Genomic DNA, 185,818 nt, shown 5'->3' on the forward strand with positions numbered 1-185,818 from the left:
GGCGGGGGGCGGGCGGGGGCGGGCGGCGGGCGGGGGGCCCCCCCCCCCCCGGGGGGGGGCCCCCCCCCCCCCCCCCCCCCCCCCCGCCCCCCCCGCCGCCGCCCCCCCCCTTCTCGATGTCTGCGTCAGGCTCGCGTCAGGCTTGTTCCCGCCGGACCGACAGCAGTTCCTCCAGCTGTTCCTCGCGGGCCTGCGCGGCCACGAAGAGCAGCTCGTCGCCCGGCTCCAGGGAGTCCTCCTTGGTGGGCGTCAGGACGCGGGTGCCGCGGATGATCGTGACCAGGGAGGTGTCCTCCGGCCACTGCACGTCGCCGACCTGGGTGCCGGCCAGGGCCGACTCCTCGGGCAGGGTCAGCTCGACGAGGTTGGCGTCGCCGTGGCTGAAGCGCAGCAGCCGGACCAGGTCGCCGACGCTCACCGCCTCCTCGACCAGGGCGGACATCAGGCGCGGGGTGGAGACGGCCACGTCCACGCCCCAGGCCTCGTTGAACAGCCACTCGTTCTTCGGGTTGTTGACGCGGGCGACGACGCGCGGGACGCCGTACTCGGTCTTCGCGAGCAGCGAGACGACCAGGTTGACCTTGTCGTCACCGGTCGCGGCGATGACCACGTTGCAGCGCTGCAGGGCCGCCTCGTCCAGGGACGTGATCTCGCAGGCGTCGGCCAGCAGCCACTCCGCCTGGGGCACCCGCTCCACCGAGATGGCGGTCGGGGCCTTGTCGATGAGCAGGACCTCGTGGCCGTTCTCGAGCAGTTCGCCGGCGATCGAGCGGCCGACGGCGCCGGCTCCGGCAATGGCGACCCTCATCAGTGACCGCTCTCCTCTTCCGGGCCCTCGGCGAACGCCGCCTCGACCTTCTCGACGTCGTCCGACCGCATCATCACGTGCACGAGGTCGCCCTCCTGCAGCACCGTCTGCGAGGTCGGCAGGATCGCCTCGCCCAGGCGGGTCAGGAAGGCCACGCGGACGCCCGTCTCCTCCTGGAGCCTGCTGATCTTGTGCCCGACCCACTTCGCGGAGGCGTGCACCTCGGCGAGCTGGACCCCGCCGGTGGGGTCGCGCCACAGCGGCTCGGCGCCGGAGGGCAGCAGGCGGCGCAGCATCTGGTCGGCCGTCCAGCGGACCGTAGCCACGGTGGGGATGCCCAGGCGCTGGTAGACCTCCGCGCGGCGGGGGTCGTAGATGCGGGCGGCCACGTTCTCCACGCCGAACATCTCGCGGGCCACGCGCGCGGAGATGATGTTGGAGTTGTCGCCGCTGGAGACGGCGGCGAAGGCGCCGGCCTCCTCGATGCCCGCCTCGCGCAGGGTGTCCTGGTCGAAGCCGACCCCGGTGACCCGGCGGCCGCCGAATCCCGGGCCCAGGCGGCGGAAGGCGGTGGGGTCCTGGTCGATCACGGCGACCGTGTGTCCCTGTTGCTCCAGGGTCTGGGCAAGGGCGGAACCCACTCGTCCGCAGCCCATGATGACGATGTGCACGACCGTCCTTCCGGTGTCCAAAAGTTACTGCTCAGCATCAGGGTCTCAGACCGACGCCCAAAGCTACACACGGGCGCCGCGGGGTGGGCACCCCTGCGCCGGGGTTGGCTTGATCACTGTCCGCGATCATGGGCATGAGCAGGGTCAGCGGTCCGTGTCGGTGATCACCGCGGGCCGGCGCCGGCGAGTGATGCTGCGCACGCTGCACAGGGTCAGGATTCCGAGGCCGACCAGGGCGAGAATCGCCCCGATCAGCTCCGCGGGCGGGGGCATGGCATCTCCGAAGTGCGACGACAGGCGGGGTCTGCCATCTAGGCACGGGGAGCGCGCGGACCACGGAATCCGCAGTTCCGGGCGCCTGTGATTTCACTCGTGAGGCAGAACATGGGTGCCGGGTGGGCGGCTGCCTGTTCGAAGGCCTACCATCCTCTGTCGTGTCCAAACTGACCGACGTGCCCAAACGGATTCTGATCGGGCGCGCACTGCGCAGTGACCGGCTGGGCGAAACGCTCCTGCCGAAGCGCATCGCACTCCCCGTCTTCGCCTCCGACCCGCTGTCCTCCGTCGCCTACGCGCCGGGGGAGGTCCTGCTGGTCCTGTCCATCGCGGGCGTGTCGGCGTACCACTTCAGCCCCTGGATCGCCCTCGCGGTCGTCGTGCTGATGTTCACCGTGGTCGCCTCCTACCGGCAGAACGTCCACGCGTACCCGAGCGGTGGCGGCGACTACGAGGTCGCCACGACCAACCTCGGCGCCAAAGCCGGTCTGACCGTCGCGAGCGCCCTGCTCGTGGACTACGTCATGACCGTCGCCGTCTCCATCGCCTCCGGCATCGAGAACCTCGGCTCCGCGATCCCCTTCGTCGTCCAGCACAAGGTGCTGTGCGCGGTCATCGTGATCGTGCTGCTGACGCTGATGAACCTGCGCGGCGTGAAGGAGTCCGGCAAGCTCTTCGCGATCCCGACGTACGTGTTCGTCGGCGGTGTCTTCATCATGATCGCGTGGGGTGCCGTCCGGGGCCTGGTCCTCGGCCACACCATGCGGGCGCCGACCGCCGACTACCACATCAACGCCGAGCACCAGGGCCTCGCGGGCTTCGCGCTCGTCTTCCTGCTGCTGCGGGCCTTCTCCTCGGGCTGTGCGGCCCTCACCGGCGTCGAGGCCATCTCCAACGGCGTCCCGGCCTTCCGCAAGCCCAAGTCGAAGAACGCCGCGACCACCCTCGCGATGATGGGCCTGCTGGCCGTCACCATGTTCTGCGGCATCATCGTCCTCGCCATGACGACCAAGGTCCACATGGCGGAGAACCCGGCCGTCGACCTGATCCACAACGGCCACCCGCTCGGCTCCGGCTACGTCCAGAACCCGGTGATCTCCCAGGTCGCCGAGGCGGTCTTCGGCAAGGGCAGCTTCCTGTTCGTCGTCCTGGCGGCGGCGACGGCCCTGGTCCTGTTCCTGGCGGCGAACACGGCGTACAACGGCTTCCCGCTGCTGGGCTCGATCCTCGCCCAGGACCGCTACCTCCCGCGCCAGCTGCACACCCGCGGCGACCGCCTCGCCTTCTCCAACGGCATCGTGCTGCTCGCCGGCACCGCGGCGCTGCTGACCGTCATCTACGGCGCGGACTCCACGCGGCTGATCCAGCTGTACATCGTCGGCGTGTTCGTGTCCTTCACGCTCAGCCAGATCGGCATGGTCCGGCACTGGAACCGGCACCTGCGGGTCGAGAAGAACCAGGCCAAGCGCCGCCACATGATCCGCTCCCGTGCGATCAATGCGTTCGGCGCCTTCCTGACCGGCCTGGTGCTGGTCGTGGTGCTGATCACCAAGTTCACGCACGGCGCGTGGGTGGCCGTGCTCGGCATGTGCATCTTCTACGCGACCATGACCGCGATCCGTAAGCACTACGACCGCGTCGCCGAGGAGATCGCCGCCCCCGAGGAGCCGGACGACGACATGGTCCGTCCGTCGCGGGTGCACTCCGTCGTGCTGATCTCCAAGATCCACCGTCCGACGCTGCGCGCCCTGGCCTACGCCAAGCTGATGCGCTCGGACACCCTGGAGGCCCTGACGGTCAACGTCGACCCGGCCGAGACCAAGGCGCTGCGCGACGAGTGGGAGCGGCGCGGCATCGACGTACCGCTCAAGGTCCTCGACTCGCCGTACCGCGAGGTCACCCGTCCGGTGATCGAGTACGTCAAGGGCCTGCGCAAGGAGTCCCCGCGCGACGCGGTCTCGGTGATCATCCCCGAGTACGTGGTCGGCCACTGGTACGAGCACCTGCTGCACAACCAGAGCGCCCTGCGCCTGAAGGGCCGCCTGCTCTTCACGCCGGGCGTCATGGTCACCTCGGTGCCCTACCAGCTGCAGTCCTCCGAGGCCGCCAAGCTGCGGGCCCGCAAGCGGCAGGAGTGGAGCGCGCCGGGCGCGGTCCGCCGTGGCCCCGCGGTGGAGCGCCCCAAGCAGCCGTCGGCGACCAAGGACTGAGGCACGCGGGAGAGGCCGTAGACTGGTGGGCTGTTGTCGGCCTCACCGGTCTGCGGCCTTTTCCCGTCCCGGTGTCCCGCCTCCTGTCCCCGCCTTCCTCTCCTCCTTCCGTCCCCGCTTTCCGTCCCGATCTGGAGTCACCCCACCATGCAGGCAGAACCGACCAAGTCTCTGGTGGGCGAGGAGTACGAGGTCGAGATCGGCCCCGTCGCCCACGGCGGCCACTGCATCGCCCGTACCGCCGAGGGCCAGGTGCTGTTCGTCCGGCACGCGCTGCCCGGTGAGCGGGTGGTGGCGCGGGTGACCGAGGGCGAGGAGGGCGCGCGCTTCCTGCGCGCGGACGCCGTACGGATCCTGGAGGCGTCCAAGGACCGCATCGAGGCGCCCTGCCCGTTCGCCGGGCCGGGCCGCTGCGGCGGCTGCGACTGGCAGCATGCCAAGCCGGGCGCCCAGCGCCGGCTGAAGGCCGACGTGATCGCCGAGCAGCTGCGCCGGCTCGCCGGGCTCACGCCCGAGGAGGCCGGCTGGGACGGCACGGTGGTACCGGCCGAGGGCGACAAGCTGCCCGCCGGGCAGGTCCCGCAATGGCGCACGCGCGTGCAGTACGCCGTGGACGCGGACGGCAACGCCGGACTGCGCCGCCACCGCTCGCACGAGGTCGAACCGATCGACCACTGCATGATCGCCGCGGCCGGCGTCAGCGAACTCGGCATCGAGGAGCGGGACTGGGCCGGCATGGCCTCCGTCGAGGCGATCGCCGCGACGGGTTCCCAGGACCGCATGGTGATCCTGGAGCCGAAGCCGGGCGCACGGCTGCCGCTCGTCGAGCTGGACAGGCCCGTCTCCGTGATGCGCGTCGACGAGAAGGACGGCGGCATCCACCGCGTCCACGGCCGCGCGTTCGTCCGCGAGCGCGCCGACGACCACACCTACCGCGTCGGCAGCGGCGGCTTCTGGCAGGTCCACCCGATGGCGGCCGACACCCTGGTCAAGGCCGTCATGCAGGGCCTGCTGCCGCGCAAGGGCGAGATGGCCCTGGACCTCTACTGCGGCGTGGGCCTCTTCGCCGGCGCCCTCGCCGACCGCCTCGGCGAGAAGGGCGCGGTGCTCGGCATCGAGTCCGGCAAGCGGGCGGTCGAGGACGCACGGCACAACCTCGCCGACTTCCCGCGCGTCCGCATCGAGCAGGGCAAGGTCGAGTCGGTCCTGCCGCGCACCGGCATCACCGAGGTCGACCTGATCGTCCTGGACCCCCCGCGGTCCGGCGCCGGCCGCCAGACGGTCGCCCACCTCGCCTCCCTGGACGCCCGCCGCATCGCCTACGTCGCCTGCGATCCCGCCGCGCTGGCCCGGGACCTGGCGTACTTCCGCGAGGGCGGGTACCGGGTGCGGACGCTCCGGGCGTTCGACCTGTTCCCGATGACGCATCACGTGGAGTGCGTGGCGATTCTGGAGCCCGCGGCCAAGGGGCTCTGATCTGCGAGTCGCCCCCGAGCCGGCGCTGCGCCCCGACGCGCGGCCGACCTGGGGGCAGGGGGCCGGTGACCGTGCCAGGAGGCGCAGGGCGCACTCCTGGCCGGCGAACGGGACGTGCTGCTCGCTGGTGTCGGCTCTCAGCGGCGGGGTTCGCCCGTGCGGTCGTTCGCGGCATGTGCCACCGCTTCGGCGACGGGATCAGGTCCCTGGGCAAGTTCCAGGACGAGCCCTGCGGTGGCAGGCGTGGCGAGCAGGGCGGCCAGGACCTCGGCGACGTCGTCGCGCGTGACCTGGCCCACGCTCCTCTCCGCGGTGAGGCGTACCGCGCCGGTGCCGGGAGCGTCGGTGAGGGCTGCGGGGCGCAGGACGGTCCAGTCGAGGTCCCGTGCCATGACGTGGTCGTCGGCGGCGGTCTTGGCGTGAACGTAGGCGGCCCAGACGTCGTCGGCGTGAGCCGGGGGCGGACTGCCGGCGCCGCGGGTGGAGACCATCACGTACCGCCGGACGTCTGCCCGCAGGGCGGCCTCGGCCAGAAGCACGGCGGCCTGATGATCGACGGTGTACTTGCGGGCCGCACCGCTGCCGGGGCCGGCGCCGGCAGCGAAGACCACGGCATCGGCTCCGGACAGGGCCGCGGCGACGTCGTCGGGCGACGCCGCCTCGAGATCGCAGACGATCGGCCGTACTCCGTCGTCCGCCAGGTCAGCGCTGTGGGCGGGGTTACGGATGAGCCCCACGACGCTGTCTCCCCGTGCGATGAGGAGTCGGCCCAGACGCCGGGCGATCCGGCCGTGCCCGCCGGCGATGGCGATCTTCATGTACATCTCCTCGTGGCTGATCAGAAGGTGATGCGGACTTTCAGCGCCGACCGGTCGTCCATGGCGCGGTAGCCGTCCGGCACCCCGTCGAGGCCGACGGTGCGGTCGAAGACCGGAGCGGGATCGATGACGCCCGCCAGCACATCGGTGAGCAGTTCGGGTATGTAGGCGCGTGCCGGGGCGACGCCACCTGCCAGAGTGATGTTGCGGTCGAACATCCGGGCGATGTCCACGCCGGCGCTGCCGCCGTGCGGTACGCCGACATAGCCCACGGCGCCGCCGTCGCGAGTGATGGAGAGGGCGGTACGCATCGACTCCTCCGTCCCGACGGCTTCCAGTACGGCGTGTGCGCCCTGGCCGCCGGTCAGTTCCCGGATCGCCTCGATCGCCGCCTGGCCGCGCTCGGCGACGACGTCGGTGGCGCCGAACGAACGGGCGATGTCCGTGCGGCTCCGGTGGCGGCCGAGCGCGATGATCCGGTCGGCGCCGAGTCGGCGGGCGGCGAGCACACCGCACAGGCCGACCGCTCCGTCGCCCACGACGGCGACCGTGGCTCCGGGACGGACCCGCGCCGAGACGGCGGCGTGGTGTCCGGTGCTCATCACGTCGGAGAGGGCCAGCAGGCCGGGGAGGAGCTTTTCGTCGGTGACGGCGTCCGGGGGCAGTTCGACGAGGGTCCCGTCGGCGTAGGGCACACGGACCGCTTCCCCCTGGCCCCCGTCGGATCCGACCTCTCCCCAGAACCCGCCGTGCGGGCAGGAGGTCTGCAGGCTCTGCCGGCAGTAGTCGCACGTGCCGTCGGACCAGACAAAGGGTGCGACCACGAAGTCGCCTGGAGCGAAACCGGTGACCTCGGAGCCGACCTCCTCCACGACGCCGAGGAACTCGTGCCCGATGCGCTGGCCGGGCACGCGCGAGGCCACCCCGCGGTAGGCCCAGAGGTCACTGCCGCAGATGCAGGCGCTGACCACGCGCACCACCGCGTCCGCAGGGTGCTGGATCCGTGGGTCCGGGACCTCCTCGATGCGGATGTCGTTCGGTCCGTGGATCACGGTGGCGCGCATACGGGGACTCCTGATGCTGCTCAACGGGGTGGGACAGGCCGCCCAGCGTCGTCGCATGAGGTCGTTTCTGTCCAGCTACATCAGATACATCATTCATTTAAGCTGAACTAATGCTCGATGTTCGACGACTGGTCCTTCTGCGTGATCTGGCCGCACACGGCACCGTGACCGCTGTGGCGGAACTGCACGGCGTCACCCCCTCCGCCGTCTCGCAGCAGCTCCGGCTCCTGGAGGAGGAGACCCACACGCGCCTGCTGGAACGCACGGGCCGGTCCATCTATCTGACACCCGCCGGGCACCGGCTGGCCGAAGACACCGAGCACGTGCTCGACGCCCTCGAACGCGCGCAACGCCACTTGCGCAGCCATGCCACGGAGCCGGTCGGGCCGCTCCACCTCGCCGCCTTCCCCAGCGCCCTCGCCCCGCTGGCAGCCCCACTCGGCCAGGCGCTGGAAGACCGACATCCCGGGCTGGTCCTGCACATCACCGAGGCCGAACCCGAACTCGCCGTGCGCCTGCTGCTCCAGCGACGCGTCGACCTCGCGCTGGTCTACCGCTACACAAACCTCGCCGATCCCGTGCCCCTGGGCGTCGAGACCCACCAGTTGCATGTCGACCCGCTGGCCGCCGTAGTCCGGCGTGATCACCCCGCGGCCGCCGCGGAAGGGTCTCCCATCGCATTGCGGGACCTCGCGCACACACCGTGGATCACGGCCCGCGCGGACACCGCCTGCGGCGCGGCCGTCCTCCACGCCTGCCGGTCGGTGGGATTCACCCCGCAGATACAGCACACCTGCTCCGACTTCAACGCCATGATCGCCCTGGCGGCGAGCGGTGGCCACCCGGTCGTCCTCCCTCGCATGGCCGCGGTTCATCTCCCGCCCACGCTTGTCGCGCGGCCGGTGGCCGACCCCACGCTCGCTCGCACGATCGAGATCGTCACCCGGATCGACGCAGGCCACGAACCCGCGATCGCAGCCTGCCTCGATGTACTGCGGTCCCTTGCGCCGAGCACTGCGGATGACGGTGCAGGTGCAGGCGGGCGCCAGGACTCGCCGGGCTACCCCTCACCGGCTCGTGCCCTGGCCGAAGGCCGCTGATCCGTCTGTCGTCAAGGCAGTCGGAGGTTTCGCGCTTCCGTGACGAGAGCGGTGAAGCCCTGCGGCAGCGGTTGTCCCCGGAGCGCCAGTCTCGTCAGCGGCTCGTGTCGGTGTCGCCGTCGTCCTTGGAAGAGGGCCGCTGTCTCCTGCCGTCCGAAGCGGAGTCGTCTCCGTGCTCTTCGAACAGCTCCAGGAGTGCGGCATCCGCCCTCTTCCGGTCTTCCTTCGTCAGCTCGATCGGCGCGTTGTCGTACACGGTGTAGCGGTCCGGATCGATGATGTTGGCGGCCCGCAGGGTGAACGTCAGCAGGCGGCGCCACCCCTTGCGGTGGCCGACCCTCGCCTGCAACTGGACCTGGTAGTCACGGGCTTCCGGCATGAACCCGGAAAACGGTGCCTCGAACTCTATGAAGAGTTGTTGCGCCTCTCTGCCCGGAACGACGAATCCGGCCGGCAGCTTTGCCTCCTCGTCCGGCGCGGGCTGGAGGCGGGACGGCGAGGACACCCACAGCAGTGGCAGATGGGACGCGGGCTCGTCGGGGAAGGTCAGGATGAGGTCCTGCACGACGATCGGCTTGGGGCCGGTGTTGTGCAGGACGAGCGGGAGCCGCAGGCGGGCCGTGGATGCGTGAATGATCGCTGCGAAGGCGTGCGGCTCCCACGTCTTCAGGCGCCCCTGTCGGGCATTGAGCCACCAGAACGACGCGACCGTGAAGAGCAATGCGCACACCGACACCACGCCGGCGCCGGTGAGTGATGAGGACGCGGCCTGATCGGTCGCGGTCATCAGCGGAACCACATATTCAGTCTGACAGCCCCGGCGCGGGCTCGCTCACGGTGCGCGGGTGACGGGCCTGGCGGCGTTCGGCTCCCAGGTCGGCGAAGTAGGCGACCAGGTCCGGGTCGTCGACCGCCGAGGGATGGAGGACCTGCTCGGCGGGCGCGCCCTGGAGGAGGCGCTTGACCGGGACCTCGAGTTTCTTGCCCGTCCTGGTGTGCGGGATGGCCGGCACGGCGAGGATCTCGTCGGGTACGTGGCGGGGCGAGGCGCCGGTGCGGACGGCGTCACGGATCTTCTCGCGCAAGGCGTCGTCCAGCGTGACACCGGGCGCGGGGACGACGAACAGGGGCATCCAGTAGCCGCCGTCGGGTTCCTCCGCGCCGATGACGAGCGCCTCGGTGATCTCGGGGAGGCGTTCGACGACGTCGTGGATGTCGGCACTGCCCAGGCGCACGCCGTTGCGGTTGAGGGTGGCGTCGGAGCGGCCGTGGACGATCACCGAGCCGTGGGAGGTGAGGGTGATCCAGTCGCCGTGCCGCCATACGCCCGGGTAGGCGGCGAAATAGGCGTCGCGGTAGCGGCTGCCGTCGGGGTCGTTCCAGAAGTACAGGGGCATGGACGGCATGGGGCGGGTGATGACCAGTTCGCCGACCTGGTCGACGACCGGCCGTCCGGCGCCGTCGTACGCCGCGAGCGCCACGCCGAGGTTGGGGGCGGACACCTCGCCCGCCCAGACGGGGGTCGTGGGGGAGCTGCCGGCGAAGGCGGAGACGACGTCGGTGCCGCCGCTGGTGGAGGCCAGCTGGATACCGGCGCCCACGTGGTCGCGGACCCAGGGGTAGGCGGAGGCGGGCAGGGCGGAGCCGGTGCTGCCGATGGCCCGGACGGCCGACAGGTCGTGCTCCGAGGGTTCGATGCCCAGCTTGGCCATGGCCAGCAGGTACTGGGGGCTGGTGCCGAAGACCGTCACCTTGTGGCGGGCCGCCAGCTCCCACAGGATGCCCGGGCGCGCCACCGGCGCGGGGCTTCCGTCGTAGGTGCAGGTGGTGGCGCCGGTCAGCAGGGTGGAGACGACCAGGTTCCACATCATCCAGTGGGTGGTGGTGTACCACAGCAGGCGGTCACCGACGCCCAGGTCGCAGTGCAGCGCGAGGATTTTGAGGTGTTCGAGCAGGACGCCGCCGTGGCCGTGCACGATGCCCTTGGGCAGGCCGGTGGTGCCGGAGGAGAAGACGATCCACAGCGGGTGGTCGAACGGCACCGGCGTGATGGGGAGGTGTTCGGTGCCGGTGGCGGCGTCTTCCCACGGCACCGTCAGGGTGGTGTGCCCGGTCTCGGGCCAGGTGAGGCCCAGGTGGTCCACGAGCACCGTGGCCTTCAGGGTGGGAAGGGCCCCGGCGAGGTCGAGCGAGGCTGCGCGGCGGTCGTGGCGGGTGTCGTTGAAGAGGTAGCCGTCCGCGGTGACGAGCACCGTGGGTTCGAGCTGGGCGAAGCGGTCGGCTGCGGCCTTGGGGGCGTAGTCCTGGCCGCACACCGACCACACGGCGCCCAGGCCGGCGGTGGCGAGGAAGGCGATGACGGCGTGCGGGGTGTTGGGCAGGTAGCCCACGACCCGGTCGCCCCGGCCGACGCCCAGGTCGCGCAGGGTGGCCGCGACGGAGGCGACCTGGGCGCGCAGCTGTCGGCCCGTGATCTCGTAGCCGGCTCCCGTCTCGTCCAGTGCGGTGATCGCGGGTGCGTCCGGGTGCAGGTTGCGCAGCGCGTGGTGGGCGTAGTTGAGGGTGGCGCCCGGGAACCAGTTGGCGCCGGGCATGGTCTCCTCCGCCAGCACCCGCTCGTACGGAGTGGAAGCCTCGATGTCGAAGTACTCCCACACCGCCGCCCAGAACCCTTTCAGGTCGGTGACGGACCAGTGGTGCAGGGCCTGGTAGTCGGTGGGGTCCTGGATACCTTCGGCGCCCTGGTGCCGGGAAGCCCAGCGGGCGAAATCCGCGATGCGGCTGCCGGCGGCCGTCTTCGGGTCGGGCGGCAGGAACGGTTCCGGGTGCGGCGTGGGACGCGGAGTGGTCACGGTGCGGTGCTCCTCGGCAGGGGGTCGGGCCGGGCATCGGTGGTACGGCGGGCCGTGTGGAGCAGGGAGGCCCAGGCGGTGGGGTCCGCGAAGTGACCGGCCCCGGTGGGGACGGTGTCCATCACGACACGGTCGGGGCGCAGCAGGGCGGCGTCCGCCCGGCCGCGTGCCAGCCAGGCGGCCAGCGTGCCGTCGTCGCTCAGGTCGTCGACGTGGATCGTGGCCGCGTCGAGTGCCGTGGCCACGGCCGTCATCTGCGGGGTGGGCGGCACAGCGGTCAGGAGGGCGAAGGAGTCGGCGAGGACGTCGTCCAGGCGCGTGCGCCCGCCGTCGACGATCACCCAGGGCTGCGGGCAGAAGGTGCCGGTCAGCCCGCGACCGACGAACCCGGGCCGGCGCCGTACCAGGGGGCCGGCGGTCAGCGGGGGGCTGAGGTCGCGGCTCACCGCCGCGGTCACGCCGGGGAGGCGGCATGCCGCGCCGACGACGGCCCGGCGCAGTGCCGCGCCGCGGTCCTGTCCGCCTGTCATGGCCCAGCCGACGGCCACCGCGAGCCGGATCACGTAGCGGGCGTGCGGTTTGCGCTCGCGCTCGTAGGTGTCCAACAGCCCTTCGTCCGCGCCCTGCCGGAGAACGCGGGCGAGCTTCCAGGTGAGGTTTCGGGCGTCGCGCAGGCCCGCGCACAGGCCCTGGCCGATGAAGGGAGGCGTGAGGTGGGCCGCGTCGCCCAGCAGGAAGACGCGTCCCTGGCGCCACCGGTCGGCGAGGCGGGCCCTGAAGGTGTACTGCGCCTGCCGGATCACCTCGAAGTCGTCGGCCCCCGCGGCGCCGGACGGCACGTCCACCCAGGGGGCGACCAGCTCGCGCAGACGTTCCCGGCCGTCCGGGCCGTCCAGGTGTACGTCGGCGGGCAGCCGGAACTCCCAGCGGTAGCGGTCCTCGCCGAGGCGCATGAAGGTGGCGGGCCGGGTGGGGCAGCAGATCTGGTCGACGCCCTCCCAGGTCCGCACCGGACGGCTGGTGCGCACGTCGATGACCCGCCAGCTCTCCTCGAAGCGCAGGTCCTCCCATACGGCGCCGATGGCGTCGCGGGTGAGGCTGCCGGCGCCGTCGCAGCCGAGGACGGCATCGGCCCACACATGCTCGTCCTCGTCGCTGCCGTCGCGGCGGAAGGTGACCCGGACCGGAGCCGTCCCGTCGGTGTCCTGCGTGACGGACACGACCTCCACCCCGCCCCGCAGCTCACACTCCGGTCGGCGGGCGAGAGCGTCGCGCAGCAGACGCTCGAGGTCCGGCTGGTCGAACATGCTGGTCTGGGGGAAGCCGTGACGGCCGTGCCCGGGTCGCGCGAATTCGGCGATCACGCGGTGCCGGGCGTCCAGCAGTCGGAGCCCGCGTGCCGGCCGGGCGAGGGCGGCGAATTCCTCGTGGATGCCGACGTTCTGCAGGATCCGGCGCACCTCGTCGTCCACGACGACGGCGCGCGGCAGCGGGTAGACGTCCCGGTGGCGTTCGAGGAGCAGGCTGGGCACCTTGTGCCGGGCGAGCAGGAGCGCGGCCGTGACTCCCACGGGCCCCGCGCCGATGATGACCACCGGTCGCCGGTCTGCGGTGCTCACTTCGCGTCCGCCACGGCGGTCCGCTGCTCGCCCAGGTCGATGTGCCCGTCGGGGGTGGCGATGGTGGCGGTGACGAGGTCACCGTCGCGCAGGTACAGCGGGTTCTTGGCCTGGCCGTTGAAGAACGCCTTCCACTTCAACGCGGGCGGCAGCAGAGCGGCGATCTTCTCGACCGGCTTGGGCGGGGCCTTCAGGGCGGTGCCGCCGGGTGTGCCGGTGAGCAGCAGGTCGCCCGGGTCGAGGTTCTGGAAGCGGGCGAGCAGGGTGAGCGCCTGCGCCGGTCGCACGATCATGTCGGCGAGGGTGCGGTCCTGGCGCGGTACGCCGTTGACGTTCAGCCGCAGCCGCAGGTCGATCAGCCGGGCGAAGTCCTCGGGCTCCAGCAGGGCCAGGTACGGCCCCGTCGGGGTGAAGGTCGGGTAGGACTTGCTCTCGTAGAACTGGGTCTTGGTCAGCTGGACGTCGCGGGCGCTGACGTCGTTGGTGAGGACGAGCCCGGCGACGTACGAGGGCAGGTCCCGTTCCTCCACGACGGTGCCCACGGGCAGCGGCGCGCCCATGACGAGGCCGAGTTCCACCTCGTAGTCGAGGAAGTTCACGTGCGCGGGGCGGACGATCGTCTCGCGCGGGCCGCTGACCGAGCCGGACGCCTTGCGGAAGAAGGTGGGCGGTATGTCACCGGTGAAGCCCGAATCCTTGGCGTGGCTGCGGTAGTTGACCATCTGGGCCACCACCCGGCAGGGCGTGGTGACCGGGGGCAGCGCCACCAGGTCGGCGACGGGCGTGCCGCTCTCGCCGGAGGCGGCGGCCTCCCGCACCGCGGCCCGGTCGGCGAGCAGTTCGGCGGTGGTGACCGCCGTGGTCTCGATGCGGACGGCGCGCTCGCCCCGGACGGCCCACCAGCTGTCGGGGGTGCGCAGAACGTTGATGCTCATGAGCTCATCGCTTTCATCAGGCCCAGCAGGCGTGCGGGGTCGAGTTCGTTGTCGTCGCGCAGGGCCGTCATGACCTCGCGGAGCTTGGCGGGGGAGGGGTTGGTCCCGAGGAAGTCACGGGTGACGGGCGGGCCCCACTGGGCCAGGCCGCTCGCCGACATCGGCGCCCAGCCGGGGTCGAGGTCGCAGGAGAACAGGTCGCCGTCGGCGAAGTGCTCCAGCATGAAGCGGTCGGGGTCGCGCCAGTAGTCGAAGAGCTGGCTGCCCTGGATGTGCCGGCCGATGCCCCAGCTGCGCCGGTAGCCGCGCTCGGCCAGGTACTCCCCGCCGACGGCGATCGCGTCGAGGTCGGTGACCTGGTAGGCGGAGTGGACGTAGCCGGTACCGGGACCCAGGTGCAGGGCGAGGGTGTGGTGGTCCACGGGCAGGCTGCCCTGGTCGCAGCGGATGAACGCCATGGTCGGCCCGCGCCCGCGCTGTCCGTCCAGGAACAGGAAGTCGGACACGATCATCCCGAGGGTGTCCAGGTACCAGTCCAGGGTGCGGGTGAACCTCCGTGTCTCCAGCACGACATGGCCCAGGCGCTGGATGCGGGACGGCTCCCGGGGCGGGCGCTGCGTGGCGTTCGTACGACGGCGTTCCGTGCCGGTGTTGAGGGTCAGCGGCGGCTGCTCGGGCAGCGCGGGCAGCGGTTCGGCGCAGTGCACCACCCGGACCGGGAGCCCCGAGGGATCGAACAGGGCGACCGACCGGCCGCCGCCGGGGACGTCGGCGTCCCGGACGGTGTGTCCGACGGCGGCGGCCAGCCGGTCCACATCGGCCCGGTCGGCCGCGCGGAACGCCGGCCCGAGGAAGCGGGAGGCGCGACCGCGCCGGATGACCATGCAGGGAGAGCCCGCGAACGTGCCGCGCAGCCAGAGTTCGTGCCGGGTGCGTGCGGCGATGGCGAAGCCGAAGTCGCGGGCGAACACCTCGGCCCGGTCCAGGTCGGGCTTCTCGAACTCCAGCCAGGCCAGGTCCGCCACCTTGATCACGGGGTTCCGGGACCGGCCGGGATGCTCGCCGCGCAGGGCGCCCTGCTCACTGTGGAGGTCTCGGTGGGGCGTCAGAGGACCGCCCTTGTCAACGGGGATGTGGGACATGGTGTCCTCCAGGCAACACTGCTGTAATGAGGAAATCATCAACTCTGCGCTTTCTCTTCGTCAATAGAGGCAGCCCAAATAATTGATGATCTCATCAGTAATGGCAGAGTCATCGTGGCGACGGTTACACTGGCCGTATGCCGACGTCAGCCCCGCCCAAGAACCGCTTCGAGCGGCGCCGCGCCGAAACCCGACAGGCCCTCGTCCGCGCGGCCCGGCAGATCCTCGCGGAGACCGGGGACACCAGCGCCAGCATCCAGGTCATCGCCGAGCGCGCGGACGTCGGTTTCGGATCCTTCTACAACCACTTCGAGTCCAAGACGGAGCTGTTCGACGCCGCGGTGACGGACGCCCTGGAGGAATTCGGGCAGGTCATCGACGGGCGCGTGGAAGGCATCGACGACCCGGCCGAGCTGGTCGCGGCCGGCTTCCGGCTCACCGCCCGGATGGCCGACTCCCATCCGGAACTCATGCGGATCCTGCGTGACCGCGGCCTGTCCCACATCCACTCCGACCGCGGCCTCGCCCCGCGCGCCCTGCGCGACCTGGAGATCGGCATGGCCTCGGGCCGCTTCACCTGCGGCAACGCGACCACCGCCCTGTCCGCCCTGGGCGGCACCCTGCTGTCCCTCGTGGCTCTCCGGCTGGACCGCCCGGACCTCGACGGCGACGAGGCCGCGTCCGACCTCGCCGAGATGGTCCTGCGCATGCTCGGCGTCCCGCCGGACGACGCCCATGAGGTCACCCGGCGCCGGCTGCCCGAATCCGCCTGACGACGTCCTGCCCCTTTCCCGGAGCGCAGCCCCTTGTGGTGCCACATCGGCGGCCACGAGTGCCCACGGGCACGGTCGCCGGAAAGCCGTGGGCGCCGGTGCACCCTCACGCACCGGCGCCCACTCACCCCTGCCCAGGGTGGCTTGATGTCCCGCTGACAGGCGTCAGGGGACGAGGATGAGGCGGATCGGGTCGCCGATCTTGTTCTCCAGACGGCTGACCGCGTCGGCCGCGTCCACCAGCGGGATGTGGTCCGTGATGGAGGGGGCCAGGTCGAGGCGACCCGCCGCGGTCAGACGCACCAGCTCGGCGACCGACTCGGGGCTGCCGCCGTAGTGGCCGCGGACCTGCTTGCACAGGTAGTTGAAGGTCAGTCCCTCGGTGATGGTGAGCGGCCTGGGGGTGATGCCCACCAGGATCAGGGAGCCGCCCAGGCCGAGCACGGAGGCGGCCTGCTCGCGGACGGCGGGTACGCCCGCGCAGTCGAAGGCGAAGTCCAGGCCCCGTCCTTCGGTGGCCGCGCGTACCTGGTCGGCGAAGTCGGGTGCGGCCGGGTCCAGGGCGTGGTCGGCACCGAAGGCCAGGGCACGCTCGCGGGCGCTGGGCAGCGGGTCGACGGCGATGATCGGGGCGGCGCCGGCCAGGCGGGCGAGGCGTACGTTGTGGGCACCGACTCCGCCCACGCCCCAGATGCCGACGGCTTGGGCGGGACGGACACCCGCGGTGGTGACGACCGCGGCGTAGGGGGTGGAGACCGCGTCGGGGATGATCGCGGCCTGGTCGAAGGGGAGGTTGTCGGGGATGGGGATGAGGGTGTCCTCGCGGGCGATCACGTACTCGGCCCAGCCGCCGTCGTAGTCGATGCCGGCGGTGAGCATCCGGGTGCAGGGGCGGCGGCGCACGCATCCCGCGCACGTGCCGCAGGTCTTGCCGGCCTCCAGGGTGACGCGGGTGCCGACCGGCAGGCCGCGCCTGAGGCCGGGGCCGAGCGTGTGGACCACACCGGAGACCTCGTGGCCGACGGTGACCGTGTCGGAGGTGGCGAACAGCGGGACGAGGGAGCCGTCGATCAGGTGGACGTCGGAGAGGCAGACGCCCGCGGCCTTCACCTCGATGAGGACCTCGCCCGGGCCCGGCACGGGGATGGGGACCTCCTCCACGGCGAACTTCTTGCTGTCCAGGTGGAATCGTCCGGCGAGCATGGTGTCCATGAAGATCTTCTTTCTGTGAGCGGCACCGCCCGGCGGTTCGGGACATGGGTGCCCTGGGGTGTCCGAATGGCTTGTGGTGGCCGGGAGGCGTACGGGGAGTGGCAGGACGGGGCCGCACGCCTCCCGGCGGCCGGGGGCGCACGCCTCGACGGCGTGCGGCGACGGTCAGGCGAAGACGTCCTGCTGGTAGCGCTCGTCCGCTTCGAGCTGGGCGAGCCACTGCTGGGCGGTCTCGTCGTCGCTGCCGGTCTTCTGGCGGTGGATGGCGGCCAGTGCCTCGCGGACGGCGGGGGCCATGCGGCGGCCGTCACCGCAGACGTAGACGTACGCGCCGTCCTCGATGGCCTGCCACACCGTGTCGGCGGCCTGGGCGATGGCGTTCTGCACGAACCGGGCCGGGTGGCCGGTCACCGCGGAGTATGCGGTGTGCACCTGGGCGATCCCGGCCTGCTCCCAGTCCTGCATCTCCTGCTTGTAGAAGTAGTCGTGCTCCGGGTGGCGGCAGCCGACGAACACCTGCGACGCGCCCACCTGGATGCCGTTCGCGTGCTGCCAGGCCCGCTCCTCCAGGAAGCCGCGCAGCGGCGCGATGCCGGTGCCGGGGCCGATGAGGATCAGCGGCGTGGCGGGGTCGGCCGGCGGGGCGAACGTCGGGGAGGGCACGCGGACGTAGCCGTAGACGACGTCCCCGGGCTCCAGGCCCGCGAGGTAGGAGGAGCAGGTGCCGCGGTACCGGCCGTCGCCGGACAGGGCCGGGCCCTCCAGCAGACCGACGGTCAGGCGCACGTGGCGCGGGTTGGCCGACGGGGCGGAGGAGATGGAGTAGAAGCGGGGACGGATCGGGCCCGTCATCTCCAGGAAGACCGCCAGCGGCAGCTCGATCGCCTCGAAGCGCTCCAGCAGGCCCAGCACCGAGACCCGCTTGCCGAGGATCTCCTTGCTGTAGCGCTCCTCGGCCTCCTCCGTGTCGGCGGTGTACGCCTGGAGCTGCGGCCGGGTCCACGGGCACGGGGTGTGCTCGGCCAGGGTCTGGATCTGGGAGCGGGTGGCCACGTCCTGCAGTTCGAGGAACTCGGTGAGCAGGATGCCGGCGGTGACCGGGGTGCCTACCGGCAGGTGGGTGCGGCCACCGGCCGGCTGGTCGAGCCGGAGCACCTGGTCGTGGTCGACACCGAGCCGCCTGAGCGCGCGCTCCACCAGGGCGAGTTCGTTCTTGGCGAAGACGGCCAGGTGGTTGCCGGTGTCGTAGGTGACGTCGTCGGGCAGCTCGAAGGTGACGGACTTCGCGGACGGGCGCGGCGGCTCGATGCCGAAGTCCCACAGGCCGGTCGCGTCGGCCACGAGCTCCTCGTTGGCGACCACGGTGAGCGGGTACGCCTGCTCGGAGACGATGGCGGGGCGTACGTCGGACTCGGTGAGCAGCTGGACCTGGTAGCGGGGGCCGCTCGCCTGGGAGGTGTCGGCGGCGTATTCCTCGGCCAGGGTGGCCCACAGGTCGTCCATCCACCGCGTGGCCATGCCGTCGAAGTCACCGGCGGCGTCCGCGATGCCGCGCTCGACGACCGGGGTGGCGCCGGCGGCCAGCAGCCCTTCCTCGATCCGCTTGGGGAATGCCTGGAAGGTGGCCACCCACTGGGTGTTGCCGGCACCCAGCAGCGCGAACCGCACGTTCGACAGCGAGCCATCGGGCAGTCCGGCGGCGAGCAGGTCGTCGAAGCGCTGGGCGTTGTCGGGCGCCTTGCCGTTGTAGCTGGCGGCGACCACGACGAGCAGTCCCTCGGTGGGCAGATTGTCGCCCAGCTCGTCCAGGCTCACCAGGGTGGTGCCGAAGCCGGAGCGCTCACCGCGGTCGGCGATGGTGCGCGCCAGGTCCTCGCAGGAGCCGAGGCTGGAGCCGTAGGCGACAGTGAGGTCGACGCCGACGCCGCTGACCGCAGTCTGCGCCCGCGTGTCGCCGGTCCGCGGGTCCGCGGCGCCGAAGACGGTCCGCTGGTGCTCCTGGCGCTTGCGGACGACCAGCTGGAAGTCGCCGGGCTTGCGCGTCAGCGCCTCGCGGACGTCCATCTTGTAGTCGGTGGTGTCGGAGAACCTGAACTTCTGCAGCACCAGCGCCAGCGCCAGGCGGGCCTCGGTCAGCGCGAACTGCCGGCCGATGCACGCACGCACACCGTTGCCGAACGGCTTGTAGGCGTGCGGGTGCTGTTCCACACGGTTCTCCGGCAGCCACCGGTCGATGTCGAACTCGTCCGGCCGGTCCCACGCCTTGGGGTGGGAGTGCAGCGCGCCCATGAGGATGTTGGCCCTGGTCCCCTTCTTCAGCTCGTACCGGTCGCCGATGACGGTGTCGTCGAGGGGCGCCTTGGCGATCAGCGGGATGGGAGCCCACAGGCGCAGGGTCTCCTCCAGGATCCGCGGGATCACGTCCAGCTGCATGATCGTGTCGTAGTCCGGGACCGTGTCACCGGGCAGCAGGCGGTCGACCTCGGCGTACGCCTGCGCCAGGACGTGCGGGTTGCGCATCAGCGAGTACGTGGCGAACGACAGGAGGCCACTGGTGGTCTCATGGCCGGCGATGAGGAAGGTCACCACCTGGTCGCGGACGTTGTCGTCCGCCAGCAGCTTGCCGGTGTCCGGGTCGGTGGCCTCCAGCATGAGTCCCAGCAGGTCCTCCTCCCCGGTGCCCCTGCCCTCACGGCGCTCCTTGATCACGCTCTCGACCAGGTCGCGCATCTGCTGGATGTTCTCGCGGTACTTCCTGTCGTCCGCCTTGCGCAGCTTGGTCATCATCGGCAGCTCCTGGGAGCGCCGCATCGACTCGATGAGCGCCTCCAGCAGCGCGTTGAGGAAGGGGTGCAGCTCCTCTTCGTCGAAGGACCGGAAGCGGTGGCCGAACCCGGACAGGGCGATGGTGTCCAGGGTGAGCCGGGTGTAGTCGTCGGTGACGGCGACCGGCCGGCCCTCCCGGCTCTCCCACTTGCCGACCAGGTTCTGGGCGATCTCCAGCATCTGCCCGTAGTAGGTCCTCATGGCCCGCTGGCTGAAGGCCGGCAGCAGGATCCGGTGGGCCATGGCCCACTCCTCCTCGTGCTGGTGGGCCGTGAACAGGCCCGCCCCCGTGTAGTCCCGCACATGACTCAGCGGCGTCTTCTCGATCTGCTTGAAGAACCGCGTCTCGTCGCAGACCTCGGCCACCAGGTCGGGGTCGTAGACGAAGACCTGCTCGACGCCGGCGATGTCCATGCCGTAGATGCCCTCGGGGAACTGCTTGGACAGCTCGTTGAAGTACTCCACCGGATTGGTGTCGGGGATCTGCGGCGTGTTGCCGAGGAGGGGGATCCCACGAGGGGACCGGATGGGACGAAGGCCGTTCGCGGAGTGCGTGGTCATGGCGTGCTCCTCTGCGGGGAGGGGGGATGGCAAGGGCGCGGTGCGCAGGTCGATGCCGTGACGCCGTGGCGCCGTACGGAAACATACGCCGTATGGAATTAGTACCGTACGGCGTATGGAAACTGGGGGCAAGTCCGATCGCGGCGATGGGTGCTGTGATTCAGGCCATTTCCATACGGCGTATGAAACTGGTACCGTACGTGGTATGGAAAAGCAGGTGAGGCGTCCCCCGCGGGGAACGAGAAAGAGAGACGTGCCTCTGACCGAGGCCGGGATCTACGCCGCCGCCCTGCGGCTCATCGACGAGGACGGGGTCGAGGCGCTCACCATGCGCAAACTCGCCACCGCGCTCGATGCGAACCCGATGTCGCTGTACCACCACGTGCCGAACAAGGAAGCCGTGCTGCGCGGCGTGGCGAGAATGGTCGGAGCCCAGTTCCGCACCGTGACGCTTCAGGACGTCCCCTGGCAGGAGCGCATCCGTCTGCTCGCCACCGACTTCCGGACCCTGGCGCACCGCCACCCCGAGCTGATGGCCTACTCGTTCAGCCACCAGCCGGACTTCATCCAGCCCGACGACCCGTTCTGGACCGCGCTCACCGCGATCCTGGGCGCTGCCGGAGTGCCGCAGTCGGAGGTCCCGGAGATCGCCGCTCTCGTGGCCACCGTCGTCATCGGCGTCCTCAACGCCGAACTCAACGGCTCCCTCCGGCTGTGGGCGAACCTCCAGCCCTCCGGCGCGGCTGCCGGCACGGGCGAGGTCACGGACGCAGACCGTGCGGGTTCCGACCAGGAGCACATGTTCCGGCTGGTGATCGACACGCTCATCACGGGTCTGGAGGGCCGGCTCGCCGCCGGTCCCAACGGCCGGGGCGCCGGCCGCTGAGTCGGCCGGCGGCCGGAGGCGTCGATCGCCGGCCGCCGGCCCCAGGGCTCGAACGGTCCCCGTCTCATCGGTCCCCGTCTCACCGGTCGCCGTGGCCCAGGGCGTGGTGGTTCCGGCCCCGGTCGCCGCGCTCGAAGCGGTATTCGTCGCGCCGGAACGACCTGTCGGACGTCCGGCCGTGCCGCTCGACCTGTCGGCGACAGGAGTGACCGTCGCGGTAGGAGTGACCGTCGCGGTAGAAGCGGCCGTCGCAGTCGTGCCGGGGGGCGTCGGTGACGCGGTGCCAGCCATGGACCTCGTCGCAGGAGTAGCCCCGCTCGAGCAGATACCCGACTCCGTTGTCCCAGCTGTGGTCGGCGGTCTCGACCTGGGCGGCCGGCCGCTGGACGTGCGTGGACTCGAGGGGCGCGGCCGAAGCGGTGCCCCCGGCGCCGAGCAGCGAGGCCCCTGCGACCACCACGGAGGAGACGGTGAGGGCGACGCGCTTCGTGAGCTTCTTCATGATCTTTCCTTCCCGGTTCACGTTTCCATACGCCGTATGGAATCTCCCTTCGAGTGTAACCGTACGTCGTATGGAAATGTCCATATGACGCAGGCCACCGCCGCGTTCGGTTCCTGTCGGGAGTGATCAACTGCCGTTCAGTGCAGGTGAGTTGACCGCGACATGCGGGCGCGGAAGTTCCGGCCCATGCTGGAGACCAGGTGGAGACAGCGGAGGGAGTGGTGACGATGCGGACCGTTGTCGACCTCACGCGCTGCCAGGGCTACGCGCAGTGCGTGTTCCTCGCGCCGGAGGTGTTCGAGCTGCACGGCGAGGAGGGACTGCTCTACGCGACGGCCGTCCCCGACGACCAGGTCGAACGTGTACGCCAGGCGGCGGCGGCCTGCCCGGTCCAGGCCATCCTCCTCGGGGAAGAGGTGAACAGCGGTGCCCGATGACCTGAAGGAGGCCCGGATCGTCATCGTCGGCGCCTCGCTGGCCGGACTCAGGGCCGCCGAGGCACTGCGCGAGGAGGGATTCACCGGCCCGCTGACCGTCGTCGGCGACGAGCCCCACGCGCCCTACGACCGGCCGCCGCTGTCCAAGCAGGTGCTGCTCGGCCAGGCGACGGCGGACACCACCGAGCTGCCGATGCGCCGGGACCCGGACGCCGAGTGGCGCCTCGGCGTGCGCGCCACCGGTGTGGATCTGCTGGCCAAAAGGGTGCTGCTGGAGGACGGGGAGTCGCTGCCGTACGACCGGCTGCTGATCGCCACCGGCACCCGGGCGCGTCCCTGGCCGAACCCGGAGGAAGGCGCCCTGGACGGCGTGTTCACCCTGCGTACCCGGGAGGACGCCGCGGGGCTGGCCGAACGCCTGGACGCGCGGCCGGAGCGGGTGCTGGTGATCGGCGGTGGCTTCACCGGCTCGGAGATCGCCTCGGCCTGCCGGGAACTGGGGCTCGAGGTCACGGTCGCCGAGCGCGGTCCCGCACCACTGGTCGGCGCTCTCGGCGGCACCCTGTCGAAGCTCGCGGCGGTCATGCAGCGCAACCACGGCGTGGACCTGCGCACCGGTGTCACGGTCACCGCCCTCAACGGCAACGGCGCCTTCACCGGCGCGGAGCTGTCCGACGGCAGCCGCGTGGACGCGGACGTGTGCGTCGTCGCGCTGGGCGCGGTCCGCAACGTGGAGTGGCTGGCGGAGTCGGGGCTGGCGGCGGGCCCCCGCGGGATCGCCTGCGACGCCGGATGCCGCGCCTTCAACATGTACGGGATCGTCACCGACGACGTCTACGTGGCCGGCGACGTCTCCCGCTTCCCCCACCCGCTGTTCGGCTACCAGATGCTGTCCCTGGAGCACTGGGGCAACGCGGTCGAGCAGGCCGGGGTGGCGGCCCACAACATGGTCAACCCCGGGCCGCTGCAGCGCCCGCACCTGTCCGTCCCGGTGTTCTGGTCGACCCAGTTCGGCCTCAACATCAAGTCCGTGGGCGTCCCCACCTACTCCGACCACGTGGTCATCGCCCAGGGCTCCCTGGAGGCACGTCGCCTGGCCATGGTCTACGGCTACCAGGGCCGGATCACCGCCGCGGTCACCGTCGACATGGCCAAGTCGCTCGACTACTACAAGCACCTGATCGAGACGGCCGCCCCGTTCCCGCCCCCGCCCGGCGCGGCGGACCGGGCGATCGCGGCCGACATCCCGATCCCCTCTCTCGTGCCGGATCCGTCGGTGCTCTCCCACGGCCCGACCGTCGCCCTCACCGGCCATCTTCCCGACCGCCGGCTGACGGTGGTGTAGCCCACGTCCCGTCGACCACGAGGATTCGCCATGCAATCCGAGACCTTGCTGGCACGGATCACCGACTACGCCAGCCGCCCCGACCCCTACCCCTTGTACGCGGAACTCCGCGAGGCAGGTCCCGTGGTGCAGCAGGCAGACGGCAGTTACCTGGTCGGCACCTATCACGAGATCGCCGCTCTGCTCCACGACCCGCGGATGAGTGTCGACCCCCGCACCCGGGGCGAAGTGGCCCACAAGCCGCCCTTCCTCCGGCTCGACGACCCCGAGCACCACCGACTGCGCACCCTGACCATGCGGCCCTTCGGACCCCCGCACAGCCCCGACCGGGTCGACTCCATGCGCGGCGAGATCGAGCGCATCACCAGGGAACTGCTGGAGCCCTTCGAGGCGGGCCGGCAGATCGACATCGTCGACGACTTCGCCTACCCGCTGCCGGTCACGGTGATCTGCCGGCTGCTCGGCGTGCCGCGCGAGGACGAACCGCTGTTCCGGGCCTGGTCCGACGCGATCGTCGCCTCCGCCGACTTCCGGGCCGAAGACGACTCCACCGAGACGGACAAAGCCGGCGACCAGGCGCGGATGGAAATGGGCGGGTACCTGGTGAACCTCGCCGAACAGCGCCGTGGCAAGCCGAGCGACGACATGCTCTCCGCCTTCGTCAACGAACCGGACCCGGCCCTGCGGCTCACCCGGGAAGAACTCGCCGAGACCGCCGTGCTGCTGCTCATCGCCGGGCACGAGACGACGGTCAACCTGATCACCAACGGCTCCCTCACCCTGTTGCGTCACCCCGAGCAGCTGGACCACCTGCGCCGCGACCCCGAGCTGCTGCCGCGAGCAGTGGAGGAACTGCTGCGCTACGAGCCCCCGGTCCACATGCGCGAGCGCACCCCGCACGCCGACATCGACGTCGCCGGCACCAAGATCCCGCAACACGCGTCGGTCATCCTGGCGCTGGCCTCGGGCAACCGCGATCCCATGCGGTTCCACGAGCCCGACCGGTTCGATCCCACCCGCCCGGACATCGAGCACCTCGGCTTCGGCAGCGGAATCCACATCTGCTTCGGCGGCCCCCTGGCCCGGATCGAGGCATACGTCGCGCTCAGTGCGCTGCTTCCCCACCTCGGCAGCGCCCGCCTGGTCGAGGACCCGCCGCCGTACCGGCAGAACGCCATGCTCCGCGGACCTCGCCACCTGCCCGTCCACTTGTGAAGCCGCGCGGAAGGAATCGTGCCTGACCTGGCCTTTTCTGCCGCCTCTGGGGGCGGTCCTCAGAGCCGGGCGAGTGCGCGCCGTGCGGCGTTGTAGCCGCACATCCCGTGGGCGCCGGCGCCGGGTGGGGTCGCGGCGGAGCACAAGTAGACGCCGGGGACGCCGGTGGCGTACGGGTCGAGGGCCGGGCGTGGCCGGAAGAGCAGCTGCCGGGGGTCGTTGGCGCCGGTCACGATGTCGCCGGCGACGTAGTTCTCGTTGTGCCGGCTCAGCTCCGTGGTGGAGCGGACGTACGTCGCCCGGATCCGGTCGCGGAAGCCGGGGGCGTACTGCTCGATCCGCGCGGTGATCGCCTCGGTCGCGTCGCCGGTGAAGCCGGCCGGTACGTGGGCGTAGGCGTAGAGCGGGTGCACGTCGCCGGCCGAGCGGGTCTTGTCGGCCAGGTACTGCTGGCCGACGAGTACGAACGGCCGCTCCGGCATGCGGCCGGCGGCGATGTCCCGCTCGGCGGCCGCCATCTCCGCCGTGTCGCCGCCGAGGTGCACCGTGCCGGCCGAGCGCGAACCCTCGTGCGCCCAGGGCACGCCGCCCTCGACGGCGAAGTCGACCTTGAAGGCGCCGGGCCCGTGGCGGTACCGCGTGTACGCCCGCCGGACGCGGGGCGGCATGCGGTCGCCCGCGATCCGGGCGGCCGCGGCCGGCGTGGTGTCCAGCATGACCAGGTCCGGGCGGCCGAGCTCGTCGAGCGAGGTCACCCGGCGGCCGGTCTCGAACCGCACGCCGTGCTCGGCCGCGCGGGCCAGGATCGCGTCCCGGATCGCGACCGTACCGCCTTCGGCGACCGGCCAGCCGAAGGCGTGCGCGGCCGTGGTCAGCGCGACCCCGATCGCCGAGGAGGCGAGCGTGTCCAGGGGCCGGAAGGCGTGCGCGGCGGCGCCCGTGAAGAGAGCCTGGGCCTGCGGGGTACGGAAGCGGCGCGCCAGCAGCGTGGCCGGCAGCCCGGCGTAGGCACCGAGCCGGGCCAGGTGGAGCGGGTGCCGCGGCACGTGCAGCACCGGCTGGAGGAACTCCTCGCTGATCGTCGCGAACCGCTCCGTGAGGGGGCCGAACGTCCGCTGCCACCCCGTTCCGCCCGCTCCGAGCCCGGCGGCGGTCCGGGCCACCGACCGGACCGCGACCGCGCCGCGCCCGCCCTCCAGCGGGTGCGCGAACTCCACCGGCGCCCAGCGCCAGGTGAGACCGGCCCCGGCCAGGTCGAACCGCCGGGCGAAGGCCGAGCCGGGCGTCAGGGGATGGATGCCGGAGCATTCGTCGTGGATGAGGCCGGGCAGGGTCAGCTCGCTCGACCGGGCGCCACCGCCGAGCACGTCCGCCGCCTCGATGACGCGGACCCGTACGCCCGCGGCGGCCAGGGTGAGGGCGGCGGCGAGCCCGTTGGGTCCGCTGCCGACCACGACCGCTGTCGTCATGCGCGTGCCTCCTCGCCGTTCGCCGTTCGCCGTTCGGCGTTCGCCGTTCGGCGGGCCGGGTGGCGCGGCGGGTGCCGCCAGGGGCCCGTGGATGGCCTGTGACCATCACCCCAGCTTGACCTTGACACGTTGTCAAGGTGTGTCCTGTGTGCAGGAGGTGGTCCCGATCGACACGACAGAGGGAACCCCACGGAACACCCGCGTGGCCGACGCCCTGAGCGCCGGGGACTCGTCGGTCCGGCTTCAGGCGGCCCTGGCGGTCGGCTCGAACCCCGATCCCGGCTTCCTGGAGACGCTCGTCGAGCGGTGCGCGGTCGAACCGGACTTCTTCGTGCGGGACATGCTCTCCTGGGCGCTGACCCGCCTGCCGTCGCAGATCACCCTGCCCCGCATCCGCCGCGAACTCGGTTCCGGGCGCACGCAGGCCCGCAGCCAGGCGCTGCACACGCTCTCCAAGATCGGCGACGCGGGTGCGTGGGCCTGGATCACGCGCGCCGTGCTGCGCGACGCCGACGACGAGGTAGCGCGGACCGCGTGGCGCGTCGCGGTCGTCCTCGTGCCCGAGGACGAGAAGGAGGATCTGGCCGGCGAACTGGCCGGGCAACTCGGGCGCGGCGACCGGGAGGTGCGACTGAGCCTGAGCCGGGCCCTCGTCGACCTCGGAGACGTGACCGGACCCGCGCTGGAGAAGGCCGCGGACCACCCCGACCCGGCGGTGGCCGCGCACGCCCGTGCCACCGAGGTCCTCCGGCGGAACCCGGAGGCCGGCTTCGACGCCGCCCTCGACGAGGCGCGACGGGTCGTCGCGCTCGGCCCGGAACGCGCCGCTCCCGCCCAGAGCGCGGAATGCTGATCGGCGACGTGGCCCGGCACTCCGGGGTGAGCACCCGGATGCTCCGGCACTACGACGCCCTCGGGCTGGTGCGGCCCACCGGTCGCACCGTCGGCGGCTACCGCGAGTACTCCGCCGAGGACGTCCGCAGGATCTTCCACGTGGAGAGCCTGCGGTCCCTCGGGCTCACGCTCAAGCAGATCGGGCGCGCCCTGGAGGACCCGGACTTCACGCCGTCCGCCCTGGTCGGCGACCTCATCCGGTGGACGGAGGAGCGCTTGGAGCGGGAACAGGAGCTGCTGGAGCGGCTCCGCGCCGTCGACGCGTCGGCGCCCACGGGCTGGCAGGACGTGCTGCGCATCGTCGAACTCATGCAGGGGCTCGACTCGACCAGTGCCGCGCGCAGGCAGCAGGCCGTCCTGACCCGGCCGGAGGGCGTGCCGGTTCCCGCCGAGCTGCTGGCCGCGGCGGTCCTGGCCGAGTCCGACCCCCTCGTCGCGGGCGCCCTGCGCTGGGCGCTCGCCCGGTCCGGCGGCGACGGCGTGGCGGCACTGACCGCCGGTGCGCGTTCGGAGGACGTCGACGTCCGGCGGCGCGCGGTGCTGGCGATCGCCGGGACGGCCGAGGCCCCGGGTGCGGCCGCGGTGCTCGCGGACGCGCTCGGGGACCCGGACCCGACGGTGCGCGGGCATGCCGCTCTGGCGTCGGGCAGGCGCGGCGTGACCGCGGCCGTGCCGGTACTCGTCGGCATGGTGGTGGAGGGCTCCCACGACGTCGAAGCGGCGGAGATCCTGGGAACGCTGTCCCAGGACCCCGGGTGCGCGGAGCGGATTCTGGCCGCGCTGACCGGCGAACTCGCCGCGCCCACCGCGGACTCCGCGACGCGGATCCGCCTGACCCAGGCACTGGTCGAGCTGTCGGGGGACACGGGACGGGAGGCCCTGCGCCGACTGGCCCGCGACGACGACCGCGCCGTCGCCCTCGTCGCCTCGGCCTTCGTCGCGGTTCTCGACGAGCGGTCCCCCGAGGTCCCGGGCGCCGAGGTGCCCTGACGGCGCCCGGCGGTGTCTCAACATCGCCGGTGCCGAGGCCCCCGGCCGTGCGCCTTGTCTACGATCGGATGCGTTTTGTGATCTCGGACAGAGGGTCTAACAACTGTGACGGACAAGCGAGTTGTCATCGTGACGGGCGCGGGCTCGGGCATCGGCGAAGCCACCGCCCGGCTGCTCGGCGAGAGCGGTCACCACGTGGTCGTCTCCGGGCGGCGGGAGGAACCGCTGCGGCGCCTGGAGAAGGAGACCGGGGCCCTGGCGTACCCGTCCGACGCGGGCGACCCCGCCGCCGTCGACGGTCTCGTCCGCGCGGCGCTCGACACCTACGGACGGCTCGACGGGCTGGTGCTCAACGCGGGCATCGGGCGCGGCGGAACGGCCGGGGACCTGTCGCTGGAGGACTGGGACGACGTGATGCGCACGAACCTCACCGGTCCGATGCTGCTCCTGCGCGCGGCGATGCCGCACCTGGTGCGGGCGCGTGGGGCGGTGGTGGGTGTCGCGTCGGTCTCCGCGCTGCGCAACGGCACGAGCAACGCCCCCTACGCCACGTCCAAGGCCGCCCTGCTGCAGCTGTGCCGTTCCGTCGCCGTCGACTACGGGCGCCAGGGTGTGCGCGCCAACGTGGTGTGCCCCAGCTGGATCAGGACGGAGATGGCCGACCGGCGCATGACGCGGTTCGCCCAGGAGGCCGGCCTCGGGGACGGCGGCAAGGAGGCCGCCTACGAGGAGGCGACCAGGCTGCTGCCCATGGGCCGACCCGGCGAGCCCCGTGAGGTCGCCGAGGCGATCAGCTGGCTGCTCTCCCCGGCCGCGTCCTTCGTCAGCGGTGCGGTGCTCACCGTGGACGGCGGGGCGACGGCGATCGACCCCGGCACGGCGGCGTTCGACTTCCGCATCGCGCCGCGCGACGACTCGGCACGCTGACCCGCACCGGCACGCGCACCAGCAGGAGCACCAGCACCAGCACCAGCACCCGCACGCGCACCCGCGCCTGTGCCGGCCTCGGCCGGCTCCCCGCCGGACTCCGCCCGCGGCCCCTCAGGGGCGCCGGAGGCCCGGCGGGCCGGGCCGGGCGAGGGTGACGGACGTTCCGGTGACGGGCGGCCACATGCGGGCGACCGCCAGCAGCGTCGCCGGGCTGCCGCGGTCGACACCGGGCAGCGGGCACGGAGCGGACGGTGCCGCGCCGGTGAGCTTGGCGCGCCGGGCCTCGCCCAGCGCGCCGGCGAGCGCCGCGGCGGGGAGGCGGTCACCCCGCAGCCCCGCCTCTCCGGCCTGCCGAAGCGCCGTCTCGTACGCGTCCGGCCGGACGTACTGCTGCAGTTCCAGCAGCGCGTCGTACGTCTCGATGATCTGCCGGTGCGCCTGCAGCGCCAGTGAGGACCGCGGGCGCAGCACCGCCTGCAGCCGGCTGTGCTGCGGCCCGGCGAGGGCGACCTGGGGGACCGCCTCGACGAGATCACGCCACAGTGGCCACAGCCGCCAGACGATCCTCAAGGCGGCTCCGGCCCGGCCGAGGGCGGTCGCCGTCGGCACCAGCAGTGAGGCCGCGCGGAAGAGGCCGTGCACGCTGATCACGATGGACAGGCAGGGCATCAGGGGCAGGCCGGGCGCGTAGAGGTGGAGGAGGTAACCGGACCAGAAGACGAGGGCCAGGCCGCTGCCCATCGCGAACACCCGCAGCGACCACAGGAGGTCCCGGTCGTGAGTCCGCAGACTGTACGGCCAGCACACGACGACGGCGGCGGCGTCCCCCGCCAGATGGGCGACGACGAGGATCAACCAGTACAGGGACGACGGTGTGGCCGGCCCCTGGGCAGCCGCCGGGGCGACGGTCTGGTCGACGCCGATCAGGTCCAGCGCCAGCAGGGAACCCAGCGCCGCGACCAGGCCCACCACCACGAGGACGCGCTGGTGCCGGGCCCGGGTGGAGTCGACGATGAAGAGCAGCACCAGCCCCGCGCTCAGGACACCGATCAGATTGCGCCCCACCGCGACCGTGCGCGTGTCGACGCCGAGGTCCGCACATGCAGCCACCACCCTTGGCTGGAAAAGGGTGATGGCGATGGTCGCGGCGAGGACGGTGAGCCAGAGTCCCCGCTGCTGCGGAAGGCGCAGCGCGGAACCCGCACGCCAGGCGAGGGCGAGCCACAGGGCGACGACGCACACCACCCCCACCCGGTCCGCCAGTTCAGTCGCCGTCATCGGCCGCCACCCCCAGGAAGGCGCCGAGCCGTCCCAGCGGGCCGGCCGCGCGACCGGCTTCCCCGGCGCTCTGGATGAGACTGGCGATCATCTCGGCTTCCTGCTCCTCGCTGGTCGTGTAGCTGGTCCGGCCCATGAGCCGCTGGACGGTGGACGGATGGAGGTCGCCGGGCGGCGGACCGGCCGGGTCCTCGGCCCTGCCGGTGACGCCCCGGTGGTGATCGCACAGCACGTGGCCGATCTCGTGCAGGATGATGTGCTGCCGGTGCAGGGGCGCCGTCCGGGCTTCGTAGAAGACGTAGTCGGCGTCGTCCGTGCCCAGCCACAGCCCGCAGACCCCCGTCCGCGCGATCTGCTCCGGCAGCTCCCGCAGCACGAGCGGGCGTCCTCTGAGCTCCTCCACCCGTTCCAGCACCGCCTCGAACGGGAGCGAACGCCGCACGCCGAGATCGCGCAGGATGGCCGTGCACCTGCGCTGCAACTCGACGTATTCACGGGTCTTCCTCACGTGCTGTCCTGACCTCCGTCCGAGACCGGACGTGAGGGCCGCCCCCCTCGGCCGTCCGCGGCGTCGTCACACGGTTCTCCGAGCCCATGGACAGAGCCCGCCCCAAAGCTAACCGACCGTCAGCCTCTCTGAACAAGCCCGGCCCGCCCTGTCCTCGGCGTTTGGCTCAAACCGTTCCCCGGTGCCACGGGCCCCGCCGCGGCCCGGCGTGTGCCGGTGGCACGTACCCGGCGTACGAAAGGGCCCGCCGCGTTCGTCACGCGGCGGGCCCGGTACGGCGGCTCAGCCCCCGGCCGGGGGAGCCGTACGTCCCTCGAACGCGGCCAGGATCCGCTCGGCCGCCAGCGTGGCGGTCAACTCGCCTGCCTTGACCCGCCGTTCCAGCTCCGGTGCGGCCTCGCGCACCGCCGGGTCGGCGTGCAGCCGGCCCAGCAGCTCGTCGCGGACCATCGCCCAGGTCCAGTCGACCTGCTGGTCCCGCCGCTTGGCGGTGAGCCGGCCGGTGGAGTCGAGCCGCGTACGGTGCTGCTCCAGCCGCTCCCACACCGTGTCCAGGCCGGTGGACTCCCGGGCGCTGCAGTGCAGCACCGGGGGCGTCCAGAAGGCGTCCTTGCCGTGCATCAGCCGCAGTGCGCCCGCCAGTTCCCGGGCAGCCGCCCGCGCGTCCCGCTCGTGCGGGCCGTCCGCCTTGTTCACGGCGATCACGTCGGCGAGCTCCAGGACGCCCTTCTTGATGCCCTGCAGCTGGTCACCGGTGCGGGCCAGGGTGAGCAGCAGGAAGGAGTCGACCATGTTCGCGACCGCGGTCTCCGACTGGCCCACCCCGACGGTCTCGACGAGGATCACGTCGTAGCCCGCCGCCTCCATCACGACCATCGACTCCCGGGTGGCCTTCGCGACCCCGCCCAGCGTGCCCGCGCTGGGGGAGGGCCGGACGAAGGCGTCCGGGTCGACCGCCAGGCGCTCCATCCGGGTCTTGTCGCCCAGGATGGAGCCGCCGGTACGGGTCGAGGACGGGTCCACGGCCAGCACGGCCACCCGGTGCCCCTGCGAGGTCAGCAGGGTGCCGAACGCGTCGATGAACGTCGACTTGCCGACACCCGGCACCCCGCTGATGCCGATCCGCCGGGCCCGGCCGCTGTGCGGGAGCAGCTCGGTGAGCAACTCCTGCGCCAGCGCCCGGTGCTGCGGCCGGGTGGACTCGACGAGCGTGATGGCGCGGGCCACCAGGGCCCGCTTCCCGTCGAGCACACCCTTCACATACGTGTCGAGATCGATCGCTGCCATACGGGGCTACAGGTCGTGGCCGAGGTCGGCCGACAGGCGCTTCACCAGGTCGTAGGCGGCGTCCGGGATCACCGTCCCGGGCCCGTACACGTCCGCTGCGCCCATCTCCCGCAGCGTCGGCACGTCCTGGGGCGGGATCACCCCGCCGACCACGATCATGATGTCCTCGCGGCCCTCCTCGGCGAGCTTCTCGCGCAGCGCCGGTACGAGCGTGAGGTGACCGGCGGCCAGCGAGGACACCCCGACCACGTGCACGTCCGCCTCGACCGCCTGCCGGGCGACCTCCTCCGGCGTCTGGAACAGCGGGCCGACGTCGACGTCGAAGCCGAGGTCGGCGAAGCCGGTGGCGATCACCTTCTGGCCGCGGTCGTGGCCGTCCTGGCCCATCTTGGCGACCAGGATGCGCGGCCGGCGCCCCTCGGCCTCCTCGAAGGCGTCCACCAGGGCACGGGTGCGGTCCACGGACGGCGACTCCCCTGCTTCGTTGCGGTACACGCCGGAGATCGTACGGATCTGGCTCGCGTGCCGGCCGTACACCTTCTCCAGGGCGTCCGAGATCTCGCCCACGGTCGCCTTGGCGCGGGCCGCGCGCACCGCCAGCTCCAGCAGGTTCTCGCTGCCCTCGGCGGCCCGCGTCAGCGCGTCCAGCGCGTCCTGGCAGGCGGTCTCGTCCCGCTCCGCGCGCAGCCGCCGCAGCTTCTCGATCTGCTGGGCGCGCACGGCCGAGTTGTCGACCTTGAGGACCTCGATCTGCTCGTCGCTGTCCACCCGGTACTTGTTGACGCCGATGACCGGCTGGCGCCCCGAGTCGATGCGCGCCTGGGTGCGGGCCGCCGCCTCCTCCACGCGCAGCTTCGGGATGCCGGCGTCGATGGCCTGCGCCATGCCGCCCGCCTGCTCGACCTCCTGGATGTGCGCCCAGGCCTTGCGTGCGAGGTCGTACGTCAGCCGCTCCACGTACGCGCTGCCGCCCCACGGGTCGATGACCCGGGTGGTGCCCGACTCCTGCTGGATGAGCAGCTGGGTGTTGCGGGCGATGCGCGCGGAGAAGTCCGTCGGCAGGGCGAGGGCCTCGTCGAGGGCGTTGGTGTGCAGCGACTGGGTGTGGCCCTGGGTCGCCGCCATCGCCTCGACACACGTGCGCGTGACGTTGTTGAAGACGTCCTGCGCGGTCAGCGACCAGCCCGAGGTCTGCGAATGGGTGCGCAGCGACAGCGACTTGGTGTTCTTCGGCTCGAACTGGGAGACCAGCTTGGCCCACAGCAGCCGGGCCGCCCTGAGCTTCGCGACCTCCATGAAGAAGTTCATGCCGATCGCCCAGAAGAACGACAGCCGGGGCGCGAACGCGTCCACGTCCAGGCCGGCGTCGCGTCCGGCGCGGAGGTACTCGACCCCGTCCGCGAGCGTGTACGCCAGCTCCAGGTCGGCCGTGGCACCGGCCTCCTGGATGTGGTAACCCGAGATGGAGATGGAGTTGTAGCGGGGCATCCGCTGCGAGGTGTACGCGAAGATGTCGGAGATGATCCGCATCGACGGCTTCGGCGGATAGATGTAGGTGTTGCGGACCATGAACTCCTTCAGAATGTCGTTCTGAATGGTCCCGGCCAGCTTCTCGGGCGGCACGCCCTGTTCCTCGGCCGCCACGATGTAGAGCGCGAGGACCGGCAGCACGGCGCCGTTCATCGTCATCGACACGGTCATCTTGTCGAGGGGGATCCCGTCGAACAGCTGCCGCATGTCGTAGATCGAGTCGATCGCCACGCCCGCCATGCCGACGTCGCCGGTCACGCGCGGGTGGTCGCTGTCGTAGCCCCGGTGCGTGGGCAGGTCGAAGGCGACCGACAGGCCCTTCTGGCCGGCCGCCAGGTTGCGCCGGTAGAACGCGTTGGACTCCTCGGCGGTGGAGAAGCCCGCGTACTGGCGGATCGTCCAGGGCTGGTTGACGTACATCGTCGGGTACGGGCCGCGCAGGTACGGCGCCATGCCCGGGAAGGTGCCGAGGAAGTCCAGGCCCTCCAGGTCACGCCCGGTGTACAGCGGCTTGACGCCGATGCCCTCCGGGGTCTCCCACAGCGGCTCCTCGGCGCCGGTCGCCCGCTTGACGGCCGCGCGCCAGTCCTCCAGGGTGCCGTCGGCGACCGGGGTGCCCAGCTCGATGCCGGAGAAGTCGGGGATTCCCATCAGGACACTCCCATGCGGTCGAGGGTCGCGGACAGCACGTCCACTGCGTCGCAGCCCGCGAAGACGTGACGGTCGATACCGGGGTGGTCGCCGCGGCCCGCGAGGAACACGTGCCGGGCACCGGCCGCGCGCAGCGACGCGGCGGCCTGCTCGGCCTGCTCGGCGTAGAGCGCGTCGCTGGAGCACAGCACGGCCTCGGTGGCGCCGCTGTCCTCGAAACGCCCCTCGGTGACCGGCTCGATGCCGCCGGCCTGGAAGAGGTTGGCGGCGAAGGTCGCGCGCGCGGTGTACGCGGCGGCCGGGCCGAGCGTGGCGAGGTAGATGCGGGGCCGGGAGCCGGTCGCCGCCAGGTGGGCGTCGGAACGGGCGCGCAGTTCCTCGTACGCCTCGTCGCGGCGCACCCGCGGCAGCCCGCCGGACGGCGGCTCGGGCGCGGGCTCGCGCTCCACCGGCTTCTCCGCCAGCAGCGGGAACTCGCTGACGCCGGTGATGGGCTCGCGCCGCTTGGCGAGCTTCTTGGAGCGCTCCGCCCAGGTCGTCGCGAGGTCGGTGCGCAGCCGGCCGGAGCGCAGCACGGCCGCCTGGCCGCCGTCGCGCTCGACGGTCCGGAAGAACTCCCAGGCCGCCTCGGCGAGTTCGTCGGTCAGTCGCTCCACGTACCAGGAGCCGCCCGCCGGGTCGATGACCCGGGCCAGGTGGGACTCCTCGATGAGGATCGTGGAGGTGTTGCGGGCGATGCGGCGGGCGAACGCGTCGGGCAGGCCGAGCACGTGGTCGAACGGCAGCACCGTCACGGAGTCGGCGCCGCCGACCCCGGCCGCGAGCGTCGCGACCGTCGTGCGGAGCATGTTCACCCACGGGTCGCGCCGGGACATCATCACCGGCGAGGTCACCGCGTGCTGCACCTGCGCCCCCGGCGCCCCGCAGACCTCGGCGACCCGGGCCCACAGCCGGCGCGCGGCGCGCAGCTTGGCGACGGTCAGGAACTGGTCGGCGGTGGCCGCGTACCGGAACTCCAGTTGCCCGGCGGCCTGCTCGACGCTCATCCCCGCCTCGGTGAGCGCCCGCAGATAGGCCACACCGGTGGCGAGCGAGGCGCCCAGTTCCTGCGCGGCCGAGCCGCCGGCCTCGTGGTACGGCAGCGCGTCCACCGTCAGCGCCCGCACGCCGGGGTAGGTTCCGGCGCAGCGCGCGGCCAGGGCGGCGTACGGCGCGAAGTCCAGCGGGGTGCCCGTGCGGGCCTCGTACCCGAGCGGGTCGCCGCCCAGGTTGCCGCGGGCGGCCTCGGCGGCCACACCCTTGTCCGCGTACAGCCGCAGCAGCACCTCGGCGGCCCGCTCGGTGTCGCGGCCGGCGTCCAGGACGACCGGCGCCAGGTCGAGGTAGACGCCCTCCAGGGCCCGGGGCAGCCCGTCGACCGGGATGCCGCCCTCGCCGAGCACCAGCCACAGCGAGGTGACACCGTTCTCCAGATCGGCCGTCACGGCGCTGTCGGTGAGCGCCGCGTGCCGCTGCCGTACGTCCCAGCCGCCCGCGGTGCCGCCCTCCGGGCGGCTGCCCCGCAGGTACGGGGCGAAGCCCGGCAGGCCGGGGTCGGGCGCGCCGTCGCGCGCGGTGTACAGCGGCCGGGTGCGCAGCCCGTCCTCGAGCGTGGTGGACAGGGCTTCCTCAGCTGCCGCGCCCGAGACTTCCTTGCCCGACTTGCGCAGCACGCCCTCGACCAGGCGTTGCCACTGCTCATGTGTCGCGTCAGGGAACTCGGCGGCCAGTGAGAGCCCGTCGTCAGGCAGGACCGTCATGGCTCGGATGCTAGGGCAGTGCGCTCAAGTGAGACCAAAGGGAGGGCTGTGAGGTTTCCCTCCTTGCGGTTGTGACCTGCGCCTCGCAGCCGCCGCGGGGCCCTCCTCCGGGCCGCGCCGAAGCGCGTACGGGGCCGCGGGCCGCCCGGATTCCAGGGAGTCGGCGCGGGCTCGCACGACGGTACCCCGCGAGCCGGGCGGACGTCTCGCGGGGCGGCTCACGGGGCGGCTCACGGGGCATGCCGAAGGGGCGCACCGGGACGCCGCGGCACACCGCGGGAGGCGATGCGCCGCGCGTCTCGTCGCCCCGCGGCCCGGCGTGCGCTCAGCCCTTCAGGCCCAGCTCCTCGCGGCGCACGTCCCGGGTGGAGAGGGTCTGCGGGGTCGCCGTGAAGGCGCGCAGTCTCAGGTGCGCGTACGTCTTCGAGGGCAGCGGGTAGCGGCCCGAGGGCGCCCGCAGTTCGACGGTCGCCGTGCCGTGCGCGGGGATGGTGGCCGGGCCGCGCACGAGCGACCAGTACCGGTTCATGCCCTGGCCCGTGGTGAGCATGTAGTGCGGAGTGAGCGCGTCGCCACCGGTGTTGGTGACCCGCACGGTCAGCGCGGACAGCGAGTGCGCCGAGGCCCGCCGGGCCGCCGTGATGTCCATCCGCAGCGGCGGACCGCCCGTCACCGCCAGACCGGCGCTCACCAGCGCCGGTGTCACCAGCAGCACGACGGCCGCGACCAGCGCGGGCCGGCGGCGCGGCCCGGCCATCCACCGGGGCCGCGGCTGCCAGGCGTGCGTGAACTCCGACAGGGGCACGGTGATCGCCGCCGCGAGCCACAGCGGCGTCATCATCAGGTAGTAGCCGTCCTGCGAGCGGGTCGCCAGATAGAAGGCGCACCAGGGCAGCACGGTCGCGGCCGGGCCGAGCCGCCGGACGAACAGCACGAACAGCGCCAGCAGGGCCGCGGCGAGCAGCATGCTGGCATGGCCGTACCAGTCCAGCCGGTCGCTGCCGTGGGTGAAGTACAGCGAGATGTCCACCAGGCCCTGACCGTGCAGGACCGCGCCCTGGGTCAGCGGCAGCGCGATGCCCTGGAGCCAGGGGCCGGGCTCGCTCACGATGAAGTAGGTGTTGATCAGCAGCCAGGTGAGGGCCGCGACCCCGGTGATCCGCAGCACCACCCGGGCGGCCTCCCGCCCGCCCAGCTCGCCCCGGCGCACGGCGTAGATCCCCGCCAGCAGGAACGGTGTCAGGAACCACGGCAGTTGCTGCGCCGCGCACGCGGCACCGAGACACGCGGCCCGCGCGATCCCGGCGGCGCCCAGCCGGCCGCGCGCGCCCAGCCGCGGCCAGCGCACCACCACCGGCACCAGCAGGACCAGGCCGACGATCGCCGGGTAGCCCTGGCGGGCGTACATCGGCACGGAACTGAAGCCCAGGCAGACCATCGTGGCCGCCGAGCGCCAGGGCACCGGCAGCAGCCGCCACAGCAGGGCGGTGCCCGCGATCAGGACGACCGTCACCGCGGCCGTCGCCGGCATGCCGTTGTGGCCCAGCCCCAGGAACGGCGCGGTGAGCAGCGCCGTCAGCGGGGGATAGCCGTACGTGAAGTCGTAGCCGCCGGTGGTCGTCGCCGTCAGGGCGACGCCCTTGATGCGGAACAGCCACGGCCACGGGTGGGCGTACACGTGGTGCCCGGCGACCATCTCCCGCGCGGCCTGCGTGGTGAGGACCGCCTCGTCGCCGCCGGCGTGGTTGAGCGCCCAGGTGCACAGGGTCAGCGCGATCGCGGTCACCAGGACCACCAGGTCCAGGCGGGCCAGCGAGCGCGTCCGGCGGACCGTCAGCGCGAGGACGCCGGTCACCAGGATGGACGCGTAACAGACGGAGATGACCCCGGCGAGGAACAGACGGTGCGTGGCCGCCTGCGTCCAGACCGAGCGGGTACCGATGAAGAGGCTCACGTCGGCGAGCAGGGTCAGGACGCGGTGCCACTGCGCGGGGGCCTCGGGGGCCTCCGCGCGCCATCCCCGGACGGCGGACACCGCCGACTGTGTCCGCCGGCCGGGTGTCACCTGCTGTGTTTCTGCCAAGTGCACGGCACCGGACGCTATCGGGGGCATGTGAGCGGCTCGTGGCGGGAGGTGAAGAGTCCGGTATGAGGGAGGTAAGAAGCGGGCGTATTCGTATATGTACCCCAGGCCGTGCGGGGAGGGGAAGCACCGGATCCGTCGCGCACCGTGTCGCTGTTGGGCCGAACGGGTGACTTGGCGTAAGAATTGGCTGGTGCAGGCATGGAATGCGAGTCAGGTCAGGGGGAGCCGGTGAGCCGTTACGACGTCACCGATGAACAGTGGGAGGGGCTCGCCCAGGTCGTGCCGCTGCGGGGGCGGGACTCCTGGCCCTCGGCGGTCGACCACCGCTCGCTGCCGGACGCCGAGACCGAGACCCGGCGCCGTTTCGTCGTCCTGCGGGTCAACGTCTTCGCGGACGCCCGGGAAGTCGCCGAGACCCTGATGGCCGGGGTGCCGGTCCTGCTCGACCTGTCCGGCGCGGAGGGCGAGGTCGCCAAGCGCGTCCTCGACTTCAGCACGGGCGTGGTCTTCGGCCTGGCCAGCGGAATGCACCGCGTCGACCGCAACGTCTTCCTCCTCACCCCGCCCGGCACCGAGGTCAGCGGGCTGATGGAGGGGGCGGGGGTGTCGGGGGGCTGAGCGGGCGCCGGGTACGGCGGCGGGCGGCCGCCCGCCGTGTGGCCGGGCGGGTGGCCGGGGCGTCGCCGAGTACGTGCCCGCTGCACGCCTGGGCGGGCGTCCGGGGAGTGGCCGGGCAGGTGTCCTGGGCGATGCGGAATCCTGCGTCGCCGCGCGCGCCGGGTACGCGGCGGAGCACGTCCGGTGTGCGGCCGCGCGCGCCCTGGGCGGGGCCGCACGCGCGTCGGTTGCGGCGGCTGAGCATGTGCCGGGTGCGCGGCGCAGCGGGCGCCGGGTGCGGCGGCTGATCTCGCGTCCGGCGCGTGGCTGGGCGGGGCAACCGGTGTGTCCGTGCCGTCCCCCGATCGTAGGAAGGTGCGGGCGGGAAAACGGTTCGGCGGGGTGGCGGAGTTCTACCGTCCGGTCATGGCCGTGCCTTCCGTGTCCGCCGAGCCCCCGGGGGTCGACGCGTCCGCCCCCACCGTCCTCCCGCAGTCCCGCGGGCCCCTCGACGTACGTTCCCGGATCACCGAGTTGCGGCTCTCGGCCTTCGCCGGGCATCGGCGGGCCGGGTTCCCGCTGGGGCCGGTGACCCTGTTCGCGGGGGCCAGCGGGTCGGGCAAGACGACCGCGCTCACGGCGTTCGAGGCGCTCGCCCGGCTCGGGAGCGGTGCCCCGCTCGCCCACGTGTTCCCGGACCCGGCCGCCTGTGTGCCGCAGTGGGCGCGCCCCGACGCCGAGGGTCGGCGGGGTTTCCGCATCGGGTGCACGGCCGACGGCGCCGGGGGACCGGTCCGGCTCGACGTCGCCGTCCAGGCCGAGCCGCAGCTCAGGATCGTCGGCGAGCGGCTCACCGCGGGCGGGCTCGTCCTGCTGGAGACCGCGCTGCGCGACCCGGGGCGGCGCACCGTCCAGGCCGCCTGGCACACCGCCGGCTCCGCCCCGGTGACCCGCGCCCCGTTGCCGGACGACCGCCTCGGCACCGCGCTGCTGCCGCTGCGCGTGGCCGGCAAGACGGACGGGCAGCGTCAGGTGCTGGCGGCGGCCGAGCAGATGGTCGTCGCGCTGCGTTCCGTGTTCCCCTGCGACCCCCGCCCGGAGTGCATGCGTACGCCGGTCCCCACGGCCTCCGGCCGGCTGCTGCGCGGCTGCGACAACCTCGCCGACGTGCTGTGGCGCACCCGCGCGGAGTGCGGCCGCCGGCACGGCCTGCTGGTCGAGGCGCTGGCCGCGGGCCGCGCCGGTCCGGTGACCGACCTGGTCGCCGAGCCGCTGGCCGACGGCACGGTCCGGGCGGTGCTGTACCGCGGTGACGGCTTCCGCACGGAACTGGCCCGGCTCGGCGACGGCGAGCTGCGCTACCTCGCGCTGACCCTGGTCCTGCTGACCGGGCCGGGCGTGCTGGAGATGGACACCCCGGGCGAGGTGCCGGACGCCCTGCGCACGCTCACCGTCCTCGTCGACGGCCTCGACCGCGCCCTCGATCCGGTCCAGCGCCGGGAACTGCTGCGGACGGCGGCCCGGATGGGCGAGCGCGGCCACATCCGCTGCGTGGGCGCGGTGAGCGACGCCTCCTGGGCCGCGGGGGCCGCGGGCGTCACAGTGGTACACCTGGACGCGTGACGGAACCTCTCGACCTGGCCCGACTCCAGCGCAGGCTCGCCGAGTTCGCGGCCGCGCGGAACTGGCAGCCCTACCACACGCCCAAGAACCTGGTCACCGCCCTCTCGGTGGAGGCCTCCGAACTCGTCGAGATCTTCCAGTGGCTGACGCCGGAGGAGTCGGCCCGCGTGATGGACGACCCGGAGACCGCGCACCGGGTCACGGACGAGGTCGCCGACGTCCTCGCCTACCTCCTGCAGTTCTGCGAGGTCCTCGGCATCGATCCGCTGTCCGCCCTCGCCGCCAAGATCGACCGCAACGAGCGGCGCTTCCCCCTCCCGGGCGACCAGGACGGGCCCAAGCGCGGACAGTAACCGGAATTCTGAACTTCGTTATCACTCTGCGGAGTCGAAACGCCTGTCGAATCCGAATTGTTGTCCACAGATTTCCGCCTACCTCTGGCGTTTCGCCCCACAGACCCTCACTCTGGGTAGTGAACCAGGGAGTTCACAGGCGCACGTGCCACCGAGCACGGCGGACGGACGGGGGCACCGTATGGACGCGGTACGGCTCATCCTCATCAGCAGGCGCGCCCTGGCGGGTGGCGCCGACATGACCGAGCTGATGGCGGAGGTGTGGCAGGCACAGTCCCTGGCCCAGGCGATCGGCAGCCGGCTCGCGGTCTCCGGTCCGCCGGAGCTGCGCGGCGAGGCGCTGGGGCTGACGGAGCTGGCGGGCCGGGGCTGCGGAGTCCTGGACCCTCCCGAACTCGACCCCAAGGATTTGCGTGCCGCCCAGCTCACCGAGCTGGACGACGCCCGCGAGACCCTGCTCTGCCTCGACGGACTGCTCGGCGAGGTCGGCATGGCCCTGGTCGGCATGGCCAGCGCGGCCGCCGACGAGACGACGTACTGGCAGTGCATGGAGGGCATCGACGCGGCCGACGAGTCCCGCGACCGCGTCCTGGAGATGCTGCGCAAGCTCGCGGCGCGCGAGGAGGCGTTACAGGACAACGGCAACAGAAACAGCCCGTCCGGCGTCTGATCCGAGCCGGGCGGACCGCCGTACCGGACCCCCTGCCCGGGCCCGGACGGTCCGCCTCCGAAGGGCCGGCGATCACCACCCGACCGGGTCACCGGCGTCCCGGGCGTGCAGGATGGGTGTATGGACCTTCGAATCTTCACCGAGCCCCAGCAGGGGGCCACCTACGACACCTTGCTCACCGTGGCGAAGGCCACCGAGGACCTCGGCTTCGACGCGTTCTTCCGCTCCGACCACTATCTCCACATGGGCGACGCGGACGGCCTGCCCGGCCCGACGGACGCGTGGATCACGCTGGCGGGCCTGGCCCGCGAGACCAAGCGCATCCGCCTCGGCACCCTGATGACCGCCGGTACCTTCCGCCTGCCCGGCGTGCTCGCCATCCAGGTCGCCCAGGTCGACCAGATGTCCGGCGGCCGGGTCGAACTGGGCCTCGGAGCGGGCTGGTTCGAGGAGGAGCACAAGGCCTACGGCATCCCGTTCCCGAAGGAGAAGTTCGCGCGACTGGAGGAACAGCTCGCGATCGTCACGGGGCTGTGGGCGACCGAGGCCGGAAAGACCTTCGACTTCCACGGCACGTACTACGACCTCACCGGGTCGCCCGCGCTGCCCAAGCCGGCCCAGCGGAAGGTCCCGGTACTCATCGGCGGCCACGGCGCGACCCGTACCCCGCGGCTGGCCGCGCAGTACGCCGACGAGTTCAACATCCCGTTCGCCTCGCTCGAGGACAGCGAGCGGCAGTTCGGCCGGGTGCGTGCCGCCGCCGAGGAGGCCGGCCGCGCCGCCGGTGACCTGACGTACTCCAACGCGCTCGTGGCCTGCGTAGGCAGGGACGACCAGGAGGTCGCCCGGCGCGCCGCCGCGATCGGCCGCGAGGTCGAGGAGCTGAAGGAGAACGGCCTGGCCGGCTCCCCGGCCGAGGTCGTCGACAAGATCGGCCGCTACGCCGGGATCGGCTCGCAGCGGATCTACCTGCAGATGCTGGACCTGGACGACCTGGATCACCTGGAGCTGATCTCCTCCCAGGTGCTGTCGCAGCTGTCGTAACCCCTGTACCGGGCATCTCCCTTCCCGCCCTCAGGGCGGGGAGGGAGCGGCGGCTCGCCGCGCGCCCCGCGGCCCTGCCCGGCCGGCGCCCGGGCTGGAGGTCCCCTCTGCTGCGCCGGCCGCCGTCGCCCTCGGCGTGACGGCGGGACGCAGGCCCCGTCGTCACGCCGGGCGGGGAGACCGTCAGCCTCGCTGGGCGAAGCCGTAGTCGAGGATCTTCGCCGCGTCCTTGAACCGCTCGTCGGCCGTGGTGTCCGCGAGGATGGTGCCCACGACCGTCTTCGCACCCCGGGTCGCGGCGAACACGAGGCAGAACTTCGCCTCCGGCCCCGAGCCGGTCTTCACGCCGATCGCGCCCCGGTAGGAGCCGAGCAGCTTGTTGCTGTTCTTCCACGGCGCCATCGCGTGGGTGCCGCCGCCGGGCCGGTAGGACTTCATGCCGCCGTACTTCGGGGTGCCGACGACCTGCCGGAAGGTTGTGTTCTTCAGCGCGGCCCCGGCCAGCTTCGCCAGGTCACGCGCGGAGGCGTAGTTCTTGCCGTTCGACACCCCGTCGAAGGAATCGAAGTGGGTGTTCTTCAGGCCCAGACCGTGCGCCTCGGCGTTCATCTTCGCGATGAACGACTTGGTGCGCTGTGCCGTCGTCGACCCGGTCCCGTAGGTGTCCGCCAGCGCGTAGGCCGCGTCGCAGCCCGAGGGCAGCAGCAGCCCGTAGAGCAGGTCGTGCACGGTCATGGAGTCGCCGAGGATGAGGTTCGCGCTGGAGTAGCGCTGGGTCTTCGAGACCGGGTCGATGACGTAGTCCGTGTACTCCTTCTTGATCCTCACCTTGTGGTCGAGCTTCACGCCTCGCTGCGAGAGCACGACGAGCGCGGTCATGATCTTCGTCGTGGAACCGGTGCGCAGCCGCCCGTCCGGCGCCTTGCCGAACAACTGCTTGCCGGTGGCCGCGTTCATCGCGTACGCGCCCTGGGCCGACACCTGCGGTGCCGCGGCCTTCGCCGCCGTGGCCCGGGCCGGAGCCGCCGCCTGGGCCGGGGCCGCCGCGAGCACCCCCGCGCCCAGGACCGCGCCGGCCGTCGCCGTGACGACAGCCCGCCTGCCCACCCGGGCTCCTCCGCGGATCGTCATGGTTCCCCCTTCTGTCAGTGATCCGCCACTGGTCTGCCAGTGGTCGTTCGTCAGTGGTCGGCTGACGAGGAATCAGTCCATCAGGCCCGGGACCCCGTCGGCCATGGCGGAGATCACAAGATGTGCCTTCTCTGTGTCCGGATCGTGAGCTTGCCGTGCCGGAACTGTGGGGTCCGCCACAGCGTGCATGATCGGCTCCTGATCGGATGACCGGGTGCGCAAAATCCTCCCTCTCGCTCTCACCGGCCTGCTGGCCCTGACGGCCTGCCAGTTCGCCGGCCAGGACGACGACAAGGCCGGTGAGGCGCACCGCCTCAACACCCTGGCGGCGTTCCCGCTGCACGCCTACCTGCCGGACCCGACCTCGGACGACGGGAAGACCGTCGACAGGGCCCAGTGGATCCTCGCCAAGCGCTGCATGGTCCGACTGGGATTCGCCGGCTTCGCCGTGCTCGACCCCGGTTCCGTCGACTCGACCTACCCGGTCCGGCAGGGCACGCTCGCGGACGGAAGCACCCTCGGATCCGACGACAGCCCCTACGGCGTCGACGATCCCGGGCCGGCGTCGGAACACGGGTACCACAACCGCGCTCCCGAGGACTCCGCGAAGCCGCAGGAGTGGCCAGCCGACCAGTACACCGCCCTCACCGGCAGCTTCCGGTCCGGGGACAGCCATCTCGCGCACGGGAACCGCATCCCCGAGGGCGGTTGCCTGGGGGAGGCGACCCGGAAGATCTACGGCGCACCGCCCAAGGCGGTGAAGGTCAACGGCCTGAAGGTCACCAGTTATTACTCGCTCGCCCTGGAGCTGGGGTACCAGGCGCAGAAGCAGGCCCGGAAGAACCCGGCCTGGAAGAAGACCGAGCACGCCTGGTCGGCCTGCATGAAGAAGAAGGGCTTCCGCTACGCCGACCCGGACGAGGCGGCCACGGACTACGCCTGGTACCGCGACGACAAGCCGTCGGACAAGGAGAAGAAGACCGCGACCGCCGACGCGCAGTGCAAGCTGGACACCGACTACATCCGTACCGCGCACGACATCGAGACCCGTCTGCAGAAGAGCGCCATCGGCAGGCACAAGGCGGAGCTGGACCAGGTGCTCGCCGCGAACGCGCGCGCCGTCGCACACGCCCGGACGGTCGTCGCCACGGCGAAGTGAGCGGGAGCGCCGGACCGGCGAAGCGGGACCCCGGCCGTTAGCGGCCGGGAAGCGGCGAGGAAAACGGAGAAAACCGGTGGTCACGGGGGCGTGCGACCGGAAGACTCGGACGCGTGTTCCTGACGATCTCCACGAGCGGCGACGCCGCCCACCCGGCCACCGACCTCGGGTACCTGCTGCACAAGCACCCCGACAAGGCACAGAAGTTCTCCACGTCCCACGGCACGGCGCACGTCTTCTACCCCGAGGCGGACGACGAGCGCTGCACGGCCGCGCTGCTCCTGGAGATCGATACGGTCGCGCTGGTCCGCAAGGGCAAGGGCAAGGGCCGCGGCGGCGCACCCGACGCGGCGCTCGCCCAGTACGTCAACGACCGCCCCTACGCGGCCTCCTCGCTGCTCGCGGTCGCGCTGAGCCATGTGTTCTCCAGCGCCCTGCGCGGGGTGTGCACCGCCCGCCCCGAGCGGGCCGCCGCCCCGCTGCCGCTGCGCATCGAGGTGCCCGCGCTGCCCGCCCGCGGCGGCACCGGGCTCGTCCGCGCGCTGTTCGAGCCGCTCGGCTGGACCGTGACCGCGGACCCCGTCCCCCTGGACACCGAGTTCCCGCAGTGGGGCGACTCGCGCTACGTCCGGCTCGTCCTTAAGTCGCGGACGCTGACCCTCGCCGAGGCGCTGCGCCATCTGTACGTGCTGCTGCCGGTGCTCGACGACGCCAAGCACTACTGGGTCGCCCCCGACGAGGTCGACAAGCTGCTGCGCGCGGGTGAGGGCTGGCTGCCCGGGCACCCCGAGCAGAAGCTGATCACCAGCCGCTATCTGTCCCGGCGCTGGTCGCTGACCCGGCAGGCGACGGAGCGGCTGGAGCTGGTGCGGCTCGCCGAGGCCGACGACAGCGAGGTCGAGGAGATCGACAACGCGGTCGAGGAGGAGACGGAGACGGAGGAGAGGCCGGCCCCGCTCGCCGTGCAGCGCAGGGACGCGATCGTCGCCGCGCTGCACGCCTGCGGTGCCGCACGCGTCCTCGACCTGGGCTGCGGCCAGGGGCAGTTGGTGCAGGCGCTGCTCAAGGACGTGCGGTTCACCGAGATCGTCGGTGTCGACGTGTCCGTGCGGGCCCTCACCATCGCCTCCCGGCGGCTGAAGCTGGACCGGATGGGAGAGCGGCAGGCGGCCCGGGTGAAGCTGGTCCAGGGTTCGCTCGCCTACACCGACAAGCGGCTGGTGGGCTACGACGCCGCCGTGCTCAGCGAGGTGATCGAGCACCTCGACCTGCCCCGGCTGCCCGCCCTGGAGTACTCCGTGTTCGGGCACGCCCGCCCGCGCACGGTCCTCGTGACCACGCCGAACGTCGAGTACAACGTCCGCTGGGAGACCCTCCCGGCCGGCCATGTCCGGCACGGCGACCACCGCTTCGAGTGGACCCGCGAGGAGTTCCGCGCCTGGGCGGCGACGGTCGCCGCACGGCACGGCTACAACGTGGAGTTCCTGCCCGTCGGCCCCGAGGACCCCGAGGTGGGTCCGCCCACCCAGATGGCGGTCTTCACGCTCACGACCGAGAAGGAGGCGAAGGCGGCATGACCGACACGCGCACGGGACGGGTCCTCCCCGTCACCGACCTCTCCCTCGTCGTCCTCGTCGGCGCCTCCGGCTCCGGCAAGTCCACGTTCGCCCGCCGGCACTTCAAGCCCACCGAGGTGATCTCCTCCGACTTCTGCCGGGGACTGGTCAGCGACGACGAGAACGACCAGAGCGCCACCCGGGACGCCTTCGACGTCCTGCACTACATCGCCGGCAAGCGGCTGGCCGCCGGCCGCCGCACCGTCGTCGACGCCACCAGCGTGCAGCAGGACGCCCGGCGGCAGCTGATCGAACTGGCGAAGAAGTACGACGTGCTGCCCATCGCCATCGTGCTGGACATACCGGAGGAGGTGTGCGCCGAACGCAACGCGGCCCGCACCGACCGCGCCGACATGCCCCGCCGGGTCATCCAGCGGCACATCCGCGAACTGCGCCGCTCCCTGCGGCACCTGGAACGCGAGGGCTTCCGCAAGGTGCACGTGCTGCGCGGCGTGGCGGAGACCGAGCAGGCGACCGTCGTCACCGAGAAGCGGTACAACGACCTGACCCACCTGACCGGCCCCTTCGACATCGTCGGCGACGTCCACGGCTGCTCCGCCGAGCTGGAGGCGCTGCTCGGCGAACTGGGCTACGTCGACGGCGAGCATCCGGCCGGCCGCACCGCCGTCTTCGTCGGTGACCTCGTCGACCGCGGCCCCGACAGCCCGGGCGTGCTGCGCCGCGTGATGTCGATGGTGAAGTCGGGCAACGCCCTGTGCGTGCCCGGCAACCACGAGAACAAGTACGGGCGTCACCTCAAGGGCCGCAACGTCCAGCACACCCACGGGCTCGCCGAGACCATCGCGCAGATGGAGCGGGAGAGCGAGGAGTTCCGGGCCGAGGTCCGGCAGTTCCTCGACGGGCTCGTCAGCCACTACGTCCTCGACGGCGGCAGGCTGGTCGTCTGCCACGCCGGCCTGCCCGAGAAGTACCACGGCCGCACCTCGGGCCGGGTCCGCAGCCACGCCCTGTACGGCGACACCACCGGCGAGACCGACGAGTTCGGACTGCCGGTGCGCTACCCGTGGGCGGAGGACTACCGGGGCCGGGCGGCGGTCGTCTACGGGCACACCCCGGTCCCGGAGGCGAGCTGGCTCAACAACACCATCTGCCTGGACACCGGTGCCGTCTTCGGCGGCAAGCTGACCGCGCTGCGCTGGCCGGAGCGCGAGCTGGTGGACGTGCCCGCCGAGCGGGTCTGGTACGAGCCGGCGAGACCGCTGCGCTCCGAGGCGCCCGGCGGGCAGGACGGACGCCCGCTGGACCTGGCGGACGTGCACGGCCGCAGGGCCGTGGAGACCCGGCACGCCGGCCGGGTGGCGATCCGCGAGGAGAACGCGGCGGCGGCCCTGGAGGTCATGAGCCGCTTCGCGACCGACCCGCGCCTGCTGCCGTATCTGCCGCCGACCATGGCGCCGACGGCGACCTCGCGGGTGGAAGCCCGCGGCGGAGCCGCTGATGGAGACTTTCTGGAGCATCCGGCGGAGGCCTTCGCGCAGTACGCCGCGGACGGGGTGGCGCGGGTCGTGTGCGAGGAGAAGCACATGGGCTCGCGGGCCGTGGCCCTGGTGTGCCGGGACGCGGAGGCGGCCCGCGCGCGGTTCGGCGTGCAAGGCCCCACCGGGTCGCTGTACACCCGTACCGGCCGGCCGTTCTTCGACGACGACCAGGTGACCGAGGAGATCCTCGGCCGGCTGCGCTCGGCGGTCGCGGACGCCGGGCTCTGGGACGAACTGGCCACGGACTGGCTCCTGCTGGACGCCGAGCTGATGCCCTGGTCGCTGAAGGCCTCGGGCCTGCTGCGCAGCCAGTACGCGGCCGTCGGCGCCGCGTCCGGCGCGGTGTTCCCGGGCGCGCTGACCGCGCTGGAGGCCGCCTCGGCCCGGGGCGTCGACGTCACCGGCCTGCTCGGCCGGCAGCGGGAGCGCGCCGCCGACGCCGCCGCGTTCACCGACGCCTACCGCCGCTACTGCTGGACCACGGACGGCCTGGAAGGGGTCCGGCTGGCCCCGTTCCAGATCCTGGCCGTCCAGGGCCGCAGCCTCGCCGCACTGCCGCACGACGGACAACTCGCCCTGATCGACCGGCTGGTGGAGCACGACGGCACCGGACTGCTGCAGACCACCCGGCGGCTGTGCGTCGACACGGGCGACCCCGAGTCCGTGCGCGCCGGCGTCGACTGGTGGCTGGAGATGACCGGCCGGGGCGGCGAGGGCATGGTCGTCAAGCCGGTCGACGCGCTGGTCCGCACCCCGGAGGGCCGGCTGGTGCAGCCCGGCATCAAGTGCCGGGGCCGGGAGTACCTGCGGATCATCTACGGCCCCGAGTACACCCGGCCGGACAACCTTGCGCGGCTGCGGCAGCGGTTCCTGAACCACAAGCGGTCCCTCGCCCTGCGCGAGTACGCCCTCGGCCTGGAGGCGCTGGACCGGCTCGCGGACGGTGAACCGCTGTGGCGGGTGCACGAGGCCGTCTTCGGGGTGCTGGCCCTGGAGTCGGAGCCGGTGGACCCGCGGCTGTAGAAGGGATCCGGCCGCACCGTCACAGAACACCCTTGTGTCCCTCACACCGCTGTCCATATGGTGGACGGCCGTGCGGCACAAGGGTGTTCGCGCGGGTGAGGGGAGCGGTGGGCGTGGAGATCAAGAAGACCGTGGTCCGCGAGGAGCGGCAGGGCACGGAGCGCCGGCCGGCGATCCTGGAGAAGCGGCCGACCCGCTGAGCATGCGCGTTCACCTGGTCACGATGCCGTGGCATCCGCTGGACCTGCCCTCGCTCCAACTCGGCCTGCTGGGCCCGCTGGTGCGACGGGCCTGCCCCGACGCCGAGGTGGCCGAGTTCCACGGCTCCCTGCGCTGGGCGGAGTTCCTGCTGGAGCGCTCGGCGGGCCGGCTGCGGCCCGGCGACTACGTGGCGGTCGGCAGCGACGCGATCTTCCACGGCCTCGGCGACTGGGTCTTCTCCGGCGTCCTGTACGACGACCCCGGCTGGGGGACGGCCCGGCTGCGGGACTACGCGGCCGAGCGGGACGTCCCCGTCGACACCGCCGTCGCCATGCGGCCGTACGCCGCCGCGTTCATCGGCGCGTGCGCCGCGGAGATCCTGGCGGCCGGGCCGGACGTGGTCGGCTTCACCACCACCTTCATGCAGAACGTCTCCTCCCTGGCCCTGGCCCGCGAACTCAAGCGGCTGCGACCGGAGTTGACGGTGGTCTTCGGCGGCAGCAACTGCGACGGCCCGATGGGGCACGCCCTGCACCGCAACCACCCCTTCGTCGACCACGTGGTCCGCGGCGAGGCCGAGTACGCCTTTCCTGCCCTGTTACGGCACCTGGCGGCGGGCACCGACCCGGTGGACGTGCCCGGCCTGTGCCGGTGGGACGGCCCGGTCTCGCGCGCCAACCCCATCGGCCGGCGCACCGTGGCCCCGGCCGACATCCCCTCGCCCGACTACGACCGGTGGCAGGCCGCCCTGGACGCCTCCCCGGTGCGCGAGTACGTCCACCCGAAGCTCGTCGTCGAGGGCGCCCGGGGCTGCTGGTGGGGCGAGAAGCACCACTGCACCTTCTGCGGGCTCAACGGCACCGCGATGGCCTTCCGCGCCAAGCCGGGGGAGCGGCTGTGGGCGGAGATCGAGCGGCTGGTGCGCCGGCACCGGGTCCTGGACGTGGTCACCGTCGACAACATCATCGACATGGCCTACTTCCGCGACCTCTTGCCCCGGGTGGCCGGCAGCGGCTGGGACCTGCGCCTGCACTACGAGGTCAAGTCCAACCTCACGCCCGCCCAGCTCCGGCTGCTCGGTGAGTCCGGCACGGTGCACATCCAGCCCGGCATCGAGAGCCTGGGCAGCCGGGTCCTGGACCTCATGGACAAGGGCGTCACCGGGGCCCGTAACGTCCGCACCCTGCGCGAGTGCGAGAACCACGCGCTGACCTGCTCCTGGAACCTGCTGTACGGGTTCCCCGGGGAGACGGCGCAGGACTACGTCCCCGTCCTCGACCAGCTTCCGGCCCTCGTCCATCTCCAGCCGCCGTCCGGGGCCCACCGCATCCAGCTGGAGCGGTTCAGTCCGCACTTCACCGACCCGGGCCTCGGCTTCGGCAAGCGCCGCCCGGCGCGGATGTACCAGCACGTGTACCAGCTGCCCGAGGACGAACTCGCCGACCTGGTCCACCTGTTCGACACCGAGGAGGCGGGGATCACGGGCCCGGTGGAGCGGCGGCTGCGGGAGGCGGTGGCCGCGTGGCGGGCCGGGCACGCGCACTCCCGGCTGCTGTACGCGCAGGACGGCCCGGACCTGCTGGTGCACGACCGCCGGCACGGCCGCCCGCGCGTCACGCACCGCTTCACCGGGTGGCGGGCCGCGGCCCTGCGCCGCCTGGAGGACGGCCGGACGGTGCCGGCCCTGCACCGGCTGCTGACCGCCGACGGCCACGAGGTGACGGCCGGAGTCCTTCAGGAGTGGGTCCACCAGGCCCTGGCGCTGGGGCTGTTGTTCCGTGACGGGGCCACCTGGGTGTCGCTGCCCACCTGGGGCGAGCCGGTCCGCCTGCCCGAGGGGGCCGCGTGAGCGGGCTGCCCGGGAGCGTGCCGCACCGGCTCACCGGGCGCCGGGTGGAGGTGGCCGAGCCGCTGGACCTCGGCGGGCGGGGGCGCCGGACGGCGGAGGCGGTGCGCTTCCTGCGCGAGTGCCAGGGTCTCGGGCTGAGCGTGGGCTGGCGGGCGGCGGACGGACCGCCGTACGACCCCGCGGTGCTGCACCACCTGCCGCCGCCGGACGAACTCCCGGGCGCGGCGGGCGACCTGTCCCTGTGGCGGGCGCGGTACGCGCACGGGATCCTCTACCACCGGCGCGGTCCCGGCTTCGTGACCGTGATGGACCGCAGGCAGGAGGGCACCGCCGTCCGGCTCACCCTCGACCACCCCGAGCTGCTCGCCGCCTTCCTCCGTCTCCAGGAGCCCACCGCCCTGGACGCGGTCGACCGGGAGGCCGTCGGGCTGCTCACCGCCGAGCGCCTGGTGCTGACCGCCGGGGGCTGGGCGGTCGCCCTGCCCCCGCGCATCCGGCGCTGGCCCGTGCCGTGCACGGCGATCTGAGCGGCCGCCGCGCCGGACCGCCCCGCTTCTCGTCCCACAGACGAAAAAACAGGTACCGGAAACGGTCGAGAAGGGCGTGAAGGCGGTCGGCGACGGCCAGGATGGAGGCATGACCTACCACGTCGACTCGGAAGCCGGGCGGTTGCGCCGTGTGATCCTGCACCGGCCCGACCTGGAGCTCAAAAGGCTCACGCCCAGCAACAAGGACGCCCTGCTCTTCGACGACGTGCTGTGGGTGCGCCGGGCGCGCGCCGAGCACGACGGCTTCGCCGACGTCCTGCGCGACCGCGGCGTCGTCGTGCACCTCTTCGGCGACCTGCTCGCCGAGACCCTGGAACTGCCCAAGGCGCGCACCCTCGTCCTCGACCGGGTCTTCGACGAGAAGGAGTACGGCCCCCTCGCCACCGACCACCTGCGCGCCGCCTTCGAGACCCTGCCCGCGCGGGAGCTGGCGGAGGCGCTGGTGGGCGGCATGACCAAGCGGGAGTTCCTGGAGGCGCACGCGGAGCCGACGTCCGTCCGCTTCCATGTGATGGACCTCGACGACTTCCTGCTCGGGCCCCTGCCGAACCACCTCTTCACGCGCGACACCTCCGCCTGGATCTACGACGGGGTCGCCATCAACGCCATGCGGCTGCCCGCCCGGCAGCGCGAGAGCGTCCACTTCGAGGCGATCTACCGGCACCACCCGCTGTTCCGTGACGAATCGTTCCGCGTCTGGTCCCGGGGGCAGGCCGACCACCCCTCCACCATCGAGGGCGGCGACGTCCTGGTGATCGGCAACGGCGCCGTGCTCGTCGGGATGAGCGAGCGCACCACCCCGCAGGCGGTGGAGATGCTCGCGCACGAGCTGTTCGCGGCCGGCTCGGCGCGCACCATCGTCGCGCTCGACATGCCCAAGCGGCGCGCCTTCATGCACCTCGACACGGTGATGACCATGGTCGACGGCGACACCTTCACCCAGTACGCCGGGCTCGGGATGCTGCGCTCGTACACCATCGAGCCCGGCGTCGGCGAACGGGAGCTGAAGGTCACCGACCATCCGCCGGAGCACATGCACCGCGCGATCGCCGCCGCCCTCGGCCTGGGGGAGATCCGGGTGCTGACCGCCACGCAGGACGTGCACGCCGCCGAGCGCGAGCAGTGGGACGACGGCTGCAACGTGCTCGCCGTCGAGCCCGGGGTGGTGGTCGCCTACGAGCGCAACTCCACCACCAACACCCATCTGCGCAAGCGGGGCATCGAGGTGATCGAGATCCCGGGCAGCGAGCTGGGGCGGGGCAGGGGCGGTCCGCGGTGCATGAGCTGTCCCGTGGAGCGAGACGCCGTATAGCGGTGCTGAATATAAATGTGGAGTGTCGTATAGACTTACAAAGTCCTTTGTAGCCGTACCTCTGGAGCGCCCCCCATGGCGACAGTCCCGACCGCCGCCCTCGCCGGCCGCCACTTCCTCAAGGAGCTGGACTTCAGCGCGGAGGAGCTGCGCGGTCTGGTCGAGCTGGCGGCCGAGCTGAAGGCCGCCAAGAAGGCCGGGACCGAGACGCAGTACCTGCGCGGCCGGAACATCGCGCTGGTCTTCGAGAAGACCTCGACGCGCACCCGGTGCGCGTTCGAGGTCGCCGCCGCCGACCAGGGCGCCTCCACCACGTACCTCGACCCCTCCGGCTCGCAGATCGGGCACAAGGAGTCCGTGCGGGACACCGCCCGCGTCCTCGGCCGGATGTTCGACGGCATCGAGTACCGCGGCGACAGCCAGGCGAAGGTCGAGGAGCTGGCCGCGTACGCCGGCGTACCGGTCTACAACGGCCTCACCGACGACTGGCACCCGACCCAGATGCTCGCCGACGTGCTCACCATGACCGAGCACAGCGCGAGGCCGCCGGCGGAGATCGCCTTCGCCTACCTCGGCGACGCCCGCTTCAACATGGGCAACTCCTACCTGGTCACCGGCGCCCTGCTCGGCATGGACGTGCGGATCGTCGCCCCGAAGTCGTACTGGCCCGCCCAGGAGATCGTCGACCGCGCCCGGGAGCTGGCCGCCTCCAGCGGCGCCCGGATCACGCTCACCGAGGACGTCGCGGAGGGCGTCGCGGGCGCCGGCTTCATCGCCACCGACGTCTGGGTCTCCATGGGCGAGCCCAAGGAGGTCTGGGCCGAGCGGATCGAGGCCCTGGCGCCGTACGCCGTGACCATGGACGTCCTGCGGGCCACCGGCAACCCGGACGTGAAGTTCCTGCACTGCCTGCCGGCCTTCCACGACCTCGGCACCAAGGTGGGACAGGAGATCCACGAGACCTACGGCCTGACCTCGCTCGAGGTCACGGACGAGGTGTTCGAGTCCGCCCACTCGGTCGTCTTCGACGAGGCCGAGAACCGCCTGCACACCATCAAGGCGGTGCTGGTCGCCACACTCGCCCGGTAACCCTGGTCCACGCCCCCGACCAGCCCTTATCCTGGCCGACGGCCCGGAACCACCCACTCCGGCCGTCGCCGCGACCTCACCCCGGTCGCCCGCACCACCAGAAACGAGCACCACCCGCAATGCCCGCTCCCCGCATCAAGTCCCCGCACCTGCTCGTCGCCGAATCCGGCGCCGACCGCGAGGGCCACGGCCTCAAGCGCACGATGGGCCTGTTCCAGCTCATCTGCTTCGGCGTCGGCGCCATCGTCGGCACCGGCATCTTCGTCGGCCTCTCCGACTCCGTCGCCCAGGCCGGTCCGGCCGTCGTCGTCTCCTTCGTGCTCGCCGCGATCACCTGCGTCTTCACCGCCTTCTCCTTCGCGGAGCTGGGCGGCGCGATCCCGGTCTCCGGCTCCTCGTACTCCTTCGCCTACGCCGGCCTCGGCGAGTCCACCGCCTTCCTGGTCGGCTGGTGCCTGCTGCTGGAGTACGGCATCTCCATCTCGGCCGTCGCGGTCGGCTGGAGCCAGTACGTCAACGAGCTGCTGCACAGCCTCACCGGCGTCCAGTTCCCGGCCGTCCTGTCCGCGGGCCCGGGTGACGGCGGGATCGTGAACCTGCCCGCCGTGATCGTCATCGCCATGGCCTCCGTGCTGCTGGTGCGCGGCGTGCGCGAGAGCGCCCGGGCCACGGCCGCCATGGCCGCCGTGAAGCTCGTCATCCTGCTCGCCTTCTGCGCCGTCGGCTACAGCGCCTTCAAGCACGGCAACCTCACCCCGTTCTCCCCGGCCGGTCTCGGCGGCATCGGCGCGGGCACCACGGCCGCGTTCTTCTCCTACATCGGCTTCGACGCGATCACCACGGCCGGCGAGGAGGCCAAGAACCCGCGCCGGGACATCCCGGTCGCGATCATGGTCTGCATGGGCATCGTGACCCTGCTCTACTGCGCGGTCGCGCTCGCCGCGATCGGCGCCATCGGCGGCAAGCAGGTGGCCGGCCGTCCCGCCGCGCTCTCCTACGTCGTCAACGAGGTCACCGGCTCCGGCATCGGCGGCGGGGTCATCGCCTTCGGCGCGGTCGTCGCCATCGCCTCGGTCGTCCTCGCCGTGATGTACGGCCAGACCCGCATCCTGATGTCGATGTCCCGGGACGGCCTGATCCCGCGCGTCTTCGAGAAGGTCTCCCCGAAGACCTCCACGCCGGTGGCCGGCACGCTGATCGTCGCCCTCGTCTTCGCGGTCCCGGCGGCCTTCGCCTCCCTCGACGCCGTGATGAACCTGTGCACCATCGGCACGCTCGCCGTCATGGCCGTCGTCAACATCGTGGTGATCGCCCTGCGCCGCCGCGAGCCGGGGCTCACCCGCAGCTTCCGCGTCCCGCTCTACCCCGTGGTGCCGCTGCTCGGCGTCGGCTTCTGCCTGTACCTGATGTACGAGACCGGCTGGCGGACCTGGATCCAGTTCGCCGTCTTCCTCGTGGTGGGCCTGCTGGTCTACGCCGGCTACGGCCGCCGGCACTCCACGCTGGCCGAGGCGGCCCCCGAGGTCACGCCGAACGCCGCTGACCAGGAATTGCAGGCAGTCTGAACCACACCGCCTTGCCCGACGGGGTGGGGCGGTGACCGCAGGAGGAGCTGAGGGCGCGGATCAGCAGCAGTCCGCGCCCGCCCTCCTGCCAGGGGTCGGGTGCCTCGATCACCGGCCGGGTCAGATGGCCGGGCGGCGCCGGGTCCGGGTCATGGACCTCGACCTGGCAGCCGGTCGGCATCAGCTCCACGACCAGCTCTATCGGGCCGCGCCCCGCGGTGTGCTCCACCGCGTTGGCCACCAGCTCCGCCGTGAGGAGCTCCGCGGTGTCGCTGTCGGCCGTGTGCTCCACCTCGGCGAGGGCCGTCCGCACCAGGGCACGGGCCACGGGCACCGCGGCGGCGGTGTGCGGCAGTGCGATGCGCCAGGAGGCCGGTTCGGTGGGGCGTTCGTACAAGGCGAGTCCGTTCATGGAGCAGGCTGTCCTGCTTTCGACTGTAGGAATGGTACGGGCCCGGCCACCGCGGACCGTCGTCGGGCTTCGCCCGGGACCACCGGCCCCGGTACCGGGCGGCCTACCCGGACGAACGGCCCACCTCGCGCGGGCGAGCCCACTGTTACGGGGCTGTCGACGACCGGTGACGCACGTGACCTGTTTCGGCCGATCGGCGTACGGCTGTCGCGTACCCGTGACGACAGTCACAAATGAGTGATAGCTTCGGTGGGGTAGTGACACGTACGGCACCGCCGCCCTAGGAGGCCGCACGTCATGAGTCCCTTCACCGGCTCCGCCGCCCGTACCACCGACTGGCAGCACCTGCGGGTCCAGCTCGCCGACGGGGTCGCCACCGTCACCCTCGCCCGCCCCGAGAAACTCAACGCGCTCACCTTCGGCGCCTACGCCGACCTGCGCGACCTGCTCGCCGAGCTGTCCCGGGAGCGCGCGGTACGGGCCCTGGTCCTGGCCGGCGAGGGGCGCGGCTTCTGCTCCGGCGGCGACGTCGACGAGATCATCGGCGCCACCCTGGCCATGGACACCGCCCAGCTGCTCGACTTCAACCGGATGACCGGGCAGGTCGTCCGCGCGGTCCGCGAATGCCCCTTCCCGGTGATCGCAGCCGTGCACGGGGTGGCGGCGGGCGCGGGAGCCGTGCTGGCCCTCGCCGCGGACTTCCGGGTGGCGGACCCGTCCGCGCGCTTCGCCTTCCTCTTCACCCGCGTCGGCCTCTCCGGCGGCGACATGGGCGCGGCCTACCTGCTGCCCCGGGTGGTGGGCCTCGGCCACGCCACCCGCCTGCTGATGCTGGGCGAGCCGGTCCGCGCCCCCGAGGCGGAACGCATCGGCCTGATCAGCGAGCTGACCGAGGAGGGCCGCGCCGACGAGGCCGCCCGGCACCTCGCCCGCCGCCTGGCCGACGGCCCCGCCCTGGCCCACGCCCAGACGAAGGCCCTGCTGACGTCCGAGCTGGACATGCCGCTGGCGGCCTCGGTGGAACTGGACGCCTCCACCCAGGCCCTGCTGATGAACGGCGAGGACTACGCGGAGTTCCACGCGGCCTTCACGGAGAAGCGCCCGCCGAAGTGGCGGGGGAGGTGAGGTCCCATGCGTGTGGCGATCATCGGCGGAGGCCCCGGCGGTCTCTACGCCGCAGCCCTGCTGAAACGGCTGGACCCCGCACGGGAGGTCACCCTCTGGGAGCGCAACGCCCCCGATGAGACGTTCGGCTTCGGCGTCGTCCTCTCCGACGAGACCCTGGGCGGCATCGAGCACGCCGACCCCGTGGTGTACGAGGCGCTCGAGCGGTGCTTCGTACGGTGGGACGACATCGACATCGTGCACCGCGGCACCCGGTACACCTCCGGGGGACACGGCTTCGCCGCGGTGCGTAGGCGGACCCTGCTGAACATCCTGCACGAGCGCTGTCACGCGCTCGGGGTGAAGATCCACTTCGGCACCGAGGCGCCGCCCCTGGAGCAGCTCTCCGCGACCCACGACCTGGTCGTCGCCGCCGACGGCGTGCACAGCGCCACCCGCCAGGGCCACGCCGAGGTGTTCCGCCCCCGGGTGACCGCGCACCGCTGCCGCTACATCTGGCTCGCCGCCGACTTCGCCTTCGACGCCTTCCGCTTCGAGATCGCCGAGACCGAACACGGCGTGATGCAACTGCACGGCTATCCCTACGCCCACCCGTCTCCCGACCACCACCCCTCAACGAGGCCCTCCGGGCCACAGAATCAATCCGGTGCCTCCACCGTGATCATCGAGATGCGCGAGGAGGTCTGGCGGGCGGCCGGCTTCGACGAACTGGCCGGACAGGAGTCCGTCGAGCGCTGCGCCAAGATCTTCGCGGACGCGCTCCGCGGACGCCCGCTGCACTCCAACAACTCGACCTGGACGACCTTCCGCACGGTGGTCACCGAGCGCTGGTCGCACGGCAACGTCGTGCTGCTCGGGGACGCCGCCCACACCGCCCACTTCTCCATCGGCTCCGGCACCAAGCTCGCCGTGGAGGACGCCCTCGCGCTCGCCGCCTGCCTGCGCGAGCGGCCCACCCTTCCGGAGGCGCTGGCCGCCTACGAGGAGGAACGCAAGCCCGTCGTCGCCTCCACCCAGCGGGCCGCCCGGGCGAGCCTGGAATGGTTCGAGAACCTGCCGCTGTACCTCGGCCAGCCGCCCCGCCAGTTCGCCTTCAACCTGCTCACCCGCAGCCGCCGCGTCACCCACGACAACCTCCGGCTGCGCGACTCCCGCTTCACCGAGGCGGTGGAGCGCGAGTTCGGCTGCCCGCCCGGTACACCCCCCATGTTCACCCCGTTCCGGCTGCGCGGACTGACCCTGCGCAACCGGGTCGTCGTCTCCCCGATGGACATGTACTCGGCGGTCGACGGCGTCCCGGGCGACTTCCACCTCGTCCACCTCGGCGCCCGCGCCCTCGGCGGGGCCGGCCTGGTGATGACCGAGATGGTCTGCGTCAGCGCCGAGGGCCGGATCACCCCGGGCTGCGCCGGCCTCTACACCGGCCGGCAGGCCGAGGCCTGGCGGCGCGTCACCGAATTCGTGCACACCAAGGCGCCCGGCACCGCGATCGGCGTGCAGCTCGGCCACTCCGGCCGCAAGGGTTCGACGAAGCTGATGTGGGAGGGCATGGACGAGCCGCTCGCCGAGGGCAACTGGCCCCTCGCCGCCGCCTCCCCGCTGCCGTACCGGCCCGGCAGCCAGACCCCGCGCGAGCTCTCCCGCGCCCAGCTCACCGACATCCGCGAACAGTTCAGCGCCGCGGCGTGGCGGGCCGCCCGGGCCGGCTTCGACCTGCTGGAACTGCACTGCGCGCACGGCTATCTGCTCTCCGGCTTCCTCTCCCCGCTCACCAACCGCCGCACCGACGCCTACGGCGGCTCGCTGGAGAAGCGGCTGCGGTTCCCGCTGGAGGTGTTCGACGCCGTCCGCACGGTGTGGCCGGCCGAACGGCCCATGACGGTGCGCATCTCCGCCACCGACTGGGCCGAGGGCGGCACCACCGCCGAGGACGCCGTCGGGATCGCCCGCGCCTTCGCCGCGCACGGCGCCGACGCGATCGACGTCTCCACCGGGCAGGTGGTGGCCGAGGAACAGCCGGAGTTCGGGCGGTCGTACCAGACGCCGTTCGCCGACCGCATCCGGCACGAGGCCGGCGTCCCGGTGATCGCGGTCGGCGCGATCTCCTCGTGGGACGACGTCAACTCGCTCGTCCTCGCCGGCCGCACCGACCTGTGCGCGCTGGCCCGCCCTCACCTGTACGACCCGCACTGGACCCTGCACGCGGCGGCCGAGCAGGGCTACGAGGGCCCGGGCGCCGGGTGGCCCGCGCCGTACCGGGCGGGCAGCCGCCGCCCGCAGACCGGCCGCACGGACGCCCCGAAGCCCCGGCTGACCCTCGACGGCTGACTGTCGGTGCCGTCCGCTGTACTGCGGCCGTGAGCGTGGTCTTCGAGTACTTCCGGGTGGCCGACCGGCGGGCGGCGGTCGAGTGGGCGATCGGGCCGGACGGTGACTGGCTCGCCGGGCGGTCGAGTGGTCGAGCGGCCGGGCGGCCGGGCGAAGAGGCGTATCTCGTCGGGGTAGGGCACCCGGCACCCCGTCCGGGCCGGTCCATGTCGGCTGCGGCGCTGGCATCGGTCCGCTTCACGTCGACCCGGTCCACGCCCGCGGCGGAGCGCGTGCGCGAGTTCGCCCGACCGGCACGCCGTGCCCGGGCGGCCGGGGCGCGGCTGTACCGCCGGTTCTGCGCCTGAGCCGGCGCTACACCCCGGCGAACTCCGCGCCCGCGTCCCGCAGCCGCTCGTGCAGGGCCCGGAACACCTCCGCCGAGCGCACGCCCGGCCAGCCGGCCGGCAGCAGCGCGGTGGGCAGACCCGGGTCGCTGTACGGCAGATGGCGCCAGGAGTCCAGGGCGAGGAGATAGTCGCGGTAGGCCTCCTCGGGCGGGGTGTCGTCGCGGCACTGCCAGCCGCGCAGGACCGGCGCGTGCGCGTCCAGGAAGCGCTCGTGCTCCTTGGCGACGGCGGCGAGGTCCCACCAGCGGGCCACCGCCTCGGCCGTGGCCGCGAAGCCCAGGTGCGCCCCGCGGAAGAAGTCCACGTACGGGTCCAGGTGCAGCCGTTCCAGCGTGTGCCGCGTCTCCTCGTACAGCCGCGCGGGAGCGATCCACACGCCGGGCGCCGCGGTGCCGAACCCCAGGCCGGCCAGCCGGGAGCGCAGCACGTGCCGCTTCTGCCGCTCCGACTCGGGCACCGAGAACACCGCGAGCACCCAGCCCTCGTCCTGCGGCGGTGCCGTGGCGTAGATCCGGCGGTCGCCGTCCTGCAGCAACTGGCGTGCCTCGGGCGAGAGTTCGTAGCCGGCCGCGCCGGACGGGGTGCGGGCCGGCCGCAGCAGTCCGCGGCGTTTGAGCCGGGACACCGAGGACCGGACGGAGGGCGCGTCGACACCGACCGCGGCCAGCAGCCGGATCAGCTCGGCGACCGGCAGCGGGCCGGGCATGAAGCGCCCGTACGCGCCGTAGAGCGTGACGATGAGGGACCGGGGGGCGTGCTGCTCGGACACGTTGATCATTTTAGGTCGTCGGCGTCACCGCCGGTCACCTTCGGCCCGCAGCCGGAACCGCTGCAGCTTGCCGGTGGCCGTGCGGGGCAGTGCGTCGAGGAAGACGAACTCGCGGGGGCATTTGTAGGGCGCCAGCTCGGAGGTGAGGAAGGCGCGCAGCGCCTCGGGGTCGCGCCGGGCGCCGTCCCGCAGGACCGTGTACGCCACCGCGATCTGCCCGCGGGCCTCGTCGGGGCGGCCCACGACCGCCGTCTCCACCACGTCCGGATGGCGCAGCAGGGCGTCCTCCACCTCCGGTCCGGCGATGTTGTACCCGGCCGAGATGATCATGTCGTCGGCGCGGGCCACGTAGCGGAAGTAGCCGTCGGCCTCGCGGACGTAGGTGTCGCCGGTGATGTTCCAGCCGCCCCGGACGTACACGCGCTGCCGCGGGTCGGCGAGATAGCGGCAGCCGACCGGCCCGCGCACGGCCAGCAGCCCGGGCTCGCCGTCGGGCACCGGCGCGCCGTCGGCGTCCTGTATCCGCGCCTGCCAGCCCGGGACCGGGACGCCGGTGGTGCCGGGTCTGATGTGCTCGTCGGCGGCGGAGACGAAGATGTGCAGCAGCTCGGTGGCGCCGATGCCGTTGATGATGCGGACGCCGGTGCGCTCGTGCCAAGCCCGCCAGGTGGCCGCGGGCAGGTTCTCGCCGGCCGACACGCAGCGGCGCAGGGACGAGACGTCGTACCGGTCCAGTTCGTCCAGCATGGCGCGGTACGCGGTCGGGGCGGTGAACAGGACCGAGACGCGGTGTCCGGCGATCGCGGGCAGCAGCTGCCTGGGCCCCGCCTGTTCCAGGAGCAGGGCGCTGGCGCCCGCGCGCATCGGGAAGATCACCAGTCCGCCGAGGCCGAAGGTGAAGCCGAGCGGGGGACTGCCGGTGAAGACGTCGTCGCCCCGGGGCCGCAGCACGTGCCGGGAGAAGGTGTCGGCGATCGCCAGCACGTCCCGGTGGAAGTGCATGCACCCTTTCGGGCGACCCGTGGTGCCGGAGGTGAAGGCGATCAGGGCCACGTCGTCGGCCGCGGTGGCGACCGCCGGGAACGGGGTGCCCGGCGCCGGGCGGCGCAGCAGGTCGTCGGGGGCGTCACCGCCGTACGTCGTGATCCGCAGGCCCGGGACCTCGGCCTTGGCCAGGTCGTCCACCGCCCGGACGTCGCACAGCGCGTGCTGCACCCGGGCGATCTCGCACAGGGTCGCGAGTTCGTGCGGGCGCTGCTGGGCCAGGACGGTGACCGCGACCGCGCCCGCCTTCAGCACGGCCAGCCAGCAGGCGGCGAGATGGGGGGTGGTGGGGCCGCGCAGCAGCACCCGGTTGCCGGGGACCACGCCCAGCTCGCCGGTGAGCAGGTGCGCGATCCGGTCGACGTGGCCGCGCAGCTCGCCGTACGTCCAGCTGGGGCCGGACGGGGTGTGGAAGACCGGGCGTGCCGCGTCGGCGTGGTCCAGCAGTTCCGCGGCGCAGTTCAGCCGGGCGGGATAGCGCAGCTCCGGCAGGTCGAACCGCAGCTCGGGCCACTCGTCCGGCGGGGGCAGGTGGTCGCGCGCGAAGGTGTCGACGTGGGCCGAGACGTGCATCGGTGGTTCGCCCCCTTGCCTAGCCGTGACAAGCAGTCCGTACGGGCGTTCTGGCGGGCTCGCGGTTCGAGCGTATCGTGTTGGTGACGGCAGTCAACTGTCCGCGATAACGTCGGTGGCCGGCCGCCATGACGCCGGACGGTGGCGGTGAGGGCCGCGGTGGCCCGTCCCGGAGGGAGGACCGGCAGTGCCCGCATTCTCACTCGAACCGGAGCAGCTCGCCTGGTGTGCCGAGCTGCGCGCCCTGGCCGCCGAACGGCTGCGCCCGCTCGCCGACAAGGGCGAACCGGGCCGCGTCAACCGGCCGCTCCTCGCCGAACTCGGCCGACTGGGCCTGCTCGCCCGGCTGTTCACCTCGGGGGCGCTCGAGCTGTGCCTGATGCGCGAGTGTCTCGCCCAGGCCTGCACCGAGGCCGAGACCGCCCTCGCCCTCCAGGGCCTCGGCGCCCACCCGGTGCACGCCCACGGCACCCCGGAACAGCGCGAGCACTGGCTGCCCCGGGTCGCCGACGGCAGCGCGGTCGCCGCCTTCGCGCTGAGCGAGCCGGGGGCCGGTTCGGACGCGGCGGCGCTCACCCTGGCGGCGGAACGGGACGGCGCCGGCTGGCGGCTCACCGGCGCCAAGTGCTGGATCTCCAACGCCCCCGAGGCCGACCTCTACACGGTCTTCGCCCGCACCACGCCCGGCGCCGGATCCCGGGGCGTGACCGCCTTCCTGGTCCCCGCCGACCGGCCCGGACTCACCGGCACCGCCCTGGAGATGATCTCGCCGCACCCCCTCGGCGCCCTCGACTTCGACGCCGTGCCCGTCACCGCCGACGACGTCCTCGGCGAGGCCGACCGCGGCTTCGCCGTCGCCATGGGCACCCTGAACCTCTTCCGGCCCAGCGTCGGGGCCTTCGCCGTCGGCATGGCCCAGGCCGCCCTTGACGCCACCGTCCGGCACACCCGCCGGCGGGAGGCCTTCGGCGGCCCGCTGATGCGGCTGCAGACCGTCTCCCACCAGGTCGCCGAGATGGCGCTGCGCACGGAGGCGGCCCGGCTGATGGTGTACGCGGCGGCGACGGCGTACGACGAGGGCGCCGCCGACGTCCCGCGGCGCGCCGCGATGGCCAAGCTGCTCGCCACCGAGACGGCGCAGTACGTGGTCGACACCGCCGTCCAGCTGCACGGCGCCCGCGCCCTGCGCCGCGGCCACCTCCTCGAACACCTCTACCGCGAGGTGCGCGCACCGCGCATCTACGAGGGGGCGAGCGAGGTGCAACGGGGCATCATCGCCAAGGAGTTGTACGCCGCGGCGGACAAGGAGGAGCAGTGACCACCGAGCGCGTCAACCCGCCGGAGCTGTCCCCGCCCACGGGCTTCTCGCACGCCGTCGTCGCGGCCGGCTCCCGCGTGGTGTTCCTCGCCGGGCAGACCGCGCTCGACACCGACGGCAAGGTCACCGGGGCCACGCTCGTCGAGCAGTTCGAGAAGGCGCTCGGCAACCTCCTCACCGCCCTGCGCGCGGCCGGCGGCACCCCCGCCGACCTCGCCCGCGTCACCGTCTACGCCACCGACGTCGCCGCCTACCGGGAGCACGCCCGTGAACTCGGGCGCATCTGGCGGGAGTCGGCGGGCCGGGACTATCCCGCGATGGCCGTCGTCGGGGTCGTACGGCTGTGGGACGAGCGGGCGCTGGTGGAGCTGGACGGGTTCGCGGTGCTGCCGTAGCCGGTCAGGCGGCCACGGCGAGCCGGTCCGCCGGGAGCCGACGGGGCGGGACCACACGGCCGTCCGGGTCCAGCTCCCCGCTGTCGTCGAAGACGATCGAGCCGTCGCACAGCAGGGTCCACCCCTGCTCGGGGTGGGCGGCCACGGGGTGCCGGACGAGGGTGCCGGGACCGGCGCAGGAGGGGGAGTGGGTACACATGGCGCACCTCCACATCGGATGCGAGCGGTGCCGGCGGCCGACTCGCCGCCCGGTCACTCCTAGGTCCTGTCGTCAAACTCCCGCCGTTCGCCCGGAGGGCGGGCTCTGCGGCGTCAGGTGCGTGCTCTCGGCGTGCCGGGCCTCGTCCCTCGTACTGGATGTACTTGGGTCGGGGCCCGGTGCGGCGAGAGTGCGTGCATGGCGTCGCGGGGCAGGCGGGAGTTTGACGACAGGGCCTAGACCATGCCCCCGCCGTGAACACCCCGGAACCGTCCGCCGTGAAGCGTGACAACACACGGACAACTACCGGACGGTTCGATGACGGCGGTCACGGGGGAGTTCCCGGCGGCCGGGCCGGACGGTGCCAGGACGCGCCACCGATGGGGTGACGGTCACGTCCGGCGGTGCGGGCGCCCGGTACCAGTGGAGGCCGCCCATCCCACGGAACCGGGAGGTCCCCCATGCCCGTACGCCCCGTCCTCGCCACGGCCCTCGCTGCCGTCGCCCTGCTGTGCGCCGCCGCCGGGCCGGCCGGCGCGGACCCCGCCGAGACCATCGGCGTCGACGCCACCGGCCGGATCGCGCCCGACGGCACGATCACCCTCTCGGGCGGCTACCGCTGCACGGCCGGCACCGGACCGGTGTTCGTCGGCTCCTCGGTCAGCCAGTCCGACCCGCACGTCCAGCACGGCGTCGGCGGCAGCCTCGCCCAGTGCGACGGCGCCGAACACCGCTGGCAGAACTCGGGGAAGGTCTCGTCGGAGGACCTGAAGGCGGGACCCGCCCACGTCCGGGCCGCACTCGTGGAGATGCGCCCCGCGGGCATCGCCGTGCTGCCCGCCCTCCACGCGGTCGCGGACCAGGACGTCACCCTCGCCCAGAGCTGAGTTCCCGCTCCGGCGGAGTGCCCCTGTGCCGGACCACCGGGATGCCCGGCCGGCGCAGGGCGGCCACGAACTTGTACCGGGAGCCCCGGTACACCGAGCGCACCCACTCCACCGGAGAGCCCTCCGCGTCCCGGGAGTGCCGGGACAGCAGCAGCATCGGCAGGCCCACGTCGGTGGCGAGCAGCTGGGCCTCGCGCGGGGTGGACAGGGAGGTCTCGATGGTCTCGTCGGCCTCCGTGAGGTGGACGCCGTACACCTCGGCGAGCGCGGTGTAGAGCGAGGGGTACCGGGTCAGGGACGCGCGCAGCCCGGGGAAGCGCCGCACCGACAGATGGGTCGTCTCGATCGCCATGGGGTCGCCGCCGGCCAGCCGCAGCCGTTCGATGCGCAGCACCCGCTCCCCGATGGCGATGCCGAGCAGCCGCGCCAGCCGCTCGTCCGCCGGCACCTCGCCGACGTCCAGCATCTGCGAGGAGGGGGTGAGCCCCTGTGCGCGCATGTCCTCGGTGTGCGAGGTCAGCTGGAGCGTGCGGTACAGCTTGGGCTGGGCGACGAACGTGCCCTTGCCCTGGATCCGGTCGAGCCGGCCCTCGCCGACCAACTCCTGGAGCGCCTGGCGGACGGTGGTCCGTGAGGTGTCGAACCGGACGGCGAGCAGCCGCTCCGCCGGCATGGCCGAGCCGGGCTGCAGCGCGTCGGCCATGGCGAGCAGTTGCTGTTTGATCCGGTAGTACTTCGGCACGCGCGCGCTGCCGGCGTCGATGGTCATGCCTGCCTTCCCGGCTGTGTCGGTGGGCTCCCGTTATAGCGACCCACTGCCCTATGGTCTAGTCCAACTCCCTCCGGCGGGCGCCGGTGAACTCCGGTGGGTCAAAAGGGTCGTATGCGGACGGACGCGCTCCGGTGACTTTCTCGTAACGGCCTCCACCGGCTTCCTGGACCACCCTTGACACCCCGAAAGGTCTAGGCCAAGCTCCACCGTACTGGTCTACACCATTAGTGGCCAGGTCCCGAGCCCTACGTGCAACAGCGTCGTACGCAGGTCACCGCCGAGGGCGTGGGGGGTTAGTGGCATCCCTGAGGAGGGTGGCGTGAAGCGCAAGCTCGCTGCCGCGATCGTGATCGCGGGCATGATGGTCTCCGTTGCGGCGTGTGGCGGAAACGACGGCAAGGACAGCGGCAAGGACGCGGGACCGGAGAGCTGGAAGGGCCAGACCCTGACGGTCTGGACCATGGACGGCTCCGCGCCGCCGCAGTGGTCCAAGGACGTCCAGGCCGCGTTCGAGAAGAAGACCGGCGCGAAGCTGAAGTTCGAGATCCAGAAGTGGGACGGGATCCAGCAGAAGATCACCACCGCCCTCTCCGAGGACAACCCGCCGGACGTCATCGAGGTCGGCAACACCCAGACCCCCGCCTACGCGGCCACCGGCGGCCTCGCCGACCTGGCCGACCTGAAGAAGGAGATCGGCTCCGACTGGACGCCGTCGGTCTCCCAGTCCTCCGTCTACGAGGGCAAGCAGTACGCCGCTCCCTGGTACTTCGCCAACCGCGTCGTGGTCTACAACAAGGCGATCTGGGCGAAGGCGGGCATCAAGTCCACCCCGAAGACCCGCGACGAGTTCCTCAAGGACCTGCAGACCATCGGCAAGAAGACGGACGCCGAGCCGATCTACCTGCCGGGCCAGAACTGGTACTTCTTCGACGGCCTGATCATCGGTCAGGGCGGCGACCTGGTGAAGAAGCAGGGCGACAAGTACGTCTCCAACCTCGCCGACCCGAAGGTCACCGCGGCCATGGAGATCTACAAGAAGTACGCCGCCTTCTCCAAGGCCCCCAAGGACAAGGACGAGGCCACCCCGCAGCAGGCCACGGTCTTCGCCAAGGGCAAGACCGGCGCGTTCATCGGCATGGGCTGGGAGGCCGGCACCGCGATCCAGGCCAACAAGGCCATCGAGAAGGACCTCGGCTACTTCACCATCCCCGGTGAGAGCGCCGACAAGCCCGAGGGCGTCTTCCTCGGCGGCTCCAACCTCGCCATCGCCCAGGGCAGCAAGAAGCAGTCGCTGGCCAAGGAGTTCTTGAAGATCGCCCTGTCCGACCAGTACGAGGGCGAGCTGTCCAAGCTCAACGGCGTCATCCCGAACAAGACGGCCCTGCAGACCAACCTGGGGGGCAACGGCGCCGCCGAGGCCGCCGCGCCGGCCGCCGCCGTCGGCGGCACCACGCCGCTGATCCCGGAGTGGGCCGCGGTGGAGAACACCCCGAACCCGATCAAGTCCTACATGACCGCGGTCCTGAACGGTAAGGCCCCGGCCGCCGCCGCCAAGGACGTCCAGTCCGAGATCGACAAGCGCCTGGCCCAGCAGAACTAGTCCCGCACCGGGGGCGCCCGTCCGGGCGCCCCCGGCCCCAGGTGCCGTGCGCGTCCCTTGCCGTGCGCAGGGCACACGCATTCGTACGGCCACGGAAGAGATGACAACTCATGTCAGTGCAGACCGAAGGCACGGACACGGCCGGACAGCCCGCTGTCCGCAAGGCCAGGACACCCGGCCCGCCGACGGGTGAGGACCGCGGCTCCCGGCCCTCCGCCCGGCGCGGAGCCGCCGCCCCCTATCTCCTGCTGCTGCCGGCGCTGCTGGCCACCCTGGTCCTGCTCGGCTGGCCCCTGGTGAAGAACGGCATGCTGTCGTTCCAGAACCTCAACCCGCGCCAGCTCATCCAGCACCTCACCGAGTGGAACGGGGTCGACAACTACAAAGAGGTCCTGACCGGTTCGGACTTCTGGAACGTCGTCGAGCGCTCGGTGGTCTTCACCGCGATCAACGTCGTCCTGATCATGGTCATCGGCACCCTCGTCGGGCTGCTCCTGGCCCGCCTCGGCAAGAGGATGCGGCTGCTGCTCATGGTCGCTCTCGTCCTCGCCTGGGCCATGCCGATCCTCGCGTCCACCACCGTCTACCAGTGGCTGTTCGCCCAGCGCTTCGGCGTCGTCAACTGGGTCCTGGACAAGCTGGGCTGGCACTCCATGGCCGACTACAACTGGACCGGCAGCCAGACCTCCACGTTCACCGTGATCATCCTGCTGCTCGTCTGGGGGTCGGTCCCCTTCGTGGCGATCAACCTCTACGCCGCCACCACCACGATCCCCAGGGAGCTGTACGAGGCCGCGTCCCTGGACGGTGCCGGCGCCTGGAAGAGCTTCACCTCGGTGACCTTCCCCATCCTGCGGCCCTTCCTGTACTCCACGACCTTCCTCGAGGTCATCTGGATCTTCAAGGCGTTCCCGCAGATCTTCGCGATCAACGGGGGCGGCCCCGACCACCTCACCGAGACGCTGCCGATCTACGCCTTCGTCCAGGGCGTCGGCAACCAGCACTTCGGCGTCGGCGCCGCCATCTCGTTCCTGACCGTCCTGGTGCTGCTCGTCATGACCTCGTACTACCTGCGCATGGTGCTCAAGCAAGAGGAGGACGAGCTGTGAAGCGCTCGCTCGTCGGCCGAGTGTGGCCCAACGCGACCGCCGTAGTCCTCTGCGTCGGCTTCGTGTTCCCCGTCTACTGGATGTTCGCGACGGCCTTCAAGCCGACCGGCGACATCATCTCCGAGAACCCGGTGTGGTTCCCGACGAACGTCACGTTCAGCCACTTCAAGAAGGCCGTCGACGCGGACAACTTCTGGACGCTGGTCGGCAACTCCGTGACGGTGACGATCTGTTCGGTGCTGCTCTCCCTCGTCATCGCCCTGTTCGCCGCCTTCGCGCTCGCCCGGATGCGGTTCAGGGGACGGCGCGGGCTCATCGTGACCTTCATGCTGGCGCAGATGGCCCCCTGGGAGGTCATGATCATCGCCATGTACATGATCGTCCGGGACAACGACATGCTCGACAGCCTGGTCCCGCTCACCGTCTTCTACACGATGATGGTGCTGCCTCTGACCGTCCTGACGCTGCGCGGCTACGTCGCCGCCGTGCCCAAGGAGCTGGAGGAGTCCGCGATGGTCGACGGCTGCACCCGCGTCCAGGCCTTCCGCCGGGTGATCTTCCCGCTGCTCGCGCCCGGCCTCATGGCCACCTCGCTGTTCGGCTTCATCACCGCCTGGAACGAGTTCCCGCTCGTCCTGATCCTCAACAAGGACAACGAGAAGCAGACCCTGCCGCTGTGGCTGTCGCAGTTCCAGACCGCCTTCGGCGACGACTGGGGCGCCACGATGGCCGCCTCGTCCCTGTTCGCGCTGCCCATCCTGATCCTCTTCATCTTCCTGCAACGCAAGGCTGTCAGCGGTCTCACCGACGGCGCCGTGAAGGGATGACCCCGCCGATGACCACACTCGCCACCACGGGATCGGACAGCGGCTCCGCCGCGGGTCACACCCTCACCAGGGACGCCCTCGCGGTGCTGCAGCCGGGGTTCGACGGCACCACCGCGCCCGACTGGGTGCGCCGCCGCCTCGGCGAGGGCCTCGCCTCCGTCGCCCTGTTCGGCCGCAACGTCGTCAGCGAGGAGCAGGTCGCCGCCCTCACCGCCCAGCTGCGTGCCGAGCGGGACGACCTGCTGGTCGCCATCGACGAGGAGAGCGGCGACGTCACCCGCCTCGACGTGCGCACCGGCTCCTCCTTCCCCGGCAACCACGCCCTCGGCGCCGTCGACGACCCCGGCCTCACCCGGGCCGTCTCCCGCGAACTCGGCCGGCGCCTGGCCGCCTGCGGCGTCACCTTCGACTGGGCGCCCTCCGCCGACGTCAACGCCAACCCCGACAACCCCGTCATCGGCGTCCGCTCCTTCGGCGCGAGCACCGGCCTGGTCGCCCGGCACACCGCGGCCTGGGTCGAGGGCCTGCAGTCCACCGGCGTCGCCGCCTGCACCAAGCACTTCCCCGGTCATGGCGACACCAACGTCGACTCCCATCACGCCGTGCCCCGCATCGACGTCGACGCCGACACCCTCTACGCCCGCGAACTGCCCCCGTTCCGCGCGGCCATCGCCGCCGGCACCCGGGCGATCATGAGCGCGCACATCCTCGTGCCCGCCCTCGACCCCGACCGCCCCGGCACCCTCTCCCGCCGCATCCTCACCGAGCTGCTGCGCGGCGAACTCGGCTACCAGGGACTGATCGTCACCGACGGCATGGAGATGCGCGCCATCTCCGGCACCTACGGCCTGGAGCACGGCGTGGTCCTCGCCATCGCGGCCGGCGCCGACGCCATCTGTGTCGGCGGCGGACTGTGCGACGAGGGCACCGTGCTGAGGCTGCGGGACGCGCTCGTGGCCGCCGTGCGCTCCGGGGAGCTGCCCGAGGAGCGGCTGGCCGACGCCGCCGCCAGGGTGCGCGAGCTGGCCCGGTGGACGGCCGGGGCCCGCAGCGGCGCGGCGGACACCGAGCCCGCCCCTCAGATCGGCCTCACCGCGGCCCGCCGCGCCCTCGCCCTGACCCGCACCGGCGCCGCGGCACCGGTCACCGCGCCGGTGTACGTCGCCCAGTTCGAGCCGGCCCGCAACATCGCCGTCGGCGACCAGACCCCCTGGGGCGTGGCCGCCGAGCTCGAACGGCTGCTGCCCGGCACCACCTCCGGCTCCTTCACCGGCGAGGGCGCCGCCCCGGAGGCGCTCGCCGCCGCCGACGGCCGCCGGATCGTCGCCGTGGTACGCGACGAGCACCGGCACGCCTGGATGGGCTCCGCCCTCGACGCCCTGCTCGCCGCCCGCCCCGACACCGTCGTCGTGGAGATGGGCCTGCCGCAGGCCGCCCCGCGCGGCGCCCTGCACATCGCCACCTACGGCGCCGCCCGCGTGTGCGGCGTGGCGGCGGCGGAGGCCGTCGTCGCCGGCTGACCCACGGGCCCCCAGGCCGCCCGCACCCGCGGGCGGCCTGCTCGATCTTGCTCTTTTCCCGGATCCCAACCGAACTTGTGTTCCAGAGGAATCGCATGCGGACGCCCCACTCCCATCCCCACCTCCACCGAGCCGCCTCGGCGCGCCCCTACTTCAGCGCCGACGGCGAGACCTACCTCGCCCCGACCCCCCTGCGCCACATCGAGAAGACCCGGCCGCTCAGGGTGCTCTCCGAGGAGGACTTCGCCTTCTGGCAGACGTACGGCTACGTCGTCGTACGCGAGGCCATCACCCCCGGCGAGGCCAAACAACTCCTCGCATTCGCCTGGGACTTCCAGGGCCTCGACCCCGACCGCCCCGACACCTGGTACGACGAGCCGCGGTTCCGCTCCGAACTCGACCGGCACCTGTACATCTACGGCTTCGTCGAGGCCTACCACCACCAGCTCCTGTGGGACAGCCGCCAGACGCGACGGGTCTACGACGCCTTCGCGGACGTGTGGGACTGCGCGGAGCTGTGGGTCACCCTGGACCGGCTCAACCTCAATCCGCCCAACGTACGCACCCGCTCCCGCTCCCTGATCGAGCCCACCGACGAGGGCTTCGACATCGAGCTGCACTGGGACGTCGACACCACCCTCGCGGTGCTGCCGCAACGCGTCCAGGGCATCGTCGCGCTGTGCGACACCCGGCCCGAACTCGGCGGCTTCCAGTGCGCCCCCGAACTCTTCCGCCGCCTGGAGGAGTGGCGCCTGGGCCGGCCGCCCGGCCGCGACCCGGTCCGGCCCGGCACCGACCGCGCCGAGTTCCCGGTGGTCCGCCCCGACCTCCAGGCCGGCGACCTGCTCATCTTCAACGGGCTGCTGGCGCACGGCGTGGCACCGAACCTCTCTGACAACGCTGTCCGAGCCGTCCAGTACCTGTCGATGATGCCCGCCCTGGAGGAGCACACCGCCCTGCGCGACTCCCGCGTGGAGTCCTGGCGCACCCTGGCCACCCCCGACTGGAACGCCACCCTCCTCGGCGACGCCCGCGAGCCCGAGGCCGACCGGTACGGGCCCGCCACGCTCACCCCGCTCGGCAGAAGACTGCTCGGTCTGGACTCCTGGACCACCGTCGCGGAAGAGGCACGGTGAACCAGCGCATCTGCCTCTGCCTGCCGACCGACCGGGCCTGCTCCGCCACCCTCACCGCCCTCCACGAAGAGGCCGCCCACGCGGCGGGCCGCCACGGCACCGACGCCCAGCTGCTGATCCTCGACTCCTCCGACGACCGCACCCGCGCCGAGCACGCCCGCGTCGTCGCCGCCCTCCGCCCGGCGGCCGGCGTCACCGTCCACCACTTCGACGAGCACGTCCAGCGCGTCTTCCTGCGCCGCACCGTCGAGCGGGCCGGCCTGCCCGACCCCGACCGCCTGCTGCGCCTCATGCTCCCGCCGGCCCTCTCCTACGGCGCCTGCACCAACCGCGCCTTCCTGCTGGCCGCCGCCCTCGGCTGCCACTCGCTGCACCGCAGGGACTCCGACAGCCGCTACCAGCTCCACGCCGGGCGACCGGTGTTCCCCGTCCACCACGAACTGCCCTGGCTGGGCAGGCCCGCCGCCGAGGCCGTGGCCGGCGGCCTGCGCACCGACCTCGACACCGCACTGCGCGAGCGCCCGGTGTCGCTGGCGGGCGCCTCCTTCATCGGTGAACTCTCCGTCGACATCGGAGAGATACGACGCCTGGACGCGGGCGTGTACCGCGACGTCGTCGGCCTCTGGGCGCCCGGCGGCCGGCCGGAGGACCGCACACGGCGCCTGGTGGAGGAGTCCTTCACCGGCGCGGGGACGGCCCCGTTCACCGGGGACCGCTCGACCCTCACCGTCGTCGACCCCATGCGCGTCGACATGTGCAACGTCGCCTTCGACCGCGCGGTGTACGAACGCGTCCCGCTGCCACCGGCCACCGACACCATCGGCAGCGACTACTTCCTCCTCCACCTGGTCCACGACGCGGGCCTGCCCGGGGTCCTGCACAACCGGCACATCGAGAACTTCCACACCCCGGAACGCCGCACCGACAGCGGGTTCCCGGCCTACCAGCGGCGGTTCGTGAAGTTCCTGCTGTCGATGCTCTACTTCCACCACGTCTACGACCGCATGGCCGCCGAAGGCACCGGGCTGCTGGACGAGCGGCATCGGGTACGCCCCGACCGGATCGTGGAGCTGCTGCGGGACAGCACCGGGCTGGACCGCACCGAGAACGTCTGGCGCCTGGACCGCATCGACACCGCCTACCGCAAACTGGGCGGCCGCTACGAGACGTTCGCCGGTCAACTTCTCATGCAGCGACGTCAGTTACTGGACGAGGCCCGGTCGGACATCGAGGACCACGCGTACCTGGCCGAGTCCTGGCCGGCGCTGATCGAGGCGGCCCGCACATGAGCGCCCCGAAGCAGCGCGGGCGCGACGGATGCCCGGCCGCGGCGGAATCCGACCGCATCGTCTACCACCTCACCGGCATAGAACACCAATACGACGCCCTGCTCGCCGAGTTGCCCGGCATCCGCATCCGCTTCGCCCTGAAGGCATGCCCCGTCGACGAGGTCCTGCACTGCCTGGCCGTCCGCGGGGCGGGATTCGACGCGGCGAGCCCCACCGAGATCATCCAGGCACTCAACGCCGGCGCGCAGCCGCACCACATCCACTACGGCAACACCGTCAAGTCCGACCGGGACATCGCCGCGGCGCACCGCCTGGGTGTCGGCACCTTCGCCACCGACAGCGTCGAGGACGTCACCGCGATCGCCCGGCACGCCCCCGGCGCCCGCGTCTTCTGCCGCCTCGCCACCAGCGGGGACGGCGCCCTGTGGGGCCTCAACCGCAAGTTCGGCTGCAGCCCGGGGGACGCCGTCCGGGTGCTGGCCACGGCCCGCGAGGCCGGTCTCACCCCGGCCGGTCTGTCCGTGCACGTCGGCTCCCAGCAGATGACCGGCGAGGCCTGGCAGCAGGCACTCGACACCCTCGCCGCGACCCTGACGGCGCTGGCCGGGCGGGGGATCGTGCTCGACCACGTCAACCTCGGCGGCGGCCTGCCCGCGCTCGGCTACCGGGACCGGCACGGCAACCCCCTCGACCCGCCCCTGGACAAGATCTTCACCGTGCTCCGCGAGGGCATGGACCACCTGCGCGCCCTCAGCCCCGCCCCGCTCGGCTTCGTCATGGAGCCCGGCCGCCACCTGGTCGCCGACCACGGTGCCGTCCGCGCCCACGTCTCCCGGCTCACCCGCCGCCGGCAGCCGGACGGAACCGGCGTCCACTGGCTCTACCTCAGCTGCGGCAAGTTCAACGGCCTCTACGAGATGGACCGGTTGACGCACCACATGGTCTTCCCGGGGCACGCGGCGGACGAGGAGCACGTCCTCGCGGTCGTCGCCGGCCCCACCTGCGACAGCGACGACGCCTACGGCGGCGGCCGGCACCCGGTGCGCGTCCCCGCGTCCCTCGTCTCCGGCGACCCGGTGTGGATCCTCTCCGCCGGCGCCTACGCCACCAGCTACACGACCCAGGGCTTCAACGGCATCCGCCCGCTGCCCTGCGTGTGCGTGCGCCGCCAGGAAGGACACCACTGACATGTCAGGCCTCATCCGGGGCATCACCGAGGCCGACTGGCCCGAGATCGCGGCCCTGGAGGCGGCGGCGTACGCGGACACCCCGCTGACGGAGGGCGAGGCCGCGCTGCGGTCCCGGGCCCCGGCGGGCACCTGCTTCGTCCTGGACGCCGGCGACCGCGTCGCGGGCTACGTCCTCGCCCTGCCCTACCCGATGTTCCGCTGCCCCGAACCGGCGCGGAGCGAGCGGGCGGTCCACCGCTGCGCCAACCTCCACCTGCACGACCTCGTCGTCACCGCCCCCCTGCGGCGCAGAGGGCTCGGCACCCGTCTCGTCCACCACCTGACGGACGTGGCCCGCACCCGCGGCTTCACGACCATGTCGCTGGTCGCCGTCGCCGGCAAGGAGTCCTTCTGGCGGGCGAACGGCTACCGCCCGCACCCCGAGGCGCGGCTGCCCGCCGGCTACGGCGGCGGCGCGGTCTACATGTCGGCGCCGCTGGCCGCGCTGCGAGAGGCCAGTTGATGCCCACGCCCTCCTTCCGGCGCGTGAAGTGGTCGATCGCGGCCCTCTTCTGCTTCCTCGGCTTCCAGTACGGCACCTGGGTCTCCCGCCTCCCCGCGCTGGGGACCCGGCTGGACCTGGGAGCCGGGGAGGTGGGCCTGCTGCTGATGGCCTGCGGGGCCGGTGCGGCGGCCTCGTTCCCGCTGGTCGCCGTGCTGATGAGACGCCTCGGCGCACGGCGGCTCTCCCTGGCCTCGGCCCTGGGTCTCGTCGTCGTACTGGCGCCCCTGGCCGCCGTACCGGACTATCCGCTCGCCCTGGTGGCCGTGTGCGCCGACGGCGTCGCGGTCGGCTGCCTCAACGTCGCGATGAACGCGCAGGGCGCCGCGCTGGAGCGGACGTACGGACGCACCGCCATGTCCCAGCTGCACGCCACGTTCAGCGCCGGGCTGCTCGCCGGCGCCCTGCTGAGCTCCGGTGTGACGACCCTGACGGGATCGGTGCCCGTGCACTTCGCCGTGGCCGGTGCGCTGTCGCTGCTCCTGCTCGCCGGCGCCCGTCCGGCCCTGCCGGCCCCCACCGGGTCCGGGCCGGCGAGCGGGCCCGGGCGGCGCCGTCGTCGGTCCCTGCCGTCCTGGACGACGCTGCTGATGGGCTGTGCGATGGCCTTCGGCACGATCACCGAGGGCGCGATGAACGACTGGTCGACGCTCTATCTGAAGGACGTGGTCAAGGCGTCGGCGTCCGTGGCGCCGCTGGGCATCGCGGTCGTCTCCGTGATGATGCTGCTGGCCCGGTCGCGCGCGGACCGCTGGCGGGACCGGTGGGGCGACGGCCGGGTGGTGCGCACCGGCAGCGCCCTGGCCGCCGTCGGCCTGGCCCTGGCGCTGCTCGCCGGCGGGGTGGTGCCGACGCTCCTCGGCTTCGCCTGTGTCGGCCTCGGCGCCGCCTCCGTCACCCCGTGCGTGTACGTCGCGGCGGCCGAGCGCGGCCCGGACGCCCTCGCCCTGGTCGCCGCGATGGGCACCACGGGGCTGCTGGCCGGTCCCGCGCTGATCGGCTTCGTCGCCGGCGCCGCGAACCTGACCCTGGGCATGGCCACGGTCGCCGTGTCGGCCTCGATCGTCACCCTGACGGCCCTGAGGATCCCCTGGCGGGCCCGGATCCCGGCGCCGGCCGGCTGACCGCCCGGTCGCGTCAGCCGCGGCGGGCCAGGACGCGCAGGGTGCCGGCCAGCGGTGGACGCGCGGAGCCGTGCAGCACCTTCGCGCCCCGGGCCAGTACCGCGTCCACGGTGAGCAGTTCGATGTCGAGCAGCGCACGGACCAGCCGCCGGCCGGGCGCGGGGGTGAGCGCCGGCAGCTCGCGGGCGTCCAGCAGACTGGCGCGGGCGGCGCCGGCCTGGTCCGCCACCAGCGCGTCCAGGGCGCCGCCGGCCGTACCCGCCGCCAGGTCCGCCACGCTCAGCGCGTACCGCCGCAGCGTCTCGGCCGGGATACCGACGTGCCCCTCCCTCAGGTCCTCGGCGAGGTCGTTGACGAAGTCGAGCCGCTGGCTGCCGTCGATGAAGGTCCGGCACGCGGCCCGGTGGGCCCGGGCCTCCGCCTCCTGCCCGGGCCCGAGCAGATCGGCGACCAGCAGGAAGGCGGGGAGGGAGTAGGCGTCCAGATAGGCCTGGTAGTCGGCCTCGGTGGCGAAGCCGGTGAAGTCCAGTTCGGCCGCGGCGGTCGACAGGTACGTCTCCACCGTGCCGCGCAGCCGGGGACGGGCGGACAGGGTGTGCAGGAAGGCGCGGAGCAGCGGGTCCTCGCTCGTCCCCGTCCGCAGCGCCTCGCGCACCTGCCGCTCCCAGGCCGCCCAGGCCGCCTCGCGCCGCGGCCGGGGCCCGGTGTCCAGCAGGTTGTCGCCGTGGTGCATCAGGGCCGTCGCCGCCACCACGTGGGGCAGCAGGTGCCGGGGGAGCAGCAGCCTCGCCGCGAGGTAGGCGGTCCGCCGGTAGCGCCGTACCAGCCGCCGCTGGGCGTCGTAGTCCCGGCGCACCCCCGGCTCCCGTACCCCTGCCGCGTCCAGGCTCTTCGTCCACGCACTCATGTGCCGATCGTAGGGACCGCGCGGACGCGACCGGGCCGGGGGCGGCCGTGAGGCCGTCGGCCACCCCTGTGCACGCCTGCTCGGAGCGCCCCGCTCCGCACCCCTGCCGTCATCCAGAACTTCGCTAGGCCGGATCCGTGAGGCTGGCGGATGTCTCATGGCCGCCTCGGGGTGGACGACACGGCGAGAAGGGGCAACGCATCGTGAATGTCGGGGAGTTCGTGGCCGAGCTGAGCGCGGCCGGTGTGACGATGTACGAGGAGGACGGGCGGCTGCGCTACCGCGCCCCCAAGGGGGCGCTGACGCCGGAGCGGCTGGAGACCCTTCGGACCCACCGGGACGCCGTGCTCGCCCTGCTGCGCGAGCGGGAGTTCGGGCCGGCCGTCGTCGCCGACCCGGCGTCGGCGCACGAGCCGTTCCCGCTCACGGACGTCCAGTCGGCGTATCTGCTCGGCCGCAGCGAGGCGTTCGACTACGGCGGGGTCGCCTGCCACGGCTATCTGGAGATCGCGCTGCCGCACTGGGGAGCCGACCGGATCGAGCGGGCCTGGAACGAGCTGATCCGGCGCCACCCCATGCTGCGGGCCGTCGTCTCCGCCGAGGGCCATCAGCGTGTCCTGCCCGAGGTGCCGCACTACCGGGTCCGCCACGAGGACCTGCGGGGCGCCGACGAGGAGACCCGCACCCGGGCCGTGGAGGCGACCCGCGGCGAGATGTCCCACCAGGTCCGGCAGACCGACCAGTGGCCGCTGTTCGACGTCCGCGTCACCGACACCGACCGGGCGCTGCTGCTGCACGTCGCCGTGGACCTGCTCATCTGCGACTACAGCAGCATCCGGCTGCTGCTCGGCGAACTCGGCGCGCTGTGCACCGACTCGCCGGGTACCGGCTCCCGGCGGACCGGTCCGCCGGGAGCGACCTTCCGTGACTACGTCCTCGCGGCCGTACGCACCCGCGAGGGCACCCGTCACCAGCGGGACCGCGCCTACTGGTGGGACCGGATCGACAGCCTGCCGCCCGCCCCCGATCTGCCACTGCGCACCGACGCCCCGGCCGCGCCACCGCGCTTCACCCGGCACGGGCTGCGGCTCACCGCCGAGCAGACCCGCACCCTCGGCCGGCGCGCCACGGAGACCGGCGTCACCGCCTCCGGCGTGCTGCTGCAGGCCTTCGCCGAGACCGTCGGCCGGTGGAGCCGCGCGCCCCGGTTCACGCTCAGCCTCACCGTGCAGAACCGGCTGCCGCTGCACCCCGACGTCGACCGCGTCATCGGCGACTTCAGCTCCACCAGCCTGCTCGCCGTCGACCTCACCGAGGGCACGACCCTGAGCGAGCGCATGCGCACCGTCCAGGCCCGGCTCTGGGAGGACATGGACCACCGGCTGTGCTCCGGTGTGGAGGTCCTGCGCGAGCTGGCCCGCCGCCGTGGCCGTGGCGAGGCCCTGCTCCCGGTGACCTTCACCAGCACGCTCGGCGGCACCGGCACCGGCACCGACGCCGCGCCTTCCCTGATGCCGGACGGCGAACTCGTCCACGGCATCACGCAGACCCCTCAGGTGTGGATCGACTGCCAGGTGATGGAGGACGGCGGCGGCCTCCTCGCCCACTGGGACGTGCGCGACGGCGTCCTGCCCGACGGCGTGGCCGCGGACATGTTCGCCGCCTTCGCCGACCTGGTGCGCCGGCTGGTCGAGGAGCCCGCCACCTGGTCGCAGACCGCCCCCGTGGGGCTGCCCGCCCGCCAGGCCGCCACCCTCGCCGCCGTCAACGACACGGCCGGGCCCCGGCCCGAAGGGCTCCTGCACACCGCCGTCGTCGCCCAGGCGGAACGCACCCCCGGCCGGCCCGCCGTCATCACCCCCTCCCGCACCCTCGGCTACGGCGAACTCCTCGGCCGCGCCCGGGCGGTGGCCGCCGCCCTCGCGTCCGCCGGGGTCCGGACGGGCGAGCGCGTCGGCATCGTCATGGACAAGGGCTGGGAGCAGGCCGTCGCGGCCTTCGGCGTGCTCCTCGCCGACGGCGCCTACCTGCCCGTCGACACCACGCAGCCCGCGCTGCGCCGCGCCACCGTCCTCACCGACGCCGGCGCGCGCGTCGTCCTCACCCAGTCCCGGCTCCTGCCCGGCCTGGACCTGCCGTCCGGCGTCCGCGCCGTCGCCGTCGACACCCTTGAGCCCACCGACCGGTGTCCCGGGAACCGGGCCGCGCCCGGCGACCTCGCCTACGTGATCTACACCTCCGGCTCCACCGGCGTCCCCAAGGGCGTCATGATCACCCATGCCGCCGCACGCAACACCGTCGACGACATCAACGCCCGGTTCTCCGTCACCGCCGACGACCGGGTCCTCGGACTGGCCCAGCTCGGCTTCGACCTCTCCGTCTACGACCTCTTCGGCCCCCTCGCGGCCGGCGGCGCCCTGGTCCTGCCCGACCCCGCCCGCCGCGGCGACCCCGCCCACTGGGCGGACCTGCTCGCCCGGTACGACGTCACCCTGTGGAACTCCGTCCCCGCACAGATGCAGATGCTGGAGGAGTACCTGCGCACCGACCCCGCGGCGGACGTCTCCCGGCTGCGGCTGGCCCTGCTGTCCGGCGACTGGATCCCGGTCACCCTGCCCGACGCGATCCGGCGCCGCGTCCCCGGGCTCGACGTGGTGAGCCTCGGCGGCGCCACCGAGGCGGCCATCTGGTCGATCCACCACCGCGTCGGCACGGTCGACCCCGACCTCGGCAGCATCCCGTACGGCAGGCCGCTCGCCAACCAGCGCTTCCACGTCCTCGACACGCTGATGCGCGAGTGTCCCACCCATGTCACCGGCGAGCTGTACATCGCGGGCGACGGCCTCGCCCTCGGCTATCTCGGCGACCCCGAACGCACGGCGGAACGGTTCGTCACCCACCCGGCGAGCGGCGAACGGCTCTACCGCACCGGCGACCTGGGCCGCCGGCGCCCCGACGGCGAGATCGAGTTCCTCGGCCGGGCGGACCGCCAGGTCAAGCTGAACGGGCACCGGGTCGAACTCGCCGAGGTGGAGGCCACGCTGCTCGCCCACCCCGCCGCCGCGGCGGCCGCCGCCACCGTGCAGGGCGAGGGCGGCGCCCGTACCCTCGTCGCGTTCGCCGAGCCTGCCCCCGCCGAGGCGCCCCCGCTGCCCGCGGCACTGGCCGAACGGGCGGCCGCGGCCGGCCTCGGGACCACCCGGGACGTCGCCGACACGGAGATCGCCGACATGGTCGCCCTGCTCGACCTGTCCGCCCTGCAGGCGATGGCCGCCCTGTTCCGCGCCTGCGGCCTGTTCGCCGGCCCGGCCGCCGCGCACACCGCGCAGGAGGTCGTCGAGGCCGTCGCCGCCGCCCCCGAGAACCACTACCTCGTACGACGCTGGCTGGCCGGCCTGGAGCAGGAGGGCCGGGTGACCCGGGATGCGGACACCGGCCGCTACCGCGACCTGCTCGCCGAGCCGGACGAGGAGCGCGCGGACGTGCTGCGCCGCATCGACGCGCTCGAACCCCGGATCCGCTGGGGCGCCGAACTCGTCCGCTACCACCGGGTCTCCGAGGAGCACCTCGCCCCGTTGCTGCGCAACGAGATAGACCTGAAGACGCTCCTCTTCCCGGAGGGCCGCCTGGACACCGCCGAGGCCGCCTACCGCGACAACCTCATCAGCCGCCACAACAACGCCGTCGTGGTCTCCGCGCTGCGCGACATCGCCCGCGCGCACCCCGGCGGCGAGCCGCTGCGGCTGCTGGAGATCGGGGCCGGGGTGGGCGGCACCAGCACGGTCCTCGTACCCGCGCTGGACGGCCTGAACGTCGACTACCTGTTCACGGACCTGTCCCACTTCTTCCTCACGGCCGCCGCCGACACCTTCCGCGACCACCCCTGGGTCCGCTACGGGCTGTTCGACCTCAACCGCGACCCCCGCGCCCAGGGCCTCGCCCCGAACTCCTTCGACGTGATCCTGCTCGCCAACGTCCTGCACAACTCCGTCCACGCCGGCAAGGTCCTGGCCCGGCTGCGCGAACTGCTCGCCCCCGGCGGCTGGCTGGTCTTCATCGAGGCCACCCGGGACGCCTACCACGTCATGACCTCCATGGAGTTCAACGCCGGACTCCACGGGTTCGAGGACGAGCGCGCCGAGACCGGGCAGACCTTCCTCGGCCGCGACCAGTGGCTGCGGATGCTGCGTGAGGCGGGCGCCGAGCTCGCGTTCTGCCTGCCCGCGCAGGACAGCGCGCTCTCCGGGATCGGCCAGCACGTCTTCGCGTCCCGGTTCAAGGCCGACCGTGCCCCGCTGCGCCCGGAGACGCTGCTCGCGCACGCCGCCGACCGGCTGCCCGGCTACATGGTCCCGGCCGAACTCCAGATCGTCGACCGCATCCCGCTGACCGGCAACGGCAAGGTCGACCGGGCCGCCCTCGACGCGTGGACCGCCTCCTCGGCGTCCGGCCGCGCCGACGAGGGCGGCGAGGCGCCGCGCGAGGGCATGGAACGGACCCTGGCCGCGCTGTGGACGGACGTCCTGCCGGTCGACTTCGTCGGCCGCGACGCCAACTTCTTCGACCTGGGCGGCGACTCGCTGCTCGTCGCCCGGCTCGTCACCCGGATGCGCGGCGAACTGCCCGAGGCGGCCGACCTGGAGTGGGACGACCTGCTGCGGCTCGTCATGAACCGGCCCACCGTCGCCGCACTCGCACAGCGGCTGACCGCGTCCGGGGACGGCGTGCCCGGCCCGGGCGGCGGACCCGCCTCGCCGCTGGTGCGGATCAGCGGCGCCCCGGCGGGCGCCGAGGACACCCCGACCCGCGTCCTGGTGCACGACGGCACCGGCAGCCTCATCCCGTACCGGGCGGTGATCCAGGAGCTGTCCGAGCGGCTGCCGCTGGCCGGCCTGGTCGTCGACGACGTCGAGGCGTTCCTGAAGGCCGACCCGCGCACCCAGGTCGCCGAGCTCGCCGACCGGCACGCGGAGGCGCTGCTCGCCGAGGGGCTCGGCCGGGTGCACCTGGTCGGCTACTGCATGGGCGGCCTGCTGGTCCCCGAGCTGGCCCGGCGGCTGACCTCGGCCGGCGCCGAGGTGACCGGGCTGACCGTGGTGAGCAGCTACCGGGTGCCCTACCTGGTCGAGGACGACCTGCTCGCCGAGTACATCTTCGCCCGGCTGATGCGGGCCGACCTGGTGGGTCTCGGCTATCCCCGGGACGAGGGCGCCACCCGGGAACTGGTGAGCGCCACCACCGCCCTCCACGGCGCGACGGTGCCGCAGGGCAGCCTCGTCGCGTGGGACGCGGCGCGACTGCCCGCGCCCGCCCGGGAGGCACTGCGCGCCTTCCAGGACCTCGCCGGGCGGCCCCAGGAGGAGCGGCTGCGCGCCATCGGGGCGTCCATGCCGGTGGACGACGCCGAACTGCGCTCCGAGGAACGGCTGTCGAGGCTGTTCCGCATCGTCAAGCACAGCCTGGTGTCCGTCGCCGCGCACGAGCCGACACCCTGCGACCTGCCGGCCACCTTCGTACGGCAGACCGGCGAGGCGGAGATCTTCCCCGGCATGCACCGCGACATGACGGACTACTGGCGGCGGGTGTGCGGGGAGGGGCTGCGCATCGTGGACGTACCGGGCGACCACTTCGACTGCGTCCGGCCTCCGCACGCCCGCGCCGTCGCCCGGGCGCTGCTGCCGGAGGACGGCCGGTGACCGGCGGCACACCGCTGATCGGCGTGCTCGGCGGGTACGGGGCGGTCGGCGCCGCCGCGGCACGCTGCCTCGCCGCGGAGGGGTTCCGGCTGCGCATCGGCGGCCGGGACCGGGCGGCGGCCGAGCGGTGCGCCGCCGGCCTCGGCGGGCCGGCCGAGGGGCGGCCGGCCGAGGCGCGGCGGGTCGAGGCGCGGCGGGTCGACGCCCGCGACGACGCGGATCTCGAACGGTTCGCGCGGGGCTGTGACGTCCTGCTGCACTGCGCGGGGCCCGCGTACGAACTGGCCGCCCGGCCCCGCCGGGCGGCCGCCGCCGCGGGGGCCGCCTACGTCGACGTCATGGACGGCGCGGGCCCGGAGCCCGCTCCCCCGGGCGAGCGCACGGCGGTGCTGTCGGCCGGGCTGTCCCCGGGCCTGTCCGGCCTGCTGCCCGGCCTCCTGACGGATGGCCGGCCGCCGTCCGGGGGCACCCGCTTCACCGGTCACTACGTCATGCTCGGCGCCTTCACCCGCACGGGTGCCCTGGACTATCTGCTCAGCCTGGACCGGGAGTACGGCACGGCACGGGCCGAGTGGCGCCGGGGCCGGGTGGTGCCGGGCGCGCTGCCCGGTGCCGCCCCGCACACCGTGCCCGGCGTCCCGCACCCCGTCACCGCGTACCCCTACCTGCCCCGCGAACTCGCCGATGCCGCCGACAGGTTGATGCTCGCCGAGGCCCGCTGGTACAACGCCTTCGACGGCCACCACCTGCTCGACACGCTGAACCGGCACCGGTCGGGCGACGCCGGGCGGGCCGGCCTGGACGCCCGGGTGGCCGACGTGGTCCGGGCGAGCGAACTGGACGCGTTCGGACGCACCCCCTACCACCTGCTGTGGGGCGTCCTGGAACCGCTGTCCCCGGGCGCCGGCGGGGTCCGGCGCACCGTACTCGTCCGGGGCACCGACGGCTCGGCGATGACCGGCGTGATCGGCGCGCTCGCCGCGGCGGAGGTGGCCCGGCACCGCATCCCCCCGGGCGCCCACGAGGCCGCGGCCGTACTCGCGCCCCGGCAGACCCTGACCGCCCTGCGACGGCACCTGCCCGACACGGTCTGCACGGTGACCGAGACCCCCGTGGACGAGATCCCGCGGACGCCGGGCGACGAGACGGCGGTCCCGCTGGAGGACGGCGTCCTGTGACACCGCAGTGCGCCGCCACGCCCGTGCCGGACCCCGCTTCCGTGCAAGCCGCGCCACCCGGCCGCCCACGCACGACGCCGCCGCCGCTTCGCGCGGCGGCGGCGTGTCGGTGCGGGCGGGTCAGACCGGGTCCACGGACAGCGCGTGGCCGGCGGGGGCCAGTTCGACGCCGTGGTCCTTCAGGCGGTGGATGTTGTCGCGGATCACCGCCGCGCCCGCGTCGAGGTCCCGGTGGTCGACCGGTGCCATGGCCATGCGCTCCAGGCACTTCTCCACCGCGATGTTGGTCGCGTGGTCGTGGCGGGGCATCAGCCAGTGCTCGTAGTCGTGCTGCCAGAGGCTGAGCACCGCCTTGTCGTTGGTGAGCCGCACCTTGTCGAGCGTCTCCTTCTGCAGGGCGGCGGCCTGGTCGCTGTTCATGCCGATGTGCGACCAGGGCGAGGCCGGGTTGGTCGGGTCGTCCGCCTCGATCTGCAGTTCCTCCTTGTCCTGCCACAGCGGCATCGTCTCGTCGGTGATCGAGAACTTGGAGAGCGCGAAGTGCCCGGAGTACTCGTGCAGCAGATAGTCCTGGGTGTCCTGGAACATCTCCGGGTTCTCACCCGGATACCCGCAGATGAACAGGCCGTAGTACGACAGCCCGCTCCCGCTGAGCAGTTCGACCGCCCGCCGGTTCTGCTTCACCGACACCCGCTTGCTCATCCGCTTGAGCGTCGCGTCGTTCATCGACTCGAAACCGATGTGGAGCTGGTAGCAGTGCGCCGCCCGCAACCCCTCCACCACCTGCGCGGAGTTCAGCGTGTTGGCCCGGCTGAACCCCTCCCACCTCGGGATGTCCGCGTCCGGCAGGATCTCCAGCAGCCGGCGCAGCCGGGTCGGCGGAATGGTGAACGTCGAGTCCATCGCCGAAATGACGTCCGCGCCGTTCTGTTCGGCATAGGCCGTCCAGTCGTCCCGGATCTTCTCCGCCGATTTGTAACGCCATTTCGGCGAAGCGGCCGGGAAGGAACAGAATTTGCAGTCGAAGGGGCACCCGCGCATCGACTCGTACGGCACGATCGGTGTCTTGCCCGGCACCGTCGGCGACGGGAATTCCTCCAGGTCGACGTACTCGGTGGGATTGATGCGGATGTTGTCGCCGTCGCGCCAGACGAGATTCGGCACGGAGCCCAGCTCGCCCCGGCCGGCCAGCGCGTCCAGGGTCAGCGGCAGCGCCCGCTCGCCGTCGCCGCGCACCACCGCGACGATCTCCGGATGGTCGCGCAGCGCCAGCATGAACTTGAGGTTGGTGAACTGCCCGCCGGTCACGATGCCGGTGCCGGGCAGGTTCTCCCTGACCCAGCGCACGGCCGACGCGAGGATCGGGCCGTTCCAGATGTACGTCGTCGACAGCAGCACGAAGTCCACGTCGTGGGCCGGGGCCTTGGCCCTGCCCTCCCAGACGTCCTCCAGGGCGACCCGCTCGAACGCGTGGCCGCTGTTCTCCAGGATGGACAGCAGCGTCACGGTCGTCAGGTGCGGCGTCGTGTCCGCGCGCGGGCGCAGCAGCGCGTAGGACCGGCCCGAGCGCTCGAACGAGAACCGTTCGAGCGCGAGGGAGGCGAAGCCGGACCGCCGGACCATCTCCCGGGCATGCGCGGAGGGTTCGGCCGTGAACAGCGAACCCTCCAGATAGGGAGAATTCAGATTCGCGGGCCCCAGCCCGCTGAGAAGGAGAAAGCGCACGCGTCCCACTCTCCTGTGGTGAATGCCATGGCCGCCCCGGAGCGGGGCGCTGGGATCGTTTCAGGCCGCCGCTGGGCATCCTCTGGACGGATTCTCGACGTCATGGGCCTGACGAGGGGTGCCGCAAAACCTGGTCGGGGACCGCCGGCCCCGGTTGCCAGTCGGGTTCTTATACGTGTAAAGTTATGTGCTGCATTCATGATCCAGCTCCGCGCCTGAGAGGTGAGGAATCCCATGGCCACGGCAGAAGATCTGCACAGCCGTGCCGAGCGCCCGGAGGCGGCAGGTGACGGCGGTCCGCAGCGCGATCCGGACGGTGCGCCCGGCACGCCCCGGCAGGTGCTCCTGCGGTTACTGCGCCCCTACCGCACCGGCATCGTCGCCGTCTTCGTCCTCCAGATCGTCAGCTCGCTCGCCGGGCTGGCCCCGCTGATCGCGGTGGTGGAGCTCGGCCGGGTCCTGCTCGCCTCCGGACCACCCGACCACCACGCCGCCTGGCGGGCGGTGTGGATCGGTGTCGCCGGGCTCTTCGTCCGTGTCGTCCTCGCCGCCGCCTCCGGCGGGATCGCCCATCTCGTCGACGGCCGCCTGCAGTTCTCGCTGCGGCGGCTGCTCGCCCAGCGCCTCGGCCGGGTCCCGCTCGGCTGGTACTCCCGGCACAGCTCCGGCGAGATCAACGGCGTGGTCCAGGGCGACGTCGACCAGCTGCACCACCTCATCGCCCACGCCCCGGTGGAGGCGACCTCCGCCGTCGTCGTCCCGCTCGCCTCGTTCGCGTACCTCGCCTGGGTGGACTGGCGGCTGACGCTCGTCGCGCTGGTCCCCGTGCTGCTCGGCCTGGCCCTGCACCGGCTGCTGATGTCCGAGGACCGCCAGCGCGAGGGCCGCCGGATGGGCGAGGCCATGGGGCGCATCGGTGCCGCGTCCGTGGAGTTCGTCGAGGGCATCTCCGTCGTCAAGACCTTCGGCGCCGGCGGACGCGCCCACCGGCGCTACCGCAAGGCCGCCGACGACTTCGCCGACTTCTTCCTGACCTACGTCGCGAGCGCCGCCGGCCTCGCCTCCCTCGCGGCGCTCGTACTGTCCCCGCCGTTCGTGCTCCTGCTCGTCCTGGCCGGCGGCACCGCGCTGATCGCGGCCGGCACCATGCCGCCCGCCGACCTGCTGCCCTTCCCGCTGCTCGCCGTCGCGCTGACCGCCCCGATCGCCGCCCTCGGCCACGGCATGGACAACGTGCACGCCGCCGAGCGCTCCGCCGAGCGCATCCGCGACCTGCTCGCCGTACCGCCGCTGCCCGCACCGGCCCGGCCGGCCGAACCGAACGGCGACCGCGTCGAGTTCCGCGGTGTCACCTTCGCCTACGACCCCGGCCGTCCCGTGCTGCACGGCGTGGACCTCACCCTCGAACCCGGCACCACCACCGTCCTGGTCGGCTCCTCCGGTGCCGGCAAGTCCACCCTCGCCCAGCTGCTGCCCCGGTTCTTCGACCCCGTCGAGGGCAGCGTCCTGCTCGGCGGCGTCGACCTGCGCGACATCCCCGCCGCGCGGCTGTACCGCAGCGTGTCCTTCGTCTTCCAGGACGTACGCCTGCTGCGCACCAGCATCGCCGACAACATCGCCCTCGCCGTCCCGGAGGCCGACCGGGCCGCGGTCGAGCGGGCCGCGCGCGCCGCCGGCATCCACGACCGCATCCAGGCCATGCCCCGCGGCTACGACTCCGTGATCGGCGAAGACGCCGGGCTCTCCGGCGGCGAGGCCCAGCGCCTGTCCGTCGCCCGCGCCCTCCTCGTCGACGCCCCCGTGCTGGTCCTGGACGAGGCGATGTCCTTCGCCGACGCCAAGACCGAGGCCGAGATCCGCGCCGCCCTGGAGACCCTCGTGCACGGCCGCACCCAACTGGTCATCGCGCACCGGCTGGAGACCGTCGCCCGGGCCGACCGGATCGTCGTCATGGGCGACGGCCGGATCGAGGAGAGCGGCACCTACGACGAACTGATGGCCAGGGGCGGGGCGTTCGCCGCTCTGTGGAACGCCCGGCACGCCCGCGCCGGCCTGGAGGGGGAGATCCGCCGATGATCCGGCTGCTGCTGCGCGTCCTGGGGGAACGGCACTCGGGCCCCCTGCGCCGTACCGTCGCGCTGATGTCCGTCTGCGCGGTCTGCGAGGGCCTGTCCTACGCCCTGCTCATTCCCCTGCTGCGCGCCCTCCTCGAGGACCGGGCGCGCTCCGCCTGGCCGTGGCTGGCCGGCTTCGCGGTGGCCGTGCTCGTCACCTCCGTGCTCGGCTACCTCAGCGACAAGTCCGGGTTCCGCACCGGCGGCGAACTCTCCCGCGGCCTGCACCACCGGCTCGGCGACCATCTCGCCGGGCTGCCGCTGGGCTGGTTCACCCCCGGCCGGGTGGGCGACGTCTCCGGGCTCACCAGCCGCAGCGTCCTCGAGGTGATGACGGTCCCGGCGCACCGGCTGCGGCCCCTGATCAACGCCACCCTCATCCCGCTCTCCACGGTCGTCGTGCTGTTCTTCCTCGACTGGCGCCTCGCCCTCGTCGGCCTGGTCGCGGCCCCCCTGATCGCCGGTGTGCAGCGCTGGACGTCCCGGGCCACCGCACGCCAGGACGAGGAGCGCGCCCGGCGCAGCGACGAGGCATCCGGCCGGGTCGTCGAGTACGTCCGCGCCCAGCCCGTGCTCCGGGCCGGCGGCCGTACCGGCGAGCGCTTCGGACTGCTCGACGACGCCCTGCGCGCGCAGTGGGAGAGCAGCCGGCGCGCCGCGCTCAGCGGGGTGCCGGGGATGCTCGGCCTCACCTTCTCCGTGCAGGCCGTCTTCACCGCCGTACTCGCCCTCGGCGTCTACTTCTGCCTCGACGGCGGTCTCGGCGCCGCCGAACTGCTGGCGATCATGGTGCTGGCGGCCCGCTGCGTGGACCCGCTGCTCTCCCTCGCCGACCTGGGCGGCATCATGCGCGTCTCGCGCGGCGAACTGGAGCGCATCGACGCCGTGCTCACCGAGCCCCCGCTGCCCACCGCCCCGCACGCCAAGCTCCCCGCCCACGACGGCGTGCGGTTCGACGCGGTCGGCTTCCGGCGCGGCGACCGCACCGTCCTCGACGGGCTCAGCCTGGAGGTCGGCGAGGGCCGCCGGGTCGCCGTGATCGGGTCCTCGGGCGCCGGCAAGACCACCCTGCTCCAGCTCGTCGCCCGCTTCCACGACGTCGACGAGGGCGCCGTACGGCTCGGCGGGGTGGATGTGCGGCACATCGACCCCGAGGTGCTCATGGCCCGGCTGTCCATGGTCTTCCAGGACGTCTACCTCTTCGAGGGCACCATCGAGGACAACGTCCGGCTCGGCCGTCCCGACGCCACCGAGGAGGAGGTGCGGGCAGCCGCCGCCGCGGCCTGCCTCGACGAGGTCGTGGCCCGGCTGCCCGACGGCTGGAACACCCAGGTCGGCGAGGGCGGCACCGCGCTGTCCGGCGGCGAGCGCCAGCGGGTGTCCATCGCCCGGGCGCTGCTCAAGGACGCCCCCGTGCTGCTGCTGGACGAGGCCACCTCGGCGCTCGACCCGCACAGCGAGGCGGTCGTCCAGCAAGGCCTCGAACGGCTCATGACGGGCCGTACGGTCATCATGGTCGCGCACCGCCTGCGCACGGTCGAGGACGCCGACCTGATCGTCTTCCTCGAGGACGGCCGGATCGCCGAGCAGGGAACGCACGAGGAACTCATGCGCCGTGGCGGCCGCTACGCCGCCTTCCGCAGGATCGCCGCGCCCGCACCGGCGTGACGCGGCCGTCTCCCCTCACTCGCTCGCCCACTCCAACCGAACATCCATCCGAACACGGGGGTCAGGGATGTCACGCACGCACTCGGCGGCAGGCTCGGGGGACCGCTCCGGGCCGCCGCGCACGCGCTGGCGGCCGGCGCAGCTCCGCGACCGGGTCGCGGAGCTGCTGGGCACCGCGCCGGAGGCCATCGACGAGGACGCCCAGCTCTTCCAATGCGGGCTCCAGTCACTGCAGTTGATGAAGCTGGTCAACGAGATGAACCGGGCGGGCGCCGCAGTGGACTTCACCACGATGGCCCAGGACCCCCGCCTCGCGGCGTGGTACGCGCTGCTCGGCGCCGGTGAGGGCGAAGGCGGGGGCGACGGGTCGGAACGGGCGCACGCCGCGGAGGAGTCCGACGGGGCCGAGGGCACCGCCCCCTTCCACGGATCCGCCCCCTTCGACGAGTCCGCCCCCTTCGACGAGTCCGCCCCCTTCCCCCTGACCGCCGTGCAGCAGGCCTACTGGATCGGCCGGGCCCCCGAGCAGCCGCTCGGGGGCGTCGGGTGCCACGCCTATCTGGAGATCGACACCCGGGACGTGGACCCCGGCCGGCTGGAGCGGGCCGTACGGGCGCTGCGGGACCGGCACCCGATGCTGCGCGCCTCCTTCGGGGACGACGGAACCCAGCGGATCACCGACGCCGCCTGGCCGGGACTCGTCGTCCACGACCACACCGGCCTGCGGGCCGACGCCGTCCCGGACGCCCTGGAGCGGCTGCGCGAACGGCTCTCCCACCGCGTGCTCGACGTCGCCGCCGCCGAGGTCCTCGACATCCGGCTCAGCCTCCTGCCCGGCGGGGCCCAGCGCCTGCACGTCAACGCCGACCTGCTCGTCGCGGACGTGCACAGCATCCGGCTGCTGCTGTCGGAGCTGGCCGCCCGCTACGACGACCCCGAGCGGACCGACGCACCGCGGTACACCTTCCCGCGGTACCTGTCCGACACCGCCGCCCGCCGCGCGGCCGAGCGCGAGCGGGCCCGCGCGTACTGGCAGCGGCGGCTGCCCGACCTCCCCGGCGGCCCGCCGCTGCCGCTGGCCGCCGAACCCGGCGAGAGCGGCCCGCCCCGCTTCGTCCGGCGCGGGCACACCCTCACCCCCGACGAGTGGCGGGCCCTGCGCGCCCGCGCCGCCGAGCACGGCATCACGCCCGCGGTGCTGCTGGTCACCGCCTTCTCCGAGGTCCTCGCCCGGTGGAGCGGTCGGCAGCGGTTCCTGCTCAACATCCCGCTGTTCGACCGCGACCCGTCCGTCCACCCCGACATCGAGCGCATCATCGCCGACTTCACCAGCCTGCTCCTGCTGGAGGTCGACCTGGCCGCCGACGCCGGCTTCGCCGACCGGGCCCGCGCCGTCCAGGCCCGGCTGCACGAGGACGTCGGCCACGCCGCCTACACCGGCGTGGACGTGCTGCGCGACTTCGTCCGCGCGGACGCCTCCGCCCCGCGCACCGCCCCGGTCGTCTTCGCCTGCAACCTCGAGGCGCCGCTGGTCCCCGACGACTGCGCGGCCCGCTTCGGCGAGCTGTCCTGGATGATCTCGCAGACCCCGCAGGTCTGGCTGGACCACCAGGTGTACGGCACCCGGGACGGCGGCCTGCTGCTGGCGTGGGACGCGGTGGAGGCCCTCTTCCCGGCCGGCGTCCTCGACACCATGTTCCAGGCGTACACCACCCTGGTGCGCTCCCTGGCCGCCGCCGACTGGAGCGGCCCGCCGCTCATACCCCTGCCGCACTCCCAGCTCCGATGTCGTACGGAGGCGAACTCCGTCACCCGCCGGGAGAGCGGCCGCCTGCTGCACCAGGACTTCTTCACCCGGGCCGCCGAACGGGCCGACGCGCCCGCCCTGTTGTGGGGGAGCGACGGCCGGCTCGGCCACGCCGAACTCGCCGAGCGGGCGCTGCGCGTGGCCGGCGCGCTCGTCGCCCACGGCGTCCGGCCGGGCAGCCCGGTCGTGGTCACCGCGCCCAAGGGCCCCGACCAGATCGCCGCCGTTCTCGGCATCCTCGCGGCGGGCGGCACCTACGTGCCCGTCGGCGTCGACCAGCCCCGCGAACGACGTGCCCGCATCCACGCACTGAGCGGCGCCGTCCTCGTCCTCGACGGCACCGGAGCACCCCCCGAGGGCCAGGGGCTCCCCGTCCTCCCGCTCGATCGGGCACTGCGCGCGGACCCGCTCGACGCGCCCCGGTACGGCTCCGTCGAGGACACCGCGTACGTCATCTTCACCTCCGGCTCCACCGGCACCCCCAAGGGCGTCGAGGTCAGCCACCGGGCCGCGGTCAACACCGTGGAGGACGTCGACGAGCGGTACGGGATCGGCCCCGAGGACCGGGTCCTCGCCGTCTCCGCGCTGGACTTCGACCTGTCGGTGTGGGACGTCTTCGGCCTGCTCGCCGCGGGCGGCGCCCTGGTCCTCGTCGACGAGGCCGACCGGCGGGACGCGCGGCGGTGGCTCGCGCTGTGCCGGGACCATGCGGTGACCGTGTGGAACTCGGTGCCCGCGCTGATGGACATGCTCCTCACCGCCGCCGAGGACACCCCGCTGCCGTCCTCCCTGCGGCTGGCGCTGCTCTCCGGCGACTGGATCGGGCTCGGCCTGCCCGGGCGGCTGGCCGAGGCGAGCCGGGGCGGGTGCCGGCTCGTCGCGCTCGGCGGCGCCACCGAGGCCGCCATCTGGTCCAATGCCCAGGAGGTCCGCTCCGTGCCCGCGCACTGGCGGTCCGTCCCCTACGGCCGCCCGCTGGCCAACCAGCGGTTCCGCGTCGTCGATCCGCAGGGCCGCGACTGCCCGGACTGGGTGCCGGGGGAGCTGTGGATCGGCGGCACCGGGGTGGCCCAGGGCTACCGGGGCGCCCCGGACCTGACGGCGGAGCGCTTCCCGCACCGGGCCGACGGCCGCTGGTACCGCACCGGCGACCTCGGCCGGTACTGGCCCGACGGCACGCTCGAATTCCTGGGCCGCATGGACCACCAGGTCAAGGTCAACGGCTTCCGCATCGAACTCGGCGAGATCGAGGCGGCCCTGGAGTCCCACCCGGCCGTCACCCACGCCCTGGCCACGGTCGTGGGCGACCACACCCGGGACCTGGCGGCGGCGTTCGTCCCCGCCCTCAGCCCGCCGCCGTCCCCGGCAGGTGCCCGGCCCGGGCCCGACGAGTGGCCGGAGAGCTCACCGGGCGGGACCACGCCGGCCCAGGGGCCGTCGGCGGACACCGAGGACGGCCTGCTCCCGCACTCCCCGGCCGGGCCGCCCGACGCCACCGCGACGGCCGCCGTCGAGCTGGAGGCGGAACTCACCGAGACGCTGCTCGCGGCCCTGCTCACTCCGCTCCTGGACCCCGCCCCCCAGCGGCCGGACGGGGCCGCACCACACCCCGCGCCCGGCGCGCGGCCGTCCGGCGGAGCCGTCCCGGACCCCGTGCCCGGTGTGCGGCCGCCCGGCGAGCCCGTCCCGCTCCCCGCTCCCGGTGCGCCGGCACCGGGAGCGGCCGGACCGTCCGCGGGTGAGGTGCGGCGGGGCCGGTTCGAGGCCTGGGCCGGCTTTCTGCGGGAGCGCGGTGTGCTCGACGGGAGTTCGGCGGGGCCGCGGTGGGGGAGTGTCCGGGAGGCGGAGCGGGCCGCGCGGTTGCGCGGGCGCGTCGCCGGCACGCATCTCCAGCCGGTCGTCGACAGCTGGGCGGGCGCCGTCCCCCTGCTCTCCGCCGTCCTCGCCGGCACGGCCGACCCGGAGGCCCTCGCCGACGACCCCGTCCTGTCCCCCGACGGCCTCGCCACCCACCTGCCCGGGGTCGGCCCCTGCCTGGAGGCCGCCGCCCGTGCCGTCGAGGCCCGCACCGCCACCGGCGGCGCCACCCCGGAGGTCGCCGTGTGGGCGGCGCACGGCGGCCGGAGCGCCGCCGCCCTGCTGGAGCGGCTCAAGCCCGGCACGGTCCGCTGCACCCTGCTCGACCCCCGCGCCTCCCGGCTCGCCGCCGCCGAGGCCCGGCTCGCCGGGTCCGGGCACGAGATCCGTACCGCCGTCCAGGACGCCTTCGCGGTGCCCGAGGCGCGGCTCGCCACGTTCGACGTGCTCGTGGTGAACGACGTGCTCGGCCTGGAACCCGATCCGGACGCCGCCGCACGCGCCCTCGCCCTGCTGGGCCGCCCCGGCGGCCGGCTTCTGCTGCTCGCCCGGACGCCGGTGTCCCCGCTGGCCCTGCCGACCGCCACCGTGCCGGATCCCGCCTCCCCGCCGGACGCGGCACGGTGGCTGCGGGCGCTGCGGCAGGCCGGGTTCGCCTCCGCCGGGGTCGCGCACCGCGAGCCGGACGGCGTCGTGCTGCTCACCGCGCGCCGCCCGGACGGCGGACCCGGCACCGACCCCGCGTCGATCCGGGCCCGGCTCGCCGAGCGGCTGCCCGCCCACATGGTCCCCGGCGTCCTCGTCGGCCTCACCCGGCTGCCGCTGAGCGCCAACGGCAAGGTGGACCGGCGGCCGGTGGAGCAGGTCCTCGGCCAGGGCGTCGCCCCCGCCGGCGGCGAGACGGAGCCGCCACAGGGCCCGCTGGAGGAGACGGTGGCCCAGCTGTGGGCCGGGGTGCTGGGCGTCCCCGTGACCGCACGCGGCGCGGACTTCTTCGCGCTCGGCGGAGACAGTCTGGCCGCCACCCGTCTGGTCACGGCGCTGCGCGGCCGGCTGGGCGTGGAGCTGCCCATGCGCGACGTCCTGCGCGCCCCGACCGTGGCCGGGATGAGCGCGCTGGCCGAGGCGGCCGGCGCGGGCCGGGACCCGGGCGCCGGCGCGGAGTTCGAGGAGGGCGAGCTGTGACAACGGCGGACCGGCGCACGCCCTGCGCACCGCGCAGGTACTCCCCGCGCACCCACGCCCGCGCCCGCCTGGTCTGCTTCCCGCACGCCGGGGGCGCGGCCGGTGCCTACCGCTCCTGGGCCCTGGACGCTCCCTGGGACGTCGAGGTGTGCGCGGTGCAGTACCCGGGCCGCGGCGACCGGTTCGGCGAGCGGCCCGCCGCCCGGATGGCGGACCTCGTCGACGACGTCGTCGCCGGCCTGACGGCCGGCACCGGGCCGGCCGGCCTCGGGGCCTGTGTGCTGTTCGGGCACAGCATGGGCGCGGCGGTGGCGTACGAGACGGCCCGCCGGCTCGCCGTGACCGGCCGCCCGCCGGCCGCGCTGGTGGTCTCCGGGCAGCCGGCCCCGCACCGCACCCGGGGCGGCGGCCTGCACCGGGCGACCGACGCCGAACTCCTCGCGGACCTCGGCCGGTTGGGCGGCACCGCGGCGGACGTCCTCGCCAGTCCGGCGCTGCTGGAGGTCCTGCTGCCCGCCGTCCGCGCCGACTACCGGCTGATCGAGACGTACCGGCCGCTGCCCGGCGGCCCGCCGGCCGTACCGGTGACCGTGCTGTACGCCGACGACGACCCGGAGGTGACGCCCGAGGAGGCCGCGGCCTGGGCCGAGGCGACCACGGGGACGTACGAGGCCGCGGTCTTCACGGGCGGTCACTTCTACCTGGAGGCGCACCGCGACAGCGTGCTGGCCCGGGTGTTCCGGGCGGTGCGGGCCGCCCTGCCGACGACGGCCGCCGCCTGGCCGTCCACTCCGTGACCACCGACGACCACGACCGAGTGACCGCACACGAGCACGACCGACCGACGGTGACCGAACGACGAGGGGGATCTCCATGCACGAGGGCTGTGTGCCCTGGCCCGAACCGGTGGCCCGCGCCTACCGGGAGCAGGGACTGTGGAACGGCGACGTCCTGGGCTCCTGGCCGCCCGCGGGCCCGGACGGCGGCGCCCGGACCGCCCTGGTGGCGCCGTCCGGCACCCTGACGTACGACGCGCTCGACCGGGCCGCCGCCCGCACGGCCGCGGGCCTGCTGCGCGCCGGGCTCACCGCCGGCGACCGGATCGTCGTCCAACTGCCCAACGACACCGACCTCGTGGTGCTGAGCCTGGCGTGCTTCCGTACCGGCGTCCTGCCGGTGTACGCCCTGCCCGCGCACCGCTCGGCGGAGATCACCCACCTGGTGTCGGCCTCGGACGCGGTGGCGTACGTCTGCCCGGACCGGGTGCTCGACTGCGACCACCGGGACGTCGCCCGGGAGGTGCTGGAGCGGACCGGCAGCCTGCGGCACGTCTTCGTGGCCGGGGACCCGGGGCCGTACACCCCGCTCACCGCCCTCGACGCCGAACCCCGGGAACTGCCCGGCCCGGACCCCGGGGACGTGGCGTTCTTCCTGCTGTCCGGGGGCACGTCCGGCCCGCCCAAGCTGATTCCGCGCACCCACGCCGACTACACGTACCAACTGCGCGAGACCGCGCGGCTGTGCGCCGTCGGACCGGACGACGTCTATCTCGCCGCCCTGCCCGCGGCGCACAACTTCGCGCTCGGCTGCCCCGGCGTGCTGGGCGTCCTGCGCGCCGGGGGCACGGTGGTGCTCGCCCCCGCGCCTACCGCGGACGTGTGCTTCCCGCTCGTCGCGCGCACGGGCGTGACGCTGACCTCGCTGGTGCCGCCGCTGGTGCCGCTGTGGCTGGACGCCGCGGAGTGGACGGACGACGACCTGTCCTCGCTGCGGGTGCTGCAGGTCGGCGGCGCCCGGCTGGACCCGGAGACGGCCCGTGAGGTCCCGAAGGCCCTCGGCTGCACGCTCCAGCAGGTCTACGGCATGGCCGAGGGGCTGCTGAACTTCACCCGCCTCGACGACCCGGAGGAGGTCGTCGTGCACACCCAGGGCCGGCCGCTGTCGCCCGCGGACGAGGTCCGGGTGGTCCGGGAGGACGGCACGGAGGCGGAAGCGGGCGAGACCGGTGAGCTGTTCACCCGGGGCCCGTACACCCTGCGCGGCTACTACCGGGCGCGGGAGCGCAACGCCACGCGCTTCACCGCGGACGGCTACTACCGCAGCGGCGACCTGGTACGCCGCACGCCCGGGGGCGACTTCGAGGTGGTCGGCCGGATCAACGACGTCGTCAACCGGGGCGGTGAGAAGGTGCCGGCGCAGGAGGTCGAGGAGCACCTGCTGGCCGCACTGCCGGTGACGGCCGTCGCGGTGATCGGGCTGCCGGACCCGCTGATGGGCGAACGGACCTGCGCCTGTGTGGTCCCCCGCGACCCCGTGCACCCGCCGGCGCTGTCCGACGTCCAGGCGGCCCTGCGGGCCCGGGGCCTCGCGGGCTACAAGCTGCCGGACCAACTGGTGGTGCTGGACCGGATGCCGCTGACCGGAGTCGGCAAGATCGACAAGCGGACCCTGAAGGCGGACCTGGAGGCCTGAACCCGCGCCACGACACACCTCGACGCCGCACACGCAGGGGGTCTTTCCCGGCGTGTGCGGCGGTGTGCGCGGCGCGGTCACGCTCACGCCCGGCCGGCCGGTGAGCGTGACCGGACCCGCCCGCCCGGCCGGTTCCCGTGGGCGTCGCCGGCTACCCGTCCCGCCCGCCCCGCCCCCGGGGCACGCCCCCTCGGTCCGTGGCCCGTGCCGCACCCGTGTCGGACAGCAGGCCGTCCACGATGGCCGTCAGGCCCTGGCGGTGGGTGTCGCGGGTGGTGATCTCGTCCCATCGGGCGGCCAGGGCGGCCAGTTGCGGGAACTCCTCCGCGGACAGCGCGGCGAACGCCTTGTCGCGGTGCGGCGGCCGCTCCAGCCCGGCGCGGTGCCGTTCGCGGTTGAGCCGGATGGTGAGTTCGCCGGCGGTGTAGTACCAGATGACACGGTAGGCGTAGACGGCGTCCTCGGGGCTGAGCCCGCACTCGATCGCCGCGTCGATCATGTTCTCCACGATCCACAGCGCGGAGACCGCCAACAGGTCGTCGGAGGCGAGGATCTGCACGATCCACGGGCACTCGGCGAGGATCTCGTGCAGCACCCGGCTCGCGGCGATCAGCCGTTCCCGCGGCTCGGTGGGCAGTTCGGGCCGGGGGAACCGCTGGGCGTGCCGCTCCAGCAACAGCAGCAGCAGTTCGTCCTTGTCCCGCACATGGTGGTAGAGGGCCATCGCCGTGCTCGACAGCTCCTGTGCGAGCCGCCGCATCGACAGGTGCTCGGGGCCTTCCTCGTCCAGGATGCGCTGGGCCGCGGTGAGGATCGCCTCCTGGGACAGACGGGGTGGGCGGCCGGTCCTGCCGGTGCGTCGCGTGGGAGGCGTCATTCGCGTGTCTTCCTGTTTCTTCCTGCTGGGCTCTTCTCGGCCGAGGATGCTGCGGACGGACCGGGTGACCGTCCCCGGCGGGCCCGGGGCGCGGGCCCGCCGGGGACGGCGGCCCTCACCCGGGCTGCGGGGCGGCCGTCGGCGCCGACGGCATCATCTCGGGTGCACCGGTCAGGACCTCCGTCATACGTACGGTCGCACGGGGCAGATGGCGGCTGATCCAGTCGGTGCCCTCGGTCGGCAGCGTAGCGGCCAGGGAGTGGACCCCGGGCGGCACCCGGCCCGCGGTGACCTCCCGCACGGCGACGGCCGCGAGCGTCCCGAGCAGTGCGGTCGGCTCCGAACAGCCCAGCAGCATGCCGCGGCGCACGGCACTGCCCTCGGGGGTGAGCCCGTCCAGCGTGCCACACACCGTCAGCCCCCGGGAGCCCCTCGGGGTGCCGCGGCCGGCCCGGACGAGTTGCCGGGCCGTGGCCGTCAGTGACTCCTCGTCGTCCCCCTCGCTGCGGGCGGCGAACGCGTCCAGCACGGCGGGGACCGCGGTCCCGTGGAACACCTCGTACCAGGCGCCGGCGTCCAGCCGCAGCAGGCAGGACTGCTCCCGCAACTCCTCGGGCAGGCCGCGGCGGACGGTTCCCGGACGGGCCGGCAGGGGCCAGGAGGGGCCCCAGGGCGCGGGCAGGGGAGGGCAGTCGACGGCCCGCGGGCCGTGCCCGGCCCGGCGCAGGCCCAGCAGGCAGGTGACCGCCGCGTGCAGCGGTGCGGTGCCCGGCCCGCCGTACCAGCCGGTGAACCGCTGGGCGGCGGCGAGGCCGGTGGCGAGCCGGCGCGGCAGCCAGCCGGCGAACGTGGCGGACAGGCCGGTGAACAGGACGGCCACGAACGGGCCGGACGGGGTGCGCGGGCCGCCGTCGTCCGCCATGGCGACGTAGTGCCCGCCCGCCGCCAGCACCTCCCGGCGTACCCGGCCGCGCAGCGCGAACGCCGTACCGGTGCAGTCGAGTACGGCGGCGCAGCCCCGGCTGAAGTGGGTCACGCTCTGGCTGTTGGCGGCGTCGGCCACGGCGGCCTCGGTGTCGCCGCCGAGGCGCCGGGCCAGCGCCCAGGCGGCGGTCGCGTCGCGTCCGCCGATGCGCAGTCGGTGGCCGCCCTCGGCGGCGAGTGTGCGGGCGGCGGCGGCGCCCACGCGCCCGTACCCGCCGAGGATGCCGATCATCGGTGCGGTGCTGTCGGTCATGTGGGGTCTCCCGGAGGTGCCAGGTACTGTCCGAGCAGGCCGTCGACGACGTCCTCCAGGCCCTTGCGGTGCGTGTCCCGTACGGTCAGCTCGGACCAGCGGCCGGCGAGCGAGGTGACGCGGGGGAACTCGGCGGCCGGGAGGGTGGCGAAGACCTGCTCGCGCTGGGTGGGACGGGTCAGTTCGGCGTGGTGCCGCCGGCGGGTGTTGCGGATCTTCAGCAGGCCGACGGTGTAGTGCCAGATGACCTGGTGCGCCTGGGCGGCCTGTTCCAGGGTGAGTCCGCACTGCACGGCCGCGTCGAGGAGAGCCTCCATGATCCACAGCGAGGAGACGGCCAGCAGGTCGGGGGAGGCCAGGATCTCGTCCAGGTACGAGTACTGGGCGAGCACGTCGTGCAGCAACTGGGCGGCGGCCAGGAGGCGTTCGCGCGGTTCCTCGGGCAGGGCGGGCCGGGGCCGGTCGCGGGACTGCGAAGCCAGCAGCAGGAGCAGCAGGTCGTGCTTGTCGCGCACGTGGTGGTAGAGGGCCATGGGTGTGATGGACAGCTCCTTCGCCAGGCGCCGCATCGACAGCTGCTCGGAGCCCTCGGTGTCGAGGATGCGCTGAGCGGCGCTGACGATCGCCTCCTGCGAGAGCGGTGCGGGCCGTCCTGCGCGGCGGCCGTTGCGGGGCTTCATCGTGTGCTTCTCCCCTCGGAGGTCGTGCCGTCGTCCCCTGCTCAGGGCCCGGGGGTGACAACGGCCGGAGCCTGGAGTACATTTATTGTACGCGTAAGACTTACGAGTATAGAAACTGAGGAGGAGCCGTGCCCGATCGGTCACCGTGCGTGGCGGCCCGGATGTCGGTGGCCGAAAGTGAGCGGTGCGGCCCCCGCCCCGGCGTGTCGCTACGGCGCATCGGGGGTGCGATGGCTGCAGGGTGAGCGACGCCCCGGCCTGCGAGAAGGCCGCCGGCCGCCATAACGCTACGCGTATAGAAACAGTCAAATCCTCGAACGTAAAGGTGATTGATTGATTTGACCTGCATGCGATAGGTAAAGTGACCCTCGGTTCGACCGACTCCTGAGAAAACAGGATCAATGTCGGGTGAGCTGTCAACCGGGGGTGATTGTGTTGTGTATCTCTTGCCTTGTCCGCGGCTCACCGTTTCTAGTTGAAACGCGAAATTGACCGCTGCTCCATGTCGCTTCGCCGGCATGTGGAGCCTTTTCTTCCACGCCGCGTCGACGACGTGTGGACCGTGTAATTCCCTTACGCCTGCGCCTGGGTCACCCATGCGTCATCGCAGCAGGTGACGTCACCATGTCCGGTGGCATTCCATCCGGCGCGGTGCCCCTCACCCCGGATCTCCAGTAATTCGATTCTCTGTACATCGAATTATCCGGGCCCTTCCTTTTCCTTGTCCGCTCGTCGCGGTGCGTTCGCCTGCCTGTCGAGCAGGTTCTACCGCGGCCAGGTCGCACCACCCCACGCTCGTGCCCCAGGCCGATCCCATGGCGCAGGAGGAAATAGGTATGCTCACGTACCAGTCGACGGACGTGAATATCGCGACGGAACCCGTGGCCGCGGCGGCGGGTCTCGCCGCGTCCGGACTCTTCTCCACCTACGTGGTCTACGAGGGCCCCGACGCCCTGTCGGTGGCCGGCGGAGTGGCCGCCGAAGTCGTGCTCACCCGCGACACCGTGCGATGTACCGGCCACGGCGTCACCAGCGAGCAGCCCTGGCGCGGCGGCTCGCTCGACCAGGTCCGGGACTTCCTGGACGGCCTCGACATCGAGGGCTGGCGCGCCTACGGCTGGAGCGCCTTCGAACTCGCCTACGCCCTCACCGGCCGCCCGGTCACCCAGGACGTCCTGCTCCACCTCGTCGTCCCCCGCACCGAGATACGAATAACCGGGCGGCGCGCCGAGGTGCGCGCCCTGGACGCCGAGGACCTCACCGCCGTCGGCAAGGTCCTGGCCGGACCGGACCCCGGACCCGGCACCGGGACCGGCCCGGCCGTCGCCGACCTCGAGGCCGGCGCCGACCGCTACCGCGCCTGTGTCGCCTCCGTCGTGGACCGGATCCGGGCCGGCGCCCTGCAGAAGGCCGTCGTCTCCCGGATCGTCCCGGTCACCGACGACGTCGACTTCCCCGCCAGCTACCTCGCCGGGCGCCGCGCCAACACCCCCGCACGGTCCTACCTGCTGAACATGGGAGGCCTGGAGGCCCTCGGGTTCAGCCCCGAGACCGTCGTCGAGGTCGGACCCGACCGCCGCGTCGCCAGCCAGCCGCTGGCCGGCACCCGCGCCCTGACCGGCGACGCCGAGCGGAACCGCCGGCTGAAGGACCACCTCCTCTCCGACCCCAAGGAACTCCACGAGCACGCCATCTCGGTCAAGGTCGCCGTCGAGGAGCTCGCCGGACCCTGCGCACCGGACTCCGTCGTCGTCACCGAGTTCATGGTCGTCAAGGAACGCGGCTCGGTGCAGCACCTCGCCTCCAAGGTCGAGGGACGCATGGCGGCGGACGCCGGCCCCTGGGACGCCTTCGCCGCCGTCTTCCCCGCCGTCACCGCCTCCGGCGTGCCCAAGCCCGCCGCCTACGACGCCATCGCCGCCTGTGAACCCCGCGCCCGCGGCCTGTACGCGGGCACCGTGATGACCGTCGCCCACGACGGCACCATGGACGCCGCGCTGGCCCTGCGCAGCGCCTTCCGCCGCGACGGCGAGACCTGGCTCCAGGCCGGCGCCGGCGTCGTGGAACAGTCCCTCCCCGAACGGGAGCTGGAGGAGACCAGGGAGAAGCTCCGGTGCGTCGCCGCCTGCCTGGTCGCCCGGACCCCGGCCGCGGCGGGCCACGCCGTCCTCGGCGCCTGACGCCTGCCGCCCCGGTGAACCACCGGCGCGCGTGCCGACACCCACGACGACGACCACGACACCAGGGAGGGAACAAGGCGATGCCGACCACGGGGGAACCTTTGCACGTACAGCTGCTCGGACCGGTGAGGGCCTGGCGACACGACCGCGAGGTCGCCCTCGGACCGCCCAAGCAGCGCGCCGTCTTCGCCCTGCTCGCCAGCCGGGCGGGCGACGTGGTGAGCGTCGAGCACATCATCGACGCCGTGTGGGGTGGGAACATCCCGCAGACCGCGGCCAACGGCGTCCACACCTACGTCGCCGGGCTGCGCCGGGTCCTGGAACCGCAGCGCAGCCGGCGCGAGAGCGGCGACCTGCTGGTCTCCGCGGCCGGCGGCTACGTGCTGCAGACCGACGCGGGCGCCGTCGACGCCACTCTCTTCGGACTCCGGCACGCCCGGGCACGGCAGGCGAGGGCGGCGGGGAACCTGCCCGAGGCGCTGCGCACCGCGGAGTCCGCCCTGTCCCTGTGGCACGGGGAGGCGCACTCCGGCGTGCCCGGCCCCTTCGCCGCCATGGAACGCACCCGGCTGCAGGACCTGCGGCTGACCGCCGTCGAGGAATGGGCCGCCGACATGCTGGAGGCGGACCGCCCCGTGGAGGCGGTCACCGTGCTGCTCGGCGCGGTGGCCGAGGAGCCGCTGCGGGAGAAGCTGCGGTGGCTGCTGATGACGGCCCTCTACCGCTGCGGCCGGCAGGCCCACGCCCTGGACGTGTACGCCCAGACCCGGCGGCTGCTGCGCCAGGAACTCGGCATCGACCCGGGCGCCGAACTGCGCACCCTGCACCAGCAGATACTCGCCGGACGCCCCATCGGACCGGTCAGGGAGCCCGGGCGGCCGGCCGAGCCCGCACCGCCCTCCCCGGCCGCCGGGCTGGTGCTGCCCGAGACCCCTCGCCCCGCCGAACTCCCGCCCGTACCCCGCGGGTTCGTCGGACGCTCCCGGGAACTGGCGCAGCTGCGGCGGCTGCTGACCGACGGCCGGCAGGGCGCCTCCACACCCGTCGCGGTCGTCGACGGCCCGGCCGGCGTCGGCAAGACCGCCTTCGCCCTGGAACTGGCCCACCAGCTCAGCGAGCACTACCCGGACGGCCAGCTCTACGTCGACCTCCAGGGGACCAGCATGCAGGGCCGCTCGCTGAGCGCCTCCGACGCCCTGCTGCAGGTGCTGCGCAGCCTGGGCGTGGAGAGCTCGCGGGTGCCCGCCGACCTGGCCGGCCGCGCCGCGCTCTACCGCAGCCTGCTGCACGGCAAGCGGATGCTCGTGATGCTCGACGACGTGCTCAGCGCCGACCAGTTACGTCCGCTCATACCGGGCCCGACCTGCTGTCTGCTCAGCACCGGCCGGCAGCGTCTGGGCGGGCTGGCGGTCCGCGACGGCGCCCATCTGCTCCGGCTCACCCCGCTCGGCACCCAGGACGCCCTGTGGCTGCTGCGCTGCCTGAGCGGCGACCGGCTGCGCCACCAGGAGGCGGTCGCGCGGCGGCTCGTCGGACTGTCCCGGGGACTGCCGCTGCAACTGCGCATCATGGCCGAGACGCTGGCCGCCAACCGGGACGTCCCCCTGTCGTCCCTGGGCGAGCACTTCGCCGCCGAACACGGCCGGATGGACCGGCTCGGGCTGGGCGGTGACGGATCGATCAGCCTGCACACGCTGTTCGAGACGGCCTACCAGGCACTGCCCGAGGGGGCGGCCCGGACCTTCCGGCTGCTCGGGCTGTTCGGCGACAGCCCGGTCACCGTCTCCGCGGCGGCCGACCTGACCGGGCTGGACGAGCCGGACGTGGCCGGCCAGCTGGAACTGCTCGCCGGCCATCACTTCCTGGTCCGGGTCGGCGCGGGCGCCTACCGGCTGCACGAACTGATGCGGCTGTACGCGGCCGAGTGCGCCGAACGCGAACCGCTGACCGACCGCAGCGCCGCCGTCGCACGCGTCCTGCGCGGCGTCGCCTCGATCGCGTAGCGGCACACCCGAAGAGGTCCGCCGCGCGGTGCGTCACGGCACCGCGCGGCGGACCTCTCCGGCATGCCCGCGCACGCGCCGGCCGAGGAGCCGAGGCTCTCGGCCGGCTTCCGGCCGTCCGGCCAGAGACCGTTCAGACGGTCTGTAGGCCGGTTCTGGAGAGTGGTCGGGCACGGGCCCGGCCGCGTCGCGGTGCCGCCCGCCCCTCCCGCGCACAGGAAGCGGAGCAGATCAGGTATGACCAGCCATCAGGTAGCCCTTTTCCTCTTCGACCTGGCCTTGATCCTCGTTCTCGCCCAGGGCCTCGGCCACCTCGCGACGAAGATCGGTCAGCCGCCCGTGGTGGGCGAGATCCTCGCCGGCGTGCTCCTCGGGCCGACCCTGCTGGACGGGAAGGTCTCCAGGGCGCTGTTCCCGGCGGACATACAGCCCCTGCTGGGCGCGCTGGCGAACGTCGGCGTGGCGCTGTTCATGTTCGGCGTCGGGCTGGAGATCGAACGGCAGGTGCTGCGCGGCCGGGGCCGGATCGCGGCGGCGGCCGGACTGGGCTCCACGGCGGTGCCGTTCCTGCTGGGCATCGGGCTCGGCTACTTCCTGCTGACCCGTCACGACCCGGACAAGAAGGCCGCGTTCGTGGTCTTCATCGGGCTCGCCGTCTCGGTCACCGCCTTCCCCGTCCTGGCCCGGATCCTCACCGACCGGAAGCTGGCGAAGACCCCGCTCGGCGGCCTCGCCCTGGCCACCGCCGCGATCGTCGACATCGTCGCCTGGACGGCGCTGGCCGGCGTGCAGGCGTCCCTCGGCGCCGGGGGCGGGGCGTGGCGGGTGGCGCTGATGGTGCCGTTCGCCCTGGCGCTCGTGTTCGCGGTACGACCGTGGCTGAAGATGCGGCTGCGGCGCGGCGACGGAAGCGCCGCGCGCACACCGTGGTGGTCGGCGCAGATGCTGATCGGGGCGCTGCTGTGCGGCGCCGCGACCGAGGCCATGGGCATGCACTACATCTTCGGCGCCTTCCTGTTCGGGGTGATCGTGCCCAACGACAGGTCGGAGCGGCTGCGCGGTGATCTGATGCAGCACACGCGGACCGTGACGTCGGTCCTGCTGCCCGTGTACTTCGTGGTGGCGGGCCTGAAGGTGGACCTGCGCGGGTTCGGCTGGGCGCAGACCGCCGAGCTGGGCGCCGTCATGGTGGTCGCGGTGGCGGGCAAGTTCGGCGGCACGTACCTCGCCGCGCGGCTCACCGGACTGCCGGGCCGCCCGTCCGCGGCACTCGCCGCCCTGATGAACACCCGCGGCCTGACCGAACTGGTCATCCTCGGCGTGGGCCTGCAGTCCGGGCTCCTCGACGGCGACCTGTACTCCCTGCTGGTGGTCATGGCCCTGGTCACCACGGCGATGACGGGCCCCCTCCTGATCCGCACGTACGCGAAGCCGGTCATCGTCCCGGACCCGGCCCCACGCGAACCGGTCGCCTCCACCGCCCGGCAGCCGTAGCCGGGCCGGGGACGTCCCCCTTCCGGTCCCGGCGTCCCACCTGCCTCGTCTCAGAAGGAGCACCGCGATGTCCCCGGTCGACCTTCGCACCCCCGGCCGTCCCGCCCCGCTCCGATGCCGGAACGACGCGGCGGGTGCGGCGGCTCGGACGCTCGACGGGCTGTTCAGCCGTGCGGCGCGGCGCCGGCCCCGGGCCGTGCTCGTCCGGGAAGGCCCGCACACCCTCGCGTACGGCACCGCCGACGACCTGTCCACCCGGCTCGGCACGGCCCTGCTGCGCACCGGCGTCCAGCTCGGCGACCCCGTCCTCGTGCACTGCGCGGACCACCGGCACGCCCTGGTGGCCCAGTTGGCGGTCCTGAAGGCCGGAGGCGTGTGCGTTCCGGTGCACGCCGACGCGCCGGCCGACCGGCTCCGGGAGGCCGCCTCCGTCAGCGGCGCCGACGTGGTGCTGTGCGGCCTCGCCACGCAGCGGGCGTGGGCCGGCGACGGCGGCCCACGCCCGCTGGCGCTGGACGACCCGCAGGCGTGGAGGCAGATCGCCGCCTGGCCGGTGGACCGCTCGCTGCCCCGCTCCGCGCCCACCGAGCCCGCCTATCTGCTGCCCGCCCCCGAGGACGGCGCCCGCCCCGCGGCCCACCTCGTCGACCACCGGGCCTGGTACCTCGCGATGGCCGCCCGCTCCGCCCGGACCGGCCCCTGCGGCCCCCTCGTCACGGTCGTCGAACGCCCCACCGGACCGGCCGCGCTGTCCGCGCTCTGGTGGGTCCTCGGCTCCGCGGGCACCCTGCACGTCCAGCCGGACCCGGCCGCCGTTCCGGGGCCCGGCGTGCTGGTGTGCGAGACGGGCGCGTACGCCGGCGTCCTCGACGTCCTCGCGACGGCACCCCCGGGACCCCGGCCCCGCACGGTGCTGCTCGTCGGAGCGCCGTGCCCGCCCGCTCTCCTGACCCGGCACACCGAGCTGCTGCCGGCCACCGCACTGCGCGCGGAGTTCGCGCCCGCCGGGAGCGTGCTGCCGTGGGCGGTGAGCACGCATCTCTCCGACGGGGACGCGCCCGCGGACCCGGGCACGCTCCTCACCCCGGCACCGGGCGTGCGGCTGAGCCTGCGGGGCGTGCTGGGGGAGATCCGGCGGCCCGGCGAGGTGGGGGAGATCCGGCGGCCCGGCGAGGTGGGGGAGGTGTGCGCACGGGGGCGGAACCTGCCGTTCGACGTGCTCGGCGACACCTGGCAGGCCGGTGGCGGCGGCCCCTTCCTGAGCTCCGGGTACGGCGGCCGCTGGAGCCCGGACGGTCTCCTGGAGATCCTGGGCCGTACTCCCCTGGCCGCAGCGGAACCGGTCCGGCCCGGCCGTCTCGTCACGTCCTGACCTCCCTCCCCGGTCACAGCCTTGAGCCCCGCCCCCGGACACCGGGAAGCGGGGCTCGGTTCCGCCCGTGCGCCGCCGTCACTCCCGGCGCCCCGCCGGCGCGGTGCCGCGGGCCGTGATCCACTGCCACTGGGTGTACGAGTCCCAGCCGTACTGGGCGCCGTGCCGGCTGCCGTTGCCCGAGCCGCCGAAGCCGCCGAACGGCACGACCGCCTGGTGGTTGACCGTCTGGTCGTTGACGTGGATCATCCCCGCCCGCAGCCGGTCGGCCAGCAGCATCCCCCGCTCCAGGGACCCGGTGCGCACCGCCGCCGACAGTCCGTAGGCGGTGTCGTTCGCGACGGCCACCGCCTCCTCGTCGTCCCGGACCACGACGACCGGCGCGACCGGGCCGAAGATCTCCTCGGTGAAGGCGGGCATCGCAGGTGTCACGCCGGAGAGCACGGTCGCCGGATAGAACGGCCCGTCCGGTTCCCCGCCGCAGGCCAGCCCGGCTCCCGCGGCGACGCTGTCGGCCACGATCCGGTGGACGCGCTCCAGCTGCGCCGCGTCGATCATCGGACCGAGGTCCACCGGGTCCGTCCACGGGTTGCCGGCGGTGAGCCGCCGGGCCCGCTCGGTCAGCAGGCGCGTGTACTCCCGCGCGACCGACGCGTGCACGATGTGCCGCCCGGCCGCCATGCAGATCTGCCCTTGGTGGACGAAGGACGCGAACGCCCCTGCCGCCGCCGCGGACTCCAGGTCCGCGTCGTCGAGCACGATCAGCGGGTTGTTGCCGCCCAGCTCCAGCGACACCCGCTTCAGGCCGCGCCCGGCGACCTCGCCGACCTCCCGGCCGACGGCGGTGGACCCGGTGAACGACACCATCGCCACGGCCGGATCGGCGGTCAGCGCCCGCCCCGCCTCCGCGTCGCCCGGCACCACCCGCAGCACGCCCGGCGGCAGCCCGGCCTCCGCGAAGATCCGCGCGACGACCAGGCCCCCCGACACGGGCGTCCGTACGTCCGGCTTGAGGACCACCGCGTTGCCGAGCGCCAGCGCGGGCGCCACCGACCGCAGCGCCAGCAGCAGCGGCACGTTCCACGGGCTGATCACGCCCACCACGCCCAGCGGCACCCGGCGGGCCACGCTCGAGCGGTCCGGCTCCGACGGCAGCACCTGGCCGTGCGGCTGCGTGGGCAGCGCGGACGCCTGGAACAGCTCCTCCACCGCGTCCGCGATCTCGCCGTCCGCCTTCGCCGGTACGGCTCCGCCCTCGCGCACCAGCCACTCGGCCACCTCGGCCCGGTGCTCCTCCAGGGCCGTCGCCGCCCGGCGCAGTACGGCGGCCCGTCCGGCGGCGGCCGTGCCGGCCCAGCCCGGCTGGGCCCGCGCGGCTCCCGCCACGGCCCGGGCGACGGCCGCTGCGTCGGCGACCGCGACCGTGGCGAGCGTCTTTCCCGTGGCGGGTTCGAGGACGTCGACGGTCCGGCCGCCGGTGCCGCCGTCGCCGTCGGGCGGTGCTCCGGTGAGCGTGCCCGCGTCGAGCAGACTGGTCATGCCTTCTTCCTCCCTGTCGTCGCCCTGCGGTGTCCTGCTGGTGTCCTGGTGGTGCCGGTGTGCGCGGGCGGTGTCCCGTCAGCCGCCGTCGGCATGGCCCGTCACGGGCACGTCGATGAGGACCGGCCGGGTGCCCGCCGCCGCCCGGGCGACCTCCTCGGTCAGCTCGCCGGCCGTCGCGGCACGCACCGCGGTGATGCCGAAGAACGCGGCGACCCGGGTGAAGTCCAGGTCGGGCGGCGTGAGATCCAGCGCGCCCGCGGCCGCCGCGGCGGGCCCCGTCGGAACGCCCAGCAGCGCCGCGGCGGGCGTGAGGTCGATCCGGGGCGGGGTGAGGCGCAGCGCGCCCCCGCCGCCGGTCCGGTGCCGGTGCCGCCGTACGACCGTCTCCTTCAGCGTCCGGTACTCGCCGTTGTTCATCACGACGAACGTGACCGGCACCCCGTAGTGCGCCGCGCTCCACAGCCCCTGCAGCCCGAACAGCGTGCAGCCGTCGCCGAGTACGGCGACCACCGGGCGGCTCGGATCGCCCAGCCGGGAGCCGACGGCCGCGCCGATGCCGTGCCCGAGACCGCCGCCCACGGTGTGCACGTAGGAGCGGGGCCGCCGCAGCGGCAGCACCTGACGCAGCAGCAGCCCGCTGGTGATCGCCTCCTCCACGACGACGGCGTGCTCGGGCAGCCCGGCCACCACGGCGTGCACGGCGGCCAGCGGATCCATCGGGGCGGCGCCGTGAGCGGCCAGCGCCCGCTGCCGGACCTCGGTGCGCGCGGCCTCGTGCCGGCGGCCCGCCTCCGCGATCCGGTCCGCGGCCTGAGGCACCTTCCCGGCGAGCTGGGTCGCCAGCGCGTCCAGCGTGGTCCGCACCCCGCCGACCAGCCCCACCGCCACGGGGAACGTGCGTCCCGGCTCGCCGGGGTCGCTGTCCAGCTGGAGCACCTCGGTGCCCTCGGGGATCGGCGACCCGGGCTCGTAGTGGTGGGCCATGAACGCGTGGGTGCCCGCGATGAGCACCACGTCGTGCCCGTCGAGGGCGGCGCGGATCGCCGAGTAGCGGGCGTCGAGCATGCCCGCGTACAGCGGATGGACGGTGGGGAAGTCGACGCCGTCGTGCATCGGCTGGTGGAAGACCGTCGCCCCGGTCGCCTCCGCGACCGCGACCAGCTCCGCCACGCCCCCCTCCCGGCCCACCCCGTCCCCGGCCACGATCGCCGGGCGGCGCGCCGCGGCCAGCCGCTCCGCGGCCTCGGGCCAGCCGGCCGCCGGGCCCGCCCCGTACACCACGGACTTCGGCGGGGGCGGGCCGAGCGGGGTCTCCTCGTCCAGCAGGTCCATGGGTATCGACAGGAACACCGGGCCCGCCGGCGGCTGCACGGCCAGGGCGAACGCCCGGCGCAGCATGCCCGGCAGATCGTGCGCGTGCTGGACGTCGAAGGTGTGCTTCACCGCCGCCCGCGCGAGCCCGACGAGGTCGCCCGAGAGCATCGGGTCCTGCGCCAGGTGCCGGCGGTCCTGCTGGCCCGCGGTGACCACCAGGGGCGTCCGTGACCGGCTCGCGTTGAGCAGGCCGACGAGGCCGTTGGCCAGCCCCGCGGCCACGTGCAGGCTCACGAAGGCGGGACGCCCGGTGGCGCGCGCGTAACCGTCGGCCATCGCCACCACCGACGCCTCCTGCACCCCGAGCACGTACGCCATGCCGGGCTCCCGGGCGACCGCCTCCACGAAGGGCAGCTCGGTGGTGCCGGGGTTGCCGAAGACCTTCGTGACGCCTTCGTCGCGCAGGATCTCCAGCATCGCCTCGACCGGCCTCACGACGGCTCTCCCGTCCGCCGGGCCACCGACGCCCCCGCGCTGAACCGGCTGACCTTGTCGATGACGTCCGGGCTGTACAGCCGCAGCGCCTGCTCCATCGCGAACTCGGCGGCGTACGCGCGAAAGTGCTCCGGCGGCTCCTCCGCCAGGTTGATCATGTGGCGGTTGGCCACCACGGCCGGGGAGGCGAGCCGCGTCGCCGCCGCCTCGACGGCGGCGTCCATCATGTTCGGGTCGACGATCTCGTCGCAGATCAGCCCGGTCTCGGGCTCGTGCGCCCACAGCTTGCGGCCGGACAGAATGACCTGACGGGAAAGCCGCGCGCCCGCGAGACTGGTCAGCCGCAGGTTCGCCATGCCGGGCACGATGCCCTCCTGGGCGGCCGGCAGGCTGAGGTAGGAGTCGGCGGCGGCGACGACGTGGTCCACGGCGAACAGCAACTGCATGCCGCCGCCGATGGCGAACGTGTCCACCGCGGCGACCCACGGCTTCTCCACCAGGGGACGGGGCCATCCGTCGTCCACGCGCGCGCCCCGGATCAGCTTGCGGATGTAGCCCAGTTCGCGGCGCAGCAGGAAGTCCACGTACGAGATCCGGCCCTGGTGCAGGTCGACCAGGTTGATCCCGGCGCAGAACACCCGGCGCCCCTGGTAGCGCGGATGGGTCATCTTGCCGCCGCGCAGCACCCCGACGCGCACCTGTTCGTCGAGCAGCGCGAGGTCGACGGCCGTCTCCAGGTCGTCGACGAGCCGGTTGTCCTCGGCGTTCAGGAACCGCCCGTTGCACAGCGTCAGATGGGCCGTCCGCCCGGTCCGCTCCAGCCGGACCGTGCCCAGCTCCAGGGTGCCGGTACGGGCGAACTCGCCGGCCAGGGAACGGGCGCGGGCCGTGGGCCGCAGCATCGCCTCCAGCAGGTGCGGGCCGGCCTGCGGGGCGCGCAGCAGCTCGTGGAAGAAGATGCCCTGGTCGATCTCCCGGCCGTCCTTGTCGGCCTGGGCGAGTTCGCGCTCCGCCGCCATCTGCGACTCGGTCGGAGTGAGGCCCGGGAAGGCCTCGGCGGCGGCGAACACCAGCTCCGACAGGCCGCGTTGCTCGCACAGCCCGCCGGTCAGCTCCTCGTAGACCCGCTCGGCGTGCAGCCGCAGGAACGCGCTGCGCACCCGCCGCTGCTCACCGGTCACCTCCTGGGCGAGCTGCTGCTGGTCGGGGCTGCGCTCGGGCTTGACCGGGAGGTCCGCCAGCAGTTTCTCCGCCCCCGTGGTGTACGCCATCAGGGCGCCCGCGTCGGCGAGCAGCGAGCCGGTGAAGAGCGGGGTGTGGGTGTGCCACGGCTGGGCGGCGTCCTGCGTGCGGACGGTCATCGTCGGTCCTCCTTCGGGGACGGTGGTGGTGCCCGTCATCGGACGGTGTCCGCGAACTCGCCGCGGGTGCGGCGCAACGACCGGTCACAGGCGGCGAGATGACGGCCGAGCGCGTCCTCGAAGGCGGTCGCCCCGGCGTCGTGCACGAGCTGCCGGCGGATGGCGAGCTCCGTCGGCTCCAGGCCGTCGAGCCGCTCGGCGAGCTTCCCTGCGGCGGCCCCGGGATCGGCGGTGACCTGGTCGATCAGTCCGATCACCAGCGCCCGGCGCGCCGTCACCTCGGCGCCGAACAGGACGAGCCGACGGGTGTGGACACCGCCGAGCTGGTGGGTGAGCCGGTGCACCGCCATGCCCGCCCAGACTCCGCCGTCGTTCACCGGCACCTCGATGCGCAGATCCGGGGTGCCGATGCGGTGGTCACCGGTGAGGAGCACCTCCAGGCCCGGGCCGCTGCACACGCCCTCGGCCGTGACGATCCGGGGGGCGCGGGTCCGCTCCAGCCGGCGCAGGGCCTTCTCCCAGCGGCTCACCAGGTCGATGCCGACCCGGCCGGGCCAGTCACGGGCCGCGTGGGCGCCGTGCAGCCGGATCACGCCGACCAGCCGCCCCTCGGCGTCCTCCAGCCGTTCGCAGAGCGCGTTCACGTCGGCGACCAGCCCGGCGTCGAGCGGGCGCGTGCAGTCCAGGTCGAGAGCGGTGTCGGGGGAGAGGTCCTGCGCGAGGTCCGAGGAAGCCATGTCCGGGTCCTGTTCGTCGATTCTTCAAGAGCACATGGGGAATTCGGTGCGTATTGCAGGGGCGGTACGGAGGGTGACTCAGTAGCGCACGAGCGCCGTTTCCAGGGTCGAACCCGGGCCCATCGTCATGAGGACGCCGTAATCGCCCGGACGCACCACGCCTTCCTCCAGCAGACGTTCGTAGGAGAAGAGGAAGGAGCCGCTGGAGAGATTTCCGAAGTCGCGCAGCACACTCGTCGTGTGCCGCACGTCGTACCCGGTGAGACCGAGATTGACCCCCACCGAGTCGATGACCTTCTTCCCGCCGGAATGGATCAGCCAGTGGGCGATCTCGCTGCGCCGCACGCCCGTTTCTGACAGGAGGTCGCCGATGACCTCCTCGGCGTGTGCGCCCACCACGTAGGGCACGTCACGGTCGAGGAAGAAGCTGAACTTGCCCTGCTCGTCGTCCCAGTCGTAGCGCATCGCGTCGACGGCGTCCGGCACGATGCGGCTCGCGTACTTCAGCACCTGCGGGCCGGGCCGCTCCGTGCCGTGTGCCACGGCGACGGCGGCGGCGCCGTCACCGAACAGGCTGTTGACGACGGACGTGCGCATGGTCCCGTCGAAGACGTACGCCGCGGAGCAGACCTCGACGCAGACCATCAGCGCCAGCCTGCCGGGGTTGGCCGTCGCCCAGCCGGTGGTCGCGTTGAGGGCGTTCAGCCCCGCGTTGCAGCCCATGCCCACGATGTCCAGCCGGCTGCAGCTGGTGGGAATGCCCAGCTCACGGATGAGCAGCGCGCTGAAGCCGGGGGTGAGCAGGCCGGTCGACGACACGCACACCAGGTAGTCGATGTCGCTGACCGCCGCGTCGATCCGCTTCAGGCACGACTGCAGCGCACGAGCGCCCAGTTCGGTGCCGCGCGCCTTGTGCTTGGCGAGCAGCTCGCCCTGTGTCTCCGGCCGGGGCCGGCCGTCCGCGCCCGGCGGCGGCACGGTCAGGAACCGGCGGTCGATCGCGCTGTTGAGGAACACCGACCGGATCCGGTGGTCCTCGATCGCGTACATGTCGAGGAGGTCGGCTTGCGAGTAGGAGTCCTCCGGGTTCGCGGTACCCACGCCCAGAATGGCCGGCCCGCGCCGGCCGGCGGCCCACGGGCCGTCCGTCCGGCCGGCGGTGTCCGGCCGTGTCATCTCTTCGTCCAGGATCATCTCTGACCGCCCCTTGGTACTCTCCGGCGAAATGCCACGCCGATGGACAGGAGTTCATGGGAGTTCGGGAGAAAACAGTCCGCCGAGCCGGCGGAAATTGCCGTGACAGCAATCTAGTTCAGCGATTGCGGCGGACGGCATCCCCGACCGCTGTGAGTGCGCTCACCGCAATCGGTAGGGGGAATAGGGGGTGGAAATCAGGGGGTCGTCGCCGGGTCGGGAAGCATTATGGTGCGTGTGTCGTCGACTTGCAGGAAGACCGGGAGATCGGTGCGGCTGCGCACCCCGAGTTTCCGGTACACCTGGGTCAGATGCTGTTCCACGGTGCTGACCGTGATGCACAGCCGCTGGGCTATCTGCCGGTTGCTGTGTCCCTGCGCGGCGAGACTGCCCACCCGGTACTCGGCCGCGCTGAGGTCCGCCGCGCGCTCCTCGTCGAGCGCGGCCGGGCCACCGCCGGCCGGGCCCGGGCCCCGGTCCGGCAGCCCGGGCAGCAGGCTCTTCACGAGCCGGTCCGCATGGCACTCCCGGGCCGCCCGCCAGGCCCGGCGCAGGGCGGGCCTGGCCCGCCGGGAGTCACCGACCGCGTGGTGGGCGAGGGCCAGGTCCGCGAGGGCGTGGGCGAGTTCGAGCCGGTCACCGCCCGTCTGCAGCGCCTCCACCGCGTCGCCGAGCAGCGCCGGCCGCTCGTGCGGCTCCACGGCCGCGGCCAGCTGCCGCAGGGCCCGGCCCAGCGTCACCGGATCGTCCGCGGCCGGCCCGTCGAGCTGTTCGCCGAGGAGCGTGTGGGCCTCGGCACGGCGGCCCAGGCGCAGCAGGGCCTGCGCCGCGTCGATCCGCCAGGGCAGCTGCCAGGGGCCGTCGTCGGCCCACTCCCGCAGCAGCTGACCGCAGGTCTGGAAGTCGCTCAGCGCCGCGTAGGGCCGGTCGACCGCCAGGTGGTAGTGGCCCCGGGCGAGCAGGTACCGCAGCCCGAACGGGGTCTGGAGCAGCGCGCCCGGCACCGGCATCGCCAGCTGCGCCGCCGCCTCCTCGAAGCGGCCCGTCTCCACCGCGACCGTGAGCAGGCAGGCCAGCGGAGCCCCGATCAGGACGCCCCAGCTCGACCGGGAGTGCTCGCTCAGCGCGGCGGAGGCGAGGCCGGCGGCGGCCGGCAGATCACCGCGCAGCAGCGCGGCGTCGGCGCGGGCCGCGGTCAGCAGGCCCGGCCAGTGCGGCTCGTCGGAGCCGGCCGCGTCCTCCAGCAGCGGCAGACACCACGGCGCGTCCCGCAGCAGCCGCTCGGGCCGGGCGAGCGCCAGCAGCCCCAGCGCCAGCCGGGACAGCGGCACCCGGGGGCGCAGCCCCTGCCAGACGTGTTCCCCCACGGCACCGCCCACCCCGCGTACGGCGTCCAGCGCGGCCCGCACGAGCGAAGGACCGACGGCACCCGCGCCGGTGTCCGCAGACCGCCGCCGGCCCGGGTAGCACAGCTCCAGACAGGCGCGTACGTCGTCCAGTTCGGCGGGGCCGACGAAGGCGGGGAGCCCCAGCGCCACCGGGTCGGCACCGGAACCGGGACCGCCACCGGTACCCGGACCGGCACCGGAACCCGGACCGGCACCGGCATCGAGGCCGGCGCCGGCCCCCGTGTCCCCGGCCGGTGCGTCGCAGGCGTCGTGTGCCGCGGCGATGCGGGTCAGCGCGGTGGCCGCCTCGTCCGGGCGGCCGTGCCAGAGGAGGTATTCGAGCGTGGCGAGCGCGTGACGGCCCGGCAGCAGGCCCCGCTGCCCCGCGTCGGTGAGCTGACCCAGGTGGCGGACGGCGCGGGCGGGGTCGATCCGCCACTCGGCCTCGGCGAGCACCGCCCGGCTCATCGCCCGCTCCTGCTCGTCGTCGGCGAGGGTGTGGGCCAGCTCCAGGCAGTCCAGCGCGAAGTCCAGCTCACCCCCGGCGGTCGCGCTGGCGGCGGACTCCTGCAGCACCGCCGACGCCCACGGCTCGTCGGCCGATCCGGCGGCCAGGAGATGGTCCGCGATCGCGGTGGGGCGGCCGCCGTCGGCGTGCAGCAGCCGGGCGGCGCGCCGGTGCCAGTCGACGCGCTCGCGGGCGGCCAGGTCCCGCAGCACCGCGGCCCGCGCGACCGGATGCCGGTACCGTCCGCGCGTCAGGACGCCCGCCTCGTCGAGCAGTTCCAGCAGCGCGCCGGTCTCCACCCGGCCGAGCCCGCTCAGCCGGGCCACCGGGTCCGCGCCGGACGGCTCGCCGAGCACGGCCACCGCCCGCGCCACCGTCAGCGCGCCGGGTTCGAGGCGGTGCAGGCAGGTGACCACGCGCTCGGCGAAGCGGTGGTGCACCACGAGCTCGCGCGGCGGCTCCCGGCCCGGGGTCCGGGCCGCCGCCTCCCAGTCCGCGGCCAGCGCGCGTACGAGCAACGGGTTGCCCCGGGTGACGGCCGCCGCGGCGGCGGCGAGGCTGTGCGCCGCGTGCGCGTCCAACTCCTGCGCCAGCAGCGCCGCGACGCCGTCGCAGGTCAGCGGGTCGAGCCTGATCTGGTGACCGTAGGGGTGGCGGGACAGCTCGGTGTGCGGGCCGGGGCGGCCCGAACCGGAGCGGTCCTGGTCGGTGAGGACCAGCATGATCCGCGACCGGCGCAGCCGCCGGGCCAGGAACAGCAGGCACTGCAGCGAGTCGGGGTCCGCGTGGTACACGTCGTCCACGCCGATCAGCAGCGGCTGGTCGGCGCTCATGTCGAGCAGGACCCGGGCGACCTCCTGCGGGACGCGCGGCCCGGCCCGGCCGTCCGCCCGGACCCCGGCTCCGAGGGCGGCCTCGGCCCGCTCGGGGCAGCCGGGGTCGGCGCCGTGCAGCAGCTGGCCGACGAGCCCCAGCGCAAGGTGCTGCTCGGCCGGCGCCGCGGCGGCGGACAGAAACCGCACCCGGGGACCGGCCACCCGCTCGGCGAACGTGTGCAGCAGCTCCGTCTTGCCGACGGCCACGGGCCCCCGTACGACCACGACACTTCCGGCCCCGTGCAGACAGTCCTCCAGCAGGCCGGACAACTGCGTGAGGTGTCGGTCCCGTTCCACCAGCATCATGCGAGTGCACCTCCTCGGGCCCCTGCGCTCTCGGCCGCCCGGTGCACATGGAAACTCCCCCAGACGTCCGTGACTGCCTCAGTCTGGGGGAGATCATCTGAAGAATGGCTATATGTTCTCTCCGGCCGCCGGACCGGGGCACCGGCTCGGGCGGGTGCGCCGCAGGACGCAGGTGCGGGTGCGGGTGCGGGTGTGGTCGTGGTCGTGGTGGTGGTGTCGAGGGCCGCAGGTGCGGGTGAGGGTGCCCGGCCGGTTCCCCTGCGGGCCGGTGGCGGCCGGCCCGTTGCGGGGCTGACAGGTCAACCGCGTCCTCCGGTCTCCGCCCGCGGACCCTCCTCGTTCAGCAGGTCGGGCCGGGGCCCGGCGGGGGCGGCCGTACGGCCCTGCGGCCGGCCGGGGGCGCCCGCGGGGGCCGGACCGGGGCCGGGGCCCGCCGCCCTGCGCGGCAGGACGAACACCGCGACGAGCACGGCGACCACCAGCAGGGCGCTGTTGACCGCGAACACCATGCCGTAGCCGGAGGTGAGCCGTTCGGCCGGCGAGTCCGACGCGGACGCGTGCGACGTGGCCGTGGCGGCGACGGTGCTCATCGCCGCGAGACCGATGCTGCCGCCCAGCTGGCGCGCGGAGTTGAGCAGACCCGACGCCATGCCGGCCTCGTTGGGTGCCACCCCGCCGGTCGCGGCGCCGGCGAGCGGCACGAGCAGCGGGCCGACGCCGATGCTGGTCACCAGCATGGGGCCGAGGACGTCCACGGCGAACGACCCGCCGGCGCTGATCCGGCTGAACCACATCATGCCGAGCGCGCCGACGATCCCGCCCACGATCAGCAGGTTCCGGGCGCCGAAGCGGGCGATCAGCCGCACCGCGTACAGGCATCCGGCGACCAGGCCGAGACAGAACGGCAGGAAGGCCAGGCCCGCCTTGAGCGCGCTCATCCCGAGGACCTGCTGGAGGTAGAGGGAGGCGAAGTAGAAGGACGTGAAGATGTTGACGGAGACCATCATCATGTAGATGTTGGACGCCGACACCGACCGGTTGGCGAGCAGGCCGAGCCGCAGCAGCGGTTCCCTCGACCCGGTGCCCTCGTAGCCGAAGAAGGCCACCAGCAGCACGGCCGCGGCGATGAGCGAGCCGATGGTCTGCGCCGAACCCCACGGCTCGGTATCGGTCCTGACCAGGGCGAACACCAGCAGCGAGGTGCCCGCGGTGGCCAGCACCGCGCCGACCACGTCCAGCTTGCGCGCGGTGTCTCCCGCGCCGGCCGCCGCCACGTGACGGCTCGCCAGCCAGACGCCGATCAGCGCCATCGGCACGTTCACCAGCATGACCCAGCGCCAGTTGACGTATTCGGTGAGCAGGCCGCCCACCACGACGCCGACGGCGGCGCCGCCCGCCGTGACCGCGCTGTACACGCCGAGTGCCCGGCCGCGCTGGGGGCCGGCGGGGAAGCTGGTCGTGAGCACCGCGAGCGCGGCCGGCGCGATCAGGGCCGCGCCGACGCCCTGGACGGCGCGCGCGGCGATCAGTTCGCCCGGGGTCTGGGCCAGGCCGCCGAGCAGGGAGGTGAGACCGAACAGCACCAGTCCGATGGTCAGCAGGGGCTTGCGGCCGAACCGGTCGGCCGCCCGGCCGCCCAGCAGCAGCAGGCCGCCGAAGGTGAGGGTGTACGCGTTGACCACCCAGGAGAGTCCCGCATCGTCGAATCCGAGTGCCGACTTGATGGACGGCAGAGCGACGTTCACCACGGAAACGTCGAGCGAGACCATGAGTTGAGCGACAGAGACCGTCAGGAGCACACCGCCGGAGCTGACGGCGCGCTCCTCTCCCGAAGCGTTTTTGTACATGTAAAAATAGTAGCCCGCGGGGTCCCGCGTGTCGAGCGCGAAACCGCTGCCGTCACGCCCCCGGGTCCCGCGTGGGCGGCCGGCCGGCGGACGCCCGCAGCGCCCCGGTCAGCTCCCGGGTGTGCCGTACGACGGCGCAGCAGGACGCCGCCCAGTCGAGCGCCGCCCGGTGCTGGTGCGCGCTGAGGCCGGCGACCGCGTCGGCCGCGAGGAACGCCTCGACGTTGCGGCTGAAGGCGTCCACCGCGGTCGTCGTGCAGCCCAGGTGCGCGTAGACGCCGCAGATGACGAGCTGGTCACGGCCCAGCGAGCGCAGGCGCCGCTCCAGGTCGGTGCCGTGAAAGGCGCTGTACCGCCAGGTGGACAGCACGGCGCCGCTCGCGTCCGGGGCGACCTCGTCGACGATCGCCACGTCGTCCAGGGCGTCGTCGAGGCCCTTGCCCCAGAAGTCCGTGAGCAGGCCGCGCTCGCCCGGGGCCTGGGTGCCCGGCTGCACGGTGTGCACGACCGGGACGCGCAGCTCGCGGCAGGCCCGGACCAGCGCCGCCGAGTTGGCCAGCAGGTCGGTGCGGGGGGAGGCGTCGCGCGGGTAGGGCCGCAGGAAGTAGTGCTGCATGGTCATGACGAGCAGAACGGCCCGCTGCGCGTCGGGGATCCAGCCGACCCGGTTCTCGACGGGCGCGCACGGGCCGGGCATCGGGTACGCGGCGATCGTGGAGATGTCCATGCCTTCCGCTTCCTTTTCCTTCCGTGCGGGGCGGAACGCGGAACGGCGGGTCAGGAGATGAAGTCGTAGGAGAGCAGCCGGTTGTCCGCGTCCTCGGCCCAGGCGCCGTAGCGGCGCATGCCGTACAGCAGGGGCACGGGGGAGCGGAGCGCGGTGACGAGCGTGACCTCCGTCATCACCACCGTGTGGTCGCCGACGGGCTGTTCGTCGGTGACCGTGCAGTCGGCGATGGTGTGGGCCGCCTCCACCAGGTGCGGGCCGCCGCCGGGCGCGGGCGTCCACGCGACCCGCTCGAACCGGTCCGGGTCCCCGGAGCCGAACATCTCGGCGGCGGACCGGCCGTGCTCGTGCAGCAGGTTGACGGCGAGCGACCCGCTGTCCAGCACCGCCCGCAGCGTGGGGCTGCCCCCGCGCAGACAGACCAGCAGGGTCGGCGGATCGAGGGCGACGCTGCACAGCGACGTACAGGTCATCCCCCAGGGCACACCGTCCGGCGCCATGGCCGTCACGATGGAGACGCCGGTGGGAAATCCGGCCATCAGCCGACGCAGATCGGCTTCGTTCCGCTGGTGCGACATGGTTCCTCACTCACGTCGGTCACGGACAACACGGACGAGCCCGCGGGGGCCGGGGGAGGCGGGCGGCACCAGCGGTGCCCGCCCACCCTCCCGCCGGCCGGAGCAGGTCCGCCGGGAGCGCGGTCAGTACTTCTCCGCCGAGCCGGAGACGGATTCCGACTCCTTGGCCAGCTCCATGCCGCGGCTGGCGTTCAGCATGCGCTTGCCGATCTCCGGGGGCGCCTGGGTGCGGGACCACTCCTCGGCCGCCTCCATCCGCTCCTTCGTCATCTGGAAGCACCGGTTCTCCGGCAGCCCGAACCGGTCCGCGTGAGCGATGAAGTCCACGTCCTTGCGGATGTAGTCGTGGATCCGCGCCGCCGCCTCGCCCGGATCCAGCGTGCCCTCCTCCACGGCCACGCACAGCTCCCGGGTCAGCGTGCCCATCCGCACGAACGGCTCACTGATCGGCAGCGGTGAGCCGGGGTACCCCGACCGCTCGGCCTCCAGGAAGACGTCCGGGTCACCGCTCTCGCTGTACCGGTAGTACGCGTCCTCGACCATCATGTTGCCGCTCATCGTGCCGAGCATCCACGTCCGGTTGACCGCGTTCCACAGCTCGTAGTGCCCGAAGCCGACGAACGAGCTGTAGACCAGGTCGTCGTGGAAGTCGAACAGCCCCTGCTGCAGCGCCTCCACGAACGCGAACCGCTCCTTGGACCAGTCCCCGTCCCGGGAGGCCGCGATCAGCCGCCACCCCAACGCGTTGACCAGCTCCAGGGTGTTGGCGAGCCCGCGCGAGTACAGCGCGTCGATGAAACCGGCCGCGTGCGACGTCAGGCAGTACCGGTCGCCGACGACCGTGTGCGACGAGTACTGCAGCCGGCCCGTGGACACCCACGGCCGCACCGCCTTCGCCTCGGTGAACTGCCAGGCGATCTGCGGGAACCGCTTCAGGAACTCGGCGAACTCCCGCTCCGGCGGCGTGCCGTCCTTGGGGTACTTCCGCGGGTCCAGGGTGAGCCCCACGCTGCACAGCGGGTTGCGCGCCGCGTCGTGGTTGTCGAACGGGATCACCCACAGCCAGCCGCCGTCGAAGACGTGGTGCAGCGTGCCGTGGTGCCAGGGGCTGGGCTGGTCGTGCGGCTGCGCGGTCGGCGAGTCGTCGAAGGGCCGCACCCCGATCATGTGCGTGAACAGACAGCGCGAGTGCGTCCGCGCCCGGGTCGGCGTCTCCCGCAGGGAGAACTTCTCCGCCAGCGGCGAGCGGAACCCGCTGCCGTCCACCACGTACTCGGCCCGGAACTCCTCGCCCTGGTCCGTGCGCAGCAGCGCGCCCTGCTCCGGGTCGACGTCGATGTCGGTGACCCGCGTGGCCAGCCGCGCCTCGGCGCCGTAACTCAGCGCCACGTGGAACAGGTGGGCGTCGACGTCCTGCCGGAACAGATGCGTCTCGGTGCGCAGTTCGATCGGCACGACCAGCTGGTTGATCTCCTGCGGGTCCTGCGGGCGCCCCTCGCGGTGGTAGACGAAGCCGAAGTTCTGCTTCTGACCGCAGTTCGGGGAGATCTCGTCGATCGTCCCCCGGTAGTTCGACAGGGCCTTCAGCTCGGGCACGTCGTAGCGCTTGGCGATCAGCCGCGCCATGCCCGAGGTGTACGGGATGGTCGACTCGCCGACCGCGAACCGGGGGTGGGTGCCCGCGTCGAGGATGAGCACCTTGACGCCGTTGCGGGCCAGTACCGCGCCCAGCATGCCCCCGGCCATACCGCTGCCGAGGATCGCCACGTCGTAGCGGTCCGTCTTCGCGGAGGCGGTTGCGGTGTTCTTGCCTGCCACCAGATTGTCCTTCCCTTGACGCTCGGCCGGGGGCGGTTCAGCCCTGGGCGGTGACGGAGAGGGCGTCCTCGACGAGGTCGTCGACGGTGATGTTCAGCGCGAGGTGCTTTCCGCGCAGACCGCCCAGCAGGGTGACGAAATCGTTGGCCGGAGTGTTCTTGCCCTCCGGGTCGATGATCCGCTGGGCCATCTTGTGGTAGTCCTCCTTCTTCAGCGTCCGGTCGTAGAACTGCTCCACGAACGAACGGACCTCGTCGAAGAAGTTCCGGTAGGCGGTCGCATAGCGGTCGAGCGCCGCTTCCTCGATCTCCGGGTGCTGCAGCACCTTGTCGAGGACCCGGGACAGAATGCTGCCCGCCGTCGTCGCCAGCGCCACACCCGTGGAGATCAGCGGGTCGACGAATGCCGCCGCGTCACCTACGGCCGCCCAGCCCTTTCCATGGACGGTGTGGCTCGTGTACGACCAGTCGCGGGCGCTGCGGAATCCCGCCGACTGACGGGCGTCGCGCAGCATGTGCTTCAGTTTGGTGGTCTTCTCCACCTCGTCCCGGAACAACTGCTCCAGATTCTGGTCGGATTCGCCGGCCACCGACGCCGGAGTGACGAAACCGACGCTGACCGTCCCCTTGTCGAGCGGAATTCCCCAGAACCAGCCGTTCTCGATTCCCTCGATCAGAATGTTCGTGTACTGGTCGCCGGGCAGGCGCTCGCAGTTGTCGAAGTACGTCCACACCGCGACGTTGCGCAGCTTCTCGTGCCAGGTGATCTCCGAGTAGCGGCGGGTGAGCACCCGGGCCTGGCCCGAGGCGTCCACCACCATCGTGGCCCTGAGCTCGTACGTCTCCTTGCCGCCGCGCACCGAGAAGCGGACACCGGTGACCCGGCCGTCCTCCTCGACCGGCTCCTTCACGGTGGCGTCCTCCACGACGAACGCCCCGAGCTCCCGCGCCCGGTCCAGGATCAGCGCGTCCAGGTCGGCCCGGCGCGTGTGGTACGCGAACGGATAGTCGCCGCCGTCGACGAAGGAGAAGTCCCAGGCCGCCTGCTCGTTGCCCCAGACGAACGTGCCGCCGTACTTGCGCTCGAAACCGCGCTGTTCCATCCGCTCGGTCAGGCCCATTTCCTCCATGGGCGCCATGACGACCGGGATGAGCGATTCACCGACGTGATAGCGGGGAAAACGCTCACGGTCCAGGACGGCGACTTTGTGCCCACGCTTGGCGAGGAGACCGGCGGTGGTGGCACCCGCCGGCCCGCCACCGATGACGATGACATCGAATTCATTGGGTATGCCGGTGAGAGTGGACGGCATGCGCGACCTTCCCGATCCGAAACGTGCCGACGTCCGCTGAGGCGGCCCCGTGCGGCACTGCGTTGGCTGGACCCAGTCAGGTTCGACGACTTGGGCTGAACGCCTTCTGCACGGCGTCTGGAGACCGTCTTGGGAAATCCCGGCGCGGCCTGGATTAAGGGAAGGAACAGGGGTTGTAGCCGCTGCCCGGCCCTTTCTAGCGTTACGCCAGGTGTGCTCGCCGAGAACGGCCTGGGCGAGCGGGCGACACGGCACCGCCCGATCATCCCGGTGCCGCGCCGACGGTGGAACCCCCCAGCAGGCAGGAGCGTACGAGTGACGCACGTCGAAGACATCCGGCCACTTTCCGAAACGCTGCGCAGGCACGCACGTGAATGTCCCGACAAGGTCGCGTTCGCCGACGAACGGCGGCAGGTGACCTACGCCGGACTCGCCGCACGCACCGGACGGGTGGCCGGCCATCTCGCCGCGCACGGCGTCGGACGCGGCGACCGGGTCGCGATCCTGCTCGGCAACAGCGTCACCACCGTCGAGAGCTACCTCGCCGTCACCCGCGCCGCCGCCGTCGGCGTCCCCGTCAACCCGCAGTGCTCCGACGCCGAACTCGCCCACCAGCTCGACGACAGCGGGGCCCGCGCCGTCCTCACCGACGTCACCCACCTCGCCCAGGTCGAACGGGCGCGGGAGCGGCGTCCGGGCCTCCTCGTCGTCCTCGCGGACGGCACCGGACCCGGCACCCTCGCCTTCGAGGACCTCGCCGGCACGGAGCCGGACCAGGGGCCCCGCGACGACCTCGGCCTGTACGAACCCGCCTGGATCCTCTACACCTCCGGCACCACCGGTGCCGCCAAGGGCGTCGTCTCCCACCAGGCCGGCTGCCTGTGGTCCGTGCACACCGCGTACCAGGGCGTGCTGGGGCTCGGCCCGGACGACCGGCTGCTGTGGCCGCTGCCGCTGTTCCACAGCCTGGCGCACATCCTGTGCGTGCTGGGCGTGACCGTCAGCGGCGCCGGCGCGCGCATCCTGCCCGGCTTCGGCGCCCGGGACGTGCTGGAGGCGCTGCGCGCGGAGCCGTACACCATGCTCCTCGGGGTGCCCGCCATGTACGCCCAGCTGCTCGACGCCCTGCGGGAGAGCGGCGGTACGGTCCCCCGGCCACGGGTGTGCCTGGTCACCGGGGCGGCCACCGGGCCCGAACTGGCCGCCGCCGTCGAGGAGATGCTCGGCACGCCCCTCGTGGACAGCTACGGCAGCACCGAGACCTGCGGGGCCATCACCATCAGCCGCCCCGACGCCCCGCGCCCGCCCGGCACCTGCGGCACGCCGGTGCCCGGCATCGAGCTGCGGCTGACCGACCCGCGCACCGGGCGGGACGCGGCGGCGGGCGAGGAGGGCGAGGTGCTGGTCAAGAGCCCGGCGCTGATGCTGGGTTACCACGGCCTGCCCGAGGTCACGGCGGAGGCGCTGCGCGACGGCTGGTACCGCACCGGCGACCTGGCCCGGCGCGACGCCGAGGGCCGCCTGGCCATCACCGGACGGGTCAAGGAACTGATCATCCGCGCCGGTGAGAACATCCACCCCGGCGAGATCGAGGCGGTGCTGCGCGAGGTGCCCGGCATCCGGGACGCGGCCGCGACCGGCCGTCCCGACCCGGTGGCCGGGGAGGTCCCGGTCGCGTACGTGGTCCCGGAGACCGACGGCTGGTCGCCCGCCGAGGCGCTCGCGGCCTGCCGGGAACGGCTCAGCTACTTCAAGGTGCCGGCCGGGCTGTACGAGACGGCGGCCCTGCCGGTGACCGGGTCGGGCAAGGTCAGCCGCCGCCGGCTGCGCGACACACCGGCCCGCCTGCGCGCCGTCGCCACCGGGCACCACGAGCACCTGTGGCACACGGAATGGGTGCCCTGGGAGCCGCCCGCCCCGGCCGCCCCCGCGTCCCCGCGACGCTGGGCCCTGATCGGACCCCACCCCGACTCCCTCACCGAGGCCGTCCACCGCCACGGCGCCACCCCCCACCCCGTCCCCGACCTCGACACGGCCCGGCGCACGGGCCCGTACGACGGCTACGTCGTCACGATGCCGCCGGCCGGCCGCTCCCCCCAGCTCCCCGACGTGCCCGGCCCCGCCGGCATCCGTGACCTGCTGGGGGCGGCCGGGCTCGACGGGCGCCTGGTGTTCTGCACCCGCGGTGCCGTGGCCGTCCGGGACGGGGACGCCGTCCGGCCCGGTGCCGCCGCCGCGCGGGCCTGGATGCGGGCGCGGCGCACGGGACCCACGCTGCTGGTCGACCTCGGCACCGACGGCTCCGGCGGCTCCGCCGAGGCGTGGGGCGCGGTGCTCGGCGCCCCCGACGAGGAGACCGACTTCGTCGTGCGCGGCGGTGACGTCCTCGTGCCGCGCCTCGCCCGCGTACCCGCACCGGCCGCACTCGCCGCCCCCGCCCCCGGCGGCAGCGCGCTCGTCACCGGCGCCGGAACCGACCTCGCCCGTGTCCTCGCCACCCACCTGGTGGCCGGGCACGGCGTCCGGACCGTCGTGCTGGCCGCCGCCGACGCGACGGCCGCCGAGCCCCTCGCCGCCGGCCTCAGGGCCCTGGGGGCCACGGTGTCGGTGCGCACCGCACGCGCGGACACCGCCGAGGGCGCCGCGGCCCTGCTCGCCGCCCTCGGCCCGGACCGCGCCTTCGACACCGTCGTCCACCCGGTCTCCCGCCCGAGCGACGCGACCGCCGCACACCACCTGCTGGCCCTGACCCGCGCCACCGGCACCCGGCTCACCCTCTGCGGCACCCACGACGACCCCCTGCGCCACCCCGGCCGGCCCGTCGCCGCGGCCGCGGGCGCCTACGCGGCCGCCCTCGCGCACGCGGCGGACCACGCCGGCCACCTCGGACACGGCCCTGCCCCGCTGCCCGGCACGGCCCCCCTCACCGACCGGCAGACCGCCGACGCCTTCGACGCCGCCCGGGCCCTGCCGTACCCGGTGCTCGCCCTGCGCGCCGACCCGTGGGCGCCCCGCTCGGCCGCCGCCGACCGGCTCAGGACGCTGCTGAACCGGCCCGCCCCCGCGGCCGGCGACACCGCGGACCCCGCCGGGCTGCGCGCCGGCTTGCACGCCCTGCCCGCCCGGGCCCGCCGCCGTGCCCTCATCGCGCTGGTGCGCACCGAGGCCGCCCGGGTGCTCGGCCTCGACGGGCCGGAACGGCTGGACGCCGGGCTGGCCTTCACCCGGCTCGGACTCACCTCGCTCACCGCGGTCGTGCTCCGCGACCGGCTGGCCGCCCGTACCGGGCTGCGGCTGCCGGTCACCCTCGCCTTCGACCATCCGACGCCCGCCGCGGTTGCGGACCTGCTCGACGGGGAGCTGTTCGACCGCGGCCCCGCCGGCACCGGTACGGCGGCGCCCGCCGCGCGCCACGACGACGACCCGGTGGCCGTGGTCGGCATGGGCTGCCGCTACCCCGGCGGGATCGCCTCCCCGGAGGACCTGTGGCGCCTCGTCGCCGAAGGCCGCGACGCCGTGGGGGAGTTCCCCACCGACCGCGGCTGGGACCTGGACCGCCTGCTGGGCGGCGACGGCACCGAGGCCGGTACCACCGCCACCGGCCGCGGCGGCTTCCTGCAGGCGCCGGGCGACTTCGACGCGCCGTTCTTCGGCATCAGCCCGCGCGAGGCGCTCGCCATGGACCCCCAGCAGCGGCTGCTGCTGGAGGTGGGCTGGGAGGCCCTGGAACGGGCCGGCATCGACCCGGCCGCGCTGCGCGGCACGGACACCGGCGTCTACGTCGGGCTGATGTTCCACGACTACGCCAAGAACCCCGGCGTCCTCCCCGAGGACCTCGAACGGCTCCTCGGCACCGGCACCGCCGGCAGCGTCGCCTCCGGCCGCCTCGCCTACACCCTCGGCCTGAACGGCCCCGCCCTCACGGTCGACACCGCCTGCTCCTCCTCCCTGGTCGCCCTCCACCTGGCCGCGCAGGCGCTGCGCCGCGGCGAGTGCTCGCTCGCGCTCGCCGGAGGCGTCGCCGTGATGGCCACGCCCAGCACCTTCGTGGAGTTCAGCCGCCAGCACGGGCTCGCCCCCGACGGCCGCTGCAAGGCCTTCGCCGAGGGCGCCGACGGCACCGGCTGGTCCGAGGGCGCCGGCCTCGTCGTCCTGGAACGGCTGGGCGACGCGCGCCGCAACGGCCACCCGGTGCTCGCCGTCCTGCGCGGCAGCGCGGTCAACCAGGACGGCGCCAGCAACGGCCTGACCGCGCCGAGCGGCCCCGCCCAGCAGCGGGTCGTCCGGCGGGCGCTGGCCGACGCCGGCCTCACCCCCGCCGACGTGGACGCCGTCGAGGCGCACGGCACCGGCACCGTCCTCGGCGACCCGATCGAGGCACAGGCGCTGCTCGCCACCTACGGACGGGACCGGGACCCGGGACGGCCGCTGCTGCTCGGCTCCCTGAAATCCAACATCGGCCACAGCCAGGCCGCCGCGGGCGTGGGCGGGGTCATCAAGACGGTGGAGGCGATCCGCCGCGGCGAACTGCCCCGCACCCTGCACGTCGACCGGCCGACCCCGGCGGTGGACTGGACGGGCGGCGCGGTCCGCCTGCTCCTGGAGCACACCGTGTGGCCCGAGACCGGCCACGCGCGCCGGGCCGCCGTCTCCTCCTTCGGCGTCAGCGGCACCAACGCGCACGTGATCCTGGAACAGGCGCCCCCCGCCCCTGCCGGGGAGACGGAGCCGGCCGGCCCCCCGGCGCCCCACGCCGCCGCCCGCACCGCGGCGCGGGGTCCCGCGACGGCCGTCCCCGCGTCCCCGGTCCCGGTCCTCCTCTCGGCCCGCACCCCGGCCGCCCTGCGCGCGCAGGCCCAGCGGCTGCTCGACCTCGTGGCGGCGCAACCCGGTCTGCGCGTGCCCGACCTGGCCGCCGCGCTCGCCACCACCCGGACCGCCTTCCCGTGGCGCGCCGCCTTCACCGCGGACGGGCGGGAGGAACTGGAGCGGCGGCTGACGGCCGTGGCCGGCGGAGCAGACCCGGGCACCGGACCGGACGGCGTGCGCCGCGAGGGCGGACTGGCGATCGGCTTCACCGGCCAGGGTGCCCAACTGCCCGGCATGGGACGGGAACTGCACGCCGCCTTCCCCGAGTTCGCCCGTGCCTTCGACGCGGTCTGCGCCGCCCTCGACCCTTACCTGGAACGGCCGTTGAAGCAGATCGTCTGGGCGCCCGAGGGCACGCCGGAGTCCGCGCTGCTGAGCCGGACCGACTTCACGCAGGCGGGGCTGTTCGCGCTGGAGACGGCGATGTTCCGGCTCCTGGAGTCCTGGGGGGTGGTGCCGGACGCCGTCCTCGGCCACTCCCTCGGCGGCCTGACGGCGACCCACGTCAGCGGGGCGCTGCCGCTCCCGGACGCGGCCCTCCTCGTCGCCACCCGCGGCCGGCTGATGGCGGCGCTGCCGCCCGGTGGCGCGATGACCTCGGTCGAGGCGACCGCGGAGGAGGTCCGGGCCGTCCTCCCGGACACCGACGCCCCCGGCCACGCCGCCGTCGCCGCGATCAACGGCCCGCGCTCGGTCGTCGTCTCGGGCGACGCGCAGGCCGTCGAGGCCGTCGGCGAGGTCTTCCGGGCGCAGGGCCGCCGGGTCACCCGGCTGCGGGTCAGCCATGCCTTCCACTCCCGCCACATGGACCCCATGCTGGACGAACTGCGCAGCGTGGCAGCCGGGTTGACCTACCGGGCACCTGTGATTCCGCTGGTCTCCGGGGTGACCGGCCGGCTCGCCGGACCCGCGGAGCTGGCCGAGCCCGAGTACTGGGCGCGCCACGCCCGCGACGCCGTGCACTTCGCGGACGCCGTGCGCGCCCTGCCCGGCCAGGGCATCGCCTGCTTCCTCGAACTCGGCCCCGACGCCATGCTCACCACCATGGCCCGCGACTGCGTGGCCGACCACGAACTCGCCCTGTGCGGCGGGCTGCGCCGCGGCCGGTCCGAGGTCCGCGCCCTGCTCGACGCCGTCGCGCGGGCACACGCGTACGGCGCCCCGGTCGACTGGGCCCGGTACTTCGCGGGCCTGCCCGTCCGCCGGGTCGACCTGCCCGTCTACCCCTTCGAGCACCGGCGTTACTGGCTGCGCTCCGTACCGCTTCCGGCAGCCCCCGACGACACCACACCGTCCGCGCGGGAGACGGCCGTACGGCCCCCCGCCCCGGACGCCGCCGCCCCCACCGGCCACCGGCTGCGAGTGGAGCTCGCCGGGCTGACGCCGCAGCAGCGGGAGCAGGCGCTGGTCGACCTGGTCCGTACCGAGATCGCCGAGGTCGCCGGCTTCGACGGGCCGGAGGACGTCGAGGCCCACCGCAGTGCCAAGGACCTCGGGCTGGACTCCGTCTCCGCGGTGGAGCTGCGCAACCGTCTCGTCGCGCGGACCGGCCTCACCCTGCCCACCTCGCTGGCGTTCGACCACCCCACGGCCGTCGCCATGGCCCGGCACCTGCTCACCGAACTCCCCGCCGCCCCCGGACCCGGCGAGGCGGACGGCGGCAGCGGCGAGGCGAGCGGCGAGGGGAGCGCCGAGGCGGCGGCGGGCGGCGGCCCCCGGACCGTCTTCGGAGCACTGGCCCGCCTGGAGGCCGGCATCGAGCGGGAGCGGCCCGACGCCGCCGCCCGCGCCCGCCTCGCCGAACGGCTGCGCACCCTCACCGACCGGCTCCTCGGCGCGGACGCCCCCGGCTCCGCGGGGTACGACGACTCCGCCGACCTCGGCGAACGGCTCGACGCGGCCACCACCGACGAACTGTTCGACCTCATCGACAACGAGCTGAACCGGCAGCACACCGAAACGAGCTGAACCGGCACCGTGCCGGGACGAAGCGAACCGGCGGCGTGCCGGGCCGACGTGCACCGGCAGCACACACACCCGGGTCCCGGGCCGCATGACCCGCTCCGACCGCGCTGGAAAGGCAGGACCGTGACGTGACGGGCACCGAGCAGAAGCTGGTCGACTACCTGAAGAAGGTCACCGCCGAGCTGCACGACACCCGCCGGCAGCTGCGCCGGGCCGAGTCGGCGAGCCGTGAACCGATCGCGGTCGTCGGGATGGCCTGCCGCTTCCCGGGCGGCGTGCGCAGCCCGCGGGACCTGTGGCGCCTGGTCGTGGCCGAGCGCGACGTCATCAGCGCCTTCCCGGCCGAACGCGGCTGGGACGTCGAGGGCATCTACGATCCCGACCCCGACCGGCCCGGCACCTGCTACGCCCGCGAAGGCGGCTTCCTGGACGACGCGGCGCTGTTCGACGCGGAGTTCTTCGGCGTCTCCCCCCGCGAGGCCCTCGCGATGGACCCGCAGCAGCGGCTGCTGCTGGAGACCGCCTGGGAGGCGTTCGAGCACGCCGGGATCGACCCGACCGCCCTGCGCGGCAGCGACACCGGCGTGTTCACGGGCGTGGTCCACCACGACTACGCCACCCTGCGGGTCCCCGACACCCTGGAGCCGTACCTCGTCACCGGGCTGTCCGGCGGCGTGGCGTCCGGCCGGATCGCCTACACCCTCGGCTTCGAGGGCCCGGCGGTCACCGTGGACACCGCCTGCTCCTCCTCCCTGGTCGCCCTGCACCAGGCCGCGCAGGCGCTGCGGTCGCAGGAGTGCGCGCTGGCCCTGGCCGGCGGGGTGACGGTCATGGCGACACCCCGCGCCTTCCTGTCGTTCAGCCGGCAGCGGGGACTGTCGCCCGACGGGCGGTGCAAGGCGTTCGGCGCGGGCGCCGACGGCACGGGCTGGGCCGAGGGCGTCGGCATGCTGCTCGTGGAGCGGCTCTCCGACGCCCGCCGGCACGGCCACCGGGTGCTCGCGCTGCTGCGCGGCTCGGCGGTGAACCAGGACGGCGCCTCCAACGGCCTGTCGGCGCCCAACGGGCCGTCGCAGCAGCGCGTCATCCGCAAGGCCCTCGCCAACGCCGGCCTGTCCGCCCGGGACGTCGACGCCGTCGAGGGCCACGGCACCGGAACCCGGCTCGGCGACCCCATCGAGGCCCAGGCGCTGCTCGCCACGTACGGCCGCGAACGCGATCCGGGACGGCCGCTGCACCTCGGCTCCATGAAGTCGAACATGGGCCACACGCAGGCCGCCGCCGGAGTGGGCGGCATCATCAAGATGATCGAGGCGATGCGGCACGGCCTCCTGCCGCGCACCCTGCACGCCGACGAGCCCACCCCCCACGTCGACTGGAGTGCGGGCGCCGTCGACCTGCTCACCCGGGCGCTCCCCTGGCCCGAGACCGGCCGGCCGCGCCGCGCCGCGGTGTCGTCCTTCGGCATCAGCGGCACGAACGCCCATGTGATCCTGGAGGCCGCGCCCGACCCCGAGACGGACCCCGACCCCGAGACCGAGCCCGGCCCCGAGCCCGGCCCGGCTTCCCCGGCGGCGCGCGGCGGCGGCGCGGGCGTCACCGCCGTCGCCCTCCCGGTCGTCCCCTGGCCGCTCTCCGCCCGGGACGGCCGCGCCCTGCAACAGGGCAGCACACGGCTGCGGGCGCACCTGCGCGACACCCCGGCGGATCCGGCCGACGTGAGCCACACCCTGGCCCGCCGGGCCCTGTTCCGGCACCGGGCGGTGCTGCTGGCGGGCGGCACGGCCGGCACCCCGGTCAGCGGGGTCGCCGTACCCGGGGGCACCGCCGTCCTGTTCCCCGGGCAGGGCAGCCAACGACCCGGCATGGGACAGGAGTTGTACGAGACGTTCCCCGAGTTCGCCGAGTCCTTCGACACGGTCGCCGAGCTGACGGGGCTGCCGCTGAAGGAGGTGGTCCTCGCGGCCGGCGCGCAGGACGGCCGCCTGGACCGGACCCGGTACGCGCAGCCCGCGCTGTTCGCGGTCGAGGTGTCGCTGTTCCGGCTGGTGCGCCGCCTCGGCGTGGACGTCCGGGCCGTGGTCGGGCACTCGGTGGGGGAGGTGGCCGCCGCCCATGTGGCGGGCGTGCTCTCCCTGGCCGACGCCTGCCGGCTGGTGGAGGCCCGGGGCCGGCTGATGGACGCGCTGCCGGCGGGCGGTGCCATGGCCGCGGTCGAGGTCCCCGAGGCGGAGGCGCTGGCGGCGCTGGCCGCCCGGTCGGACCGGGTCTCCCTGGCCGCCGTCAATGGGCCGTCCTCGGTGGTGCTGTCCGGCGCCGAGGACGAGGTGACGGAGCTGGTGGAGCGGTGGCGCGCCGCGGGGGTGCGGACCTCGCGCCTGAAGGTCAGTCACGCCTTCCACTCCCCTTTGATGGACCCCATGCTGACCGCATTCCGCGAGGTCGTGGCGGGTCTGGAACTGCGGCCGCCCACGCTGGCCGGGCTGCCCGAGGACGTCGTCGACCCCGAGTACTGGGTGACCCACGTCAGCCGCCCGGTGCGGTTCGCGGACGCCGTCGAAAGGGCCCGGGCCACGGGTGTCGTGCGCTGGCTGGAGGCGGGGCCCGGCAGGGTGCTGACCGCCCTGGCGCGCGAGGTGGTGCCGGACGCCGAGGAGCGGGTGTTCGCCGCCGCGCTCCGTGCCGGCCGCCCCGAGGCCGAGTCTTTCCTCACGGCGCTGGCCCAGCTGCACGTCGACGGCGGCACGGTCGACTGGACCCGCCTCACCCATCCGCACGCCACCCTGGTCGACCTGCCCGCCTACCCCTTCCAGTACGGGCACTACTGGCTGGAGGACAGGGCCGGGCACAGCGTGCCGGCGGGGCAGGGCACCGCGACCGTCCGGGACTGGGACGGCATGCGGATGCCCGCCGGCCCCGCCCCGCTCCCCGCATCACCCGCATCACCCGCATCCGGGGAGCCCCCGCTCGCCGGGGCCGGCACCACCGCCCCCGCCACCGCCCGCGCCCGCATCCTCGGACCGGCCGGGCCCGAGCGGCGGTCGGCCCTGCGCGACCTCGTGCGGGACGCGGTCGCGCGGACGCTCGGGCACGAGGGCGCCGACGCGATCGAGGCGGACCGCTCGCTGCAGGAGCTGGGCTTCGACTCGCTCACCGCGATCGAGCTGAGCACACGGCTGGGACGCGCGCTCGGACTCCGTCTGCCGGGCACGCTCGCGTTCGACCACGGGCACCCGGAGGCGATCGCGGCGTACCTCGACGAGCGGCTGCCCGGCACCGGCACCGGCACCGCGGGCGGCGGCGGCGCCGGCCCGGCGGACGGACCGGCCGGGACGGACGACGGCGCCGACGGGGACACGGACGGGCGCGCCGACGGGGACGCGGACGAGGGCCTGCTGACGCGGCTGTACCGGAAGGCCGCAGGCGCCGGGCGGCTCGACGACGGCGCCGCCCTGCTGGAGTCCGCCGCGCGGCTGAAGGAGACGTTCGCCGCGGCGGCCGAGGCGGGCACCCCGCCGGCGCCGGTCTGGTTCGGGCCCGGCGACGGACGGCCCGTGGCGCTGTGTCTGCCCTCGTTCAGCGCGGTCTCCGGCGTCCACGAGTACGCCCGCTTCGCCACGGGCTTCACCGACGCCTGGCGGGTCGGCGCCCTGCCGCACCCCGGTTTCCGCCCCGGACAACCGCTCCCGGCGAGCGTCGGGGCACTCGCCGAACTACATGCCGGGGCCGTCCTGGAGGCGGCGGACGGCGCCCCCGTCCTGCTCGTCGGCCGCTCCGCGGGCGGCTGGGTGGCGCACGCGGTGGCGGCCGCCCTGGAACGCGCCGGCGCGGCTCCGGTCGGCGTCGCGCTCCTCGATACCCCGGCGAACGGCGGCGATCCGCGCGGGCACGCGGTGATGGTCCGCGGCATGCTGGAACGCGACAGCCGGCTCGTCACCCTCGACGACCACCGGCTGACCGCGATGGGCGCCTACTCCGCCCTCTTCCGTCCGTGGACCCCCGCCCCGGTCACGGCACCGACCCTGCTGGTCCTCGCCGCCGCGCCGTACGGGGACACCGGTGAGCGCATCGCCGCCTGGCCGCTCGCGCACGAGACCGTGGAGGTCACCGGCGACCACTTCACGATGCTGGAGGACCACGCGGCCACGACGGCCAAGGCGGTCGAGCACTGGGCGGCGGGCCTGCTGCCCCCGGCGGGCGGGCACCCCCGAAGGGGCGACGGGTAGCGGATCAAGCCCAGTTGCTCGCATCGGTGTGAGATGTACGATCAGCAGCGCACGACAGGCACTCCCTCCCCAACAGCGCGGTTCCGTCAGGGTGTTGCGCAGCGGCCACCGGGCTTCTCACCACGGAGAGAATGTGTTCATCGCCTTCGTCACGGTCACGGTTCTCGGCGCGGTGTTCAACGGTGCCGCCGCCGTCACGTACCTGATGGGCCACGAATATCCCAAGACCCAGGCGGACATGAAGGGCATTCCCCGGAAGTACGTCCCGGTGCTGGGCACCCTCCTGGCCGCGGGAACCGTGGGACTGCTGGCCGGGCTCGCCGTGCCGGTGCTGGGGAACCTCGCCGCCTGCGGCCTGGTGCTGTACTTCATCGGCGCGATCTACGCCCACCTGCGGGTCGGCTCCCGCAACATCGTGGGCGGGATCGTGTTCCTGGCCACCGCGGTGGCCGTCCTCGTCCTGGGCCTGAACTACCACGGCCCCTGGTGATCCGCCGGAGTTCACCGAGCCGTCGGAACGCGTTTGCAGCAACCGCCTACTCGCCCGCCTAACGTGCGCTGATCGCTTCTGCACTCGGAAGGACACGCACATGAGACGCGCCACCAAGGTCTCCGCCGCAGCTGTCGGCCTGGCCGTCCTCGCTGTCACCGGCACCGCCGTCGCCGCCGCCCACCAGGGCGACGCCGACTGGCCCTACGCCCGCCACCACGGCGCGGCGTCGTACACCCTGGCGGCCGTCGGCGACATCGCCTGCGAGCCCGACGACGACGAGAACGCCAGCACCCCGGCCTCGCTCAAGTGCGGCAGCCCGACGCTGGGCGGCACGAGCGCCGAGTTCGCCACCGCCGAGCAGGCCACGGACATGCACCCCGACGCCGTGGCGCTGCTGGGCGACGAGCAGTACCAGGTCGGCAAACTGACCGACTTCGAGCGGTCCTTCGAGCAGGCGTGGGGCGGCCTGAAGATGCTCGAGCGTCCGGCGCCGGGCAACCACGAGTACTACGCGTACACCAAGAAGGGCGACAACGAGGCCTGGCAGAACGGTGCCGGCTACTTCGGCTACTTCAACGGCCACGACCAGGCCGGCACGCCGAACCCCCAGGGCCAGGCCGGCGACGACACCGCCGACAGACAGGGGTGGTACTCCTACGACCTCGGCAACTGGCACATCGTCTCGCTCAACGCCGAGTGCGACTCCGACGCGTTCCACCACGACTGCTCCACGACGGACGACGGCCTCCTCGGCCAGGAGACCCGGTGGCTCTCGCAGGACCTGGAAACCAACACCCGTCCGTGCACGATCGCGTACTGGCACCAGCCGGCCTTCAGCGCCACGACGGCCTCGACCGCCACGGTGCCCGCTTCAGCGCCGGGCGCCGGCGGCACCGAGGGCGCGGCGAGCGACGCGTGGTGGAAGCTCCTCTACCGGCACCACGCCACGCTCGTCCTGAACGGCCACGAACACGCGTACGCCCGGCTGCGCCCGATGAACCCGGCCGGCCGGTACGACCCGGACCACGGCATCCCGGAGTTCGTCGTCGGCTCCGGCGGCGAGGCCATCGACACCCTCGCCGGCACGCCCGGCGACTACGACAACCCCAACGTGGTCACCGCCCAGGCCCGCGCCTTCGGCGTCATGAAGCTCACCCTCGGGTCCCACGGCTACAGCTGGGACTACAAGCCCGTCCTGCCGGGCCCCGGCTTCGACGCCACGGCGCTGCAGTACGAAGACTCCGGCAGCGGCACCTGCAAGTAGCTCCCACGACGCGGTGACGACGGCCGGCCGCCACGAACCCGACGGCCGGCAGCCGTCGCTCAGATGTCCCGGAAGATCTCGATCTGCGCCCCGATCGAGTTCAGGCGCTCGGCGAGGTCCTCGTAACCCCGGTTGATGACGTACACGTTGCGCAGCACCGACGTGCCCTCGGCCGCCATCATCGCCAGCAGGACGACCACCGCGGGGCGCAGTGCCGGCGGGCACATCATCTCGGCCGCGCGCCAGCGGGTCGGGCCCTCGACCAGGACCCGGTGCGGGTCGAGGAGCTGGAGCCGGCCGCCGAGGCGGTTGAGGTCGGTGAGGTAGATCGCGCGGTTGTCGTAGACCCAGTCGTGGATGAGGGTCTGGCCCTGCGCGGTGGCCGCGATGGCCGCGAAGAACGGGACGTTGTCGATGTTCAGGCCCGGGAAGGGCATGGGGTGGATCTTGTCGATCGGCGCCTCCAGCTTGGAGGGGCGGACCGTGAGGTCGACCAGGCGGGTTCGGCCGTTGTCCGCGAAGTACTCGGGGCTGCGGTCGTGGTCGAGGCCCATCTCCTCCAGGACCGCCAGCTCGATCTCCAGGAACTCGATGGGGACGCGGCGGACGGTCAGTTCCGACTCCGTGACGACCGCGGCGGCCAGCAGGCTCATCGCCTCGACCGGGTCCTCGGAGGGGGAGTAGTCGACGTCGGCATCGATGTTCGGCACGCCGTGCACGGTGAGGGTGGTGGTGCCGATGCCCTCCACCTTGACGCCGAGCGCCTCCAGGAAGAAGCACAGGTCCTGGACCATGTAGTTGGAGGAGGCGTTGCGGATGACCGTCACGCCGTCGTGGCGGGCGGCGGCCAGCAGCGCGTTCTCGGTCACGGTGTCGCCGCGCTCGGTCAGCACGATCGGGCGGTCGGGGCGGACGCTGCGGTCGACCTGTGCGTGGTACTGGCCCTCGGTGGCCGCGATGTCCAGGCCGAACCGGCGCAGCGCGATCATGTGCGGCTCGATGGTCCGGGTGCCGAGGTCGCAGCCGCCGGCGTACGGCAGCTTGAAGCGGTCCATGCGGTGCAGCAGCGGGCCGAAGAACATGATGATCGAGCGGGTCCGTACGGCGGCCTCCGCGTCGATCGCCGCCATCTCCAGCTCGGCCGGCGGCACCAGCTCCAGGTCGACACCATCGTTGATCCAGCGGGTGCGCACGCCGATGGAGTTGAGCACCTCCAGCAGGCGGTACACCTCCTCGATCCGCGCCACCCGGCGCAGCACCGTGCGCCCCTTGTTGAGCAGCGAGGCGCACAGCAGGGCCACGCAGGCGTTCTTGCTGGTCTTCACGTCGATGGCACCGGACAGACGGCGACCGCCGACGACCCGCAGATGCATCGGGCCCGCGTAGCCGAGCGAGACGATCTCGCTGTCCAGGGCCTCGCCGATCCGGGCGATCATCTCAAGGCTGATGTTCTGGTTCCCGCGCTCGATGCGGTTGACGGCGCTCTGGCTGGTGCCGAGCGCCTCCGCGAGCTGCGTCTGTGTCCAGCCTCGGTGTTGCCGGGCGTCACGGATGAGCTTGCCGATGCGTACGAGGTAGTCGTCTGCCATGAGGTTGAGGTTATCTCAGATATGAGATGGTGCCCGTTGGGGGGTCCATTCGGGTGACGCGGCGTCAGTGACCTGCGCAGTCACGGGGCCTGTGCGATGGTGAGGGTGATTCGTCCGATACCTGTCTCTTCGTTCGGTACCTATCGCCTGCCCGCATTTCCGCCGCAATCACGCAGGAACGGCCGGACTCCTCACGCGATTCCGGGTGAAGGGGAGGGGCGGCCCGAAGCCGGCCGCCGGGACCGTTGACGTGGTGTGCGTCGGCGTGTCGCGGGTGACGGTGCGGCGGGCCCGCTCTACGGCGCCGTACCCGTAGCGAACCTCCGGCGCCCCGGGTCCGGGGCGGTGTCATCAGAGCCCCACGGCGACCTCGCCGGGGGCGCCCACCGCCGTCCGCCGCCGCGCGCGCCGCTCCTTCAAGGGGGCCGTGTGAGCCATGCCACCGACGACCGGCGTGCCCGGGCCGGTCCGGGCATGACCATCCAGCGGCCATGTACTAGTGTTATCTCGACATCGAGATATCTGCCAGGCGCACCGCAGCCGCCACCCACTAAGGGTTACCTAACTTAGCCTTACCTTAGCGGATCGGCCAGACCGGCGTGGCGGCACGATTGACGGTGGTACGCGCACATCAATGAAGGAGACTGTCGTGTCGGCGAACAGCTTCGACGCCCGCAGCACGCTGCAGGTGGGCGACGAGTCGTACGAGATCTTCCGGCTGGACAAGGTGGAGGGCTCGGCCCGCCTGCCGTACAGCCTCAAGGTCCTGCTCGAGAACCTGCTCCGCACGGAGGACGGCGCGAACATCACCGCCGACCACATCCGCGCCCTCGGCAGCTGGGACTCCCAGGCCCAGCCCAGCCAGGAGATCCAGTTCACGCCGGCCCGCGTGATCATGCAGGACTTCACCGGCGTTCCCTGCGTCGTGGACCTCGCGACCATGCGTGAGGCCGTGAAGGAGCTCGGCGGCGACCCCGCCAAGATCAACCCGCTGGCCCCGGCCGAGCTGGTCATCGACCACTCCGTCATCGCCGACAAGTTCGGCACCAACGACGCCTTCAAGCAGAACGTCGAGCTGGAGTACGGCCGCAACAAGGAGCGCTACCAGTTCCTGCGCTGGGGCCAGACCGCCTTCGACGAGTTCAAGGTCGTCCCGCCCGGCACCGGCATCGTCCACCAGGTCAACATCGAGCACCTGGCCCGCGTCGTCATGGTCCGCGACGGCAAGGCCTACCCGGACACCCTGGTCGGCACCGACTCGCACACCACCATGGTCAACGGCCTCGGCGTCCTCGGCTGGGGCGTCGGCGGCATCGAGGCCGAGGCCGCCATGCTCGGCCAGCCGGTCTCCATGCTCATCCCGCGCGTCGTCGGCTTCAAGCTGACCGGTGAGCTGCCCACCGGCACCACCGCCACCGACCTCGTGCTCACCATCACCGAGATGCTCCGCAAGCACGGTGTGGTCGGCAAGTTCGTCGAGTTCTACGGCGAGGGCGTGGCCGCCACCTCGCTCGCCAACCGCGCCACCATCGGCAACATGTCGCCGGAGTTCGGCTCCACCGCCGCGATCTTCCCGATCGACGGCGAGACCCTGAACTACCTGCGCCTGACCGGCCGCTCCGAGCAGCAGGTCGCGCTCGTCGAGGCCTACGCCAAGCAGCAGGGCCTCTGGCTGGACCCGCAGGCCGAGCCGGACTTCTCCGAGAAGCTCGAGCTGGACCTGTCCACGGTCGTCCCGTCCATCGCCGGCCCGAAGCGCCCGCAGGACCGCATCGTCCTCGCCAACGCCGCCGAGCAGTTCAAGCTCGACGTGCGCAACTACGTCGACGCCGTGGACGAGGCGGGCGTGGAGTCCTTCCCGGCCTCCGACGCCCCGGCCGTCCACCCGAACGGCGCCCCCTCCAACCCGGTCCAGGTCACGGCCCCCGACGGCACGACCTACGAGCTGGACCACGGTGCGGTGACGGTCGCGGCCATCACCTCCTGCACCAACACCTCCAACCCGTACGTCATGATCGGCGCCGCCCTGGTCGCCAAGAAGGCGGTCGAGAAGGGCCTCACCCGCAAGCCGTGGGTCAAGTCCACCCTCGCCCCGGGTTCGAAGGTCGTCACCGACTACTTCGAGCGGGCCGGCCTCACCCCGTACCTGGACAAGCTGGGCTTCAACCTCGTCGGCTACGGCTGCACCACCTGCATCGGCAACTCCGGCCCGCTGCCGGAGGAGGTCTCCAAGGCCGTCAACGACCACGACCTCGCGGTCACCTCGGTCCTCTCCGGCAACCGGAACTTCGAGGGCCGTATCAACCCCGACGTCAAGATGAACTATCTGGCGTCCCCGCCGCTGGTCGTCGCGTACGCCATCGCGGGCTCCATGAAGGTCGACATCACCCGTGAGGCGCTCGGCACCGACCAGGACGGCAACCCGGTCTTCCTGAAGGACATCTGGCCCTCCGAGGCCGAGGTGAACGAGGTCGTCGCCGGTGCCATCGGCGAGGACATGTTCTCCAAGTCCTACAGCGACGTCTTCGCGGGCGACGCCCAGTGGCAGTCCCTCCCGGTCCCGACCGGCAACACCTTCGAGTGGGACCCCGAGTCCACCTACGTCCGCAAGCCCCCGTACTTCGAGGGCATGGGCATGGAGCCGGAGGCGGTCTCCGACATCACCGGCGCCCGCGTGCTCGCCAAGCTGGGCGACTCGGTCACCACCGACCACATCTCCCCGGCCGGCGCCATCAAGGCCGACACCCCGGCCGGCCAGTACCTCACCGAGCACGGTGTGGAGCGTCGTGACTTCAACTCCTACGGCTCCCGCCGAGGCAACCACGAGGTCATGATCCGCGGCACGTTCGCCAACATCCGCCTGCGCAACCAGATCGCGCCGGGCACCGAGGGCGGCTACACCCGCGACTTCACCCAGGCCGACGCGCCGGTGTCGTTCATCTACGACGCCTCGCGCAACTACATCGAGCAGGGCATCCCGCTGGTCGTCCTGGCCGGCAAGGAGTACGGCTCCGGCTCGTCCCGCGACTGGGCCGCCAAGGGCACCGCGCTGCTCGGCGTCAAGGCCGTCATCGCCGAGTCGTACGAGCGCATCCACCGCTCGAACCTCATCGGCATGGGCGTCCTGCCGCTGCAGTTCCCGGAGGGCGCCACCGCCGCCTCCCTGGGCCTGACCGGCGAGGAGACCTTCTCCTTCACCGGTGTCGAGGAGCTCAACAACGGCACCACGCCGCGCACGGTCAAGGTCACGACCGACACCGGTGTCGAGTTCGACGCGGTCGTCCGCATCGACACCCCCGGTGAGGCCGACTACTACCGCAACGGCGGCATCATGCAGTACGTGCTGCGCAGCCTGATCCGCAAGTAAGCACTGCGGAACGGCCGGTCAGGGCCGCATCCCCGGCAGCGGGGGTGCGGCCCTTCGCCGTACCCCGACCGGTACGGGCCAGGCACCCCGGGGACCCGCGGCCACCGCCCGCGCGCCCGCAGCCACCGCCCGCGCGCCCGCGCGCCGTCCACCGGCCGCCTCCTCGAACCGCCCGCGGCGGAGCCCACGCCCACGGGCGGCGCACCGGCCCCGGCCATCGGTCCCGGCCGCTGCACAGCCCCGCCCGGCCCCCGCCCGGCCGCGCCCTACGGCAGCGGCTGCTCCGCCCAGATCACCTTTCCCTGCGGGCTGTACCGCACCCCCCAGCGCTCCGTCATCTGCGACACCAGGAACAGGCCCCGGCCGCCCTCGTCGGTCGTCGCGGCGTACCGCAGATGCGGCGAGGTGCTGCTGCCGTCGGCCACCTCGCAGATCAGCGCACGGTCACGGATCAGACGCAGCCGGATCGGATCGGTGCCGTAGCGGATCGCGTTCGTGATCAGCTCGCTCAGGACCAGCTCCATGCCGAAGCCGAGTTCCGCCAGACCCCACTCGTCCATCTTCTCGGACACGGCGAGCCGCATCCCCGACACGGCGGCCGGATCCTGCGGCACCTCCCACTCGGCGACCCGGTCGGACGCCAGCGCCCGGGTGCGGGCCACGAGCAGCGCGACATCGTCCTTGGGCCGTCCCGGCAGCAGCTCCTCCAGCACCGCCTGGCAGCTCTCGTCCGGCGACCGGTCGGGGTGGCCCGCCAGCGACTGGCGCAGCAGCTCCATGCCGACGTCCAGGTCACGGCTGCGGTCCTCGATCAGGCCGTCGGTGTACAGCACCAGCTGGGTGCCCTCGGCGAGCTCCAGCTCCGCCGTCTGGAACGGCATGCCCCCGATGCCGAGCGGCGGCCCGGCCGGCAGATCGGCGAAGGTGACGCTTCCGTCGGGATGGACCAGCGCCGGCGCCAGATGCCCGGCCCGCGCCATGGTGCAGCGCCGCGTCACCGGATCGTAGATCGCGTACAGGCAGGTGGCGCCGGCTATCTCCGCCGTCGTCTCCGCGGAGGCCTCGTCCTGGTCGATCCGGCCGACCAGGTCGTCCAGATGACTCAGCAGCTCGTCGGGCGGCAGGTCGAGCGTGGAGAAGTTGTGCACCGCGGTGCGCAGCCGCCCCATCGTGGCGGCGGCGTGCAGACCGTGACCGACCACGTCACCGACGACCAGCGCCACCCGGCTCCCCGGCAGCGGGATCACGTCGAACCAGTCCCCGCTCACCCCCGACTGCGCGGGGATGTAGCGGTATCCGACGTCGAGGGCGCTCTGCTCGGGCAGCGCCCGCGGCAGCAGGCTGCGCTGCAGGGTGACCGCCAGGGCGTGCTCACGGGTGTACCGGCGGGCGTTGTCGATGCTGACCGCGGCCCGGGCCACCAGCTCCTCCGCCAGCGACACGTCCTCGTCGTCGAAGGGATCCCGCTTGGCCCGGTAGAAGTTCGCCATGCCCAGCACGACACCCCGGGCCCGGATCGGCGCGACGATCAGCGACTGGATGCCGTACTCGAGGATGTCGCGGGTGCGCTGCGGGTCCTGCGCCCGCCAGCCCGGCGCGCCGGACAGGTCGGTCACCAGCTCCGAGTGACCGCTGCCGTAGCCGCGGGCCTGGGGCGTGGACGGCAGGAAGTGGATCAGCCGGTCCTTCTCGTACAGCGGATGGTCGTCCCGCACCCCGTGCACGGCGATGCGCCGCAGGTCCGTCGAGGAGTTCCCCGGCTCCTCCCCGTGCAGCACCGCGTCGGCCAGGTCCACGGTGACGAAGTCGGCGAACCGCGGCACGGCGACCCGCGCCAGTTCGTCCGCCGTGCGCGACACGTCCAGGGTGGTGCCCACCTCCAAGCCCGCGTCGTACAGCAGCTTGAGCCGTTCCCGGGCGACCTCCGCCCGGCCGGACACCGCCTGCAGCTCCGTGGAGTCGCGGAGCGTCACCACGGTGCCGCCGGAGCAGCCCGCCCGGTCCGTGGGCCGCTGGTTGACCGCCAGCAGCCGCTCCCCGGCGAAGAACACCTCGTCGGTGACCTCACGCCCGGAGGAGAGCAGCTCCACCACGTCCGCGTCGAGCCCCGGCAGCTCCGACACATGCCGGCCCTCCGCCGTGGCCGGCAGCTCCAGCAGCCGCCTGGCCTCGTCGTTGACCAGCAGCAGCCGCCCGTCGGCACCGACGATGAGGACCCCTTCGCGCACCGAGTGCAGCACCGTGTCGTGGTGCTCGTACATCCGGGTCATCTCGTCCGCCGCCAGGCTGTGGGTCTGCCGCCGCAGCCGCCTGCCCACCAGCGCCGTGCCGCCCGTCGACACCACGAGCGCCGCGGCTCCGGCGGTCAGGATGATCGGCAGCTGGCGGTCCACCTCGCTGGTGACGTTCTTGACCTTGAGCCCCGCGGAGACCAGCCCGATCACCTTGCCGTGCGTGTCGTCCACGGGCACGGTCGCCTGCACCTCGTGGCCGAGCGGGCCGTGCACGCTCTCGGTGTAGACCTTCCCGGCCAGCGACGGAGCGATCTGGCCCACGAACCGCTTGCCGATCTTGCTCGGGATGGGATGGGTGTAGCGGATGCCCTTGGTGTCCATCACCACGATGAAGTCGACACCGGCGGCCTTGCGCCCGGCCTCGGTGAGCGGCTGGAGGATCTTCGACGGGTTGGGGGACTGCAGGGCCTGCTGGACGCCGGGGGCGTGCGCGAAGGTCTGGGCGACGGCGATCGACCGGCGCCGGGCCTCCGCACTGGTGTCCCGCTCCGACTGCAGGACCAGGGCCAGGACGCCGCACAGCACGAGGACCACCACCAGAGCGACCTGCAGGACGAACACCTGCCCGGCGACGCTCCGTGGGCTCCTGCCGATCGCATAGCGCCAGGAAAGGCGCCTGAATCGGGCGATTACTGCCGACATGCGGCCTTTGTAGCACCGGCGTTTCCCGGGTGGCTACGGTAGGTCCACGAGCTGGACGTATGTTCCATGTCACACCGGTCCGGTCACGGCCACGAACGCGGGGCGCAGCAACCGGTCCCCGACCCGGTACCCCGAGCGCAGAATCTCCGCGCAGACCAGCCCCTCGGCGGCCTGCGACGCATGGTGGACGGCCGCCTCATGGCACGCCGGGTCGAACGGCTCGCCCTCCTCTCCGAACCCCTGCACCCCGAGCGCGCCCAGCTGGGCCCACAAGGTGTCCACGATGTCCTTCAGACCCGGGGTCAGCGGCTCGTACGCGCACGCCCGGTCGACGGCGTCCAGCACCGGCACCAGCGCCGTCAGCACATTGGCGACGGCGATCTCCCGCACGGCCATCCGGTCCCGCCGCACCTGCTTGCGGTAGTTGTCGTACTCCGCCTTCACCCGTTGCAGATCGGCTGTGCGCTCCGCCAGCAGCCGCTCGGCCTCGCCTCTGCCGCCCGTCCGGGTCGCGTCCATGATCAGCCCGCCTCCGGCTTGTCCTCGTCGACGATCTCGGCGTCCACCACGTCGTCCTCCCCGCCGGCCCCGGCACCCGGGCCGGACCCGGCCCCGGCGCCCGCGCCCCCCGCGCCGCCCGGGCCCGCCGCACCGTCCGGGGCCGGCTGCTCCGCCCGCGCCCGGTCGTACAACGCCGTACCGATCTTCTGGGCGGCCTGCGCCGCACGGTCCGTGGCCCGCTGGATCGCCGCCGTGTCCTCCGACTTCAACTGCTCCTTCAGCTCCGCCAGCGCCGTCTCCGTCTCCGACTTCGCGTCCGCCGGAATCCGGTCCGGGTTGTCGCTGATCAGCTTCTCGGTGGAGTAGACGAGCTGCTCCGCCCGGTTCCGCGTCTCCGCGGCCTCCCGGCGCTGCCGGTCCTCCTCCGCGTGCTGCTCCGCCTCCCGGACCATCCGGTCGATGTCGTCGCGCGGCAGCGCCGAACCGCCGGTCACCGTCATCTTCTGCTCCCGGCCGGTGCCGAGGTCCTTCGCCGAGACGTGCATGATCCCGTTGGCGTCGATGTCGAAGGCCACCTCGATCTGCGGCACACCGCGCGGCGCCGGCGGCAGACCGGTCAGCTCGAACATGCCGAGCTTCTTGTTGTACGCGGCGATCTCGCGCTCGCCCTGGAAGACCTGGATCTGCACCGACGGCTGGTTGTCCTCGGCCGTGGTGAAGATCTCCGAGCGCTTCGTCGGAATGGTCGTGTTCCGCTCGATCAGCTTCGTCATGATGCCGCCCTTGGTCTCGATCCCCAGGGACAGCGGGGTGACATCGAGCAGCAGGACGTCCTTGACCTCTCCCTTCAGCACACCCGCCTGCAGGCTGGCGCCGACCGCCACCACCTCGTCGGGGTTCACGCCCTTGTGCGGCTCCTTGCCGGTCAGCTCCTTCACCAGCCGCGTCACCGCGGGCATCCGCGTCGAGCCGCCCACCAGCACCACATGGTCGATGTCGGCCACCTTGATCCCGGCGTCCTTCACCGCCTGGTGGAACGGCCCCTTGCAGCGCTCCAGCAGGTCCGCCGTCAGCTGCTCGAACTGGGCGCGGGTCAGCTTCTCGTCCAGGTGCAGCGGACCCTGGGCCGAGGCCGTGATGTACGGCAGGTTCAGCGAGGTCTCGCTCGACGACGACAGCTCGATCTTCGCCCGTTCCGCCGCCTCCCGCAGCCGCTGCACGGCCATCTTGTCCCGGGACAGATCGACGCCGTAACCGTTCTTGAACTGCGTCACCAGATGATCCACGACCCGCTGGTCCCAGTCGTCACCGCCGAGCAGCGTGTCACCGTTGGTCGCCTTCACCTCGATGACGCCCTCGCCCATCTCCAGCAGCGACACGTCGAACGTCCCGCCGCCCAGGTCGAAGACCAGGACCGTCTGGTCGTTCTCCTTGTCCAGGCCGTACGCCAGCGCCGCCGCCGTCGGCTCGTTGATGATCCGCAGGACCTGCATGCCCGCGATCTCCCCGGCCTCCTTCGTCGCCTGCCGCTGGGCGTCGTCGAAATAGGCCGGCACCGTGATCACGGCATCGGTGACGTCCTCGCCGAGGTACGCCTCCGCGTCCCGTTTCAGCTTCTGCAGCACCCGCGCGGAGATCTCCTGCGCCGTGTACCGCTTGCCGTCGATGTCACCCTGTTCCGGGAACCGCCAGCCGTGGTCGCCCACATGCCGCTTCACCGAACGCGCGGTGCGCTCCACGTTCGTCACGGCCTGCCGCTTGGCGACCTCGCCGACCAGCACTTCCCCGTTCTTGGCGAAGGCCACGACCGACGGGGTGGTCCGCGCCCCTTCCGTGTTCGTGATGACGGTGGGCTCGCCGCCTTCGAGGACCGAGACCACCGAGTTCGTCGTACCGAGATCGATACCGACCGGACGCGCCATCTGCGCTCACCCTCCTCGCCTTCAAGGAAGGACCCTCTTGTCACCAGCATAGGTTTCCGGCGCCCGACCGCCGCGCGGACGTCCAGGGCCGGCGCTCTCGGCGCCGACTGCGCCGGGAAGCGTGTGGGAGCGCTCCCGTCGCTGTTCGCCCTGCTGCCGGGCAGGTCGGGGCGCGCTCTGGGCGGACCCGGTGGCCATGCGCACCGGGTCCGCGAGCCGGGCAGGTGAGGGGGGTGGGGAACCTGCCCGGGGGACATGGTCTGGGGCTGCGGCGAAAGGACGACGAAGGGGGGGAAGGGCAGCGAAGGGGGGTGAAAAAAGGTGGCTTGGGCGTCGGCGAAGGTGCGCGACAACGTTGTCCTATGGTCTGTACATGACTCTACCGCCTCAACCGACAACGATGTCAACCCACTTGGGGTAGCCCGGCCGAGTGAACCCGGCGTGTGCCTGCGGAGGCGCACGCGGTCTTCCGTGGTAGCGGTGGCGCACGTTACTGTCCCTGCGGCTTGTGCGACCCGTGGTGCGCGACCCGTCCGTAAGGAGGAAGGGCCGCGTCATGCGTTTCAGACCCACGTCCCTGCTGCTGGCCGCGCTCCTCGCGACCTGCGGCACCGCAACCCCCGCCCTCGCGGCGACCGCCGCACCCCCCGGCCTCGTCAAGGACCCCACCCCCTACGTCGATCCGCTGATCGGCACCAGGAACGGCGGCGACGTCTTCCCCGGAGCCGTCGTGCCCTTCGGCATGCTGTCCTGGAGCCCCGAGAACACCAGGGGCGACGCCACCAGAACCGCGGCCCCCGGCGGCTACCAGTACGACGCCACCCGCGTCCGGGGCTTCAGCCTCACCCACATGTCCGGCACCGGCTGCGCGGGAGGCAGCGGCGACATCCCGTTCTTCCCCTACGCCGGTGAGGTCACCTCCTCCCCGGCGAGCGACACCAAGGACGCCGTCTACGCCTCGGACTTCCGCCACACCGACGAGACCGCCGAACCCGGCCACTACCGGGTGGGCCTCGCCTCCGGAGTCACCGCCGACCTCACCGCCACCACCCGCACCGGCTCGGCCCGCTTCACCTTCCCCGACGGCAAACCCGCCTCCCTGCTGGTGCGCACCGCCAACTCCGAGGTCGGCTCGGAGAATTCGACGGTCACCATCGACCCGGAGAGCCGCACGATCTCCGGATCCGTCACCTCCGGCGACTTCTGCGGTTACCTCGACCCGGAAGGCCAACGCGCCTACTACACGCTGTACTTCACCGCACACGTGGACCGCGCCTTCAAGGCGACCGGCACCTGGCAGGACGACCGGCTCGACCCCGGCTCCCGCCAGGCGTCCGGCGGCACGGGCGGCTTCACGCACGGCGGCCGGCCCGTCCCGGGCAAGGGCGCGGGCGGCTACGTCGAGTTCGCGCCCGGCACCGGGCCGGTGCACGTCAAGGTCGGCATCTCCTACGTCAGCGAGGCGGCGGCCGAGGCCAACCTCGCCGCCGAGAACCCGCCGGGCCGCTCCTTCGACACGGTCGCGGCAGCGGCCCGGCGCGCCTGGCGCGACCGCCTCGGCGCGGTCCGCGTGGGCGGCGGCACGGACGCCGAGCGCACCACCTTCTACACCGCGCTCTACCACGCGCTGCTGCACCCGAACGTCATCAGCGATGCCGACGGCAGGTACCGGGGGGCCGACGGGCGGGTGCACACGGTCGACGGTGGACGGCCGCATGCCGGCGCCGGACCCGCCGGCAGCCGACCGCACACCGCCGACAGCCGACGGCATGCGCAATACGGTACCTTCTCCGGCTGGGACGTCTACCGCGACCAGCTCCAGCTCCTCACCCTCCTCGACCCCCGCACCGGCTCCGACATCGCCCAGTCGCTGTACGAACTCGCCCGGCAGAACGGCGGAGTCTGGGACCGCTGGCTGCACGGCGCGAGCGGCACGCACGTCATGAACGGCGATCCCTCGGCGACCGCGCTCGCCGGCATCCGGGCCTTCGGCGGCACCGACTTCGACCTCGCGGGCGCCCTCCACTCCCTCGTGAAGGCGGCGACCGTACCCACCGCGCAGGACCTGTCCCCGGCCGGCAAGCCGGTGCTCTCGGCGGGCCAGCGCCCCTCGCTGGACAAGTACCTGAAGCTGCACTACATGCCGAGCGTCTCCAACGCCTGGGGCGGCGCGGCCGAGACCCTGGAGATGTCCACGGCCGACTTCTCCCTCTCCCAGCTCGCCCGCGCGGCGGGGGAGAAGGACACGGCGACCGCCTTCGCCCGCCGCGCCCAGTGGTGGCAGAACGACTTCGACATCGCCGCCGACCCCGCCGGCGGCTACATCGCCGACCGCAGGGCCGACGGCAGCTGGGTCACCGGCTTCACCCCCGGTACCGGCACCGGTTTCGTCGAGGGAACGGCCGCGCAGTACACCTGGATGGTCCCGCACGATCCGGCGGGCCTGTTCGCGGCGATGGGCGGCCGGGACAAGGCCCTCGCCCGGCTGGACGGCTTCTTCCACGACGCCGACGGCGGCTGGGCCTTCACCGGCAGCGGCGGCACCAAGTCCGAGCTGGACAACGAACCGTCGATCAACGTGCCCTACCTGTACGACTACGCGGGCGCCCCCTACAAGACCCAGGAGACCGTCCGCGCGGCGATGCGGCAGCTGTGGACCACCACGCCCGGCGGCATCCCCGGCAACGACGACCTCGGCGCCATGTCGTCCTGGTACGTCTTCTCCGCCCTCGGCATGTACCCGCAGGTGCCGTCCCGGGCCGAACTGGTCCTCGCCTCACCGCTGTTCGAGCGGGTGGAGATCCACCGTCCGCAGGGCAACGACATCTCCGTCCGCGCGCCCGGAGCGGCGGCCGACGCCCCCTACGTCCGGTCCCTGAAGGTCGACGGCCGTTCCGGTGACCGGCCCTGGCTGCCCGCCTCGTTCGTGCGTGACGGGGGCCGGCTGGACTACACGCTCTCCGCCACCCCGGACCGCTCCTGGGGCGTGGACAGCCCGCCGCCGTCGTTCCGGGAGGGCGAGCAGCCGTACCAGATCGGTGTCGGCCCGACCGCCGCCACCCTCGCCCCCGGCGGCAGCACGAAGATCGCTGTCCGGGCGGTGTCCCTGACGTCAGGCTCCGGACCCGAGGTGCACTTCGCGGTGGACACCCCGGCCGGCGTCAGGGCCACGCCCGCCGAGGGCACGGTCACCGACGGCGCGCGGGAGATCACCCTCACGGCCGCGAAGGACGCCGCCCAGGGCTTCGCCGACGTCATGGTCACGGTGACCTCGGGCGGTACCTCCTACCGGCAGCCGGTCGCGCTGACCGTCGCCGCCCCGGGCACCCTGCTCGCGGCCTACGACACCACCGGCGTCTCCGACGACACGGGCGACCACTCCGAGGCCGACTTCGACGGTGGCGGCTGGAGCTACTCCCGCCAGGCCCTGGCCGCGGCCGGCCTCCCCGCGGGCGCGCACGGCACGGTCGGCGGACTCACCTTCACCTGGCCCGACTCGCCCCCCGGCCGCCCCGACAACGCCTCCGGCTCGGGACAGACCATCGCGCTGGCCGAGCCCGCCACCACGCTGTCGTTCGTCGGCAGCGCGGTCAACGGCAACCAGCAGGCCCGGGCGACCGTCACCTACACCGACGGCACGACCGGCACCGTCGACCTGTCCTTCACCGACTGGACGGTGGGCGGCGGAGGCGGCACCGTCCAGTACGGCAACGAGGTCGTCGCCGAGACGGCGTACCGCAACGTCGCCGGCGCGGACAAGGACCCGGTGAAGACGTACGTCTTCGCCACCAAGCCGTTCACCGCGCCGGACGGCCGGACCATCAGCAGCGTCCGGCTCCCGGACGACGGTGACCTGCACGTGTTCACGCTGGCCACCGGCTGAGACCGGGCACACGGCAGGGGGCGGACCCGGACGGGCCCGCCCCCTGCCGTCCTTCCCGGCGTCAGGCCAGCAGCTCCACCTCCGCCAGCGTCGACGCGCCGTCCAGGACCAGCCGGTACTTCGCGTACCGGCCCGGTGCCGCGACGGTGAAGGCGCGGGTCTGGCGGTCCCAGCGGAACGTCTCACCGGAGCGGTGGTCGAGGGTCCGCCAGGTCGTGCCGTCCGTGGAGCCCTGCAGGGTCCAGCCGGTCGGTGCCCGGGTGTGGTCCGCGGAGGAGGTCAGCGTGTACTGGAGGGGCTTCACGGCGCCGTCGACCGGCAGGTCCACCGAGGTCACCGTCGCGTCCGTCGCCGAGGTGTCGTCGAACAGCGGGCCGTCGCCCTTCAGCACGTCCGCGCGGGGGGTGGGCACCTTGTCGTCCCCGGTGATGGAGACCGGGGCCGCGTTCTTGCCGGTGCCCCACGTCGACGGCTTGGCGCCCATGAAGAACTGCAGCACCCCGCCCTTGGACAGCAGCGAGTGGGGCAGCGAAGTCGACGTCCAGGGACGGCCGTTGAACGTCACACCCTGGACGTAGACGTTCTTGGCGCTGTTCCCCGGAGCCTTGACGACCAGGTCACGGCCGTTCTCCAGGTGCACGGTGACCTTCTTGAACAGCGGGGAGCCGATGGAGTACTCGCCGCTGCCCATGACCAGCGGGTAGAAGCCGAGCGCGGAGAAGAGGTACCAGCCGGACTGCTCGCCGTTGTCCTCGTCGCCGTGGTAGCCCTGCCCTATCTCGCTGCCCGTGTAGAGGCGGGACAGCACCTCGCGCACATAGCTCTGCGCCTTCCACGGCTGGCCGGCCGCGTCGTACATGTAGATGACGTGGTGGGCGACCTGGTTGGAGTGGCCGTACATGCCCATCCGCACGTCCCGGGCCTCGGTCATCTCGTGGATGACACCGCCGTAGGAGCCGACGTAGTCCGGGGAGGCGGTCTCCGGCGTGGAGAAGTACGTGTCGAGCTTGTCCGCGAGGCCCTGCCGGCCGCCGTACAGGTTGGCCAGGCCCCGGCTGTCCTGCGGGGCCGTGAAGGCGTAGCCCCAGCCGTTCGTCTCCGTGTAGTCGTAGCCCCAGACACGGGGGTCGTACGCCGACGAGTCGACCCGCCGGCCGCCCCGGTCGTCCCGGCCCTGGAAGAAGCCGGCCTTGGGGTCGAACAACTTCACGTAGTCCTGGGCCCGGTTGAGGAAGTACTGCGACTCCTCCCGGTACCGCTTCTCACCGGTCTTGCGGTACAGCTCCTGGCCCATCCGGGCGATGCCGTAGTCGTTGACGTAGCCCTCCATCGCCCACGACAGGCCCTCGGAGGTGTCGGTGCTGGTGTAGCCGAGGAAGGGCGAGGTGCTCATGCCCTTGCGGCCCACGCCCGACGCCGGCGGGACCACGGTGGCGTTCTTCACGGCCGCGTCGTACGCCGCCTTCGCGTCGATCTTCACGCCCTTCACGTAGGCGTCGGCGAAGGCCACGTCCGAGGAGGTGCCGGTCATCAGGTCGGCGTAGCCGGGGGAGGACCAGCGGGAGGTCCAGCCGCCGTCCTTGTACTGCTGTATGAAGCCGTCGACCATCTCGCCCGCCTGAGAGGGCGTCAGGAAGGAGTACGCCGGCCAGGTGGTGCGGTAGGTGTCCCAGAAGCCGTTGTTGACGTACACCTTGCCGTCGACGATCTTCGCGCCGGTGTGGGTCGGGGTGTCCTGGCTCGGCATCGGCGAGAACGGGGAGGCGTACCGGTTCTTCCCGCCGGCCTTCTCGAAGCCGGAGTTCGGGTAGAGGTACAGCCGGTACATGCTGGAGTACAGCGTGGTCAGCTGGTCCGCGGTGGCACCCTCCACCTCGACCTTGCCGAGCAGCTTGTCCCAGACCTGCCGGGCGTGCGCCTTCACCGCGTCGAAGGAGGTGCCGTCCGGGATCTCCTGGCGCAGGTTGTCCTTCGCCTGGTCCACGCTGATCAGCGAGGTCGCCAGCCGCAGCGTGACGGTGCGGTCCGCACCCGCGTCGAAGCGCAGATAGCCCTTCACCCCGCTCGAGGCGCCGTCCGTGACCGGCTTGTCGAACTCGCCGTAGACGAACAGCCGGGTGGCGCCCGTGGACAGCCCCGACTTCACGTCCGAGTAGCCGGTCACGGTCCCGTGGGTCTTGTCCAGGGTCAGGCCCGCCTGCTCGGTGACGTTGTCGAACAGCACGCTCGCGTCGCCGCCGGGGTAGGTGAACCGCAGCGCCGCCGCGTGGTCGGTGGGGGCCATCTCCGCCTTGAGACCGTTCTCGAAGCGGACCCCGTAGTAGTACGGCCGCGCGGTCTCGTTCTCGTGCCGGAAGGGCAGCTCGCGCGCCTGGCGGCCGGTGTCCGGGGTGCCGGCCGCGGCCGACGGCATCAGCTGGAAGGTCTGCCGGTCACCCATCCACGGGCTCGGTTCATGGCTCGCGCTGAACGCCTGGATGGTCGGCAGGTTGTCGTCGTTGTTCGCGCGTGCGTACTCGTACAGCCAGCTCAGCGAGGAGGCGTTGGTCACCGGCGTCCAGAAGTTGAAGCCGTGCGGGAGGGCCGTCGCCGGGAAGTCGTTGCCGCGCGAGAAGCTGCCGCTGGAGTTGGTGCCCCGGGTGGTCAGCGCGTAGTCCGACAGGTGCGCCTTCGGCTTCTGGGGCGCGACCGGCTTCAGGGAGACGTCGTCGATCCAGCCGCGGAACTTCGCCGGGCCGTCGGGGGAGTCGTACGCCACCAGGATCCGGTCGACCGTCTTCCCGGCGGCCACCGCGCCGATGCCCGAGGCGACGTCGTTCCACTGGTTGACGTACAGCGACTTCGACGCGCCCTGCCCGCGCGGGGAGAGCGGGAACCCGTGCTGGTCCTGCGCGCCCAGGTCGCTGAGGTAGGTGCCGTCGGTGAAGGCCAGGTCGACGGAGACGTTCGTGGCGTCGTAGTCGCGGTCGCCGTCGGCCATCGACGGGAAGATGCGGTAGGCCAGCCGGGTGTCACGGCCGACCTTCACGTTCACGTCGAAGACCTTGTTGTACGAGTACGCCCGCCCGCCCGCCGTGTGCCGCCCGGCGTAGCGCAGCGCCCTCTTCCCGGTGAACCCGGCGCGCGCCTTGGCCGTGGGGGAGCCGGTCGGGCCCTTGTCGACCAGCGTCAGCATGTCCTGCGGCACCGGACCGCCCCCGCCGCCGGTGGAGAACTGCACGTCGGCGAGCTGGAGTATCGAGGCGCCGCTGTTCTTCGTCACCTCCAGCCGGAAGTGCTGGTACTCGGCCGGCTGGGCGAGGTCGTACGACTTCGTCTGGAACCGTTCGGAGAAGGCCTCGCCCGAACGGGTGTCGACCGTCTTCCAGTCCTTGCCGTCGGCGGAGCCCTCCAGGGTCCAATCCCTCGGGTCGCGGTCGTCGTAGTCGTTGGCCGAGGTGAGGGCGTACGTCACCAGTTTGATCGGTTTGTCCAGGTCGAACTCCACCCAGCCGGTGGACTCGAAGGTCAGCCACTTGGTGCCGGGCTCGCCGTCGACGAGGTTCTCCTTCACCTCGCCCGCGCCGGTGTTCTCGCCGCTCGCCCGGACCTCGGTGACATGGTCGGTCACATTGCCCGGGATGCCGGTGCTGTAGCCGCCGTCGACGCCCGAGGCGCGCTTGGCGCCGTCGGGACCGGCGTCGACGGTGTTCAGCCAGTCCGGCGCCGGATCGCCCGTCTCGAACGAGGATGCGAACTCCTGGTCGGCGGCCGGGGCCTTGGCCGGCAGGGCGACCGCCGCGCCCTGTGCGCCGACGGCCATGACAAAGGCGGCCGTGAGGACGACCGCCGGACCCCATCTGTGCCGAGTTCTCCGCTGCATCTACGGATTCCCTCCCTGCGCCGGCTCTGGACAACGTTGTCAACTTCGAGGCGCAGGAACCAGTAGGTGGTCAAGTGGCCCGTGATGTCAAGGGTGTTGAGCGTGGCATTCAGGGACTTATGTCGCGGTTTTTCTCGGCGGGCCGCACACGGGGGTCTCATATTTCCGTGAGGTCTCAACTCGGAAAAGACCCATCGCGAACCCTGCATTCGATCTTGCTCCGCCGACCGAAAGTGGACTATACCTGTCGGCGTTTCCAGCATGACCCTGCACGACCCAGCACGACCCGACTGCGGTGCCGGGGAGGATCCGGTTCACCGCCTGAGTCCTGGAGAAGGCGAGGACTTGAGCATGGGATCCACCTCGAACAACAGCGCCGAAGGCGTCGGCCGTCGTGATGTGATCAAGCGGTCCGCCGCGCTCGGCATCGTCGGTGTGCCGGCGATGGGCTTCCTGTCCGCCTGCGCGAGCAGCGGGGGCGGCGGTCAGGAGAAGGCCAAGGCGGGGAAGAAGTCCGCCAAGAACCCGCTCGCCGTCAACGACACCGCGAAGATGGAGTTCGTCCTCTTCGACGGCGGCTTCGGCAAGGAGTACGCCGAGGACGCGGTGAAGATCTACCAGAAGGACTTCCCCAAGGCCACGGTGAAGTTCGCCGCCACCCAGAAGATCCAGTCCACCCTCCAGCCCCGTTTCAACCAGGGCAACCCGCCGGACCTCATCGACAACTCGGGCGCCGAGCAGATGGACATGGGCGTGCTCGTCGGCAAGAACCAGCTCGCCGACCTCACCCCGCTGCTGGACGCGCCGTCGTACGACGACCCGAACAAGAAGGTCCGCGACACGCTGCGCCCCGGCATCGTGGAGATGGGCCAGTTCGACGGCGACCCGGTCTGGATCCTCTACTACGCCTACACGGTGTACGGCGTCTGGTACTCGCAGAAGGCGCTCGACTCGCTCGGCGTGGAGTACCCGAAGACCTGGGACGAGATGCTCCAGGTCTGCGCCAAGGCCAAGAAGAAGGGCATCGCGGGCTGGACGTACGCGGGCAAGTACCCGTACTACCTCCCCTTCTCGCTGTACCCGATGATCGGCAAGGTCGGCGGGCGCGAGGTGCTCGACGCCATCGACAACCTGGAGCCGAACGCCTGGAAGCACCCGGCCGTCAAGGCCTGCTTCGAGGCGTACTACGAGCTGTACAAGAAGGGGTACGTCCTCCAGGGCACCCCGGGCCTGGACCACATCCAGTCGCAGACCGCCTGGGCGAAGGGCAAGGCGCTGTTCATCCCGAACGGCTCCTGGGTGGAGAACGAGTCGGCCAACGTCATCCCGAAGGACTTCGACCTGGCCGTTTCGGCCCCCTCCGGCATCGACGGCTCCGACAAGCTGCCCTTCGGCACCATCTGGGCCTCCGGCGGTGAGCCGTTCGTCGTGCCGGCCAAGGCGGCGAACCCCGAGGGCGGCATGGAGCAGCTGCGCATCATGCTTTCGGAGGCGTCCTCGAAGAACTTCACCGCCAAGGTGAAGTCGCTGACCGCGTACAACGGCGGGACCTCCGGCATCAGCCTCACCCCGGGCCTGAAGTCGGGCGTGGCGGCGCTGAAGCTGGCGGGATCCAACGTGGTGAATCCGCGGCTGCAGGACTGGTACGTCCAGCTACAGAAGGAGAAGATCGGGGTGGCCGGCCTCGGCGAGATGATGGCGGGCCGGATGACCCCGGCGGAGGCCATCAAGAAGATCCAGGGCTTCGCCGACGAGGCGGCCAAGGACACCTCGATCAAGCACTACAAGCACCAGTAAACAGCACCCCCGACCGCACCGGAGTGGCGATGCAGCACGGCAAGTACCGGTTCATCGTGGGGTTCCTGGCAGTGCCCCTGGGACTGTACGCGCTCTTCGTGGTGTGGCCGTTCATCCAGTCCATCTATTACTCGTTCACGGACTGGACCGGCCTGAGCCCCGAATTCAAGATGGTCGGCTTCGACAACTACGAGAGGATGTTGCACGACGACATCTTCTGGAAGTCGTTGCAGCACAGTCTGCTGTTCGCCCTGGTCCTGCCACTGGTGACGATCAGTCTGGCGCTGTTCTTCGCCTTCATGATCAATGTGGGCGGACGGCGGAGAAGGGGCGGCCCCGTGATCTCGGGCGTCCGGGGCTCCTCCTTCTACAAGATCGTGTATTTCTTTCCGCAGGTGCTGTCCATCGCGATCGTCGCACTGTTGTTCGCGTTCGCGTACAACCCGGACAGCGGCGCGATCAACTCGGTCCTGCGCGGGATCGGCCTCGACCATGTGCAGCCGCTGTGGCTGGGCGATCCCGGCCTCGCGCTGTGGTGCGTCATGGCGGTGCTCGTCTGGTCCACGGTCGGCTTCTTCGTGGTCCTGTTCTCGGCGGGCATGGCCTCGATCCCGGCGGAGATGTACGAGGCGGCGCTGCTCGACGGCGCGAGCCGCTTCACCACCTTCTTCCGCATCACCCTGCCGCTGCTGTGGGACACCGTGCAGTCCGGCTGGGTCTACATGGGCATCCTCGCGCTCGGCGCCGAGTCGTTCGCGGTCGTGCAGATCATGACGACCGGGCCGGGCGGTCCCGACTACTCGACCACCGTGATGGTCCTGTACGTGTACCAGAAGGCGTTCCGGGACGGTCAGGCCGCCTACGCCACCACCATCGGCGTCGCCCTCCTCGTCGTCACCCTCGCCTTCGCGGCGATCGTGATGCGGCTGGGCCGTCGCGAGCGGCTGGGGTACTGAGCGATGAAGACGACCGAGACCCCCGCCCCGCTGCCGGCCGAGTCCGGCGCGACCGTCTCCAAGGTCGACGTACCGGCCGCCAGGCCCGCCCGGCCGAAGAGGGAGGGCGGCGTCCTCAACGTCTTCTCCCACGGTGTGCTGGTCATCTGGGCGATCATGGTGGTCACGCCGCTGCTGTGGGCGGTGATGACGTCGTTCAAGGACGACAGCTCCATCTTCGGCTCACCCTGGGCCCTGCCGGACAGGCTGCACTTCGACAACTGGGCGCGGGCCTGGACCGACGCCAACATGAGCGACTACTTCCTCAACACCGTCCTGGTGGTCGGGGGCTCGCTCATCGGCACCCTGGTGCTCGGCTCCATGGCCGCCTACGTCCTCGCCCGCTTCGACTTCCCGGGCAACCGCTTCATCTACTACCTGTTCGTCGGCGGCATGAGTTTCCCGATCATGCTCGCGCTGGTCCCGCTGTTCTACGTGGTGAACAACATGGGCCTGCTGAACACGATCCACGGGCTGATCCTCGTCTACATCGCCTACTCGCTGCCCTTCACCGTCTTCTTCCTGACGGCCTTCTTCCGCACGCTGCCCACGTCGGTGGCGGAGGCGGCCTTCGTGGACGGTGCTTCGCACACGCGTACGTTCTTCCAGATCATGCTCCCGATGGCCAAGCCGGGCCTGATCAGCGTGGGGATCTTCAACTTCCTGGGCCAGTGGAACCAGTACATGCTGCCCACGGTGCTCAACACCGACCCCGACAAGAAGGTCCTCACCCAGGGCCTGGTCCAGCTGGCGGTCAGCCAGGGCTACAAGGGCGACTGGTCCGGCCTCTTCGCGGGCCTGGTCATGGCCATGCTGCCGGTGCTCGGGGCGTACATCGTCTTCCAGCGCCAAGTCGTCCAGGGGCTGACCGCGGGGGCGCTGAAGTAGGCCGGCGCACCCCGGCGGGGTGACGCCCCGCATCCGTCCGTACGCACGCCGCTCCCGGTCCGGGAGCGGCGTGCGCGCGTGTTCCCGGGCCGGTGCGCGCCTGTTCCCGGACGTGGGTGCGCGCCACTTTCGGGTGGTGTGTGCACGTTTCGGGGTACCCGGATACGGTTCAACCTCTTGACGGGAGTCACCCCGAACGGCTCAGCTTAGAGTTCACTAGTTGGACATACACGGGGCCTCGCCGAAGCGGCCCCGCGCTCAGGAGGTCGTCGTGGAGACTCCAGGGTCGCAGTCATCGCTGCACCGAGCCAACCTGGAGCGGGTCGTCCGGGCCGTACGCCTGGCAGGGTCCCTCACGCAGGCGGAGATCGCGCGGACGACCGGATTGTCCGCCGCGACCGTCTCCAACATCGTGCGGGAGCTGAAGGACGGCGGGACGGTCGAGGTCACGCCCACCTCGGCGGGCGGGCGCCGGGCCCGCAGCGTCAGCCTGAGCGGGGACGCCGGCATCGTGGTCGGCATCGACTTCGGGCACACCCATCTGCGCGTCGCGGTCGGGAACCTCGCCCACCAGGTGCTGGCCGAGGAGTCCGAGCCGCTGGACGTCGACGCGTCCGCCGCCCAGGGCTTCGACCGGGCCGAGGAGCTGGTCGACCGCCTGATCGGAGCAACGGGGGTGGACCGGTCCAAGGTGGCCGGCGTGGGGCTCGGTGTGCCCGGTCCGATCGATGTGGAGTCGGGGACGCTGGGCTCCACCGCGATCCTGCCCGGCTGGGGCGGCACCAAGCCCGCCGAGGAGCTGCGCGGACGGCTCGGCGTGCCCGTCCACGTGGACAACGACGCCAACCTCGGCGCCCTCGGCGAGCTGGTCTGGGGCAGCGGCAAGGGCGTGCGTGATCTTGCCTACATCAAGGTCGCGAGCGGTGTCGGCGCCGGTCTGGTGATCGACGGGAAGATCTACCGCGGCCCGGGCGGCACGGCCGGAGAAATAGGACATATTACACTCGACGAATCCGGCCCGGTCTGCCGCTGCGGCAACCGCGGCTGCCTGGAGACCTTCGCGGCGGCGCGCTATGTGCTGCCGCTGCTCCAGCCCAGCCACGGCCCCGATCTGACCATGGAAGGCGTCGTGCGGCTGGCCAGGGACGGTGACCCGGGCTGTCGTCGGGTGATCGCCGACGTCGGCCGCCACATCGGCAGTGGAGTGGCCAACCTCTGCAACCTTCTGAACCCGAGCAGGGTGGTCCTCGGCGGTGATCTCGCCGAGGCCGGTGAGCTGGTGCTCGGGCCGATCAGGGAGTCCGTCGGCCGCTACGCCATCCCCAGCGCGGCGCGCCAACTGTCCGTTCTCCCGGGGGCACTTGGGGGCCGTGCGGAGGTGCTCGGAGCGCTCGCCCTCGCTCTCAGCGAGATGGGCGATTCGACCCTTCTGGACGGTTCTGTCACTGGCGCGCTGCCCGCCGCGACCCCTGCCTTCACTTAGAGAACGGATGGCACCGTTGCCATCTCGTTAAGGATTTACTTCTTGACGTCGCACGTGTGGCCGAGTTGACTTCCAGCCACCTCGGCCGCAACGTCGCGGCCTCGTCAGGGAGGTTTCTAGAAGTGAACACGCGTATGCGTCGTGCGGCCTTCGCCGTTGCTGCTGGTGCCATGGCCGTCTCGCTCGCCGCCTGTGGCAGCGCCAAGGAGTCGAAGGGCGGAAGCTCTTCCTCCTCGTCGTCCGCCAAGAAGGGTGACGACATCACGGTCGGTCTCCTGCTTCCGGAGAACAAGACCGCGCGGTACGAGAAGTTCGACAAGCCCCTGATCGAGAAGAAGATCCAGGAGCTGACGAACAACAAGGCGAAGTTCCAGTACAACAACGCCCACCAGGACGCGAACCTGCAGGCGCAGCAGGTCGACACCATGATCACCAACAAGGTGGACGTCCTGATCCTGGACGCGGTCGACGCCAAGGCCATCCAGAACTCCGTGCAGAAGGCCGTGGACGCCGGTATCAAGGTCGTCGCATACGACCGCCTCGCCGAGGGCCCGATCAGCGCCTACACCTCGTTCGACAACGAGAAGGTCGGCGAGACCCAGGGCCAGGCCCTGCTGACGGCGCTGGGCGGCAAGGCCACCAAGTCCTCCAAGATCGTCATGGTCAACGGCTCGGTCACCGACCCGAACGCCGCCCAGTTCAAGAAGGGCGCGCACTCCGTCCTCGACGGCAAGGTGACCGTCGCCAAGGAGTACGACACCAAGGAGTGGTCGCCGGACAACGCCAACTCCGAGATGGAGGCGGCGATCTCCGCGGTCGGCAAGGGCAAGATCGCGGGTGTCTACTCCGCCAACGACGGCATGGCCGGCGGTATCATCACCGCCCTCAGCGCCGCGGGCATCAAGGTCCCGGTCACCGGTCAGGACGCCGAGCTCGCCGGTGTGCAGCGCATCGTCGCCGGTTCGCAGTGGATGAGCGTCTACAAGCCGTACGCCCCCGAGGCCGACGCCGCCGCCGAGATGGCCGTCGCGCTGGCCCAGGGCAAGTCGCTGGACTCCGTCGCGAAGGACAAGGTCTCCAGCAACTCGCAGAAGGACGTCCCCTCGGTGCTGGTCCCGGTCACCTCGCTGACCAAGGACAACATCAAGGACACCGTGATCAAGGACGGCGTCTACACCGTCGACCAGATCTGCACCGCCGACTACAAGGCGGCCTGCGCCAAGCTCGGCCTCAAGTAGGCGGACCCGCGTCCTTCCCCGAACCGGGCATTCGTCCTTGAATGCCCGTAGGGGATGCGACCGGCCGGCTTCACCAGACTCCCGAAGGCGCCCCGCGCATTCACACAGCCCCGCAAGCTCGGCGCGGGGCGCCCGACGGAACTACCCCCCAACTTTTCTGCACAACCTCCCGCCGGGTCAGGCGGCGAAGGAGATGGTTCACGTGTCCGCTACGCCCGTGCTGGCGTTGCGCGGGGTCTCCAAGCGATTCGGTGCCGTCCAGGCGCTCACCGACGTAGAGCTTGAGGTCCACGCCGGTGAGGTGGTCGCCCTGGTGGGCGACAACGGCGCCGGAAAGTCCACGCTGGTCAAGACGATCGCCGGCGTGCACCCGATCGACGAGGGTGCCATCGAGTGGGACGGCAAGCCCGTCTCCATCAGCAGGCCGCACGACGCCCAGGCCCTGGGCATCGCGACGGTCTACCAGGACCTCGCGCTGTGCGACAACATCGACGTCGTCGGCAACCTGTTCCTCGGCCGTGAGCTGAGGAAGTGGGGCGTCCTGGACGAGGTCGAGATGGAGCGCCGCTCCCGCGAGCTGCTCACCACGCTCTCGATCCGCATCCCCAGCGTCCGCATCCCGATCGCCTCGCTCTCCGGCGGTCAGCGCCAGACCGTGGCCATCGCCCGCTCCATGCTCGGCGACCCCAAGCTGGTCATCCTCGACGAGCCCACCGCCGCCCTCGGTGTCGAGCAGACCGCCCAGGTCCTCGACCTCGTGGAGCGCCTGCGCGAGCGCGGTCACGCCGTCATCCTCATCAGCCACAACATGGCGGACGTGAAGGCGGTGGCCGACAAGGTCGCCGTCCTGCGCCTCGGCCGCAACAACGGCGTCTTCGAGGTCAAGACGACCTCGCAGGAGGAGATCATCTCCGCCATCACCGGCGCCACCGACAACGCCGTGACCCGCCGTGCGGCGCGCGTGAACGGGGAGGTTTCCAAGTGAGCATCGACAAGACCTCCGCGAACGTGGACAAGACCCCCGAGCCCGCGGGCGACGCGCAGGTGGTGAACCCCGAGGCCGCGGCCGCCGCGGTCACCGCCGTCGACCCCCGCCTGCTGGTGCAGGAGGAGGGCCTGCTCGGCTACTGGTACGAGTTCAAGCGCAAGATGAAGGCCGGCGAGCTGGGCTCGATCCCGGTCGTCGTGGGCCTCGCCCTCATCTGCGTGATCTTCCAGCTGCTGAACTCGGAGTTCCTCTCCGCGCAGAACATCAGTGACATCACCGTCACCATGGTCGGCACGGGCATGATCTCGGTCGGCATCGTCTTCGTGCTGCTGCTGGGCGAGATCGACCTGTCGGTCGGCTCCGTCAGCGGTGCGGCCAGCGCCCTCGCGGCCGTCCTCGCGGTCAACCAGGGCTGGCCCGAGTGGGCGGCCGTGCTCGTCGCGATCGTCGCCGGTATCGCCATCGGCGCGCTGCACGGCTTCTTCTTCGCGGTGCTCGGCGCCCCCGCCTTCGCCGTCACGCTGGCCGGCCTGCTGTTCTGGCTCGGCTTCATGCTGAAGGTGCTGGGCGCGGACGGCACGATCAACCTCGCGCCGGACGGCCTGGTCTCCAAGCTGACCACGTACTTCTTCTCCGACGTGGCCGCCGCCTACGGGCTCGCCGTCGTCGTGGTCGCCGTGTTCTTGCTCACCTCCTTCCTCGGCAACCGGCGCCGTGAGGCCGCGGGCGTCCCGTTCCGGCCGCTCAGCGACACGCTCCTGCGCACCGCCCTGCTGGCCGTGGTCTCCTTCGCGGCGGCCTACATGTACAACCAGTACAAGGGCCTGCCGCTGGCCACGGTGATCTTCCTCGCGTTCCTGGTCGGCACGGACTTCGTGCTGCGGCGCACCTCCTACGGCCGCAAGATCTTCGCGCTCGGCGGCAGCGTCGAGGCGTCGCGGCGCGCGGGCATCAACGTCACGGCGGTGCGGATCTCCGTCTTCGCCATCTCCGGCGGTTTCGCCGCGATCGGCGGTCTGTTCCTGGCCTCCAAGATCGCCTCCGCCAACCAGAGCGCCGGCACCGGTGACCTGCTGATGAACGCGATCGCCGCTGCCGTCATCGGTGGCACGTCGCTGTTCGGCGGCCGGGGCCGCACCTGGAACGCGCTGCTCGGTGTGCTGGTGATCGTCTCGATCCAGTACGGCCTCCAGCTGGAGTCCATCGCCGAGCCGGTGAAGTACATGATCACCGCGGCGGTCCTGCTGACCACGGTCGTGATCGACTCCATCACCCGCAAGACCCAGAAGACCGCGGGTCGCGCGTAACCGAAGACAGCAGCAGCGCCCGGCACCGAAACGTGCCGGGCGCTGTCGTGTCCGGCAAAGCATGAACATTAGACTCGGGCGAGCCCGGCGAAAGCTCGATCAGCTCTATAGCAAGAAGGAGGCACGGGTGCCGCTGCTGACCCGCATCAGGGGACCGCGCGATCTGGACCGGCTCAGCCCCGAGGAGCTGGACCAGCTGGCGGAGGAGATCCGGACCTTCCTCGTCGACGCCGTCTCCAAGACCGGCGGCCACCTCGGCCCCAACCTGGGCGTCGTCGAGCTCACCATCGCCCTGCACCGCGTCTTCGAGTCCCCCAGGGACAAGGTGCTGTGGGACACCGGCCACCAGTCCTACGTGCACAAGCTGCTCACCGGCCGGCAGGACTTCTCGAAGCTGAAGATGAAGGGCGGCCTGTCCGGCTATCCCTCGCAGGCCGAGTCCGAGCACGACGTCATCGAGAACAGCCACGCCTCCACGGTGCTCGGCTGGGCCGACGGCATCGCCAAGGCCAACCAGCTGAAGAAGCGGGACAGCCACGTCGTCGCCGTCATCGGTGACGGCGCCCTGACCGGCGGCATGGCCTGGGAGGCGCTGAACAACATCGCCGAGGCCAAGGACCGCCCGCTCGTCATCGTCGTCAACGACAACGAGCGCTCCTACGCCCCGACCATCGGCGGCCTCGCCAACCACCTGGCGACCCTGCGCACGACCGACGGCTACGAGCGCTTCCTCGCCCGGACCAAGGACATCCTCGACCGCACCCCGGTCGTCGGCAGGCCGCTGTACGAGACCCTGCACGGCGCCAAGAAGGGGCTGAAGGACTTCATCGCCCCGCAGGGCATGTTCGAGGACCTGGGCCTGAAGTACGTCGGCCCGATCGACGGTCACGACATCGAGGCGCTGGAGTCGGCGCTGGCCCGGGCCAAGCGGTTCGGCGGCCCGGTGATCGTGCACTGCCTGACCGAGAAGGGCCGCGGCTACCAGCCCGCCCTGCAGGACGAGGCCGACCGCTTCCACGGCATCGGGCCCATCCACCCCGACACGGGCCTGCCGGTCAAGGCGTCGGGTGCCGACTGGACCTCCGTCTTCGGCGACGAGATGGTCGCGCTCGGCAAGGAACGCGAGGACATCGTGGCCATCACGGCGGCGATGCTGCAGCCCGTCGGCCTGAAGAAGTTCGCGGACGCCTTCCCGGACCGGATCTACGACGTCGGGATCGCCGAGCAGCACGGCGCCGTCTCGGCGGCCGGTCTGGCCCACGCCGGGGTGCACCCGGTCTTCGCCGTCTACGCCACCTTCCTCAACCGCGCCTTCGACCAGGTCCTGATGGACGTGGCCCTGCACAAGTGCGGCGTGACGTTCGTCCTGGACCGGGCCGGCGTCACCGGAACGGACGGCGCCTCGCACAACGGCATGTGGGACATGTCGATCCTGCAGGTCGTCCCCGGACTGCGGCTCGCCGCCCCGCGCGACGCCGAACAGGTGCGGGCACAGCTGCGCGAGGCCGTCGCCGTCGAGGACGCGCCGACCGTGGTGCGCTTCTCCAAGGGCGCCGTCGGCCCCGCCGTACCGGCCGTGGGCCGCGTCGGCGGCATGGACGTGCTGCGCGAGCCGGGCACCGCCAAGCCGGACGTGCTGCTGGTCTCCGTGGGCGCCCTGGCCCCGATGTGCCTGGAGATCGCCGGCCTGCTCGACCGGCAGGGCATCTCCACCACCGTGGTCGACCCGCGCTGGGTCAAGCCCGTCGACGAGGCCATGGCCCCGCTGGCGGAGCGGCACCGGGTCGTCGTCACCGTCGAGGACAACAGCCGGGTCGGCGGCGTCGGCTCCGCGGTCGCCCAGGCCCTGCGGGACGCGGGCGTGGACGTGCCGCTGCGCGACTTCGGCATCCCGCCGCGGTTCCTCGACCACGCCTCGCGCGGCGAGGTGATGGCCGAGATCGGCCTGACCGCTCCCGACATCGCCCGTCAGGTCACCGGACTGGTCGCCAAGCTGGACGGCCGGTTCGACCGTACGGCCGCCGAGGTGGACTCGGTGGAACCCGCGCGCGACTGACCCGTGACGGGCCCTCACGGGCCGGTTCCGCCACGTTCTGCGGTGGCGGAACCGGCCCGTCTGCGTTTACCTGCCTGTGCCGGGGCATACGCATCCCGACCCTCTCGATCATGTTGAGCCATATCGAGGTCTCACAAGCGTGGGAGGCAGGCACGTGAGCAGCGCGCTCTTCCGGACGAAGAACGTCGAGCAGTCGATCCAGGACACCGAGGAACCGGAGCATTCGCTCAAGAAGTCCCTCTCCGCCCTGGACCTGACCGTCTTCGGCGTCGGTGTGATCATCGGCACCGGCATCTTCGTCCTCACCGGACAGGTGGCGAAGAACAACGCCGGCCCGGCCACGGCGCTGGCCTTCGTGGTGGCCGGCGTGGTCTGCGCGCTCGCCGCCCTCTGCTACGCCGAGTTCGCCTCGACGGTGCCCGTCGCCGGTTCGGCGTACACCTTCAGCTACGCCTCGCTGGGCGAACTGCCCGCCTGGATCATCGGCTGGGACCTGGTCCTGGAGTTCGCGCTCGGCACGGCGGTGGTGGCGGTCGGCTGGTCCGGCTACATCCGCTCGCTGCTGGACAACGCCGGCTGGCACCTGCCGGGCTATCTGGCCGGCCGGGACGGCGCCCACGGCTTCGGCTTCGACATCCTCGCCGCCGCCCTGGTGCTGGTCCTCACCGGCATCCTCGTCCTCGGCATGAAGCTGTCCGCGCGGATCACCCAGGTCGTGGTCGCCATCAAGGTGGCCGTCGTCCTCGTCGTGATCATCGCCGGCGCCTTCTTCGTCTCGGGCGACAACTACAAGCCGTTCATCCCGCACCCGCAGCCGGTGGCGGCGGGCGGCAACAACCTCAAGGCCCCGCTCATCCAGCTGATGTTCGGCTGGACCCCCGCCGACTTCGGCGTGATGGGCATCTTCACCGCCGCGTCCGTGGTGTTCTTCGCGTTCATCGGGTTCGACATCGTGGCCACGGCCGCCGAGGAGACCCGCAACCCGCAGCGGGACATGCCCCGCGGCATCCTGGGCTCGCTGCTCGTCTGCACCGTGCTCTACGTCGCCGTCTCCGTCGTCGTCACCGGTATGCAGAAGTACACCCGGCTGTCCATCGAGGCCCCGCTGGCCGACGCCTTCAAGGCCGTGGGACACCCCTGGTTCGCGGGCGTCATCAGCTTCGGCGCCGCCGTCGGCCTGACCACCGTCTGTCTGATCCTGCTGCTCGGCCAGACCCGGGTGTTCTTCGCGATGAGCCGGGACGGACTGCTGCCGCGGTTCTTCTCCCGCGTCCATCCGCGCTTCAGGACCCCGCACCGGCCGACCATCCTGCTCGGTGTGGTCATCGCGATCGTGGCCGGTTTCACCAGCCTGAGCGAACTGGCCGAGCTGGTGAACATCGGCACGCTGTTCGCGTTCGTCGTCGTCGCGATCAGCGTGATCATCCTGCGCCGGACCCGCCCGGACCTGCCCCGTGCCTTCCGCACCCCTTGGGTCCCGTTCGTCCCGATCGTGTCCGTGTGCGCCACGCTCTGGCTGATGCTCAACCTGCCCGCGGAGACCTGGCTCAGGTTCGCCGTCTGGATGGTCATCGGCTTCGTCGTCTACTTCCTCTACGGCCGCACGCACAGCCGGCTCGCCCCGGGCCGGCGGGACGTCCCGCAGGCCGCGGACGACACTCCGTAACCTTTCTCTCCGTCACCCGGCCCCGTATGTCCCGCTTCGGGTGGGACGGCGGGGCCGGATAGCGTGCTGCCCATGCTCGCCGCCCCCCTGGCCCCCGCACGGACCGTAGTCACCAGGACCGTCACCCGGACGGCGTACTGGGCGCGGCTGCTGCCCCTGCTGGCGCTGCTGGCCTGCGCCACCAGGATCCCGTCCTTCGCCCGGCCGCTGTGGAACCCGGACGAGGGCTATCTCGCCGTACAGGCACGGCTGCTCGCCCAGGGCGGCCAGCTGTACGAGACGGTGGTGGACCGCAAGCCGCCGCTGCTGCCCTGGCTGTACGAGGCCGCCTTCGCGGTCTGCGGCTCCGGCTCGCTCACCCCGCTGCGGGTGCTGGCGGTCCTCGCCCAGCTGCTCACCGCCGCCCTGCTGGCCTCGCTCGCCCGGCGCCGCTGGGGTGACGCGGCGGGCCGCACGGCCGGGGTGCTGTATCTGCTGGTCTCGGTCGGTCTCAACCCCGAGGACGCGCAGGCCGCCACCTTCGAGGTGTTCATACTGCCCGCCACGGCCGCCGCCGTGTGGTGCGCGGACCGCGGACGGTGGGGCGCGGCCGGGGCCGCGGTCGCCGTCGCGTGCCTCACCAAGCAGACCGGCGGCGCGGTGCTGCTGCCGGCCCTCTGGCTGCTGCACCGGCAGGGCACCTCGCGCGCGGGCGTCCTCCGGCTCGCCGCCGGATGCGCCCTGCCGGTGCTGGGCGCGGCCCTGCTGACGGATCCGGCCGGATTCGTCTTCTGGACGGTGACCGGCTCCAGCGCGTACGCCTCCTTCACCGGCTCCGAACTCCACGTCCTGGTGCGGGCGCTGACCAACACCGCGATCCTCGCCGGCGCCTCGGCGGGGCTGCTCCCGCCGGTCGTGCGCGCCGTGCGGCTCACCCGCGCCGGCGTGCCGGACCTGTGGCTGTGGCTGGGCTCCTCGGCCGCCGCCGTCACCCTCGGCTTCCACTTCTTCGGCCACTACTATCTGCAACTCACCCCGCCGCTCGCCCTGCTGGCCACGGCCGCGCTGCACGTCCTGCCCGGGGAACGGCTGCTGACGGCCGTCCTCACCTCGGTCTGCACCTGCGCCCTCTTCCTCGCCTGGGGCCTCTTCGCCCCGCGCCCCGAACTCACCCACGCCCAGCGCCTCGCCGCCGCCCTCGCCGAGCGCACCGGGCCCGCCGACCGCGTCCTCGTCTGGGGCATACACCCCGAGACGTACTGGCTGGCCGACCGGACCCCGGCCACCCGCTTCCTGACGGCGGGCCTGCTCACCAACTACAGCGGCGGCCGGGACGGCCCGCAGGTCGGCGAGAAGTACGCCGTCGCCGGGGCCTGGCCGGTGTTCCGGCGGGAACTGGACGCCCACTCCCCGGTCCTGGTCGTCGACGACTCCCGCGGCAAGCCGTACGCCCCCGACCGCCTGCCCACCCTGCGCCGGCTGCTGGCGGCGCGCTACGAGGAGGTGGGGAGGGTGGACGGGGCCGTGTTCTACGCCCGCTCGCCGCGCGGCCGGAGCCGGTCCGGCCCGTGAGAAGAGGGGGGAGGGGTGAGGCCCGGTACCCCGCCGGCCCTCAGCCGAGGACCGCCCGCGGCCCGGCCACCTCCGCGCCCAGGCCGGTCACCCGGCGCCGCAGCTCACGGTCGGCCGTGACCACCAGGCGGGCCCGGCCGGGGTGCTCGGCGGTCAGCTCCACGATCCGGTCGTCCCCGCTGCCGGGTGCCGACTCCACCCGTACCCCGGGCACGGACTCCACCCCGCGGGCCGCGCCCTCGACGACGAGCACTACCTCCGCCGCACCGTCGTGCCCAGGCAGCCCACCGGCGGCCAGCCGGTCCCGCAGCCGCTGCGCGGCGCCCCTGCGGTCCCGCCACCAGCCGTCGGGCCGTGACCCGACGACGTTCGCGCCGTCGACGATCACCAGCAGGGGGCCGTCCGCGTCCGGGGTGCCGAGGGACTCGTCCATGGGGCAAGGGTCCCACGCGGCCGGTGCGGGGCGGCTTCCGGCGTCCTTCCGCACCGGCTTAAGGTGAACCGGTGAACGGCGACTGGCTCCTTCGCGGCCGCGACGGCCGGCTCAGTGTCTACCAGCTGTCGGGCGACGCCGTCCTGTGCCGGGCGGAGCGCGCGCCGGGCGGCCCCTGGAGCGACCCGCGCACCGTGGGCGGCGACCAGAGGCTGCACCCCGTCCTCGCCGTCGGCCAGGGCGCCGACGGCTACGCCCATCTGGTCTCCTGGCGGCCCACGGCGAAGGGCGAGTCGGGCCTGGTGCACTCCACCCACTTCCGTCCGCGGCTGTCGGCGCTGGACTGGAACCCGGTCGGCCATCCGAACAAGAAGGGCGACCGCACCGGCACGCCCGCCGTGGCCGTGGACGCGCACGGCAGGGCCCATGTCTTCGTGCGCAACAACGGCGGCGGAGTGAGCATGCTCGCGCAGAAGGAGAAGGGCGGCTGGGACCCCTGGCGGGACCTGTTGGGCAGCCAGGTCCAGGACGGGCTCGCGGCGGTGACGGGGGAGTCCGGCAGGGTGGAGCTGTACGCGGCCGCCCCCGGTGCCCTGCTGTACTGGCGCCAGGAGGAGCCCGGCGCCCAGCCGGTCCTCACGGAGACCCTGCGGACCGCGGTCCGTCCCGGCACCCTGCGCGCCCTGGCCACGTCCCCGGACAGCACGACCGTCTTCTACACCGACGACTCGGGCGGCCTGCGCGCCTGGCGCCCCGGCGGCAAGCCGGCCGGCCTCCTGCCGGCGGCTGGCCCCGGCCCGGTCTCGGCCGTCCGCTGCGACCTCGACGGCCACGACTGCACCCTGCTGGCCCAGCGCTCGGCGGACGGCCGGGTGGCCTTCGCCGCGTATCCCACGGAGCTGGAGCCGGCGGGGGCCTGGTGGGCGGAGTCGGGCCCGCGGCTGCCGGTGGACGCGCTGGTGTCGCTCGCGGTGGACGAGGACGACCGGGTGGTCGCGGCAACGTTGTCCCCGTCCACGGGCCAACTCCTCCTCACCTGGCGCAAGGACGAGCCGGGGCTGGCGATGGAGGCGTGGCGGCAGATCTGAGGGCCGCCCCGGGCCGGCCCGTGCACCGGACGGGCACACGGCCGTCACACCGTGTTCGTCGAACGTTCGACCTATGATGAGGCGCGCCCGGCCTCCCCGTGCAACAGGTGTTCGGGACTCGACCGCGCCGGGCACAGGGAAGGGGCGGGTCACGTCATGCGGACCGGATCCGGGCGCGGCGCCGCCCGGCGCAGAGCGGCCGACCACGTCGTCGTGCGCGCGGGGACGACGCAGGGGCAGGCGGCCGAGGCGACCGTGGCGGGCCGCTGGCTCACGCTCGGCAAGGACGGCAGGCTGACCGCCTACGCCCGCACCCGCGGCGGCCTGCTGCGCTGGACGGAGACCCGGCCGGGCGGCCCGGACTGGGCGGAACCCGACTTCTTCCCCGTGCCGGACCTGACCCACCTCTCGGTGGCCCAAGGCGCCGACTCCTACGTCCACTTCGTCGGCCGGCGCGAGGTCCGCAAGGGCGACGGCCCGCCCGCCGTAGACGTCGTGCACGCCATCCAGTACCAGACCGGCCGCCCGGTGACCGAGTGGCGCTCGCTGGGCAATCCGCACCAGGACCGGGAGAAGGCCGCCCGCTTCGGCGTCCCGGTCGCCGCGGTCAGCGGCTCGGGGCGCGTGCACGTCTTCGCGCGCAACGCGGGCCGCGGGGTGATGCTCCGCCGCGAGGGGCCCACCGGAAAGTGGGAGCCCTGGCAGGACCTCAAGGGCAGCCGGGTGCAGGACGGCCTGGTGGCCGTCGGCCACGCCTCCGGGCGCATCGAGGTGCTGGCGGGCGGCGAGCGGAACGTCATGTGGTGGCGGCAGGCCGAGGCCGACGGCGACTTCCGGCAGGAGCCCGACATCCCGGTCGCGGTGGCGCCGGGCACGGTGGCGGCGCTGGAGACGGCACCGGACCGGGCCACGTACTACTGGGCCGACCCGCACAGCGGGCAGCTGCTCGCCCACCGTCCCGGCGGCTGGGTCATCCCCCTCGGCGGAGCACCGGCCGGGGACCCGGTCGCCGTGCTGCGCGCGGTGCTCGACGGGTACGACTGCACGGTGCTGGCGCACCGGGACATGGACGGGCAGGTCGTTCTCGCCGCCTGCGGCGCCGAGAACGAGCAGGCGGGCGTGTGGTGGTCGCCGACCGGCGAGCACTGCGTCGGCGCCCCGGCGCTCGCCCTGGACGCGTACGGCCGGATCGTGCTCGCCGTGATCGCACCGGACGGGGCGCTGCACATCGCCCGTCAGGCCGGCGGCCCCGGTCTGGCGCTGTCCCCGTCGGTCCGCGTCTGACCCGCGCCGGCGCTCAGGACGAGGACGCCGAACCCCCCGTGGCGGGCGACTTCTTCGCCGACTCGGGGATCTCGTGGTCCTTGCGCAGCGCCTGCCACAGCCGGCCGGCCTGGGGCTCGGCGGCCACGACGCGGTTCGGGTCCTGGGTGTCGTACCGGACGGGCAGCATGATCGTCTCCATGGTGGACGGATCGATGCCGTTCAGGCTGCGCCCGAACTCGGCGAGCCTGGTCAGGGAGGCGAGGCCCGAGTCGGTGGTGAGCGACGCGGTGAGCTTGTCGGCGATCCGGTAGGCCTTGGTGGGGCTGCCGAGCAGGTCCTGCTTCTTGATCTCGCTCAGCAGGGCGATGAGGAACTGCTGCTGCAGGCCGATGCGTCCGAGGTCGCTGCCGTCGCCGATGCCGTGCCGGGTGCGGACGAACTGCAGGGCCTGCGTGCCGTCGAGCTCGTGCGTGCCGGCGGTCAGGTCCAGGCCGCTGGACTTGTCGTGGATGTCCTGGTCCACGGTGACGGTGACGCCGCCGATGGCGTCCACGAGTCCCTTGAAGCCCGCGAAGTCGATCTCCAGGAAGTGGTCCATCCGCACCCCGGACATCTGCTCGACGGTCTTGACCACACAGGCCGGACCGGCGAGCGAGTAGACGGAGTTGAACATCACGCGCTTCGCCGAGGGAAGCGTCGAGCCGTCCTTCCTGGTGCACTCGGGCCGGGTCACCAGGGTGTCGCGCGGGATGCTCACGGCGACGGCCCTGCTGCGGCCCTCGGGTATGTGGATCACCAGCGCGGTGTCGGAGCGGGCACCGGAGACGTTGCCGGTGCCGAGCGAGGCGTTGGCGCCGGACCGCGAGTCGGAGCCGAGGACCAGGAGGTTCTGCCCCGAGGTGGGCAGCTTCTCGGGCCGGTCGTCACCGATCGCCCGGTCGAGGTCGACCCCCTTGATGTTGCCGTTGAGATCGCTGTAGAGCCAGTAACCGGCCCCGCCCGCGGCGAGGACGAGGAGGACGAGGCTCAGCGCGATCCAGCGGCCCACGCGACGGCGCTTTCTGGGCGGCTTGGCCCGGCGGCTCGCCGGCGCCCGCCGTGATCCCCGGGAGCCCGTCTCCGTCTGGGCGTGCGTCATGGACTCGGTTCCTCTCTCGTGCCGGCTCGATGCCGTGATTCCTCGGGAGCTCAGGGCACGAGTGGGGGGAGACCGGGCCCGTCTGCGGCGGTGGACAGCGTCCACCGGTCATCAGACGTTCAGAGGGACGTAAGAGTTGTATGTGTTTTCTGTCATTTCCGACTCATGTTGACAGCTGTGCAATCGCTTGCCGATGATGTGCCAGTCCTGTGAAGGTTAAACATTCGGTGTGAACCTGCGGCGGCCTCTTGCCGTCGCGTCGACGTGGTCGCGCATTCGAGCCGGGGGGCACGAGGGCGAGCGGACACGAGTACTCACCCACGGCCTGGCCCGGGTGAGCAGAGGGAGGGGTGGCTGTGCCGGTGCGTGCGTCGGCCCGTGGGGGGCGAGCGACGTGACGACTGTCTCCGATCACGCTCTCGGGCGGACGGCGGGTGCAGCGGACCACGCTCCACGAGGACATGCCGTACGGCGGCCTTCCGCCGAGAGCGGCCCCACCACACTCACCGCCGAGCACGGCGACGTCTACGTCGAGCCGGGACTGACACCGCTTGCCGCCCGTGAGGCCAACCGGTCCGCGCTCACCGCGCTGCTCGCCACGGCGGGCGTCGGCCACTTCGCCGTCCGCGGCACCTCCGACCACGGCACGGTCGTCGCCGTGGCCGAGGAGGACCGGGACCGTGTGCTCGCCGTGGTGTTCCGCGGGATGAGCCAGTTCCCCGGTCACCTCAGCGTGATCGACCCGGACGCGCCCCGGCCGGCCAAGCCCGTCTCCTCCCGCGATCCCAGGGCCTGGCGTGACGTCGCCGGCGCGCGCGTCCTGCAGATCAGCTGGTACCGGACCGACCCGGACCGGCAGCTGCTCCTCGGGCACGAGTACGGCTGCGCCATCGAGTTCTGGCAGCGGCAGGGCACCTACCTCCTCGCGCCCCGCGCCAACCGCGCCGCCTGGGCCGTCGCCGCCGAGGGCGGGAACGTCCTCGGCTCCGCCCGGCTGTTCAGCCGGTTCGTCTCGGACTGGACCCCGCGGCACCTCGCACCCGCGCTGCCCACGCGCCCCGAGTTCCTGGTGAACTGCGCGGACGACATCGCCTTCCCCGTCGACGCCGTCTACACCTGGGTCGACGGCGACGACCCCGCCTGGCAGCAGCGCAAGGCCCAGGCGAAGGGCGAGGTCTACCACGCGGAGTCCGCGAGCGACGCCCGTTTCATCAGCCGCGACGAACTGCGCTACTCCGTGCGGTCGCTGCACCTGTTCGCTCCGTGGATCCGCACGATCCACATCGTCACCGACGACCAGGTACCGGCCTGGCTGCGCGAGGACGTGCCCGGCATCCGGATCGCCACCCACCGCGAGATCTTCCGCGACCGGTCGGTGCTGCCCGTGTTCAACTCGCACGCCATCGAGTCGCAGCTGCACCACATCGAGGGCCTGTCCGAGCACTTCCTGTACTTCAACGACGACATGTTCATCGGCCGGCCGGTCGCCCCGCACGCCTTCTTCACGCCGAACGGCACGGCCCGCTACTTCCCCTCGCGCAACCGCATCCCGCAGGGCCCGGTCATGGAGACGGACACCCCGGTCGACGCGGCGTGCAAGAACAACCGCGCCCTGCTGCTGGAACGCTTCGGCAAGGTGATCACCCAGCCGATGGAGCACATTCCGTACGCGCTGCGCCGCTCGGCGATGGAGGAGGCCGAGCAGGACTTCCCCCAGGCCTGGGCGCGTACGGCGGGCAGCCGGTTCCGGGCCATGACCGACCTGTCGCCGACCTCGTCCTTCGCGCTCTACTACGCGGCGCTGACCGGCCGGGCGCAACCGGGCTCGATGCCCTTCACCTACCTCCAGCTGGCCGTACCGGACCTGGCGGACCGGCTGCAACGGCTGCTAGACGGCCGGGACCAGGACTCCTTCTGCCTCAACGACGCCTTCTCGACACCAGAGGACATCGAGGCACAACAGGAGCTGCTGGACGGCTTCCTCACCTCCTACTTCCCCACTCCCAGTCCTTACGAACGATGAAACGGAGTTCATGACGTGCCGGACCCGACGTCCATGAGCTCCGCGGCCAACGTCTACAAACGCCTCGTCCCCCAGCCGGTGCGCTCCGCCGCCTCGACGACGCTGCCCGCCGGTGTGCGGCGCAAGGTCAAGCGGCAGCTCGCCCGGACCCTGAGCCGCCGTGAGGCACGGCTGCACCGCAGAGCCCTGCGCCGCGTGCGCCGGGCGCGGCTCGGTCACTCCGAGCGCCGCACCCAGGCACCCGACGGCAGGGTCGGCCACGTGCACACCGGCCTCACCGTCGACCTGGCCCGCCGGCTCGACCACGACCTGGTCACCCAGGCCCTGGACACCGCCGACATCCCCTGGTTCGCCGTCCCGGGGCTCGACGACCGCCGCATCTGCCTCGCCGTGGACCAGCAGGACAAGGGCGCGGTCCGCCGGGTCCTGCGCGCGCTGCTGGAGGAGCACACCGGCTACGTCGCCTCCGTCTCACCCGCCAGGAACGACACCGGGGACCTGCCCGGCAGCCATGTGAAGGCCTGGAAGCACTACGGCAAGGCCAAGGTGATCCGCCTGACCTGGCTGCGCACCGAGCCCACCGAGAACCTCTGGGTCGGCGAGGACCAGGGCATCGAGATCGAGTTCTGGAGCGCCAACACCGACCTGCCCACCGAGCGGCTGATCGGCCCGCGTCCCAACCGGGTCCAGCGCGCGGTGCCCAGCGACGCGCCCGGCGTCGAGATCGGCCTCGACCGGCTGTCCGGCTACTGCGACATCGACGGCGACATGGAGCCGACGGTCACCCTGGAGAACTTCGACGTGCCGCGGCTCGAGGAGATCACCTTCCCGGTGGACGCGGTCCTGCTGTGGCAGCACCCCACCGGATGGGGGGAGGAGCTGCTGCGGGCCGCACTGCGCTCCCTGCACCAGTACGCCCCCTGGGTGGACGCCGTCCACGTGGTCGCGGAGACGGAGCCGCCGGCCTGGCTGGCGGCCGACGACCGGCTCACCGTGGTGCGGGCCCGGCCGGGTTCCGAGTGGTACCTGCACCAACTGCCGGATCTCGCCGAGCAGTTCCTGCTGCTGCGGCCCGGAGCCCTGTTCGGCCGGCCCGTCCGCGCCTTCGACTACTTCACCCCGAACGGCGCGACCCGCCCCCGGCGCGGCCCCTGGAACGCCCAGGAGTCCTTCGCGCCGTGGACGCGCACCGCGTACTCGGCCACCGGCCGCGTCGCCGCCCACGGTTACGCGCACGGCCCGCAGCCGCACCGCGCCGAGACCCTGCAGCGGCTCATGGAGTCCGGCGGTCAGCCGCTGCCCCTCGACGACGTCCAGCGGCTGACCGCCGTACCCGGCACGCATCCGCTGGACGGTGTCGTCCACCACGTCGCGCACGCCGCCGGCCTCGCCGACCCCTCGGGCGAGGCGTCGGTGGCGCTGCACGCGGCGCTGCCCGGCATCGGCAACCACCTGGAACGCCTGCTGGTCCGCCGCGACACCCAGCAGATCCAGCTCTTCGGTCTCGGTACCGAGGAGGCGCGGGTGCGCGGCGGCACCAAGGCCGCCGTGCGGTTCCTGCACCGCTACTTCCCCGTCCCGAGCCCCCTGGAGCGGGACCACCACGTCGACGAGGCGGGCGGCCGGCCGTGAGCATGGGCAATCCCGAGGCATCCGCCGCGGTCGGGGCGTACCGCACCCTGGTCCCCGCCGGCCTCAGACGCCGCATCGCACGCCGGGTCCCGGCGGGACTGCGCACGGCGCTGAAGCAGCTGCTGCGCCGGCTGCACGCCGTCACCCTGGGCGCCCGGCTGTTCCGCGGCGCCCGGGCCCGGCGCCGCTGGCCGCACCTGTTCCGGGCCGGTGAACGGCTCGCCGCGCTCGCCGGGCACGGCGCCCGGATCGCCCTCGTCCGGCCGACCGTGTCACCGCTCGGCCTGCGCGAGGCCAACCTGGAACTCGTCGTCACCGCCCTGGAGGAGGCCGGTGTCGACTACTTCGCGGTGCGCGGTGCCTCCGACTTCCGCTCCTGCCTGGCCGTCGCCGAGAGCGACCGCGAACGGGTCGGGCGGGTGCTGGAGCGCTGCGCCGAGCGCAGCCCCGTCTACCTGCGCGCCTGCCACGGGGAGAGCGCGCAGGGCCGCACCGTGCTGGCCGGCTCGCCCGGCGGCCGGCGCACGGCCCGCCAGGCGGGCGTCCTGCGGGTCGGCATGGTCTGGAGCGACCCGGCGGGCTCCCTGGTCCTGGGCCTGGAGCACGGCTGCGACGTGGAGTTCTGGCGGCCCGAGGACGGACGCCTGGTCGCCCCCCGCCCCAACCGCGTCACCGAGGACGTCGCCCTGGACGAGCCCCGGGTGACCGTCCCGGTCAGCCGGCTCACCGGCTTCGCCGCCCTGCACACCCGGCGCACCCGCTCGGTGCGCACCATCCGGCCCTGCGCGGACGCCCTGCCCGAGGACGTGCGCTTCCCGGTGGACGTCGTCTACACCTGGGTCGACGGCAGCGATCCCGCGTGGCAGCGGCGGCGCGGCGCCTACGGCCAGGGCGGATACCACACCGAGTCCGCGAACCCCGCCCGCTACATCAGCCGGGACGAGCTGCGCTACTCCCTGCGCGCGCTGGAGCAGAACGCCCCCTGGGTGCGCCACGTCTTCCTGGTGACGGACCATCAGCGTCCGGACTGGCTCAACGACGGCCACCCGCGCCTGACCGTGGTCGACCACTCGGAGATCTTCGACGACCCCTCCGCGCTGCCCACCTTCAACTCGCACGCCATCGAGAGCCGCCTGCACCACATCAAGGGCCTGTCCGAGCACTTCCTGTACTTCAACGACGACATGTTCCTGGGCAGCCCCGTCACCCCGCAGGACTTCTTCCTCTCCAACGGCATGACGCGCACCTTCTTCTCCCCGTCCCAGGTGCCCCGGTGGGACCTCAGCCCCGTGGACCGCCCGGTCGACGCGGCCGGCAAGAACAACCGGCGCCTGCTCCAGGAGCACTTCGGCAGCGCCATCGTGCAGAAGCTGCGGCACGCTCCCTACGCGCTGCGGCGCAGCGTGCTGCACGAGATCGAGCGCGAGTTCGCCGAGGAGCACCGCAACACCTCGCGCAGCAGGTTCCGCAGCGCCGCCGACATCTCCATCCCCTCGTCGCTCTACCACTACTACGCCTACTTCACCGGCCGCGCCGTGCCCTCGAACATCACCTTCGCCTACCTCGACCTCGCCAAGCCGGAGATCCAGCGCCGGCTCGGCATCCTGCTGGCCCGCCGCGACCGGCAGGCGTTCTGCATCAACGACACCCTGTCCGACGGCCATGACGTCGACCGCCAGACGAAGATGCTGAAGACGTTCCTGCGCACCTACTACCCGGTGCCGAGTCCCTTCGAGCGCAAGGAGGGCGAGGTCCGGTGAAGATCTCCTTCCTGATCAACAACATCTACGGCATCGGCGGCACCAACCGCACCGTCATCAACCTCGCCGAGGCGCTCGCCGTCCGGCACGACGTGGAGATCGTCTCGGTCTTCCGGCGGACCACCGCCACCAAGTTCGAGATCTCCCCGCGCGTCACCGTCCGCGCCCTCGTCGACCTGCGCCCCGGCTCCGCCGACCGCGACGCCGCGGGCAGCGACGAACCCAGTGACGTGGTGCCGCGCCAGGAGGAGTTCTCCGCGCAGTACAGCAGGTTCACCGACGGGCGCATCATCCGCGAACTGCAGCGGACGTCCGCCGACGTGGTCGTCGGCACCCGGCCCAGCCTCAACCTCTTCGTCGCCGCCCACACCCGCGACGGCGCCCTGCGCGTCGCCCAGGAGCACATGACGCACCTGGCCATCCCCCCGGCGGTGCGCGCGGAGATGGCCCGGGTCTATCCGCGGCTGGACGCGATCACGACGGTCACCGAGGCGGACGCCCGCTCGTTCACGGAGAACACCCCGATCCCCGGCATCCCCGTGGTCGGCATCCCCAACAGCGTGCCCGAGCCGTCCGTGGAGCCCTCCGACTGCTCGCGCAAGGTCGTCGTCAGCGCGGGCCGCATGCACCACATCAAGCGGTACGACCTGCTGATCCGCGCCTTCGCCGAGCTGGCCGGGGAGTTCCCCGACTGGCAGCTGCGCATCTACGGCGACGGCGGCGAGGCCGGCAAGCTGCGGGCCCTGGTCACCGAACTCGGCCTCAACGGGCGGGCCCTGCTCATGGGCGGCTTCTCGCCGATCGAGTCCGAGTGGGCCAAGGGCTCCATCGCGGCCGTCACCTCCAGCGCCGAGTCGTTCGGCATGACGCTGGTCGAAGCGATGCGCTGCGGCCTGCCGGTGGTCTCCACCGACTGTCCCGTCGGCCCCCGGGAGATCCTGGCCGACGGCGAGGACGGCTTCCTCGTGCCCAACGGCGAGGCCGAGGGGATCGCCCGGGGCCTGCGCCGCCTGATGGCCGACGAGTCCCTGCGCCGCACCATGGGCGCCGCGGCACTGCGCAACGCGGCCCGCTACGACCCGGCCGCCGTGGCCGACCGCTACCTCGACCTGTTCGAGGACGCCGCCCGCCGCCGCGCCGCCGCCGCCGAGCGCGGCTACCGGGCCCCCGCCGGCCCGCGCAAGGCCGGAGCCGACCGGCTCACCGTGCCCCCGACCGCGATCGACGCGGCCACCGTGGACGTCACCGCCGCCGACGCCGGCTGGCTGCGCTTCAGCGCCGACGGGCCCGCCGAGGGCCGCCGCCGCTGGCAGTTCGTGCTGCGCCACCAGCCCGCCGACGGCGACCGCCGCCCCGACCTGCCGCTGCGCACCTCCCGCACGGGCCTGGACAACGGCGGCACCCGCTACACCGCCGTCCTCACCCCGACGGCCCTCGACGACCTCGGCGACGGACGCTGGCAGGTGACCATGAGCACCCCCAAGTCCTCGCCCGTGCACATGAAGGCCGGCGTCCGCGACACCCGCGCCCTCATCGACGCCCGCGCCCGCCTCGTCGCCCGCCCCCCGGCCGGCCCGATCGCCTGGAACCTGCCCTACGCCCAGCCGAACGGCCGGCTGATGCTGCGCACGGTGCTGCGCGAGGAGCACGTGGAGTGCACCGGTGTCGAGGCGGGCGACGGCGTGATCACGGTGCGCGGGGTGCTGTCCGGGGGCCGCCGGATCGAGCCGGGCGCCCTGTTCGTCGTCAGCCGCCGCGGCCGGCACGGGCGGAACTTCTCCGTGCCCGTCCAGATCCTCGGCCGCCAGTCGTTCCGCGCCGAGGCACCGCTGCGCCAGGTCGTCGACCACCGCCTCGAACGCTGGGAGGACTGGGACTGGTGGCTGCAGCCCGACCCGTTCGACCGCCGCAAGGTGCGCGTGTGCCACCTGCTGGAGGACTTCCCCGACGTCAAGGGGGCGTACGTCCACCCCTCGGTCCCGCTGGTGGGCGACGAGGCCTCCCCCTACGCCGTGGTCCACCCGGCCCGCCCGGTGTGGGTGCGGCCCTACTGCTCGGCGTCGGGTGCCATGGCGATGAACGTGGTGGACCGATGACGCCCGCCACCGGCGACGACCCACGCGAACGCGACGCCCGAGGAGGCCCGATGACCACGTCCACCCGTTCGATCCTCCACATCGTCGCCCACCAGGACGACGACCTGTACTTCATGAACCCCGACCTGGTGCGCTCGCTGCAGGACGGCGACCGGATCACGACCGTCATCCTCACCGCGGGGGAGGGCGACGGCGTCAACGCCGACACCAATGATCCCCAACGCCACGCCGTACCCGCCGACTTCGCCCGCTACAGCACCGAGCGCGGCTGCGGGCTGCGCTCCGCGTACGCCCGTATGGCCACCGGCGACCGTGACCACCCCTGGCGGCGTGAACCCGTGGACCTGGTGCCCGGGTTCGCCGCGGAGCGGTTCACCCTGGCCGGGCAGGACTCCGTGTGCCTGTACTTCCTGCAGCTGCACATGGGCGCCCCCACCGAGCGCGGCACCCGCACCCGGCTCCACGACCTGTGGGAGGGCGCCCTGCGCACCCAGGCCACTCTCCCGGTGCACGGCTGCACCGTCGGCGAGGTCCAGCACATCACCCGCGAACAGGTGATCGCCGCACTGACCGCCCTCCTGGTCCACGTCCGCCCCACCGCGGTGCGCACCCTGGACCCCGACCCGGAACACGACGGCGGCCGGGACGAGTTCGTCTGCTCCGACCACGTCGACCACACCACCACGGCGCAGTTCGCGCTGGCCGCCCTCGCCCGGCACCGGGAGGCCGGCCACGCTCCGGTCGTCGAGCACTACCGCGCCTACGCCAACCGCTTCTGGGGCCACAACCTCGACTCGACGGCGATCGGGGAGAAGGCCGAGTACCTGGCGACGTACAGCGGTCTGGACGCCCCGAGCGTCTGCCCGCACGGCACCTGCGGCACCTGTGGCGACCGGCAACTGGGGCCGAACCCGCGGCGCAGCACCCACATGAACAGCGTCGCCTACCGCTACTCGCCCACCACCGACTGGCTGCGCCTGGGACCGGGCGGGCGGCTCAACGCCTTCGGGGTACTGGCCGGCCGGCTCGCGTTCTGGACGGAGACCGGCCCGGCCGGCGGCGAGTGGAAGGGCCCCTTCGTCCTCGGCGACGGCTGGATCGCGCCGACGCTCGCCGTCACCGGGCTGCCGGGAGGCCCGGCCGAACTCGTGGGCCTGCGCCGCCAGAACGTCGCCGGCAGCGGGGTGACCGTGGACGTCGTCCACACGGTCCAGGACCCCGGTGGCAACGGCTTCAGCGGCTGGCAGTCGCTGGAGAACCCCGACTGGGCGCACGGTGACGGACGCCGGCAGCGGGAGGTGGGCGTGCCGGCCGCCGCGGTCGACGCGGCCGGCCGGCTGTACGTCTTCGTCCGCGACTTCGACCAGGGCATCAGTCTGCGCCGGCGCGACACCGACGGCCGCTGGGGGCCCTGGGAGAGCATCGGCGGCCGCTTCGTCCAGGACGCGGGCACCGCCCTGACCACCGCACAGGGCACCGTGGAGCTGTACGTGCCCGGCAAGAACTCGGTCTGGCGCTGGCACCAGGCCGAACCCGGCGGGCCCTTCCTCCTCGACGAGACCCTGCAGACGGGCCGGCCGGCGACCGGCGGCATCACCGCCGTCGACTCGGGCGACGGCCGTACCTGCCTCTACTTCCGGGAGGCCGGCACCCAGCAGGTCATGGCGTACCGCCGGCACGCCGACGGCCGCTGGCCCGGCTCCGGCGCCGGGCTCGGCGGCCACGGCGGCACGGGCGCGGTCGCCGCGCTGTGGGCGCCCGAACGCGGCGCCCGCGAGGCCTTCCTGGCCCACCGCGGCAGCCGCGGGCGACTCGTCGTCTCCCTGCCCGACCGGGACAAGAACGTCTCCGGCACCCACTGGCACGAGTCCGGCGAGATGTTCGCCCACGCCCCGGCCATGGCTCACGACGCGGCGGGCGCCGTGGTCGTCGCGGTCATCGGCACGGACGGCGAACTGCACGTGCGCCGCCAGCTCGCCCCGGCGGTGGGCAGCCCGCTGGGGCCCTGGCGCTCCTGAGACGGCGGAGGGGCCTCCGCCCGCCGGCGGAGGCCCCTCCTTCACATCCGTACGACCGTCACGCCGGAACCGACGCCACGCCCTGAGCCAGGAACTTCTTGCCGTTCACGCGCTCCGAGACACCCTCGCGGTCCAGGTACGGCGTGATGCCGCCCAGGTGGAAGGGCCAGCCGGCGCCCGTGATCAGGCACAGGTCGATGTCCTGGGCCTCGGCGACGACGCCCTCGTCGAGCATGAGCCCGATCTCCTGCGCCACCGCGTCGAGCACGCGGTCACGGACCTGCTCCTCGGTGAGGACCGAGTCGCCCTGCTTCAGCAGCGCGGCGACCTCGGGGTCCAGCTCCGGCTTGCCGCTGTCGTAGACGTAGAAGCCGCGCTTGCCCGCCTTGACGACGGCCGCGAGGTTCGGGGAGACCGTGAAGCGGTCCGGGAAGGCCCGGTTGAGGGTCTCCGAGACGTGCAGGCCGATCGCCGGGCCGACCAGCTCCAGCAGCACCAGCGGGGACATCGGCAGGCCGAGCGGCTCGATCGCCTTCTCGGCGACCTCGACCGGGGTGCCCTCGTCGATGACGTTCTGGATCTCGCCCATGAAGCGGGTCAGGATGCGGTTCACGACGAACGCCGGGGCGTCCTTGGTGAGGACCGCGGTCTTCTTCAGCTTCTTGGCGACGGCGAACGCGGTGGCCAGCGAGGCGTCGTCGGTCTTCTCGCCGCGGACGATCTCCAGCAGCGGGAGGATCGCGACCGGGTTGAAGAAGTGGAAGCCGACGACCCGCTCGGGGTGCTTCAGCTTCGACGCCATCTCCGACACGGACAGCGAGGAGGTGTTGGTCGCCAGGATCGCGTGCGCCGGGGCGACCGCCTCCACCTCCGCGAACACCTGCTGCTTGACGCCGATCTCTTCGAACACGGCCTCGATGACGAAGTCCGCGTCCGCGAAGCCCTCGGCCTTGTCCAGGACACCGCTGACCAGGGCCTTGAGGCGGTTGGCCTTGTCCTGGTTGATCCGGCCCTTGCCGAGCAGCTTGTCGATCTCGGCGTGGACGTAGCCCACACCCTTGTCGACGCGCTCCTGGTCGATGTCGGTCAGCACGACCGGCACCTCCAGGCGGCGCAGGAAGAGCAGGGCGAGCTGCGAGGCCATCAGGCCCGCGCCGACCACGCCGACCTTGGTGACCGGGCGCGCCAGGTTCTTGTCCGGGGCGCCGGCCGGGCGCTTGCCGCGCTTCTGCACCAGGTTGAACGCGTAGATGCCGGAGCGCAGTTCGCCGCCCATGATCAGGTCGGCGAGGGCCTGGTCCTCGGCGTCGTACCCCTGCTGCAGGTCGCCGTTCTTGGCGGCGGCGATGATGTCCAGGGCGCGGTAGGCGGCCGGGGCCGCGCCGTGCACCTTGGAGTCCGCGATGAAGCGGCCCTTGGCGACGGCCTGGTCCCAGGCCTCGCCGCGGTCGATCACCGGGCGCTCGACCGCGATGTCGCCCTTGAGGACGTTCGCCGTCCAGACGAGCGACTGCTCCAGGAAGTCGGCGCCTTCGAAGAGGGCGTCGGCGATGCCGAGGTCGAAGACCTGCCGGCCCTTGAGCTGCTTGTTCTGGTTGAGGCTGTTCTCGATGATCACCGAGACGGCCTTCTCCGCGCCGATCAGGTTCGGCAGCAGCGCGCAGCCGCCCCAGCCCGGGACCAGGCCCAGGAAGACCTCGGGGAGGGAGAACGCCGGGATCGCCTTGGAGACGGTCCGGTAGGAGCAGTGCAGGCCGACCTCGACGCCGCCGCCCATGGCCGCGCCGTTGTAGTACGCGAAGGTCGGGACCGCGAGGCCCGCGAGGCGCTTGAAGACCTCGTGGCCGCCCTTGCCGATGGCGAGCGCGTCCTCGTGCTTCTTCAGCAGCTCGACGCCCTTGAGGTCGGCGCCGACGGCGAAGATGAACGGCTTGCCGGTGATGCCGGCGCCGACGATGTCACCGGCCGCGGCCTCCGCCTCGACCTGGTCGATCGCGGTGTTGAGGTTCGCCAGCGAGGCCGGGCCGAACGTGGTCGGCTTGGTGTGGTCGAAGCCGTTGTCCAGCGTGATGAGCGCGAAGCGCCCGGCGCCGAACGGCAGGTCGAGGTGGCGTACGTGCGCGGACGTCACGACCTCGTCGGGGAACAGCTCGGCCGCACCCTTCAAAAGCTCAGCGGTGGTGCTCACTTGTCCCCCTCGAAGTGCGGGTTCTCCCAGATGACCGTCGCGCCCATGCCGAAGCCGACGCACATGGTGTTCAGGCCGTAGCGGACGTGCGGCTGCTCCTCGAACTGGCGGGCCAGCTGCGTCATCAGACGGACGCCGGAGGAGGCCAGCGGGTGGCCGTAGGCGATGGCGCCGCCGTACTGGTTGACGCGCGCGTCGTCGTCGGCGATGCCGTAGTGCTCCAGGAAGGCGAGCACCTGGACGGCGAAGGCCTCGTTGATCTCGAAGAGACCGATGTCGGAGATGGACAGACCCGCCTGGGCGAGGGCCTTCTCCGTGGCCGGGATCGGGCCGTAGCCCATGACCTCGGGCTCGACGCCGGCGAAGGCGTAGGAGACCAGGCGCATCTTGACCGGCAGGTTGTTCTCGCGGGCGAAGTCCTCGCTCGCGATGATCGAGGCGGTGGCGCCGTCGTTCAGGCCGGCCGCGTTACCGGCGGTGACCCGGCCGTGGACGCGGAACGGGGTCTTGAGGCCCTGCAGGTTCTCCAGGGTCGTACCCGGGCGCATCGGCTCGTCGGCGGTGACCAGGCCCCAGCCGGTCTCACCGGCCTCGGCGTTGGTGCGGCGCACCGAGACCGGCACCAGGTCCTGCTGGATCTTGCCGTCGGCGTACGCCTTGGCGGCTTTCTCCTGCGAGCGCACGGCGTACTCGTCGGCGCGCCGCTTGGTGATGGTGGGGTAGCGGTCGTGCAGGTTCTCGGCGGTCATGCCCATGAACAGGGCGGACTCGTCGACCAGCTTCTCGCTGACGAAGCGCGGGTTCGGGTCCACGCCCTCGCCCATCGGGTGGCGGCCCATGTGCTCGACACCACCGGCGATGACGGCGTCGTAGGCGCCGAACGCGATCGAACCGGCGGTGGTCGTCACGGCGGTCAGGGCGCCGGCGCACATGCGGTCGATGGAGTAACCGGGCACGGACTGCGGCAGGCCCGCGAGGATGCCCGCCGTGCGGCCCAGGGTCAGACCCTGGTCACCGATCTGCGTGGTGGCCGCGATGGCGACCTCGTCGATCTTCTTCGGGTCCAGACCGGGGTTGCGGCGCAGCAGCTCCCGGATCGCCTTCACGACGAGGTCGTCGGCGCGGGTCTCGTGGTAGATGCCCTTCGGGCCCGCCTTGCCGAACGGGGTGCGGACGCCGTCGACGAAGACGACGTCCCTGACGGTACGAGGCACGATGGCTCTCCTCCAGGGTGCGGGATGGCACAGCTGCGACGCGCAAGCGCTGAGCGCGCGCTCAGGCTCATGCTACTTATGAGTAACGTAGCTGCACAGTCCTGGGCGGGGGAGCGGCGAAGGTCACACCGGCCGGCCCGCACCGCGGCGCGCGGTATGGCTGGATCTCGCTGTGCCGGTGGCGCCCGGAGGGGGCACGGAGCTGCATCGATGTGCGGCTCCGCCGCGTGGGCGCGGCCGGCGGCGCCGCACCTGCGGCCGCCGCGCGTCCCGGGCCGTCACGGTGCCTGCGTGCCCTTGGCGGCCAGCGCGGCGACCAGCACCGGCGTCACCAGCTCGACCTGCCAGGGCCGCGCTCCGTACCCCGCGAGCGCACCGGCCACGGACGCGGCGTCGACCGTCTTCGGCGGCTCCCAGCAGATGCGCCGGACCGTGTCCGGGGACACCACGTTCTCCTGCGGCATGCCGAGCTCCTCGGCGAGAGCCGTCACCCCCGTCCGGGCCGCGGACAGCCGGGCCGCGGCGGCGGGGTCCTTGTCGGCCCAGGCGCGCGGCGGCGGAGGCCCGGTCACCGGCTGCCCCGGCTGCGGCAGCGCGCTCTCGGACAGCGCCTTCGCCCGGTCGACCGCGGCCTGCCACTGCTCCAGCTGCCGCCGGCCCGTCCGGTGGCCGAAGCCGTTCAGCGCGGCCAGCGCGTGCACGCTGCCCGGAAGCGCGAGAGCGGCCTCCACGATGGCCGCGTCGCTCAGCACCTTGCCCGGTGACACGTCTCTGCGCTGGGCGATCCGGTCCCGCGTCTGCCACAGCTCCCGTACGACGGCCAACTGCCGGCGCCGCCGCACCTTGTGCATCCCGGACGTCCGGCGCCAGGGGTCCTTCCTCGGCTCGGCGGGCGGTGCGGCCGCGATCGCGTCGAACTCCTGCAGGGCCCACTCCAGCTTGCCCTGCCGGTCCAGCTCCTTCTCCAGGGCGTCCCGCAGGTCGACGAGGAGCTCGACGTCCAGGGCGGCGTAGCGCAGCCACGGCTCGGGCAACGGGCGGGTGGACCAGTCGACCGCGGAGTGGCCCTTCTCCAGGACGAAGCCCAGGACGTTCTCGACCATGGCGCCGAGGCCCACCCGGGGGAACCCGGCGAGCCGGCCGGCCAGCTCGGTGTCGAACAGGCGCGTCGGGATCATGCCTATCTCGCGCAGGCAGGGCAGGTCCTGGGTGGCCGCGTGCAGCACCCACTCGACGCCGGACAGCGCCTCGCCGAGCCCGGACAGGTCGGGGCAGGCGACGGGGTCGATCAGGGCCGAGCCGGCGCCCTCGCGGCGCAGCTGGACCAGATAGGCGCGCTGGCCGTAGCGGTAGCCGGAGGCGCGCTCGGCGTCCACGGCGACCGGGCCGGAGCCCGCGGCGAAGGCGGCGACCACCTCGGCGAGGGCGGCCTCGTCGGCGATCACGGGGGGAATGCCCTCGCGGGGCTCGAGAAGCGGAACCGGCGTCCCCGTCACAGAAGATCCGGCGTCGTCCGGAGGAGTGCCTCCGGTGGTGCGCAGGGCGCTGTCTGCTGCGGTGTCTTGGGCGTCGGTCACCTGTCAAGGGTATCCGTGTGTGGACGGCGCCCGTCGACGGAACGTCGCCGTACAGACCTGCACCCCGCCGAGGACGTCCACGGTCCGCATGAAGCTGGCGAAGTCGACC

General features: G+C 72.7%; 124 protein-coding genes and 1 pseudogene. 73 read left to right on the top strand and 52 right to left on the bottom strand.

The features are described from left to right. Nucleotides 1–136 precede the first annotated feature (136 nt). From AB0N17_RS09050 to AB0N17_RS09060, 3 genes are all read right to left on the bottom strand, one after another. Nucleotides 137–808 (bottom strand): TrkA family potassium uptake protein, encoded by a 672-nt coding sequence (locus tag AB0N17_RS09050; RefSeq protein WP_366010508.1) that lies wholly within the window; start codon nucleotides 806–808, stop codon nucleotides 137–139. Beyond that, nucleotides 808–1,479 (bottom strand): TrkA family potassium uptake protein, encoded by a 672-nt coding sequence (locus AB0N17_RS09055; protein WP_366010509.1) that lies wholly within the window; start codon nucleotides 1,477–1,479, stop codon nucleotides 808–810. Before AB0N17_RS09055 ends, AB0N17_RS09050 begins: the two co-directional genes overlap by 1 nt. A 144-nt stretch (nucleotides 1,480–1,623) precedes the next feature. Beyond that, on the bottom strand, nucleotides 1,624–1,752 hold the full coding sequence (locus AB0N17_RS09060) for a hypothetical protein (protein ID WP_366010680.1): 129 nt from the start codon (nucleotides 1,750–1,752) through the stop codon (nucleotides 1,624–1,626). Nucleotides 1,753–1,913: 161 nt separating this feature from the next. On the opposite strand from AB0N17_RS09060, the gene AB0N17_RS09065 reads away from it, so the two are divergent. After that, nucleotides 1,914–3,965 (top strand): APC family permease, encoded by a 2,052-nt coding sequence (locus AB0N17_RS09065; protein ID WP_366010511.1) that lies wholly within the window; start codon nucleotides 1,914–1,916, stop codon nucleotides 3,963–3,965. Nucleotides 3,966–4,112: 147 nt separating this feature from the next. Next, nucleotides 4,113–5,441, top strand: a complete 1,329-nt coding sequence (locus AB0N17_RS09070) for a TRAM domain-containing protein (RefSeq protein ID WP_366010512.1) — start codon at nucleotides 4,113–4,115, stop codon at nucleotides 5,439–5,441. 137 nt (nucleotides 5,442–5,578) lie between these two features. On the opposite strand, the gene AB0N17_RS09075 is transcribed toward AB0N17_RS09070, so the two are convergent. After that, nucleotides 5,579–6,259: an NAD(P)H-binding protein gene (locus AB0N17_RS09075; protein WP_366010513.1), complete on the bottom strand. Its 681-nt coding sequence runs from the start codon at nucleotides 6,257–6,259 to the stop codon at nucleotides 5,579–5,581. 20 nt (nucleotides 6,260–6,279) lie between these two features. Beyond that, entirely contained in the window at nucleotides 6,280–7,323 is a 1,044-nt protein-coding gene (locus AB0N17_RS09080; RefSeq protein ID WP_366010514.1) for a zinc-dependent alcohol dehydrogenase family protein, read from the bottom strand. Nucleotides 7,324–7,433: 110 nt separating this feature from the next. Here AB0N17_RS09080 and AB0N17_RS09085 point away from each other — a divergent pair, with 110 nt between their 5' ends. Next, the gene (locus tag AB0N17_RS09085; protein WP_366010515.1) at nucleotides 7,434–8,423 is read left to right on the top strand and encodes a LysR family transcriptional regulator; all 990 of its coding nucleotides are present in this window, start codon (nucleotides 7,434–7,436) and stop codon (nucleotides 8,421–8,423) included. Between the two features lie 94 nt (nucleotides 8,424–8,517). Here the strand turns inward: AB0N17_RS09085 and AB0N17_RS09090 are convergent, their stop codons facing one another. From AB0N17_RS09090 to AB0N17_RS09110, 5 genes are read right to left on the bottom strand one after another with little or no spacing between them, the layout of a single operon-like run. Then, nucleotides 8,518–9,210, bottom strand: coding sequence for a hypothetical protein (locus AB0N17_RS09090; RefSeq protein WP_366010516.1), 693 nt, complete (start codon nucleotides 9,208–9,210; stop codon nucleotides 8,518–8,520). 16 nt (nucleotides 9,211–9,226) lie between these two features. Then, complete coding sequence (locus AB0N17_RS09095; protein ID WP_366010517.1) at nucleotides 9,227–11,275, bottom strand: acetoacetate--CoA ligase; 2,049 nt, start codon at nucleotides 11,273–11,275, stop codon at nucleotides 9,227–9,229. Beyond that, nucleotides 11,272–12,894 (bottom strand): bifunctional 3-(3-hydroxy-phenyl)propionate/3-hydroxycinnamic acid hydroxylase, encoded by a 1,623-nt coding sequence (locus tag AB0N17_RS09100; protein ID WP_366010518.1) that lies wholly within the window; start codon nucleotides 12,892–12,894, stop codon nucleotides 11,272–11,274. The genes AB0N17_RS09095 and AB0N17_RS09100 overlap by 4 nt, the downstream gene beginning before the upstream one ends. Continuing rightward, complete coding sequence (locus tag AB0N17_RS09105) at nucleotides 12,891–13,829, bottom strand: fumarylacetoacetate hydrolase family protein (protein WP_366010519.1); 939 nt, start codon at nucleotides 13,827–13,829, stop codon at nucleotides 12,891–12,893. The genes AB0N17_RS09100 and AB0N17_RS09105 overlap by 4 nt, the downstream gene beginning before the upstream one ends. Next, on the bottom strand, nucleotides 13,826–14,971 hold the full coding sequence (locus tag AB0N17_RS09110) for a VOC family protein (protein WP_366010520.1): 1,146 nt from the start codon (nucleotides 14,969–14,971) through the stop codon (nucleotides 13,826–13,828). The genes AB0N17_RS09105 and AB0N17_RS09110 overlap by 4 nt, the downstream gene beginning before the upstream one ends. 137 nt (nucleotides 14,972–15,108) lie before the next feature. Between AB0N17_RS09110 and AB0N17_RS09115 the strand changes: the two genes are divergently transcribed. Further along, nucleotides 15,109–15,744 (top strand): TetR/AcrR family transcriptional regulator, encoded by a 636-nt coding sequence (locus AB0N17_RS09115; protein ID WP_366010521.1) that lies wholly within the window; start codon nucleotides 15,109–15,111, stop codon nucleotides 15,742–15,744. Between the two features lie 165 nt (nucleotides 15,745–15,909). Here AB0N17_RS09115 and AB0N17_RS09120 read toward each other — a convergent pair whose 3' ends face one another. Both AB0N17_RS09120 and AB0N17_RS09125 read right to left on the bottom strand, forming a co-directional pair. Continuing rightward, nucleotides 15,910–16,956 carry a zinc-binding dehydrogenase gene (locus AB0N17_RS09120; protein WP_366010522.1) on the bottom strand — a complete coding sequence of 349 codons (1,047 nt, stop codon included), beginning with the start codon at nucleotides 16,954–16,956 and terminating at the stop codon, nucleotides 15,910–15,912. A 165-nt stretch (nucleotides 16,957–17,121) separates the two neighbouring features. Then, a complete protein-coding gene (locus AB0N17_RS09125; protein ID WP_366010523.1) occupies nucleotides 17,122–20,343 on the bottom strand; it encodes a cytochrome P450 in 3,222 nt (1,073 codons plus the stop codon). Between the two features lie 253 nt (nucleotides 20,344–20,596). Between AB0N17_RS09125 and AB0N17_RS09130 the strand changes: the two genes are divergently transcribed. Beyond that, complete coding sequence (locus AB0N17_RS09130; protein WP_366010524.1) at nucleotides 20,597–21,229, top strand: TetR/AcrR family transcriptional regulator; 633 nt, start codon at nucleotides 20,597–20,599, stop codon at nucleotides 21,227–21,229. A gap of 79 nt (nucleotides 21,230–21,308) precedes the next feature. On the opposite strand, the gene AB0N17_RS09135 is transcribed toward AB0N17_RS09130, so the two are convergent. After that, nucleotides 21,309–21,731 (bottom strand): hypothetical protein, encoded by a 423-nt coding sequence (locus AB0N17_RS09135; protein ID WP_366010525.1) that lies wholly within the window; start codon nucleotides 21,729–21,731, stop codon nucleotides 21,309–21,311. A gap of 227 nt (nucleotides 21,732–21,958) precedes the next feature. Here AB0N17_RS09135 and AB0N17_RS09140 point away from each other — a divergent pair, with 227 nt between their 5' ends. Genes AB0N17_RS09140 through AB0N17_RS09150 form a run of 3 tightly spaced genes read left to right on the top strand, consistent with a single transcriptional unit; the run spans nucleotide 21,959 to nucleotide 24,728 of the window. Continuing rightward, nucleotides 21,959–22,168 (top strand): ferredoxin, encoded by a 210-nt coding sequence (locus AB0N17_RS09140; protein ID WP_366010526.1) that lies wholly within the window; start codon nucleotides 21,959–21,961, stop codon nucleotides 22,166–22,168. Next, complete coding sequence (locus AB0N17_RS09145) at nucleotides 22,158–23,513, top strand: FAD-dependent oxidoreductase (RefSeq protein ID WP_366010527.1); 1,356 nt, start codon at nucleotides 22,158–22,160, stop codon at nucleotides 23,511–23,513. Before AB0N17_RS09140 ends, AB0N17_RS09145 begins: the two co-directional genes overlap by 11 nt. 30 nt (nucleotides 23,514–23,543) lie before the next feature. Then, nucleotides 23,544–24,728 carry a cytochrome P450 gene (locus AB0N17_RS09150; protein ID WP_366010528.1) on the top strand — a complete coding sequence of 395 codons (1,185 nt, stop codon included), beginning with the start codon at nucleotides 23,544–23,546 and terminating at the stop codon, nucleotides 24,726–24,728. A gap of 59 nt (nucleotides 24,729–24,787) precedes the next feature. Here AB0N17_RS09150 and AB0N17_RS09155 read toward each other — a convergent pair whose 3' ends face one another. Then, nucleotides 24,788–26,197, bottom strand: coding sequence for an NAD(P)/FAD-dependent oxidoreductase (locus AB0N17_RS09155; RefSeq protein ID WP_366010529.1), 1,410 nt, complete (start codon nucleotides 26,195–26,197; stop codon nucleotides 24,788–24,790). A 202-nt stretch (nucleotides 26,198–26,399) separates the two neighbouring features. Between AB0N17_RS09155 and AB0N17_RS09160 the strand changes: the two genes are divergently transcribed. The 3 genes from AB0N17_RS09160 to AB0N17_RS09170 all read left to right on the top strand — a co-directional run bounded on the left by AB0N17_RS09160 (nucleotide 26,400) and on the right by AB0N17_RS09170 (nucleotide 29,008). After that, nucleotides 26,400–27,050 (top strand): HEAT repeat domain-containing protein, encoded by a 651-nt coding sequence (locus AB0N17_RS09160; RefSeq protein WP_366010530.1) that lies wholly within the window; start codon nucleotides 26,400–26,402, stop codon nucleotides 27,048–27,050. Continuing rightward, the gene (locus AB0N17_RS09165) at nucleotides 27,044–28,081 is read left to right on the top strand and encodes a MerR family transcriptional regulator (protein WP_366010531.1); all 1,038 of its coding nucleotides are present in this window, start codon (nucleotides 27,044–27,046) and stop codon (nucleotides 28,079–28,081) included. Before AB0N17_RS09160 ends, AB0N17_RS09165 begins: the two co-directional genes overlap by 7 nt. A gap of 105 nt (nucleotides 28,082–28,186) precedes the next feature. Further along, complete coding sequence (locus AB0N17_RS09170; RefSeq protein WP_366010532.1) at nucleotides 28,187–29,008, top strand: SDR family oxidoreductase; 822 nt, start codon at nucleotides 28,187–28,189, stop codon at nucleotides 29,006–29,008. 114 nt (nucleotides 29,009–29,122) lie between these two features. Here the strand turns inward: AB0N17_RS09170 and AB0N17_RS09175 are convergent, their stop codons facing one another. The 6 genes from AB0N17_RS09175 to AB0N17_RS09200 form a co-directional block, all read right to left on the bottom strand. Next, on the bottom strand, nucleotides 29,123–30,289 hold the full coding sequence (locus AB0N17_RS09175; protein WP_366010533.1) for an MAB_1171c family putative transporter: 1,167 nt from the start codon (nucleotides 30,287–30,289) through the stop codon (nucleotides 29,123–29,125). Next, nucleotides 30,276–30,797 carry a regulator component gene (locus AB0N17_RS09180; RefSeq protein ID WP_366010534.1) on the bottom strand — a complete coding sequence of 174 codons (522 nt, stop codon included), beginning with the start codon at nucleotides 30,795–30,797 and terminating at the stop codon, nucleotides 30,276–30,278. The genes AB0N17_RS09175 and AB0N17_RS09180 overlap by 14 nt, the downstream gene beginning before the upstream one ends. Nucleotides 30,798–31,079: 282 nt before the next feature. Continuing rightward, nucleotides 31,080–32,084 (bottom strand): methylmalonyl Co-A mutase-associated GTPase MeaB, encoded by a 1,005-nt coding sequence (gene meaB / locus AB0N17_RS09185; protein ID WP_366010535.1) that lies wholly within the window; start codon nucleotides 32,082–32,084, stop codon nucleotides 31,080–31,082. Nucleotides 32,085–32,090: 6 nt separating this feature from the next. Further along, entirely contained in the window at nucleotides 32,091–34,265 is a 2,175-nt protein-coding gene (scpA, locus tag AB0N17_RS09190) for a methylmalonyl-CoA mutase (protein ID WP_366010536.1), read from the bottom strand. Then, nucleotides 34,265–36,064 (bottom strand): methylmalonyl-CoA mutase subunit beta, encoded by a 1,800-nt coding sequence (locus tag AB0N17_RS09195; RefSeq protein ID WP_366010537.1) that lies wholly within the window; start codon nucleotides 36,062–36,064, stop codon nucleotides 34,265–34,267. The genes scpA and AB0N17_RS09195 overlap by 1 nt, the downstream gene beginning before the upstream one ends. A 325-nt stretch (nucleotides 36,065–36,389) precedes the next feature. Continuing rightward, nucleotides 36,390–38,099: a hypothetical protein gene (locus AB0N17_RS09200; protein ID WP_366010675.1), complete on the bottom strand. Its 1,710-nt coding sequence runs from the start codon at nucleotides 38,097–38,099 to the stop codon at nucleotides 36,390–36,392. 279 nt (nucleotides 38,100–38,378) lie between these two features. On the opposite strand from AB0N17_RS09200, the gene AB0N17_RS09205 reads away from it, so the two are divergent. The 5 genes from AB0N17_RS09205 to AB0N17_RS09225 all read left to right on the top strand — a co-directional run bounded on the left by AB0N17_RS09205 (nucleotide 38,379) and on the right by AB0N17_RS09225 (nucleotide 42,437). Beyond that, nucleotides 38,379–38,768, top strand: a complete 390-nt coding sequence (locus AB0N17_RS09205) for a cell division protein SepF (RefSeq protein WP_366010538.1) — start codon at nucleotides 38,379–38,381, stop codon at nucleotides 38,766–38,768. Nucleotides 38,769–39,173: 405 nt separating this feature from the next. Next, nucleotides 39,174–40,370: an ATP-binding protein gene (locus tag AB0N17_RS09210; protein ID WP_366010539.1), complete on the top strand. Its 1,197-nt coding sequence runs from the start codon at nucleotides 39,174–39,176 to the stop codon at nucleotides 40,368–40,370. Beyond that, nucleotides 40,367–40,723 (top strand): nucleotide pyrophosphohydrolase, encoded by a 357-nt coding sequence (locus AB0N17_RS09215; RefSeq protein ID WP_366010540.1) that lies wholly within the window; start codon nucleotides 40,367–40,369, stop codon nucleotides 40,721–40,723. The genes AB0N17_RS09210 and AB0N17_RS09215 overlap by 4 nt, the downstream gene beginning before the upstream one ends. 181 nt (nucleotides 40,724–40,904) lie before the next feature. After that, a complete protein-coding gene (locus AB0N17_RS09220; RefSeq protein ID WP_366010541.1) occupies nucleotides 40,905–41,393 on the top strand; it encodes a DUF6099 family protein in 489 nt (162 codons plus the stop codon). Between the two features lie 120 nt (nucleotides 41,394–41,513). After that, nucleotides 41,514–42,437 (top strand): LLM class F420-dependent oxidoreductase, encoded by a 924-nt coding sequence (locus AB0N17_RS09225; RefSeq protein ID WP_366010543.1) that lies wholly within the window; start codon nucleotides 41,514–41,516, stop codon nucleotides 42,435–42,437. Between the two features lie 183 nt (nucleotides 42,438–42,620). Here the strand turns inward: AB0N17_RS09225 and AB0N17_RS09230 are convergent, their stop codons facing one another. Then, the gene (locus AB0N17_RS09230; RefSeq protein ID WP_366010544.1) at nucleotides 42,621–43,568 is read right to left on the bottom strand and encodes a D-alanyl-D-alanine carboxypeptidase; all 948 of its coding nucleotides are present in this window, start codon (nucleotides 43,566–43,568) and stop codon (nucleotides 42,621–42,623) included. A 214-nt stretch (nucleotides 43,569–43,782) separates the two neighbouring features. Between AB0N17_RS09230 and AB0N17_RS09235 the strand changes: the two genes are divergently transcribed. The 8 genes from AB0N17_RS09235 (at nucleotide 43,783) to AB0N17_RS09270 (ending at nucleotide 55,429) form a co-directional block, all read left to right on the top strand. After that, nucleotides 43,783–44,727 (top strand): hypothetical protein, encoded by a 945-nt coding sequence (locus tag AB0N17_RS09235; protein ID WP_366010545.1) that lies wholly within the window; start codon nucleotides 43,783–43,785, stop codon nucleotides 44,725–44,727. Nucleotides 44,728–44,840: 113 nt separating this feature from the next. Further along, on the top strand, nucleotides 44,841–46,304 hold the full coding sequence (locus tag AB0N17_RS09240) for a 3' terminal RNA ribose 2'-O-methyltransferase Hen1 (protein WP_366010546.1): 1,464 nt from the start codon (nucleotides 44,841–44,843) through the stop codon (nucleotides 46,302–46,304). Then, nucleotides 46,301–48,865, top strand: coding sequence for a polynucleotide kinase-phosphatase (locus tag AB0N17_RS09245; protein WP_366010547.1), 2,565 nt, complete (start codon nucleotides 46,301–46,303; stop codon nucleotides 48,863–48,865). The genes AB0N17_RS09240 and AB0N17_RS09245 overlap by 4 nt, the downstream gene beginning before the upstream one ends. A gap of 202 nt (nucleotides 48,866–49,067) precedes the next feature. Continuing rightward, complete coding sequence (locus AB0N17_RS09250) at nucleotides 49,068–50,915, top strand: RiPP maturation radical SAM C-methyltransferase (RefSeq protein ID WP_366010548.1); 1,848 nt, start codon at nucleotides 49,068–49,070, stop codon at nucleotides 50,913–50,915. Beyond that, nucleotides 50,912–51,442: a DUF5825 family protein gene (locus AB0N17_RS09255; protein WP_366010549.1), complete on the top strand. Its 531-nt coding sequence runs from the start codon at nucleotides 50,912–50,914 to the stop codon at nucleotides 51,440–51,442. Before AB0N17_RS09250 ends, AB0N17_RS09255 begins: the two co-directional genes overlap by 4 nt. A 109-nt stretch (nucleotides 51,443–51,551) precedes the next feature. After that, a complete protein-coding gene (locus AB0N17_RS09260) occupies nucleotides 51,552–52,775 on the top strand; it encodes an arginine deiminase (RefSeq protein WP_366010550.1) in 1,224 nt (407 codons plus the stop codon). Nucleotides 52,776–52,850: 75 nt separating this feature from the next. Further along, nucleotides 52,851–53,864, top strand: coding sequence for an ornithine carbamoyltransferase (argF, locus tag AB0N17_RS09265; RefSeq protein ID WP_366010551.1), 1,014 nt, complete (start codon nucleotides 52,851–52,853; stop codon nucleotides 53,862–53,864). Nucleotides 53,865–53,983: 119 nt separating this feature from the next. After that, nucleotides 53,984–55,429, top strand: coding sequence for an amino acid permease (locus tag AB0N17_RS09270; protein WP_366010552.1), 1,446 nt, complete (start codon nucleotides 53,984–53,986; stop codon nucleotides 55,427–55,429). On the opposite strand, the gene AB0N17_RS09275 is transcribed toward AB0N17_RS09270, so the two are convergent. After that, nucleotides 55,389–55,841, bottom strand: coding sequence for an ATP-binding protein (locus AB0N17_RS09275; protein ID WP_366010553.1), 453 nt, complete (start codon nucleotides 55,839–55,841; stop codon nucleotides 55,389–55,391). The two genes, AB0N17_RS09270 and AB0N17_RS09275, sit on opposite strands and share 41 nt — an antisense overlap. Before the next feature lie 297 nt (nucleotides 55,842–56,138). Between AB0N17_RS09275 and AB0N17_RS09280 the strand changes: the two genes are divergently transcribed. Genes AB0N17_RS09280 through AB0N17_RS09290 form a run of 3 tightly spaced genes read left to right on the top strand, consistent with a single transcriptional unit; the run spans nucleotide 56,139 to nucleotide 59,641 of the window. Continuing rightward, entirely contained in the window at nucleotides 56,139–56,966 is an 828-nt protein-coding gene (locus AB0N17_RS09280; protein ID WP_366010554.1) for an enoyl-CoA hydratase family protein, read from the top strand. Nucleotides 56,967–56,972: 6 nt separating this feature from the next. Further along, complete coding sequence (locus AB0N17_RS09285; protein WP_366010555.1) at nucleotides 56,973–59,294, top strand: bifunctional salicylyl-CoA 5-hydroxylase/oxidoreductase; 2,322 nt, start codon at nucleotides 56,973–56,975, stop codon at nucleotides 59,292–59,294. Between the two features lie 29 nt (nucleotides 59,295–59,323). Further along, nucleotides 59,324–59,641 (top strand): hypothetical protein, encoded by a 318-nt coding sequence (locus AB0N17_RS09290; protein ID WP_366010556.1) that lies wholly within the window; start codon nucleotides 59,324–59,326, stop codon nucleotides 59,639–59,641. A 7-nt stretch (nucleotides 59,642–59,648) separates the two neighbouring features. Here AB0N17_RS09290 and AB0N17_RS09295 read toward each other — a convergent pair whose 3' ends face one another. Together AB0N17_RS09295 and AB0N17_RS09300 are read right to left on the bottom strand one after the other, a co-directional pair. Further along, a complete protein-coding gene (locus AB0N17_RS09295; protein WP_366010557.1) occupies nucleotides 59,649–60,461 on the bottom strand; it encodes a PaaX family transcriptional regulator C-terminal domain-containing protein in 813 nt (270 codons plus the stop codon). 15 nt (nucleotides 60,462–60,476) lie between these two features. Further along, nucleotides 60,477–62,069, bottom strand: coding sequence for an AMP-binding protein (locus AB0N17_RS09300; protein WP_366010558.1), 1,593 nt, complete (start codon nucleotides 62,067–62,069; stop codon nucleotides 60,477–60,479). A 187-nt stretch (nucleotides 62,070–62,256) separates the two neighbouring features. Here AB0N17_RS09300 and AB0N17_RS09305 point away from each other — a divergent pair, with 187 nt between their 5' ends. Both AB0N17_RS09305 and AB0N17_RS09310 read left to right on the top strand, forming a co-directional pair. Further along, entirely contained in the window at nucleotides 62,257–63,387 is a 1,131-nt protein-coding gene (locus AB0N17_RS09305) for an acyl-CoA dehydrogenase family protein (RefSeq protein ID WP_366010559.1), read from the top strand. Further along, nucleotides 63,384–63,782, top strand: coding sequence for a RidA family protein (locus tag AB0N17_RS09310; RefSeq protein WP_366010560.1), 399 nt, complete (start codon nucleotides 63,384–63,386; stop codon nucleotides 63,780–63,782). The genes AB0N17_RS09305 and AB0N17_RS09310 overlap by 4 nt, the downstream gene beginning before the upstream one ends. Before the next feature lie 4 nt (nucleotides 63,783–63,786). On the opposite strand, the gene AB0N17_RS09315 is transcribed toward AB0N17_RS09310, so the two are convergent. Then, entirely contained in the window at nucleotides 63,787–63,981 is a 195-nt protein-coding gene (locus AB0N17_RS09315; protein ID WP_366010561.1) for a DUF5999 family protein, read from the bottom strand. Between the two features lie 461 nt (nucleotides 63,982–64,442). On the opposite strand from AB0N17_RS09315, the gene AB0N17_RS09320 reads away from it, so the two are divergent. Continuing rightward, a complete protein-coding gene (locus tag AB0N17_RS09320; RefSeq protein WP_366010562.1) occupies nucleotides 64,443–64,868 on the top strand; it encodes a DUF6299 family protein in 426 nt (141 codons plus the stop codon). Here the strand turns inward: AB0N17_RS09320 and AB0N17_RS09325 are convergent. Then, on the bottom strand, nucleotides 64,849–65,637 hold the full coding sequence (locus AB0N17_RS09325) for a GntR family transcriptional regulator (protein WP_366010563.1): 789 nt from the start codon (nucleotides 65,635–65,637) through the stop codon (nucleotides 64,849–64,851). The genes AB0N17_RS09320 and AB0N17_RS09325 overlap by 20 nt on opposite strands. Before the next feature lie 322 nt (nucleotides 65,638–65,959). Here AB0N17_RS09325 and AB0N17_RS09330 point away from each other — a divergent pair, with 322 nt between their 5' ends. The 9 genes from AB0N17_RS09330 (at nucleotide 65,960) to AB0N17_RS09370 (ending at nucleotide 75,976) form a co-directional block, all read left to right on the top strand. After that, nucleotides 65,960–67,240 (top strand): extracellular solute-binding protein, encoded by a 1,281-nt coding sequence (locus AB0N17_RS09330; RefSeq protein WP_366010564.1) that lies wholly within the window; start codon nucleotides 65,960–65,962, stop codon nucleotides 67,238–67,240. A gap of 110 nt (nucleotides 67,241–67,350) precedes the next feature. Beyond that, a complete protein-coding gene (locus tag AB0N17_RS09335; protein ID WP_366010565.1) occupies nucleotides 67,351–68,349 on the top strand; it encodes a sugar ABC transporter permease in 999 nt (332 codons plus the stop codon). Continuing rightward, the gene (locus AB0N17_RS09340; RefSeq protein WP_366010566.1) at nucleotides 68,346–69,176 is read left to right on the top strand and encodes a carbohydrate ABC transporter permease; all 831 of its coding nucleotides are present in this window, start codon (nucleotides 68,346–68,348) and stop codon (nucleotides 69,174–69,176) included. The genes AB0N17_RS09335 and AB0N17_RS09340 overlap by 4 nt, the downstream gene beginning before the upstream one ends. An 8-nt stretch (nucleotides 69,177–69,184) precedes the next feature. Beyond that, nucleotides 69,185–70,696, top strand: coding sequence for a glycoside hydrolase family 3 N-terminal domain-containing protein (locus tag AB0N17_RS09345; RefSeq protein WP_366010567.1), 1,512 nt, complete (start codon nucleotides 69,185–69,187; stop codon nucleotides 70,694–70,696). Nucleotides 70,697–70,791: 95 nt separating this feature from the next. Then, entirely contained in the window at nucleotides 70,792–71,832 is a 1,041-nt protein-coding gene (locus tag AB0N17_RS09350; RefSeq protein ID WP_366010568.1) for a phytanoyl-CoA dioxygenase family protein, read from the top strand. Further along, a complete protein-coding gene (locus tag AB0N17_RS09355; protein WP_366010569.1) occupies nucleotides 71,829–73,121 on the top strand; it encodes a DUF6271 family protein in 1,293 nt (430 codons plus the stop codon). The genes AB0N17_RS09350 and AB0N17_RS09355 overlap by 4 nt, the downstream gene beginning before the upstream one ends. Continuing rightward, nucleotides 73,118–74,308, top strand: coding sequence for a type III PLP-dependent enzyme (locus AB0N17_RS09360; RefSeq protein WP_366010570.1), 1,191 nt, complete (start codon nucleotides 73,118–73,120; stop codon nucleotides 74,306–74,308). Before AB0N17_RS09355 ends, AB0N17_RS09360 begins: the two co-directional genes overlap by 4 nt. Nucleotide 74,309: 1 nt before the next feature. After that, nucleotides 74,310–74,813, top strand: a complete 504-nt coding sequence (locus AB0N17_RS09365) for a GNAT family N-acetyltransferase (protein ID WP_366010571.1) — start codon at nucleotides 74,310–74,312, stop codon at nucleotides 74,811–74,813. Next, entirely contained in the window at nucleotides 74,813–75,976 is a 1,164-nt protein-coding gene (locus tag AB0N17_RS09370) for an MFS transporter (RefSeq protein WP_366010572.1), read from the top strand. Before AB0N17_RS09365 ends, AB0N17_RS09370 begins: the two co-directional genes overlap by 1 nt. 13 nt (nucleotides 75,977–75,989) lie before the next feature. Here AB0N17_RS09370 and AB0N17_RS09375 read toward each other — a convergent pair whose 3' ends face one another. Further along, nucleotides 75,990–76,883, bottom strand: a complete 894-nt coding sequence (locus AB0N17_RS09375) for a squalene/phytoene synthase family protein (protein WP_366010573.1) — start codon at nucleotides 76,881–76,883, stop codon at nucleotides 75,990–75,992. A 203-nt stretch (nucleotides 76,884–77,086) separates the two neighbouring features. Between AB0N17_RS09375 and AB0N17_RS09380 the strand changes: the two genes are divergently transcribed. Both AB0N17_RS09380 and AB0N17_RS09385 read left to right on the top strand, forming a co-directional pair. Then, nucleotides 77,087–82,579, top strand: a complete 5,493-nt coding sequence (locus tag AB0N17_RS09380) for an amino acid adenylation domain-containing protein (protein ID WP_366010574.1) — start codon at nucleotides 77,087–77,089, stop codon at nucleotides 82,577–82,579. Beyond that, nucleotides 82,576–83,757: a saccharopine dehydrogenase NADP-binding domain-containing protein gene (locus AB0N17_RS09385; protein ID WP_366010575.1), complete on the top strand. Its 1,182-nt coding sequence runs from the start codon at nucleotides 82,576–82,578 to the stop codon at nucleotides 83,755–83,757. The genes AB0N17_RS09380 and AB0N17_RS09385 overlap by 4 nt, the downstream gene beginning before the upstream one ends. Nucleotides 83,758–83,877: 120 nt before the next feature. Here AB0N17_RS09385 and AB0N17_RS09390 read toward each other — a convergent pair whose 3' ends face one another. Continuing rightward, nucleotides 83,878–85,482: a radical SAM protein gene (locus AB0N17_RS09390; RefSeq protein ID WP_366010576.1), complete on the bottom strand. Its 1,605-nt coding sequence runs from the start codon at nucleotides 85,480–85,482 to the stop codon at nucleotides 83,878–83,880. A gap of 234 nt (nucleotides 85,483–85,716) precedes the next feature. Here AB0N17_RS09390 and AB0N17_RS09395 point away from each other — a divergent pair, with 234 nt between their 5' ends. The 5 genes from AB0N17_RS09395 to AB0N17_RS09415 all read left to right on the top strand — a co-directional run bounded on the left by AB0N17_RS09395 (nucleotide 85,717) and on the right by AB0N17_RS09415 (nucleotide 96,585). After that, complete coding sequence (locus tag AB0N17_RS09395) at nucleotides 85,717–87,558, top strand: ABC transporter ATP-binding protein (protein ID WP_366010577.1); 1,842 nt, start codon at nucleotides 85,717–85,719, stop codon at nucleotides 87,556–87,558. Continuing rightward, entirely contained in the window at nucleotides 87,555–89,264 is a 1,710-nt protein-coding gene (locus AB0N17_RS09400; RefSeq protein ID WP_366010578.1) for an ABC transporter ATP-binding protein, read from the top strand. Before AB0N17_RS09395 ends, AB0N17_RS09400 begins: the two co-directional genes overlap by 4 nt. Before the next feature lie 67 nt (nucleotides 89,265–89,331). Then, nucleotides 89,332–94,113: an amino acid adenylation domain-containing protein gene (locus AB0N17_RS09405; protein ID WP_366010579.1), complete on the top strand. Its 4,782-nt coding sequence runs from the start codon at nucleotides 89,332–89,334 to the stop codon at nucleotides 94,111–94,113. Next, on the top strand, nucleotides 94,110–94,910 hold the full coding sequence (locus AB0N17_RS09410; RefSeq protein WP_366010580.1) for an alpha/beta fold hydrolase: 801 nt from the start codon (nucleotides 94,110–94,112) through the stop codon (nucleotides 94,908–94,910). Before AB0N17_RS09405 ends, AB0N17_RS09410 begins: the two co-directional genes overlap by 4 nt. 76 nt (nucleotides 94,911–94,986) lie before the next feature. After that, nucleotides 94,987–96,585, top strand: a complete 1,599-nt coding sequence (locus AB0N17_RS09415) for an AMP-binding protein (RefSeq protein ID WP_366010581.1) — start codon at nucleotides 94,987–94,989, stop codon at nucleotides 96,583–96,585. Between the two features lie 151 nt (nucleotides 96,586–96,736). Here AB0N17_RS09415 and AB0N17_RS09420 read toward each other — a convergent pair whose 3' ends face one another. The 3 genes from AB0N17_RS09420 to AB0N17_RS09430 all read right to left on the bottom strand — a co-directional run bounded on the left by AB0N17_RS09420 (nucleotide 96,737) and on the right by AB0N17_RS09430 (nucleotide 99,379). After that, entirely contained in the window at nucleotides 96,737–97,462 is a 726-nt protein-coding gene (locus tag AB0N17_RS09420) for a TetR/AcrR family transcriptional regulator (protein ID WP_366010582.1), read from the bottom strand. Between the two features lie 115 nt (nucleotides 97,463–97,577). Beyond that, nucleotides 97,578–98,699 carry a hypothetical protein gene (locus AB0N17_RS09425; protein WP_366010583.1) on the bottom strand — a complete coding sequence of 374 codons (1,122 nt, stop codon included), beginning with the start codon at nucleotides 98,697–98,699 and terminating at the stop codon, nucleotides 97,578–97,580. Further along, complete coding sequence (locus AB0N17_RS09430) at nucleotides 98,696–99,379, bottom strand: TetR/AcrR family transcriptional regulator (protein ID WP_366010584.1); 684 nt, start codon at nucleotides 99,377–99,379, stop codon at nucleotides 98,696–98,698. Before AB0N17_RS09430 ends, AB0N17_RS09425 begins: the two co-directional genes overlap by 4 nt. An 836-nt stretch (nucleotides 99,380–100,215) precedes the next feature. Here AB0N17_RS09430 and AB0N17_RS09435 point away from each other — a divergent pair. From AB0N17_RS09435 to AB0N17_RS09450, 4 genes are all read left to right on the top strand, one after another. Further along, the gene (locus AB0N17_RS09435; protein WP_366010585.1) at nucleotides 100,216–101,559 is read left to right on the top strand and encodes a salicylate synthase; all 1,344 of its coding nucleotides are present in this window, start codon (nucleotides 100,216–100,218) and stop codon (nucleotides 101,557–101,559) included. An 80-nt stretch (nucleotides 101,560–101,639) separates the two neighbouring features. Then, entirely contained in the window at nucleotides 101,640–103,562 is a 1,923-nt protein-coding gene (locus tag AB0N17_RS09440; protein ID WP_366010586.1) for a BTAD domain-containing putative transcriptional regulator, read from the top strand. A 237-nt stretch (nucleotides 103,563–103,799) separates the two neighbouring features. Then, a complete protein-coding gene (locus AB0N17_RS09445) occupies nucleotides 103,800–105,056 on the top strand; it encodes a cation:proton antiporter (protein ID WP_366010587.1) in 1,257 nt (418 codons plus the stop codon). A 67-nt stretch (nucleotides 105,057–105,123) separates the two neighbouring features. After that, nucleotides 105,124–106,428, top strand: a complete 1,305-nt coding sequence (locus tag AB0N17_RS09450) for an AMP-binding protein (protein WP_366010588.1) — start codon at nucleotides 105,124–105,126, stop codon at nucleotides 106,426–106,428. Between the two features lie 78 nt (nucleotides 106,429–106,506). Here AB0N17_RS09450 and AB0N17_RS09455 read toward each other — a convergent pair whose 3' ends face one another. From AB0N17_RS09455 to AB0N17_RS09505, 11 genes are all read right to left on the bottom strand, one after another. Next, nucleotides 106,507–107,967: an aldehyde dehydrogenase family protein gene (locus AB0N17_RS09455; protein ID WP_366010589.1), complete on the bottom strand. Its 1,461-nt coding sequence runs from the start codon at nucleotides 107,965–107,967 to the stop codon at nucleotides 106,507–106,509. 78 nt (nucleotides 107,968–108,045) lie between these two features. Then, nucleotides 108,046–109,779: a thiamine pyrophosphate-binding protein gene (locus AB0N17_RS09460; RefSeq protein WP_366010590.1), complete on the bottom strand. Its 1,734-nt coding sequence runs from the start codon at nucleotides 109,777–109,779 to the stop codon at nucleotides 108,046–108,048. Next, nucleotides 109,776–111,140: a (3,5-dihydroxyphenyl)acetyl-CoA 1,2-dioxygenase DpgC gene (gene dpgC / locus AB0N17_RS09465; protein WP_366010591.1), complete on the bottom strand. Its 1,365-nt coding sequence runs from the start codon at nucleotides 111,138–111,140 to the stop codon at nucleotides 109,776–109,778. The genes AB0N17_RS09460 and dpgC overlap by 4 nt, the downstream gene beginning before the upstream one ends. A 35-nt stretch (nucleotides 111,141–111,175) precedes the next feature. Further along, on the bottom strand, nucleotides 111,176–111,877 hold the full coding sequence (gene dpgB, locus AB0N17_RS09470; RefSeq protein WP_366010592.1) for an enoyl-CoA-hydratase DpgB: 702 nt from the start codon (nucleotides 111,875–111,877) through the stop codon (nucleotides 111,176–111,178). 78 nt (nucleotides 111,878–111,955) lie between these two features. Further along, nucleotides 111,956–113,053, bottom strand: coding sequence for a 3,5-dihydroxyphenylacetyl-CoA synthase DpgA (gene dpgA / locus AB0N17_RS09475; RefSeq protein WP_366010676.1), 1,098 nt, complete (start codon nucleotides 113,051–113,053; stop codon nucleotides 111,956–111,958). 215 nt (nucleotides 113,054–113,268) lie between these two features. Then, nucleotides 113,269–116,148, bottom strand: coding sequence for an AAA family ATPase (locus AB0N17_RS09480; protein ID WP_366010593.1), 2,880 nt, complete (start codon nucleotides 116,146–116,148; stop codon nucleotides 113,269–113,271). A 299-nt stretch (nucleotides 116,149–116,447) separates the two neighbouring features. Next, on the bottom strand, nucleotides 116,448–117,995 hold the full coding sequence (locus tag AB0N17_RS09485) for an MFS transporter (RefSeq protein ID WP_366010594.1): 1,548 nt from the start codon (nucleotides 117,993–117,995) through the stop codon (nucleotides 116,448–116,450). A 52-nt stretch (nucleotides 117,996–118,047) separates the two neighbouring features. After that, nucleotides 118,048–118,722 (bottom strand): isochorismatase family protein, encoded by a 675-nt coding sequence (locus AB0N17_RS09490; RefSeq protein ID WP_366010595.1) that lies wholly within the window; start codon nucleotides 118,720–118,722, stop codon nucleotides 118,048–118,050. 50 nt (nucleotides 118,723–118,772) lie between these two features. Beyond that, nucleotides 118,773–119,300, bottom strand: coding sequence for a flavin reductase family protein (locus tag AB0N17_RS09495; protein WP_366010596.1), 528 nt, complete (start codon nucleotides 119,298–119,300; stop codon nucleotides 118,773–118,775). A 123-nt stretch (nucleotides 119,301–119,423) separates the two neighbouring features. Next, nucleotides 119,424–121,118, bottom strand: coding sequence for a tryptophan 7-halogenase (locus AB0N17_RS09500; RefSeq protein WP_366010597.1), 1,695 nt, complete (start codon nucleotides 121,116–121,118; stop codon nucleotides 119,424–119,426). A 37-nt stretch (nucleotides 121,119–121,155) separates the two neighbouring features. Further along, a complete protein-coding gene (locus tag AB0N17_RS09505; RefSeq protein WP_366010598.1) occupies nucleotides 121,156–122,430 on the bottom strand; it encodes an NAD(P)/FAD-dependent oxidoreductase in 1,275 nt (424 codons plus the stop codon). A gap of 315 nt (nucleotides 122,431–122,745) precedes the next feature. Here AB0N17_RS09505 and AB0N17_RS09510 point away from each other — a divergent pair, with 315 nt between their 5' ends. The 4 genes and pseudogenes from AB0N17_RS09510 to AB0N17_RS09525 all read left to right on the top strand — a co-directional run bounded on the left by AB0N17_RS09510 (nucleotide 122,746) and on the right by AB0N17_RS09525 (nucleotide 135,247). Next, nucleotides 122,746–129,267, top strand: coding sequence for a beta-ketoacyl synthase N-terminal-like domain-containing protein (locus tag AB0N17_RS09510; protein ID WP_366010599.1), 6,522 nt, complete (start codon nucleotides 122,746–122,748; stop codon nucleotides 129,265–129,267). Nucleotides 129,268–129,404: 137 nt separating this feature from the next. Further along, nucleotides 129,405–133,490, top strand: a pseudogene (locus tag AB0N17_RS09515) (beta-ketoacyl synthase N-terminal-like domain-containing protein); the annotation flags it as partial. A 133-nt stretch (nucleotides 133,491–133,623) separates the two neighbouring features. After that, complete coding sequence (locus tag AB0N17_RS09520) at nucleotides 133,624–133,980, top strand: DoxX family protein (protein ID WP_366010600.1); 357 nt, start codon at nucleotides 133,624–133,626, stop codon at nucleotides 133,978–133,980. A gap of 100 nt (nucleotides 133,981–134,080) precedes the next feature. Continuing rightward, complete coding sequence (locus tag AB0N17_RS09525) at nucleotides 134,081–135,247, top strand: metallophosphoesterase (protein ID WP_366010601.1); 1,167 nt, start codon at nucleotides 134,081–134,083, stop codon at nucleotides 135,245–135,247. Between the two features lie 59 nt (nucleotides 135,248–135,306). Here AB0N17_RS09525 and AB0N17_RS09530 read toward each other — a convergent pair whose 3' ends face one another. Further along, nucleotides 135,307–136,836, bottom strand: coding sequence for a UDP-N-acetylglucosamine 1-carboxyvinyltransferase (locus tag AB0N17_RS09530; RefSeq protein WP_366010602.1), 1,530 nt, complete (start codon nucleotides 136,834–136,836; stop codon nucleotides 135,307–135,309). 649 nt (nucleotides 136,837–137,485) lie between these two features. Between AB0N17_RS09530 and acnA the strand changes: the two genes are divergently transcribed. Continuing rightward, nucleotides 137,486–140,203 carry an aconitate hydratase AcnA gene (gene acnA / locus AB0N17_RS09535; RefSeq protein ID WP_366010604.1) on the top strand — a complete coding sequence of 906 codons (2,718 nt, stop codon included), beginning with the start codon at nucleotides 137,486–137,488 and terminating at the stop codon, nucleotides 140,201–140,203. A gap of 266 nt (nucleotides 140,204–140,469) precedes the next feature. Here acnA and AB0N17_RS09540 read toward each other — a convergent pair whose 3' ends face one another. From AB0N17_RS09540 to dnaK, 3 genes are all read right to left on the bottom strand, one after another. After that, nucleotides 140,470–143,139, bottom strand: coding sequence for a SpoIIE family protein phosphatase (locus AB0N17_RS09540; RefSeq protein WP_366010606.1), 2,670 nt, complete (start codon nucleotides 143,137–143,139; stop codon nucleotides 140,470–140,472). Nucleotides 143,140–143,208: 69 nt separating this feature from the next. Beyond that, on the bottom strand, nucleotides 143,209–143,658 hold the full coding sequence (gene grpE, locus AB0N17_RS09545; RefSeq protein WP_366010607.1) for a nucleotide exchange factor GrpE: 450 nt from the start codon (nucleotides 143,656–143,658) through the stop codon (nucleotides 143,209–143,211). A gap of 2 nt (nucleotides 143,659–143,660) precedes the next feature. Further along, a complete protein-coding gene (gene dnaK, locus AB0N17_RS09550; RefSeq protein ID WP_366010608.1) occupies nucleotides 143,661–145,562 on the bottom strand; it encodes a molecular chaperone DnaK in 1,902 nt (633 codons plus the stop codon). Nucleotides 145,563–146,118: 556 nt separating this feature from the next. On the opposite strand from dnaK, the gene AB0N17_RS09555 reads away from it, so the two are divergent. After that, entirely contained in the window at nucleotides 146,119–149,445 is a 3,327-nt protein-coding gene (locus AB0N17_RS09555; protein WP_366010609.1) for a GH92 family glycosyl hydrolase, read from the top strand. A gap of 61 nt (nucleotides 149,446–149,506) precedes the next feature. Here AB0N17_RS09555 and AB0N17_RS09560 read toward each other — a convergent pair whose 3' ends face one another. Beyond that, complete coding sequence (locus AB0N17_RS09560) at nucleotides 149,507–153,307, bottom strand: GH92 family glycosyl hydrolase (RefSeq protein ID WP_366010610.1); 3,801 nt, start codon at nucleotides 153,305–153,307, stop codon at nucleotides 149,507–149,509. A 351-nt stretch (nucleotides 153,308–153,658) separates the two neighbouring features. On the opposite strand from AB0N17_RS09560, the gene ngcE reads away from it, so the two are divergent. From ngcE to AB0N17_RS09610, 10 genes are all read left to right on the top strand, one after another. Beyond that, on the top strand, nucleotides 153,659–155,104 hold the full coding sequence (gene ngcE / locus AB0N17_RS09565; RefSeq protein ID WP_366010611.1) for an N-acetylglucosamine/diacetylchitobiose ABC transporter substrate-binding protein: 1,446 nt from the start codon (nucleotides 153,659–153,661) through the stop codon (nucleotides 155,102–155,104). 29 nt (nucleotides 155,105–155,133) lie between these two features. Beyond that, entirely contained in the window at nucleotides 155,134–156,060 is a 927-nt protein-coding gene (locus tag AB0N17_RS09570) for a sugar ABC transporter permease (RefSeq protein ID WP_366010612.1), read from the top strand. A gap of 3 nt (nucleotides 156,061–156,063) precedes the next feature. Continuing rightward, nucleotides 156,064–156,987, top strand: a complete 924-nt coding sequence (locus tag AB0N17_RS09575; RefSeq protein WP_366010613.1) for a carbohydrate ABC transporter permease — start codon at nucleotides 156,064–156,066, stop codon at nucleotides 156,985–156,987. 271 nt (nucleotides 156,988–157,258) lie between these two features. Further along, nucleotides 157,259–158,470 (top strand): ROK family transcriptional regulator, encoded by a 1,212-nt coding sequence (locus AB0N17_RS09580; protein ID WP_366010614.1) that lies wholly within the window; start codon nucleotides 157,259–157,261, stop codon nucleotides 158,468–158,470. A 134-nt stretch (nucleotides 158,471–158,604) separates the two neighbouring features. Continuing rightward, a complete protein-coding gene (locus tag AB0N17_RS09585) occupies nucleotides 158,605–159,708 on the top strand; it encodes a substrate-binding domain-containing protein (RefSeq protein WP_366010677.1) in 1,104 nt (367 codons plus the stop codon). Between the two features lie 193 nt (nucleotides 159,709–159,901). Beyond that, nucleotides 159,902–160,693, top strand: coding sequence for an ATP-binding cassette domain-containing protein (locus AB0N17_RS09590; protein WP_366010615.1), 792 nt, complete (start codon nucleotides 159,902–159,904; stop codon nucleotides 160,691–160,693). Beyond that, nucleotides 160,690–162,003 carry a sugar ABC transporter permease gene (locus AB0N17_RS09595; RefSeq protein WP_366010616.1) on the top strand — a complete coding sequence of 438 codons (1,314 nt, stop codon included), beginning with the start codon at nucleotides 160,690–160,692 and terminating at the stop codon, nucleotides 162,001–162,003. Before AB0N17_RS09590 ends, AB0N17_RS09595 begins: the two co-directional genes overlap by 4 nt. Before the next feature lie 127 nt (nucleotides 162,004–162,130). Next, the gene (gene dxs / locus AB0N17_RS09600) at nucleotides 162,131–164,059 is read left to right on the top strand and encodes a 1-deoxy-D-xylulose-5-phosphate synthase (RefSeq protein WP_366010617.1); all 1,929 of its coding nucleotides are present in this window, start codon (nucleotides 162,131–162,133) and stop codon (nucleotides 164,057–164,059) included. Nucleotides 164,060–164,213: 154 nt separating this feature from the next. Continuing rightward, entirely contained in the window at nucleotides 164,214–165,725 is a 1,512-nt protein-coding gene (locus AB0N17_RS09605) for an amino acid permease (RefSeq protein WP_366010618.1), read from the top strand. A 72-nt stretch (nucleotides 165,726–165,797) separates the two neighbouring features. Beyond that, nucleotides 165,798–167,276, top strand: a complete 1,479-nt coding sequence (locus AB0N17_RS09610; RefSeq protein WP_366010619.1) for a glycosyltransferase family 39 protein — start codon at nucleotides 165,798–165,800, stop codon at nucleotides 167,274–167,276. 40 nt (nucleotides 167,277–167,316) lie between these two features. Here AB0N17_RS09610 and AB0N17_RS09615 read toward each other — a convergent pair whose 3' ends face one another. Then, nucleotides 167,317–167,709 (bottom strand): NTP pyrophosphohydrolase, encoded by a 393-nt coding sequence (locus AB0N17_RS09615; protein ID WP_366010620.1) that lies wholly within the window; start codon nucleotides 167,707–167,709, stop codon nucleotides 167,317–167,319. A gap of 71 nt (nucleotides 167,710–167,780) precedes the next feature. On the opposite strand from AB0N17_RS09615, the gene AB0N17_RS09620 reads away from it, so the two are divergent. Both AB0N17_RS09620 and AB0N17_RS09625 read left to right on the top strand, forming a co-directional pair. Continuing rightward, nucleotides 167,781–168,797 (top strand): hypothetical protein, encoded by a 1,017-nt coding sequence (locus AB0N17_RS09620; RefSeq protein WP_366010621.1) that lies wholly within the window; start codon nucleotides 167,781–167,783, stop codon nucleotides 168,795–168,797. Between the two features lie 156 nt (nucleotides 168,798–168,953). Beyond that, nucleotides 168,954–170,081, top strand: a complete 1,128-nt coding sequence (locus AB0N17_RS09625; protein WP_366010622.1) for a hypothetical protein — start codon at nucleotides 168,954–168,956, stop codon at nucleotides 170,079–170,081. 13 nt (nucleotides 170,082–170,094) lie between these two features. Here the strand turns inward: AB0N17_RS09625 and AB0N17_RS09630 are convergent, their stop codons facing one another. After that, nucleotides 170,095–171,201 carry an LCP family protein gene (locus tag AB0N17_RS09630; protein WP_366010623.1) on the bottom strand — a complete coding sequence of 369 codons (1,107 nt, stop codon included), beginning with the start codon at nucleotides 171,199–171,201 and terminating at the stop codon, nucleotides 170,095–170,097. Nucleotides 171,202–171,595: 394 nt separating this feature from the next. Between AB0N17_RS09630 and AB0N17_RS09635 the strand changes: the two genes are divergently transcribed. The 5 genes from AB0N17_RS09635 to AB0N17_RS09655 are packed head-to-tail and all read left to right on the top strand — an operon-like array spanning nucleotide 171,596 to nucleotide 180,730. Further along, complete coding sequence (locus AB0N17_RS09635; RefSeq protein WP_366010624.1) at nucleotides 171,596–173,224, top strand: stealth family protein; 1,629 nt, start codon at nucleotides 171,596–171,598, stop codon at nucleotides 173,222–173,224. Between the two features lie 15 nt (nucleotides 173,225–173,239). Then, nucleotides 173,240–174,856 (top strand): sugar phosphotransferase, encoded by a 1,617-nt coding sequence (locus tag AB0N17_RS09640; RefSeq protein ID WP_366010625.1) that lies wholly within the window; start codon nucleotides 173,240–173,242, stop codon nucleotides 174,854–174,856. A 2-nt stretch (nucleotides 174,857–174,858) separates the two neighbouring features. Beyond that, complete coding sequence (locus AB0N17_RS09645; protein WP_366010678.1) at nucleotides 174,859–176,616, top strand: stealth family protein; 1,758 nt, start codon at nucleotides 174,859–174,861, stop codon at nucleotides 176,614–176,616. After that, the gene (locus tag AB0N17_RS09650) at nucleotides 176,613–178,712 is read left to right on the top strand and encodes a glycosyltransferase family 4 protein (protein WP_366010626.1); all 2,100 of its coding nucleotides are present in this window, start codon (nucleotides 176,613–176,615) and stop codon (nucleotides 178,710–178,712) included. Before AB0N17_RS09645 ends, AB0N17_RS09650 begins: the two co-directional genes overlap by 4 nt. A gap of 50 nt (nucleotides 178,713–178,762) precedes the next feature. Further along, nucleotides 178,763–180,730, top strand: coding sequence for a hypothetical protein (locus AB0N17_RS09655; protein ID WP_366010627.1), 1,968 nt, complete (start codon nucleotides 178,763–178,765; stop codon nucleotides 180,728–180,730). 58 nt (nucleotides 180,731–180,788) lie between these two features. Here AB0N17_RS09655 and AB0N17_RS09660 read toward each other — a convergent pair whose 3' ends face one another. From AB0N17_RS09660 to AB0N17_RS09670, 3 genes are all read right to left on the bottom strand, one after another. Further along, nucleotides 180,789–182,918: a 3-hydroxyacyl-CoA dehydrogenase NAD-binding domain-containing protein gene (locus AB0N17_RS09660; RefSeq protein ID WP_366010628.1), complete on the bottom strand. Its 2,130-nt coding sequence runs from the start codon at nucleotides 182,916–182,918 to the stop codon at nucleotides 180,789–180,791. After that, nucleotides 182,915–184,132: an acetyl-CoA C-acyltransferase gene (locus tag AB0N17_RS09665; protein ID WP_366010629.1), complete on the bottom strand. Its 1,218-nt coding sequence runs from the start codon at nucleotides 184,130–184,132 to the stop codon at nucleotides 182,915–182,917. The genes AB0N17_RS09660 and AB0N17_RS09665 overlap by 4 nt, the downstream gene beginning before the upstream one ends. Before the next feature lie 278 nt (nucleotides 184,133–184,410). Next, on the bottom strand, nucleotides 184,411–185,709 hold the full coding sequence (locus tag AB0N17_RS09670) for a ribonuclease D (protein ID WP_366010630.1): 1,299 nt from the start codon (nucleotides 185,707–185,709) through the stop codon (nucleotides 184,411–184,413). Nucleotides 185,710–185,818: the final 109 nt, after the last annotated feature.

The organism is Streptomyces sp. NPDC051133 (assembly GCF_040682635.1).
Lineage (GTDB): Bacteria > Actinomycetota > Actinomycetes > Streptomycetales > Streptomycetaceae > Streptomyces.

Bases quoted from the DNA above. Each gene is read 5' to 3' on its own strand.
- AB0N17_RS09485 (WP_366010594.1), bottom strand. From the start codon at position 117,995: ATGTACAAAAACGCTTCGGGAGAGGAGCGCGCCGTCAGCTCCGGCGGT.
- AB0N17_RS09300 (WP_366010558.1), bottom strand. From the start codon at position 62,069: ATGCACGTCTCGGCCCACGTCGACACCTTCGCGCGCGACCACCTGCCC.
- AB0N17_RS09220 (WP_366010541.1), top strand. From the start codon at position 40,905: ATGGACGCGGTACGGCTCATCCTCATCAGCAGGCGCGCCCTGGCGGGT.
- AB0N17_RS09590 (WP_366010615.1), top strand. From the start codon at position 159,902: ATGGTTCACGTGTCCGCTACGCCCGTGCTGGCGTTGCGCGGGGTCTCC.
- AB0N17_RS09245 (WP_366010547.1), top strand. From the start codon at position 46,301: ATGACCGACACGCGCACGGGACGGGTCCTCCCCGTCACCGACCTCTCC.
- AB0N17_RS09645 (WP_366010678.1), top strand. From the start codon at position 174,859: ATGGGCAATCCCGAGGCATCCGCCGCGGTCGGGGCGTACCGCACCCTG.
- AB0N17_RS09210 (WP_366010539.1), top strand. From the start codon at position 39,174: ATGGCCGTGCCTTCCGTGTCCGCCGAGCCCCCGGGGGTCGACGCGTCC.
- AB0N17_RS09085 (WP_366010515.1), top strand. From the start codon at position 7,434: ATGCTCGATGTTCGACGACTGGTCCTTCTGCGTGATCTGGCCGCACAC.
- AB0N17_RS09175 (WP_366010533.1), bottom strand. From the start codon at position 30,289: ATGACGGCGACTGAACTGGCGGACCGGGTGGGGGTGGTGTGCGTCGTC.
- AB0N17_RS09610 (WP_366010619.1), top strand. From the start codon at position 165,798: ATGCTCGCCGCCCCCCTGGCCCCCGCACGGACCGTAGTCACCAGGACC.
- AB0N17_RS09125 (WP_366010523.1), bottom strand. From the start codon at position 20,343: ATGACCACGCACTCCGCGAACGGCCTTCGTCCCATCCGGTCCCCTCGT.
- AB0N17_RS09285 (WP_366010555.1), top strand. From the start codon at position 56,973: ATGCGTGTGGCGATCATCGGCGGAGGCCCCGGCGGTCTCTACGCCGCA.
- dnaK (WP_366010608.1), bottom strand. From the start codon at position 145,562: ATGGCGCGTCCGGTCGGTATCGATCTCGGTACGACGAACTCGGTGGTC.
- meaB (WP_366010535.1), bottom strand. From the start codon at position 32,084: ATGGCAGCGATCGATCTCGACACGTATGTGAAGGGTGTGCTCGACGGG.
- AB0N17_RS09115 (WP_366010521.1), top strand. From the start codon at position 15,109: ATGCCGACGTCAGCCCCGCCCAAGAACCGCTTCGAGCGGCGCCGCGCC.
- AB0N17_RS09425 (WP_366010583.1), bottom strand. From the start codon at position 98,699: ATGACCGACAGCACCGCACCGATGATCGGCATCCTCGGCGGGTACGGG.
- ngcE (WP_366010611.1), top strand. From the start codon at position 153,659: ATGGGATCCACCTCGAACAACAGCGCCGAAGGCGTCGGCCGTCGTGAT.
- AB0N17_RS09225 (WP_366010543.1), top strand. From the start codon at position 41,514: ATGGACCTTCGAATCTTCACCGAGCCCCAGCAGGGGGCCACCTACGAC.
- AB0N17_RS09415 (WP_366010581.1), top strand. From the start codon at position 94,987: ATGCACGAGGGCTGTGTGCCCTGGCCCGAACCGGTGGCCCGCGCCTAC.
- AB0N17_RS09585 (WP_366010677.1), top strand. From the start codon at position 158,605: ATGCGTCGTGCGGCCTTCGCCGTTGCTGCTGGTGCCATGGCCGTCTCG.
- argF (WP_366010551.1), top strand. From the start codon at position 52,851: ATGGCGACAGTCCCGACCGCCGCCCTCGCCGGCCGCCACTTCCTCAAG.
- AB0N17_RS09400 (WP_366010578.1), top strand. From the start codon at position 87,555: ATGATCCGGCTGCTGCTGCGCGTCCTGGGGGAACGGCACTCGGGCCCC.
- AB0N17_RS09440 (WP_366010586.1), top strand. From the start codon at position 101,640: ATGCCGACCACGGGGGAACCTTTGCACGTACAGCTGCTCGGACCGGTG.
- dpgA (WP_366010676.1), bottom strand. From the start codon at position 113,053: ATGACACGGCCGGACACCGCCGGCCGGACGGACGGCCCGTGGGCCGCC.
- AB0N17_RS09345 (WP_366010567.1), top strand. From the start codon at position 69,185: ATGACCACACTCGCCACCACGGGATCGGACAGCGGCTCCGCCGCGGGT.
- AB0N17_RS09560 (WP_366010610.1), bottom strand. From the start codon at position 153,307: ATGCAGCGGAGAACTCGGCACAGATGGGGTCCGGCGGTCGTCCTCACG.
- grpE (WP_366010607.1), bottom strand. From the start codon at position 143,658: ATGGACGCGACCCGGACGGGCGGCAGAGGCGAGGCCGAGCGGCTGCTG.
- AB0N17_RS09430 (WP_366010584.1), bottom strand. From the start codon at position 99,379: ATGAAGCCCCGCAACGGCCGCCGCGCAGGACGGCCCGCACCGCTCTCG.
- AB0N17_RS09490 (WP_366010595.1), bottom strand. From the start codon at position 118,722: ATGGACATCTCCACGATCGCCGCGTACCCGATGCCCGGCCCGTGCGCG.
- AB0N17_RS09445 (WP_366010587.1), top strand. From the start codon at position 103,800: ATGACCAGCCATCAGGTAGCCCTTTTCCTCTTCGACCTGGCCTTGATC.
- AB0N17_RS09455 (WP_366010589.1), bottom strand. From the start codon at position 107,967: ATGACCAGTCTGCTCGACGCGGGCACGCTCACCGGAGCACCGCCCGAC.
- AB0N17_RS09375 (WP_366010573.1), bottom strand. From the start codon at position 76,883: ATGAGTGCGTGGACGAAGAGCCTGGACGCGGCAGGGGTACGGGAGCCG.
- AB0N17_RS09540 (WP_366010606.1), bottom strand. From the start codon at position 143,139: ATGTCGGCAGTAATCGCCCGATTCAGGCGCCTTTCCTGGCGCTATGCG.
- AB0N17_RS09120 (WP_366010522.1), bottom strand. From the start codon at position 16,956: ATGGACACCATGCTCGCCGGACGATTCCACCTGGACAGCAAGAAGTTC.
- AB0N17_RS09555 (WP_366010609.1), top strand. From the start codon at position 146,119: ATGCGTTTCAGACCCACGTCCCTGCTGCTGGCCGCGCTCCTCGCGACC.
- AB0N17_RS09105 (WP_366010519.1), bottom strand. From the start codon at position 13,829: ATGAGCATCAACGTTCTGCGCACCCCCGACAGCTGGTGGGCCGTCCGG.
- AB0N17_RS09315 (WP_366010561.1), bottom strand. From the start codon at position 63,981: ATGTGTACCCACTCCCCCTCCTGCGCCGGTCCCGGCACCCTCGTCCGG.
- AB0N17_RS09080 (WP_366010514.1), bottom strand. From the start codon at position 7,323: ATGCGCGCCACCGTGATCCACGGACCGAACGACATCCGCATCGAGGAG.
- AB0N17_RS09335 (WP_366010565.1), top strand. From the start codon at position 67,351: ATGTCAGTGCAGACCGAAGGCACGGACACGGCCGGACAGCCCGCTGTC.
- AB0N17_RS09060 (WP_366010680.1), bottom strand. From the start codon at position 1,752: ATGCCCCCGCCCGCGGAGCTGATCGGGGCGATTCTCGCCCTGGTCGGC.
- AB0N17_RS09405 (WP_366010579.1), top strand. From the start codon at position 89,332: ATGTCACGCACGCACTCGGCGGCAGGCTCGGGGGACCGCTCCGGGCCG.
- scpA (WP_366010536.1), bottom strand. From the start codon at position 34,265: ATGGGAATCCCCGACTTCTCCGGCATCGAGCTGGGCACCCCGGTCGCC.
- AB0N17_RS09435 (WP_366010585.1), top strand. From the start codon at position 100,216: ATGCTCACGTACCAGTCGACGGACGTGAATATCGCGACGGAACCCGTG.
- AB0N17_RS09495 (WP_366010596.1), bottom strand. From the start codon at position 119,300: ATGTCGCACCAGCGGAACGAAGCCGATCTGCGTCGGCTGATGGCCGGA.
- AB0N17_RS09350 (WP_366010568.1), top strand. From the start codon at position 70,792: ATGCGGACGCCCCACTCCCATCCCCACCTCCACCGAGCCGCCTCGGCG.
- AB0N17_RS09420 (WP_366010582.1), bottom strand. From the start codon at position 97,462: ATGACGCCTCCCACGCGACGCACCGGCAGGACCGGCCGCCCACCCCGT.
- dpgB (WP_366010592.1), bottom strand. From the start codon at position 111,877: ATGGCTTCCTCGGACCTCGCGCAGGACCTCTCCCCCGACACCGCTCTC.
- AB0N17_RS09530 (WP_366010602.1), bottom strand. From the start codon at position 136,836: ATGGCAGACGACTACCTCGTACGCATCGGCAAGCTCATCCGTGACGCC.
- AB0N17_RS09325 (WP_366010563.1), bottom strand. From the start codon at position 65,637: ATGACCATCGACGCCGGCAGCGCGCGCGTGCCGAAGTACTACCGGATC.
- AB0N17_RS09195 (WP_366010537.1), bottom strand. From the start codon at position 36,064: ATGACGGTCCTGCCTGACGACGGGCTCTCACTGGCCGCCGAGTTCCCT.
- AB0N17_RS09655 (WP_366010627.1), top strand. From the start codon at position 178,763: ATGACCACGTCCACCCGTTCGATCCTCCACATCGTCGCCCACCAGGAC.
- AB0N17_RS09575 (WP_366010613.1), top strand. From the start codon at position 156,064: ATGAAGACGACCGAGACCCCCGCCCCGCTGCCGGCCGAGTCCGGCGCG.
- AB0N17_RS09155 (WP_366010529.1), bottom strand. From the start codon at position 26,197: ATGACGACAGCGGTCGTGGTCGGCAGCGGACCCAACGGGCTCGCCGCC.
- AB0N17_RS09260 (WP_366010550.1), top strand. From the start codon at position 51,552: ATGACCTACCACGTCGACTCGGAAGCCGGGCGGTTGCGCCGTGTGATC.
- AB0N17_RS09570 (WP_366010612.1), top strand. From the start codon at position 155,134: ATGCAGCACGGCAAGTACCGGTTCATCGTGGGGTTCCTGGCAGTGCCC.
- AB0N17_RS09370 (WP_366010572.1), top strand. From the start codon at position 74,813: ATGCCCACGCCCTCCTTCCGGCGCGTGAAGTGGTCGATCGCGGCCCTC.
- AB0N17_RS09270 (WP_366010552.1), top strand. From the start codon at position 53,984: ATGCCCGCTCCCCGCATCAAGTCCCCGCACCTGCTCGTCGCCGAATCC.
- AB0N17_RS09480 (WP_366010593.1), bottom strand. From the start codon at position 116,148: ATGATGCTGGTGGAACGGGACCGACACCTCACGCAGTTGTCCGGCCTG.
- AB0N17_RS09615 (WP_366010620.1), bottom strand. From the start codon at position 167,709: ATGGACGAGTCCCTCGGCACCCCGGACGCGGACGGCCCCCTGCTGGTG.
- AB0N17_RS09525 (WP_366010601.1), top strand. From the start codon at position 134,081: ATGAGACGCGCCACCAAGGTCTCCGCCGCAGCTGTCGGCCTGGCCGTC.
- AB0N17_RS09450 (WP_366010588.1), top strand. From the start codon at position 105,124: ATGTCCCCGGTCGACCTTCGCACCCCCGGCCGTCCCGCCCCGCTCCGA.
- AB0N17_RS09625 (WP_366010622.1), top strand. From the start codon at position 168,954: ATGCGGACCGGATCCGGGCGCGGCGCCGCCCGGCGCAGAGCGGCCGAC.
- AB0N17_RS09110 (WP_366010520.1), bottom strand. From the start codon at position 14,971: ATGTCCCACATCCCCGTTGACAAGGGCGGTCCTCTGACGCCCCACCGA.
- dpgC (WP_366010591.1), bottom strand. From the start codon at position 111,140: ATGACCGTCCGCACGCAGGACGCCGCCCAGCCGTGGCACACCCACACC.
- AB0N17_RS09070 (WP_366010512.1), top strand. From the start codon at position 4,113: ATGCAGGCAGAACCGACCAAGTCTCTGGTGGGCGAGGAGTACGAGGTC.
- AB0N17_RS09150 (WP_366010528.1), top strand. From the start codon at position 23,544: ATGCAATCCGAGACCTTGCTGGCACGGATCACCGACTACGCCAGCCGC.
- AB0N17_RS09630 (WP_366010623.1), bottom strand. From the start codon at position 171,201: ATGACGCACGCCCAGACGGAGACGGGCTCCCGGGGATCACGGCGGGCG.
- AB0N17_RS09505 (WP_366010598.1), bottom strand. From the start codon at position 122,430: ATGCCGTCCACTCTCACCGGCATACCCAATGAATTCGATGTCATCGTC.
- AB0N17_RS09275 (WP_366010553.1), bottom strand. From the start codon at position 55,841: ATGAACGGACTCGCCTTGTACGAACGCCCCACCGAACCGGCCTCCTGG.
- AB0N17_RS09050 (WP_366010508.1), bottom strand. From the start codon at position 808: ATGAGGGTCGCCATTGCCGGAGCCGGCGCCGTCGGCCGCTCGATCGCC.
- AB0N17_RS09140 (WP_366010526.1), top strand. From the start codon at position 21,959: ATGCGGACCGTTGTCGACCTCACGCGCTGCCAGGGCTACGCGCAGTGC.
- AB0N17_RS09395 (WP_366010577.1), top strand. From the start codon at position 85,717: ATGGCCACGGCAGAAGATCTGCACAGCCGTGCCGAGCGCCCGGAGGCG.
- AB0N17_RS09250 (WP_366010548.1), top strand. From the start codon at position 49,068: ATGCGCGTTCACCTGGTCACGATGCCGTGGCATCCGCTGGACCTGCCC.
- AB0N17_RS09360 (WP_366010570.1), top strand. From the start codon at position 73,118: ATGAGCGCCCCGAAGCAGCGCGGGCGCGACGGATGCCCGGCCGCGGCG.
- AB0N17_RS09230 (WP_366010544.1), bottom strand. From the start codon at position 43,568: ATGACGATCCGCGGAGGAGCCCGGGTGGGCAGGCGGGCTGTCGTCACG.
- AB0N17_RS09295 (WP_366010557.1), bottom strand. From the start codon at position 60,461: ATGATCAACGTGTCCGAGCAGCACGCCCCCCGGTCCCTCATCGTCACG.
- AB0N17_RS09320 (WP_366010562.1), top strand. From the start codon at position 64,443: ATGCCCGTACGCCCCGTCCTCGCCACGGCCCTCGCTGCCGTCGCCCTG.
- AB0N17_RS09280 (WP_366010554.1), top strand. From the start codon at position 56,139: ATGAGTCCCTTCACCGGCTCCGCCGCCCGTACCACCGACTGGCAGCAC.
- AB0N17_RS09090 (WP_366010516.1), bottom strand. From the start codon at position 9,210: ATGACCGCGACCGATCAGGCCGCGTCCTCATCACTCACCGGCGCCGGC.
- AB0N17_RS09135 (WP_366010525.1), bottom strand. From the start codon at position 21,731: ATGAAGAAGCTCACGAAGCGCGTCGCCCTCACCGTCTCCTCCGTGGTG.
- AB0N17_RS09165 (WP_366010531.1), top strand. From the start codon at position 27,044: ATGCTGATCGGCGACGTGGCCCGGCACTCCGGGGTGAGCACCCGGATG.
- AB0N17_RS09365 (WP_366010571.1), top strand. From the start codon at position 74,310: ATGTCAGGCCTCATCCGGGGCATCACCGAGGCCGACTGGCCCGAGATC.
- AB0N17_RS09075 (WP_366010513.1), bottom strand. From the start codon at position 6,259: ATGAAGATCGCCATCGCCGGCGGGCACGGCCGGATCGCCCGGCGTCTG.